This is a genomic window from Tessaracoccus caeni (assembly GCF_029211185.1).
Taxonomy (GTDB): Bacteria; Actinomycetota; Actinomycetes; order Propionibacteriales; family Propionibacteriaceae; genus Arachnia; species Arachnia caeni.
The window spans coordinates 1-188923 of record NZ_JARGDO010000006.1; the positions used below are offsets into that span (position 1 = coordinate 1).

Below are 188923 nucleotides of genomic sequence, written 5' to 3' on the forward strand. Positions count from 1 at the left end.
TTTTGCGGGTTCCCCGGGGGCCCCCCCCCCCCCCCCCCGGCCCCGGGGGGGGGGGGGGGCGGGGGGGTGGTGGGTGGGGGGGGGGGGGGGGGGGCCCCCCCCCCCCCCCCGCAACCGCATTGATGAGCAGTCCACGGTTAGGCCGACGCGAGCGGCAGGGGAGCTACTTGCGCGTCTCGTTGACCCGGATGTGGTTGCCGGCCGGATCGCGAAAGGCGCAGTCGCGCACGCCCCACGGCTGTTGCATCGGCTCCTGCAGCACCTCGGCGCCCGAGGTGCTCGCCCGCTCGAAGAGGGCGTCGAGGTCGTCGGCGAAGAACACGTACGGCCCGGGGCCGACGCCCTTGGCGACGAGCCGATGCAGTGCCTCGCCGTCCTCGGGAGAGCGGCCGGCGGCCGGGTCGGAGAGGACGAGCGCGGTCGACGTCGGCCCGGGCTGGCCGAGCGTGACCCAGCGGTGGCCGTCGGAGGCGACATCGTTGGTGACCTCGAGGCCGAGAGCATCGCGGTAGAAGGCGATCGACGCGTCGACATCGTCGACGGTGATGGGGCAGAACGAGAGTGAGATACCTGTCATGCCTGCCATGCTACGAACGGACCCGGCGGCACGCTTCTCCGATCCTGCTCGATGTCGTTCAGACGAATCGGGCCGGTCGGGCGAGCAGCTTCGACATGCACGGCGGCATCGCCTCGACGGCGTCGTGCGGGCGGGACCGATAGGCGCTGGGCGTCTCTCCGGTCAGCCGGGTGAATGTCGAACTGAACGAGCCGAGCGACGTGGCACCGACGGCCATGCAGGCGTCGGTCACGCTCCATCCAGAGCGCAGCAGCGCCATGGCGCGCTCGACCCGGCGAGTCATCAGATAGGAGTAGGGCGTCTCGCCGTAGGCGATCTTGAACTCACGCGAGAAGTGCGACGGCGACATCAGCGCCCGCGCCGCCAGCGTCGGCACGTCGAGCGGCTTGGCGTAGTCGCGGGCCATCAGATCGCGCGCCCGGCGCAGATGCGCGAGGGTGCGGGGATCCTGCTCAGCCATGCGCCAAGACTACTGCTGGGCCGGTCGTCCCCCGGCTCACCGGCGAGCGACGCACGGAATCCTGGCCCGGCTGCACGCACTCGGCCCGCCTGCTGCGGTACATGAAACGGCCCCTGACTAGCATTTCTGCTTGTCAGGGGCCGTCCGTGCGGTGGGCCTAACTGGACTTGAACCAGTGACCTCTGCCTTATCAGGGCAGCGCTCTAACCGTCTGAGCTATAGGCCCGTTCACCGAGGAGTAACTCTAGCGGACCTTTCGGGAGAGTGCCAAACCAGGCCCGAGCACACCGTCCAAACAAGAGCCGCGACGAGGCGCTCTACCGAGCTACAGGCCGGACCTAAACGGACTAGCACCTCGATATACCTCTCGACCCCCAATCAGCGTTGACGCACGAATGCCTGCTCGAGCGCCTCGACGAACTGATCGAACGTGGAAGACGGATTGTCTCCAGGAGAAGACGTGCCGTCCTTCTCATGCTTGGCACGAAGCTCTTTCGCCCGCCGCACAGCCACGCTACGCCTGCCTACGTACGACTCGCCGTCGATATGCTTGTCGTCTGCCTTGTCCAGCATCCGCCGACGTCTGTAGGCATCGGCACTCGTGAGATACCCGCGCTGGACCTCGTGGTGGAGCAGCAACCACAACTCGAAACACGGATTGCTGACCGCAACCCTCAATCCGTTGTCATATGCAGTTTGGAGAGCCTGGACAAGCCCAGGAACGGGTGGCGTTTCCACGTCGAAGACACACCAGTACTGGTCGATGTCCAGATTGCTCTTTCGCTTGTCATTGCGAGCTGTATTCACCAGCTGCACCGCTTGTCCGCCAGATCTTGCGATCTCTATCGTCACCGCGACACTGTCACGGAACTCGGGCAACCGCTTGAGCGCATTGATGTACTCAAGTTCCGTGACCGTTCCCTCGCTGTACACCCGAAAGGTCATCAACGGCAGTCGTGTACCACGCCCGCGTCGCAGGTCTTTCCCTCGACGCTGTCGGTCACGAGCGCTCATCCGATCAGCCCCAGACTTCTCAGCACCTCGGGTTGAGCGACGTCAGGGAGCGCACCGAAGCGTCCACTCAGATAGCCAGTCTCGAGATTGCGCGACTGGCGAACCCGCTCACCTGCGAAGTCTGATAGCGGCGCGAAGCGCGTAGCCCCGTTGAGCTTGTCGGTCAGCCAGACCTCGTCACGATTGAGGTGATTGAGGAGATTGGTGTCGTGCGCAGTAAAGATCAGCTGAGCACCACGAGGGTTCGAACCTGGCTCCTCGAAGAGCTTCACCAACTGGGCAGTGAGGGTTGGGTGCAGGCTCGCGTCGAACTCGTCAAAGAGCACCACTGAACCGTAGTCCAACGCGGTGAGAACTGGCCCGATCAACTCAAACCATGCCTGCGTTCCAGAGGATTCGCTCTCATAGGGCAACGCCTTACGTTGCCCCCCAACGATATGCACCAACTGCGGTCGTTGGATACCTCGCTGGAACAGCGCTGACTCGCCCTCGTCCGGTTCCTCGATCTCCACGTCCGCGACACCGAGATCCGCCATCCTGAGCAACGAGATCGCCCGATCACGCCGAGAACCGCGGTCCTCGGCAGACTGCTCATCAAGGAACGGCAGAGCGTCCTGATCATCTTCGAACACCCGAAGCGTCGAGCGCCAGCTTCCTGGCATGCCTCGACGCCGTCCCCCAAGCGGTTGGCCTAGGCTGGTCACTCGCCTTAGCGTGTTGGCAAATGACGAGGTGTACCGCTCATCGAACCGCGACGCTATGGAAAGGACGAGCGATCGATTGGTGAGGAGCGCCCGTGTCCCCGAGAGCTCGCCGAGCCCGCGCTGGAGCGACAGCTGCTTGTCTTCCCGCTCGAAGATCAACCGGCGTCGACCTTTCGGATAGTGGAAGAGCGCCTCGTAGCTCACCTTGTGCACACCGACGTCCAGCAAGTACTCGAACCTGACCCCGTGCACCTCCATCTCGAGGACGAACGACGAGTCTCTCCCACTTGCCGACTCGAAGGCGAACGGCTCAACAGGGATGGACTCGTCCCAGTTGCGCATCGACGTCATGACCGCGGTCCTCAGCCAAGCCAGCGCCGCGAGCATGTTCGTCTTCCCCGACGCATTGGGTCCGAAAACTCCAGCCACCGGGAGTAGACCCACGCCGACCCTCGGAAACTCGCGCACCTCGGGTCGCTGGTCGATAGCGACCAGCGACAGCTCCATGGGCTCAAGGATGGACCGGAAGTTCTCGACTTCAAACCGAATGAGCATTCGCAACCTCTATGCAATCTGGCCGCCGTTTTCGTCGATTCTAGACGAAAACGGCGGCCAGATTGCAGCTTAGGTGCATTCTTCTAGCGTGCCATGGCCGTTCAGAGACTCAGGTCAGTCCTCTGCGAGGGTGACCTCGAGGCCGCCAAGGACCGTCGCGGACAGGTTGTAGAGGAAGGCGAACAGGGTGGCCAGGGCGGTCAGGATCACGACGTCGATCGCCGCGACGACGACGGTGAGACCCATGATCCGGTTCATGCTCAGGTAGTCCTCGATGTTGAAGGACTGCCCGCCGTCGCCGATCAGCTGGTTGATCATGTTGTTGGCCTCTTGAAGGGCACCGGAGCTGGCCAGCACCGACCACAGGGCGAAGATCGCCACCACCAGCATCACGCCGAACGCGATCGAGAACAGGAACGAGGTCTTCATCACCGACCAGGGATCGATGCGGGACAACCGCAACCGGGCCTTGCGGGTGCGGCGCACCTTCGCACGCTCTTGCGCCGCGTCGTCCTCGGTGATGACCACCGGCTGACGCGTCGTCTCACCCTCGCCGGCGGCCGACGTGACGGTGCCCGCGACCGGCCCCAGCTTCAGATCGACCCCGGCAGGGCTCTCCTGGCGCAGCACGTCCGGCGGAACCAGCGGGTTCTCCCGCGTGACGAAGGTGGGGATGGGCTCGGGCGCAGCGAACTCGGGGCTCCCTGCCGGCTCGGCCGACTGCTCCGTGCGCTCCCGCGAATCGGCGGGCGCGAAGACCAGATCTGGCTTGCCATTGGCTCCGGGCCAGCGTGGCGCATCACTCATCGGGGGTGGCCTCCTCAATCACGACGGCGTCCGCATCGGGGGACTCGTCCGAAGCAACGTTACCGGGTTCGACCGAATCTGCCGCGGATGACGCCTCCACGGGGATCTCCTCGTCGGTGGCCTCGGCTGCCGCCTCGCCGTTCGACTCGGGGTACAGCGTGATGGCGGTGACCGTGTCGTCGCCCTTCACGCCGACGAACTTCACCCCCATGGTGTCGCGGCCCTTGACGGGCACCTCGGCGACAGCGGAGCGCGTGATCTGGCCGGAGGCCTTCATCGCGATCACCTCGTCGCCTTCCTCGACGATCAGGCCACCGACGATCGACCCGCGGTCCTCGTTGAGCTTCATGGCCTTGATGCCCAGGCCTCCACGACCCTGGCGACGGTACTCCTCGACGGCGGTGCGCTTGGCGAAGCCGCCGTCGGTGACGGTGAACACGAAGCGGTTGGACTCGTCGGCCCCTCCGGGTAGAACCGCCATCGAGAGCAGCTCGTCGCCGGGACGGAACTTCATGCCGGTGACACCGGAGGTGACGCGGCCCATGGGACGCAGCTGGTCGTCGTCGGCCGAGAACCGGATGGCCTGGCCCTTCTTCGACAGCAGCAGCACGTCGTCGTTGTTGAAGCAGGGCGTGGCGCCGATCAGCTCATCGGTGGGCTCGCGGAAGTTCACGGCGAGCACACCGGCCTGACGCGGCGAGTCGTAGGCGGCCAGCGCCGTCTTCTTCACCAGGCCGTGCTTGGTGGCCAGCAGCAGGTAGTCGGCGTCCTCGTAGGAACGCAGCGTCAGCACCTGGGCGATCTGCTCGTCGGGCAGGAAGCTCAGCAGGCCGGCGACGTGGCCGCCCTTCGCGTCGCGGCCCGCCTCCGGCAGCTGCCACACCTTGGTGCGGTAGACGCGCCCAAGGTTGGTGAAGAACAGCAGCCACTGGTGGTTGGTGGTGGTGAACAGGTGCGCCACCTCGTCGTCGGCCCGCAGCGACGCGCCGCGCACGCCCTTGCCGCCACGCTTCTGCAGCCGGTACTGATCCGCCCGGGTGCGCTTGGCGTAGCCGCCGTGGGTGATGGTGACCACCATGTCCTCGTCAGGGATGAAGTCCTCGTCGGAGAAATCGCCGTCGGCCGCGATGATCTTGGTGCGACGCTCGTCGCCGTACTTGTCGACGATCGCCTGCAGCTCGGTGGCGATGATCTCGCGCTGACGCTCGGGCTTGGCCAGGATGTCCTTCAGATCCTCGATCCGGGCCTCGAGCATGGCCAGATTGTCGATGATCTTCTGCCGCTCCAGGGCCGCCAGGCGACGCAGCTGCATGTCGAGGATCGCGGTGGCCTGCACCTCGTCGATGCTCAGCAGCTCAACCAGGCCCTGGCGCGCCTGCTCGGTGTTGGGCGAGCGGCGGATCAGCGCGATGACCTCGTCGAGCATGTCCAGCGCCTTGACCAGGCCACGGTAGATGTGGGCTTGGCGTTCGGCGTCCTCCAGCTGGAACTGGGTGCGCCGGCGGATCACGCTCAGCTGATGCTTGATCCACAGCGAGATGAACTGATCCAGACGCAACGTGCGCGGCACATCGTCGACGATGGCCAGCATGTTGCAGCCGAAGGTGTCCTGCAGCGCGGTGTGCTTGTACAGGTTGTTCATCACGACGCGCGGCTGGGCGTCGCGCTTCAGCACGACGACGATCCGCAGGCCCGTGCGGGCAGAGGTGTCGTCGCGGATGTCGGCGATGCCGGTGAGCTTGCCGGAGTTCACCAGGTCGGCGATGCGCTGGGCGAGGCTGTCGGGGTTGCACATGTAGGGCAGCTGGGTGATCACCAGCTGGGTGCGGCCCTTGGCGTCTTCGTCGATATCGATCACGGCGCGCATGATCACCGACCCGCGGCCGGTGCGGTAGGCCTCCTCGATGCCGGCGCGGCCGACGATCAGGCCGCCGCCCGGGAAGTCGGGGCCCTGGATGCGCTGCATCGCTGCCTCGAGCAGCTCCTCGCGGGTGGCATCGGGGTGCTGCAGCGCCCACTGCACCGCGTCGTTGACCTCGCGCAGGTTGTGCGTCGGGATGTTGGTGGCCATGCCCACCGCGATGCCCGTCGAGCCGTTGACCAGCAGGTTGGGGAAGCGCGCGGGGAGCACCGTGGGCTCCATCTCGCGGTTGTCGTAGTTGGGCTTGAAGTCGACGGTGTTCTGCTCGATCTCGCGCACCATCTCGACGGCCAGCGGCGCCATCTTGCACTCGGTGTACCGCATCGCCGCGGCCTTGTCGTTGCCTTGGCTGCCGAAGTTGCCCTGACCGGAGACGAGCGTGTGCCGCATCGCCCACGGCTGCGCCAGGCGCACCAGGGTGTCGTAGATCGCCGAGTCGCCGTGCGGGTGGTAGAGACCCATCACCTCGCCGACCACGCGGGAGCACTTGTTCCAGCCGCGGTCAGGACGGTAGCCGCCGTCCCACATCGCGTACAGCACGCGGCGGTGCACCGGCTTCAGGCCGTCGCGCACATCAGGCAGCGCGCGACCCACGATCACGCTCATCGCGTAGTCGAGGTAGGAGCGCTGGATCTCCACCTGGAGATCGACGGGGTTCACCGTGCCCAGGCCAGGGGCCTTGATCTCGTCGACGGTCGACTCGATGGGCTCCGTGGTCTCGTCGGGGCCCTGCGGGGTGTCAGTCATGGATTACCTTTCAGTATCCCGCTCGTTGAGGTGCGACGAAGGAGCCTCGAAGCGGCCGGCGCCGTGGGCAGGAGGCTGCCCGACGACCCGAACCTTTCGAGGCTCGTTCCTCGCACGATCCAAGGAGCGTCATGTCAGATGTCGAGGAAGCGCACGTCGCGGGCGTTGCGCTGGATGAACGTGCGGCGCTGCTCGACGTCCTCGCCCATCAGGATCGAGAACATCTGGTCGGCCATGGCGGCGTCGTCGAGGGTGACCTGCAGCAGGATCCGGTTCTCCGGGTCCATCGTGGTCTCCCACAGATCGTCGGGGTTCATCTCACCGAGACCCTTGTACCGCTGGATCGGGTTGACCTGGGGCAGCTTCTTGCCCTCGGCCAGGCCGGCGTCGCGCAAGCCGTCGCGCTCCGCGTCGTTGTAGGCCAGCTCGTGCGGGGCGTTGGTCCAGCGCAGCCGGAACAGCGGGGGCTGAGCCAGGTAGACGTGGCCGGCCTCGATGAGCGGGCGCATGAAGCGGAACAGCAGCGTCAGCAGCAGGGTGCGGATGTGGGCGCCGTCGACGTCGGCGTCGGCCATCAGCACCAGCTTGTGGTAGCGCAGCTTGGCGACGTCGAACTCTTCCTGGATGCCGGTGCCGAGCGCGTTGATGATCGCCTCGACCTCCTTGTTGGCCAGGATGCGGTCGATGCGGGCCTTCTCGACGTTCAGGATCTTGCCGCGGATGGGCAGGATGGCCTGGGTGCGGGGGTCGCGTCCGCCGCGGGCCGAGCCGCCGGCGGAGTCGCCCTCGACGATGAACATCTCGCACTCGGTGGGGTCGGTCGACTGGCAGTCGATCAGCTTGCCCGGCAGGCCGCCGCCGCCCAGCAGACCCTTGCGGCTGCGGGCCATGTCGCGCGCCTTGCGTGCTGCGATGCGGGCGGCGGCCGCAGCCTGCGACTTGCGGACGATGTCTTTGCCCTCCGACGGGTTGCGCTCGAACCAGTCGCCCAGGCGATCGTTCATCACCCGCTGCACGAAGGAACGCGCCTCGGTGTTGCCCAGCTTGGTCTTGGTCTGGCCCTCGAACTGGGGCTCGGAGACCTTGATCGAGACGATGGCGGTGAGGCCCTCGCGGATGTCGTCGCCGGAGACGCGGTCTTCCTTCTTCTTCACCAGGCCCCAGTTCTCGCCCCACTTGTTGACCGTGTTGGTCAGCGCGGCGCGGAAGCCCTCTTCGTGGGTGCCGCCCTCGTGGGTGTTGATGGTGTTGGCGAAGGTGTAGACGCTCGAGGTGTAGGTGGTGTTCCACTGCATGGCGATCTCGACGCCCATGCCGGCCTCGGGCGCGTGCGCCTCGACGGCGATCACCGACGGGTGGATCACGTCCTTGCCGGCCGACAGGTAGCGCACGAAGTCGATCAGGCCGTTCTCGTAGTGGAACTCGTCGTACGGGGTGTCGGTCTCGCCCTCGTCGCCGGTGGGCGCCTGCTTGTGCGCACGCAGATCGGTGAGCGTGATCCGCAGGCCCTTGTTCAGGAAGGCCATCTCACGGAAGCGCGTGGCGAGCGTGTCGTAGTTGTACTCGGTGGTCTCGAAGATCTCCGACGACGCATAGAAGGTGATGGTGGTGCCGGTCTCGTCCGTAGCCTCCAGCTGCTCCAGCTCTGTGGTGGGCACGCCCAGCTCGAAGCTCTGCCGGTAGTGGTAGCCGTCGCGGCACACGTCAACGGTGAAATGCGACGACAACGCGTTCACCACCGACGAGCCCACGCCATGCAGACCGCCGGACACCTTGTAGCCGCCCTCGCCGAACTTGCCACCGGCGTGCAGCACGGTGAGCACCAGCGTCACGGTGGGAATGCCCTCGACGGGGTGGATCTTCACCGGGATGCCACGGCCATCGTCCTTGACGCGGACGCCGCCGTCGTCGAGCAGTTCGACGTCGATCGTGGTGCAGTAACCGGCCAGAGCCTCGTCGACGGAGTTGTCGACGATCTCCGCGACGAGGTGGTGCAGGCCACGCTCCCCCGTCGAGCCGATGTACATGCCCGGGCGCTTGCGCACCGCCTCCAGGCCCTCGAGAACCGAGATCTGATCGGCGTCGTAAGTGCCGCTTACCGAGGTGTCGCCCTCGTCGAGCAACTCACCGAGATCCTCGATCGATTCATCGACGGTCATCGCGTCTTCAGCCACGCACTGACTCCTTGGGTCTAGCCAGAAAACCGGCGCCAGTGGGATCGGCGCCGAAGCAACTCTCCGATCTTACTAGATGTAGCGGAGAATCGGGCGTGGGCTGTGCATAAATGCCATTCAGCGGCCTTGGAGGGCTCTCGTCGTCGCCTCGCGGCCCCTTGGCCTAGGTCCCCTACAGCCCCTCAGCCGCCACAACGCCAAATCGCCGCCTCCAGCGGATGGGCGTTGATCGGCTAGCTCGTCGACGACGGAACGCCGAGGCTCGCGATCGCCTGCAAGGCGGCGAGGTGCGCCGTCCACTGCCGGCGCCCCTCCGGGGTGAGGCTGAGCCAGGTGCGCGGGCGCTTGCCGACGTAGCCCTTCTTGATGGCGACGATGCCCAGTTCTTCGAGCTGCGAGGCCTGGCGGCTCAGCACCGAGTCGCTGACTTGAAGCTGATCCCTGATCATGGCGAACTCCGCAGTATCCATGCCGTTGAGCGCGGCCACCAGCGAGAACCGCACCGGGTGGGTGAGCGCGTCGACCAGCTCGTGCCGGGGATGGGTGGAACTCATCGCCGTGCCTCGACCCATGCCCCGATCCACGCCACCAGCGTGAGCGCCACACTGGCCGCGATGAGGAACCATGCCTGACCCACGAACAGCCAGGACGTGCCGACGATCCCGGCCACCCACACGGCACCCCAGATCAGGATGGTGACGACCCACCGTCGACCGAAGCCCTCCTTGAGGGAGCAGCCGAAGACGCGGGAGAACACGAACAGGGTGGCGATCCAGGCGAAGAGGAGAAGCAGCGGAAGCAGGCGCAGTTCGCGGGGCACATAGGCGAGAGCGGGAAGCGCGAGCGAGGACGCCGCCCCCATGCCCAGCAGCCCGGCGATGTGCGGCCAGCTGGCGCCGACCCGACTCGCCGACGTCGTGAGCGCGGCCTTCTCGAGCAGCGCGCGGGCCTCGTCGGGGGTGGGCGTGGTGCTCATTACTGGGCCGCCTTCGTTGCCTTCGCAGCCTTGGCGAGCTGGGAGCGCAAGGCGGCGTAGGTGGAGGCCCAGACCGCGCCCATGCTCGCGGCGACGCTCGACGCCACCACCATCATCGGCGCGGAGCCGTTGGCCACGGCGTAGCAGAAGAGGCCGATCATGCAGGCGATCCCCATCACGGGCCCCACCCAGACCATGCTCAGCGCGCCGCGGATCCGGTCGGGGTTCTGGTTCCGGGTCTTCGCATTCATGGCTGGCTCCTATCGGTACGGATCCTTGTGGGGATCTCAACTACCTTGAGCCTAACAAATACTTTCCGGATTGACAAGTACTTTCTAGAAGCTGGCTTCTTCGGTTCCCCAGAGGTATTGCGTCGACACCGAGCAGCGGGCAGGGTGAGGCCATGACTACGAAGTTCTCGCTGACCATGGATGCCGCCGATCCCCTGACTCTCGGCGAGTTCTGGGCGTCCGCGCTCGGCTACGTCCGCGAGCCACCGCCCCCGCCGCACGAGACCTGGGAGGAGGCGCTCGTCGCCTGGGGCCTCCCGCGGGAGCGTTGGAACGACGCCAACGCGATCATCGACCCCGACGGCGTCGGCCCCCGCATCTTCATTCAGAAGGTGCCGGAGTCGAAGACCGCCAAGAACCGCCTGCACCTGGATGTCCGGGTCTCCCTGTCGCGCGACAACAAGGACATGGGCGCGCTGCAGGCGAAGGCCGACGAGCTCGTCGCCGCCGGGGCCACTCTCGTCGAGGTCTTCGACGAGCAGTTCACGGGTCGATGGATCGTGATGCTCGACCCCGAGGGCAACGAGTTCTGCGTGGTCTAGGCCTCACTTGCCTCTGCGTCAGAGGGGATGGTTCGCCACGAGTCGGCGTTCGGGGTCCACGCGGTCTCGAATCACACGGAGCCTTTCCCAGGCCACGCACCCGTAGCCCTCGGACACCTCGACGGCGTTGTCGTCGAAGTTGAGGTATCGCCCGTCGGCGGTCCACGGCACCAACGCTGCGACCCCGCGCATCGCGTCGGCCATCCCCACGGCGCCCATCTCCGGCGTCGCGGCGATGGCGAGGAACATGGCCAGGTAGTCACCGCGTAGCCGGTCCAGCGCGGCCTCGGCGGGACGCCCCATCGCTCCGCCGAGGTGGCGGATCTCCGCGGCCAGCACCGAGGTGCCGGAGCCGGGGCCTGCGACGTCCAGCAGCGCGCCGATCGCCTCGTCGGGCAGTGCGTCGAGCAAGCAGGCCGCCGACACCGCCGGCGTCGGTCCCTCCGGGTCCATGTGAATTCGGGTCAGCGCAGGCGCAGGCACCCTGGCGAACGTGTCCATCTCGGGGGCCAACGCGCGCAGCGGGGCCAGGAGTTCCTGAGCAGGTTCGTCGGCGTCGAGGATCGCGCCGTCGACGACGACCAGCGCCCGCCCGCTGAGGAACGGCGGCAGCTCGGGCAACGGCGGGAAGTTCATCAGCCGCAACGACGTGGTCGCCGACTCGGGAAGCCCGCGCGTCCACGCACCCCACGCGCGGACCACCTCCCCTGCCCGATCTTGCGGCCACAGCAGCATCCCTGCATAGGCGTCACCGATCGGCAGCAGGTCGAACTCGAGCGCCGTCACCACACCGAAGCTCCCGCCCCCACCCTTGAGCGCCCAGAAGAGTTCCGACTCGTTGGTCTCGTCGGCGCGCACCAGTCGCCCATCGGCCAGCACGATCTCGACGGCCCGCAGATGGTGGGCCGCCAGGCCGTACTGGCGCGAGTACCACGACAGCCCACCCCCCAAGGTGTAGCCGGCCACCGCGACGTCGGGCGACGACCCGTGCAGCGCCGCGAGCCCATGCGGCGCGGCGGCCTGGACGACCTCCTCCCACAGCGTCCCACCGAGCACCCGGGCGACCCGCCGTTCCGGATGGACCTCGACGCCCGTGAGCTCACCCAGCCGGATCAGCACCACGTCGGACAGATCGACGCCGATCAGCGGACCGGCGCCGTGGCCGCTGCTCTGCGGCGCGATGCACAGGCCCGCTCCGACGGCCGCGCGGACGACGTCGACCACCTCGTCGGCGGAATGCGGGACGGCGACGGCGGCCGGGCGCTGGTCGACGTGCACCGCCCAGGGCACGCGGGCGCCGTCGTAGCCTGGGTCGCCGGGAAGGTAGACCCGGCCCTGGCAGAGCCCTCGCAGGGCTTCGGCCGGGGAGGTGCGTGAGGTGGCCTCTCTGAGGTCTTGTGGCATGTCGGTTCCTTGTCTTCGTCGAGGCGTCGCCGCCTGCGGGATGATCACGAGACTCCCCAGCGTGCGGTGCCGCCGGCCGCCACAACATCCCGCGACGCCGGAGACTTCACGTCGCCACGGCGCTGAGCGGAGACACCCCCCAGGAATCTGGGGTTCCGTAATGCGTCCCGTAGGCGCAGAATTCATCCATGCCGAGTGGACTGATGGCCGAACGCGTGCGCCGTGACATCGAGGTCGTCGCGCACGCCGGACTCGACCTCGACGCGTTCCTCGGCGAGGCGCTGGCCTCCCTCCACCGCGCCGTGCCCTTCGCAGGTGCCTGCTTCAGCACCGTCGACCCGTCAACGCGCCTGCTCACCGGCACCCGGAAGTTCGGAAGCCTGGAGGGACGCGATGAGCGCGATCACCAATGGGGTCTGATCGAGTACGGGGCGAGCGAGGACACCGCCTTCATGCGAATGGCGGACGACGGCACGCGCGCCGCCGGCGTCCATGAGAGCACCGCGGGCCACCCGGAGGAGTCGCCTCGGGTGCGCGAGCTGATGCGCCCGGCCTTCGGGTATGGCGACGAGGCCCGAGCGCTCTGCGTCGATCAAGGCCACCTGTGGGGCGCGACCGCCCTGTTCCGCTCCACCGACGAACGGCCGTTCGCCTCTGAGGAGATCGCCTTCCTCGCATCGCTCTCGCTCGTCTTGGGGGCGGGCGTGCGCGGAGGACTGCTCGCCTCACTGTCGGCATCGGCGCCGATCGAATCGCCGGTGGGTCCGGGCGTGATGATCGTCGGCCAGGACGACGAGATCGTCCAGCTCAACCCCGGCGCCGACCGGTGGGTGGAGGAGCTGAGGTTCGGCAGCGCCGGCACCTCGCCGGCGGGGGTGATCTCGTCGCTGGTCGGGGCCGCGCGACGGTACTCCCGCGGCGAGTGGCCGAGCCCGCCGCGGGCCCGGATCCGCACCGCCAGCGGACTGTGGCTGGTGCTTCATGCCACGCCGCTGAGCGCACGCGACGGTGTCCATGGGGAGGTCGTGGTCACGATCGAGGAGGCCCGGCCGCCAGAGGTGGTTCCGCTCGTCGTCGCGGCGTTCGGCCTCACCAACAGGGAACGCGACGTGGTGGCGCTCATCCTGCAGGGTATGGACACCAAGGAGATGGGCCGGATCCTTCACCTGTCCACGTGGACGGTGCAGGACCACCTGAAGTCGATCTTCGAGAAGGCCTCGGTACGCAGCCGCCGTGAGCTGATCGCCCGGGTCTACTTCGACCAGTACGTCCCGCGGCTCAGCACGGGCGTCGGGCCCGGGGGTTGGTTCGTGGCCTGAAAGACACCCACGAACCAACAAGAGAGAACGAAGAAGGGGTGCGGTGCCGGTGGTTCACCGGTACCGCACCCCTCTCAGGAGCTATCGAAGGATCATTCGTAGGCCCATCCCCATGGCTCACTACCCTTGCGACGCACAGCCCCAATGCTGTTGCGCCACCGGTGAGGACTCCATCACGATCACCATCCGCGACACGCGATCTCGTCTTCCCTTTTGCATCCTTCACTCCAACACGCAGCAACCCCATCGGTTGGTGGTCCGGGACCCTGCCCCCAAGAAAAGCAGGGCCCCGAAACCGACCAAACGCCTAACCAGACCAACCCGGTCAGCGGGTGCCTCCCGGAACAGAGACCAGCTACCAAGACACCGATATGTGTGGGATCCCCCGATCCGACACCGCCAGCGCTCTGTCCGGTTAGCCCGCCGGTCATCCCCATGCCCGACGTCGCTACACATAAAGACCGGATCCCGACGCAGCTATGACGCGAAACCAGAAAAAACGCCAAAACTTTTTTTCGGACCCTCCTCACGAGGGTCCGGGGACACAAAAGGACGGTGGTCCTGATCGAGAGACCAGGACCACCGTCCTTCGCAGTGAGCCGCTAGAGGATCACTCCTCGCGCTGGAACGACATCGTCGCGGCGTAGGTGCCGGACTCGGAGGGCCAGCGAGAGGTGATCGCCTTGAGGCGGGTGTAGAACTTCACGCCCTCGGGGCCGTGGATGTGGGTGTCGCCAATGAGCGACGCCTTCCAACCACCGAAGGAGTAGTAGGCCACGGGGGTGGGGATCGGCACGTTCACGCCGACCATGCCCGCGTCCACGTCCAACGTGAAGCGACGCGCCACGCCGCCGTCGTTGGTGAAGATCGCGGTGCCGTTGCCGAACGGGGACGAGTTGACCAGCTCGATGGCCTCCTCGTAGTTCTCGGCGTGCACGATGGTGAGCACCGGACCGAAGACCTCTTCGCAGTAGGCCTTGCACTCCAGCGGAACGTCGTCGAGGATCGTCGGGCCCAGCCAGAAGCCGTCGGGGTAGCCGTCGACCTTGAGGTCACGACCGTCCAGCACGACGGTGGCGCCGGCGTCCTCGGCCTCGGTGATCCAGTCGGTGATCCGCTGCTTGTCCTTGGCGGTGATGACGGGGCCCATGTTGACGCCCTCGTCGAGGCCGTAGCCGACCTTGATCTTCTCGGCGTGCTTCTTGACCATCTCGGCCAGCTTCGGGCCGATACCACCGACGGCGACGACGACCGGCAGCGCCATGCAGCGCTCGCCCGCGGCACCGAAGGCGGCGGCGGAGATGTGACCGGCGGCGAAGTCGAGGTCGGAGTCGGGCATCACGATGGCGTGGTTGTTCGCGCCACCCAGGGCCTGCACGCGCTTGCCGGTGGCGGTGCCCTTCTCCATCACGATCTCGGCCACCGGGGTGGAGCCGACGAAGGAGATGGCGTCGATGCCCGGGTGCTCGAGCACCTCGGTCACCATGTCGCGGGTACCGGAGACGACGTTGAACACGCCGTCGGGCAGGCCGGCGTCCTTGTAGATCTGAGCCATGATCAGCGACGCGGTGGGCGTGGGGCTGGCGGGCTTCAGGATGAACGCGTTGCCGGTGGCGATGGCGACGGGGTGCATCCACATCGGCACCATCACCGGGAAGTTGAACGGGCAGATGCCGGCGACCACGCCGACGGGCTGGCGCACGGTGTGGATGTCCACGCCGGTGGCGATGTCGAAGGAGTACTCACCCTTCAGAGCGGCGTTGATGCCACAGGCGAAGTCCATGGTCTCGCGGCCGCGCTGGATCTCGCCGATCGCATCGCCGTAGTCCTTGCCGTGCTCGTTGACGATCGACTTGGCCAACTCGTCCTGACGCTCCAGCACCAGCTCACGCGCCTTGAACATGATCGCGGTGCGCTTGGCCAGGGAGTACTTCTTCCACTTCTTCTGGGCCTCACGAGCGACGGACACCGCGTAGTCGAGGTCTTCCTTGCTCGCGGCCAGCAGCTCCGAGTCGACCTGGCCGGTAGCCGGGTTCTCGACGGGGATGCGCTTGCTCGGGGTGCCCTCGTACGGCGCTCCGTTGATCCAATGCGTGATGGTCTGGGTCATTTACCCTTGCCTTCCTGTCCTGTCGTGGCCTTGTGCCCTGGGGCCCGGTCCGCAACCTTTGCGATGTCTGCCAGATGTAACAGCACTTCCCCGCTGTCATTTGTATAGACAATAGCATCCGAAGGGCCGCCATTCAACCCCTCCACCCAGGATCCGGCTCCCAAAGACAGTGCTCCCTCGGCCTTTGGCCGAGGGAGCACCGATCACAAGGAGCGCGGGGGAGATAACGTCAGGCCCCGGCTGCCACACCCTCCCCCGCGTGGGGCCTGACGGTCTGTATTTGTCAGCTGAGGCCCATGACCTTCGCGACATCGGGCTCCGTGATGTTGTCCTGGTCGGCCCACACGGACGGAACCACGACCTCCTTCTCCGCCGGCATGGTGCCGTTGGCCGCGTCGACCAGCACCTTGACGGTCTGGTAGCCCACCTGGAAGGCGTCCTGGGTCACCACACCGGTCACTTCGCCGGCCTGGATCATCGAGGCCATCTCGGGGTTGGCGTCGATGCCGATGACCTTGGTGTCCTTGCCCATGGCCTTGACCTGGTCGGCGGCGGCGATGGTGCCGTGGTCGCCGGTGCAGTAGAACCCTGCGAGATCCTGATTCGCCTGCAGGATGGCCTGGGCCTTGTCCATCGACTTGGCGCGATCGGCCTCACCGTTCTGCACGTCGACGATCTCGATGTCGGGTGCGTTCGCCGCGATGAAGTCGCGGAAGCTGTCGCGCCGGATGGCCGCGTCGCCCACCTCACCGTTGGTGATGATGGCGACCTTGCCCTTGCCGTCGAGCACCCGGATCATGTTCTCTGCGGCCATCTCGCCCATCAGCACATTGTTGGACGCGACGGTGGCGATGGGAGAGTCGGAGAAGCTCATCGGCGTGGCGAAGGCGACGATGTTGATGCCGTCCTTCGTCGCTTGCTCCAGCAGGCGGGGCGCACCCTCCTCAGCGCCATTCTGGGCGGCGAACCCGATGCCGATGGGCTTGCCGTTGATCGCAGCTTCCAGCTGATTGAGCTGCTTCTCGCCCTCGGACTCGGTGTCGGTGCCATTGAAGCTCACCTCGACACCCAGATCCTCACCGGCCTTCTCTGCACCCTCGCGGCTGGTCACCCAGAACTCGCCGGCGATCGACTTGGCGATCAACGCGACGCGGGGCTTGTCACCGCCGCCGTTGTCGGCAGTGGTCCCGTCCGAAGAGGGGGTCTCGGCGGTGCCGCCACAGGCGCTCAGGGCGGTGGCCAGTACGACGCCGCATAACGCCGTCGTGATCTTCTTGAACTTCATGATGTTGTCACTTCCTCGTGGCGGTGGGGTTGGTGGTGAGGTAGCTGGCCCAAGCGTCCTTCAGGACGGTGGATGCCACCTCGAGGCCTTCGATACGGCCCAGCTCGGTGTCTTCGTGCTCGATGTTGAGGCACATGTCGGGATCGACGTCGTACAGCGCGGCGATGAACTCTGCCCAGTAGGCGGCGTCGTGACCCTTGCCAAGAGCAACGAAGTCCCAGGAGGAGTCCTTCGGCCACTCGTTGGCCCACTCGTCACCACCGAGGTTGGTGCGCGGCTCGTCCGGCGACAGGCGTCGGAAACCGTTGTCCAGCACGCCATTGAGACGGGCATGCTCGGTGTTGATACGAATGTCCTTGGCCGCAGCATGGAAGATCAGCGGTCCGAGGTCTTTGACCACGGCTACCGGATCGGCCTGCTGCCAGAACAGGTGCGACGCATCCAGTTCGACGCCGACATGGGTGGCGCCGGTCAGTTCGACGAGCTTGCGCACGTCGCGGGCGTTGAACACGATGTTCTGGGGGTGCAGTTCGAGGGCCACCTTGACGCCGTGGTCCTTGGCCAGCTGGTCGATGTCCGACCAGAACGCGGCCGCGATCTCCCACTGGTAGTCCAGCACATCCAGCGCCGCCGAGTTCCAGGCGTTGACCACCCAGTTCGGACGCAGCGCTCCGGGCTCGCCACTAGGCAGACCGGACATGGTGACCACGCGGTTCTGGCCCAGCGCAGCAGCCGCACGGATCGATTTACGCACGTCGTCGGCGTGTTTGGCGCCGATCTCCGGGTTCGGGTGCAGCGGGTTGCCGTTGCAGTTCAGGCCGGCGATCGATACCCCGGTGCCCTCGAACCGGGCCAGGTACTTCTTCGCCACCGACGCATCGGCGATGATCTCGTCGATCTCCTGAATATGAACGGGGGGCAGGAAGCCGCCCGAGTTGATCTCGATGCCTTCCAGGCCCAGATCGGCGATCACCGTCAGCGCCTCAGCGAGGGGCCGGTCGTGCAGGATCGCGTTGTAGACGCCGAGCTTCACAGCTCAACCTTCTTTCCGTCGTTGGCGGCCGACTCAGCGACGGCAGCCAGGATCTCCATGTTGTGAACGCCCTCGTCGAAGGAGGCATTGCGGGGCAGCGAGCGCTCCTCGTCGATACCCGCCACCTCCTCGAGGAAGGCACGAGCCTGGAAGGTGAATCCTTCGTTCTGGCCGAAACCGACGCCCGAGACATCCATCGGCAAGCCGCCGGCGACGTAGGGGTGATCGGAGCCGAGGTTCACGGTGCGGTAGCCGTTCTTTCCGGGCTCGTCGTCGTGCAGGTAGAGACGGATCTGCGACGGCGTGTCCTGATGGAAGCTCGCGGCGCCGTTCTCGCAGAAGATCTCGATGTCGAGCGCGTTCGGGTAGCCGGCGGCGACGCGGGAGACCTCGAGCGTTCCGGCGCAGTCGGGGAACAGCGCGGTGTAGGACGCGTAGTCGTCGTTGGTGACTGGCTCGTAGGTATCCGATACGGCAGCCAGGCCATGCCCGACGACGGCACCCAGCGGCAGCGGGCGCTCCTTGATCGCGGTGGAGAAGGTACCGCCGCTGACGGCGCTGATGTCGCCGCAGAGGAACTCGGACAGGTAGGTGAGGTGGCTACCCACATCGGCGAGCGCTCCGGAGCCCATCGGGCCTTGGTAGCGCCAGCTCATGGGACCCTGCGGGTTGCAGCCGTAGTCGCACCAGTAGCGGCCGCTGAAGTGCAGCACGCGGCCGAGCGTGCCGTCCTCGATCCAGTTCTTGATCGCGGCGAGCCCGGGCTGGCGGCGGTAGGTGAGGCCGATGCGGGCGATGGTGCTGGCCTCGCGCGCCAGGCGCGCCATCTCGCGGGCCGATTCGAGCGTGTCACTGAGCGGCTTCTCGCACAGCACGTGCTTGCCGGCCTCCAGCAGTCCCCTGACCACCTCGAGGTGCAGGCTGTTGGCGATGACGACGCTGACCACGTCGATCGAGGGATCGGCGGCGATCTCGCGCCAGTCGGTGACCGAGCGCTCATAGCCGTAGCGCTTGGCCGTGGCCGCCCCGAGTTCCGCGTTGATGTCGCCGATCGCGACGTAACGCAGGTCAGGCAGCGTGGACTCATAGAGAGTCGGGGCTACGCGGTAGGCGGCAGCATGCGACTTGCCCGCCATCCCGGCGCCGATGACAGCTACACCGATGGTCAACTCATCCTCCTTGATGTCTACTTGGAACGCTCCAAGTAGGTTTATTAGAACATGGAGCTATTTGTCCTGTCAATGCCAATCCGGGGTATGGCAGAATCTGGGTCGATCCCTATGGCAAAGAACCCAGCACACCGCTCATCGCGCCCGACCATCTACGACGTGGCGCGAGAGGCCGGTGTGTCGAAGTCGCTGGTATCGCTCGTGCTCAACGACTCACCACTGGTGAGTGAGGCGAAGCGAGCGGCCGTCAAGGAGGCCATCGCGCGCCTCGGCTACCGGCCCAGCTGGGCGGCAGCGATGCTGGCCACCAGCCGCTCGCGAATGGTGGGCCTGGTCATCGACGACTTCGAGAATCCTTGGTTCGTCGCACTCCTCAACGGGGTGCGCGAGGTGATGGGACCGCAAGGGTTCCAGGTCGCGGTGCGCGAGCACTACCAACTCGGCGACAGGACGATGAACGCCATCGAAGGCTTCCTCGACACCCAGGTCGACGCACTGCTGATCGCCGGCGAGCCAAGACACACGTTTGCATCCCCCGGCATTCCCACCGTCCTCCAGGGCAACCGGCTCCACGGCATCGAGGGCGTCGACCGCGTGCTCGCCGACGAGGCACTCGGGGTGCGCCTCATCATGACTCACCTGCGGCAACGCGGGCACACCGCGATCGGGCACGTCACAGGCGTGGGCGGATCGGCGAAGGCCCGCCTGGACGCCTACATAGAGAGCATGACCGAGGCCGGCGAGCAGCCGCGCTACGCGGGTGAGGAGAACGAGACCAATGAGGAGGGCGGCTACCTTGGCACGCTCGAACTCCTCGACCAGCACCCCCTGGTGACCGCCGTCTTCGCCGCCAACGACACCATGGCGCTGGGCGCCAGGGCAGCCCTTCGCGAGCGCGGGAGGGAGGTGCCGGCCGACGTGGCACTCGCCGGGTACGACGACTCCCTCCTCGCCCAAGCGCGCTTCCTCGACCTCACGACCATCGACGCCCGGGGCTACGACGTGGGGCGCGCGTGCGGCCAGGTACTCCTGCGCAGGCTCGAGAACCCCGACAAGGAGCCCGAGACGATCGTCATCCCGACGAAGCTGGTGGTGCGGTCATCCACCTCGGGACAACCGCACCGCTGACTCACTGCCCCAGTTCTGCCTCGAGGCGTTCCCGCATGCGAATGTGGATGGCGTCGGCGTCTTCTTCCCAGCCGAAGACGCACACCGAGGCGGTGCCGTCATAGCCGATCGAGCGGAGGTGCTCGAAGGCGGCATCCCAGGGCACCTCGCCGTTGCCGATCTCGTTGTGCTGGTGGATGCGGGTGTCCACACCGGGCGGATTGATGATGTAGCGGTTGCCCACGTTCGCCAAATGGTTGAACACGTCTGCGACGTGCAGGTGCTTCAGCCGGTCCCCGGCGTACTCCATCAGGCCCACGACGTCAGTGCCACCCTGGGAGAGATGGAACATGTGCGGGAAGCAGAACTGGTAGTTGAGCCAGGACTTGTTGATCCCCCGCACGATCTGCACCGCACGGTCGTTGGTCTCCACGAAGTCGTAGGGATGCGCCTCGATGACGCACTCCAGGCCGCGCTTCTCGAAGTGCGGGATCAACTCCTCCATGGACTTGAAGAACTGACCCTCGCTGCGTACCGGCTGGTTCGGATCGCCCGAGTACTCGGTGGCGATCAGCGGAACCTCCAGCTCCTCAGCGATCTCCAGCAGGCGCTTCCAGTTGCGCACCTGGTGCTCGCGCTCCTGCTCATCCGGGGACGCCCAGTTGAACACGGGATTGAACGAGTGGATCTTGACGCCCGTGCTGGCCATGGCCTTCTTCACACGGGCGATCTCGGCATCGTCCACCTTGGGGTAGTGATGCCACTCATGGAAGTCGGCACGCGGTGACAGCTCGAGGTACTGGTAGCCCAGATCGGCCGCCTTCTGCAGTTCCTCCGCCACCGTGAGGTGGGGGTGATACATCGACGGGTCGAGCAAGATCTTCACCATCAAAGTCTCCTTCACTAGGTCGCCGAGCGCAGCATTGCGCGGTCGGCCGTAAGCCTCATTTGGATCGCTCCAAGTAACTTCATTCTACGATCGGCCCCATGTCCTGTCAATTGATCGGCTTGGTGGGCGGTAAGTTCTTTGACACGGCCACCAACCAAACCTAGCCTGACTATGGATTGTTTTAACAAAGGAGTTTCCATGAGCCACGCCGCTCCCCCCACCGCCGTCGCTCTGTTGGGCATCGGCCGAATCGGCATCATGCACGCGCGGATCCTGGTCGCACATCCCCGGGTGGAGCGTCTGATCCTCGCCGACGTCGATGAAGCGCGGGCCACCCAGGCCGCGGCCGAGCTCGGTTGCGAGAGCGCCACCGTCGACCAGGTGCTGGACCCGACGAACGCATTGGGGCTCAGCGGCCTGATCATCGCCACCGGCACCTCGACCCACGCCGACCTCCTGGTTCGCGCCTCCCAAACCGGCGTCGCCACCTACTGCGAGAAGCCGATCGCCCTCACCCTCGAAGACGCCGAGCGTGCGAGCCGGGCCCTGGAGGACGCCAAGCTCCCCCACCACATCGGATTCCAGCGCCGCTTCGATGACGGCTACAACCGTGCGAAGAAGCTGCTCGACTCCGGTGAGCTCGGCGAACTGCGTCGCTTCCATGCGCTGACCTGCGACCAGTTCCCGCCGGCGGACGAGTTCATCCCAGGCTCTGGGGGCATTTTCCTCGACTGCAACGTGCACGACTTCGACATCCTTCGCTGGGTGACCGGGCGGGAAGTGGTCGAGGTCTACGCAACCGGCTCTGCGCGCGGCTCCAAGGTCTACGAGGAGAGCAACGACTTCTCCGACGCGGTGGCCATCCTCACCTTCGACGACGGCACCGTCGGCAGCGTGCACTCCTCACGATTCAACGGGCAGGGGCACGAGGTGCGCCTCGATCTCATGGGCACGAAGGGGGCGGCCAACGTCGGGCTCGACAACAAGGTGCCGTTCCGCTCCGTCGAGGACGACGTCGCCTTCCCGCCCGACGAGCCCTGGTACGACTTCATCGAGCGCTTCCGCCCGTGCTACGAACGCGAGCTCGATCACTTCCTGACCAGCACCATGAACGGCGGGCCCAGCGCGTGCACCGCGAGCGACGCCGTCGAGGCACTACGCATCGCGCTGGCCTGCGTGAAGTCGCGCGACGAACACCGCCCGGTACGGCTCTCCGAGATCAGCTGACTCCGGCGCCGCTGGACAGACAAGAAGGTGGCCCCTGGGATATCCCAGGGGCCACCTTCTTTGTCAGTCAGACGAGGGTCAGTTGATGACCTTCTGGACTTCCTCGTCGTTGATGTTCTCCGGGGTCACCCACACCGACTCGGAGACGACGTTGGACTCGGCCGGGTTGTTGCCCTTCGAGGCCTCGACCAGAAGCTGGACGGTCTTGTAGCCCATGCCGTACGGGTTCTGGACGATGACGCCGTTGATCTTGCCCTGCTCGAGCAAGGTCAGCACGTCGGGAGACGAGTCGACGCCGACGACCTTGATATCGAGACCCTTGGCCGCAACCTCGTCGGAGATGGCGATCGTGGAGTCGTCGTCGGTGCCGAAGAAGCCGACCAGATCCTGGTGCGCCTGCAGGATGCCCTGCGCCTTGTCACGCGACTTGGCGGGATCGGACTCGCCGTTCTGGGTGTCGACGACCTCCATCTCAGGGGCGTTCGCCGCAATCCAGTTCTTGAAGCCGTCGCGGCGTGCAGCGGCAGTGCCGACCTCGCCGTGGGCGATGATCGCGACCTTGCCCTTGCTGCCGACCATCTCGGCGAGCTTCTCGGCAGCCTGGGCGCCCATGCCCTCGTTGTCCGAGGCCACGGTGGCCAGCGGCACGTCGGAGGTGGTGAGCGGGGTGTCGAAGACGATCACCGGGATGCCCGCGGCCTTGGCCTCGTCCATCAAGCGGGGAGCGCCGTCCTGCGCACCGTCCTGGGGAGCGAAGCCGATGCCGATGGGGCCGGCGGTGATGGCCGACTGCAGCTGGTTGAGCTGCTTGTCGCCCTCGGACTCGGTATCGGGGCCATTGAAGGTGACGGTGACGCCCAGTTCGGAACCGGCAGCCTCAGCACCCTCCTTGACCTTCATCCAGTACTCGGCCGAGTTCGCCTTGGCGACCAGCGCGACGGTGCCGCCGCCACCAGTACCGGGATCGCCGGTCGCACCAGTGGTCTCACCGGGGCTGGTGTTGCCGCCGCAGGCCGCCAGGCTGAGGGCCATGAAGGCACCGACGGTGCCAGCTAGTAGTTTCTTCACGGTTTTCTCCTTGTGATTGTTGAGAAACGTACGGAAATGGTTGGGAGTCCGGGAACCCCGTTCGGGGTTCCCGGATCAAGGAAGAGATTTACTCGCCACCACCACGGCGGGCGATGTCGACGTAGACCGCGATCAGCACGACAACGCCGAGGACGACGCGCTGCCACTGATCCTGGACACCCATGACGGTCAGACCGTTGAAGATGGTCTGGATCGTCACGGCGCCGATCACGGCGCCGAAGATCGACGCGCGTCCGCCTCGCAGCGAGGTGCCGCCGATGACGGCTGCGGCGATGGCGTACATCTCGTAGCCCTGGCCCAGCGTGGGCTGAGCGGCGGACAGACGAGAGGACATCAGGATGCCGGAGATACCGGTGAACAGACCGCAGATCACGTAGGCCAGCACCTTCCAGCGGTTGGTGTTCACGCCGGAGATACGGGTGGCCTCTTCGTTGGATCCGATCGACAGGGCGTAGCGGCCGATGACGGTCTTGTTCATCATGACGCCCGCGATGACCGCGAGCACGACCAGGATCAGGACACCGTTGGGCAGCCCCGGGATCAGCTGCCCGACCGCGATGGCGTCGTAGCCGGCGATGCTACGCAGCGAGATGGTGCGGCCATCTGCCATGACCAGTGCGGCTCCCCAGCAGACCATCATCATGGCCAGGGTGGCGATCATCGGCTGCATCTTGATGTAAGCGACGAGGAAACCGTTGATGAAGCCGAGCAGCGCACCGGCGGCCAGACCGCCGATGATGCCGACGGCCATCGGCAGATGGAAGCCTTCCTCCGCGATCAGCAGGGCGGCGAACACCGAGGTGGCGGCCATGCCGAGGCCTGGCGTCAGGTCGATGCCACCCGTGGCGATCACGAAGGAGAGTCCGAGCGCCTGGATGCCGGTGACGACGGCGGCGAGGAGCAGGGAGGAGATGTTGCTCCAGCTGGCGAAGTTCTGGTTCATGATGGTGAAGAACACCGCCAGCAGCACGACGACGAGCACGACGAGACCCTGCTGAAGGAACGCCTTGTAGCGCTCCGGGATGCCGCCGATCTTGGCGGACTTGGCGGCGATCGCCGATTCTTGAGTAGCTGACATTTGCTTACGCCTCACTCGCTTGCTTGGTCTGGAACTGGGTGGCCAGCTCCATGATCTTTTCCTGGGTGGCCTCCTCATTGGAGAGGTAGCCGGTGATGCGGCCATTGCACATGACGGCGATCCGGTCGGATAGCCGGAGAACCTCCTCCATCTCGGAGGAGATCATGATGATCGACTTGCCTTCGTCGGTAAGCCGATCGAGGAGGTCGTAGATCTCCTGCTTGGCGCCGACGTCGATGCCTCGCGTCGGTTCGTCGAAGATGAGAATCTCGCAGTCGCGCTCGAGCCACTTCGCCAGGACGACCTTCTGCTGGTTGCCACCAGAGAGGTTCTTCACGAACTGACGCGACGACGGGGTCTTGGTACGCAGAGCCTTGACCCACTTGTCCGACGCCTCGACCATCTTGCTGTCCTGCAGCAGGCCGAGCGGGGACCGGAATGTCTTCAGCGAGGCGAGCGCGGTGTTGGCCGCCAAGTCCTGGCCCAGGATCAAACCGAACTGCTTGCGATCCTCGGACAGGTAGCCGATGCCCTCCTCCACAGCCTGCTGCGGGTGATTGATCGACACCTCTTTGCCATTGATCTTGACGGTGCCGCTGCTCTTGGGATCGGCGCCGATCAAGGCCCGTGCCACCTCGGTGCGACCGGCTCCCATCAGGCCCGCGAAGCCGAGGATCTCGCCCTTCTCCAGCTTGAAGCTGACGTCGGTCAGAAGCTCCTTGGTGGAAAGGTTGTTCACCTCGAGCACCGGGGCCGTCTCAGCACGAGGTTCGGGCCGCACGTTGGATTCGATCTTGCGGCCGACCATCAGCTGGATGATCTCGGGAATCGTCACGCTCGCCGCAGGGATCGAATCGACCAACTGGCCGTCACGCAGCACGGTGATCTGCGTGGACAGGTGCCGGATCTCTTCCATGCGATGGGAGATGTAGACCACCGCGGTCTTCGGGGAGATGAAGTCATCGATGATCTTGAAGAGCATCGCCACTTCCTTGTCCGTCAGAGCGGCGGTGGGCTCGTCCATGATCAGGACCGAGGAGTTGAAGGACATCGCCTTGGCGATCTCCAGCAGCTGCTGGGCCGCGACGGTCAGGCGTCCCACCTGGATCCGCGGATCGATGTCGACGCCGAGGCGCTCGAAGAGCTCCCTGGCCTTGCGGTTCATCTCCGCATCGTTGATGAACGCTCCACCCGTCTTGGACTCGCGCCCGATGAAGATGTTCTGCGCTGCGGTCAGGTGGTTCATCAGGTGGAACTCCTGATGGATCACGCTGATGCCGGCGTGGTGCGCGGCGAGCGGGTTGGGGAGCTCGATCTTCTTCCCGCGCAGGAAGATCTCGCCCTCATCCGGGTGATAGATACCCGAGATCATCTTCATCAGGGTGGACTTTCCGGCCCCGTTTTCACCCACGAGGGCGTGCACTTCACCGCCTCGCAGCGTGAAGTCAACGCTGTCCAACGCTCGCACGCCCGGGAACACTTTGCTGATCCCCTTGGCTTCGAGGATGATCTCCCCGACCCCGGCTCTCGTAGCGCTCCCGGCAGAGGTGCCAGGTGCTGTCATCGTCAGCCTCCTTGCTGTTGATCTGTCGGTGCCCCGCCCGCGCGCTGTTGCCCGGGAAAGGCCCACTCGACCAGTGTGTTGTATTCTCGCATGTTACAGCCAATCAGACCTTTGTCAAGTCATTTGTCAGGTCCGCGGACTGTGGTCAGCAGCACGTCACCATTGACCAAGCTCATGGTGACATAACGCGAGGCCACAGCACGAGGACTTCCACCCATCGATACCGAAATGTGACCTGACACTCTGGACCACCACGCACTTCGCCCATCTCATAGCTGGCGCGATGCCCCCTCCACCCCGCCTGGCCACGTACCCACCGGGGTATCAGAAGATGCCATAGTCATAGCTTGACACGACAATCTGAAGCGCTCTAATCTAGCTATTAGAGCGCTTCAAAGCTGACGGCGCTCACAACTTCACTCGACAGTCATGTGAACAACCCGCACACAGAAAGCCCAGCTCATGGCCTTGAAGGCACGCAATACGAACCCCCGCTACTCCAAGCTCACCGTCGGCACCGCCCCCGACTCCTGGGGTGTCTGGTTCCCCGAGGACGACAAGCAGGTCAGCTGGACCACCTTCCTCGACGAGGTGGCAGAGGCCGGCTACGAGGTCATCGAGACCGGACCCTTCGGCTTCCTGCCCACCGACCCCGAGACCCTGATGGCCGAATGCGCCAAGCGCGGCATCACCGTCGTCGCCGGTACCCAGTTCGGCGTCCTGCACCGTGCTGAGGACTGGGACAAGACCGAAGCCGACATGCGCGCCAACGCGGAGGTGCTGAAGGCCGTCAGCGCGAAGTACCTCGTCTACCTTCCCCCGATGCTGCGCGACCTGCAGACCGGCGGCTGGGCCGAGGATCCCAACCTCTCCGAGGACGACCTGGCGCTGTTCGCCGCCAATGCCAACCGCCTGGGCAAGATCCTCAAGGACGAGTACGGCATCACCATGGTGGTGCATCCCCACGGCGACTCCCACATCGAGACCCGCGAGCAGATCGACCGCTTCTTCGCCGCCACGGATCCCGAGTACGTCTCCTTCTGCCTCGACACCGGACACCTCGAGTACGGCCAGGTGGACACCGTCGACCTGATCAAGAGCTACCCCGACCGCATCGGCCTGGTGCACATCAAGCAGATGGACCCGGCCGTCGTGCAGAAGGTCCGCGACGAGGATCTCTCGTTCGGCGAAGCGGTGTCCCTCGGCGTGTGCGTCACCCCTGACGGTGGCCAGCCCAAGGTGGCCGCCGTCATCGAGGCGCTGGCCGACCTCGACAAGGATCTGTACGTCATCGTGGAACAGGATCTCTACCCCTGCGCCCCCGACGTGCCGCTGCCGCTTGCCATCGAGACCCGCAAGGTTCTCGCCCAGAACAACCTGGGCCTCCTCTGAGACCCGCACCGATCACGAGCACCGAACACAAGGAGCACACCATGACCGAACAACTCTCCGTCGCCGTCATCGGCGCCGGGATGGCCGGACGCAGCCACGCCAACGGCTACCGTCAGGCCAACACCATCCACGGCGGCGGCCTGCCGAAGATCCGCCTGGCCGCCATCGCCGACGTCAACCTCGAGCTGGCGCAGGAAGTCGCCGACCGCTACGGCTTCGAGAAGGCCGTCGGCTCGTGGCAGGAGGTGGCCGAGGATCCCACCATCGACGTGGTGAGCGTCGTCGTCGGCAACTCGCTGCACCGCGAGGTGGTCGAGGCGCTGCTGGCCGCCGGCAAACACGTGCTGTGCGAGAAGCCGCTGGCCGCCTCCCTCGAGGACGCCGAAGCCATGGTCGCCGCCGCCGAGAAGGCCACCACCGTCGCCGCGACGGCCTACTCGTTCCGCCGCAACCCTGCCATCGAAGCCATCCGCGAGCGCCTCGCCGACGGCACCCTCGGCAAGCCCGCCATCATCGAGGCCCACTACATGGCCGACTACGCCTGCGACCCCGAGGGCCCCATGAGCTGGCGTTTCCGCGGTCCGCTGGGCTCCGGTGCTCTCGCCGACCTGGGCGCGCACATCGTCGACCTGGCCGAGTACGTGAACGGCCCGATCGCCTCTGTCTCCGGCGCGATCTTCTCGATCGCGATCCCCGAGCGCCACCTGCCCGTCGGAAACGTGATCGGCCACGACCATGCCGAGCTGTCGGACGAGACCGAGCCGGTCACCAACGACGACTCCGTCGTGTTCACCGCGACCTTCGCCAACGGCGCCGTCGGCACCTTCCGGGTGTCCCGCGTGGCCTACGGCCCGGCCAACGACCTGGCGATCACCCTGACCGGCACCGACACCCGCGCGGTGTTCGACTGGCGTCGCCCCGCCGAGTTCATCATCGCCGACAACACCCCGAGCGCGGCCACCCGCGGCGACCGCGTCGTCTACGTGTCCCCCGGCACCGCTTCGGTCTTCGATGACGGCGTGCCGATGCCCGGCGGCAACATCTCCTTCGGCTACGGCGACCTGTTCATCTACCAGACCCGGGCCTTCCTGGATCAAGTGCTGGGCCGCGAGTCCGAGCTGCCGCGCTGCGCCACCTTCGCCGACGGCCTGCACACCATGCAGATCATCGAGGCGATCACCAAGAGCGCCAACCAGAACGGCGCCGCCGTCGAGGTGTGATCGACGAGGTGCGATCGACGCTGTGACCGTCTGGATGTGGGCCCGGGCTGCGTGAGCGGCCCGGGCCCGCGTCGTCCTCCCGCGTTACTGATTACTGATTAACTGAACCCATGGAGAGGGATCCCGTGAAGACGATCACCCTGGAGGACGTCGCCCGCGACGCCGGCGTGTCCCGGGCTCTCGTCTCCATGGCCATCCGCGACGTGCCCGGCGTGAACTCCCAGACCCGGGATCGCATTCTCGCCACCGCCGAGCGCCTCGGCTACCGGCCCAACCGGCTGGCCAGCCGGCTCGCCAGCCGGTCCACCACCGCGATCGGGGTGTTCCTGCTCGACCTGCGCCAGGACGTCTACGCCGACATGTTCGACGGCATCCGAGACGTCACCCAGGACGAGAAGCTGCACCTCGTGCTCGCCGTAGGAGCCCACGACGGGACGCTGGACGGCAACGCGCTGGACAGCCTGATGCAGTCTCGCGTCGACATCGTGATCGCCACCGGCCTGCTGCTGCCCGACGACGACGTGCGCGCCTTCAGCCGGCACACCCCCATCGTCAGCGTGGCGCGACAGATCGACGGGGTGGACAGCGTCGCCTCCGACAACGTGCGCGGCGCCCTCCTTGCCACAGAGCACCTGATCGGGCTGGGGCATCGAAGGATCGTCTTCCTCGCCAACCCGCAGACCGACGGCTACACCGGCCGGCAGGAGGGCTACGTCGACACCATGACGCGCGCCGGGCTGGAACCGTGGCTGGTGGGTTCGCAGTATTCGCGGCGCCAGGCGGCCCGGGATATCGCCCCCGTGCTGGCCCTGCCCGTCGACGAACGACCGACGGCGGTGTTCGCCCACAACGACCAGGCGGCGCTGGGCGTCCTGGATGCCATGGCGACGTTGGGTCTACGGGCACCCGACGACATCTCGGTCGTCGGATACGACAACAGCCAGGTCAGCCAGGCGCCGGGCACCCAGCTGACCACCGTGGACATCCACGGCGAGGAGTTGGGCGAGGAGGCCGCCCGAATGGCACTGCGGAGGCTGGAGGAGCCCTCTGCTCCCCCAGCCTCGCACGTGTCCCAGCCGACGCTGGTGGTGCGCGCCACCAGCGGACCGGCCAGGTTCTAGAGGCCGTCAGCCGCCGTAGAAGGCCGGGCGTGGGCTGTTCGGGACCTCCGTGCGCACGCCCGTATGCAGGGCGGTGACGCCCGCCTCGCAGGCCAGCGCCACGCGGTAGCCGTCCCACGCGTTCGGGCCGTCCACCAGGCGGCCGTCGCGCACGGCGTCGACCCAGCACTGCACCTCGGCGTCGAAGGCATCGGCGAAGCGCGTCGCGAAGGCCGTGTGCTCGCCCACCGCCATCCGCCCGCCCTTCCACAGCTGCATCCCTCTGGGCTGGCCGATCCGGGCGATGCCCTGTTCGAAGACCGCCTCAGTGGCCACCTGGTAGCCGAACTGGGCGCTGACGTTCATCTCCACTTCGGCCAGCACGCCGTTCTCGAGTTCCATCAGCACCACGATGGGCTCGCGCAGATGCTCGGGCGAGAGCGAGTTCCGGCGACCGTAGCGAACGTCGACGGAGACGATCGGCGATCCGGCCACCCACGGCACGATGTCGAACTCGTGCACCACCGAGTCGTTGATCAGCATGTCCTGGGTGTAGCCGTTGGCGGGCGCGATGGGGTTGCGGTGCGCGCAGTGCAGGATCAGCAGCTCGCCGGCGTCGCGCGAGTCGACGAGTCCGCGGAGCTCGGCGTACTCGCGGTCGAAGCGGCGCATGAAGCCCACCTGGATGTGAGGCTTGTCGAGCTTCTGCTCGAGCTCCAGCACCTTTGCCGACGACTCGGAGCCGGGGGTCAGCGGCTTCTCGCACAGCACCGGCAGCTTGGCCTCGAGCGCCGCCAGCAGGACCGGCTCGTGGAACCGGCCCGGCGTCGCGATGATCGCCGCGTCCAAGGCGCCGGCCTCGAGAGCGTCCTCGATCCGGGCGAAGGCCTGTGCTCCCGGGGCCGTAGCGACGGCCGCCTCGGCCCGGGCTGCGTCGGGTTCGATCACGGCGGAGATCACGGCGCCGCTGATCCGGTTGGTGATGCGGGCGACGTGGTCGGCGCCCATGAGGCCGGCGCCGACGATGCCGACGCGGAGATCACTGGTCATTGTTATTCCTTAATGTTCTGTGACAAATCAGATCAGATATCGGCAGGAGTCCAGTCGGCCAGGTCGCGGAGCACGACGGAACGCAGCAGGTCGGCCGACTTTCGCACCCCCTCGAGCGATCCGACGACGATGTCCTCGTGCTCGATGTTCAGCGGACCGGTATAGCCCACCGACTTCAGCCCGTAGACGAAGTCGGCCCAGAAGGTCGCGCCGCCGGGATGCCCCAGGCCGAGCGTGACGTAGTTCCAGGAGCGCTCGGACGAACGCGCCGGCGGCAGCGTGTCGTTGATGCCGTTAACGGCCAGGTTGTGGGTCTCGATCCGGGCGTCCTTGGCGTGCACATGGAAGATCGAGGAGCCGAGCGCCCGGATCACGGTGGGGATGTCGGCTCCCATCCACATCAGGTGCGAGGGATCCAGGTTGGCGCCTACCACGTCGTCGCCGACGATGCCCTGCAGGCGGCGCAGCGTCGACGGATTGAACACCAGCTGACGCGCATGCATCTCGATCGCGAGGCGGACGTTGTGGGCACGGGCGAACTCGGCGAGCTCGGTCCAGTACGGCGCGGCGACCTCGTTCCACTGGTACTCCAGGATCTCGAGCGTCTCCGGCGGCCACGACGTGGTGATCCAGTTCGGCGACTTCTCGCCCTTGGCCCCAGGCAGGCCCGACATCATGACCACCGTCGGCACGCCGAGCTCGGAGGCCACCCGGATCGAGTCGCGAACCACCTTGTCATGAGCAGGACCGCTCACCGGGTGCAGCGAGTTGCCGTTGGCGTTGAGCGCGCTGAGCGTCAGCCCACGCGAGGTGATCTTGTTGGCCAGCTCATCGCGAGCCGCCTTGCTGGAGACCAGTTCGTCCAGGTCAGCATGCGGCGATTCCGACCAGTTCCCCGTCGCGATCTCGACGGTGTCCAGGCCGAGTTCGGCGGTGATGTCGAGCACCTCGTCGAGCGGGCGGCTGCCCAGCGAGTCGGTGATCATTCCTATCTGCATGGGTTCTTCTCCTTATATAAGGGCGTAGATGAGAGACGGGTGGGACCGGCGTGAGCCGGCCCCACCCGCTGGTGTGTGTCTCTTAGCTGAGGCTAAAGGTCAGTCGAGGCCGAGCTTGGTGCGGGTCTCCGGATCCTGCAGGGAGTCCTTGGTCACCCACAGCGACTCGGTGTAGATGACCTTCTCCGTCGGGTTCTCGCCCTTGGCGGCGGCGACCAGGGTCTCCACCGTCTGGTAGCCGATCTGGTACGGGTTCTGCGCCACGACGCCCTCGATCATGCCATCTTCGATCTGAGTGATGACATCCGGGCCGGCGTCGACGCCGACGACCTTGGTGTTGGTTCCACGAGCGGCAACCTCATCGGCGACGGCGATCGTCGCGTAGATGCCGGTTGCGGCGAAGCCGGCCAGGTCGGGGTGCGCCTGGAGGACGGCCTGCGCCTTGTCGCGGGACTTGGCGGGGTCGGCCTCGCCGTTCTGGATGTCGACCACCTCGATCTCCGGGGCGTTCGCCTTCATCCAGTCGGTGAAGCCGTCGCGGCGCTCCGCGGCGGTGCCGACGACGCCGTTGGTCACCATGGCGACCTTGCCCTTGCCCCCGAGCACCGTCGAAAGCTCCTCGGCCATGCGGGCGCCGATGCCAGGGTTGTCCGAGGCGATGGTGGTCAGCGGCTTGTCCGAGCCGGGCAGCGGGGTGTCGAAGATGACGAAGGGCACCTCGGCGGCCTCGATCAGGCCGGGCGCGCTCTCCTGGATGCCGTCGGTGGGAGCGATGCCGATGGCCTTCGCGTCGCTGTTGAGGGCGGTCTCGAGCATGTTGAGCTGACGGTCGCCCTCGCTCTCGGTGTCGGGGGCGTTGTAGTTCACGGTGACGCCGAGATCCTTGCCGGCCTGCTCGGCTCCGGCGCGCACCAGCGCGAAGTGGTCGTCGGTGCCCTTTCCGATCAGGGCGACGGTGATCGCGTCGCCGCCGCCTGGGGCCTGGGTGCCGTCACCGTTGGTGGAGCCGTTGTCGTTGCCGCACGCCGTGGCCGTGAGGGCCAAGGCAGCGACGAGAGCGCCGGCGAAGAGCTTCCGCTTCATTGTGGTTCTCCTTCGGGATGGGGTAGGAACTACCGGTTTCGTTGAGTTGTCAGGCCGCATCGACGTCGCTGAACGCGGCGATGAAGCGGTCGAGGGCAAGGTTGGAATCGGAGGAGGCGAAGGCCTCCAGACCGACGGGACCGGTGTATCCGGCCTTGGCCAGCGCACGCGCGATGGCTGGATAGTTGATCTCGCCAGTGCCGGGCTCGCAGCGTCCGGGCACGTCGGCGACCTGGATCTCGCCCACCCATGGGAGGGCGGACAGAGCCAGCTCAATCAGGTTCCCCTCGCCGATCTGGGCGTGGTAGAGGTCGAGGTTGAGACGAAGGTTGGGATGGTCGACGGCCTTGATCAGGGCCATCGTGTCCTTGGCAAGCGCGAACGGCGTGCCTGGGTGGTCGACCGGTAGGTTCAGGTTCTCCAGGGTGAACACGCGCCCGGCCTTCTCGCCCAGCTTGGCGATCCGCTCCAACGTCTTGGCCGCGGCCAGCCAGTCGGCGCCGGTCACCACCTGGGTGGGCTTGACCGGCAGACCGTTCGGATCGAGGCCGGTGCCGTGCAGGTTGAGCCTGGGACAGTCGATGATCTCGGCGGCCTCGAGGGAGAGCGCGGCGGTGCGCAGCAGCTCGTCGGCGCCATCCGGGTCGATCAGTTCGCCGTTGATGTAGCCGGTCATCGACGTGATGCGCGCGCCGGTGACAGCCAGCTCATTCATGTCCTTTGTGGTCCAGCCCCAGATCTCGGCCTCGAGACCACGCTCGGTGATCTTCTGCAGCCGCTCGACGACGGGCAGGTCGGTGAAGATGGTCTCCGCGCTGGCTGCCAGGACGAAGGGCGAGTTGGTCATGGAAGGGTTCCTGTCTCTTGGGGGGATCAGAGCTCGACGGGAAGGCCGGTGTCGTAGGAGTCGATCGCGGCCATCGCGATCGCCAGGGCGCGACGGGCATCCGTCCCGGTAGCTCCGGTCACCACACCCGTGCGGACGGCCTCGACGAACGCCGCGAACTCGGCACGGTAGGAGTCCTGCAGAAGCTCGGTGTCGGAACGCGACGTCGACACCTCCGCTCCGCTCGAGCCGTAGAGGGTCATGTCACTGACCCGTGCATGGCCCGCGGTCGCCATGCCGCCGGAGCCGAACACCTCGCCACGCACGTCGTAGCCGTACACCGCCTGGAAGGAGGCGTCGGCCATGGCCAGAGCGCCATTGGAGTAGGCGACGGTGACCAGCGCCGTGTCGAGCAGCCCCTTGTCCTTGAAGTCGGGGGCGATCAGGGCGTCGGCCTGGGCGTAGACGCGCACGGGCTCGGCGCCGGGGTTCAGCCAGTTGAGGGTGTCGAAGTCGTGGATCAGCGTCTGGGTGAAAATCGTGTAGGGCGGCGGACCGGCGGGGTCGGCCAGTTCGGGATCGCGGGTGTTCGAGCGCAGCAGTTGGACGGTGCCGAGGCGGCCGTCGTCGATCGCGGCCCTCGCGGCGGCGAAGCCGGGAGCGAAGCGGCGGTTGAAGCCCACCTGGAACACCACCCCGGCCTGCTCGACAGCAGCGAGCGCAGCGTCGAGTTGGTTCAGGTTCATGGAGGCCGGCTTCTCACAGAAGATCGCCTTGCCTGCCGCAGCCGCCTGCTGGATCAGTTCTCCGTGCAGGAAGGACGGTGCCGCGATGGTCACCGCCTGAATGTCTTGGGCGAGCAGTTCCTCCATCGACTCGCACACGATGGAAACCTCCAACGACGCGGCGAGCTCCTCTGCCGCCGGACGGTTCGGGTCGGCCACCGCGACCAACTCCGCACCGGGGGTGTGGCGCGCCAGGATCTCCGCATGGTTGCGACCGATGCGGCCGGCGCCGACCAGGCCGACCTTGATGGGAGTTGCCATGATGACACCCTTCGTCTGACGTCGTCGTCTTACTAGATGGTTCTAGTAGATGGTTCTAGGCAGACTCTAGATCCATCTACTAGAACGTGTCAATAGCCAACTGGTAGTGTCATGTTCGAACTGGGCGCGGGAGAATCCCGATGAGGAGGGCGACATGGTCGATAGCGACGGTGGCCGCATCCCAACCATGATGGACGTGGCCAAAGCCGCCGGCGTTTCCCGGGCACTGGTGTCGATCGTGATGCGCGGTGCACCGGGAGCGAGCGACCAGACCCGCGCCCACGTGCTCGCTGCTGCCGCCAACCTCGGCTACGTCCCGGACGCCCGAGCACAGGCGCTGCGACAGAGAGGCAAGCCGTCCATCGGCGTCGTCTTCCAGCCCTCCCAAGCCTTCCAAGCTGCCATCGTCGACCGGATCTATGCCGCCACCCGCGATACCGACTACTCCGTGGTGCTATCGGCGACCACCGAGACCCACGGGCAAAGCGCCGCGCTGGAATCGCTGATCGGATACCGATGCGGCTCGCTCATCGCGCTCGGCACGGACCTGACGGCCGAGCGTCTCGCACCCATCGCCAAGCGACTCCCTCTGATCGTCGTGGCCTGGCTGCTCGAGGCAGAAGGCGTGGAATGCGTCGCATCGGACGACGACGGGGGACTGACGCAGGCCGTCGGCCATCTCGTTTCGCTCGGACATCGACGCATCACTTTCCTTGAGTCGCCCTCGGCGGGCGGCAACGCCGAGCGTCTCCGCGGCTACCTCACGGCGATGGCGGCACACGGCCTGGAAGAAGAGATCGACGTGGTTCCGGCCGGCTCCCTCGAGGAAGGCGGGGCCATGGCTGCCGCGATTCTCCTGGAGAGGCCGGAGCTCCCTACGGCGATCATCGGGTTCAACGACAATTGCGCCGCCGGTGTGCAGGATCTCTTCGTCCGCAAGGGGGTGCGCATACCGGAGGACGTCTCACTGGTCGGCTTCGACGACTCCGAGATCGCCCAGGTGTCCTATCGCCAGCTGACCACCGTGCGGCAGGACATCGACGCCCTCGCTCACGTCGCCGTGAACCGGGCGATCGACCGCATGTTCGGCAGGCCGGGCGACGGACCGCCGCCGGTGATACCGACCAGCCTGACCCTGCGCCGCACCACAGCCCCACCACGCGCCACCTGAAACACAGCACTCCCCCGGCCGCTGGCCGGGGGAGCACCGATCACAAGGAGTGTGGGGCTACGAGGCGGGTGTGCTGACCTCCAGGGGTCGCCGTCCCAGGAGATGAACACGGCCCACCGCGTCGTCGAGTCCATCGGCGAACCGCCGCCCCACCGGACTCCACGTCTTTGATTGTTCCATCACACTGCCATCAAATCCCTAGTGAAAGCAGCTAGAAGGTTCTAGTAGATGGATCTAGCCGAACTCTATGTTCCGCCCGCGCCGAAGTCAACGGGAAAAACCTAACTGCAGAACCTTCAGCTGGCCGACGATACGGGTCTCTCCATGGCGACGAGACTCGCTCGCATCGAAGTGGCAGGGTGCCCCGCCAACCTAGCGCTACTCGACCCCGTGGGGCCCGATGTCCATGCTGTCGTGCAGCACCCGACCAAGGACCACGACGTCCACCTCGACCTCGACCACCCTGCCGTTCGCCACATCGGCCCATCCGATGTCGGCGGCCAACCGAAGCGCGTGGAGCTTGGCAGCCTCCTCGCGCTCACGTTGCTCGATCAGACGAAGGCCATCTCGCAGAACCTCGCTGGCGTTCTGATAGCGCCCAGAGGACACCAGCGATTCCACCAAATGATGCTGGTGATCACTCAGGACGACATTGCGCGTCGGCATGCTCATACCTCCTCTTCGTCCTCTCTAGTTTAGGCACATTGGCATTATCTGCCAACACCATTGATCGGTACTGCAGCAACCCCACACCCCTCTCTTCGCCACATCGGAAGGATGACTCAGACGACGATCAGTTTGAGGCTCGGGTCGAGCTTGACCAGGTCGTCAGGGTCGGTGGTGATCACGGCATGGCCGCGTGCCCGGGCGACCAAAGCCACTTGCGCATCAACCACATCCCAGGTGTCGGTGCGACCGCAGATCACCCCGACTGCCCGAGCCATCACATGGTCGAGTACTTCCACATCCGTGCTCTCGGCATCCAGCAAGCGAGCGATCCGTGCCTGCCTCGGACCTCCGCGCCAAGCCTGCGCCACCACACCACTGGGAACCACCACCGACGCGTTCCGACGGACCGCCTCACGCAACAGCGCCCTCATGCGAACATCGCCCCGTTCAAGCGCGATCAACGCTCCGGCATCCAGCGTCAGCCCCTGAACCGCTCGCTTACTCACCACCCCAACGCTTCCTTAGCCCACTCCTGGGTCTCGGACGACACAGGACCGAGTTCAGCATCGAGATCATCGAGAAGATCTTCGAGCGTGCTTCGCCGACTGTAGGCGGCCAACGCGGCGCTGACATATCCCGAGACCGACTTCGCCACCCCACCCTCAACGGCCACCAGGATCTGCTCGTACTGCCCGTCGGGAAGGCTGATCGCGATCTTCTTGGTCATACCAGAATCATACTTTACGGACGGTTCTGAAGCCGTGGGTACCAGCGCCTGAGTCATTGACCGAGCGTGACACGGGAAGTCACCCTCCCACCACCACCGACCCCAAACCTGTGGAAAACCATCCGCAGCCCGTGTCTCTTCACGGGAAGACGACAGCCGCCCCGCGTCCACACTGCTCGCTACACAAAGATGGACCGTTCCAGCATTTTTGTATAGCATCTGTTCTGGCAGCTCATCACCGCCGCGCTTGAAAGGACTCGCCATGGACAACACCTTCAAGGCACGCAACACCGATCCCCGCTACTCGAAACTCACCATCGGCGTCTGCCCCGACCAGTGGGGAGTCTGGTTCCCCTGGGACGAGAAGCAGATCCCTTGGGACAAGGCCCTCGAGGAGATGGCCGAGGCCGGCTTCTCCATCATGGAGACGGGCCCGTTCGGCTACTTCCCCACCAATCCCAAGCTGCTGAAGGCCGTCATGGATGCGTACGGCTTCACGGTCGTCGCCGGCACCGCCTGGGGTGTGCTGCACAAGGAAGAGGAATGGGCCACCACCGAGGCCTGGTTCCGCAAGGTCGCTGAGACCCACGCCGCCGTCGGCGCCGAGTACATCGTGCACCTGCCCCCGATGTTCCGCGACGAGCACACCGGTGAATTCACGGATGTCCGTCACCTCGACGGCGCCGCGTGGGATCTGTACGTGAACAACGCCAACAAGCTGGGCAAGATCATGAAGGACGACTACGGCCTTCAGATGGTGCTGCACCCCCATGGCGACTCACACATCGAGACCCGCGAGGACATCGACCGCATCTTCCAGGCCACCGATCCCGAGTACGTGGGCTTCTGCCTCGACACCGGCCACATCGTCTACGGCATGGCCGATAACCTCGACCTGATCAAGGATTACCCGGAGCGCATCTCCTACGTCCACATCAAGGCGATGGATCCGAAGCTGGTCAAGCAGGCCCACGACGAGGACTGGCCGTTCGTGAAGGCCGTGCATGCGGGCTGCTCCGTCGCTCCGCCGGAGGGCGAGCCCGACATGCCCACCCTGATCGAGGCGCTGGCCGACCTCGACAAGGAGCTCTACGTGATCTGCGAGCAGGACATGTACGGCTGCGACCCGGCCTACCCCGCCCCGAACGCCGCCAAGGTGCGCGAGTACCTGGCCTCCATCGGCCTCGGCCTCAAGTGAATCGGGAGGCCCCTGACATGACTCTTCGCATCGGAATGATCGGCCCCGGCGGCATGGGCCGGGCACACATCGAGCGCATCCACACCGTGATCTCCGGCGGCCGCGTCGTCGGCGTGAGCGACGTCAATGTCGACCATGCCGCCGCAGTGGCGGAGCAGATCGGCGGCGTGGCCTACACCTCGGCCGAGGAGCTCGTCGCGTCGCCAGATATCGACGCCGTGATGATCTGCAGCTTCGGCGAGGTGCACGAACCCGACGTGATCACCGCGATCGAGGCAGGAAAGTACGTCTTCTGCGAGAAGCCACTGGCACCAACGGCAGCGGAATGCGTCCGGATCATGGAGGTGGAACAACGCGCCGGCAAGAAGTTGGTCACCGTCGGCTTCATGCGTCGCTTCGATGCCTCGTACAACGAGATGAAGCAGATCCTGGATGCGGGCGAGGTCGGCGAGGCCTTGATGGTGCACTGCGCGCACCGCAATCCATCCGTGCCCGACGGCTACACCCGCGACATGGCGATCCACAGCACCGCCATCCACGAGATCGACACGATGCGCTGGTTGCTCGATGAGGAGTTCGTCTCCGTCCGCGTGGACAAGCCGAAGAAGACCTCGAACGCTCGCCCGGACCTGCAGGATCCACTGGTGCTGATCCTCACCACGGAGTCGGGGGTTCGGGTTGACGACGAGGTCTTCGTCAGCTGCGGCTACGGCTACGACATCCAGTGCGAGCTCGTGGCCGAGAACGGCGTCGTCCGCCTGGGCGACCAGGAGCTGGTGCAGAGGGCTGACGCCATCGGCCGTCGTAATCGTCTCACGATGGACCACAACCAGCGCTTCGGCGCCGCCTTCACCACCGAGGTGCAACAGTGGATCACCGCCGTCAGCGAGGACCGCCACACGGGCTCCTCCTCGTGGGACGGCTACGCTGCCGCCGTCGTCTGCGACGCGAGCGTTCAGGCCCTGAACACCGACACCGAGGTGGCCATCGCCATGATGGAGAAGCCGGCCCTCTACCGCTGACCAGGCATGAGCGAAGACCGTCCTCTCGCGGCTTCCGAGCGACGCGATAGTGTGACTCCCCGAGGAGGCGACATGACTGACGGAGAGGCGGCCGGGACCCGCGCGGGCAGGGCTCCGACGATCCGCGATGTCGCCGAGCGCGCCGGGGTCTCGAAGTCGCTCGTCTCGTCGGTGCTTCAAGGCAAGGGACGGGTCAGCGACGCCAGCCGGGCGCTCATCCTGCAGACGATCGAGGAACTGGGTTACCGTCCCAATTCGCGCGCACGAGCCCTCTCCAAGAAGCGTTCCGACACCATCGGTATCGTGCTCAATGACCTGAGCAACCCGTGGTTCATCGACCTGCTGGCGGGCCTGTCGGCAACCCTGCACAGCTCCGGGTTGTCGCCGCTGCTCACCGACCGGGCGACTGACGACCGCATCGGGGTGAGTTCCGTCGAGAAGCTCCTCGCCCAGGACGTCGACGGCCTGGTTCTGGTCGGCACGATGGCCCACGATCAGGCCGTCGTCCGGGCCGCGACCAAACTGCCCGTGGTGCTGGCCGGAACACGCGATCCGGACGTCGGCGCAGCAGATGTCGTGGTCAACGACGACGTGGCAGGGACGCGCTCCGCCACCGAGCACCTGTTGAGTCTCGGGCACACCCGCATCGGACACCTGAGCGGCGCCGGCGAGATCGGTGGACACGGCAAGATCGGCGCACTGCGCAGGGAGGGGTTCCGGAGCGCGATGATCGACGCCGGACTCGATCCCGACGTCTACATCGAGTTGGGCTGCACCAGCGAGGAGAGCGGTTTCGCCGCCGCACGCCGGCTGCTGACCCGATCCGACCGACCGACCGCCATCCTGGCCTTCAACGACATGGCGGCCATCGGGGCGATGTCCGCGGCCGACGACTTAGGGCTGCGGATACCCGAGGACGTCTCGCTGGTGGGCTACGACAACACCTATATCGCGCGGATCCGGCACCTCTCGCTGACCTCGATCGACAACGGCAGCTTTGCGGTCGGAGCCCAGGCCGGGCGCTTCCTCATCGAACGACTTGCGACGCCATCCCTGCCGGCGCGCATCCACCTGGTGACACCACGGCTGGAGGTCCGCGGCTCCACGTCGGCGCCTCGGACCTCCTGAGCCCGCTCTACTCGGCCTCTAGATCGGCGATCCTGACGGGCGCTCCAGTAGCGACGGACCGGACGCACGCCTCGGCCAGGTACAGCGCCTCGAGGGCGTCCGCTGGAGTGCACGCCGTCGACGGCGCCCCCTCGACCACGTCCAAGAAGTGCGCGAGTTCCGCGACGTAGGCGTCCTCGAAGCGCTCGTGATAGATGAGATACGGATCCTTCTGCTGCCAGGACAAGGTGTCCTCGACGGTGACCAGCGGCGCCCGGTCGTCGAGGCCGACGAAACGTCCGCCCGCGGAGCCGTGCAGCTCCAGCCGCACGTCGTGCCCGGCTCCGCTGTTGCGACTGGCGCTCACCACCGCGACCATGCCGTCGTCGTAGGTGACGATCGCGCTGCCGGAGTCGACGTCGCCGTTCTCCCCGAAGTACTGCTCGCCCATGTTGGAGCCGACGGCGTAGACGCTCACCGCCTGCCGGCCGGTGAGCCAGCGGATCGCGTCGAAGTCGTGACTGGAGCAATCCTTGAACAGCCCGCCGGAGGTGGGGACGTAGGCGGCCGGCGGCGGTTCGTGGTCGAAGGTGGTGGCGCGCAGCGTGTGCACGAAGCCCAGCTCGCCCGACGCGTAAGCCTTCTTCGCACGCTTGTAGCCGGCATCGAAGCGGCGCTGGAAGCCGATCTGCACCGGCACCTCCGGGGTGCGCGCGGCGTGGGCGACCACCTCTCGCGTGGTGGCGATGTCCAGCGCGATGGGCTTCTCGCAGAACACCGGGAGCTTCGCGTCAAGCGCTCGGTGGAGCAGCTCGGCGTGGCGGGAGGTCTTGGCGGTGATCACCACACCGTCGAGGCGGGGATCGAAGGCCTCATCGACGGTGACGGCCCGGGCCCTGGTGAGCTTGGCTGCCAGCTCGGCTGCGCGCCCGTCGACGAAGTCGGCGAGGAATAGTTCCGTGACGCGTGGCATCGCGTCGAGACGGGTGGCGTGGGCGGTGCCGATGATGCCGGAACCGATCAGGGAGATGCGCATGATGGTGGGCGTCCTTCGCTCAGTATTCGATCAATTCGCTGCGGCCGGTGTGGAAGCTCTTGGTCGCCGCCTCCGCGATGGCCTGCGCCTTCAGCCCGTCGGTGAGCGACGGCTCGATGGGGGCACCGGTTTCCAGGAGTTGCACGAAGTGGTCCAGCGCGAGCGCGTAGGTGGGCTTCATCCGGTCGAACCATCCCGCCGGCATGCCCGACTGCACGGCCTCGCCCGCACCGTAGCGGGTGACGGCGCGCACGCGGTGCGGCATCGACTGCACCAAGCCCGTCGATCCCAGCACCTCCAGCCGTTCGTCGTAGCCGTAGCCGGTTCGGCGGTTGTTGTCGATCTGCACCAGGGCTCCGTTCGGCAGCTTCAGGACGCAGATGCAGGTGTCGGTGTCGTCGTAGTCGGCCAGGCGAGGATCGGCCAGCGCGGAACCGGTGGCGAACACCTCGACGGGGTCGGCGCCGGCCACCCAGCGGGCCAGGTCGAAGAAGTGCACGGTGTGGTCGCGGAACTGACCGCCGGAGACCTTGATGTACTCGAGCGGCGGCACGACGGGGCCCCGGCTGGTCATCTGGATCACCTCGACGGCGCCCACCTCGCCGGCGTCGACGATGCGCTTGAGCTCCGCGTGATCTGGGTCGAAGCGACGGTTGAAGTTCACCATCACCTTGGCGTCCTTCGCGTAGCCGGCCACCTCCCGAGCCCGCTCCATCGAAAGATCGATCGGCTTCTCACAGAGAGCCGCCACTCCGGCGTCCACGGCGGCGCGCAGATTGTCGGCATGGGTGTCGGTGGACGACGCGATGAAGACGGCATCCGCTCCGTCGAGCGCTTCGTTGACGCTGCCCGCAGCCTTGACGCCGTACTGAGCGGCGATTCCGGCCGCGCGCTCGGTGGCCGCGTCATACACGGAGACGAACTCGACATCAGGATTCTCGGCAAGGTTGCGAGCATGAACGGAGCCGATGAACCCGGCACCGAGAAGGGCGAAACGTTGCATGGAGGGCTCCTTCTGGAGTGGGTGTGCGACGCACGCATCGCACCGATCTGCTGGACAAAGCTGTCCCGCTCCAGCTTCGCATGTCGGGCAGCCCCGCGCAAGACCACACAGAGCGTTTCTACACCTCAGGCCCAGCACGTCCCTGCGGGAAACTCTGGCTGCGGGCCTCGCACACAGGACTCAGAGATCCTCGGGATAGACGATCTGGATCTCTTGGATGGAGACAGGGAAGTCCTTGCGGTTGTTCGTGACGAACCCATCTGCGCCCGCAGCGACGGCTGTGGCCAGGTGCGCGGCATCGGCGGCACGCAGCTTGTAGGCAACCGCCAGGACGAGCGACAGTCGAGCAGTTGGCTCATTCAGGGGCAACAGATCGAGGCGGGCGAGAAGCCCGGCCAAGGCCGCCACTTCTGCCGAGGTTGGATCGTCGCGCAACGGCTTGGCCAGCGTCTCGGTGAGCAGCAGGACAGAGCCGATCCCTACCGGGTGCCCCGCCTCCGCGTCGTGAAACAGCGCCGCCACCTTCTCTCCTAACGGGTGCCCCTCGCTCGCCGCATAGATGAGGACGTCGGCATCGAAGGCAAGCATGAGTCACCGATCCTGACGGCTGGCACGTGCTTCGCTCACGAGAGTCTCCACTCGAGTAGCCGACATCGGAGCGCGGACGAGCGGGCGTTCGCGCGCGCCATCGAGAAGTGAACGGATAGCGTCGGCCTGCGCCCAGGTTTCCGAGTTGCGCCTCGCCCTCAGGGCATTCGGGCTCACCAACACGGCGACCACCCGGCCGTGTCGGGTGATCAAAACCTCCTCGCCAGCCTCCACCAGGTCCAGCTGGGCTGGAAGGGTGCGGCGCGCATCACTGGCACTGATAACCGACATGTCCGAATTGTACATCGACGTACAAACCCGTACCTATCGACGGGTTGCGAAGATGGCGCACCCGAGTTTTGCCGGAGTTTTGCGTCACCCTTCACAGTGAAGGGTATGTAAAAACTTCTGGGAAACTCCGATCGTGGCGCGGCAGCTTCACACTGGAGCAGTGCGCACTACTCACGTATGATTGCGAGATGAAGAACGTGACCCTCAGTGCCCGAGAGGAAGACATCGAGGCCGCTCGCCGACGTGCTCGTGCCGAGCACAGCACCTTGAACGAACAGTTCCGGCGCTGGCTCGCAGACTACGGCCGAGCCGCAGATCCCGTGGCCGAGTTCGACGCCCTGATGGACGAACTGAATGGCCAGATGATCGTTGATCGCTCCTTCACCCGCGAAGAGCGCAATGCCCGCTGAGCTGTTCCTCGACACCAACGTCTTCGTCTACGCGGTGGACCCGACGGATCCGCGAAAGCAGGCAATAGCTCGGGACCTCCTGCGAAAGGGTCTTGCCGATAGCTCTGACTGCACCAGTTACCAGATCATTCAGGAGTGGCTCAATGTCGCCTTGCGGCTGGCGCGCGTTCCTCTCGACGCGACGCAAGCTCGAGCCTACGTCGACCGGGTCATCATGCCCCGCACCACGGTATGGCCTTCTGCCGAGTTGTTCCACGAGGCTATCGACGCACACAGCCGCTGGAGCCTCAGCTTCCACGACTCTCTCGTGGTAGCAGCAGCACGTAACTCCGGAGCCAAACTCTTGGCCACGGAGGATCTCCAAGACGGTCAGCGTTTCGGCTCGGTCACCGTCTGGAACCCCTTCCTCTGATCCCCGGCCCCCGACGAAGACGAGGCTGACAGACTCTCCATCGATCACCTGGCACATCTCCAGCAAGAAAGTGGTGAATCTCCAAGTTGAGCCTGGCAGAACTCCAAGGCTGGTCAAGGCCAGCCTCGCCCGCCATCTCGGCGTCTCGGAGAGCACAGCCGATCGTTATCTACGGTTGTTGTGGAGCATGTTCCTCGGGCAGACGTTCCCGTCATCGGGCGCAGGCACGCTGGGACGCGAGACCCGACGCCCCAAGGTCGCGCTTCTGGACACGGGGCTGGCCAGTTACGTGGCAGCGTTCACCGCAGAGAGGGCGACGTCTATCGGCGGCCGCGAGTACTTCGGCCTCTTGCTGGAACAACTGGTCGGCGGCGAACTCACCAAACAGGCCGGATGGAGCACGCAGCGCCACCCGAACTCACACCAGTAGCGTCAACTGCCCTCCGAGTTTTTCAGGAGTTTTGCGTTACCCTTCACAGTGAAGGGTATGTAAAAACTTCTGGGAAACTAGCCACCCGATAGCAGGAGGAGGACAAGGGGATGGATCACATCGACTCGGCCATCGACGATGTTCTCCACGGCACCGTCACGGGCGACGGCGGTGAGACTGTGGACATCGAGTTCAAGACGGACGGTCGCTCACTGCCGGACGACCTCGCGCTCCTCGCCGACGCCGCTTCCTGCATGGCCAACTCGAGCGGCGGGACGATCGTCGTCGGGGTGAGCGACAAGTTGAGTGGCGCCGAGGCCTTCAAGGGCACCCGGCTGGATCCCGAAAAGGTCCGGCTGCGCATCTACGAGCTCACCAATCCTCCGTTGCTGGTAGAGGCCGAGTCGCGTCGCGTGTTGGATGTCTCTCTGGTCGTGCTCCGGGTTCCCGATAGCACGCAGGTGCACAGCGCAAACGGCCAGATCCCTTCAGAACGAGTCGACAAGCACTGCAAGCCCATGTCCACTGCCAGGATCGCGGCGGTGATCGCGCAGAAGACCGGTCTCGACTGGAGCGCGGGAGAGAGCGGCATTCCCGTCAAGCAGGTCGATCCGTTGGCCATGCGCATCGCACGGGAGTTCCTGAACCGGGCCACGGAGGTCGCACGGAGACAACTGGCCGACGCCGGCGACATCGACCTGTTGCGGGCGCTCGGCGTGGTGCAGTCCGAGCAAACGCTCACCAACGCTGGCGCACTGCTTTTCGTCCCAGGTTTCATCCCTCATACGCTGATCAGCTACACCCATCGACGTACCCCGGCGGGGCAGCTCACCGCCAATGAACACCTGGCCGGTCCTCTCATCGTCGCCATCGATCGGGTGTTCAACTTGATCGACGTTCGACTGGAACGTACGCCGGTAACCATCGGGAAGGGGCAACAGTTACACGTCGCCGATCTCCCCGAGGCTGCCGTCAGGGAGGCAGTTGTCAACGCCCTCATGCATAGGGACTATTTCAGCCACGAGCCCGTGGCCGTCGAGCACGCCGTTACACAACTGCGAGCGACCTCCCCCGGCGGTTTCCCTCCAGGGGTCAGCATCCACAACGTGCTGACCACCTCCTCGCGAACTCGAAACGCGAACCTTGCCGGCGCGATGCGGATGCTGGGCCTCGCTGAAACAGCTGGCTCCGGCGTCGACAAGATGTACGCCGAGATGACCCGCATCGGCCACGAACCGCCCAGATACGCGGCGGATACCTCCCGGGTCCAGGTCACCCTGCTCGGCGGCTCTCCCAACACCTTGCTCACGCGATTCACCGCCACTCTTCCCACCGAGGAGAGCACCGACGCCGACACCATGCTCGTCCTTCTCACCCTCCTCACCCACAGAACAGTCGACGCCGCCGAACTCACTCCCGTTCTACAGAAGCCCGAAATCGAGGAGACCCAGTCCGTCCTGGCACGACTTAGTGGCGAACGCCTCCATCTGCTCGAGCCGACGCGCGAATCAGCCCGGCGTGCCCACCCGCGCTACCGGCTCCGCGAAGAGGCCCTGACCGCGCTTGGTTCTGCCGTGACCTATCGGCGTCGCACCACGGATCAGATCGATCGCAAGATCATCGAACTGGTGCGGGAAACGGGCACCATCAACAGCCGGATGGTGCGCATACTTCTAGACCTGGACATGGCCGGGGCATCGCGCGTTCTTTCCAATCTTGTCGATCGGGGCGTCCTCACCAAGACGTCGGAGGCTTCTCGTGGACCTAGCGTTACCTATGGGAAAGGACCAACCTTCCCGCGTCGCACCGTCAAAACTGACAAGTGAACTCAGAACCGAGTTTCCCTGGAGTTTTTACATACCCTTCACTGTGAAGGGTATGTAAAAACTCCAGGGAAACTCCGATCCTGGCGCGACAGCCTCACACGGGGATAGCGAGCAACGTGACTCCAGAGCCACGCTCTTGGCGACGGAGGATCTCAAAGACGGTCAGCGTTTCGGCTCGGTCACCGTCTGGAACCCCTTCGCCTGACCCGCAACCAGGGGGTCGGGGGGGGGTGGGGGGGGGGGGGCCCCCCCCCCCCCCCCCCCCCCCCCGCCCCCCCCGCGGCCCCCGCCCCCCCCCCCCCCCCCCCCCCCCCCCCCCCCCGGGGGGGGGGGGGGGGGGGGGGGCCCCCCCCCCCACAACCACCCAACCCCTCGCGGTACAGCTCAGGCGAGCGCAGCCAGCGCCTCGAAGGAGGCCTTGGCGTTGGCGACGGGGCCACCGTCGGCCGGAGGCTCCTCGTCGAGCATGATGTCCTGCTCGAGCACCCAGTAGCCGTCGAAGCCGGCGTCGTTCAGCAGCTTCACCAGGGCGGCGAAGTCGATGTCGCCCTGGCCGATGGGGGTGAACATTCCACCCTTGATGCCCTCGCTCCAGGTGAGCTCGCCCGGCAGCAGCTTGTCGGTCATGGCCTTGTCCACGTCCTTGGCGTGCACGATGTCGACGCGGTCGGCATACTTCTCGACCAGCGCGACGACGTCGGCCCCACCGGCCGTCAGGTGGCCAGTATCCAGGCACAGGCCGACGGTGGAGTTGTCGAGAACGCGCTCCACCTCGTCGACGTTCTGCACCATGGTGCCCCAGTGGGGATGGATGCAGGCGGTCACGCCCTTGGTCGCGCACACCTCGCGGATCCGCGACAGGTTGGTGAACAGCGTCGCCCAGCCCTGCTCGTCCAGCTCGGGGCGATCATCGTAGCCGTCGCGACCGGAGTCGGCGGCCAGCACGAGGAACTCGCCGCCGGCTACCTCGAAAGCCTTCAGCTCCTGCTCAACCTGCGGGATCGGGTCGAAGCCGGGGTCGTGCATCACGGCGAGGAAGAAAGCGCCGACAGGCTTGAGCCCGAACTGGCCCACCACCTCAGCACGCGCCTCGGCCTCGATCGGCAGCCAGCCCTGCGGGCCGAACTCGGTGGCCGTCAGGCCGATCTCCTTCATCTCGGTGAGCACCCGCTCGGGGCTCATCTGGTAGCCCCATCCGGGGACCTCGCACACGCCCCAGCTGATGGGAGCTCCGGCAATCTTCATGGGTTCTTCCTTTTGTTTGTTTATCTACTGGGCGCGCAGATCGTCGCGATGGCAGGTAGCCCGACCACCACGACGATCTGTTTCACGGGATCAGTTGAGGTAGTGGCGCTGCGGCTTCCGCATGCCGACGTACCACTCGCGCGCGGTCTTCGTGGACTCGATCCGGGAGACCTCCGAGATCGGCACGTCCCACCAGCTGGAGCCGGGGGGGTTGGGGCCGTACAGGTTGGTCTCGATGTGGATCATGACGGCCACATCCGCTGCGACGGCCTCGGCGTAGGCGGCCTTGAATTCGTCGATGGTCTTCACGCGCAGCACCTTGAGACCCCACGACTCGGCGTTGGCCGCGATGTCGACGGGCAGCAGCTCGCCGTCGGCGTTGTGCGGCACGCCCTTGCGATAGCGGGTGCCGAAGCGCTGCGAGCCGTGCGACTCCGACAGCGCGCCGATCGACGCGAAGCCGTAGTTCTGCAGCAGCACGAAGATGACCTTGATGCCCTCCTGGACGATCGTGGCCAGCTCCATCGGCAGCATCTGGTAGGTGCCGTCGCCGACGATCGAGACCACCTCGGAATCCGGCAGCGCGAGCTTGACGCCGAGCGCGGCCGGGATCTCGTAGCCCATCGTCGAGAAGGCGTACTCGACGTGGTACTGCACCGGGGTCTTCGCCTGCCACAGGCACTGCAGGTCGCCGGGCATCGAGCCGGCGGCGTTGATCACCACGTCGTTGTCGTTCAGCATCTCGTTCAGCGCGCCGAACACCTCGGTCTGAGCAGGCAGCTCGTTCCGGGTGTTGTAGCACTGATCGGTGGCGGCGGCCCACTCCTCGCGGAGCTGGGCGATCTGCTCCGAGTACGTCGAAGGCACGCGGTAGTCGGCCAGCGCCGCGGTCAGCGCGACCAGCGCCTCGCGGGCGTCGGCCACCACCATCTCGGCAGCGTGCTTGGCCGCGTCGAAGGCGCCGACGTTGATGTTCACGAACCGCACCTCCGGGTTCTTGAACTGGGTGTGCGACGCGGTGGTGAAGTCGGAGTAGCGGGTGCCGATGCCGATCACGACATCGGCCGCCTCAGCCAGCACGTTGGCCGACTTGGCACCCGTCGAGCCCACGCCGCCCACGGCGCACGGGTGATCGAAGTTGATCGCGCCCTTGCCGGCCTGGGTGTCGGAGACCGGGATGCCAGTGGCCGACGCGAAGGCGCGCAGTTCCTCGGACGCCAGCGAGTAGATGGTGCCGCCGCCGGAGACGATCAGCGGGCGCTCAGCGCCACGGATGATCTCGGCCGCGCGCTCGATCGCGATGGGCTCGGGGGCGGGACGACGGATGCGCCAGGTGCGCGGCTTGAAGAACTCCACCGGGAAGTCGTAGGCCTCGGCCTGCACGTCCTGCGGCAGCGCGACGGTGACCGCACCGGTATCCACCGGGTCGGTGAGCACCCGCATGGCCGCCATCAGCGAAGGAATCAGCTGCTCGGGGCGCTCCACGCGGTCGAAGAACTTCGAGATGGGGCGGAAGCAGTCGGTGGCGGAGACGGCCAGCGACGACGGATCCTCCACCTGCTGCAGCACCGGATCGGGGTAGCGGGTGGCGAACTGATCCGACGGGAACAGCAGCACGGGCAGCCGGTTGGTGGTGGCCAGCGCGGCGCCGGTCACCATGTTCAGCGAGCCGGGGCCGATCGAGGCGGTGCACATATAGGTCTGCTGGCGGTTGGTGGCCTTCGCGAAGGCCGCCGCCGCGTTCACCATGCCCTGCTCGTTGCGGGGCATGATGTAGGGCATCTCGCCGCCGTCGGCCTCCGGGTCGAGCTCGTTCTGCAGCAGCGCCTGGCCGATGCCCGCGACGTTGCCGTGCCCGAAGATGCCGAAGGCGCCGGCGATCAGGCGCTTGGTCTCGCCGTCGGCCTCGACGAACTGGTTGACGAGGAAGCGGATGGTCGCCTGACCGACGGTGAGGCGTACGGTTTCCGTCATTTTCACTCCTGTGTGTTACGCGGGGTTAAGGGGGGTCATGGGCAGGCGGGGGTCGACCTCTTGGGTTTCCCAGGTCTCCCGCAGCCAGGTGTAATCGGGGTCATCGGTCATGAGCCAGGTGGCGTCCTCTGCCGGGCCGGCCATCACATTCAGATAGTAGAGGTCGTATCCGGGGGCGGCGATGGAGGGGCCGTGATAGCCGTAGGGCATGATCACGACGTCGCGCGAATGCACCTCGGCGCACACGTCGATGGGCTTCCCGGGGGAGGGGTAGATGCGCTGGATCGCCATGCCGGTGGTGCCGTTAGCGGCGGGGCGCACCTCGTAGTAGTAGATCTCCTCGAGCACCCGCTCGACGTCGTTGTGCTCGTCGTGCTTGTGCGGCGGATAGCTCGACCAGTTGCCACCAGGGGTGAGCACCTCGCAGGCCAGCAGGTGGGAGGTCTCGACGGTGTTGCCGAGCGCGTAGTTGTTCACCTGGCGCGAGCAGTTGCCGGCGCCGCGCAGGGTGGTCACCACCTCGGCGGCCGGGCAGTAGCGCACCGGCAGATCGGTGGTGGCCTTGGCGCCCGGGAACGCGAAGCGCCCGCCATGATGGCTGCGGATGGTGAAGGTCTTGCCCCGCGGAACGTAGAGGTAGTCGGTGATCGCCGTCCACACCTCCTTGCGGCCCGAGATGCGGTAGGTCTCGCCGTCGAGTTCGACGACGCAGCCACCGGACAGCGGCAGCACCAGGAGCTCGGCGTCGCCGGTGGAGATCTCCTGCGAACCGTCGGCGGGCAGGGCCAGCACCTTGATGGAGCTGAACTCCCAGCCGGCGAGCTCCGGGGTGACATCGGTCTCGTACTGGCCATGGGCGGTCGATCCCGCCCTGATCACATAGCTGTCGTTGTCGCTCATCTAACCTCCACGAGTCGGTCCACGGCGGCGGCAACATCGCCGTCGTGGGGATAAAGAAGGGAACGGCCGACGACCATTCCCATCACGTTGGGCAGCCGCAGTGCATCCGCCCATTGCCTCAGCTGCGCGTCCTGATCGTCCTGCACATCGCCGCCGAGGAGCAAGCACGGCAGGGTGGTCGACGCCGCGACGCGCGCCATGTCCGCCACGCACGGCACCTTCAACCAGGTGCGGGCCGAGGTGGGGCCCAGCGCCGACGCAATACCGAAGGCGAGGATGGCGTTGTCGGGGTCGAGCAGATTGACCCGCTTCCCCTCGCGCGAGGTGGACATGAACGGCTCGAGCAAAGCGACCCGTTCGGAGCGGGCGAGCTGCCCCACCGTCGTCGCCGCGCTCTCCAGCATCGTGGGGGTCGCGGGATCATCGAGATCGATGCGCAACAGCACCTTGCCGCCATCCAGGCCCGATGCGACGATGCCCGCCGCGTCGTAGGCCGTGGTGCGGTCGTCGATGGCGAACGACGCACCCTCGAGGCCCGCGCGGTTCACGGAACCGAAGACCAGCTTGCCGTCGAGCGCGCCGAGCAGGGCGAGATCCTCGACCAGGTCGGCGGTGCCGAGGAATCCATGGACGCCGGGTCGGCTCAGCGCGATCACGCAGCGGCGCAGCAGATCTTCCCGCGACGCCATCGCCTGCGGCGCCCCGCTGACCCCCACCACGCCGCGCGCGGGGTGGTCGGCGGCGATCATGATCAGCCGCTCACCGGGGGGAGGAATGGAACCGGGCGCGCGATCGGCCAGAGCTCGGGTGATGCGGCCCGGGTCGTGAAAGCGGATGCGGGCGAGTTCCCCCACGTCGATCATTGCTCCACCTCCCACGAACTCTCATGCCATCCATGAGCGGAGAGCAGCTCTTCCACCTCGCGCTCGAAGGGCATGGCCGTCGAACACTCCAGCCGGGAGGCGACGATGGCCCCAGCGGCCGAGGCGAACGCCACGATCCGCTCCAGGCTCCAGCCGCTCAGCAAGCCGTGGCACACCGCGCCGCCGAACGCATCGCCCGCGCCCAGCCCATTGATCACTTCGACCGGGAAGGACGGGACGAACGCACGCTCCGTGCGGGACTTCGCCAGCGTGCCCGTCATGCCCTGCTTCACGAAGGCGAACTCGACCCCGCGTTCGAGGAGCGCATCGGCGGCGCGCTCCGGGTCGGTCTCCCCGACGGCGATCCGGCACTCCTCACGGTTGCCGATGGCCACGTCGACCTTGCCCAGCACATCCGCCGCGGCCTGCGACGCCGTCTGCTCATCGGGCCAGAACCGGGGACGGTAGTCGAGATCGACGACGGTGAGCCCGTCTCGATGACGCTGCAACGCCGCCCAGTGGGTGGAACGCGACGGCTCCACCGAGAACCCGCTCATGGTGAGCCAGAGGATCCGGTAGTCCTCGAGGTCGGCGGGCAGGTGTTCGGGGTGCAGTTCGAGGTCGGGCGTGGACGGCTGGCGATAGAAATAGAGGGGGAAGTTGTCTGGCGGGAAGATCTCGCAGAAGGCCACCGGGGTGTTGAACTCCGGGTTGGTCACCACGTGGGCAGGATCGACGTTCAACCGCGAGAGCTCGTTGACGATGAAACGGCCGAACGGATCGTCGCCGACGCCGGTGACGACGGCGACGTTGCGACCGTATCGCGCGCACGCGACCGCCACATTCGTCGACGATCCACCCAGGAACTTGGCGAACGTGGACACTTCCTCCAACGGAAGTCCGACCTGCGTGGGATACAGATCAACCCCGCATCGGCCCACTGCCAGAACCTCTGGCATCCATGAGTCATCCACCCTGACGACCTCCTTCATCTTTCCCAAGTCTGCACGAGAAGCCAGCCAAGGTCAATGTCATGTATGAACAAATCAGTGCCGTCGTGACGCGGTATGATCGGGCAACACGAAGAAGAGGTCGCCGCGACGCGACACCAAATGCCAGAGATGTCAGGGGTTGGTATGGACGAGACATACATGCCAGAGATCGTCATGGATCGCGAGTCCTCCACGCCTCTCTATGAGCAGATCGCACGCCCCATCGAGGCCGCCATCCTCTCCGGGGATCTGCCCGCCGGGGCGCTCATCGAGGACGAGGTGTCGATGGCCCAGAGGCTCGACGTCGCCCGCCCGACGGCGCGTCGTGCGCTGCAGGAACTCGCGAACAAGGGCCTGCTCACCCGTCGCCGCGGCGTCGGCACCCGGGTCACCCCACCGCACGTGCACCGCCCCATGAAGCTGTCCTCGCTCAACGAGGATCTCACCCTGGCCGGCTTCGCTCCCAGCACCAAGGTCTTGAGCTACCAGGTGCGCGAGGCCACCGCCGAAGAGGCCAGTCAGCTGGGCGTGAACGAAGGCGACGGCATCCTGGCCGTCAGCCGCTTGCGCTACGCCGACGATCACCCCCTCGCGATCCTGACCAACCTGATCCCGCTCGACATCGCACCCACCTGGCAGGAGCTCGGCGACGGCGGCCTGTACCAGTGCCTGCACGACCGGGGCGTCGACATCGCCGCGGCCAGCCAGGAGATCGGCGCCCGAGGAGCCACGGCCGAAGAGGCCGAGACCCTGGGCGAACAGCCGGGCGCGCCGCTGCTGACCATGCACCGCGTCGGCCGCACCGCCGAGGGCCGCGCCGTCGAGGTGGGCCACCACGTCTACCGCCCCAGCCTGTACTCCTTCCGGTTCTCGCTGTTCACGTCCTGAGACCCCTCCGCGCCCGCCGATCCGCACGGTGTGGCTGCGTGGAGCCCACTCGCCTCATTTGTTCTAACATGCCTTGACACATGCGCTCACATTGGGCTCTAATGGGAGGTACGACATGCGGCGATGCTGCCGCTTGATAACCAAACAGGAGCTCATGGAAATGGCTGACATCACCTACACCCCCGGTCCACTGCTCGACGCGGCTCGCACCACTCCCACCGCGCTGTGGAACGATTCCTCGGATCTCGACGAACTGAAGCAGTCGATCTCCTTCGGTGGCGTCGGCGCCACCTGCAACCCGGTGATCGCCTACACCACCATCTCGAAGCATCTCGACATCTGGGCCCCCCGCATCAAGGCCATCGCCGACGCCAACCCCACGTGGGGCCTGGCCGACATCGGCTGGCAGGCCGTCAAGGACATGTCGGTGGAGGCCGCGGAGCTGCTGGAGCCCGCCTTCGAGGAGTACAAGGGCCGCAACGGCCGCCTTTCGGTGCAGACCGATCCCCGCTTCTTCCGCAACGCCAAGGCGCTCGCCGATCAGGCTGAGGAGTTCCACAACCTGGCCAAGAACATCGTGGTGAAGATCCCCGCCACCAAGACCGGCATCGAGGCCATCGAGGACGCCACCCGTCGCGGCGTATCCATCAACGTGACGGTCTCCTTCTCCGTACCGCAGGCCGTCGAGGCCGCCGAGGCGATCGAGCGCGGCCTGAAGGCCCGCGAGGCCGAGGGCCACGACGTCTCCGAGATGGGCCCCGTCGTCACCATCATGGGCGGCCGCCTCGACGACTGGCTGAAGGGCGTCGTCGCGCGCGACAAGATCTTCCTCGATCCCTCCGCCCTCGAGTGGGCCGGCGTCGCCTGCCTGAAGAAGGCGCACCACATCTTCAAGGAGCGCGGCCTGCGCAGCCGCGTGCTGTCGGCGGCCTTCCGCAACGTGCTGCAGTGGTCCGAGCTGGTCGGCGGCGACCTGGTGGTCTCCCCGCCCTTCGCGTGGCAGAAGATCGTCCAGAACTCCGACTACAAGGTGGTTCCCAAGATCGACGAGCCCGTCTCCGAGTACTACATCGAGCAGCTGCGTCGCATCCCCGACTTCGTCCGCGCCTACGAGGTCGACGGCATGCCGATCGAGGAGTTCGAGAACTTCGGCCCCACCCGCAAGACCCTGCGCCAGTTCCTGCAGGCCGACGCCGATCTCGATCAGCTGGTCGCCGACATCCTGGTCCCCGCTCCCTGATCACGCTCCTTGAGGTGCGAGCGCAGCGAGCCTCGAAGGGGCCAGCGTGACCTTAGAGGTTCTGCGGATAGGTGGCACCTCTTAGCGGGTACCCTGCAAAGGCGCCGGTCGCTTCGAGGCTCGTTCCTCGCACCTCAACGACCGTGATGGGGGCCGAGGTCCACTCGGTCCCTTCCTTCAGCCCATAAGAAAGAGAACAATGCTCCGAGTTGCCATCATCGGCGCCGGCCGTATCGGCAAGGTTCATGCCCAGGCCGTGAACGCCCACCCCGAGGCCGCCCTCGTCGCCATCTGCGACCCCATCGGCACCGCTGCCGAGGATCTGGCTCAGATCTACGGCGCCAAGGCGTACAAGGAGGCCGACGACCTCTTCGCCGACCCGGACGTCGACGCGGTCATCATCGGCTCGCCCACCCCGCTGCACGCTCCCCAGGTGCTGGGCGCGACGCGCGCCGGCAAGGCCGTCATGGTCGAGAAGCCCGTCGCCTCCGACGTCGACGAGGCGCGTGCGCTCGAGGCCGAGCTGGCCACCTTCGAGCACCCGCCGGTGATGGTGGGCTTCAACCGCCGCTTCGATCCTTCCTTCGCGCACGCCAAGCAGCTGCTCGACGCCGGAGACCTGGGTGAGATCGAGCAGGTCACCATCACCTCCCGCGATCCCGAGCCCCCGCCGGCGTCCTACATCGCCGTCTCGGGTGGCATCTTCAAGGACATGACGATCCACGACTTCGACGTGGCCCGCTTCTTCATCGGCGACGTCGTCGAGGTGTCCGCCTTCGGCCAGAACGTCATCCCCGAGCTGAAGGAGACCGGCGACTTCGACGCCGCCATGGTTCTCCTGAAGGGTGCCAACGGTGCGGTGGCGACGATCATCAACAACCGTCGCTGCGTCACCGGCTACGACCAGCGCCTCGAGGTGTACGGCTCCAAGGGCTCCGCCGTCGCGGACAACTGGCGCCCCACCACCGTCTCGGTGAACACCGCCGACGCCTCGGCCGCCCAGCAGCCATACCTCAACTTCTTCCTGGAGCGGTACGCCGACGCCTACCGCAACGAGCTGAGCGCGTTCATCGACGCCGCCACCAAGGGCACCCCGGTGTCCCCGACGGTCAGCGACGGCGTCGCCGCCCTGGAGCTGGCGCAGGCCGCCCAGGAGTCGGCGCAGAGCGGCCAGACGGTACGTCTGTAACAAGGGCACGATCGGGGCCGGAGGGTTGACGGACCCCTCCGGCCCCGATCCATTCACGCTCTTCTCGAGCACGCTCTTTTCGAGCACGCTCTTTTCGAGGCTCCGCTGCGCTCCGCACCTCAAAGAGCGTGGGTATAACACCAGACAAAGCAGAAGGCTAGGGTGACCTGGTGATCGAACTCTCCACCGCCGCGTGGGTTCTCCTCGTCGCATCCGCCATGCTGATCGGCATCGCGAAGACGGCCTTGCCTGGTGCCGCGACGCTCGCCGTCGCGACTTTCGCGGCCGTGCTTCCGGCCCGCGAGTCCACGGCGGCACTACTGGTGCTGTTGCTGGTCGGCGACCTGATCGCGATCTGGACGTACCGTCGCGGCGCCGACTGGGGCACCCTGAAGCGCCTGGTCCCGGCGGTGCTGGTGGGCCTCGTGCTGGGCGCGATCTTCCTGGCCTGGGCCGACGACGTGGTCATGCGCCGCACCATCGGCGTCATCCTGCTGGTGCTCACCGCGCTGACGCTGCTGCTGATGCGACGCGGCACCCTCAGCTCCGACGACGCCCTCACCAACCCGAAGGTCCGCGGCTTCTACGGCGCGCTGGGCGGGTTCACGACCATGGCGGCCAACTCCGGCGGGCCTGTGATGACGCTCTACTTCCTGGCGGCCCGGTTCAACGTGCTGCAGTTCCTCGCCACCCAGGCGTGGTTCTTCTTCCTGGTCAACGTGTCCAAGCTGCCGTTCTCGATCGGTCTCGGGCTGCTGCACGCGAACATGCTTCCGATGCTGGCCATCCTGGCCCCCATCGTGATCCTGGGGGCGTTCATCGGCCGACGCATCGTCAGCCGGATGGACAAGAAGCTGTTCGACAGGATCGTCATCGTGCTGACGATCCTGTCGTCGCTGTACCTGCTGCGCTGAGTCCGCCTCCGGTCAGGGCAGCAGGTCGTTCGTCGTCGCGGCGGCACCGTCGACCTCGGTCTCGAGCAGCCCGTTGTCGTACATCCAGGCGGCATAGGCGGCCCAGTCGTCGCTCGACTGCGTCCCGAAGCCCTCGGTCGGCAGCAGCGCCAGTGTGGCGCCGACCATCTTCTCCAGCATGACCGGGTCGTAGGAGCCCTTGGTCACCGGTTCGAGTGCGGCAACGGCCTTGGCCGGATCCGCGACGGCGGCCTCCTGTCCCTGCGCGGTGGCGGCGAGGAACCGCTTCACCCGGTCGGCGTAGCCGGCGTCCTCGGCGAGACGCGTCGGGTTGGCGATGATCACGAGCTCGGCATAGTCGGGCACGCCGAACTCGGTGACGGGGACGATGGTGAAGTCGCCCTGCTCGGCCAGCTCCACGCCCTCGATGTTGCGGAACGCCCCGAAGACCGCATCGGCCTGCTTGCTCAGGATCGCCTGGCCCAGGCTCTGCTGGAGGTTGGGCGTGGTGATCGACGCGGGATCGATGCCGGCCTCACGCGCGATGTAGTCCAGGGTGGGCAGCTGGGAGGCGAGGCCGGAGATGCCGACGGTCTTGCCCTCCATGTCCTTGCCCGACGCGATCGGCGCGTCCGACCAGGAGATGACGGAGGTGAGCGCCGTCGGGATCAAGGCGGCCACGGAGACCACATCCAGCCCCTGACTACGGGCGATGAGGGTGTCCGGCTCGTAGCTGATAGCGAGGTCGGCCCGGCCGAGCGAGACCTCCCGGGCCGCGTCCGCCGTGTTCGCCGGCGTGCGGAACTCCGTCGCGATTCGCTGCTCGTCGTAGGCTCCGATGTGCTGCGCCGTGTAGAGGGCGGCGTGGTCAGGGTTCGGCGCCCAGTCCAGGAGCAGCGTCAGCGCCTCCGTCTCCACGTCGCTCACCGACGGGGAGGGCGACGACGATGGCGACGGCGACGAGGGGTCGGCAGGGGTGCCACCCTGGCAGGCCGCGAGCGCGATGGTGCCGGCGGCGAGCAGCGACGCCAGCACGGTGCGGCGTCGAGGGGCGGGTCGACGGGACGACGAGGGGACGGTCATTGCGAGCTCTCTTTCCGGGCGCTGTGCGCCCATGGGCAGATGATGTTTCCGAGGAAGGTGACGACGCCGAGCAGCAGCCCGGCCATGGTGGTCAGGACGATCACCTGGGCGAAGACGAAGTCGGTCTGCATGCGCGGGATGGCCTGCAGCATCAGGTAGCCGATGCCGTCGGTGGCCCCGGTGTACTCGGCGAAGACCGCAGCGACCGGCGCATAGGTGACCGATACGCGCAGGCCGGCGAGGCCGCGGGGCAAGGCGGACGGGAACCGGAGCCGCCAGAACAGGGCGAGGCGTGAGGCGTCGAGGCTGCGCATCGTGGCGACGAGCCGCGGATCCACGTCGCGCACCCCGGCCAGCAGATTGAGCGCGACGGGGAAGAAGCACAGCAGCGCCACCACGATCACCTTCGGCGCGACGCCGTATCCCAGGGAGATCGTGAGCAGCGGACCGATGACCACGACGGGGATCGCCTGCGACAGCACGAGAAGCGGGGTGAGGGCCCTGCCGATCACCGGAAGGAAGCCGTCGAGGGTCACGATGACCAGCGCGGCCACGACCCCGACGGCCAGGCCTGCCACCGTCTCGAGCCCCGTCACCAGGGTGGCGGGACCCAGTCGGTCCGGCCAGGTGGACAGGATCGAGCGCAGCACCGCGTCGGGCGCCGGGATGATGTAGTCGGGGATGGCGTCGCCGGCAGTCATCACCACCCAGAGCGCCAGGAGCAGCCCCACGGTGACGGCCGCGGGCACCACTGCACGCAGAGACCTCACCGCTCGACCCCCGTCCGGTCCATCCCGCGGGATCGGAGAGCACGCAGCACCTCGGCACGCGCCGTGGCGAAAGCGGGATCGGCGACGATCTGCTCCCGACCGCGGTGATCCGAGAACCAGCCGGCGAACTCAGCGGCCTTGGTGGCCGGTTCCCCGTCTTCCACCGAGGCCAGCACGACGACGCGGTCGCCGAGCAGGAGGGCCTCGTCGACATCGTGGGTGACCAGAACGAGCGTGGCCGACGTGCGGGGCAGGGTGGCGCGCAGCCAGTCCTGCATCTCCGCCCTGGTCAGCGCGTCGAGGGCGCCCAACGGCTCGTCGGCAAGGAGAACGGGCTTGTTCACCACCAAGGCCCGGGCGAACGCGGCCCGCTGACGCATCCCGCCGCTGAGCGCGTCGGGACGGTGACCGGCCCATCGGCCCAGGTTCCATTCGTCCAGGATGCGCTCGGCGGCAGCGCGGGCCTCGCGCCTGGCCACTCCACGGTTTCGGAGGCCGACGGCCACGTTGTCCCTCAGCGTGAACCACGGCAGGAGGCTGTCGCCCTGCGGCATCAGCGCGCAGCACGACAAGCGCCCCGCACCCGATGTCTGCCCGAGAACCGAGATCCCGCCTTGGCCCGGTTCCGCAAGACCCGCGATGAGCGTGAGCAAGGTCGACTTGCCGCACCCTGAGCGCCCGACGATGGCCACGTGCTCTCCCACCGCGACGCGCAGATCGACTCCCTGCAGCACGGCATGGCCCCGATCGACGACGCCGCGCCCGCGCGTCGGACCGTAACGGAAGCCGACGCCGTCCAGCACGACGGCATCGCCCTGGGTGTGGGTAGACGGCGGCTCCGCACCGGTTCGCATGAACGACATCCCTCCGCGAGTACTAACTCGATCAGGTATTACGGGTGTCATCTCAGCCCCGAAATGGGGCACCCCGTGTCACAACTACCCGAATAGTACGCCACGGGGACGAGCCCTGCCATCTACGCCCGGATCCAGGCTAGGAGCTCGTCGGGGAGGAACGGTGAGTTAACCCAGGAGGCCGGCGTCGCGAATGCTCATGGCGGCAGACACCCGGTTGTCGGTGCCGAGCTTGACGAAGAGCCTTGTCAGATGGGCTTTGACGGTGGCGAGGCTGAGGTGCAGCCGGCTTCCGATCTGCGCATTGGTGAGCCCCTGGGCCATCAGGATCGCGATCTCGCGCTCCCGCTCGGTCAGCGAGTCGATCGCCGCCGCCGACTCCGGGCTGAGCCGGGTGGACGCGGTGGCGGCCGCGATGACGGTGCTGGTGACGTCGGGAGAGAGGACGGGGTCGCCGCGGTGCACGGCCTTGATGCCTGCGACGAGATCCGCGGGGTCGGTGTCCTTGAGCAGGAAGCCGTTCGCGTGCTGCCGGAGTGCGCGCAGGACGTAGTCGTCGGTGTTGAAAGTGGTCAGCACCAGCACGCGCGGACCCGGGATCCGACGGGCGGCGAGCCTCTCCAGCACGCCGAGGCCGTCCAGGACGGGCATCCGGATGTCCAGCAGCAGGACGTCGGGGGCGAGTTCGCCGATCGCAGCGAGCCCGGCCTCTCCATCCGCGGCTTCGCCGACGACCGTCAGTTCGGGATCGCCGGCGATGATCATCCGCAATCCCGTGCGGACCATCGCGTCGTCGTCGACCAGAAGCACCGAGATCATGATTCATCCTTCCATGGGAGGGTCGCCGCGACGACGAAGTCCCCGCCGATAGGTCCGTAGGACACCGACCCGCCGACGGAGGCGGCCCGTTCGGTGAGTCCGAGCAGGCCGAATCCGCTGCCGGTGCGATCGGGCGCGGCGAGGTCGGCCAGCGGGTTGCTGACGCGCACCTCCAGCTGTGTTCCGGGCTCCCCGGAGATGCTCACCCGCACCGGGGCACCCGGCGCGTGCTTGCGCGCGTTGGTGAGCGCCTCCTGCGCGATGCGGTAGGCGTGCCGCCCCACCCGAGCGGGAACGCGGGAGACGTCGACGTCGATCTCCAGGGCGATCCGCTGATCGTCCTCGAGGTCCGCCACCAGAACGGGCAGCTCGGCGAGCGTCGGCTGCGGCGGTTCCGGTGGCGCATCCGCGCCGCGCAGGGTGGAGAGCACCGCACGCAGCTCGTCGAGCGACTGCTTCACACCCGCCTGGATCAGTCGCGCGGTCTCGCGGGTCTCCTCCGGGCTGAGATCGGTACGGAAGGCCAGCACGCCTGCGTTCATGCTCACCAGGGAGAGCCGGTGGGCGAGCACATCGTGCATCTCTCGAGCGATCCGCTCGCGCTCGGCGAGTTTGGCCTGCTCGATGCGCGCCCATTCGGCCTCTTGCCTGGCGTGCTCGGTCTCCAGCCGGCCTCGCTGCTCGGCTGCGCGAGAGCGCGCCAGCCAACCGATGAGGGTGGCGAAGGCGAGACCGACGACGGCGATGGTGAACTCCACCGTGTGCGGTGTTTCCCACGGGCCGTAGAACGGGCCCGCCAACAGCGAGACCAGCTTCGCGAGGACGAACCAGGCAGCCGCGAGTGCAACCACCCAGGCGCGCCGGGCCCGGCGCGCCACCGATGCCTGCATCCCCAGCGCCGCACCGATGACCCCGGGACTGAAGAACAGCAGGAGGCCGATGCCGATGACGGCGGCGACGGGAACCCGTCTGCGGAACACGAGAAGCACGAGCGCCACGGCGGGGCACGCGATGCTGAGGACGACCATCAGCGGGTCGAGCCGGTGGGCCGTCGGCGCCAGAAGGGGTGTCAGGTAGTACAGCCACATGACCACCGCGGCCGCCCAAACCCCCGTCGATGTCGGGACACCGGCGGGCGGCTGCGCGGGGAAAGGATGGCTGTCGGTCACCTCATCAGCTTAGGATTCGGGCCGACCGAGCGAGTAGCGACCATAGGCTGGATCCGGCCAGCCCATCGGCTATCCGGCCCTCGAGATGAACGAGCCCATCGGCTGGCTCGCACCAGCCTTCCACCCGATGCCGTCGGCCGGGTGGCACCGGTGAACTGTGAGTCATGATCGCTTTCACCCATCTCACCAAGTCCTACAGCGGCAACACCGTTCTCGACGACGTCACCTTCCGGGTGCCGGCCGGCCAGGTGACGGGCTTCCTCGGCCCGAACGGCGCAGGGAAATCCACCGCCATGCGCATCCTCATCGGCCTCGCCGGCGCAGACTCCGGCACCGCTACGATCGACGACCGCCCTTACCGGCAGTGGCCCAACCCGGCCGTGATCGTCGGCTCTCTGCTCGACGCCGATGCCTTCCATCCCGGCCGCAGCGGGCGCGAATCGCTCGTCCTCTCGTGCCTCACCCTCGGTCTTCCCGCCCAGCGCGCCGACGAGGTGCTCGACCTGGTCGGGCTCACCGCCGCCGAGGGGCGTCGTCGCGTGCGCGGCTACTCGCTCGGGATGCGGCAGCGACTCGGCATCGCCCAGGCGCTACTCACCGACCCTCCGGTGCTGGTGCTCGACGAGCCGGCCAACGGCCTCGATCCCCAGGGCCAGCGGTGGCTCGGCGACCTGCTGCGCTCACGGGCCGAGCGAGGCGGGGCGATTCTGCTGTCCAGCCATCAGCTCTCCGAGGTCGAACGCCTAGCCGACCGGCTCGTCGTCATCGCCGATGGCCGGATCGTCGCCGACGACACCCTGGCGTCGCTGCGCGCTGAGCACGGCGACATCACCGAGTTCTACTTCTCCGCCACCGCCCCGCACGACCGCGCCGCCTGACCCACCACTGAAACCCTCAAGAAAGGAACTGATCATGACCATCGCGCCCACCACCGGCACCCGGCGCAGCACCCCGTCGGCCACCGTATCCGCCACCCATAGGGTCTCGACGGCACGACTCTGGGCCGTCGAGCTGCGCAAGCTCGTCGACACGCCCTCGGGTGTCGCCCTCGTCGCCGCCGGCGCCCTGCTGGCGGGCATCTTCGGCGGCGGCGCGGTCCTCTTCATCGACGACGTGACCTACGGTGACGTCGCACGCCTCGCCGGCATCCCGCTTCTCACGCTGCTGCCGGTGCTGGCCATCCTGCTCGCCACGTCGGCGCGCCATCACCGCACCGCCCTCGCCACCTACGCCCTCGTCCCTGCCCGCGGCCGGATTCTCACCGCGCAGGCGCTGGCGGTGATCACCCTCGGCCTGATCGCTGCGGCCCTGACGCTCGTCGCGGCCGCCATCATCACCCCGGTCGGTGGCCTGGTGACCAGCCAACCCGTCCCCTGGACCATCGACGGGGGCAGCCACGGTGCGCTCACCGTCGGCATCGTCCTCGCGGCCCTGTCCGGCTACGCCATCGGCCTCGCCACCGGTCTGGCGCCGGTCGCGATCACCATCGTGCTCGCTTGGCCCCCCATCGCCCTGCTGCTGTCGATCATCCCCACCGCCGCCGACGTGCTGGCCTGGCTCGACGTCAACGCCGTCGCCGCTCTCTCCGACGGGGCCACGGGCGTCGAGGTGGCACGCGTGGCCACCGGCGTCGTCGCGTGGATCCTGGTGCCCGGCGTCGTCGGGGTCGTGCGGGAGCTACGGACGGAGGTGCGATGATGACCGCCCACAGCCTTCCCACGCCGCCCGCCAAGACGCGGCGACGGGTGCTCACGACGCTCCTCGTCGTCCTCGCGGCGATCGCCCTTCTCGCCGGCGGCGCCATCGGGTGGAGTCTCTTCTCGACACGCGCGCAAGGCACGCCTGACGCGACCGAGTTCGCCGAGGCCATCGTGTCGGATGAGATCGCCGTCGCCACCGTCCTCGCCCTGGGCGAGGCGACGCACGGCAACGCCGAGTTCCAGTTCCAGCGCCTCACCCTGGTGCAGAAGCTGCCTCAGTTCCGGGCGATCATGCTCGAAGAGGACTACGGCAACACCGCCCTGGTGGACGCGTTCATCCAGGGCGGCCCCGGCACTGCGGAGGACGCGGCCAAGCGGTTCGGATTCCGCCTCAACCACACCGTCCAGATGGCCGAGCTGCTCCACTGGCTCCACGACCACAACGCCGGCGTGCCCGACGCCGAGCGCATCCGCATCGTCGGCGTCGACACCCAACGCGTGGACGCGTCGAAGGACATCGCCCTCTCCTGGCTCGCCCAGCACGACGAGGCCGCGGCCGAACAACTGCGCGCGCAGCTCGCCGGGTGGACCGATGACAGCGATGCCACGGACGCAGCGACTACGCGTCCCGTCGTCGACGAGCTCGTCGCCGCCGTCGAAGCCACGCCGGAGAGCGACGGACGTGCGCACGCCGTCAACGCCGCCACTGCGCTCAGCCAAGGTCTCGACCTCGCCTCCGCCAGCGACCTGGACTACATCGCGGTGCGAGCTCAGATCATGGCCGCCAACGTCGGCCGCACCGTCGAGGAAGAGGCCGAGCGCGGAAACGAACATTCCTTCCTCTTCGCCCACAACGGCCACGTCGACAAGGCCTCCGCCGCGTTCGCAGCCAAGGATCTCGGCGCTCTCCTCGTCGACGAGTACGGCGACGGCTACCGGGTGATCGGCACCGAGGTGCACCACAGCTCCTTCATCACCGGGCGTGGCGGGGAGCGTTGGGAGGTCTCGCTCACCAACCGCACCCCGCTGCGAGGGATGTTCGACGGCACCGCCGAGGGATACCTCGAGTTCGCCACCGCCGCACCGGAGAACCGGGAGCTGCTGAACAGGCCCGTGCGGATGGCCAGCGCCGGCGAAGGCATGCAGCAATGGCAGGCGTGGATACCGTGGTTCAACTCCGTCGAGATGACGCCGGAGACCAGCTACGACGCGCTGATCCTGGTCGAGAGCGCCACACCGGTGACGCCGCTGTGAGCCCTCGACCGGATGGTCAGCCCGGATCTACAGATCCATCACCACGACGCCGCGACCCTTCATCGAGCCGTCGGTCAGGCGCGCGTAGCCGTCGTTGACGTCGTCCAGGCTGAAGGTCTGGTTCACCACGCCGTCGACATCGATCTCGCCGTTGGCCGCCATGCCGATCACGGCAGGCAGGTCCACTCGGGTTCGGGCGCCGTAAGAGCCGATGATCGACTGGCCGCGTCGCACGGTGCGGTTGATCTCCACCTCGGCCTTCTGCACGCCGGAGCCCAGGCCGATCGGCACCATGCGGCCACCGTCGGCCAGGATGTCGAGGGCGGTGGTCCAGGTCTGGGGACGCCCGAGGGCCTCGAAGGCGACGTTGACGCCCACCCCGCCCGTGAGCGCGAAGACCTTCTCCCGTGGGTTGTCGCGGGTGAGGTTGATCACGTCGGTGGCGCCGAGCTCACGAGCGGCCTCGAGCTTGGCATCGTCGACGTCGATCGCGATCACTTGACGGGCGCCCATCGTCTTGGCGAACTCGATGATCATCGAGCCCACACCACCGGTGGCGACGACGGCGGCGGTCTCGCCGTAGCGCAGATCGGCGCCGCGACGCACGGCACCGTAGGCCGTCATGGCCGCGCAGCCGAGGATGGCGGCGTTGCGCACGTCGAGATTCTCGGGCACGACGGCGACGGAGGTGGCGGGCACCACGCAGTACTCGGCGAGGCCGCCCATGGAGTACATCCAGATCGGGCTGCCGTCGAGATCGGCGAGGCGGGTCTCGCCGTCGTACAGCACGCCCTTCAGACGATTGAGCTCGAAGAAGGGCGCGCACAGGTCGTCGCGGCCCTCCCGGCAGGCGCGGCACTGTCCGCAGGGCATGAGGAAGGCTCCTGCCACCTTCATTCCGACGTCCAGCCCCGGCAGCGTGGTTCCTTCGCCGATCTCGACGATGGTGCCCGCCACCTCGTGGCCGAGCACGCAGGGCGTCGGGAAGGCGATGTGTCCTCCGATGACGTGCAGGTCGGAGTGGCAGAGGCCGCAGGCGCTCACCTTCAGCAGGACTTCGTTGACGCGGGGACGGGGAGTGCGGATCGTTTCGATGCGCAGGGGCCCACCCGGGCTCCTCAGCACCGCTGCTCGCATGGTTTCCGGGATCATGTCACCTCCATAGTTTGTTATGACATTTATATTCTGCACTACTACGTGTTGTACGCCTAGACCTGGGTAGCGCTAACTCTTTGATATTACGAATGGATATAGCGACGCGGTGCGCGCCCGAACAAACTCGGCCACAGCCACGCCCACCCATGAGAAGCTGGGGCATGCTGACTGAATGGGGTGAGCGTCTCAACGTCGACGCCGTCTTGCCTGAGTACCCACGGCCTCAACTGGTGCGCGACTCCTATCTCAACCTCAACGGCATCTGGGACCACGCGTTCACCGACGCCGACGCGCCGCGGCCGTCGGAGTGGGACGGCCCCATCGTCATCCCCTTCTCCCCCGAGGCAGCGCTGTCGGGAGTGAACCGCACCCTCCAACCCGACGAGGCGCTCTGGTATCGCGCCTTCTTCCACCTGCCCGACGACTTCATCCGCAACCGCGTCCTGCTGCACTTCGGGGCGGTCGATCAAGACTGCGAGGTGTGGGTCAACGGGGAGCCGGTCGGTGGCCACTCCGGCGGCTACCTGCCCTTCGCCTTGGACATCACCGACGCGCTGTGGGCCGCCAAGCGCCACGGCCGCACGCACGAACTGACCGTCAAGGTGCGCGACGTCACCGACACCTCCTACCGCTCCCGAGGCAAGCAGACCCTCGACCCCGGCGGGATCTGGTACACCGCGCAGTCGGGCATCTGGCAGACGGTGTGGCTGGAGTCGGTGCCGGAGACCTGGATCAAGGACGTGGTGTTGACGCCGCACCTCGACGACGGCGAGCTGGAGGTCCGCGTCACCGCCGCCGGGGCACCGGCGGGAGACGCCACCGTGGCGGTGCTCGCCGGCGAGAGCATCGTCGGCCTGACCGCGCTCACCCCGGGCAGCACCGCCCGGATCCCGATCGACGACGTGCACCCCTGGTCTCCGGAGGATCCGTATCTCTACGACGTCGAGGTGCGGCTGGCGGACGACCAGGTGCGCTCGTACGTCGGCATGCGGTCGTTCGGCCTCGGGCCCAATAAAGACGGCCGTACGCAATTGCTGCTGAACAGCGAGCCCTACCTGCACGCAGGGCTGCTCGACCAGGGCTACTGGCCCGACGGGCTGTACACGCCCCCGTCGGACGAGGCCATGGTGCACGACATCCAGACCGCCAAGGATCTGGGCTTCACCGTGCTGCGCAAGCACATCAAGATCGAGCCGCTGCGCTGGTATCACCATTGCGACCGGCTCGGGATGCTGGTGTGGCAAGACCTGGTCAGCGGCGGGGAGACGCCGTCGCGCTTGGTGGTGAGCGCTCCCGCCGTGACGAGACTCCGACTCAACGACTCCCGCTACCGGCGCTTCGGTCGCGACGACCCCGCTGGCCGAGAGGAGTTCTACCGCGAGCTGGAGGGCACCGTCGCGCTGCTTCGTTCGGTGCCGAGCCTGGCTCTGTGGGTGCCGTTCAACGAGGGCTGGGGCCAGTTCGACGCCAAGGAGGCGACGCGGAGGCTCCGTGCGCTCGACCCGACCCGCCCGATCGACCACGCGTCGGGGTGGCACGACCAAGGAGCCGGCGATCTCGCCAGCCGTCACGTCTACTTCCGGACCTACCGACTCTCCGACGCCGATGCCGACGATCCCCGCGCCGCGGCGCTCACCGAGTACGGTGGCTATTCGCTCCCCGTCGAGGGCCATACCTGGTCTGACAAGGAGTTCGGCTATCGCCGCTACACCGACCGCACGGCCTTGGAACTCGGCTTCCTGAGACTGCAGCACGCCGAGATCGGGCCCGCCATCGATCGAGGCCTGGCGGCTTTCGTCTACACGCAGTTGGTGGACGTGGAGGAGGAGACGAACGGCCTGCTCACCTACGACCGACGCATACTCAAGCTCGACCCCGAGCAGGTACGCACCTCCAACCGACGGCTGCGGCAGCGCCATGCTGCGGCGTGCGGTGCGGGGCTGGCGCCCCAGGAGGTGCTCGAGCGCGAGATCAGCGCTCCCGTCTCACTCACCCTCACCGACGGCCGGCTGAACCCGGAGGCGATCGGTTGGACGCGGACACCGTTGATCCGCACCGACGGCATCGGCCACGGACGACGAGGGCGAGGTCGCAACAAACGATGGGAGTACTGGGCCGTCACCACCCCAACGCACATCGTCGCCCTGGTGCTCTCCGACCTCGAATACGCGGCGGTGCATGGGCTGTGGGTGCTGGACAGGGCCACCGGCGAGGCCGTCTCGCACGACGCCATCAGCGCCTTGGGACGCAGCATCTCCCTGCCAGGAACACTCGGCGAAGGCCCTTGTCGCGGCCGGACAAGACAGGTGAGCATCGCCATCGACGAGGTCGCCGGCGGCACCCGGATCCGAGGCCGCGGCGCCCGGATCGTGTTCGACATCGTCGCCGAGCGGCCCGAGGGCCACGAGAGCCTCGGCGTCGTGGTGCCCTGGACCGACACGCTATTCCAGTACACGGTCAAGGACGTGGCTCGGCCCGCACGCGGCACGATCTGGCTCGACGGCGTCGCCTACGACGTGCCCGCCGGCGAGTCCTTCGCGACGCTCGACCACGGTCGCGGCCGCTGGCGGTACTCGATGCACTGGAATTGGGGCGCCGGTTCCGGGGTCGTCGACGGGAGAGTGCTCGGCATCCAGCTGGGAGGCAAATGGACCGACGGCACAGGCAGCGTCGAGAACGCCCTCGTCGTCGACGGCCGGCTCAGCAAGATCTCGGAGGAGTTGGTCTGGGACTACGACCCCGAGAACTGGCTCGCCCCCTGGACGGTGCGCGGCTCTACCGTCGATCTTGTGTTCACGCCGTTCCACCTGAAGCGCTCGGCGACCGACCTGAAGGTCTTCTCGTCACACACCCACCAGTGCTTCGGCCACTGGTCGGGCGTCGTCGACGACGAGAACGGAACCCCTGTCCGCGTGGAAGGCCTCACCGGCTGGGCCGAAGACGTCCGCAACCGCTGGTAACCCCATCCACCCGCTCTAAGACAGGGGATCAAGCCACCCTCTAAGACACCGAACCACCCGACCCTCCCCAACACACGGAACCCACTCACGCTCTTCGAGGTGCGAGGCCGCCTGCGGCCGAGCCTCGAGGAGAGCGACCGCCAGCCGAAGAGGCTGAGTCGTGTGGAGAGACCACGCTCTTCGAGGTGCGGAGCGCAGCGGAGCCTCGAGGAGAGCGACCGCCAGCCGAACGCTCAGCCCGACACCGTGATCGGGTTCCTGCGGACTCTCACGCTGGGTCTTTTCGAGGCTCGCTAGCGCTCGCACCTCAAAGACCGTGAAGTCACATCTCTCTCCTCGAAGAGCGACATCCCCCCTCACGCTCTTCGAGGTGCGGAGGCGCTGGGCGAGGAACGAGCCCCAAAAAGCCGTAGCCTCGAGGAGAGCCAGCTGGCAGCCGAAGAACCAAGTCGTGTGGAAGATGAGGTTCGCGAGTGGGTGTGGTGGGCGTAAAAGCCGTGAGCCCGCGCGAAGCGCCGTGAGGCGGCCGGCGGCGGGCACTTCGAGGCTCGCTTCGCTCGCACCTCAGCAACCGCGACCCCATCCGGAACACGACGAACCCCACCACAGTTCCCGACCACAAGCCCCTCAGACGCGGTCACGCTCTCCTCGAGGCTCGGCCGCAGGCGGCCTCGCACCTCGAAGAGCGTGGGTTGGAGCACCGCCGAGAGCACAGAGGCGAGGACCACCCGGAACACAGAGGCGAAGACACCACCGAGGGCGTGGACGCGATTCGCCTCGAAGAGCGTCAGATGGCTTTACCTATTTATCGACAAAACTACTTAACTCTTAACTGCTAAATAGCTATACGTCCACCGTTGTGCCGTCGAGGATGGCCATGATGCGGTCCAGATCCTCTCCGGTGGCGAACTCGATGGTGATGCGGCCCTTGTTGCGGCCGATATCCACCTTCACCCTGGTATCGAACTGATCGCTCAACTGACGTGAGAGCGTGCGCTCCTGATCGGACGGCTGCCGAGGGCCTCGAACGATCCGGGTCTTCTGGCCGCGCTGCGCCAGCGCCACTAGTTCTTCCGTGGTGCGCACCGACAGACCCTCAGCGATGATGCGTTGCGCCAGCTCCTCCTGCTCCTTGGGGTCGCTCAAGCCGAGCAGCGCCCGTGCGTGCCCCGCGGAGATCACACCGGCGGCCAGGCGGAGCTGCACCTTCGGGGGCAGGTTCAGCAAGCGCAGGGTGTTGCTGATCTGGGGACGTGAGCGATGGATCCGCTTGGACAGTTCGTCTTGTGTGCAGGCGAAATCGTCGAGGAGCTGACGGTAGGCGTTGGCTTCCTCAATCGGGTTGAGGTCGGCCCGATGCAGGTTCTCAAGCAGTGCGTCGCGCAGGAGGGCGTCGTCGTCCGTGGTTCGGATGATCGCCGGGATAGCCTCCTTCCCGGCACGCTCGCTGGCGCGAAGCCGCCTCTCGCCCATGACGAGTTCATAGGCGCCGCGTCCCACCTCTCGCACAACGACGGGCTGCAGCACGCCGAACTCGCGGATCGACTCCGCGAGTTCCGCCAGATCGTCCTCGTCGAAGTTCGTGCGCGGTTGCTTGGGATTGGGCTGAATAGAGGAGAGCGGGATCTCCATGAAGCGGGCCCCAGCGATCTCGGGAACCTCCGGCACATCGTCGGTTCTGGCGAACAGATCACCCAGACCCTTGCCCAGACCTCCTTGTCGTGCGGCTGCCATCACTCCTCCATCCTGTCGGCGCGGAACGCGATCTCGGTGGCGACCGCGATATATGCGGAAGCGCCGTCTGACTTGGGTTGATACGTGACGACGCTCTGCGCGAAGCTCGGTGCCTCGGCGACGCGCACGCTGCGGGGAATCGACGTCTCCAACGTCTCGCGCGGGAAGTGGGCCCGTACCTCAGCGGAGACCTCCTTCGCAAGGTTGGTCCTCCGGTCGAACATCGTGAGGAGGATCGTCGAGAGCTCAAGATCGGTGTTGAGGTTGGCTTTCACGCGCCGGATCGTGTCCATGAGCGCGGTGACGCCCTCCAGGGCGTAGTACTCGCACTGGATCGGCACGATCAGCTCCGTCGCAGCAACGAGCGCGTTGAGCGTGAGTAGGCCGAGCGACGGCGGGCAGTCGATAAAGACGTAGTCGACGCCCGACTGCTCGATATACCGGTCGAGAGCATCCTTGAGTCGGTGTTCCCGGCCCGAGATATTGACCAGTTCCAGCTCCGCGGCAGCGAGATCGATGGTCGCCGGAAGAACATGCAGATTGGGGCTGTGGTTCGACCGCTGAGCGTGCGCAGCGATCTCGTCGCCGTCGATCAGCACTTCATAGGTGCCCTTTGTGCCCTGCGGGTGATCGACGCCCAACGCCGTCGACGCGTTGGCTTGGGGATCGTTGTCGATGACCAGGACGTTGAGCCCACCCAGCGCCAGCGCCATGCCAACGTTGACCGCAGTCGTCGTCTTCCCTACGCCGCCCTTCTGGTTGGCGACGACGAAGACGCGGGTCTTCTTCGGGCGAGGCAGACGCTCGGCGTTAAGCGGAACGGTGGTCTCGCTGTATTCGTCGCCATAGTCCTGTAGTGGATCCCCGTGCTCGGGCACGTCATGTAGTGCTCGTTTCGGCCCTTGTGGCGTTCGAATCAGCGTTTCACGTGAAACGTTGCGGTGATCCTTCCAGAACTCCACGTCGTCGGCCGGCACGGTCGGTGTGTCCTGTGCAGGTTTGCGTCGGCGGAAGAACAGCGCCATCAAGCCTCCTTGTTAGGTCGCAGCGAAGCCACTCTACCGAAGTTCCGCACAACACCGGCGGGGCCCGACGGCGGGTCTCCGAGTTCGCACCACGACAGTCCCGGAGTCGGGCGGATGTTTCACGTGAAACACTCCACCCCACGGGCGAGTCGCCTCTCGCTACGAAAGAACCCTGGATAACCATCCGCTCTCTTTGAGGTGCGGAGCGCAGCGGAGCCTCGAAAAGAGCCGACACGCCTCTGGGTTGAGATCTATCCGCTAGTTGCCAGCTAGGTCGAACCTCACCGACCGTCAGGGAGTGGCCACGAAAGGCCCCGCTAACGAAACCTCTTACCTTTTCTGGGACGACCATCCCGGAAAGCTCGAAAAGAGCCGGCGTGAGGTCAACCGGCTGCCGACTGAGTCGCTTCGAGGTAACTACGTCGCACCTCGCGGACCGCCGAAGGGAGAAGATGTAAGGACGGCGCCTGTTACGAAACCACTTCGCTTTCTGCCTCCACCGCCCCTTGGGAATCTCGAAAAGAGTCAGCGCAGGCTGTGGCGGGCACTTGTTCTTCGGCTGCCGGGTGGGTCGTTTCGAACCTCGGAAGCTCGCACCGGCGACTACGCTCTTTGAGGTGCGGAGCGCAGCGGAGCCTCGAAAAGAGCCAACGCGACCTTTTGGATGATTCTGTTGTTTGGCGTGCGAGTCTGTTGTGAAAACGCGATGGTGTCTAGGGGCCTCTTGTCGGGTTCTTGTGGATTCTCGGGCTTGGTCTCCTCGAGGCTCGGCCGCGGGCGGCCTCGCACCTCGAAGACCGTGAAGTGAGATCACGCTCTTTGAGGTGCGGAGCGCAGCGGAGCCTCGACAATTGGGACTAGGGCGGAGCACGAACGACGCTCTTTGAGGTGCGGAGCGCAGCGGAGCCTCGAAAAGAGCGAACCGCGGTCGGTGACCCCCGTTCAGGTATATGTCTGGCCCCCTGCGGGCACAGAGGCCACTCATGCTCAATCGACTCCGACGCTGAGGAGAATGCAAAACTCTACGATCCACAAGGCGCTCTGTGGGCCCAACCGTGACGTTTCCCCTAGTGAGCGACGTTTCGCTAATGTGCGACGGGGAGGTCTCGAGAAGGCGCCGTTCACTCACGGGCGGAAACTCGTCATCTCAGTCGGCCGGTGCGGTGGTCGAGATCGGCTCTCCGTCATCGGCTCCTAACAGCCAGGCTATCCACCTTCTCCACAGCCTTATCCACAACCTAGGAACATCGTGACAAAAGAACGCCTGCCACAACTATCACGGGTGTATGCCCTGGACTTACATGCTTGAATGCGCTGACGGCTCCTACTACGTAGGTAGCACGTGGCACCTGGAACAACGAGTAGACGACCACAACTCCGGCAAGGGAGCCAAGTACACGTCCCGCCGGCTCCCCGTACGTTTGGTATGGGCCGAGCACTTCGACAGCATGCTCGAGGCGTATGCGCTGGAACGCAAGCTGCACGGATGGGGGCGCACCAAACGTCAGGCTCTCATCGCCGGCCGACTCGACCTGCTGGGCGTTCTCGGAAGCAGAGCAAGGCAGCGGTCAGCACTCAAGCAGGAGGCCTTAGATGCGCTGGCTGACCAGTTCCAGCAGCCGCCTCCGTCTGTGCTCTAGGGGGCACAGTCTCATCCGGCTGCCTTGAGCTAGCGCCGGCCACCTAACACTTGGCGGCAAGGTGCGACACCTGTGGAAGGTTTCTGCCTTGTCTTGCGTTGGCTCTTGTCGAGGCTCCGCTGCGCTCCGCGCCTCACAGAGCGTCGTTCGCGCTCCGCCCTAGTCCCAATTGTCGAGGCTCCGCTGCGCTCCGCACCTCACAGAGCGTGATCTCACTTCACGGTCTTCGAGGTGCGAGGCCGCCCGCGGCCGAGCCTCGAGGAGACCCAGCCCGAGAATCCACAAGAACCCGACCACAAGCCGCTAGGTCGTGTTGCGTTAATCGGTGATGGTCGCGTGTCGCTGACCGGATAGGAAGGACTCCCGGGGTAGATCGGTTGGTGTCGAATCAACTCCTACTTCCCCGGGAGTCCTTGTGTCCACGATAGACGCTGGCCGTCGCCATGACCTCACAGACCCGCAATGGAAGCTGCTCACCAGCCTGCTCCCACCTCCTCGACGAGGCCACCCCCGGATATGGGACCTGCGTGCCTTGATCAACGGCATCCGATACCGAACCAGAGTCGGCTGCCCCTGGCGTGATGTTCCCGATCGCTACGGCCCCTGGTGGCGGGTCTACCACCTGTTCTCCCACTGGCAAACCACCGGCACCTGGCAACACATCGTGGACACGCTCCGAGCCCACGCACAAGCCGCTGGCAAGGTGAAATGGCAAGTCTCAGTGGACTCCACCACCTGCAGAGGCCACATCCACGCCGCTGGCGCCCGCCACGACTCGATCCACCGTGTCACCGGGGAGCCTGCTGATCACGGGTTCGGGCGCTCTCGTGGCGGCTGGACCACGAAAACCCACCTGGCCTGCGATCAACACCGCGGGATCCTGGCCTTCCACATCACCGCCGGGCAACGGGCTGACAGCCCGGAGTTCACTACCGTGCTGGACCAGATCAAGATCAACAACATCCGTGGCGCGCCGCGACGCCGCCCGGACCGGGTCCTCGCGGACAAGGCCTACTCATCAAAAGCGAACCGTGCATGGCTGAGAACCCATCACATCAAGACCACGATCCCCAGCCCCGCCGACCAAATCCGTAACCGTAAACAACGAGGCCGCTGCGGTGGCCGACCACCAGCCTTCGACCCCACCATCTACAAGGACCGACACGCCGTCGAATGTGGCATCAACAAGCTCAAACACTACCGAGCCTTCGCTACCCGCTACGACAAACTCGCGGTCCGCTACACCGCCACCATCCACATCACCATCATCGATCAATGGCTCAAACGACTTACGTAACACGACCTAGACACCATCGCGTCTTCATAACGGGTTCGCACGCCAAACAACAGAACCAGCCAAGAGGTCGCGTTGGCTCTTTTCGAGGCTCCGCTGCGCTCCGCACCTCAAAGAGCGTAGTCGCCGGCGCGAGCTTCCTAGGCTCGAAACGACCCAACCCGCAGCCGAAGAACAAGTGCCTCCCACAGCCTGCGCTGACTCTTTTCGAGGCTCGGCCGCGAGGCGGCCTCGCACCTCAGAGAGCGGGTAGTGTTTCATCGATAACTCGATATGTCGATAAAACTGTTTATAGTTTAGTTTTCTGCGCGCCGGATGCGTACTGCTCGTGTGCCTTCAACACCTGCGCAGGCCTGGACCTCGAGCACCTCGGCCTCGAGGTTCTGCTTGCGCAAGTCCTTACGTGCCTTGAGGATCTCGGCCTCGGCCGACTGGCCCTTCAAGGCCAACAGCATGCCATGGGGGAGGAACAAGCCGCTGGTCCAGCCCAGGAGACGTCCCAGGGGAGCGACGGCTCGACACACGACGGCGTCGAAGGTCTGGTGCACGTCCTCGGCCCGATCACGACGCACAGCGACGCGGTCGCCAAGACCCAGCTCATCCACCGCCAACTCCAGGAAGTTCGCTCGACGCAGCAACGGCTCGATCAGCGTCATCTGCAGATCGGGACGCGCGATGGCCAAGGGCAGCCCAGGCAGCCCCGCCCCGCTGCCGACATCGGCGACGTCGGAGCCCTCGGGGAGCAGATCGGCCAGCGCCAGCGAGTTCGAGATATGGCGGCCCCAGATCTTGTCGCCCTCCCGCGGGCCCATCAGGCCCCATTCGATGCCGCGTCCGGCAAGGATCTCCGCGTAGGCGCGCAGCGTCGGCTCCGCCTCGGGATAAAGCGCGAAGAGCGCGGCCGAAGCCGCGCTCTCCTCGATGGTGCTCATCGCAGCTGAGCTCATGCCGGCTGCACCACGACGCGGCGGTTCGGCGGTTCGCCCTCCGACTCGCTGACCAGGCCGGCTGCCGCCACCACGTCGTGCACGATCTTGCGCTCGTAGGCGTTGAGCGGAACCAGCTTCACCGGATCGCCCGACTCCTGCACGTCGGCGATCGCATCCTTGGCCATCGCGACCAGTTCGGCGCGACGCTTCTCGCGGTATCCGGCGATGTCGACCATCACGCGCGAACGGTGACCGGTCTCCGTCATCACGACGAGACGCGCCAGTTCCTGCAGCGCGTCGAGCACCTCGCCGTTCTTGCCGACGAGCAGCTCGGAGTCGGTGTCGATCGCGATGAAGGCCCGTCCGTCGACCACCGAGTTCTCGATGTCGCCGTCGAGATCCGCGATGTCGAGGAGCTCCTCGAAGTAGTCGGCGACGAGGTCGCCCTCGGCCAGAAGGGCCGCGTCGTTTTCTTGTGCCATGTCAGCTTCGCCTTCCCTTGGTCCCGACGTCGGGATCACTTCTTCTTCCGCTGCGAGCGCGACTGCTGCTTGGGCTGCTGTCGCGAGACCACCTGCTTGCCGTCCTCCGTGCGACGCGTCGTCTGCCGGGTCACCTGCTGGCGCGACACCTTGGGTGCTTCCGTCGACGCACCAGACGTGTTCTCAGCATTCGTCGTGACGGCTGCAGCGGCCGTGGTGTTACGTCCCGCGGCGACGGTGCGGGTCTGGGTCTTGTTGGTCTTCACCTTGCGACGCTTCTCGCGACGCTCCTCCATGATCTTGACCGGATCCTTGCCCTTGCTGCGCATCCGCTCTTCCCAGTCGATGTAGGCAGGGGTGTTGGGCGCAGGGTTGTTGCGGATGAGCAGGCCCTGCTGCGCCATCGTCCACGTGTTCGAGGTGAGCCAGTACAGCAGCACGCCGATCGGCAGCACGGTGGCAGAGAACGCGAAGATCACCGGGAAGGCGTACAGCATGATCTTCTGCTGCTGGGCCATCGGACCGGTGAGCGCCTCCGGCGGCATGTTCTTGCGCATCAGCTGCAGCTGGGTGATGAAGAGCACCGCCACCATCACGACCACCATGATGATGCCGACCACCTGCGTCGAGCCGAACGGCGTCAGCGGGAACACCCGGTCGGAGAGTCCGGCACCGAGGAACGAGGCACCGTTCAGCGACGCCACCAGGTCGGGATTGTCCTTGAGCCACTTGCCTCGAATGCTGCCACTGGCCACACCTTCCAGCACCCGGAACAAGGCAAGGAAGATCGGCATCTGGATCAGCAGCGGGAAGCACGACGCCATCGGGTTGACGCCCTCCGACTGATACAGCTTCATGGTCTCTTGACCGAGCCGCTCGCGGTCGTGACCGTACTTCTTCTGTAGCGCTTGCGCCTGAGGCTGCAGCAGCTGCATGTTGCGCGACGAGTTGATCTGCTTGACGAACAGCGGGATCATCGCCGTGCGCACGACCACCGTCAGCGAGACGATCGCCAGAGTCCAGGCGGCGCCGGTGGGCAGAGCGAGAATCACTCCCCACAGGTGGTAGGCGGCAACGAGAATGCCGGAGATGGCCCAATAGATGGGCTGCATCATCGTCGAGAGGGCACCCATGATGGAGTCCCAGATACCCAGGGGTACGAATAGATCGATCACTTAGCTAACCTTCGTGGTCACTCGGGACGGCGTCCCGGAAGTCTGTTTCTTCGGCATAGGCCCTGGCGGCCGGGGTGCCGGGTACGTAGTCGAAGCCGCCCTTCGACCAGGGGTTGCAGCGCACGATCCGCCTGACCGTCAGCCACGATCCCTTGAGCACACCATGGGTCTCAAGAGCTTCGAGCCCGTAGGCGGAGCAACTGGGGTAGTACTTGCAGACCTCGCCGTAGCTGGGGGAGATGTACTTCCGCCAGCCCTTCACGAACCAGATCAACGGGTACTTCAGCACGCCGCGAGCCTCTTCATGGCCCGACGCCAGGCATCTCCGAGGTCATCGGCGAGACGCGACGGCTCCGTCGCCGAGGAGGGCAGCGCCCGCACCACAACGTCGCACGGCGCGGCCAGATCGTAGTCGCGCGTGAGATGCCGCAGGCGCCTCTTGACGCGATTTCGGGTCACCGCGTTGCCGACTTTCTTGGACACGACAAAACCCACCCGGGTTGCTCCGGGTGGATCGTCGTTGTCTCGGCGGCGGACATGCACCACGACCGACGGTGTGGCCGCGCGCGTGCCTCGTCTTACTGCGACCGCGAAGTCACTCGCGGCCTTCAGTCGATGGGCGCGCGGCAGCACGGTCGGTTCAGGCGGACAGCTTGGCGCGACCCTTGCGGCGGCGATCGGCCAGGATCGCGCGGCCGGCGCGGGTACGCATGCGGGTGCGGAAACCGTGGGTGCGGCTGCGCCGGCGGTTGCTGGGCTGGAAAGTGCGCTTGCTCATGGGACGGACTCCCTCATTCTTCGTCTGACTCGGCTACCTGCCCGAGGGCAGGGGGAAGGTGCCTCGCGAAGGAGGCGACTTCCCAACGATACGTGCTCGTCGGCTGTTTGACCAAACCCAGGAGGACGTTCCCGAAGGTCAATCTAGCGGACAAGCAAATTGCATCCATGTAGTCCAGCCGACACGCCGTTCACCTTGTCGAATCAGCTTGCATCATCTTCTTTCGACTACTAGGTTCATTGCTCACTCCGGCTTTCCGCCGGAGCTCTCGACACGTAGCGTCAGGTCGCGGCGGCGCAGCCACCGACCGTCTGGCAGAGTTATACCCGGGTGTGGAAAACTATGTGGAGATCTCTGCGGGGGTTGGAATCTCCAGGAAAGGGGGGCAGGTGGTGCCTGATTTCGGTATGCCCGATCTCGAGTCCCTATGGGCCGAGACGCTCGCTCACACCGACAAGCCCTCGCGCGCCTGGTTGAACCGCTGCAAGCCTCTCGCGATGCACGCGTCGACGCTGATGCTGGCCGTCGCCGACGAGACCACCCGAGAACGCATCGAGACCCGACTGCGCGGACCCATCGAAGCCATCCTCACCAAGCACCTCGGCAAGCCGACGCACGTGGCCGTCACCATCGATCCCACCATCGTGCTGCCCAGCGTCGTGGAACCCACCACCCCGCCGCCGGTCGTGGAATCTGATGAATCACACCTAGTCAGGTCTACTTTGAACCACACGGAGGTGAAGCTCAATCCGCGCTACACCTTCGAGTCCTTCGTCGCAGGATCGTCGAACCGGTTCGCTCACGCCGCCGCTGCTGCCGTCGCCGAGACGCCCGGCAAGTCGTACAACCCGCTGATGATCTACGGTCCCTCCGGGCTGGGCAAGACGCACCTGCTGCACGCCATCGGCCACTACGTCACCTCTTACTACCAGCAGCTGCGCGTGAAGTACGTTTCCACAGAGGAACTCACCAACGACTTCATCAACGCGATCTCCTCGAACCGCACCGCAGAGTTCCGCAGTTCCTACCGCGACATCGACGTCCTGCTTGTGGACGACATCCAGTTCCTGGAGTCGAAGATCCAGACGCAGGAGGAGTTTTTCCACACCTTCAACACCCTGCACAACGCGCAGAAGCAGATCGTGATGACCTCCGATCGCCCGCCGAAGCTGCTGGAAGCGCTCGAGCCTCGCCTGCGCTCGCGCTTCGAGTGGGGCCTGATGACCGACATCCAGCCGCCCGACCTCGAGACCAGGATCGCGATCCTGCAGAAAAAGGTCTCCCAGCAGCGACTCTCCGCCAGCCCCCAGGTGCTGGAGCTGATCGCCTCGCGGATCACGACGAACATCCGCGAGCTCGAAGGCGCGCTGACCCGAGTCGCCGCACTGGCCAGCCTGAACCAGCAGGACATCACGCTGTCCTTGACCGAGGACGTGCTGCGCGACCTCAATCCCGAGGGAGAGGTGCAGGTCGACGCCGGCGCCATCATGGAGGCCACCGCTCAGTACTTCGCCATCTCACTGGCGGATCTCACCGGTACCAGCCGCGTCGCGATGATCGCCTCGGCCCGTCAGATCGCCATGTACCTCTGCCGCGAGCTCACGGATCTCTCACTGCCGAAGATCGGAGCCAAGTTCGGTGGTCGCGACCACACGACGGTGCTGCATTCCGTGCGCAAGATCAACGAGAAGATGGGCGAGGATCGCGACCTGTACAACCAGGTCACCGAACTCACCAACCGCATCAAGCAGGCCTGACCCCACCCCCACTCCACGCTCCCGGACGTGTCCCCACCTACGCTCTTCGAGGTGCGAGGCCGCCCGCGGCCGAGCCTCGAGGAGAGCGTGACCGTGCGTAGGGAGCGGTGGTCGGGTTCTGGTGGTTCCGTCCGTCGTGTTCCGGATGGGGTCGCGGTTGCTGAGGTGCGAGCGAAGCGAGCCTCGAAGTGCCCGCCGCCGGCCGTGTCCCGGCGCTTCGCGCGGGCTCACGGCTTTTACGCCCACCACACCCACTCGCAGACCCCATCCTCCACACGACTCAGTTCTTCGGCTGCCGGTCGCTCTCCTCGAGGCTACGGCTTCGGGGCTCGTCCGGGTGCAGAGGAGCGAGGTACGAGCGTCTCGAAGTGCGCCCCAGCGCCTCCGCACCTCGAAGAGCGTGGGGGGGGACAAACGCTCTTCGAGGTGCGAGCGCCAGCGAGCCTCGAAAAGACCCATCGCGAGAATCCGCAGGAACCCGACCACAGTGGCAGGCTCAGCATCCAGCCGTCCGTCGCTCTCCTCGAGGCTCGGCCGCGGACGGCCTCGCACCTCGAAGAGCGTGAGTGTTCCTCGCCCCTTGGGGAGCGGGCGGCCGTGGGGAAACGCGCCGTGGACGGGGTGTGGAAAACTTTTGGCGGTGGATCCGTCCACAAATCCTCCCCGTGTGATTTGCCAGTCACCCACAGACTGTCCACAGGCTCAAATCTCGGTGACTAGGGACGACGCCAGTTACCCACAGATTTCACAACAGTTATGACGACAACTGTTGTAACTACACGTCTCATCCCTTCAAAGCCTGGGGCGTGGATTGTGTGGATTCGCGGAGCCGTCGGCCTGGCTCAGGATCTGTAATTACAACACCCAGCAGGGTCCACCCAGTGGCTCGCATGAGGCTTCACCTCGTCGGGGAGGCCCGAATACCCGGCTGGTAGCGTTCGCAACGTGACCATTGCAGCTCGGGCGATCGGCCTTACGAAGAAGTACGGCAGCGGGACCGCGCAGGTAACCGCGCTGGATGAGGTCGACTTCGAGGTGGTCGCCGGCGAGTTCACAGCCATCATGGGGCCCTCAGGTTCCGGCAAGTCCACGTTGATGCACATGCTGGCGGCGCTGGACACCCCCACGTCGGGAAAGGTGCTGCTGGGTGACACGGACGTCACTCGCCTCGCGGACACTCCCCTCACCGAGCTGCGACGGGAGCGCGTCGGTTTCATCTTCCAGGCGTTCAATCTGGTTCCGACGCTGACCGCCCGGGAGAACATCGTGCTTCCGCTGTCGATCGCGGGAAAGAAGGTCGACGAGGTGTGGTTCGACCAAGTGGTCGACGTGCTCGCGTTGCGAGATCGCCTCACTCACAAGCCGGCTGAGCTCTCGGGCGGCCAGCAGCAGCGCGTCGCCTGCGCCCGGGCCCTGATGAACCGTCCCGACATCGTCTTCGGGGACGAGCCCACCGGAAACCTGGACTCCAGCTCCGCTGCCGAGGTGTTGAGCTTTCTCCGACGCAGCGTCGACGAGTTCGGGCAGACCGTAGTGATCGTCACGCACGACGCGAACGCCGCGAGCTACGCCGACCGCGCCGTCTTCCTGTCCGACGGCAAAGTCATCGCGGAACAGCGGGGCGCCACCCAGGACGAGCTGTTGCGGTCGATGGCCGCGCTCTACCCTCGCCCGGGTGACGTGCCAGCGGCCGGCACGCAGTCCCTCGATCCCGACGAAGCCACCCAGGAGTACGGCGTACTCGTCGCCGACGATCAACCGACCGCGGTACCCCGCCGAGCGAGGCTGGAGCCCTGACCGTGCTGCGCACCGCGTGGAGTTCGCTGTGGGCTCGCAAGTTCCGGTTGCTGATGAGCGCGCTGTCCATCGTGCTGGGCGTGGCGTTCGTCGCAGGCTCCCTGATGTTCACTCGATTGTTGTCGAGCGGGTTCGATGAGATCGTCAAGGGCGCGCTCGCCGACGTGAACGTCACCGTCGAAGGCCAGAACATCGTCTCGACGCGGCCGCCCGACAGGGCCTATCTGCTGGAGCCGTCCGTGATCGACGATGTTGCCGCCCGCGACGACGTGGCGACCGCCGTCGGGCTGGTCACCAGCAATCAGGTGTTCGTGCTCGACGCCGACGAGCAGCTGGTGGCCTTTCCAGAGATGCCGGGCATGGCGTCCAACTGGCACGACGTGCCCGCCGCGGGTGGGCTGGAGGGAACCCGGATCGTCGACGGTCAGGCGCTCTCCTCAGACGACGAGGTGCTGATCGACCCCAGCACGGCACGCCGGGCCGGCTACACCGTCGGCGATGAGGTGGCGATCTCGACGCCGTTCGACGGCGTCCAGCGCTACCGTCTCGCGGGCACCGCCGCCTATGGAGCAGGGGGCACCGCCGGTGCCGGCTACGTGTTCTTCACCACGAGGGAGGCGCAACGCCTGCTCACCGATGGCGCCGACGCGTTCCACGGGATCTGGGTTCAGGCGGCGCCGGGCGTTGAGCCCGATGCGCTCGCCGAGGCGATCTCGGCGTCGCTGCCCGAGCCCTTCGTCGCGAGAACCGGCGACGTGGTGGCGGAGGAGCTCGGGGATCTGCTCGACGTGGGGCTGGGCTTCGTCAACGCCTTCCTGCTGGTGTTCGCAGGCATCGCCGTGGTGGTGGCGATGCTGCTCATCCTCAACACGTTCTCGATCCTGGTCGCGCAGCGTGCCCGGGAGCTGGCGCTCTTGCGTGCGCTTGGCGCAAAACGCAGCCAGGTGCGCAGCGTGGTGTTGTTCGAGGCCGCGCTCGTCGGTGCGACGGGAGGCGTCGTCGGGCTTGCAGCCGGATACGGCCTGGTCTGGGCGATCCTCGCGCTGATGCGTCCGATCGGCATCGATCCAGGGCCGGTCGCTCCGCAGATCACCTGGCAGATCGTCGCGATCAGTCTTGGTCTCGGCGTCGTGATGACCGTGCTCGCCGCACTCCACCCGGCGCGTAAGGCCTCGGCCACCCGCCCGATCGAGGCGATGACCGCCGTCGCGGCCGGGAGTACGCAGAGGTTGGATGCGGCGGGAACCACCGGCCTCGTGCTGATCGAGCTGGGTGCCGCCCTATTGGTCTGCGGTGTCTTCCTCGACGTCGACGCGCCGTTGTGGTGGGTCGGCGCCGGGGGCGCGGCGCTGCTGGTCGGGCTGGTGCTGGCGGCGACGCTCGTCGGCGCACCCGTCCTGGGCCTGTTCGGCTGGCTGCTTCCCCGGCTGTTCGGCGAGCCCGGTCGGCTGGCCGGCGTGAACGCGAGGCGGCAGCCCCGTCGCACGGCGGCGACCGCAGCCACCCTGATGCTGGGCCTTTCCCTGGTCAGCGTGGTCGCGGTGCTGGCAGCCAGCACCACCACGTCGATCCGTGAGCAGCTCACCGCGGACCATCGCGGCGACTTCCTGATCTCCCCCGTCGGCTACCAACCGTTCGACTCCTCCGTGCTGGACAAGGCCAAGGCCGCCGACGGCGTGGCGGCCGTGCACGGATTCTTCGTCGGCACCGCGACCCTCGACGGGGATCCGGTCACGCTGGGCGGCCTCACTCCGGGGGCGCTGACCGAAGGAACTGTCGTCGAGGGCCTCTCCGGAACGCTCGGACCCGAGCCCGATTCGGCGTTGATCAGCACCGGGGTCGCTCGGGAGCACGGCCTGTCCCTCGGCATGATGTTCGACCTCGCCTCGCCCCGTGGCGAGCAGCGGGTGCTGGTGACCGGCATCTATGCCGACGAGGACGCCTCACTCGGCGACGTGGTGCTCAACCGCGAGACATTCGGGCAGCTTGCGGACGACGCCCTGGTGCAGCGACTCGTCGTCGACATCGCACCCGACGCCAGTCCGCAGCACGTGCGCGCACAACTCCGCGACGCCGTCGAAGGCCTTCCCACCGTGCTGGTCTCCGACGTGGAGGAGTACATCGCGGAGACCCTCGGTCAGTTCACCCAGGTCTTCGGGCTGCTGTACGCGCTGCTGGCGCTGGCGATCGTGATCTCGGTGCTCGGCATCGTCAACACGCTCGGGCTGTCGGTGATCGAGCGCACCCGCGAGATCGGGCTGTTGCGCGCCGTCGGCCTGACCCGGCCGCAGGTGCGCCGGATGGTCACGCTGGAGAGCGTCACGGTGGCGGTGCTGGGGTCGTTGTTGGGAGTGCTGCTCGGGGTGGTGTTCGGCGTCGCGGTGATCTCGCTGCTGCGCGACAGCGGCATTGACCGCCTGGTGATCCCCTGGATGCAGCTGGTCATCTTCATTGTGGTGGCGGCGTTCTTCGGCTGGCTCGCCGCGCTGTTGCCGGCCAGGCGCGCCGGCCGCCTCCCGGTGCTCGACGCGATCGCCGTCTCCTGATGACGGGGGTGGGTGCGGGCCCTGGCAGCCTCGCTATGATGAACGCACTCACCGGACGTTCAAAGGGGACCTCATGAAGATTCGCGTGGAGCGGGATGCTCTGGCCGATGCTGTCGCTTGGGTTGCTCGGAGCCTGCCGAATCGGCCGGCCGCCCCGATCCTGTCCGGCCTGCAGCTGATCGCCGAAGGCGACGAGGTGACCCTCTCCGCGTTCGACTCCACCACCTCGGCCAAGGCCACGCTGCCGGCAGAGGTCACCGACGAAGGCACCGTGCTCGTATCGGGCCGCCTGCTCTCCGACATCGCGCGGTCCCTTCCGAACAAGCCGGTGGACATGCTGGCCGACCACTCGAAGGTCGACCTCACCTGCGGTTCCGCGCGGTTCACCCTCCAGACGCTGCCCGTCGAGGAGTACCCGTCGCTGCCCGAGATTCCCGCCCAGACCGGCAACGTCGCCTCCGATGTCTTCGAGCGTGCGGTCGCGCAGGTGTTCGTCGCCGCCGGCCGCGACGAGCTGCTGAGCGTCTTCACCGGCGTGCGCGTCGAGATCGACGGCGACCGGTTGTCGCTGCTGGCCACCGACCGCTACCGGATGGCGCTCAAGGAGCTCACCTGGAACCCGTCGTCGCCCGACCTCGAGGGCGCGGTGCTGGTGCCCGGCAAGGTGCTGGCCGACACCGCCAAGTCGATGACCTTCGGCGACACCGTGACCGTCTCGCTGTCCACCACGGAGTCCGAGGGTGAAGGCCTGGTGGGCTTCGTCGGCGAGGGCGCGAAGGGTCGCCGCGAGGCCACCACCCGCCTGCTCAGCCAGTCGTTCCCGCGGGTGCGGCACCTGATGGACGTGGCCGCCACCGTGAGCGTGCGCGTCAACACCGCGGATCTGCTGGCGGCCACCCGCCGCGTCGCGCTGGTGGCCGAGCGCAACACCCCCATCCGGATGAACATCCTCGACGATCACATCACCCTGGAGGCAGGCACCGGCGACCAGGCCCAGGCCACCGAGGCGCTGTCGGCGGAGATCGGCGTGGTGGGCGACGAACCGTCGATCACCGCGGCCGGCTTCAACCCGCAGTACCTGTTGGACGCGTTGAGCGTGCTCGACGCTCCGTTCGCGCACTTCTCGTTCACCATGCCCGGCAAGCCCTGCCTGATCACGGGGCTGGCGAGCATCGACGGCGAGCAGCTGTTCGACTACCGCCACGTCATCATGCTGATGCGCCTGCCCATCTGAACCCACCTGACAGGTCTGAGTGTTCGTCACCGAGCTGCGGCTGACCGACTTCCGTAATTACGCCGAAGCCCGGCTCAGCCTGGGCTCCGGCGTGACGGTGTTCGTCGGCCCGAACGGCCAGGGCAAGACCAACCTGGTGGAGGCGGTGGAGTTTCTCTCCACCATGTCGTCGCATCGTGTGTCCGGCACCGTGCCGCTGGTGCGCGCCGGCTGCGACTCGGCCATCCTCGGAGCGACGGTGCAGGCCGGCCACGACGATGACCGCCGGATCGCCGTCGAACTCGAGCTCGCGCCGGGTCGGAGCAGTCAAGCCCGCCTCAATCGCGCGCCGGTGCCGCGGCCGCGGGACATTATCGGAGCGCTGCGCACCGTCGTGTTCTCGCCCGTCGACCTCGCGATCGTGCGCGGCGAGCCCTCCGATCGACGTGCCTGGCTGGACTCGCTGGTGGTGACCCGCTGGCCGCGGATGGCCGGGGTGCGATCCGATCTCGACAAGGTGCTCAAGCAGCGAAACGCGCTGCTCAAGGGCATGGCCGGGCGGTCCTTCGTGCCGACCGGTGGCGACGAGGAGAACACGCTGGCGATCTGGAACGAGCGGTTCGCCGTGATCGGCGCCGAGCTGCTGCACGCGCGGCTGGACACGCTGGCAGATGTGGTCCCGCACGCCCAGGACGCCTACGCGACCATCGCGCCCGTGAACAACGCGGTGCGCGCCGGATACAAGTCGACGCTGGATCTGAGCGGCGTGCAGGACGCCGGGAACGTGCGCGAGGAACTGGAGCGTCGGCTGCTCGCGGCTATGGAGGCAGCGCGCTCAGATGAGGTGCGCCGGGGCGTCACCTTGGTGGGGCCGCAGCGCGACGACGTCGAACTGTTCATCGGCGACCTGCCGGCCAAGGGGTACGCGTCGCATGGGGAGTCGTGGTCGCTGGCCCTGTCGTTACGACTAGGCGGTTTCGCGCTGGTCTGCGCGGAGGGAACCGAGCCCGTGCTGGTGCTCGACGACGTCTTCGCGGAACTGGACGCCACCCGTCGCGATCGGCTGGCGGGCCTCGTCGCGGACGCCGAGCAGGTGCTGATCACGTCGGCCGTCGGTTCCGACGTGCCCGACTTCCCGGCCGAGCGTCGGTTCCGGGTACACGCCGGCACCGTCGCCCCCCTGGACGACGGAGGTCCGTCGTGATGCTCGACGCGACCCCGGTTCCACGGATTCCTCCCGTTGTTGTCATAACGCTGCCTATATGGTGCGGCGTGTACCTCTTGCACACGGCGCGCCGGATAGCCAGCGTTATGCGCGCCATGTCACCGCGCGAGGAGGTGGGGGATGACGGAGACGCCTGAGCACGACCCGACGGGGCTGGACCTGGCGTCCGAGATCGCACGCGCCACCGCGGAGTCGTCGCCGTTCCTGCCGCCGCCGACGAACGCGCCGCCCAAGCTGCCGAAGCGCAGGCCCCGGATCTTCGACGAGCAGCGCTCGGGCGCTCATCCCGACGACCGAGACCCGCAACCCATCGGCAAGCTGTTCGAGTCAGTGGCCAAGAGGCGAGGCTGGCAGCGTCGCATCTCGCTGTCCACCGTGCTGCAGGACTGGGCGGGCCTCGTCGGCGAGGCGAATGCCGAACACTCGAAGCCCACCGACTTCGCCGACGGTGTGCTCACCATCCAGTGCGACTCCACCGCTTGGGCCACCGCCATGCGCTACAACGCGTCGCCGCTGGTGAAGCGCCTCAATGACAAGCTGGGCGAGCAGACGGTCCGTCGTGTGAGGATCCTGGCGCCCGCGCAGAAGAGCTGGAAGAAGGGTCCGCGCTCGGTGCGGGACGGCCGCGGGCCGCGCGACACCTACGGATAGCACCTCTCGCCCTGAGCGAAGACGGGCCCTACATACTCGTCAAGATATGGGTGGCGTAGGTCGCCCGATCTGGCGCGCCGCAGCGCGAACATGATCATTCAGCGACCTCCTGGACTGCTCCGATCTTTTGGACCCGCTACCTTTCCGCGCGGATCTGTGTTGAAATGGTCGGGTGCGCCGAGGCCCTGCGGGCGTAGCCCCCCTGATACGTAAACTTCTCGCCGTGGCGACGGTTGCAGCCGTCAGCACGGCGGTTGGGGTGCTCACTTGGCCCGACGACGACTCCGATCTCGTGGCCGTGCCCGCGCCTCCGTCGGAGAGCCCGTCGCCGAAGCCCGAGCCCAGCATGGATGCCGGCATCATCGCCGCCCTCACGCACGACAACTTCGAGTACAGCTCGCTCCTGCCGGTCGGCCGGGGCGCCAATCAGGTGCGAGTGGGCCTGCCGACGGCGCCTGAGGTCAACGATGAGGACACCAACAAGCTGAACAAGCCGTCCACCATCGCCACCGCGTCGGTGGCCCCTGTGGATGCGACCAAGGGAACCTTGCTGTCGATGCCGCTCAACGGCAGGCAGACGTCGCAGTTCGGCATGCGCTTCCACCCGGTGCTGAAGGTATGGAAGCTGCACACCGGCCTCGACTTCGCGGCCCCTTGCGGCACGGCCGTCGGCGCCGTCGCTCCTGGCGAGGTGATCAGGACGGGATGGGCCGGCGGCAACGGCATCCAGGTGAAGGTCGATCACGGCAAGATCGCCGATCATCACGTGATCACCACCTACAACCACCTCTCCAGCGTCGGCGTGTCCGTCGGCCAGAAGGTGGACACGCATCAAGGCCTCGGCGAGGTGGGTTCCACCGGATACTCCACCGGCTGCCATCTGCACCTCGAGCTCATCGTCGACGGCGACTTCACCGACCCGCTGCCCTGGTTGAACGGTGATCCGGTGGTGGTGGACATCAACGCCATCACTCGTCGGACGCCGTCGCCGCGCCCGTCCGCGTCCCCCAGCTCGTCGGCGTCCCCCTCGCCCAGCCCGTCGCCGTCGCGCTCTGCATCCGCGTCACCGTCGCCTTCGCTGTCTCCCTCGGCTTCGGCCTCGAAGACGCCCAAGCCGTCGAAGACCCCCTCGCCGAAGCCCGGCACTCCGGAACCCTCGGGGACGCCGTCCCAGACGGTGTCTCCGTCGCCCAGCCCCGAGCCGTCGGAGTCCCCGAGCCCGTCGTCCGAGCCGAGCGAGAGCCCATCGGTCAGCGCGTCTGAGACGCCCTCCTCGGAGCCGACGGCCACCGAGACCGAGCCGGAGACGGAGTCCCCGAGCGAGTCCGAGCCCGAGAACGATGAGCCGGCGCCGACCCTGTCGTCCGACGAGACCCTGAGCGTCCCCGAACCGACCGGCTCGTCCGAGGAAACCGACTAGTACTCTCTTCGTATCCGCCTGTCCCTGATCTCTTAGGTTGGATGCATGTCGCAGCAGTTGATCCTGAGCCGTAGACGAGGCTGGATGGCCACCTGGGGCCGGATGGGTGCGGTGGCGGTGGCCATCGTCGCCCAGCTGGGCCTATATGTGTGGATCGTCCTGGCGTTGGCCGACTCCTCGCCGTGGGTGTACGCCTTCAGCCTGCTGTTGAGCGTCGTCGCGGTGTTGTGGATCGTCGCGACGCCGATGCCGCCGGAGTACAAGCTGGCCTGGGTGATCCCGATCTTGCTGGTGCCCGTGCTCGGCGGGGCGTTCTACCTGCTGTACGGCGCGCGTCGCTTCCGCGGAAAGGACCGCCAGCGCTTGGCCATCGCTCAGGCCGAGGCCACCAAGGCGCTCACGGCCGGACCGGCCCTACAGATCGCTGGTGGTCGGCTTCCGACCGACATGGCCAGGCAGACCCGCTACCTGACGACGGCCGGGTCGTTCCCGGTGTGCGACGCCACCAAAATGGAGTACTTCGCGCTCGGAGATCACGCCTTTCCGCGCATGCTCGCCGACATGGAGAAGGCCGAGCGTTACATCCTCTTCGAGTACTTCATCGTCGCCGCCGGCGAGATGTGGGACCAGATGTTCGACGTCATGCGGCGCAAAGCCGCCCAGGGCGTCGACGTGCGGGTGCTCTACGACGACCTCGGCTCCCACTTCGTGCTGCCTCGCGATTTCCACAAGAAGCTGCACGAGGCCGGCATCAAGGTGCAGGCCGTCAACCCGCTGGGCGTTCGGCTGCGGCTGCGCTACAACAACCGCAACCACCGCAAGATCCTGGTGATCGACGGCGTCGTCTCCTATACGGGCGGCATCAACATCGCCGACGAGTACATCAATGCCATCGTGAAGTTCGGGCACTGGAAGGACACGGTGGTCCGGTTGGAGGGCCCGGCGACGTGGAGCTTCGTCGCCATGTTCCTGAGCGTGTGGAGCTTCGTCGACGAGACGGCCGACTACACCGACTTTATGCCCGTCGGCGACACCCGGCAGGACGGCGATTGGGGCGTCGTGCAGCCCTTCGACGACTCGCCGTTCGACAACATCCCGGTGGGCGAGGAGGCCTACCTGGGCATGATCAACCGGGCGCGGCAGTACGTCGACATCTTCACGCCGTACCTGATCATCGACGCGCGGATGTTGGAGGGTCTGAAGCACGCCGCGATGTCGGGGATCCGGGTGCGCATCGTCACCCCGCACATCCCGGACAAGAAGCTCGTCTTCGAGGTGACCCGGGCCTACTACCATCCGCTCGTCGAGGCGGGCGTCGAGATCTACGAGTACACGCCGGGCTTCATGCACGCCAAGCAGATCGTCGTCGACGGCCGCTCCGGCATCATCGGCACGATCAACTTCGACTACCGCAGCTTCTTCCTGCACCAGGAGTGCGCGGTGTGGCTGTACGAGTCGCCGGTGCTGAAGGACATGCAGGACGACTTCGACGCCACCATCGCCGTGTCGCAGCGCGTCACGCTGGAGGACTGCCTGGCGGTCCCGTGGTGGCGACACCTGGCGCGCGCGATCCTCAGCACCTTCGCGCCCTTGATGTAGCGCGCATCGAGACCGGCGAGACCGATCCGGTTCCGCTGGCAACCCGTCGGCGGGGTCGTGGCGTGTACCGGTCAGGAGGTGACCATGAGCGAACAGCAGGCCGAGCGGGCGCGAGGCTTCGACGCCTTCCTGAGGGCGCGTGCCGGACGGCTCTGGCGGACGGCCTGGCTGCTCACCGGCGACTCGCAGCACGCCGAGGATCTGGTGCAGACCGCGCTCATCAAGACCTACGGGCGCTATGGCGCCATGAACGACGACGATCACTACGAGGCCTACGTCCGTAAGACCATTCACCGGACCTTCGTGTCGTGGTGGCGCAAGCGGAGCTGGCGGTCGGAGGCGCCGTCCCCCGACACGATGAAGGAGACCGAGGCGACGTCGGCGAGGATCGGGAGTCCCGACCTCAGCCTCGACGTGGCCCGCGCCCTCGCCGAGCTGCCGCGAATGCAGCGCAGCGTCATGGTGCTGAGGTTCTACGAGGACCGTTCGGTGGCTGAGGTGGCCGAGCTGCTCGGCATCTCCCAGGGCACCGTCAAGTCGTACTCCCACCGCGCCTGTGAGTCGCTGCGCGGATCGCTGCATCTCGTTCCCCAGGAGGTGGAATCATGACCGAGAAGGACATCTCGACGATCCTCGAGCACGCCGTCCCCGTGGAACCAGGCCTGACTGGTCTCGGCGATCGGGTTCGCGACGGCCACCGCCGGCGTCGGATGGTGCGCGCCGGGGTGGTGGTCGTCGGCGCGCTCGCGCTGGGCGTTCCCGTGGCGCTGAACCTGGTTCCGGGACTGGGCGGCCCCACCGTGTTCGCCACGCCGTCGGCCACCGACGTTCCCTCGGGCGTGCCGTCGGCCGATGTCGATCTCTCCACCGACCGTGTCGTCAGCGAGGTGTGTGAGCAGTACTCCGGCACCGTGAGCGGGTTCCCCGACGCGAGGATCCCGGACGGCGTGACGAGAATCTACCTCTGCGGGCGTCCGGACGACTTCCTCATCGATGGTCCCCTGATCTACGGAGCGCCGGAGCCGATCGTCGGCGACCTCTCCGGGCTGGTGGACCTGGTCAACGATCAGCCGGCTCGCGAGCCGATGGATCCCCTCCCCTCCGGATGCCCGTCGGGGGGCGAGACCGTGTCCAATCTTCCGTACACGGCGGTCTTCGAGTACCCGGACGGGACGCGGCTCGCGGCCAGTTCGACCAGCGGACCGTGCAGCGAGCTGATCACCGACCGCAAAACTCTCACCAGAGGCGACGGAGGGGCCTTCTTCCTCGCCGCGCTCGAGGCACTCCACGTGCAGCGTCAGGACGGCGACTACGGCTACGTCGGCGACGATGATCTGTGCATGGAGGCGTCGTCGATCGTGTCGCGCTCGATGTACGACGTGGTGCGCGGCGCCGCCTGCACGACCGAGTCCGACGACTCCTCCCCGGCCCACCGCCGGGTGGTGCTGCCGGACGCCTTGGTGGCGCGGATCCGCGACGAGGCCGTGGCCACCGCGGACCTTCCTCCGAACGACGGGCGTGGCTTCCCGCTGGCGACGCAGACCCTGGTGCTGCAGAGCGCGCACGGGGATCCGATGACGATGTATCGCTGGCCCGACGGCAGCTTCTCCTACTGGGAGGACGATTCCCTGCTGGTCTGGACGCCGTCCGCTCAGCTGGCAGCCGAGATCGCCGACGTGTTCGAGGGCCTGGGAGGCTGACGAACGGACCGGCCTCAGAGGTGCAGTCGTTTGGCCAGCTCGTGGCGCATCTCTGCGCCGCGCGTGGCCAGGAGGAGCGCCAAGGAGAGCACGCTGAGGACGGCGCAGATCGTCGACGGGAGGGCCACAGTCACCCAGTCGAGGAGCAGGAAGACGATGGGAACCAGGCCGAGCAGCACCGCCAGGCCGGTGTAGAGGACGTGCTCGCCCACCTCGATGCGCATCGCCCACACCGCGATCTGCAAGGCGACGATGGAGGAGGCGCAGACGATCGGCACCGCAAAGGTCACCGACCAGCCGTGCCACCCCGTCAGGTAGTCCCAGTACAGGCACACCAGGCCGACGAGCACCACCAGGTACACCGTCGACTTCGCGATGTTGCGGCGTTTGCGGATCGCCATCAACGCCACCAGCCACATGGAGCTGACGCCCAGCCAGACCGATCGGGCCACCCCGATCCCGCCGAGCCCACGAGCGAACAGCAGCTGCGCCACGAAGGATCCGACGATCACCACGATCGACGCGATGAACAGCAGCCTCAGCACACGGCGTCGCGAGAACCGGAGGGGCACCGTCGGGAGCGGACTGGGCGATGGCGTGCCCGAGACCTCGACGCCGCACAGCGGACATCGCTTCCAGTCGCCTTCGATGTCGACGAGGCAATCCGTGCAGCGCCTCATGGCGTGGCCCCCGCGAGTTCCTCCTCGGTCACCCGCGTGGCGGCGACCGACACCTCGACCCCCTGGGTGGTGAGGATCCGCGCGAACTCCTTGATGTGGGCGGTGTCCGTGAACGGCGACGTGAAACTGATGGTGAGCAGGCCGGCGTGGGAGATGGCGCAGAACTGCGGGCGCACGGCCGAGACGTGGAACAGCATCCGGCCCACGTGGGACTCGGCCGGCTCGGGCAGGCGCACGACGCCGAGGTTGGAGATCGCGACGGTCAGTCCCCGGTTGGTGCCCCAGTTCACCGTCGCGAGGATGGCGTCCTTGAACGGCCGCGGCAGGATGCGCAGCGCCGGCATCCTCTCGAGTCGGATGAAACGCCGCAGCTTCTTCTCCAGCGCGTCAGGGGTGACCTTTTCGCGGAGCTGGGTCTCCAGTTCGCGGCAGATGGAGCCGAAGTCGTCGGCGCCCGTGCCGTAGGTGTGTTCCACCCGAACGGTGGCGAAGAAGTTGCGCGCCGAGGTCGACGGGAAGAACTGGCGCAGGTTCACCGGCACGGATGCCGTGAATGTGCGCCGGTCGCCGAGATCGCCCGAGGAACGGCGCACGGACTCGAAGAACACCGCGAGCAAATACATCGTCAGCGAGACGCCCTCTGCCTTGGCCAGGGCGAGCACCTCCTTCGCCGGCAGCGTGAACTCGACCATCCGCGGCCGGTTGTCCGGCGTTCGTGTACCGGTCACCCGGAACACCTTGCGCGGGCTCTGGTGGTACTCGTGGAGAGGGACGTCGTCGTCCGCTGTCGAGGTGTTTCCTGGGTCGATCCGGAGCGCCGGGGCGACGGCCGCGCCGCTGAAGACGGAATGCTCGGCGCTGGTGTCGGCATGGCGACGGCTGAGTTCTCGTCGGCGCCGCCGGAAGTAGTGGCCGAAGCTGTCGTCGGTCAGGCCGTGGGTGGGCTTGGCATCGGCGTCCGTGCGGGCGGGCGTCTGAGGGGTGGTCGACGTCGAACCGTCGAGTCGCCGGGTGACGTATTCCTCGACCAGATCGGTGAGGAACCACAGCGCTCCCGTTCCGTCTGACAAGGCATGAAACACCTCGAGCACGATCCGCCGCCGGTGGTACACGACCCGAAACAGCAGCTCCACCCGATCCGGATGGTAGATCGGGGCGCTGGTGTACTGGTCCTCGGGGCCGACGACGGGGCGTAGGTCGCTGTCCTGCAGGTAGTGCCAGAACACGCCGCGGCGCAGCACCGCGTGATAGAGCGGGTAACGCGCGTAGGTGGTGTCGAGGGCGTCTTGAAGGACGATCGGGTCGACGTCGTGATCGAGCTCGGCGGTCAGCCGGAACACCTTGGGGTCGGCGTCGGTGCGCGCGGCCAGGAAGATGTTCGACGCGTTGTCGAGTCGCACCCAGGCGCGGCGGGTCACGTCGGCTCCTCGGTGGCAGGGGCTCCGTCGAGGAAGGCGTTGATCACCTCATAAGCCTCGCGAAGGGGGCGGGCGAACCGCGGGAGGGTGATGAAACCGTGCAGCGCGCCGTCCACGCGGTGGATGCGCACGTCGTTGCCGGCGTCGGTGAGGGCCTGTCCGTAGGCCTCGCCCTCGTCGCGCAGCAGGTCCAGTTCTGCGGTGATCACCAGGGTGCTCGGCTGGTTCGAAAGATCGGTGGCCACCAGGGGCGCGACGAGACGGTCGCGGCGCTGCCCGGGGTCGGGCACGTAGAGGTCCATGTAGTCCTGGACCTCGGTGTTGGTGAGTCGGTAGTCGTCGCCGAGGCTGCGCACTGAGGCGAACGGCGAGGTTTCCGGATCGTGGTCCCAATGCGTCACCGGATACAGCAGGATCTGGCGGCTCGGCACGCGGTGACCCCGCTCGTGAAGGTGAAGGGAGACCGCAGCTGCGAGGTTTCCACCGGCGGAGTCACCCACCAAGACGATCTTGTCCGCGTCGACGACGCCCGCTCGCCGGGGATTCTCAAGCAGGAGCCGGGTGGCGCGGTAGCAGTCCTCGAAGCCGGCCGGGAACGGGTGCTCCGGCGCCAGGCGGTAGTCGACGGAGATCACAGCGCGCCCGGTGAGCTCCGCCATGGCGATGCAGGCCGGCGTGTAGCTCTCGATGTCGCCGGTCACCCAGCCGCCGCCGTGGAAGAACACGAGCACGTCGTCACTGCGGCGCTCTTTGGGGCCGAAGACGCGCACCGGGATCTCGTGGTCGCCGTCGTCGGACATGATCTTCCAGTCCAGCGCCTGGTAGCGGGGCGTGGGAAGGCTGGCCAGCTGACGCTGCAGGCGCCGGACCTTCTCGTAGTCCTCCCGCATGTTCACCCGGGGTGCGGCGAACAGGCGCAGCACTGCCCGGAACAGCCGGTTCATCGGCCGGCCGACGTGTCGAGGGACGGGTTCATTTCCCCAGCCTAAAGGCTTGCTGGCTCTGATAGTCGGATGACGTGGTTGATGACGAGAATCCGTGGCGCCCCCCACTACGGGGCTCATCTCAAACCAGGAAAATCGGCCAATGGCCGATTTTCCGGTGTCTATTGCCGAGAATCGGCCACTGTTTCGGGTAGCGGTCCTGAGCCGATGGCTGCCGATAGTGTTTCGTCATGGAACTGCGCTTCCCTCAGCCGCTCACGGAAGGCTCGCTCGTCGGCGTGACCAGCCCGTCCTCAGGGGTGTCCGGGGCTCTTCAGCCGCGACTCGACGTGGCTGTCAGCGCCGTGGAGGACCGTGGATTCGCCGTCACGGTGGGCGAGTGCATGAACGGCGACCGGCATGTCAGCGGTCCGGCTGCCCAGCGTGCCGCCGAGTTCCAGAACATGCTTCTTGATCCCGAGATCAGAGCGGTCATCCCTCCGTGGGGTGGCGAGACCTGCATCGACCTGATGCCGCTGCTCGATTGGGATGCTATCGCTGGGGCCGAGCCGACCTGGGTGATCGGCTACTCCGACATCTCCACCCTGCTCGCGCCCCTGACCTTGCGTGCGGGATGGGCAACGATCCATGGCAACAACCTCATGGACACGCCCTACCGGACCCCGTCCGGCCTCGTCGACTGGCTGGACATCGCCTCTCTGCCCGTGGGGTCTTCGTTCGCGCAGACCTCCCCGGGTGCGCATCGGCGCGGCTTCGTCGACTACGTCGAATACCCCGACGTCAACGCCTACGAACTGGAGACGCCATCCCGGTGGCATCGTCTCGACGCGCCGGGGGAGGAACTCATCGCGACGGGACGCCTGATCGGCGGCTGCATCGACACGATCGCCTACCTCGCCGGGACGCCGTTCCTTGATACGGCCGTGCTTCGCGGCGGGGGCGATGATCTGCTCGTCTACGTCGAGGCCGCCAGTGAGAACGCGGGGTGCATCGCACGCTCACTTCATGGAATGCGACTGAGCGGTTTCTTCGACGGCGCTGCCGCGGTCCTCGTCGGTCGCACCTATGCCCCCGATCTGAACGACCTCACCCAGCAGGAGGCCGTGCTCGATGCGTTGTTGCCGCTGGGGGTCCCGATCCTGGCCGGCGTGGACTGCGGGCACTGGGCGCCGTACATGCCGCTCGTCAACGGTGCGTTGGCGACCGTCGAACACAACGCGCGGTCCAGCGTCATCACCCAGACCCTCGCCTGACGCACCGTCAGGCGTTGTCGGATCCGTCACGGAGTCGCCAGAACGGTCCAGTCAGGACAATGTGTGGTCACGGTGCCAAGTCTCGCCGGCCGCTCGCCAGCGGTCCAGTGACCTCGCCGACCTCTCCATTCGTCACAGTCGACACCTCAATCCACGACAGGCGAGCGCCGGCAGACCGTTGCACGACGGGAGCACGGCGAGAGCGCAACGGCGAGTTGAAGGGACTAGGAAGCTTGTTTGACGAGGTGCGCGAGTTCTCGCAGGCCGCGCTCCGCATCTGCTGCGCTGGCGTGGCTGAAGTTCAGTCGCATGGTGCCGAGGTCGAGCCCGTCGGGCGAGAACTCCTCCCCCGGCATGAACGCCACATTCTGCTCGATGGCCTTGCTGAGCAGCGGTCGGGTATCGACCGACTCCTTCAGCCGGAGCCAGTAGAACAGCCCACCCTTCGGTGTCTCCCAGATAGCGAGGTTGTGGAAGTGCTCGCGAAGCGCCGCCTCGAAGGTGTCGCGGCGCACGCGGTAGAAGCTGGCGAGAGCGCCCAGGCGTTCCGGCCAGTCCGGCGAGGTGATCGCGCGATAGACGATGTGTTGCGAGAGCCGGGAGCTATGCAGGTCGGTCGCTTGTTTGATGATGACGAGTTTACTGAAGAGGTCTTCTGACGCCGCGATATATCCGAGGCGCAGGCCCGGTGCGAAGGTCTTGGAGAAGGATCCCTGGTAGATCCAAGATCCGCCCGTCATGCGCGCTGCGACTGGTGTGCGGTCACACGGGTCGTAGACGAGGTCTCGGTAGGGGTCGTCTTCGAACAGCACGGTTCCTGCGCTTAGGCAGCGCGAGGCAACCCGATCGCGCTCGGCCTGCGTGGCGCAGATCCCCGTGGGATTGGCGAAGGTGGGCACGATGTACGCGAGGTGGGCTTGGCTGGCGGCATCGGTCGCGAGGTTGACGAACTGTGCGCCGTAAAAGCGGAACACTTGAAGCGCCGCGAGATAGGTTGGGTACTCGAGCGCGACGGGCGTCGCGGGGTCGACGACGAGCTTGGCGACGAGATCAATGCCCTGTTGGCTGCCGCTCAGGACCATCACCCGCTCCGGTGGGGCATCGACCCCCAGGGCACCGAGCTGCTCGGACACCACGGCGCGCAGTTCGGGATCGCCCTCCGTCGGCCCATATTGCAGCACCGCGGGCGGCACCACACCCTCCCACTGGGGCAGCACCTCACTCGCGGGCAGGTCCCCGGCGAAGGAGATCATGCCCGGGCGATCAATCACGTTCAGGATCGATCGGATGGGCGACGGGCGAAGCCCCTGGATACGCTGGGAGAACACGACACATCCTTGGAATAGGTCAACAAGCTTGACCCGAGTATGGTGTGGAAAGCAGAATAGGTCAAGATGATTGACTCAAAACGGTCACTGGAACTCCGCGAAGACATTGAGGCGCTGTACTTCGGGTACCGAGCTTTCACGTCCATTCCCGACCGCATCCTCGCCGACCGAGGGCTTGGTCGAGCTCACCACCGCATCCTCTATTTCGTCCAGCGAGAGCCGGGGGTCTCGATGGGGGATCTGCTGACCGTCTTGAAGGTCACCAAGCAGGCGATCCACCGACCAGTCAAAGAACTCGAATCGCTCGGTCTCATCACCGTGACACCCGATGCGCACGACAAACGTATGCGTCGTGTGGCGGCGACCGAGGCGGGCAAGCAGCTCGAAGCACAGCTCACCGGCGAGCAGATGGGCCTGCTCGAGAGCGTGTTCCGAACTCTCGACCCCGAGGCTGAGAGGCACTGGAGAACCGCTCTGCTCCGGCTTGCGCAGGCGGGCGAAGGACAATTCGATCTGCTCGCTTCCCGAGAACGCGGAAGTAGTTCCCGCGAACGCGGAAGCAACCCGTGAGAATCGCAAACACTCCGCCGGCCGGCCCCTCAGCAGAGGAGGGGGTGTCGGATTGGTGCTCTTGTTCTTGCCGGGTTCTGAAGTAGTTGGGGTTGGGGGAGAAGGCCGACCTTGACAGGCTGAGGTCTGCTGACGATCGGTTTGCGAGTCTTGGCGTCGAAGGTGATCTGCCAGCGAGGGTTCACCAGGTCGTTTCCGGGGGGTTCGATCAGGGCGTGGTGGTGCGGGCAGGCGAGGACGAGGTTTCCCAGTGATGTGGGGCCGCCGTGTTTCCAGGGGATCACGTGGTGCGCGTCGCATTCCGCGTCCGTTGCCGTGCACCCCGGGAAGACGCACTCGCCGTCTCTCACCGATAGGGCTCTGCGGATGGCGGGGGTGACGAACCGGTGCGCGACGCCGACGTCCAGGATCTCGGAATCACCACCGAGCACGATGGGCAGAATCTCCGCGTCGCACAGCATTCGGCGGAGTTCGCCAGCCGGGATCTTGTTGCCGGAGGACAGGATGCCTGCGGTACGGGCCTTGGTGTGGAGGTCTTCTTCTTTGATGGTGACGATCACCGTCGCCGGTGTCCGACGACGGCCACTCCGGGTGGTGGGCTGTGCGGCGAGCTGGGTGAGGGCGTCGGCGTAGCGCCGCTCCCGGGTGATCTCTTTTCGTGCCGCGTCCACGGGCTTGTCGCGTTCGGCTCGTTTCTGTGCGGCGACGAGGTGGTGCAGCGTGTTGATCAAGGGCTCGGCTTCGAGGTGTGGGAGACAGCCACGAAACCAGGTAGAGCCTTCGCCGTCGTCGCCGAAGGTGAAGGAGCGTCGTCTCAGCGCTATGCGACGTTGTTCTGCGAGCACACGGTCTTCATCGTCGGGCGAGGGAACCAGCTCTGGAGCCACTCGCTGGAGCGCTTCCTTTGCCTTGGCTGATAGTTCGGTGGGCGTGGAGGTGGTCGCGTCGTTCACCAGCAGCCGGGTGATCTTCTCGGCTTGGGTACGGGTGAGATCCAGGGGTAACTCTTTCATCGCTCTGACCACACCTCGGGCGTGCTCGGTGGAGATGACCCCTTCCAGCACAGCTGTCGCGATGGCAGGGTTCCGGGTGAGGTCTCGGCCTTGGAAGATAGCCCGGTTGGCGTCTTTGCCGTCGCGGTGCTCGGTCTGCGCGATCAGCGTGTTCAGCGGTGTGCGGGTGACCAGGATCGCGGCATTCCTGCGTTCGACGGTGGCGGTGAGCACGGCCGCGACGCCGGCCATCCGGTCGGCGGTCTTGCGGGCCTGCCACATCAGGTCGAGGAGTTCCGGTTCGGGCAGGTGCTCCCACTCGGCGGGGTCGATATGCGCGACCCACCCCGAGAGGGCCTTGAGGGCCTCCCTGGTGCTGGTTCGCGCTATGTTCTTCATACCGGAAACGCTACGCCAACCGACCGACAAAACCGATCGTGTGAACGATTCGGGCAACACCATCGCGGGTACGGGCAACACCTGGCCCCATCCGGGCAACACTTCCAGGTACCCGGGCGACACCGAGGGGTCGGCCGGCGGTAGTCCCATCTGACGGGCGGACTTCCGGATTCGATCTGAATCCTCGTTGACAAGGCTCTTTACCCATAGACGACGACGCGTCGAGGCGAAGGCGCGACGTGCGTCCTCGCCTCGACGCGAGCTGCTCAGGCGAGAGGGAGGCAGATGTCGGTGACCAGTTCGTCCTCGCTGACCTGATCGGGCGTGGTCAGGTAGAGGTTGAACGCCCGGCCGCCGATCGTGTCGCCGCTCGCGAGACTCAGGTTGTCAGCCGCGAGGCGGGCGCCGAGGTGGGCGTGCGCGTCGCCGATCTGGGCGAACGAACCCAGCACCCTTGCAACGAGGCAATCGCGCTCGGGCAACTCCAAGATCTCCAGTGGCGCCTCCGCGCGGGTGCCAGGGGCGACGGGCAGGAAGATCGAGAGGTCGACGTCGTGCTCCGTGTACTGGTCGTCGTGTTCGATGACGCCACATGGTCCGATGGGCGTGATGCCTTGAGCAGCGAGGAGCGGCATCATCTGCGCCCAGAGCTGACCTTCGTCGGAGTAGGTGGGGACGGTCCCTCGCAGGGTGACGACGGTCATCGCGGGGATGGTGGTGCGGCTGATGGTGATCGACATGGTGGGTTCTCCTTCGTCGAGCAGGCGGTTGATGAGAGACAGCCGTGTCTGGGCCGCGCGCAGGTCGTCGGCCAGGCTCTCGCGCTGCAACCGCAGGGCGTGGGGCCAGGCCGGGGTGCCGCGGGCGGCGAGGAGGGCGCCGATGGCGGAGACGCCGAACCCGACGTCGCGCAGATTCCGGATGTCCGTCGCGTCGGCCAGTTGGTGTGGCGCGTAGCGGCGGTATCCGGTCCACGCGTCGACGTGTGCGGGCACCAGGACGCCGTGGGCGTCGTAGTGGCGCAGCATCCGCACCGACAGTCGGCTCCGTGAGCTGAACTGACCAATCGTCAGAAGGTTCGTGGTTTCGGCCATGAGTCCAGCATGCCGCCTGACATCGTGTGAGGGTCAACCCCGACCCTTCGACGACGACGTCGATACGCGCATCCAGGCGTCCTCGGGCGCGTCGTCCGCCCCTCCGTTTGCAGCCGTCCGAGCCCTCGATGGCAGCCGCAGAAAATTTCTCGAACTTTTTTCCGGATTCGCGTCATAACGCGTCGACTTTCGTGTCTTTACGTATAGCGACGTCGGGCATGGGGGTGCCCGATAGGCCAACGGCAGCTGGATGGGGGTCCAGTTCGGAGATGGGGATCTCTGGCCGGAAGGTCACGCTGACTAGCCCTTCGGGGCTGGTGACGTGCCGGTCGATTTCGGGAACCTGCTGGGGGGCAGGTTTCCCGAGACCGGAGCGCACTCTTGGGGCGAAGGATGAGGGAGACGAAGGACGGCCGCGGATTGTGTGCCGTACCGGAGTCCTCGCACTTCGGCGGACGTGTCGGAAGACGACGTTCAGCGAAGCGTGAGCCATGGGGATGGGCCCGCGAGGTCCTTCGAAGCTCCTGACGGGCGCGGTGTCGATGATCAATAGTCGGCACCGCGCCCCTTTCAGTTCCAGGGCGCAGCCGCTTTCATGGCACGACCTTCCTGCCGCGCCGTCGTTCCCAGGTTGGGCCATCAGGCCCAAAGGCGCAGGTGTTTGTCAGGGGACGTTGAGTTCAGGATCCTCTTCGTGCAGATGACGCCTCGCGTCGTTGACATAGGCGTAGTAGACCCCGATCAAGAGTCCGCCGCCGACGAAGTTGCCTATGAGCGCGATCGCCACGTTGCCGATGGCCAGGCCGACGTCGATGCCGTCGCGCAGCCCGACGATCAGGAACAGCACCGTGTTGGCGACGGAGTGCTCCAGTCCGAGGAAGGCGAAGATGAACACCGCGGCGAGCATCGCGCACATCTTGGCGAAGTCGGCCTTCACGTAGCCGTTGTAGACCAGCAGCATGGCCACGTTGATCATGAAGTTACAGAGGATGGCGCGCACGAACAGGTCGCCCCAGCCCATCGGACCGGCGCTGACATACGCCAGCTTCGTGTCGACGGAGTGCACCATCTGGTCGAGCACGGCGCCGGAGGCGAGCGTCGAGAACCGGAGGAACGCCGCCAGCAGCAAGCCGCCCAGCGCATTGCCCAGGTAACACAGCCCCATGATCCCGAACGCCCTCGGCCAGGTCACGCCGTGGTAGTAGCGGCCGATAGTGACCACCATCATGTTCGACGTCAGCAGCTCGGACTTCGTGTAATAGATGAAGATCAGCGCCCAACCGAACACCAGCGAGCCGATCACCTTGCCGAGGCCGGTGAGCGACGTCTCCCCTAGCTGGAGCCCCGCGAAGACGGACACCGTCGTGTAGTAGGCGGCGTAGAAGACGCCGATCAGGATGCCGGCCATGGCGGCCCGCTGGATATAAGGGATGGTCGCGGAGCGCGACATGTCGTCCTTGACGTGGAGTGCGTCCAGGGTGGCTTGGATGAACTCGCGTCCGGGGAAGATGTGCCCCATGTCTTTGGCCATGAGGTAATGCTTCCATGAACCATTCCGGCAGAGATAGGGGACCCATGGTTAAGGCCTGGCAGTACCATCTGTCTGCGGGACCGCTTACTCTGGTGGGGTGAGTAGAGAGACCATCCCCGATGTCGGCGGGTGGTTCCGTACCGCGCGCGACGGATCCGTCACCCTTCCTGCCTGGTCGCCGGGCATCACCGGGTTTGGGCGGTCGTCGTCCGACGCCGACGTGGAGAAGGCGCTGCAGACATTCCGCGACCGGCCCACCCTGGTGCTCACCGGGGCCGGCATGTCGACCGGATCCGGTCTCCCCGACTATCGCGGCCGGCATGCGGTGCCGCGCAGCCCCATGACCTACCAGGAGTTCATCGGCGAGGAACTGTCTCGTCGTCGCTATTGGGCGCGCAGTTTCGTCGGGTGGCAGGCGTTCTGCCGGGCGAAGCCCAACACCGCCCACCTCGCGCTGGCACGCCTGGGTGCGCTCACGCCGATCACCGCGGTGGTCACCCAGAACGTCGACGAGCTGCATCAGGCCGCCGGCTCGCGGCCGGTGGTCGACCTGCATGGTCGGCTCTCGTTGGTGGTGTGCCTCGGCTGCACGCGAGTGATCCGTCGCGCCGACCTGCAGGACGAGCTGGTTCAGCTGAACCCGGAGTTCGCCGCCCGTCTTGACCATCTCGCCCGCGACGCGGCGACGGCGCCCGACGGTGATGCCGAGGTCGACCGCACCGAAGACTTCCGCTATCCCGACTGCGCGTCGTGCGGCGGAATGCTCAAACCCGAGGTGGTCTTCTTCGGTGAGAATGCCCGACGCGAGGTGCTGTCCCGCGCGATGGCGGCCGCCGAGGTGGCGAAGGCCGTGGTGGTGCTCGGCTCCAGCCTGACGGTGATGAGCGGCCTGCGGTTCGCGCGGGCCGCCGCGCGCGACGGCAAGCCCGTGGTGATCGTCAATGACGGCGCCACTCGGGGAGACGATCTGGCCACCGCTCGTGTGCACGGCCGCCTCGACCGGGTGCTGAGCCGGTGGGTGCAGCTCGCGGCCACGCGCTCGTCGGCCGGTCGGGCATGACCCGCGGATACCGCAAGACGGGCAGCGCCCAGGCTGTTGCCAGTGAAGTGGCCAGCTTGGCGTGGCTGGCCCAGGCCGCGGACGAGTGCGGTGGCGCGCCGGTGGTCGAGGTGCTCGGCACCGGGCCCACCTGGATCGAGACGCGCTACGTCTCGGAAGCTGCGCCCACGCTCCAGGCGGCCGAGGAGTTCGGACGATGCCTGGCCCGCACCCACGCTGCCGGCGCCGACTGGTGGGGTCAGCCGCCGCCGGGCCTGGCACCCGAGGCGCTGCGCACCACCAACCTGGCCAAGCCCGCGTCGTCGCGCCCGGTGTGGGGAAGCTGGGGCGAGTTCTTCGCCGAGGCCAGGATCCTGCCCTACGTGGATCAGCTCAGGCTGAGCCCCGACGACGACCGCCTCCTCCGGCGGGCCGCCGACGTGATCGCGTCGGGAGCCTGGGACGCGCCGCAGCCCGGGCTGTGCGGGGAGGTGGCTCGCATCCACGGCGATCTGTGGGGCGGCAATGTGCTCTGGACCGCGGGCGGTGGTGTGCTCATCGACGCCTGCGCCTACGGCAGCCACGCCGAGGCCGATCTCGCCGATCTGGCCCTCTTCGGCTCGCCGCATCTCGACCGCACCGTCGCGGCCTACGACGAGGTCAGCCCGTTGGCCGACGGCTGGCGCGACCGCGTCGTCGTACATCAGCTGCACATGCTGCTGATCCACGTCGTGCTGTTCGGCGGCTCCTACCTGGGCTCGACGCTGCGGGCCGCCAAGAAAGCTGCCGAGCCCGGTTATCGCGGTTGATTCCGTACGGCTCCGACGATTATCGGGGCTGAATCTGTCAGGTGTCGGGCCGATCAGGCATCAGCGGGGTTCTGAAAATCAGCATGCTGATATCCGCAACCCCGATAACGGCAGTTCGCCGGGGGACTGAACGAAATCAGCCTCGATAGTCCACGCGGTCCTCACCCCGCATCCGCGTGCTCAGGACGTGCCTAGACTGGCCGCATGACGACGACTGTTGATTTCTGGTTCGATCCCACCTGCCCCTTCGCCTGGATGACGTCCCGCTGGATGCTCGAGGTGGAGAAGGTGCGCGACGTGAAGACCGTCTTCCACGTGATGAGCCTTTCCGTGCTCAACGAGGGCCGCGACCTGCCCGAGGACTACCGCGCCCACATGGACGCCGCGTGGGTTCCCGCGCGCGCCTCCCTGTTGGTTGAGCAGCGTCACGGCTCGGAGAAGCTGGCCGAGTTCTACACCGCCCTCGGTACCCGCTTCCACCCGCGCGACGAGGAACGCAGCCTGGAGACCATCGCGGCAGCGCTCGCCGAGGTGGGGGCCGACGCCGACATTCTGGAGATCGCGCAAACCGATGCCATAGACGACGACCTGCGCCGCTCGCACAACGAGGGCATGGAGCCGGTCGGCCAGGACGTCGGCACCCCCGTCGTCCGGATCAACGGCATGAGCCTGTTCGGGCCCGTCATCTCGCCTGCCCCGAAGGGTGAAGAGGCCGGTCAGCTGTTCGACGGCGTCGAGAAGGTCACGGCCTACCCCGGCTTCTTCGAGTTGAAGCGCAGCCGCACCGTCGGCCCGATCTTCGACTGATACCACCTGGTGACGCTTCGCTAACCCCACCCCGACGAAAGGCCGGAGAGCCCGCTGACTAGGGTGGAACCCATGGTCAAGGTGCTGGTGGGATACGCGAGCGACAGCGGAACGGCTCGCGACATCGCGGGTCTGATCGGGGACGCGCTGAGGGCGACCTCGTGCGTCGTCGATGTCGTCGACCTCATGGTCGAGCGGCCGTCTCCGCTGGGCTACGACCTGGTGGTCGTCGGCTCCGGCATCCACGCGGGCTCCTGGTATGCGGCCGCGACCGACTACCTGATCGCGCACAAGGACGCCTTGGGCGAGGTCTCTGTCGCGCTGTTCAACACCTGCCTGAACGCGGCGCGCGACGACATGCAGGAGGTGTCGCTCGGTTACAACGCGAGCGTTGAGGCGATCGTGGCGCCGGTGGCCTCCGCGTCGTTCGCGGGCCGATTCGTGCCCGAGGAGGTGGGCTTCTTCAAGCGCATCTTCCTTCGCACGCTGCAGCAGCGACCCAAAGATCACGTGAATCCCGACGCCATCCGGGCCTGGGCGCAGGGCCTGGTGGCCACCGTCGATACCGCCTCCTGACCGTCTGCATCGCTCTCCCGGGAGCCGGAGTGCAATGATGGATGCTGTCTGTCTATCGGAGGAGAACCGCGAGCGATGTCGACGACGAGCCGTGTGCCGGCGTGGGTGCGCTATCTGCTGATCGGCATGGGCGCCGGCCTGTTGTCGGGGCTGTTCGGTGTCGGCGGCGGCACCGTGATCGTTCCGCTGCTGGTGCTGCTCTGCCGCTTCGATCAGCGACTGGCGTCGGGCACCTCGCTCGGCGCGATCGTGCCGACGGCCATCGTCGGCGTGGCGTCGTATGCGTGGAACGGCTCGGTGTCGTGGATCGCCGCTCTGCTCCTGGCCGGCGGGGCGGTGGGCGGCGCGCAGATCGGCACCTGGCTGCTTGGCCGTCTGCCCATGCGGGCGTTGCGATGGGGCTTCGTCGTGTTCCTGGTCGCGGTGATGGTGAACCTGTTCCTCGTGGTTCCCTCCCGCGACGCCGACCTGGTGCTGACCTGGCTGTCGGGCTTGGCCTTGCTCGGGGTGGGCCTGGTCACCGGCGTGCTGTCCGGGTTGTTCGGCGTGGGTGGCGGCATCGTCGTCGTGCCCGCGTTGATCCTGCTGTTCGGCGCCAGCGACCTGGTCGCCAAGGGCACCTCGCTGCTCATGATGATCCCGACGGCGATCTCCGGCACGCTCGGCAACCACCGGCGCAAGAACATCGACATGAAGGCGGCGATCGGCGTCGGCGTTGGCGCCTGCTTGACCACCGTCGTCGGCGCCCATGTCGCCGCATGGCTGGACCCCCGGGTCGCGACGCCGCTGTTCGCGGTGTTCATCGCCGTCATCACGATCCAGCTGGCCATCAAGGCGTGGCGGGCGGATCACCCGAAGAAGTAGTCGCCACCTACCTGCGGAACCTCTTAGCTGATCGCGAACACTCGGGTATGGGCGCCCGGGATGGTCGGTAGCCTGGCGGCAACCGTCAAAGGAGAACCATGGATCCCTCCCGCATCGTGCCCGACGATCAGATCTGGGCCGCTATCAAGGCCGAGTGCGCTGCGGCTGCGGCGGAAGAGCCCTTGTTGGCAGGATTCCTGCACGCCACGGTGCTGGCCCAGCCCGACATCGAGGAGTCGCTGAGTTACATCCTGGCCAGCAAGCTCGACAACTCGACGCTGCCGGCGCTCGGCCTTCGCGACATCTTCTACGACGTGCTCAAAGACGAGGAGTGCATCCAGCGCTCCATCATCGCCGACCTGCAGGCCGTCGTCAGCCGCGACCCCGCCTGCCCCGGGTACGCCAACCCGCTGCTGTATTTCAAAGGGTTCCAGTCGATCCAGGCCTACCGCGTCGCTCACCACTACTGGACGCAGGGCCGCAAGCCGCTCGCCTGGTATCTGCAGAGCCGCATCTCGGAGGTGTTCGCCGTCGACATCCATCCGGGGGCGCGGATCGGCAAGGGCATCATGTTCGACCACGCCACCAGCGTCGTCGTCGGTGAGACGGCAGTGGTGGAGGACGACTTCTCGATGCTGCACGAGGTGACCCTCGGTGGCTCCGGCAAGGAGGGCGGCGACCGTCACCCCAAGATCGGCCGTGGCGTGATGATCGGCGCCGGCGCGAAGGTGCTGGGCAACATCAAGATCGGGGAAGGCGCCAAGATCGGAGCCGGCTCCGTCGTGCTGAAGGACGTCGCCCCGCACACCACCGTCGCCGGGGTGCCGGCCAAGGTGGTCAACGTGCCGGCCTCGTCGCTGCCCGCCTTCGACATGATCCAGACCCTCGACGAGGATCCTTTCGACCCCTGCATCTAGGCCCCGTACGCTCTTCGAGGTGCGAGGCCGCCTGCGGCCGAGCCTCGAGGAGAGCGTCGATGTCGAACTAGGCGGACGCCGTGGCGCGGAGGAACTCGCGCCAGCCGTCGGCCTTCGCCAAGGGGCGGGAGATGCCGTTGGACTTCTGCACCGAGCGCACCGCGTCTTTGGTCTGGTCGTCGTAGCTGTCGGTGAGGTCGATGTCCTTGCCGAAGACGTAACGGCAGGCGTTCTGCACCATCTGCACCTGGACGCGCGAACCGGGGTCGAAGGCAGAGCGATCCCAACCCGATACCCCGTTGTCGACGTGGATGTGGTTGCGGTGTGCCTCGTTGTAGCGGCAGGTCAGCGTGTAGGCGAAGTGCTCGTGCAGCGACGCTGCGAGCCGCCAGTAGGAGCGCATCCGACCGCCGTCCTCGCCCCACTTGTCCTGTCGGCAGGAGACCTTGCCACCCTCGTGCTCCAGTTCCGCGAAGTCGAACGCGCGCCCGGCCTGGTGCCAGGAGGAGCACTTGTCGACGTAGGCTCCGTAGCTCCACACCTTGGTCAGTGCGCCGAGTCCGCTGAGTTTCACCCAGTCCTCCGCCCACTCCTCGAGCAACTCGATGAAGCGCGGATCGGCCTTATAGGTGGCCTTGGTGCGATCGATCTCGTAGCCGAGCCTTGCGCCGCCCAGCGTCTTGAAGCTCTCGAGCGACTCCGGCGTGCGGCACTCTCCTTGGCCTTCGACGGAGAAGTCTTCGTCGTTCGGGTTGAGCAGTCCCTGGCCCTCGTCGAGAAGCGGAATGCCGTCGTCGAGGATCCCGCTCCGGAGAACCCCGTAGCCTGCCAGCGCTGTCACGCCGGCCAGTGCCAAGAATCCTCGTCGCCTCATACCCGGAAGCTATCTGCAGCAGGAGCGCCGGAGCATCCGCCCTGGGGCTAGATGTGGCCGGCGAGGGCCTCGCGGAGGACGCTGAGGGGGACGGAGCCGAGCTCGAGGGCGTGACGGTGGAAGGCGGACAGGTCGAAGGCCGGGCCTTGGCGCCGTTCCGCGTCGCGGCGCAAGCCCTCCCAGATGCGCTGGCCCACCTTGTACGACGGGGCCTCGCCCGGCCAGCCAAGGTAGCGGTCGAGTTCGAACTGGCGGAAACCGTCGGACAGCGTCGAGTTGCTGGTGAGGAAATCTCTCGCGTTGTCGGCGTTCCAGGTGCCCCCCAGTGGATGCTCTTTGCCGAGGTGCAGCCCGATGTCGAGCACTACCCGGGCGGCGCGGAGGCGCTGGCTGTCGAGCAGGCCCATCCGATCTCCCGGGTCGTCGAGGAAGCCCAGCTCCTGCATGAGGCGCTCGGCGTAGAGGGCCCAGCCCTCGCCGTGACCGCTGACCCAGCAGGCGAGTCGCCGCCACATGTTGAGCGTGCGCGACTGGTGAATGGTGGTGCTGAGCTGCAGGTGATGCCCGGGCGCGCCCTCGTGGTAGACGGTGGTGCGCACCCGCCAGGTGCCGAAGGTGTCAACGTCGGGCGGCACCGACCACCAGAGCCGTCCCGGGCGGGAGAAGTCGTCGCTGGGGCTGTGGTAGTAGACCCCGCCGGAGTGGGTGGGGAACACGACGCACTCGAGGGTGCGGGCGGGCTCGGGGATGTCGATGTAGCTGCTCAGCGCCTGGACGGCCTCGTCGGCCGTGGCCTGGATCCACTGCTGGAGAGCGTCCGTGCCCAGCAGTTGACGGGCGGGATCCTCGTCGAGCAGTTCCATGGCCTCTTCGACGCCCGTGCCGGGACCGAAGAGCTCGCCGGCCAGCGCCTGCTGTTCGTCGACGATGCGCGCGAGATCCTGGATGCCCCACTCGTAGGTCTCGTCAAGGTCGATGGTGTCGCCGAGGAAGCGCCGCGAGAGCAGTTGGTACCGCTCTCGTCCGACGGCGTCCTCGACGGGAGCCTTGCTCGCGTGACCACGCAGCGCCTTCGAGAGCCGGGCGTAAGCGGCTCGGGCGCCGCCGGCGGCCGTCTCCAGATCGGCGACGAGAGCCGGGGGCACCGGGCCGTCGTCGGTGTAGGCCGACTCGATCAGCGCCTGCCAGAAGGAGTTGTCGCTGGCCATCTCTGCGGCCTCGGCGATGCCGAGTTCCACCTGACGGCGCGCCGGCGCCGGCCCCGTCCGAAACGCCTCGCCGAGGCTGGCCACGTACCCGTCGATGGCCTCGCCGACCCCGCTCATCCGAGTGGCGATGCCCTCCCAATCTTCGACGGTGGAGGTGGGCATGAGCTCGAACACGTCGCGGATCGACTGCAGAGGCGAGGCCACCACGTTCAGGTCTGCCAGATGCTCGCCCGCCTCGACGAGCTCGATCTCCAGACCCAGGCGCTCGCGCATGGCGAGCTGGGTGATCCGGTCGACCTCGTCGACGATGGGGGCGGCCTCGACGGCGGCGAGCGTTCGGCGTGCTAACTCCGTACGTGCGGCGTGTCCGTCGGGCGAGAAATCGTCGAGCCGATGATCATGACCGGGGATGCCCATGTCCGTTGCCTGGATAGGGCTGAGCCTCGCCAGCTCCTCGGTATAGGAGTCGGCGATGGCGTCGAGCGCGGTGGCAGGACGGGCGTCGGTCATGGCTTTGACCCTATACCGACCCTCTGACGGTGAGCCCGACCAGCCTGTGGGCGGACTACCAAGTGCGAGGATGACCTTCCGCCATCACGCCCGTTCTACCGACGCCGGTTCGGCGCACTACGTCTGGGTGCAGCGAATAAAAGTGGCTGATCGGGGGTGATCTGTGCAATACGTACAGATCCCCCCCGCTCAGCCATCTTTATTCAGACGCATCGGGTATTCAGACGGGTCAGGCGTCGGTGGCCTTGGTGGTCTTCCCGTCGAGTTGCTTCAACCCGACGACGCAGGCCACGATCCCTGCCAGGAACAGGGCCTTCAGCCAAGACATCGACTCCGCGCCGATCGCGACGGAGTAGCTGACGGTGAGCACGGTGCCGACGCTGGTCCACACGGCGTAGGCGGTGCCCGTCGGGATGACGCGCATGGCCTGGCCGAGGCCGACCACCGACGCGATAGTGGCAACCAGGAACACCACGGTGGGCACCAGATGTGTGAAGCCCTCGCTGGCGGACAGGGCATTCGCCCAGACGGCCTCCAGCACCGCACTGACCAGCAGGATGGCCCAAGCGGCCCCGGGGGTGATCGAGCGCGTCATGCCAGCACCTTCAATCCGACGACGCAGGCGACGATCCCCACCAGCAGCAGGATCTTGGCCAGCGAGGCGGGCTCGACGCCGCGGATCATCGCCCAGGTGACAGTGAGCGACGCGCCGGTGGCGGTCCAGACGGCGTAGGCGGTGCCCGTCGGCAGGCTCTCGAGCGCAAGACCCAGCCCGCCGAGGCTGAGGATGGAGGCCACCACGAAGACGATCGAGGGGCGGAGGCGTGTGAGGCCGTTGGAGGCGGCGAGCGCGGAGGCCCACACGGCCTCGAGCACGCCGGAGGCGATGAGGATGATCCAGGCCACGATTGGTTCCTTTCAGTCGTTTGCACGTCTGCCAGTCTTTTCGTGACCGGGTACTGGTCTCGATTCTCGATCGAGCCCTCGTCCGGGGCGCCATGGCGCCGGAGCCGATTCTAGCAAGCTCGTAGGGGACGGAGAAGCTGGCTCGAATGGCCCCTGACAAGGCAAGATCGGGCTTAAGGCACCCCGACGTCTGGTAGTAGATAAGGCGAGACTAGCCTCAGTTCCATGACCGCGTTCATGGACAAGCTGACCACGCGTCGCTGCGCCACGGCACAGTCGCTCGAGGGTGTCGGCCTCGACTGCCGGACCCTGGATTCGCTGCCCGTCGGACACGCGTCCACCATCCTCGGCTTCGACGGCGACGACGCCGTCAGCCGACGGCTGTTCAACCTGGGCTTCGCGCCAGGCCTGGAGGTCGCGCTGCTGCGACGCGCCCCGTTGCGCGACCCGCTGATGTTCCGAGTCGACGGCTGCGAGATCGTGCTGCGCCGTCGCGAGGCCCGTCGGATCCTGGTGGCGTCATGACTCACGAACACCACCACGGCGGGGGAGGCGCCACCGTCAAAGAAGGGCTGCCGCGGATCGCCATCGTCGGTAGCCCCAACGCCGGCAAGACCACCCTGTTCAACGGCTTGACCGGCCTGCGCGCCAAGACGGGCAACTATCCGGGCGTCACGGTCTCGCGCTACGAGGGCGAACTCGAAACCCCGGCCGGACCGGTGGCCGTCGAGGACCTGCCCGGCGCCTACTCACTCGACCCCATCAGCCCCGACGAGCAGATCGTCGCCGACATGCTCGAGCAGGCCCAGGACCACTGCGACCCCATCGAGGCGCTCATCGTCGTGATCGACGCCACCAACCTGCGTCGCGGCCTCGGCCTGCTTGCCCAGGTGCAGCAAGCCGGCCTGCCGACCATGGTGGTGCTGAGCTTCGTCGACGAGCTGGTGCGGCGGGGTGGCAACGTCGACCACCAGGCCCTCGGCAGGGCCATCGGGGCCTGCGTGCTGCCCATCGTCGCCGGTGAGAAGCGAGGAGTGAAGGCACTGGCTGACGCCGTCGCCGAGCGCGCTTCCTGGCCGTCCCCGCCCGTCGCTCCGCCGCATGAGCCCGACGAGGTGACCGCCTGGGCGTCGTCGGTGCTGGTCTCCGCGAACTATCGCCCCGCCGATCCGGACTCACGCACCGGAAAGATCGACCGCATCCTGCTGCATCCCCTGTGGGGCACCGTCATCTTCTTCGCCGCGATGCTGCTGTTCTTCCAGATCATCTTCACCGTGGCGGCGCCGCTTCAGGGCTGGATCGAGGAGCTCTTCGGCTGGCTGAGCGAGGCCTCGCGCGCCGCCATCCCGATCGGCTGGCTGAGCTCGTTCGTCGCCGATGCGCTGATCGGCGGAGTGGGCGGCGTGCTGGTGTTCCTGCCGCAGATCGGGCTGCTGTTCGTGATGATCTCGCTGCTCGAGGGAACCGGGTACCTGTCGCGCGCCGCCTATCTGATGGACCGCGTGATGGCCTCCGCCGGCCTCGAGGGCCGGGCCTTCGTCGCGTTGCTGTCGTCGGTAGCCTGCGCCATCCCCGGCATCATGGCGACGCGTACCCTGCCGTCGGCCAGGGACCGCCTGGCGACGATGATGGCCGCCCCGCTGATGACCTGCTCCGCCCGACTGCCCGTCTACGTCCTGCTGATCGGCATGTTGGTGCCCAACGACGTGCGCGTGGGCCCGCTGGGTTTGCAGGGCCTGATCATGTTCGGCCTGTACCTGCTGGGAGCGGCCTCCGCGATGGCCGCCGCGTGGGTGGTGAAGACGTTCATCGGGCGCAAGGCCATGTCGCTGCCGTTCTATCTGGAGATGCCGAGCTACCGGATGCCGCAGCTGCGCACCGTCGTCATCGCCGTGTGGGACGCCTGCAAGGCCTTCCTGAAGAAGGTCACCTCGATCATCATGCTCACCACCATCATCCTGTGGGGGCTGCTCAACCTGCCGCTGCGCTCCGACGCCGAGCTGACGCAGGCCGGGGTGGATCCCACCGACGAAGTGGCTGTGCAGACCTACGTGATCGACAACTCCGCGGCCGCCGCCGTGGGCCGCGCGGTGTCGCCGATCTTCGAGCCGCTCGGCTTCGACTGGCGGGTCAACGTCGGCGTGATGTCGTCGCTGGCCGCCCGCGAGGTGTTCGTCTCGACGATGGGTCAGATCGCCTCCGCCACCGATCCCGAGGATCCGGCAGAAGCGTTGGCGACGATGACTCACGAGTCGGGTCCGCACCAGGGCGAGCCGGTGTTCACGCCGCCGACGATGATCGCTCTGCTGGTGTTCTTCGTCTATGCGATGCAGTGCATGGCGACGCTGGGGGCCATGCGGCGCGAGACCGGTGGCTGGAAGTGGCCGGCGATCGCCTTCGGCTACATGAGCGTGCTGGCGTGGGTGATGGCCTTTGCGGCGCGGTCGGTGGCTAGCATCTGGCTATGACGATCCGCCGGAGCAAGCGCATCCTTCATCCCGAGGCCGTCCCCGGCGAGCCGCAGGCGGTGCGCTGGGTGACCGACATCGACCTGCCCGTGGGGCGGGTGAGGCGGGCGCCCGGCACCGTCGGTCCGCTGCTGGAGTACGGCGTGGTGACGAAGATGCTCATCGAGCGCGGCGGGGTATGGATGTGGCTCGCCGATGGCCACGCCTGGATCGATCAGGGGCCGCGCATCCGCACGGCGCTGGCCGCTGCCCTTGACGTGGACGACTGGGAGATCGAGGAGGGCTCGGCCGAGCTCCTCGGTCTGGTGGCCCAGCACGTGTTGGACGGTGAGCTGAAGGACTACGTCGCCTCGCACGGCGGGAGGATCACCGTCGCCGACGTCACCCCGGAGACCGTGGTGCTCGACTTCGGCGGCGCCTGCGAGGACTGCCCCGCGGCCGGCTCGACGCTGCACGAACGCATCGAAGCTGCCGTTGTGCGTCGCTACCCAGCCACCGTCACCACGTCGAGCCCGGTCCACGAGCAGAAGCGCGGCCTCTTGGGACTCTCCCGGCATCGTCGCTGATAGGGGTGCCGACCTTTCGGCTGGCTATATGGCGCGGCGTGTGAAATAGGTACAGGCCGCGCCATATAGCCAGCCGAAGAGGAGCCATAGACGAAGAGACCGGTCCCTGCCCGGAGGCGAGGACCGGCCCGATCGTCGTTGTGAACAGCAGATCAGCGGACGAACTCGACGGTCTGGAGCTTGTTGGCGCCGTTGTTCGGGTTCTTCTTGATCACGGTGTACTTCTGCTGCTGGCGCACGCCATCCTTGACGACGGCGAAGGAGTATTCGCCGGGCAGCATCTGGACGCCCTCGGCGCCGATCGCACGCCAACTCCCGGCGTAGTAGGACGACGACACCTCGCTCGGGTCGACGACCTCCCCATCGGCGATCAGCGAGGTGGTCACGAGCGCGGCATGGAAGTAGACGGTTTTCGCGCTCTCGCCGACCACCACGGAGTTCAGCTGATCGCGCGTGCCGTTCCAGGTCACCGCGAAGCTGTAGGTGCCGGGCAGCATCTCGGCCTGGACGATACGTCCGTTGTTCACGTTCTTGCCGGTGATCGCACGCCATCCGTTCGCGTAGTAGGACGCCGAGCCCTCGCGCAGATCAAGCGCCCCGTTGGTGTGACCCTGCAGCATGACGTTGACCAGCGAGGTCTTGAAGTCGACCGTTTGGATCTTGTTCGCCCCGTTGTTCGCGTTCTTCGCGACAACGGTGAACGACTTCTGCTGGCGCGTGCCGTTGTAGACCGCGACGAAGCTGTAGGTGCCGGGCTGCAACTCGACGCCGGCCTCGGGGTCGAACGTGCGCCATCCGTTGGCATAGTACGAGGCGCCGGTCGCGTCGACGGACAGCGGCTTGCCCTTCGAGTCCCGTAGGTCGAGCTTCACGAGCGCGCTGCCGAAGTACACGGTCTGCGTCTCGCTCCCGACCGTCACCTGCTTCTGAGCCCGCGTGCCGTTGTACTCGACGGCGATGGAGTAGGTGCCGGGTGCCAGTTCCACTTGGGCCAGGTTCCGGTTGTTCGGGTTGGTGCCCGTCACCTGCTGCCAGCTGCCGTCCTTGTATACGGAGACGGTGCCCTCGCGCAGGTTGAGGTCGTCGTTGTCGTGGCCCTGCAACATGATGCGGACCTTGGTGGTCTCGGTGTCGGCGGAAGCCGTGGTCGGTGCGGCGACCAATCCGGTCAGTGCGAGCGCGGCCGACGCGACGGCGGCGATGATCTTGCGTTTCACGTGTCCCCCCAGGGTGTTGTGGTGATCCTCTTCGACCTTTGAAGAGGGATGGGTTCTCCTTTTGTTTCCCCCACCCCTACAAATAGTAATGGTTGGGTACTTCTTGGATTCGACCTACGTCCACTAAGCGTCCAAGGCAAGATCGAGCCCGGAAGCTGGTGCCCTCCCGATGACGTGTAACAAGGTGGGTCGAGAACCGTAACCAGGTGGAATCGGCTGGGAAACTGCGCGGTGACACAAGCCCCATAGCCTTCCGGTGCATGAAGATCATCATCATCGGTGCAGGCATCGGCGGCACGAGCGCAGGTATCGCGCTGCAGAAACTGGGACACGACGTCGTCATCTACGACCAGATGCAAGAGAACAAACCGGTCGGCGCGGCCCTGTCGCTGTGGTCCAACGGTGTCAAGGTGCTGAACTGGCTCGGGCTGTCCGACGAGGTCGCCGCCCTGGGTGGCTCCATGGACGACATGGCCTACGTCGACGGACTCACGGGCGAGACGATGTGCCAGTTCTCGCTGGCCCCCGTCACCGAGCAGACCGGCCAGAAGCCCTACCCGGTGGCGCGCGCCGACCTCCAGGCGCTGCTGATGGAGCGCTTCGGCCTGGACAAGGTGCGCCTCGGCATGCGGATGGAGGCGATCGAGGACGACGGCACGACGGTCACCGCCACCTTCGCGGACGGCTCCACCGACACCGCCGACATGCTGATCGGAGCCGACGGGGCACGCTCGATCACCCGCGAATACGTCACTCCTGACGGCGTCGCGGCGCCGGAGCGCGAGTACTCCGGCTACACCAACTTCAACGGCCTGATCCCCGTCGACGAGACCATCGGCCCCAAGAACCAGTGGACCAGCTATGTCGCCGACGGCAAGCGCGCCTGCGTGATGCCGGTGGCCGGCGACCGGTTCTACTTCTGGTTCGACGTGGTGCAGCCGTCGGGGCTGCCCTATGACCGTTCCGAGGGCAAGGCCCCGCTGGAGGCGGCCTTCGCCGGCTGGGCGCCCGGTGTGCAGGCCTTGATCGAGGCCATCGACGCGGAGAAGTCGCTGAACCGCGTCGAGATCTGGGACATCACGCCCTTCGACACCTGGGTGAAGGGCCGCGTCGCCATCCTCGGCGACGCCGCGCACAACACCTCGCCCGACATCGGCCAGGGTGCCTGTTCCGCGCTGGAGGACTCCTTCGCACTGGCCATCGCCGTCGCCACCAACACGATCAGCGTGGAAGACACCCTGCTGCGCTACCAGAAGATCCGTGCCGAACGTGCCGGCGACCTGGTGCTGCGAGCCCGCAAGCGCGGCGAGGAGACCCACGCCTACGACGAGGCCGCCACCGCCGCCTGGTACGACAGCCTGTGGGGAACCGATGGCACCGGCATCATCAAGGGCATCGTCGGCAACATCGAAGGCAGTCCCGTCAACCTCGGCGCCGGGGTGCTGTAAGAGCCGCCGTTTCCGCTCTCCGGAGCAGCGAAACGCAGTAGTTCCCTCAGCGCTGCCTGGAGATGTGGGGCGGCATCACAGAGGCCCACGACGTCGCACACCTGTCGACGTCGTGGGCCTTTGATGTCCCCACCCATACGCTCGTCGAGGTTCCCTCCATCACGCTCTTCGAGGTGCACCAACACCACGCTCTTCGAGGTGCGAGGCCGCCTGCGGCCGAGCCTCGAGGAGAGCCAGCGTGAGAATCGGCAGGAAGTCGGCGATGGTGGTCGGGCTGGGTGGTTGGCTGCGGATCGCTCTTTTCGAGGCTCGGCTTTGGGGCTCGTTCCTCGCCCAGCGCCTTCGCACCTCAAAGAGCGTCGTTAGTGCTTCGCGCTCGCCCTGATTGTCGAGGCTCGGCTTGGGGCTCGTTCCTCGCCCGAGCCTTCGCACCTCAAAGAGCGTCATCGGTGCTCCGCGCTCGTCCTGATTGTCGAGGCTCGGCTTTGGGGCTCGTTGCAGGTGCTGAGGAGCGAGGCACGAGCGTCTCGAAGTGCGCCCCTGAGCCTTCGCACCTCAAAGAGCGTGGGTGGTGGTGGCTACTCGGCGGCGAGGTGGAGGATGGCTTCGGTGAAGGCCTGGATGCCGACGGCGACATCGCCGACGGTGACCGCCTCGTCGGGGTGGTGGCTGATGCCGCCGGGGTTGCGCAGGAACAGCATGCCGACATCGGCGACCTCGGCCATGGCCATGCCGTCGTGGCCGGCCCGGCTGAAGATGGTGGCGGGATCATCCGCTCCGACCGGGAGCGTGCTGAGGATGCCCTCGCGCACCACGTCCTGCAGCAGCGGCGCGCAGAAGACGGCGGGGGCACTGTGGATCTCGCGGGCGCGCCAGCGCAGCCCGCGGCGGCCCATGATGGCGTCGAACTCGCGTGAGATGGCTCCCCACACGCGATCGCGGGTGCCGTCGAACTCGCCGCGCAGATCCAGGCTGAGCCGAGCCTCGCCGGGCACGACGTTCACCGCTCCCGGGTAGGTCTCCAGCTGGCCGACGGTACCGATGATGTGGTGCTCGGCCCGGCAGATGCGTTCCACCGCCAACGCAGCCTCGCTCGCGCCCAGCAGAGCGTCGCGACGCATGTCATAGGGGGTGCCGCCGGCGTGCCGGGCCTCGCCCTCGACGGTGATCTGGAAGCGTTTGGCGCTGGCGATCGAGGACACGACGGCCAGCGCCTCACCGCGCTCGTCGAGTTCGGGGCCTTGCTCGATGTGGGCCTCCAGATAGCCGATCAGCTGGCCGGGCCGATAGGCAGCCTCCCCGACGCGCCCAGGGTCCAGGCCGAAGTCGAGGTAGGCCTCGCGCAGCGTCACGCCGGTGGCATCGGTGAGGCCCCACCAGTCGTCGCGCCAGGCTCCGGCGGCGGCCGCCGAACCCAACAAGGCCTTGCCGAAGCGGGTGCCCTCCTCGTCGGAGAAGGCGATCACCTCCAGCGCGAACGGCAGGCTCGTGCGGGGCCGACCATCGCCCGGTGCGCGCAGCAGGCGCACCACCTCCAGCGCCATCAGCACGCCGGCGATGCCGTCGAAGCGGCCGGCGTCGAGCACGGTGTCCAAGTGGGAGCCGAGCAGCAGCGCGGGGGCTTCGGGGTCGCCGTCGGCGGGCGGAATCCGGCCCACCTGGTTGCCGGCGGCGTCCTGACGCGTGGTCATGCCGATCTCGCGCATCCACTCGGCGGCCAGCCGGTTGACGCGCGCATGCTCAGGGGACAGGTAGACGCGCTCGATGCCCTGACCGGGCGTCGCCGTGACGCGGGCCAGCTCGTCGCAGCGCGCCATCACCCGGCGGGCCGCGGCCAGGAACCTGTCGGGGCCGGGGGGTGTCGGGAGAAGCTGATGCCTACTGCGGCGCATGGCGGCTTAGCCTGGATCCATCGGTGGCCGCCGTGAGCTAAGCGGCACCAGACGGGTGGGCTGGCAAGACGTTATCGCGAAGGCATACCGGTGCGTCTGTTGAGCGGGAACGACGAAGCCAGGGTGCCCGGATGGGGTCGCGTAGTAGGTGGCAATCGGTGGATCCAGGCTTTGAGTCTCTCGCGCCCTGGTGTCCGCGTGGCTTGTCGGCAGCGCTCGCTGCCACCGGCCCGCAGAATCTCTCACGCGCACGCTCAGTCCTCCCGGAACACGTCGGCGGCCGCCTCGACGCCGCCCCCGGTCGGCACCGCGACGCCGTAGCGACGCAGCACCGCCTCGAGCGCGGCCAGCGTGGCCAGCACCGCGTCGCGGCGGGCGTTGTAACCCATGGTGCCGATCCGCCAGACGCGCCCGTGCAGCGGACCGAAGGAGGTGCCGATCTCGATGCCGAAGTCGTCCAGTAGGGCGGCACGGGCCGCGTCACCGGGGACGCCGTCGGGGATCTCGACGGCCACTACGTTGTTCATCTTGTGTGCCAGGTCGCCGAAGACACCGAGGCCGAGCGCTTGGACACCGGCCAGCATCGCGGCGCCGGCCGCGCGGTGGCGGGCGATGACGGCGTCGCGGCCCTCCAGGAGCAGCAGCCGCGCGCACTCGCGGGCCGCGTACAGCATGGAGGTGGCCTCGGTGTGGTGGTTCAGTCGGCGCGGACCCCAGTAGTCGAGGATCATGCCCAGATCGAAGTAGTTGGAGCGGATGAAGTGACTCGACGACGCGTCGCCGTCCTCCCTGATGCCCGCCTCCACGCGGCCGCGCGAGCGGATCACCTCGACGGCGCGCTCCGACAGCGTGATCGGGGATGAGCCCGATGGTCCGCCCAGGCATTTCTGCAGGCCGGCGGTGGCGGCGTCGAGTCTCCAGGCGTCGGCCTCGAACTCGTTGCCGCCCAGAGAGGCGGTGGCGTCGGTGTAGAACAGCACGCCGTGGCGCTCGCAGATCGCGCCGACCTCGTCGAGCGGCTGGTTCATGGTGGTGGACGTGTCGCCCTGCACCAGCGCCAGCACCGCCGGCTTCACCCGGACGATGGCCTCCTCGATGACGGAGACGGGGAACACCTGGCCCCAGTCGGTCTCGATGGTGTGCACCTCGGCCATGGCGCGTTCGGCGATCTCGGCCAGCAGGTGACCGAAACGGCCGAAGACGGGCACCAGGACGCGGTCGCCGGGGCGCAGAAGAGAGACCAAGGCAGCCTCGATGCCGGCGCGCGACGTGCCGTCGATCAGCAGCGTCGCCTCGTTGGTGGTGGACCAGACGCCGCGGTACAGCTCCTGGGTCTCGGCCATGGCGGTGGTCATGAACGGGTCGTACTGGCCGACGAGGGGAGCCGACATCGCGCGCAACACCCCGGGATAGGCCGAGATCGGCCCCGGCCCCATCAGCAGACGATGCGGCGGATCAATGGGTCCGGGAATGGTCATGTCCGGTTCCTTTCGTGATGTGACGCTCGTTGGGGCGCGAGCGAAGTGTTGGGTTGGCCGCAGTAGCTCCCTGCGCGGAGTTGCGACCTTTCGAGGCTCGGCCGCGGGCGGCCTCGCACCTCAAGGATCGCGGCGGGGGCGGCCTCGCACGATCCAAGGAGCGTTGTCATGTAAGGGCCTGCTCAAGGCGGCGGGCGGCCCGGACCAGGGCGATGTCGGTGCCTTCGGCCGACGTCAGGCAGACGCCGACGGGGGCGGGGCCGAGCTGTGAGTCCACCGTCAGCAGCGGTGCGGAGAGCGACGGGAGGCCACCGATCGCGGCGGGCGTCGTCATCCGGAGCGTGGCGGCGCGCACCGCGTTGACGTATTTGCCGGTGCGGGTGCGCATGGGCGCCGGGCCGGGCACGGTGGGCATCAGCAGCACGGCGTCGCGGACGTGGGTCAGCAGACCGGCCTTCAGGCGCGCCAGCTCGGCCCTGGCCGCCGACTCCTCCTCGGGTGTGATCGCTGCGGCGGCGAGGAAACGCTCGGCCACCGCAGGCCCCGTCGAACCGGGGTGCTCGCGCAGCCATTCGCCGTTGTTGCGCCAGGCCTCGGCGCCCTGCACGACGCGGAAGGGCTCGTAATAGCCCTCCAGGTCGCCGATGCTCACGGTGTCGATCTCCGGTGCGTCGGGCGAAGCCGCCAGCTGCTCCACCAGCGCCTCGAAGGCGGCTCGGGTGTCCGGCTCGGTCGACTCCACCGCCTCCCTCACCACCAGGAAGTGCCAGGGGAGATCGTCGCTGGAGGGGCCGTAGACGCTCTCCGTCGACTCGGAGCCCTCGTAGCCCAGGCACCAGTCGGCGACGCGCTGCAGGGTGGCCGAGTCGCGGGTGAGCCAGCCGATGGTGTCGAACGACTGCGCCAGCGGCAGCAGGCCCTGGCGCGGCACCAGGCCGTGCGTCGTACGCAGTCCCCACAATCCCTGATACGACGCCGGCACCCGGATCGAGCCCGCGGTGTCGGTGGCAAGGCCCACCTCGGCCTGACCCGTCGCGACGGCGGATGCCGGGCCGTTCGACGACCCACCCGGCAGCGCGCCGGGCAGGGCGCCGTTGGGCGGCGTGCCGTAGTGCGGGTTGTTGCCGGCGATGCTGTAGGCGAACTCGTCGGTGCGGGCGATGCCGCGCAGCGACGCGCCCCCGTTCAGCAGATCCGCGACGGCCGGGGCTGTTGTCTTCTCCGGCTTGGCCTCCGCCAGATAGGTGGGATTTCCGGCACCGATCCGGCGGCCCTTGATGGCGAACAGATCCTTGACCGCGACGGTGAGCCCACGCAGCGGCCCGTCGGCCTGCGCGTGCCAGAACGGGTCGCCGACGTTGCGCCAGACCGAGCGATCCAGCGACTGCGCGCGCGGCGTGACATGCGCGACGGTGATCAGCCAGCGACCGTCGATCCGCTGCCAGAGCTGGGTCTGCAACCCGGTGCCCCCCGACGCGTAGCGCGAGACGGAAACCAGCAGCGCCGCATCGTCTGACAAGGGGCGATACTCGATCCGCTCGATGCGGCGCATCGGCACCCCGCCCCGCACACCACGGAAGGCCGAGATGGCGTCGTGGCCCACCAGCAGCCCCGATCCGTCGCCGCGCATCGTGGTGGGCGCGTCGGCGAAGTAGTCGTCGAGCACGTCGAGGTCGTCATCGAGGATCGCCTGCTCGTAGTGCCAGAAGGCGCTCAGCAGATCATCGGGTACCTCCGAGGATCCCCACACGTCGCGTCGGGGCTGGGTTGAATCAGTCACGGTTCACCGCCTTGAAGTCGGACTCGCGGATGCGGGCGTGCACGCCGCAGACGACGTCGACCACCTGGGAGATGTCGAAGTCGGTGGCGGCACTCAGATAGGCGTAGGCCAGGTGCTCCTCGAGCCCCCAGCGGGCCTGAATCAGCGAGAGGGCCGCGCGCACGCAGGCGCGCATCGCCTTGTTCAGGTCGGGGTCGAGGCCGGTGGGCACCAGGTACCCGTCGGCGCGCACCAGCGGACCGGTGATCTCCCCGAACTCCGCCAGCGCCTCGTCCCGAGGAACGACGTCGAAGCGCAGCGTGGCGCGCAGCGACGCCTCCAACGCGGTGAGCGCCACCTCGCCGTCGCCCTGGGCGAAGTGCGGGTCGCCGACGTAGGCCAGCGCGCCCGGCACCTGCACCGGAAGGTAGAGCACGGTGCCTTCAACCAGCAGATTGATGTCGATGTTGCCGCCGTGCGCGCCCGGCGGCACCGAATGCGGGCGCTCGTCGGAGTCGACGGCCACCCCCATCGTGCCGAGGAACGGGGCCAGCGGGAACTCCACGACGCGCTCGCCGCCGTCGACGACCGGAAGCGTGCCGAACAGGCCGCCCTCTCGCTCGGCTACGGGGCAGAACACGCTCACGGTCGCACCCCCGCGCGGGAGTTCGCCGGGCAGTGCCCCCCGCCCGTGTCGGTTGGAGATCACCCCGTACGGCACCCGCGGCAGCAGGCTCTCGACGGTGACCTTCAGAAGATCGCCCGGCCGCGCGCCGTCGACGAAGATCGGCCCGGTCACCACATGGGGACCGTCGACGGCGGGATCGTGGGAGACGGTGGCCGCGATCTCGACGGCGTCGCCGAGCACCGCGTCGGCCGGCACCCCGTGGCCGGTGAAGTAGGCCAGCGGATCGCGTCCCTGGTCCTCCAGCAGACCCTCGTGGCTGACGGTGTCGACGGTCACCGATGTGCCCGGGGCGATCGTGAGCACCGGGGCGTCCGCGCGGCAGGGCAGTCGTCCCCACAACACGTTCTGCGGCGAGGCGGGCAGGTAGACGTCGCTCGCGAGCGGTCCCTCCGCGCGCTGAAGGATGGTGTTGCTCATGCGCGCACCGTAGCCCGCGAGCGGATGAGTTGTCCGCTCGGCGGCCTTCTCAGATGCGGTGCCTCGCCCGCACCGCCGGCAGACGCGTCGAAGACCACCTCGCCGCGCAGCCAGGTCTTGTGCACCCGGCCGGCGAAGGCGCGCCCGTCGTAGGCGCTGATCGGGTTTCGGTGGTGCAGCTCGTGAGCGTCGACCACCATCGGATCCTCGGGCACGAACAGCGTGAGGTGGGCCGGGCTGCCCACCGCGATGGTGCCCACGCCGTCGAGCCCGGCGATGTGGGCGGGTCCGGTGGTGAACAGCGGCAGGACGGCGGCCAGCGGCAGGCCGCGACGACGGGCCTCGGTCCACACCGCGGACAGCCCGAGTTGCAGCCCCGAGATGCCGCCCCAGGCCAGCCCGAAGTCGCCGTCGCCGGCTCGCTTCATGTCGACGGTGCTGGGGGAGTGGTCGCTGACGATGGCGTCGATCGTGCCGTTCAGCACGCCGTCCCACAGCAGGTCGCGGTTCCTGGCCTCGCGGATCGGCGGGCAGCACTTGAACTCGCTGGCGCCGTCGGGGATCTCCTCGGAGACGATGGTCAGGTAGTGGGGGCAGGTCTCCACCGTCAACGGCAGGCCGGCCGCCTTCGCGGCGCGGATCGCCGGCAGCGCGCGGGCGTCGCTCAGATGGAGGATGTGGGTGCGGCAGCCGGTGCGACGCACACCGTCGATGACGGCGTCGATCGCGGCTCGCTCGCTGGCGGGAGGACGGGAGCGCAGGAAGCCGTCGTAGCCCACCCCCAGCGGGCCGGCGTCGCCGAGCAGATGAGGATCCTCCGCGTGCACGATCAGGCGGGAGTCCAGGGCCGCGACCTCCTCCATCGCGCTCAGCAGCTGGCCGTGATCGAGGTGCGGGAACTCCTCGACGCCCGACGGCGACAGGAAGCACTTGAAGCCGAATACCCCGGCCTCGTGCAGGGGCGCCAGCGCGCCGAGACTGGAGGGGATCGCGCCGCCCCAGAAGCCGATGTCGACGAAGGCCGAGGGTTCGGCGGCCTCGCGCTTGATGCACAGCGCCTCGGCCGTGGTGGTCGGCGGGATGGAGTTGAGCGGCATGTCGACGATGGTGGTGACGCCACCGGCCGCTGCGGCGAGGGTGGCGGAGTGGAACCCCTCCCACTCCGTGCGGCCCGGCTCGTTGACGTGCACGTGGGAGTCGACCAGGCCTGGAAGCAGCACCGCACCGTCGGGGATCCGAATGGCCCCGCCGGTGAGTTCATCGGGCGTGCGGCAGCTGTCGTGGTCGCACGGGAGCACCGTGATGCCGGTGACCAGCGACCCCGCGACGTCGACGCGCGCGGGCTGGAACCTGCCGTCGAGCCATACCTTCGACGCGACGAGCGCGAACCCCGGTTCCGTCATCTCACACCTCCTTGAGTCCCCCGTCGAAAATGATTCCTCGACGCTAACCGGCCTCTATTTCGAGAATGTTTCGATGGCTTTTCCATCGTCTTCCTGAATTCGCGATAATTGTTTCAAGAGGGTTTCGGCTGCTGACGCGAAAGCCCGCAACGCGATTTGGGCACTACCATCGGCGTCATGTCCCTCGATGAGTTCAATCGCGCCGATCATGAGCGCGCCGTGGCCGAGGCCCTGGTCTGGGCCGCGGTGCCCGACTGGGCTGAGGCCGTCGCCTCCGGTCGCCCCTACGCCTCCGTCGACGACGCCGCGCGTCATGCCGAGCAGGCCTCTGCCGGGTGGGGTCTCGACGACCTCGACGCCGCCCTCGCGCACCACCCCAGGATCGGCCAGCGCCCCACCGGAACGGGGGCAGAGGCCGCCGCGTCGCGTCGGGAGCAGGCCGCGATGGGAGGCGCATCGACGGAGACCGCCGAGGCCATGGCGCGGGCCAACGCCGCATACGAGGAGCGCTTCGGCCGGGTCTTCCTGATCCGGGCAGCCGGGCGCTCGCCCGAGGAGATGCTGGCGGAGGCACGTCGTCGACTGGCCAACGACAAGGACTCCGAGGTGATCGAAGCGTTGGCGCAGCTGCGCCAGATCGCGATCCTGAGGCTCCGCCAGAGCCTCGACACACCCCTGCCGGAGCAGCAATGACAGCGCGAACGAGAGGAACCATCGTGCCCAGCCATCTCACCACCCACATCCTGGATGCCACCTCCGGCACCCCCGCCACCGGCGTCTCGGTGACGCTGACAGACGCCGCCGGGGCCGAGGTGGCCCGTGGACTCACCGACGACGACGGCCGGCTCGGGCTGGGCCCGGACGTGCTTGCACCCGGCGACTATGCGCTCACCTTCGCCACCGGCCCTTACTTCTCCACGAGGGGCGTCGAGGCCTTCTATCCGACGGTGACCGTCGCCTTCACCGTCGCCGACCGGCCGCACTACCACGTGCCCCTGATGCTGAGTCCGTTTGCCTATACGACATATCGTGGTAGTTGATTTTCCCGATTTTCGGCCATTTCTCGGGTTTTGAAACAAAGCCTTAACAGGCTGGCAACCCCGTGTCGATTTCCAACGAATAGCTTACCGATCAAGCGAAAGCGCAGAGTATCTCAGGATCTCTAGATGATCGATTGGAGATCGACCATGTCCCAGACCATCACCCCCGCCGAGGCGCGCCCTCTCGGCACCTCGACTCGCCCAGAAGACGAACGCATCGGGCTCGGCCGCACGTTCGGCTACGGCGTCCAGCACATCCTCGCGATGTTCGGTGGCGTCATCGCAGTGCCGCTCATCGTGGGCGGTGCCGCGGGGCTCGAGCCGTCCGTGACCGCGCTGCTCGTCGCCTGCGGCCTGTTCGTCAGCGGCGCCGCGACCCTGCTGCAGACCCTCGGCGTCCCGTTCTTCGGTGCGCAGCTGCCGCTGGTGCAGGGCACCTCCTTCGCGGCGGTTTCCACGATGCTCGCCATCATCGGCGACCGCGGCGAGGAGGGCCTCCGGCACGTGTTCGGCGCGATCATCGTCGCCGCCATCTTCGGCCTGGTCGTCACGCCCTTCTTCGCGCGGGTGGTGAAGTTCTTCCCCGCCGTGGTGACCGGCTCGATCATCACCATCATCGGGTTGTCCCTGATGCCGGTGGCCGCGCGCTGGATCACCGGCAACGCCACGATCGTGGTCGAAGGTGAGACCGTCGCCAACCCTGACTTCGCCTCGTTCGGGAGCATCGGGCTCGCCATGTTCACCTTCGCGGTGGTGATCGTGCTCAGCAAGATCGAGGTGCTCTCGCGGCTCGCGGTCCTCCTCGGTCTGGCGATCGGCACGGTGTTCGCGCTGATCATCGGCATGGCCGACGCCTCTGTCGTGACCCAGGCGCAGCTGTTCGCCTTCCCGCAGCCCTTCGCGTTCGGCATGCCGCTGTTCTCCGTCGGTGCCAGCATCTCGATGATCATCGTGATCCTCGTCATCATGGTGGAGACCACCGCCGACCTGCTCGCCGTCGGTGAGGTCATCGGCACCAAGGTCGACGCCAAGCGCGTCGGCGACGGGCTGCGCGCCGACATGATCTCGACGCTCGTCGCGCCGGCCTTCAACGCCTTCCCCGCTTCGGCCTTCGCGCAGAACGTGGGCCTGGTGGCCCTCACCGGCATCAAGAGCCGCTTCGCGGTGGCCGCCGGCGGCGCGATCCTGGTGGTGCTCGGCCTGTCTCCGATGGCGGCCGCGGTGTTCAGCCTCATCCCCACCCCCGTGCTCGGCGGCGCCGGCGTGGTGCTGTTCGGAACCGTGGCGGCCAGCGGCGTGCGCACCCTGGCCAAGGTGGACTACAAGGGCAACAACAACCTGGTGATCGTGGCCGCGTCGCTGGCCTTCGGTCTGATCCCCGTCGTCTCGCCCGACTTCTGGCACGCCTTCCCCGACTGGTTCGTCACCATCTTCCACTCGGGCATCAGCGCGGCCGCCGTCGTCGCGGTGCTGCTGAACCTGTTCTTCAACGTGCTGCTTCCGGGTAAGCCCGAGGATCCCAACACCTTCGCCGCCGGCCCGGCTGTGCGCGTTCAGGAGAACGAGGCCAAGGTGCTCAGCGCCGGTGGCACGCTGGATCCCGACTCCTACGAGCCCGACGATCGCGTCGAGGGCACTCGTGCCAAGAAGGTCGACACGGTGAAGTAGGCCGTACGCCGCAGCAACCCCATCGATCGGGAGAGGTCAGGACGCAGCCACCAGCGTCCTGGCCTTCTCCCATGACAAGAGGTCTCGCAGATAGTGGCACCTCTCACGAATCAGAAAGCGACACATGAATCAGGACATGCGACCGGCCGTCGGCTGGCTTCTTCTCGTCGGTGCGGCCGCCGGACTGCTCTCGGGCATGTTCGGCATCGGCGGCGGCACGATCATCGTGCCGGCGCTCGCCCTCTGGCTGGGCATGCCGCAGAAGCTGGCGGTGGGCACCTCCGTCGCCGCGATCCTGCCGACGGCGGTGGTCGGGGCCGCCAGCTACGCCTGGGCGGGCAACGTCGACTGGATCGCGGCTGCCTGCCTGGCGCTGGGCATCGTCGTCGGGGCGCAGTTCGGCAGCCTCCTGCTCGCCAAACTGCCCACCAGCACCATTCAGTGGTCGTTCATGGTGTTCCTCGCGATCGTGATCGTGAGCCTGTGGTTCGTCGTGCCCGCGCGCGACCAGCAGATCGACGTCACCCTGCTGAGCGGCGCGCTGCTGGTGGTGTTAGGCCTTGTCACTGGCGTTCTCGGAGGCATCCTCGGTGTCGGCGGCGGCATCATCGTGGTGCCGATGCTGATGTTCTTCTTCGGCGCCAACGACCTTCAGGCGAAGGGCACGTCACTGCTCATGATGATCCCCGGATCGATCTCGGGCACGCTCGGCAACGTGAGGCGCAAGAACGTCGACCTGAGGGCGGCGGTCGCCGTGGGTCTGTCTGCGTGCGTCCTCGCCCCGGTGGGAACCGCCATCGCCGGTTGGGTGGATCCGCTCGTCGGCAACATCGCCTTCTCCCTCTACTTGGCCTTCATCCTCGGCCAGATGCTGACCCGGAAGTTGAAGGAGAAGCGCTCCGACGCCTCTTGACCCCCCACCCACGCTCTTCGAGGTGCGAGGCCGTCTGCGGCCGAGCCTCGAGGAGAGCCGGCTGGCGGCCGAAGAACAGTCCCAGCCAAGGGTCGCGCTGGCTCTTTTCGAGGCTCAGGCTTGGGGCTTGTTCCTCGCCCTGAGCCTTCGCACCTCAAAGAGCGTGAACGAGGTGCTTCGCGCCCTCTGGATTTTCGAGGCTCGTTCCTCGCACCTCAAAGAGCGTGATGACGGGCAGGGGCGACGGTGAGGGCGGCGATTCCCGTCGTGATCGGTACCGAGAGGACCAAGCCGATGGCCGAGGCCAGGGTGCGCACCAACTCGCCTGCGAACAGTTCTCGGCCGAACAGTGAGACCACGTCGCTTTGGATGAAGTAGATCAGCAGCAGCACCGTCAGCGCGCTGCCGGCGTAGGCGAACACGATGGTGTAGATGGTGGATGCGATGTGGTCGCGCCCGATCCGCATGCCGGCGGCGAAGATCTGGCGGCGCGTGTAGTGGGGGGCGGCGGCTCGCAGCTCCCACACGGCGGACGACTGGGTGATCGTCACGTCGTTCAGCACGCCGAGGCCGCCGATGATGATGCCGACCATCAGCAGTTCCTGGAAGTCGATGCCACCGGCGAGCTGGGCGAGGTCGAACTCGTTCTCGTCGGCGAATCCCGACAGCCGGGCCAGCTTCACGGCCGCCATGCCGAGCCCCGTCGTGACCGCCAGGCCGAGCAGCGTGCCGGCCAGCGCCGTCGACGTCCTGATGGAGATGCCATGCGCCACGTAGAGCACCACGAACATGATGGCCGTCGACCCGGCCAGCGCCACCGCCATGCCCGGTCGTCCGACGATGATCGCCGGCAGGATGAACCCGACCAGCACCCAGCCCGCGACGATGAGGCCGACGATCGCGAACAGACCTTTCCATCGTGCGACTGCGAAGACCGCGACGAGGAACAACGCCCCCAGCGCGATCAGAACCGGCAGCCGGTTGGTGCCCGCGTAGGAATAGATGGTGCCGTCGTCGGTGGGGATGGCCATCACTTGGACGGAGTCGCCGGAACGCAGTCCCGCCTGCGTGGTGGCTCCGGTCAGATCGATTGTGACGCGCTCACCGGAGTCCAGCTCGATGGTGGCCTTCTCGCAGCCCAGCGCCTCGGCCTGCTCCCCGCAGGGGCCATCGAGGGAGACGATGGTGGCGTCGACGCGGGTCACGCCCGGCGCCTCTGCCATCACGAACGTGGTGGCCTCCATCTCTGCGGCGCTCGGCCACAGCCAGATCAGTCCCGCCACGGCCAGCGCCCCGACCACGGCCAAGAACGCGATCAGTGCGTTGCGAGCCTGGGTGCCCACCTCGACGGCGTCGAGGTCGTCATGGTTTCCATGCGAGTGTCCCATGCGCCCGAGACTACTGGCCGTCGCGTCATCCCGACCCGCGTGCACAGATCTGCGTATAGGCCGAGGCCTCGCGTATATGGCGGGGCCTCGGCCTATACGCAGATCTGTGCACGGAAGGGGCGTTTCAAAGAGGTGAAAGAGCCAGGCATTAGGCTCTGGGCATGGGTGATCGAGGGCGACGCGCGGCGGTAGCGGTGGTGCTCGGGGCCCTCGCCGTCCTCGTGGTGGCCGCGATGGGGGCCAGCAGTTCGTGGGGACAGGTGTTCCGCGAGCTGCCGTCCAAGCCGCAGCGGGTGTCCGTGACGCCGCAGCCGGAAGCGCCTTCCGCTTCTCCGTCGCCTTCACCCGGTCCGCTGGACGAACTCGCCGACATCGAGCCGTTCCAGATCCCGGGGTGGCTGATCGATCTGGTGGTGGCGCTCGCCGTCGTGGCGGCGGTGGCGCTCCTGGCGTGGTTCGTCGTCGTGGTGTATCGGGCCTTCCGGGAGCCGGGCCTCCGTCAGGCGGCGGTAGGCGCGGGGACCGGCGTCGAAGTCTCGGTGATCGAGGAGCAGGTCTCGCAGTCGCTGGAGGAGACGCTCGCGCGATTGCGGTCGGGGGTCGCCGTTGACGACGCCGTCGTGGCGTGCTGGCGCCGGCTGGAGTCGATCGCCGCCGACAGTGGGATCGTGCGCGAGGCCACCCAGACAAGCGAGGAGTTCACGCTGGAGATCCTGGATCGCGCAGCGGTCGACGGTGCGGACCTCGCCGATCTCGCGGCGCTCTACCGCCAAGCGATGTTCTCCGTGCACGTGCTGACCGACGCGGATCGTGAGCGCGCCATCCGGTGCCTGGAGAACCTCACCGCGCAGTTGGAGCGACGCCATGTCGGGTAGTGGGCGCAGGTCGTGGCGCGGCCTCGTCGTTCGTCTCACCGGTGGCGTTCTTGCGGCCGTCCTGGTGGTGATCATCTGCCGGTTGGTGCGAGTCGAAGTCGACCCGATCCCCGCCGTCATCATGGGGCTTCTCGTCGGTTCGTATCTCTGGCTGGCGGGATGGTTCGAGCGCCCGGACGCCGGGCCCTCGTGGCGGCAGCCTCAACCCCTCATGGAGCGCTCGCGGCTGTCGGCCGACGTGCGCACCAACCGGATCGCGACCATGCTCGTGCATTCGCGGCCCGGGGAGGACTTCGAGTCCAGCGCGTTGACCAGGAAGCTCGCCGAGCTGGCGGCGTCGCGCCTGGTTCGGCACCACCATGTGCCGGCCGATGACCCGCTGGCACACGCCGACGGCCGGCTCAGCGCGCCGCTTCTCGCGCACCTTCGCTCCGAACGCCCGCCCGCCCTGAAGCGCGCCACGCTGCGCGCCTACCTCAAGGAGATCGACGACCTGTGACGAACACCCCAGCTCTCGCCGTCCCCCTTCCGATCGCCGAGGCCAGCGACCTCGCCCGCCGCGTCCTCGACGCCGTCGACACCGCTCTCGTGGGCAAGCGCCAGCAGATGGCTCTGGTGTTGGCCGGGGTGCTCGCCGGCGGGCACGTGCTGCTCGAGGATCTGCCGGGCCTGGGCAAGACGTTGGCCGCCCGCTCCCTGGCCCAGGCGCTGGGCCTGGAGTTCACGCGCGCCCAATTCACCCCCGACCTGCTGCCCGCCGACCTCACCGGCTCGTATCTATACGACCAGAACGCCGGCGAGTTCGCCTTCCGGGAGGGGCCTGTCTTCACCGGGCTGCTGCTGGCCGACGAGATCAACCGCACCCCGCCCAAGACGCAGTCGGCGCTGCTGGAGGCGATGCAGGAGCACCAGGTCACCGTCGAGGGCCGCACCTTCCCGCTGCCTCGACCATTCCACGTGCTGGCGACCGCCAACCCGATCGAGCACGAGGGCACCTATCCGCTGCCGGAGGCCCAGCTCGACCGCTTCCTGCTGCGGCTCAGCTTCGGCTACCCCGCCGTCGACGAGGAATGGGACGTGCTGTCTCGCCGGATCGGCCGCCGGCGGGAGGAGCAGAGCGTCGCGCCGGTGCTCGACGCGGAGGGCCTGCGGCGCGTGCAGGCTGCGGTGGAGGAGGTGCACGTCGACGAGTCGGTAGGCCGCTACGCGATCGAGCTGGTGCGCGCCACTCGTGAGCACCAGGACACCCTGGTGGGCGCGTCGCCGCGCGGATCGCTGGCGCTGCTGCTGTGCGCGCGGGCCATCGCGCTGATCGAGGGCCGCGACTTCGTCGTGCCCGAGGACGTCAAGCGGCTGGCGGTTCCCGCCTTGGCGCACCGCCTGGTCATCCGCCCGGAGCTGTGGCTGAACGACGTCAAGCCCGAGTCCATCGTGAGTTCCGTGCTCAGCACCGTTCCCGTGCCGGATGCACCCGACGGAGCCCTGCCCTGATGCCCTTCCGATACACGCACGCGCTGCTCCGCTCGGTCCTGCTGGCGACCGCGCTCGGGGTCGCTGCCGTCGTGATGGGGCGTCCAGACGCGTTGGTGCTGGCCGTTCCGTTCGTCGTGCACGTCGCATGGGCGCTGCTCGGACGCCCGACCGCGGCGCCCGAGGTGGTCACTCGGCCGCAGGCGGTGTCCGTGGCCGAGGGTACCGCGGTGGATCTCGCCGTCGGCCTCGCGGGCGCTCCGGCCGGCGCCGTCGCCGCGGTCCAGTGGCGGCAGCTGCCGTCGTCCGCGTTCACCCCGGAGACCGGAACGGTCCTCGACCGCGCCGACCGGGAGGTGGTGACCGTGTTCGAGCCCTCGCGGTGGGGCCGCTACACCTTGTCCCCCGGGTTGGTCGTCTGCACCGACGCGAGCCTCGGCTGGCGCTATGCGGCGAAGACCGACCGGGTCGCGATCACGGTGCGCCCCACGTCGCTGGCGCTCGAGGGAGGCAGCGGCGTCGCTCAGCCCATCGGCCTCGCGGGAGCCCACCGCTCCCGCCACCGGGGCGACGGCAGCGACCTCGCGGACGTCCGCGAGTTCCGGCCCGGCGATCGGCTGCGCCGGATCAACTGGCGGGTGAGCTCGCGACTCGGCGCGCTCCACGTCAACTCGACGCTGACCGAGCGCGACACCGACGTCCTGATCGTCGCCGACACCCTTCACGACATCCTGGACGCCGACGATGCCGCCGCCACCAGCCTGGACGCCACGGTACGGGCCATCGCCGCGATCACCAGCCACTACACCGGGTTCGGCGACCGAGTTGCCGTGCACGATCTGGGCCTGCGCATCGGCATGATCCGACCCGGCTCCGGCCCGCGCCAGGCGCGCGTGGTGCTCGGCGTGCTGGCCCAGGCGCGACGGACGATGGAGGACTGGGACCGGATCCGTCGCGTGCGTCGTATTGCGAGCGGCACACTGGTGTTCTTCTGCTCGCCGCTGCTGGAGCCCGAGGTGCAGGACGAGCTGGTGAGGCTGCGTCGGTTGGGTGCCGAGGTGATCGCCGTCGACACCCTGCCCGAGGGCGTCGGCCGGTTCGATCACATCGGGGCCTTCCCCAAGGACTTCTACTTCGGCGAGGCCTGGATGCTTCGGCGGATGGAGCGCGACGACGTGCTGGACCGTCTGCGCGCCCACGGCATCCCGGTCGTTGCCTGGCGTGGCACGGGCAGTCTGGCCAGCGTGCTGCTCGCGATGGAGGCGGCACGGTCGGCGCCCCGAAGGAGGCTGGCGTGATAGGCCCGACCGAAGCGATCACCGATGTCGTCTACGCCCTGCGTCTGGTGAGGCCGGGGCAGTGGTTGCTGCGTCTTCTGTGCGGCGCGACCCTGGCGGCCGCGGCGGTGCTGTGCGCGACCTGGTTCCCGATCGTGTCCCAGGAACTGCTGCTAGCGATCATCGCCGTGGCTGGGGTGTGGTCGCTGGCGCGCCCGGAGTCGTGGGCGTCGCTCGTCGCGATCGCGGTGGTGGCGCTGTGGTGGCTGGGAACGGCCGGCGACGCGCAGTGGTGGCAGAGCGCCGCGCTCGCCGGGTTGCTGGCCGCGTTCCATCTCACCGTCGCGCAATGCGCCGCGGCGCCGTCGTACACGGCGATCGGCGGCGGGGCTGCGCTGTCCTGGCTGGTGCGAGGACTGGGTTACCTCGTCGTCTGCGCCGGCATGATCCTGCTCGTCGTGGGCGTCGCCTCGTTGTCCGAGGGAGTCGCGCCCCGCGGCCTCTGGTGGGTGGCGGCGGCGCTGGCGGCCGTGGTGACGTCGACGGTGCTCGCGGTGCTGCGGGTAAAAGGGAAGCCAGGGCGGCAGGAGTAGGGTACGGGCGTGCCTGAGGGAACCAACACGCTCGCAGATCGACTACGCGGGATCTTCGCCGATACCCGGCCGTTGGCGTCCCCCGATTTTCGGCGGCTGTGGACGGCCAACATCATCACCGTCATCGGTGCTCAGCTCACCGTCGTGGCGGTGCCGGCGCAGATCTACGCCATCACCGGCTCGTCCGCCATGGTGGGCCTGACGGGCGTCTTCGGCCTGGTGCCGCTGGTGGTGATGGGTCTGTGGGGCGGAGCTCTGGCCGACGCCATGGACCGCCGCAAGCTGCTGGAGATCACCACCTTCGGGCTGATCCTCACCTCGGCGCTGTTCTGGGTGCAGGCCGCCTTGAATCTGAACAACGTGTGGCTGCTGCTGGGCGTGTTCGCGCTGCAGCAGGCGTTCTTCGCGGTCAACCAACCGACGCGCACCGCGATCCTGCCCAAGCTCGTCCCCGCCGACCAGCTGCCCGCCGCCAACGCCTTGAACATGACGGTGATGTCCGCCGGCGCCATCGCCGGCCCGCTCGTCGGCGGTGCGCTGATCCCCGTGCTCGGCTACTCGTGGCTCTACCTGATCGACACCCTCACGTTGATGGCGACGCTGTACGCCGTCTGGCGACTGCATCCGATGCCGGTGGAGGGCAAGGCCGGCGCGCCCGGGCTGAGGTCGGTGATCGACGGACTGGTCTATCTGAGTGCGCACAAGATCCTGCTGCTCAGCTTCGTCGTCGACCTGATCGCGATGATCTTCGGCATGCCCCGCGCGCTGTTCCCGGAGATGGCGCACGTCTCGTTCGGCGGGCCCGTCGAGGGCGGGCTGGAGTTCGCCCTGCTGTATGCCGCCATGCCCGCCGGTGCCGTGCTGGGCGGGGTGTTCGGCGGCTGGGTCTCCCGGGTGCGACGTCAAGGCGTGGCCGTGCTGTGGGCGGTCGCCGTGTGGGGTGCGGCGATGGCGGTCATGGGGGCGGCCGTCGGGCTCTCCGGTTGGCAGACGCGAGTGGCGCTGGGCGTCGCTCTGGGCATGCTGGTGATCGGCGGTGCCGCGGACATGGCGTCGGCCGCCTTCCGGCAGTCGATCCTGCTGAGCGCCACCGACGACGCCGTCCGAGGCCGCATGCAGGGCGTGTTCATCGTGGTCGTCGCAGGCGGACCGCGATTGGCCGACGTGCTGCACGGCGCTGTCTCCGACGTTGCGGGCCCGGCCCTGACCACCGGCGGAGGAGGGCTGCTCGTCGTCCTCGGCGTAGCCATCATCGCTCTCGCCGTCCCCGCCTTCCGCACCTATCGCATCGCTGCCTGACAGGCTCGGCAGCGGACGCGCCGGTACGCTGTGGGGATGAGCAACGCCCCGCAGGTTTCCTGTTATCGACATCCGGGTACCGCGGCGGGGGTGGCCTGCCAGCGATGCGAGCGGCCTATCTGTGGGCAATGCATGATTCCCGGTCCGGTGGGGTTCCAGTGTCCGGAGTGCGTGCGAGCCGGCGTCAAGAACATGCGCCAGGCCGAACTGCCTTACGGCGGCAAGCGCTCCGGTGATCCGCGGATCACGTCGATCGTGCTGATCGCCATCAACGTGCTGGTCTGGATCGGCATCATGCTCACCGGCGGGTGGAACGGTTGGCTGGCGAAGACCATCGCGTTGATTCCTGTCGGCATGTGCGACACCGGCGACGGTCTGCACATCGCGCTCACCGACCACGTCGGCTGCATGACCTCATCGACAGCCGGCTATTCGTGGGTTCCCGGGGTGGGCTCCGGTGCCTGGTGGCAGCTGATCACCAGCGCCTTCGCGCATGTGGAGGTCTGGCACATCGGGTTCAACATGCTGGCGCTGTGGATGCTCGGGCCGCTGATCGAGAAGTTGCTGGGTCGCTCCCGGTTCCTCGCGATCTACTTCATCGCTGCACTGGCCGGGTCTGGCGTGGCGGTGCTGTTCTCTCCCACCTTCGGCATGACACTCGGTGCTTCGGGGGCGATCTTCGGCCTGATGGGGGCGGTGCTGCTGATCGCGATCAAACACCAGGGCAACGTGCGCTCCATCCTGATCTGGCTGGGTCTGAACGTCGCGATCACGGTGACCAACCTCGGTCAGATCTCTTGGGAGGGTCACCTGGGCGGCTTCCTCGGCGGCCTCGCCGCCACCGCCGCCGTGATCCACCTGCCCAAGGACAAGCGCTCGTGGCAATGGCCGTTGCTGATCCTGCTGGGCCTTGGCAGCATCGCCCTGTCCGTCATCACCGCCCTGCAGCGATAGAACCCACCGTCACGCTCTCCTCGAGGTGGTCCCTGAGGAGGGAGCGAAGCGACCGTCTCGAAGAGCGTGGATGCGTCAGTCGAAAAGGCTTTTGATCAGCGGGGCGGCGGTGGTGCCGCCGGAGTCGCCGAACTCGACGAAGCTGGCCACCGCGTAGGTGTCGTTGAAGGCGATCATCCAGGCGTGGGTGTCGAGATTCTTCGGGTCGGCGCCGAACTCTGCGGTGCCGGACTTCGCTCCGGTCATGACGCCTTGTAGCGACGTGCCACTGCCCTCGTCGACGGTGGCCTTCATCATGGTGCGCAGCGCGGATGCCTCTTCTTCGGTCAGGGGATCGGCGGTGGACTTCGCCTCGTGACCCTTCACCAGCCACGGGATCACCGTCTTGCCGCTGGCCACTGATGCGGCCACGGCCGCCATGCCCATCGGAGACATGGTGACCTGACCCTGACCGATCATGCTGGCTGCCCGGTCGATGTCGTTGTCGGGCTCTACCGTGCCGAAGTAGGAGGTGAAGCCGGCGTCGTAGTCGGTGCCGACGCCAAGGCTGCCGGCCGCCGCATGCAGTTCCTCGGCGGTGATGTCTTCGGCCGCGCCCGTGAACACCGTGTTGCATGAGTAGGCGATCGCCTCGGTGAGCGTGATCGAGCCATTCTTGCTCGACGGGTATCCGTCGTAGTTCTTGAAGGTATGGCCGGGGATCTGCAGCGTCGTCGGGCACTGCACCGTCGACGACGGCGTCTTCCCGTCGCGCAGCATGGCCAAGGCGGAGACCACCTTGAAGGTGGAGCCTGGTGCGTACTTGCCGAAGGTGGCATGCGGATAGCTGCCTGCCTCTGGCGAGGTGGCGGCCGCCGCGATACCGCCGGTGGCCAGGTCGATCACGACGAGCGCAGCGATGCCCTTCTGTTTGGCGAGCACCTTCTCTGCGTCGGTCTGGAGTTCGCGGTCGAGGCTGGTGTCGATGGGTGAGCCGACGCTGGGATCCTGCTGGAAAAGCACGCGCTCGTTGAACTCGCCCTCGGTGGTGCGATCCTTACGCTCCACCAGCGTGACCACCACGCCTGGTGCTCCGCCCAGTTGCTCCTCGTAGCGGGCCTGCAGCCCGCTCAGGCCCACCACATCGGTGGCGTTCAGCGTGCCGTCCGACTTCTCGATCATCTCTGATGTGGGGTGCCCGATGGTGCCGAGCAGTCCGGTGGCGAAGGTCTTGCTCGGGCCGGTCACCGTCGCGATCTCGTTGACGTGCACACCGGGGATCTCACTGACCTGCGGGCTGACTTGATCCTGGCTGACGGTGGCCGCGATGACGAACTGGCGCTCGCCCCCGGCCTCGACCTTCTTCTGGTAGTCCTTCACGTCGATATCCATGACGGTGGCCAGATCCTCGGCGGCATCCATCCAGTCATCGGCGTCCACCGCGCCTTTGTCCAGCCCGACCTCGAACATGGCCCGCTCCTCCACCAGCGCCAGCCCGTCCTTGTCGTTGATGGCGCCACGACGGCTGAGGGATGAGGTGCGACGTAGCCGTGAGTCGCTGGTGACATCGGGATTGAGAACGCTGGGTGCCCAGTCGAGGCGCCACTGATCGTCGACCAGCTTCAGGCTGGCGGTGGTGTCATATGTCCACGGCTCCTTGGTCACGGCGAGACTCGCATGCAACGTCGCTGTGGCCGACCGTCCGTCCTCGCCGTAGACGATGTCGCCGGGCGTTATCTCCGGGTAGATCTCGTCCATCCCTGCGAACACCGTCTCGAACTCTTCCTGGGCATCCGCCGCTGCGCGCACCATGGGAACCTTCGTGATGTCCTTCTCCGTGATCGCCGTCGCGATGGCGGCGAGCGCGGGGGCGGCATCGGGGACATCCGAGGGCACGTTATTGGTGGGGTCGGGCTCCGGCTGGTTGCTGGGCGTGCACCCAAAGAGCGCGAAGCACGCCGCAGCGGCGATGATGGCGATCGGACGACGACCCACGAGCAGACCTCCCCGGTCTCGGATTCTCTTCTCACGAGCCTACCGGCACCCTCCGACAGCCTCGCGGCCATCTCCAGGCAGCGGCTGCGTCGAAGAAATCCGGACTGTCAGAGGGCGGCGGTATGGTGGAGCAATGCGTGAAATCGACCGGACCCATGCCCTGGCTCCGGCGAAGGCAGGTAAGCCCAACGTGTTGCGGTTTCTGCCCTATGTGAAGCCGTACTGGCGCCAGTTCACATTCTCCTTCCTCACGGCGCCCGCCGGTGTGGGGCTCAGTGTGCTCGGGCCCGTGCTGCTCGGGCGTGTCGTCGACGGACCCATCCGCGACGGCGATGCCCGCGGCGTGGTCTGGTACGCGTTCCTGCTGCTCCTGGTGGGCGTGGTCGAGGCGCTGCTGGGCTTCTTGCGCCGCTGGATCATGGTGCGGGCCACGTCGCACATGGAGGCCGACATCCGGCTGGATCTCTTCGATCAGCTGCAGCGGCTGCCGCTGCAGTTCCACAAGTCGTGGGAGTCGGGCCAGCTGCTGTCGCGCATGATGAGCGACCTCGGCGTGCTGCGTCGCTTCATGTCCTTCGGCCTGGTTGTGCTGCTGATGAACAGCATCCATATCGTGGTGGTGGTGGGCATCATGGTGGCCACGCTGTGGCAGGTGGGCGTCGCGGTGATGGTGCTCGTCATCCCCGTGATCGTCGCAACTTTCGTGCTGATGGGTCGCTTCGGAAAGATCTCGCGGCGCGTGCAGGATCAGACGGGCGACGTGGCGTCTTCGGCGGAGGAATCGCTGCACGGTGTGCGGGTGGTCCGCTCCTTCGGGCGCGCCAAGTACGTCTTCGAGGGCTTCGAGTCCCGTGCTGCGGCGCTGGCCGCCAGCGGCATCGACCGGATGAACCTGGCGTCTGTGATGTGGACCCTGCTCGAAGTCTTCCCGTCGGTGCTGCTGGCCGTGGTGCTGCTGGGCGTCGGCATCGGGGTGTCCGGCGGCGTGCTCTCGGTGGGTGCGGCTGTCACCTTCGTTACTTTGCTGCTCTCGCTGGCCTGGCCGGTGGGCAGCCTCGGCTTCCTGTTGTCGTTCATGCGCGAGGCCGCCACTGCCGCCGATCGTGTTGCCGAGGTGTTCGATGCGCCGGTCACCATCGTCAGTGGTGACCAGCGCCTGGAGAACCCCCGCGGTGAGCTGCGGCTCAGCCACGTCGAGTACCAGTTCCACGACGCCGACCACCCCACGCTGCGCGACGTCGACCTCACCATCGCACCCGGTGAGACCGTCGCCCTGGTCGGCGGCACCGGCTCCGGCAAGTCCACCTTGGTGTCGCTGATCCCGCGCCTCGACGACGTCACCGGCGGGCAGATCCTGCTCGACGGCATCGATCTGCGCGACCTCGACCTCACCCAACTGCGCAGCCTAATCGGCGTCGCCTTCGAGGATCCCATCCTGTTCTCCATGTCGGCGCGCGAGAATCTGACGCTCGGCCGGCCCGACGCCACAGACGACGACATCGCCGAGGCGGTGCGCGTCGCCCGGGCGGAGTTCGTCTACGACCTGCCCTGGGGCCTGGACACCCGGCTCGGCGAGCAGGGGCTGAGCCTCTCGGGCGGCCAGCGGCAGCGGCTGGCCCTGGCCCGCGCGATCCTGGTCTCGCCCAAGGTGCTTGTGCTCGACGACACCCTGAGCGCGCTCGACATCCACACCGAGGCCGAGGTGGAGGAGGCGCTGAAGTCGACGCTGGTGGGCGTGACCGGGCTGGTCGTCGCGCACCGGGCGTCGACGGTGCTGCTGGCCGACCGCGTCGCGATGCTGGTCGAGGGCCGGATCGCGCACGTCGGCACGCACTCCGAACTGCTGGCCACCGTGCCCGAATACCGCGAGCTGCTCTCGGCCGACTACTCGATCGCGCTCGACGGCGGGGACAATGGCGGCAGAGTGATCAGCCCCACCGACCGCAAGGATGGCGACTCGCCGCTCGCTCAGCTGCTCGAGGAACTGCCCACCACGGGCCGACGTGAAGGCCCGCGCGACCGATACGAGGCGGACAAGCGATGAGTGTCGAGACGAAGAACCACCAGTGGCGCGGCGTCAAGCAGGAGATCCAGGACGAGCAGGACGCCGGGGTCGGGCTGCGCGCGCCCTCGCGTCGCCTGCTGGCCGACCTGATCCGGCCATGGCGGGCGTGGCTGCTGTTCCTCGTGGTGGTCGTCGTCGCCGAGGCGGGTGCTCGCCTCTACATCCCGGTGCTGGTGCGCCAGGTGCTCGACCACGGCCTCACCGCCGATCGCTCGGTGCTCTACACCTCGGTCGCGCTGATGCTGGGCGCCATCCTGGTGCAGATCGTCGCGCGCGCCACCTTCCTGCGCCGCTCGGGGCGGATCGGTAACTCCATTCTGTTCGAGCTGCGCCGCCGGCTGTTCACCAAGTTCCAGCGCCTCGACATCCGCTTCCACGACCACTACACCTCTGGCCGCGCCATCTCGCGCATGAGCAGCGATGTCGAGGGCGTCCAGGAACTGGTGCTGCAGGGTCTCGACGTGGTGATCATCGGGGTGCTCACCATCGTCGGGGCCAGCGTGATCATGCTGTCCCTCGACTGGCGGCTCGCCGTCGTGGCCTTTCTCACCTATCCGCTGCTGCTGTTGCTGATGCGCTGGTTCGCCCGCGCCTCGACGCGCGCCTTCCGGGCCGTGCGCACCCGTTCCGCCATCGTGATCGTGCAGTTCATCGAGACCATGACCGGCATCAAGGCCGTGCAGGCCTTCCGTCGCGAGCCTCGTTCCGCCGAGATCTTCCGCTCGGTGGCGCTCGACTACCGCGACGCCAACGTGCGCGCCATGCGCGTCTTCGCCCGCGCGATGCCTGGCATCCAGGCCATCGGCAACCTCGGCATCGTCGTGGTGGTGCTGGCTGGGGGCTATTTCGCGATCGGCGGCACGGTCAGCGTCGGCACCATGGCAGCCTTCGTGCTGTACGTGCGGATGTTCTTCGATCCCATGCAGGATCTCAGCCAGTTCATCTCGTCGCTGCAATCGGCACTGACCGCGCTCGAGAAGGTCTCCAGCGTGATGGAGGAGGAGCCGCAGGTCGACGACCCGGCTGAGCCGACGCCGCTGCCAGCCGCCCGGGGCCAGGTGACGTTTGACGATGTGGATTTCTCCTATATCGAGGGCACCACGGTGCTTCCGGGTCTCAGCCTGGACATCCCCGCCGGGCAGACGCTCGCCCTGGTGGGCACCACGGGTGCCGGCAAGACGACGATCGCCAAGCTGATCGCACGCTTCTACGATCCTGACGCGGGCGCCGTGCGGCTGGACGGCGTCGACCTGCGCGACCTCGACGACGACACCCTGCGTCGCCACGTCACGCTGCTCACCCAGGAGAACTTCATCTTCGCCGGCTCTATCGCCGACAACATCCGCTTCGGCCGCCCCGACGCCACCCGTGAGGAGGTGGAGGCCGCCGCCCGCGCGCTGGGTGCGCACACCTTCATCGAGGAGATGCCCGACGGCTATGACACCGATACCGGCAAGCGCGGCGGGCGGCTCTCCGCGGGCCAGCGTCAGCTGATCGCCTTCTCGCGCGTGATGCTGGCCGACCCCAAGGTGCTGATCCTCGACGAGGCCACCAGCTCGATGGACATCCCCACCGAGCGCCTGGTCCAGCAGGCGTTGGGCACGATCCTCGCCGATCGCACGGCGATCATCATCGCCCACCGGCTGTCCACCGTCGAGGTGGCCGACCGCGTGCTGGTGCTGCAGCACGGCCAGGTGGTGGAAGACGGTGTCCCGTCGGAGCTGGTGAAGGGCGAGGGCCGCTACGCCGACCTCCACCGCGCATGGATCGCGTCCCTCGCCTGACGCCCTTCGGCATGCGGGGCGAGCAGATGTCAGTTTTCCACAGCGGCCAGGAACTACTGGGCGCCGTCGGGGTCGCGGCGTAAACTCCAAGCATGACTATGAGCGTCGCCGAGGTTGAGCAGCTGTTGCTGTCTATGGATCGACAGGACCGTGCCGAGGTGCTGCATCGCGGTATCCGCAGCCTTGATGCGGACGACCACGTGACCGACGATCAGGCCGAGGTCGATGCCGCCTGGCGCGCAGAGCTTCGCCGTCGCATTGACGACATCGAAAGCGGGAAGGTCGAGTTGCTCGACGCGGCCGAGGTGCACGCGCAGCTTCGGGCCGAACTCGCCGCACGTCGCAAGTGACCCTCTTCACTCGCGAGCACTCCGAAGCTCGCGCTGAACTTCGCGAGAAGCCCCGAGAAGACCCAGCGCAATCTTAGGCAGCGACTGTTCTGTGACCGCCGGCTGCTCTTTTCGAGGCTCCGCTGCGCTCCGCACCTCAAAGAGCGTCATCGGCGCTCCGCGCTTGCCCTGATTGTCGAGGCTTCGGCCTGGGGCTCGTTCCGGTTGCTGAGGAGCGAGGGACGAGCGTCTCGAAGTGCGGCTGAGCCGCCGCACCTCAAAGAGCGTCATTCGGTGCCCTGCTCTCGAGGCCGACGGAGGATGGTGGCTCCCAGGACGACGACCCAGACGGTGAGGGTGTCGAAGGAAAGCCGCTCCGTGCCCCCGAAACCCAGCACGGGAATGTCGACTCCGTCGAGGGCAGCGATGAAGCCCGCGAATCCGGCCACGGACAGCATGAGTGCGGCGACGGTGAACCACCGGAACGCCCCGCGGCCGGCAGCCACGGCGAAGCACACCATCGCCACCCACTGAGCAACGGCCTGCGCGAGAGCAGCAAGGTCGTGCACATCGGGGGCGATATCCCAGGGCGCGAGCCCGGCGCCGATGACACCGAGTCCGCTGAGCGCCAGGAAGATCGCTCCAACTCGTCCCAGCGCGCTGCCCCAGTAGCCGGAGACGAGCAGTGCGCCGGCTGCCACCAAGATCCCGGTGAGCACCATGCCCGCGTTGAACAGCGGATGCAGTGGGGAGCAGACCTCTCGAAGCTGCTGGCCTTGTTCCGCGAACTCGCCGCACACCGTCACGCCCAGATCGCTGATCGCGTTACGCGTGAGCGAGTACCCATCCGGCCATGCGGACGCGACGACGACCTGTATCGGGATGAGCGCGGCGCTCGCGATCAGCAGGAATGCGCCGATCCGGTATCGCTTCATCGCACCTCAAAAAACTGGTGTTTGCCTAGAGTCCGACGATCTCGTCGGGGGTGGTGGTGGTCATGCGGACGGTGACATCCACCTCGTCGCCCACTTTCACCAGCGGACTCTTGCCGGCCACGAACAGCATCGACGAATGCATGTGCGGGGGCTCCGCGAAGGGACGCTTCTTGCCGCCGAGGGAGAAGGGCGAGAGCGCCTGGCCGGTGGCTGACAGCACCCCTTCGGCCACGGTGATCAGGCGCTGCCTGGCGTTACGCTGCGGGACAGGCGCGGCCAGGGCGACGCCGTGCGCGGTGCCGCCTGAGACCACCACGATGAAACCGTCGCTGGGCGCCTTACTCTGGTGATAGCCCAGGGAGGTGACCCGGGATACGCGGTGCACGTCGAGCACCGTTGCGGTGGTGCGGTACGCCTGCTTATCGCCTAGCCAGAGCCGTGTTCCGACTCGCATCCGGGTGGGAACGGGGGAGTCCTCGGCGAAGCTGCGGTAGTCGTCCACCGACAGATGAGACAGCCAGAACGGAGCCTCCGCGTGGGGCGCGTGGGCCAAGCGCAGGGCCTCCTCCAGAGAACCCGTGGCGGGTAGATGGATCGCCCACCCCTCGAGGTTGACGCCGTCCAGCGAGAGCCGGGACGCCTCGTCAGGGAGAATCCCATGGCGGCGCATCGAGGTGAGGATCTCGACGATCACCCGTGCACCCGGCGCGATTTCAGCGATCTGGTCGACATCGTCGGCTCGGGAGACGGTGGTGATCACGCGGTGATCGTCCAACAGGGCGGTGGCCAGAGCGTCGCCGGGGCGCCACGGGTTGAGCACCACGACATCGCCGTCCCAACCACCGGAGCGCACCGCCGCCACCTCTTGGGCGATGCCGACGGCGATGACGTCGACGCCCAGCCGGGACGACTCCTGGGCCAGGAGATCCAGTCCGAAGCCGTAACCGTTGCCCTTGGCGACGGGCACGAGGCCTCGGACGTCGTGAAGCACCTGCTCCTGATGCGCCCGCCACCGCGCGGCGTCGATGTGGAGGCTGAGCGTCATCGGGTCACCGCCGCTTCAAGTAGAGGCTGAAGGCCGCGTAGAGCGGCTTGTTGATGGCGCGATCCCATTCGCCGAGATAGGCCACGGCCTCGCCGCCGGTGCCCACCTTGAACTGGATCAGGCCGATCTCCGGATCGTCCGCGCCAACGCCTTCGGTGATGCCGCGCAGGTCGTAGACGGCGCACCCAGCCGCGTTGGCATCGCGGATCATCCGCCACTGGATGGCGTTGGAGCCGCGCACCTCGCGCTTGGCGTTGGTGGAAGCACCATAGGAGTACCAGGCGTGCTCACCGACCTGCACCATCGTCGTGGCGGCGACCAGGTCGCCCTCGTGCTCGGCGAGGTAGAGCCGCATCCGCCCGTCCTCTTCGGCGTTGAGCGCATCCCACATCTCCTCGAAGTAGCTGAGCGCGCGTCCGGTGAAGCCATCGCGCTCGGCGGTCTCCAAGTAGATGCGGTGGAAGCCGGCGAGTTCCTCGCGCGTGCCGAGGCGCACCTCGACGCCGAGCTTGTCGGCCTTCTTGATGTTGCGCCGCCACAGCTGGTTCATGCCCTTGAGGAGCTGGTCCTCGGCGAGCTGGTTGCCATCCGCGTCGCGCAATGGCAGCTGGAAGTTGAACATGGGCTGGCCGGCGGCGAAGCCGTGGCCGGAATCCTCGGTCACCCAGCCACCGTGCTGGAGCTGGCGCAGCACTCGGGTGCCGAGGCGCGTCGTCTCGTCAGGAGTAGCCTCAGAGAGCCGGGTGATGTTCTCGTCGGCGACGGCGGCCTTGATCGTGTCGGCCTTCCAGCGACGATGCACGACGGTAGGCCCGATCCGCACGGCGAAGCTCTTGCGCTTCTTCGCGAAGGCGACGAGGGCGTCGAACTGCTCGTCCAGGTCGTCGCGTTCCCAGTCGAGTACCGGGCCCTCGGGGAGATAGGCGAGGTAGCGCTTCAGCTTGGGCAGCTGGCGATAGAGAACCAGGCCCACCCCGATGAGCTGATCGCCGCTGAACCAGCCGATGGACTCGCCGCGCCACGCGGCCTTGACCTTGGCCCAGGCTGGAGTCTGCAGGAAGGACGCCGAACCACGCTCGGCGATGAACCCGAGATGCTCTTCGGTGCTGATGGGACGCACAACAATGCTCACCGCCCCCAACCTACCCGGAGCCGAGCGTGTCGGCCAAGAGTTCGGGCAGTTGGGGGCGGTGAGTGTCGCGCCCAGAGGCGGAGTTCAGGAGAGCTCGTCCTTGGTGGTGTCGGCGAGCACCGGGTCGAGTTCGATGTCGGCGACGCGCGGGCCTTCCTTGGGGTTGGCGATGAGCGCCTCGTAGGCGGCGACGATCTGATCGATGGCCTCCTCGTCGGTGACCTCACCGGTGTCGATGACCAGATCGAAGTTGGCCTCGTCGGCCCAATCCTTCGAGTACAGCAGCTTGGTGAACTTGGAGCGAGCCTTGTCGTCGGACTCGATCTTCTTGGCCGCCTCTTCCGGAGTGGTGTCGTCGCGCAGTGCGATGCGCTGGGCGCGTACCTCGTCGGGAGCCTTGACGAACACGTCGAGCACGTCGCTGTAAGGCTGGAGGACGGCGAATCCACCGCGACCGAGGATGACGGTGTCGCCCTCAGCTGCCGCGGTCAGGATGGTCTTGTTCATCCACTCGATGGTCCAGACGCTGTCCTGCTTGAACAGCTCCCAGAACTTCGGGGCCTTGTCGCCGTAGAGGTCGTCGAGGTGGATCAGCCCGTACTGCTTGATCACCTTGTTGATGGTGGCCTTGTCCGCGAGGGGCCAGCCGAGCTTCTTGGCGACCCCGCGTGCGATACGCGCGCCGTGGCTGCCCAGCTGCCGGGAAATCGTGATGGCTGCCATGATCTTCCTTCCTATGGCGGCGTGTGGGGCACGCCATGCCAACTGTTTACTCCGCCCGGACGTGGGCGCACGAGTTATGGGACAACTCTAGTGCCCGTGGCCTCAAATGTCAGCACATATGAGAACTACCTTTGTTCGGCCCTAAGAAGGTGCTTGCGCACGCGGAGGCCGGACGCGATGAGGCGCTGCACCAGCTCGCGTGCTCGCACGGGAAGGGCACCCGCGGCAACGAGCCGCTCGTAGCTCTCTGCGGGTACGTCGTAGTGGTCGTGATCGAAGGCGCGTGGATGGACGTGGTTGGCTGATGCGAAGGCGTGCAGTTCGTCGAGGGAGACATCGGAGACGAGGTGAGAGAAGGTGGTGCCATGCGCCGGCCACACCGGTGGATCGATCAGGATCGCCATAGGTGCCTCCTTTCGTTCCGACGCACGATGCCATTGTGCCTACTGCAGCACGCCACGCCGCGGCTCGGCAACCACCGTTCGTAGAGCGTGCTGAATCCGCACCACGGTCTCCTGGCGGAGATCCCGTCCTGCCGCGCGGGCGACTCGGGTGAGTGCCAGAACCTCTTCATCGGCCTTTCGCCGATTGCCGATGCTCGCCCAGTACTGGACGGCGCGAGAGGCCAGATTCTCGTCGTGCGGGGCGGCGAGCCGGCCTTGGCTCAGCGCCCACTCGGCGGTTGACATGTCTCCCTGAGGGAGCGACCGATCGAAGAGCGCGCATGCCGCGTCGATGATCGTCGCTTCCATGGTGACGCGAAGGTCTTCCGCCCAAGCCCACTGGAAGGCGACGCCTTGCAATGGCTCGCCGCGTACCAGCGCGAGGGCATCGGTCAGCGTGGACGTGCTCGAAAGGTTGACCGAACCGCTGATCAGCGCATCGAAACGCTCCCAGTCAGAGGACACCTTGGGGTGGAGTTCGATGCGGCCGGAGTAGGCGTCGGGGAGGTACTGGGTGCCATCGGGTGCTGTGCCGAGCCACGTGCGCAGTCTGCTCATGTTCGATCGGCGCGTGCTTTCGGCGACCATCAGGTCGCGCTGCATCTGAGTGGATGTGGCCCCCGGGTGGATCAACAACCACGCGCAGTACTCGATGCACTGCGTTCGTGCCTTGCTGGGTTCGGGGCCGGTGTGATGCAGCAGGTCGACCTCACCGAGGAGGAGCAGCGTCGGCGACGGGGGTTCTGGCATCGGAATGACCTCCGCTGTGTATGGCCGCGGCATCTCGGGAAGTGGTGGTTCGGGGCCTTGAGGATCCTCGGTCCACCACGGCGCCGGGGTGTTGTGCGCCGACGCGGTGTCGGCGAAGAGCTGGACGAGGGCGCGGCGCGCCGGCGCCCCGATCAGTTGGGGAGTCAGCGGCTCAGGACGTCCGGGAAGGAGGAGCCGATCGTCGTCGACATGGATCGCCGACGCGCGCCCGGGATGAGCGGATGCGGCCAGCACGGATATCCCCACCTGACCCAGGTCGAGTGCCCTCTCGACGGCCTCCTCTTGGTGCGGCCGCAAAGGTTGGGCGAAGACGAACACCAACGGCGCCCAGGCTGTGGCGAGTTCTACGTCGGCGCGCACCTCCGCGAGGGTTCGAAGGCCCAGGCCTACCCGGCGTTCCGTCGCGACGGTGGTGAGTTCCTGGAGGGCGTCGTTGGTGGACAAGGCTCGTACTGCGGGGTCGTCCAGGGAGCCGGCCCAGTCGTCGGGGGCGTCGGCCACGATCAACGACACCTCCTCCGACCAAGGCGCACATAGGAGGCTCGTGATGGCCGCGCCCAGCAGGCCTTGGACGCTGTCGTGAGGACCGGTGACGAAGCTGCGACGCTCCTCCTCCAGGTGGTGGAGAACCTCGTTGGCCGACGGGTCCCAGCCGATCAGCCACGCGGTAGGGGCGGCGTCCTTGTTGGTGTGAGTGGAGCTGCCCGCGCGTCGGACCAGGGCCGTCCAGAAGCGGAGGAGATCGGTGCCGAGTGGCGCGATGCGGTGCCCGAGGGTGCGCCCCAGCGCCTGCAGTCGGCGACGCTGGGCGATTCCGACGGCGAGGCTGGCGGCGAGCACCGCGGCCATCGATCCCAGCAACACACCCACGCCCGCGTCCTCCTCCTCGGAAGAAGAAGGAACAGGCGCGGCATCGGAGGGAGCGTGCTGCGAGGGACGAGGATCTGGGGCGACGACGCGGTCCCCCTCCGGAAGGATGTGGCGCTCCGTCATCAGTTCGAGTTGTGGTTCAGGCAGCTCGACGGGCTCCGGCTCGGTGGGATCGGACACGTTTTGCGCAGTCTCGTTCGCTGGGGCCGGCTGGTTCTCGTCTGCCTCCGCGGCCTCCATCGCCGGCAGGGTGAGCACCCATCCGATGTCGATCTGGTCGGGATCCGCGATCTGATCCTTGTTGAGACGATAGATCTCGGGCCAGCGCTCCCCGTCGCCTAGGTGCGCTTCGGCCAGGCGCCACAGACTGTCTCCCCGGGCCACGACGACGGTGCTCGGGTGCTCCTCCCCTTGCTCTTGCATCTCTTCGGAGGTGGTTGATTGCTCGGCGCGTTGTGGCAGGACGAGGCGTTGTCCAGGGATGAGTCGTGACTCCGCTGTGAGCCCGGCCGTCGCGGCGACGATCTCGCGCCACCTGTCACCGGAGCCCAACTCCCGTTCGGCCACTCCCCACAACTCGTCGCCAGGCTGGACGACGTACTCCCGGGTGTGCGGCGCGTGAGAGGCGGGTGCCTCCGTGGCGACGGGGCGAGGGCTTGCCACGGCGACCGTATCGGCCGTCATGACAGGCGGTGGCAGGGGAAGGGGTGGTGTGGCCAGCGCCGTTGTGGGCGCGAAGGTCGCCGCCGCGACCAGTGCGGTGATGGTGGGGCGCAGCCACTCGGTGCCGGGGAGACGGATGGCGACGCGCCCGCGGCTGAGGACGGCGAACACCTCGAACAACGTGGTGAGGGCGACCACGAGCCAGGCGACCCACGCCACCACGGACAAGAGGCCCAGAAGAACCTGTCCGTTGTCCGGCGTGGTGAGAACCCGGGCCCAATCGACGCCGACCAGAGCGTCCACGCGCCCCCAGGACAGCAGCAGAAACGGCACGCCGACAACCACGACCAGAAGCGTCGCGATGGCCACGAACGCGCGTATCAGCTTCATGCAGCCTCCCTTCGTGGTGTTGGCCCGGCCGGCGCGGTTGTGCTGCCGGTGGATGTTCGTCCCGTCATTCTTGTGCGGTGGGGGCGTCAATCACCGGTGAATCCGCCTACTGTGGAAAAGCCGCGGAGACTTATGCACAGCAGGCGGAAAGGGGTTGACAAGCGTCACGGCACGGTCGCAGTGGGCATACGGTCGCGGACGTAGTCGGTGATGAACAGGATGATCGCCAGCGCGACGCTGACGGCGCCGGCGAGCAGGATCGCATTCTCCGTCGACTGCGACAGTCCGCGTTCGTCGCGCGGGCGGTACTTCGCGTCGATCCAGGTGCCGACGGCCCAGTGAATTGCCTTCATGTTCTCTTCCTTTGCTGGGTGGAGGGTGATGGGTTACGGGGAGACGAGTCTCAGGAGGGCGGGAGCCAGGAAGGCGAGGCCGAGCAGCATCGCGGGGATCGTCATCCAGATGGTCAGCCCCTCGCTGGCCTCCTGGGCCGCGACCTTCTGCTTGGTGAGGTGCGCGTCGCGGAGTTCCTTCACCCGCGCCTGCAGCACGCCTGCCAAACCGACGCCTTGCTCCTCAAGCTGCATCACGTCGGCGAGGTCGGCCAGTTCGGGCACATCCCACTCCTGAGCGATCGCGCGGAGTTCTCCCCAGGGCGGGCGCTGCTCCATCCGTGCGCGCTCCAGTCCGGCGGTGATTCGGCGAAACAGTGGCACGTCCGAGACGGCGGCGGCCGAGGCGACGGCCTGCGACGCCGACGCGTTCGCGAGGCGCTCGAGAGCCACCAGGTCGAAGAACGTGTGCACGGCGTCCGTCGTGGCCCGACGGTGGGTGGTCGCGGAGCGTGCGAGCCGGAGGTCGGGCAGGAAATAGCCGGCGATCGCGCCGAGGAGGCCCCAGGCCGGCGACGCCGGATTGGGTTGCTGGTCGAGAACCAGGGCCATGATCAACCACACACCGGGTAGTAGGAGGCCGGTCAGGGAGAAGATCAGCTTCTCGGTGAAGAAGTCTCCCACCGGGCGATCCTGCATGAGCAGGAGGCGCTGCTGCTTTGCGGACAGCGGTAGCCGTAGTCCGTGGAACGACCACCTCGTGGTCTGACTGGACGGTGAGTTCTGAACCAGCGGTGCGCGGTGGGACAGCGAGCTGAGCGCGTCGTCGAGCCGCACGGTCGCGGGGCGTGCCCCGGCGACGACCATGATCACACCCAAGCCGACCACGGCGCCGCTGGCGATGGCCCAGCCGATCATGGTGCGCTCCGCAGGAACCGAGGAGCGGGCGGCGGCACCGTGCGTCGCCGCAGCATGACCAGGCACCCCACGTAAGCAAGGCACAGGGCCAAGGCGATGATCTGCCCGACCGGCGTGCGATACGGGGCGAAGAAGGATCCGCTGAATACCAGCGCCAGCCCGAGCACGGTGAGCGTGATGGCCGTCACCTGCCGCACGACGGCGCGCGGCTTCGCTCGCTCGGCGGACACCTCGCGCAGCGCCCGCAGACGATCCTGGATGGTGTCGGATAGTCCCATCAGCGTCGCGTTGGTTCCGACGCCGCCCCGAGTCGACGCGATCGCCAGCGCCGCGAGCACCGCGTCGGCGTCGGCCGAGTTCACTTCGTCGGCCATCGCCAGCAGCGCGTCGCGAGTGGGCCAGCGCTGATCGAGGCGGTCGCAGAGGCGGGTCACCGCGGGCACCAAGACGGAAGGGGCCTGACTTCGAGTGGAGAAGATCGCGTCGCGGATCGATTTTCCGGATGTGAGCGAGGTTCCGAGCAACCGGACCCATCGGTCGAGCGCGGCCAGCAGTTCCACTTCGTTGTTGGGTGGCTCCGAGAGCAGGAGGGGGATGAGGATCAGCGCGCCCGGAATGACGACGAGAGCTAGCAGCCACCCCGTGATGGCCGCGGTGAGTACGCCCGCGACGATACTCAGCCCCACCCAGCCGCGCTGTCTGGTGTTGAGAGATCCCCACAATGAGCGGCCTCTTGTCCACAGACCTGTGGATGATTCTGTGGATACGGCCCGCTCGCGGCGCCTGACCCCATCGGTGACAAGCAGTATGCCTAGCACGACGAGTGCGCCCGAGGTGGAGGCGATCACTACCCCCATGGCGTGTCCTGACGGAAGGCGGCCAACTCGTCGAGGGTGACCGCGTCCGGCTGGAAGAGCTCTGGCTGGATGGGTGTGGCGGCGCGATAGACCAGGTGGGTGGTGGGTCGCCCGGCTTCCAGCGATCCCGTGATCTGGCGCACCTCGCTGACATAGCGGCTGCGGCGGCCACCGCGCCACACGTCGTCGCGCAGCACCACGTGCACGATGAAGTCGATGTGATGGGCGATCTGCCGCATCGCCTCGTCCATCCCGAGCACTCCGCCCTGTGCGACGCGAGCGGCCAGTCGGTCGATGGTCGAGGCGGAAGAATGCGAGTGCGTCGTCGACAGCGTTCCGGCGCCGGCTTGCATCGCCTCGAACATCGCGCCGGCCTCCTCGCCGCGCACCTCGCCGACGATCAACCGGCTGAGATTCTGGCGGAGGGCCTCTGGGATGAGATCTGCGACGGTGTAGCTGCCGACCGATCGTCCATCTGCCGACTCCCCCATGCCGATCCGGGCCTGCAGCGCGAGGACGTTGCGTCGTCGCTCGCTCAGGTGGGTGAGCAGCTCGTAGTCCGTCTCCAGCGTTCCGAATCGTTCGGTGGGATGGATCGCGTCGATCAAAGCTCTCAACAGAGTGGTCTTGCCCGCGCCCTGATCGCCGCTGATCACGATGGACTTCCGCGCTCGCACCGCGGCATGCAGAAGTTCAGCGAGAGGACGTGGCAGCATTCCGTCGCGGGAGAGGTCGGCCAGAGTGATGTCCGTGAGCAGGTGCTGGCGGATCACGATGCTGGGCCGATAGCTCAACCCGAACCCGATCGCGTGCAGCCGGAACCGGCTGCCGAGAGCCAGAGTCATCGTCGGATGCGCGTCGTCGAATGGCCGTGGGGGATGGGCGGTCTCGCCGAGAAACCTGATCGCCTCGACGAGTTCCTCGTCACTATCAGCGACCGGGGGATGAGGTTCGCGACGCCCGTCGTCGTACTGCACAGCGACGTTGTCGTAGCCGTGGATCTCGATGTTCTCGGCGTCGATGATCTCGAACAGCGGCTGCAATCGGCCGTACCCGAAGATCGCCGACTCGACGGCATCCGCATACCGCAGCTCGGTCTCCAACGGCCAGAGCGCCTCGCCCTGCTCGCTCAGCAGCTGTGCGCGGTTGTGCACGACCGCGCGAATGATCGCGCGGCCGCGTACCCGCCGGTCTTCGTCAGGCATGGGGGAGCCACGGCTCGCCCGCCATTCCTCCATGGCACGACCCAGCTGCTCCGCGGTCTGGCGACGCAACGTGACGACCAACTGCCAATCGACCCCGTCGGTTGTCACCGCGGCGTGGGCTCTGCGGGGAGGTCTGGCCGACTCATCCTGTTGACGCAGAGGCTGAGGAACAATCCCGAGGAGCCCAAGGTCGCCGGTGAGGGAGGGCAGCTTGGAGGCCGGTGTCGTCATGCGTCCACCCGCCTCAGCGTGGTGAGCCGCTCGCCGCGGCGATCAGCAAGCCGCTCGCTCAGCCGCTTGGCCTCCGCCCTGAAGCGCCCCATGAGATCCTGCTCGAAGAACCGCCGCGGCTCCGTCGTCCCGTCGCTGAGCACCGCGGCGCGCTTGGGCTCCCACGGCACCTCCGTCCAGATCTCGGCCTCGAACTGCCGTGCGATCTCCGAACTCGCATACGGCCGGTTCGGGCCTATCAACGCCATTCCCCAAGGCCTCGAGACCGGCAGGCTGGACAGTTGCTCGGTGAGCGTCGTGAGATGGATCCGCGACGAGGCGAGCGAACGCAAGGACGTCTGCGTGACGAAGAGCACCGCGTCGGCGTTGGTGAGCAAGCCCAGCGGCGGACCCGAAGGGCCGATGCGTCCGCCGTCGATCAGGACATCGGCGCCCACCGCGTCGAGAGAGGCAAACCCTTCGCCCAAGGACGCCCAGACAGACTCGAAGAGCCGTGGCATGCCGGGGTGCAGAAAACCTGGGAGAAATCTGCGGCGAGGCTCCTCGCCGTCCGCGAGGGCGAGCGTGTGGCGCCAGATTTCTGGGGAGAGGCTGGTGCCCTCTCGGTGCAGGTGGAGCAGGGAGCCCAGACCGAGGCCGCGATGGTCTACTCCACGGAGATACCCGGCCAGCACGGCTTGAGAAGGATCGCGGTCGCAGTCGGCCAGCAGAACGTCGCGCGGCCAGGTGAGGGCGAGCCCCAACGCGGTGGCGGTGACGCCCGGCGAACCGGGCGCACCGCAGAGCAGGACGACGGCCATGTCACGCCTCCTTCGCCATCACGACCGTGATCTGATCGGTCGCGGCGAGGCGCGCCAAGGACTCGGCCACTTCGGAGCGAAGCCGAACGTCGAACACGTAGGTCTCGTCGTCGTTGATCGTGGTGGGCAGGGTGACCACGATGGCGTCCGCACGCGTCTCATCAGCCAGGCTCACCAGCGTCACGCGGGTGCCCGGCGGCATGGTGGTGACGGGGATCCGACCAAGCGGCAGCCTCAGGCCGAGCAGCACCTCGCCGTCGGGGAGTGAACGCGTGCCGACATGATCGAGACGAGGGAAGGAGCCCTGCGGCAGATCACTCAGCGCCTGCTGTCCGATGAGCGCTTCTACGTCGGAGGGAGGCACGGCTCCGGCGGCGAGAAGGGCGGGAACCTCCACGGTGGTGAGGCTCTCCTGTTGCAGGGTCTCGCCGCGCGACACATCCGTCGCCATGGCGAGCACCGGCACCCGATCGTTGTTCGAGGTGAAAAGCGCCGCTGCGCCCAGCGCGCCCAACGCCACGGCGAGCACCCCCAGTGCGATCAGCTTGGGGCTTCGGCGCGCTCGCAGTTGCACGCCGGCCGGGCGTCGAGATGCCCCCGCGCCGTCGTCGGATGGCGTGTCCTTCAGCATCGTGGGTCACCTCCTTCGTGGGCTTGGGGCCAAAATCTAGGGGCTGGAGCGGCTCATTTGTAGAGGCGAGCCTGGAGCTGTGGATAACTTCGCGGTTGGTGCGGGGTCGCGCGGTAACCCTCTCGCGGTATGAATGACCTAGTCAGATGACGATTGAAGGTCGCTGTTCAGTCCTCGGGGACTGGCGATGAAAAAGTCCCGCTCAAGGGTCACTTTGCGGTTTTCGCGTCTCTACAAGGGCCGAGTGTGCGTTACTCATCGAGAATGTGACGAACTGCTTTGACGACTTGGGAGAGGGTCTCGGCGGTGAAGTGCAGCACGGTCCAGCCCGCCATTCGCAAGGCCACATCGCGTTCACGATCCCGGATGAAACTGGCTCTGTCGCCGTGGAACTGCCAGCCGTCGAACTCGAGTGCGAGCCGGCGTCCAGGAAAGGCCGCGTCGAGAAAATAGGTGTTGCCGCTGACTCGCACGCGGTAGTTCGCTCGCCATCCGCTGATCCCAGCCTTGTGCAGCAGGTGATGTGCCTGCCGCTCCAACGCGGACCATGGTTCGTCGGCCGAGTCGCGGAGATAGCGCGCGACCACGGTGTTCAAGCGGCGGCCCGGCATGAGCGAGTGCGCCCATCGAAGCGACGAGATGGTGACCACCCGACGCCTCAGCGCCTCGTCGATGGCGGACGGCCCGGTGATGCGGGCCAAGTCGAGGGTGCTCGCCGAGGGATGCTGCACCCTCAGGTGCGCCCTCGTGATCACGAGCTCCGGGGGTATGCGCCTTCGCTCGAGGGATACACCCGGTACGTCTCGTCTGAGCTGGCGTGTGACGGCAGCGTGGACAACGTCGTGTGGAAGCTCGGGCCACCAGGTCAACTTCGCAGCTGCGCCGCCGACCAGCACCGCGTCGGGATCCCACTCGAAGAGCGCTTCAGTCAAGAGATCGAAGCTCGTCTCGCGCGCGTAGGTGCCGGGGAAGAGCGGTACCAGCCGCCCGGTTCGGATGGCGTGATTGATGGATCCCGCGAGATGACGGTGCTTTCGGCGACTGAGGACGGGAGCGTGTTCGAGGGCTAGGTCGATTTCGGTGGGCATGATTCCTAGCTCAGCCGGTGCGGCCTTGGGATGGAAGGAGGATGTCATACCCTGTGGATAACTCGGCGACGATGAGAAACGCACTCCCGCCGCTCTCAGGGGAGCGAAAATCGTAAACTCGCGATCGAGTGTGCGCTTCTCGTCGCGGACTCTGTTCGCAGGCCCGATAGATTGGGCGCACCCGACGTAGAGGAGAAACAGATGTTGCGGGTTGGCATCGTGGGAACCAACTTCATCAGCGACTGGTTCGTCGCCGCGGCCCGGCGCACCAATGGGCGGATCGCTCCTTTCGCGGTGTACTCGCGCACCGACGAGGGCGCCCAGGCGTTCGCCCGGCAGCACGGCCTGCAGCGCGCGTTCTCCAACTACGACGAGATGCTGGCCGAGGTGGATGTGGTCTACATCGCCAGCCCCACCGTCGCGCACTATTCCCAGGCCTTGGCGGCCATCGAGGCGGGGCGCCATGTGATGGTGGAGAAGACCATGACCGCCTCGGCCGCCGAAGCCGAGGATCTCTTCGCCGCCGCCGCGCGCCAGGGCGTCGTGCTCATGGAGGCGACGCGACATCTGCACACGCCGACGCACCGCTTCATCCGCGACGTGCTCGAGCGTTTGGGGGCGCTGCGCTACGCGCACATCGAGAAGCTCCAGTACTCGTCGCGTTACGACCGCTTCCGCGCGGGAGAGGCAATCAACGCCTTCGACCCCGGCCTCGGCAACTCGTCTCTTGCCGACATCGGCGTCTACTGCCTCCAGCCCGCCCTCGACTTCTTCGGCGTGCCGCTCGACCACACCGGACACAGCGTCCGGCTCGCCAACGGCTTCGAAGCGGCCGGCAGCATCCAGCTCAACTACGGTTCGATGATCGCCGATGTGGTCTATTCCAAGATTGTCATGGGGGTCGGCCCCAGCACCATCATCGGCGAGGACGCCACCCTCGCCATCAACGACCTGGCCGAGCCCACCCACATCGTGCTGCTGGAGCGAAAAGGCAAGTCACAGGTGCTTTTGGACATCGACGACGTCAAGCCCGTGGACACCATGCACCACGAACTGATGGCTTTTGCGGATCAGGTTGAGGCCGGCGCGATCGTGGCCAGATGGAAGAACCTCACCATCGCTTCCCGGCGCATCATGGACGAGCACCTGGCTCGGGTCTAGAGATACCGCCTACCGGCGGCATCTCTTCGTCGGGCTCAGTGACCGGGGCCCTTGGGCGGCCGCATGGCCAGCGCCATGTTGATCGCGACGATGCCCGCCCAGATCATCAGCATGCCTGGGAGGCCCGCGAAGCTGCCCGCGATGGCGGTGAGCGGGATGGCCATCACCAACGAGACGATCGCCACGGTGACGCGCTGTGCGTTGGAGGTGCCCTGCAGGTTGCGCTCATTGACGCGGCTGGCCACCTCGGCCTCGTAGCGACGACGAACCGTCGCCTCCACCTTCGCAGCCAGCGAGTCGACGAGCCCGGGCTCGATGCTCGGGCCCATCTCCTTGCGCACCTCCAAGGCTGCTTCCAGTTCAGTGCGGGACAGCTCGTCGTTCATGACGCACAGCCTACCTACCTGCGGAACCGCTTACGTGTGCGTACTTTCTGCTCATGTTGCCGTAAACCTTGACCAACGCCTTTTGTGTTAGCACAATGGTTCTCTGAAGGAGCCGGGGGATGTGTTATGAACGGTGATGTACGCAGGAGTGAGCGGCGGTGGACGCGTCGCACACCACAAGGCCAGAGGGGCCTCCAATGATTCCGCTCAAGGTCGACTCGAATGGGCGCTACCCGCCGTTTGAACAGCTGCGTCGCCAGCTGGTCGATCAGATCGTGAGCAGAAAGCTGCCGTCGGGCACGAAACTCCCGCCGGTGCGCCGGCTGGCTGCGGATCTCGGTCTCGCGCCCAACACGGTGGCTCGCACCTACCGGGAACTCGAGGCGGAGGGCTATCTGATCACTCAGGGACGCAACGGCACCACCGTCGCCCCGGTGGCGGCACCGAGCGACAGGGTGCAGTACCAGGCCGACGAACTCACCAAGGAGTACGTGGCCCGCATGGGAGAACTCGGTTTCGGCCCCGATTCGATCTTCATGGCGGTGCGCCGACAGCTGGACTGATCCCCGTCGACGGGCAGTAGTCTCGGCCCATGGCAGCAGGGTGGCAGTTCTGGATCGATCGCGGCGGCACGTTCACCGACATCGTCGCTCGACGACCCGACGGGTCTCTGCTCGCCCATAAGGTGCTCTCCGAAGACACCGCCACCCCTCCCCGGTATCGCGACGCCGCCGTCCAAGGCATCCGAGAGTTGCTGGGCCTGGCACCCACCGATCCCATTCCGGGCGAGCGGATCGACGTGGTGCGGATGGGCACCACCGTCGCCACCAATGCGCTGCTGGAGCGCAAAGGCGAGCCGACGGCGCTGGTGATCACCCGCGGTTTCGCCGACGCGTTGCGCGTCGGCTACCAGAACCGGCCGCGCTTGTTCGACCGGCGCATCGTGCTGCCAAGCATGTTGTATGAGCGCGTGATCGAGGTCGACGAGCGGGTCATGGTCGACGGCGCCGTCCTCGCCGCGCCAGACTTGCAGTCCTTGGTCGAGCCGCTGCGCGAAGCGCGCGCCGACGGCGTCGGTGCGGTCGCCGTCGTATGTCTGCATGGCTATCGCTATCCGGAACACGAGCGTCGGATCGGGGAGCTCGCACGAGAACTCGGATTCGCGCAGGTGTCGCTGTCGAGCGAGGTGAGTCCGCTGATAAAGGTGGTTTCCCGCGGCGACACGACGGTCGTCGATGCCTACCTCTCGCCGGTCCTGCGACGCTACGTCGAGCAGGTGGGCGACGAGCTTCCCGGCGTGAAGCTGCTGTTCATGCAGTCGCACGGCGGACTCACGGAGGCGCGCCACTTCAGAGGCAAGGACGCCGTCCTCTCCGGCCCGGCGGGTGGCATCGTCGGCATGGTGCGGATGTCGCAGCGGGCCGGGTTCTCCCGCGTGATCGGGTTCGACATGGGAGGCACCTCCACCGACGTCTCTCACTACGCCGGGGTCTTCGAGCGCGTCTTCGACAGTGAAGTGGCCGGGGTCCGGCTCCGGGCACCGATGCTCGACATCCATACCGTCGCGGCGGGCGGCGGATCGGTGCTGCACTTCGACGGTGCCCGCTATCGGGTGGGGCCGGACTCGGCCGGCGCCATGCCAGGCCCGGCGTGCTACCGGCACGGCGGCCCGCTCACGGTCACCGACGCCAACGTGATGCTCGGCAGGATCCAGCCCGATCACTTTCCCGCCGTGTTCGGCCCCGACGGCGACCAGGGCCTCGACGCGGGCGTGGTTCGCGCCGGTTTTGAGGAGCTGGCGCGCGAGATCGCCCAGGCCACCGGCGACGACCGCACGCCCGAGGACGTGGCCGCGGGGTTCCTGCGCATCGCCGTCACCAACATGGCCAACGCGGTGAAGCGGATCTCCGTCGCCAAGGGGCACGACATCACCGCGTATGCGCTCACCACTTTCGGCGGCGCCGGCGGTCAGCACGCGTGCGCCGTCGCGGACGCCCTCGGAATGCGTACGGTGCTGGTGCCTCCGATGGCCGGGGTGCTGTCGGCTCTTGGCATGGGGCTCGCCGACGTCACAGCCATGCGGGAGCAGTCGGTGGAGGAACGGCTGACCGACGGCCTCATGCCCGGCCTCGCGGATGCGGCGAGCCGGCTCGAAGAAGCAGCGCGTTCGGAGCTTCGTGACGAGGACGTTCCCGACGAGCGGATCGTCACGATCCGTCGCGCCCACCTCCGCTATGACGGCACTGATACGCCGGTGCCCGTCGCGTTGGCCGATCCCCAGACGATGCGCGCTGAGTTCGAGGCGGCCCATCGTCGTCTGTACTCCTTCTTGCTGGACAAGCCCCTGGTGGTGGAGGCCGTCTCCGTGGAGGTCGTCGGGCGGAGCGAGGAGCCGGCCATCGCCGGCATTGCCGAGCCTGCGCCTGACTCCGCCGCCGATGGGGCGACAATCGTGTCGATGTACGTCTCCGGGTGCTGGCGGGACGTCCCCCTGCATCGGAGGGGTGCCCTGGTGCCCGGCTCCGTCGTGGTAGGCCCCGCCCTCATCGCGGAGGCCAACGCGACCACGATCGTCGACGACGGCTGGAGCGCGACAGCCGGCGGACTCGGCGAGCTGCGCCTGGATCGCGTTGCCACCCGGGCGGACGAGATGGGGATCGACGCGGCCGGCGACGCCGATCCGGTCATGCTCGAGATCTTCAACAATCTCTTCATGGCGGTGGCCGAGCAGATGGGGACGAGGCTGGAGCAGACGTCGCAGTCGGTCAACATCAAGGAGCGCCTCGACTTCTCGTGTGCGCTGTTCGACGCGGGTGGTCAACTGATCGCCAACGCGCCGCACATTCCGGTCCACCTCGGCTCGATGGGGACGAGCGTACGCGAGGTGATCTCTCGTCGAGCAGGACGGATCCGCCCGGGCGACGCGTATGCGGTCAACGATCCGTATCACGGCGGCACCCACCTGCCTGACATCACGGTGATCAGTCCGGTGTTCGACGCGGCAGGCAGCCAGCTGCTGTTCTGGGTGGCCTCGCGCGGCCACCACGCAGAGATCGGCGGCATCACCCCGGGCTCCATGCCCGCGCGCTCCACGTCGGTGGAGCAGGAAGGCGTCTTGTTCGACGCCTGGCTGCTCGTCGAGGACGGGAGGTTCCGCGAGAGCGAGACCAGGGAACTGCTCACGTCCGGCCAGTATCCGTCGCGCAACCCCGACGGCAACCTCGCGGATCTTCGCGCCCAGGTGGCGGCGAATGCTCGGGGCGCGGAGGAGGTCGCCGCGATGATCGCGCACTTCGGGCTCGACGTGGTGCAGGCCTACATGCGTCACGTGCAGGACAACGCGGAGGAGGCGGTGCGTCGGGTCATCGACCGGCTCGACGACGGCGAGCACTCCTACGAGACCGATTCCGGGGCCGTGATCCGGGTGCAGGTGCGCGTCGATCGGGCTGCCCGCTCGGCGACGCTCGACTTCACGGGCACCTCGCCTCAGCTGGCCACCAATCTGAACGCGCCAGCAGCGGTCACCACGGCGGCCGTCCTCTACGTGTTCCGCACCCTCGTCGACGACGACATCCCGCTCAACGACGGCTGCCTGCGTCCGCTGAGGATCGTCCTTCCTGAGAGCTCGATGCTGTCGCCGCGGCACCCGGCTGCCGTGGTGGGAGGCAACGTCGAGACGTCGCAGGCGGTGACCGGCGCGCTGTATGCCGCGCTCGGGGTGCAGGCCGAGGGGGCCGGCACCATGAACAACGTGTCGTTCGGCAACGCCGACTATCAGTACTACGAGACCCTCGGCTCCGGATCAGGTGCCGGGCCTGGCTATGACGGCGCCTCCGTGGTGCAGACTCACATGACCAACTCCCGGCTCACCGACCCCGAGGTGCTGGAGTCGCGCTATCCGCTGCTGTTGGAGTCCTACGCGATCCGTCGCGACAGCGGGGGTGAGGGGCGCTGGCGCGGAGGCGACGGTGGTGTGCGCCGGCTGCGCTTCCTCGAGCCCATGACCGTGAGCATGCTGTCAGGTCATCGGCGCGTGCCGCCCTACGGCATGGCCGGAGGGTTGCCCGGTGCGCTCGGCCGCAACAGCGTCGAGCGCGCCGACGGCACCCTCACCCCGCTGGCCGGCAACGACATCGCGGAGGTGGGTGTCGGTGACGTGCTCGTCGTCGAAACCCCAGGTGGAGGCGGTTACGGACAACACGCTCTTTGAGGTGCGAAGGCTCAGGGCGAGGAACGAGCCCCAGGCCGAAGCCTCGACGGTCAGGGCGAGGGCGAAGCGCTGATGACGCTCTTTGAGGTGCGAAGGCTCAGGGCGAGGAACGAGCCCCAGGCCGAAGCCTCGAAAAGACCCCGCGCGAGAATCGCCAGGAACCCGTTGTAGTCGGGTTGTTCGGCGGTCTGCTCTTTTCGAGGCTCGCTTCGCTCGCACCTCAAAGAGCGTGATGGGAACTCAGTAGGCGGCCAGGATGTCGACGACGAAGATCAGGGTGGAGTCGCCCGGGATCGTTTCGCCGCTGCCGTCGGGGCCGTAGCCGAGGTCGGAGGGGACCACCAGCAGCAGCCGGCTGCCGACCTTCTGACCGACGACGCCCTGATCCCATCCCTCGATGACGCCGCCGGCGCCCGCCTGGAAGGAGAACACGTTGTCGGGAGCTTCGCGATCCCACGAGGAGTCGAACTGCGTTCCGTCGGTGAGCCAGCCGGTGTACTTCACCATCACGGTCTGCCCGGCTTCGACGACGTCCCCTTCGCCCTCGATGAGGGGCTGAACGATGAGCTCCTCAGGATCCTTGAAGGATGACGGGACCGAGACCGCCGGCTTGCCATCCTTGAACTCGATACCAGGCAGCGCGTCGTCCGACGGCTTCACCTCCGTGCCCTCCGCCGACTCCAGAACCTTCTGGGTGTCCGTGACGGTCAGCACGTAGAGGTAGCCGTTCAGAGCCTCCCCGGTGTAGCTCTCCTCGGCGGCGACCCCGGGCTGGCCCCAGAGCAGCCTGCTGCCGACGGTGGCGCCGTCGAGCGCTGCGGGGAGCGCCTCGCCGAAGGTGTCGGCGGACAGGGTGTAGGTCTCCGGGGCGTCGGCGTCAGGGGTGGTGCCCCACGTCGAGTACATCTTCTCTCCGGTGACCATGTCGCACACCAGGTAGTTGAAGCTGATGAGGTTGCCGTCGGCGATGGCGTCGCCGCTGCCCTTGTCGGTGATCTGGATGACCTCGGAGGTCACGGCGAGTGGCGCCTCGAAGGCGACGGTGGGAGCTGTCGAGGCGTCGTTGCTGAGGGTGGCCGTGCCGAGCGCCTCCTTCGATGCGGCCTCGTCTACCGCGGGGGCGGCATCAGATGCCTCGCCGACGGTGACGTCGCAGGTTCCACCCGTCTCAGGCGCAGCGGCGGGATCTGTTGCGGCATCGCTCGGTGAGGCGGAGACCGAAGACTCAGTGGAGGCGTTCTCCGGGGTGCCCGGGGTGCAGCCCGCGAGAAGGAGTGTGGTCGAGACGCCGAGCGTGGCGACGAGACGGGTGGGCAGAGTCATGCGAGGGGTGTCCTTGAAGGTCGGTGAATGCACCCGGGCGGTGAGCCCGGGGGTAGCGGTCGCCGACCACGATACCCAGCCTTCCTGTGATGAACGTATGAACCGGGTCGGCACTGTACCGTTGGCCCATGCTCCACGAGGTGGCCGAGCCCGGTCCTGTGCTCGACGGGGTGGTGACCCGCTTGTGGGCCATCGATATGCCTCGCCAGTGCAAGGTGGAGCGGATACTGCCGATGGCTTCCGTGGAGATCATCGTGAATCTGTCGGATCCTTATCGCCTACTGGGGCCCCGCGAGCCGGCTGAGGGGAGTCCGACGCCGCGGGTGTTCTGTACCGGCTTGCGCCGGGAACTCGTCCATTTCGAGAACCCTGAGCGGATCCGCCACATCTGCGTCCAGCTTCCCCTGTTCGGTGCTACTCGGTTCGGCCTGCCGCCGGTGCTGTCCGTGCAGGCAATCGGGGGCGGGCTCGGTGAGCGGCTGAACGCCCTCGGCGAGATGCTCGCGGGCGACGACGAGGTGGTGCTCGAGCGTGCGCTTCAGCTGGTGAGGGATGTACTCGAGGAGCACGTGCTGCCGGAGTCTGTCGCGCAAGAGACGGTGCGCCGCGCCACCGAACGACTCGCCCGCGACCCCGCGCATCCGCTGGGCGCATTGGCGGGTGATCTCGGCGTCAGCCATAAGACCTTGATCGGCCGATTCCGTCAGGTTCTCGGAGTGCTTCCGTCCGATGTGGCTCGACTGTTGCTGCTCGATCGTCTGCTCAGTCAGGTTCCTCCCACCGGAGAGTCGCCGACCTGGGCCGAACTTGCCGCGACTGGCGGTTTTGCCGACCAGTCGCACTTCATCCGGACCTTCAAGAAGTTCGTGTGCATGACTCCAGGGGAGTACCTCGCCTCGCTGCGTGCGTCGGGCTATGGCGATCAGCACTTCCTTGGCTCCGAGTCCTAGTAGTGCGGCCTGACGACAAGGTAAACCAGGTACAAGCCTGCGCCGTCGTGATGGCGACACAATGACCTCGAGGTGCCCGGACTTCTGCGGGAACACGGTGAGGGAGGCTCGATGGACGTCGACAAGGCGATAGCAACGCAGCTCAGCAATATCGTTGCCGGCACCGGCACGTCGCTGGACGAATGGGTGGCGCGCATCGACGAGCGCCGGGCCACAGGCGAGCGCCACGGAGCCTTGGTGGCCTGGCTGAAGTCCGAGCATGGCCTTACTCATGGCAACGCCAACACCTTGGTGCACGCTGCTGCCAAGGCCAGTGCTCCGGCGCCGGACCTTGTGGAGGCCCAGTACGCGGGGGTCAAAGCTGGCTTGAGACCCGTCTATGACCGGCTCGTCGAGGTGGCCGTGACGCTTGGGGCGGACGTGGAGGTTGCTCCGAAGAAGACGTGTGTCTCGCTGCGTCGGACCAAGCAGTTCGCGGTGTTGACGCCGTCGACGCGGACGAGGCTTGATCTGGGGCTTGTCTTGAAGGGTGTTCAGCCCGAAGGTCGGCTTCTCGCGATGTCGGGAATGTGCACCCACAAGATCGCGCTGGCGAGCGTCGACGAAGTGGACGACGAGGTTCTCCGCTGGCTCCGGGAGGCCTACGAACGCTCCTAGCGCAGGTTCCGGCAACGCCTATTCCCTGTCCGTAGGCGAGGCGAAGGTCGGGATCCTTCAGCTTGGTCAGGAGAACGATGTTGTGGCCCCACGGCAGTTGGGCAACAGGCTGTTGCACAAATGTCTCTGACGGCCAGGCAATGGCAAAGGCCCTCATGTATTTGAGGTTTCTTGAGGAGAAGCCACCGAGATCTGGGAAGGCACGGCGAAGGTCGTGGGACAGGCGTTCGACAACCTTCGCGCCCCACCCATGCTTCTTCTGTCGGGCCAGGATGTCCCTGCCGACCTGCCAGTACAGGCGCAGCATTTCGGTGTTGACCGCCAGCGCCGCGCGTTGCTGCGCACTGTTGATCCGAGCCTTGAGCTCGATGAGCCACTCGCCGTAGCCTTCCGGTGGATCCGCGAGCGCAGGTGCCGTCTGGTTCATGTCTGTCCTCTTCTCTTGTGTTGAGGCTAGAGGGCCCATCTGACAACCCGACTGAGTTTTCCACAGGTGTGCGGAGTAGGGTCTGGCTAGGGGTAAGAGAGGTGGCCAGACAATGCGCGTGGACGATGGGAACCCGACGGCGATCGCGGTTCGGCATGTGCCGTTCGAGGATCTGGGGATCTTCGATTCGCTGCTGGTGGGCCGTGGCTACGGTGTCTCCTATCTCGATGCCGGTATCGATCCGCTTGGGCCCGAGTCGCTGCTGAGTGCCGACCTCGTCGTGGTGCTCGGCGGTCCGATCGGCGTCTATGAGACGGAGAGCTACCCCTTCCTTGTGGACGAGAAGCGGGCCATTGCCGCTCGGCTGGCGTCGGGACGGCCGACGCTCGGCGTCTGCCTCGGTGCGCAGTTGATCGCCGACGTTCTGGGAGCTGATGTGATGCCGACGGGGCGCAAGGAGATTGGCTACGCCCCGCTCACCCTGACTGACGACGGTCGCGCGTCGGTGCTTGCTCCGCTGGACGGGCTGCCGGTGCTGCACTGGCACGGTGACCAGTTCGCGATCCCTGATGGCGCCGCCCGTCTGGCGGAGACCCCGGGGTTCCCGAATCAGGCTTTCGCGTTGGGAAATACGGTGCTCGGTCTGCAGTTTCATCTTGAGGCCGATCCCGCCCAACTCGAGCGCTGGCTCGTCGGCCATGCCCACGAACTCGCCACCGCTGGCATCGACCCTCGCCAGATCCGGGAAGACGCGGCCACCCACGGTGCTGCGCTCGTCGACGCGGCGAAGCAGGTCTTCGAGGCCTGGTTGGACGAGGCTTAGCGGCGGAACAGGCGCCAGATGCGGGCGCTGAGCAGCCACACGACCACGACGGCGATGAGCCAGATCCAGGAGAATCCGCCGAAGTTCGCGGAGACTTCCGACGCTGTGTTCGTCGCTTCGACGCGGATGCCGAGCGCGTTTCCGGTGGCGGTGCCGCCGCCGGTGCCCTGGAGCGCGTCGAGCATTCCCAAGACGTAGATCATCAGCGCGTACAGGCCGAGGCCGAAGGCAACGGTTGCGCCGATCGCGCCGGCCACCCAGTTGGGGCCCCGTCGGGGCTCCTCGTCCAGGTAGGAGCGGGCCAGTGAGCGTGCGGTGCCCAGCTCGGCGATCGCCTCGGGCATCCCGTTCACCGTCGCTGCTTCCGCGAGGTTGAGTTTCAGGTCGTTCAGGATCGTGCGACGCCGGCTTCTCGGCAGCGTCGACATCCAGAGGTCGACGTCTTGGAGGTAGGACCAGCGGCGCCACCTGTCGGTAAGGCTCAGCTGTGCATTCATGACTTCTTCTCCCTTATGTCTTCTGTGTGATGGTGGCGACGACGCCGCCCAGTTCTGCCCAGGCGAGCACGCCGTTGCGGTAGCGCTCCATTCCGGAGGCTGTGGGTTGGTAGTACTTGCGGGCGGGCCCTGACTTCGAGGCCTGCAATCGTGAGGACAGGTCGCCCTCGCGCTCCAGCCTGCTCAGCACCGGGTAGACCGTGCTCGGCGCGATGTCGTGCAGGCCCGCTTCGCGGAGCCGTGTCACCAGCTCGTAGCCGTAGCTCTCGTTCTGTGCGAGCAGTCCGATCACGAGGATGGGCAGGACTCCCTTGAGGAGCTGGGGGTCGCGTTCTTCGGTGGCCATGCATCTAGATTAGGCCAGCTACTATGCATAATCAACTACCAAGCTATGACGAATAGTTTGGGGTTGCGGAAGGGGAGGTCGGGGGCGCCCGGCTACCGCTCGCTTGCGGGTGTGCCGACTCGACATGAGTTGACGCACTCGGCGAGGCGTCGTCGCTCAGTCGGATCTCCGTGAGGGTGGTGTGCCGACCGGGCGTCAGCTGATGTTCTCGGCGAGTCCGATGAGAATGCCTTCGGGGCCGCGGACGTAGCAGAGGCGATAGACGTTCTCGTACTGCACGACCTCGCTGCTGACCAGCTGGACTCCATGTGACGCGAGCTTTGCGAGAGTGTCGTCGAGGTCGTCGACCTCGAACATCACCCGCAGGTAACCCAGCGCGTTCACTGGAGCGGTGCGGTGGTCCTCCACTACCGCGGGGGAGAGGAAGCGGGAGAGTTCGAGCTTGCCGTGGCCATCGGGTGTGCGCATCATCGCTATCTCGACGTGCTGGTCTCCCAGGCCGGTGACCCGCCCCGCCCACGGACCCTCGATCGTGGCGCGTCCTTCGAGTTCCAGACCGAGAGCGACGAAGAAGTCGATCGCCGCGTCGAGATCCTCGACGACGATGCCCATGTTGTCCATCCTGATTGCCATGCCGCGATCCTAAGCTCTCTCACGCTCTTTGAGGTGCGGAGGCGTCGGGCGAGAAACGAGCCCCAGCGCCGTAGCCTCGAAAAGAGCGTGAGTGTCGCGGTGGTCAGGGGCGGTCGAGGCGGTAGCCGATGCCGCGGACCGTGCGGATCAGCGTCGGCCTCGACGGTGTCGGCTCGACTTTGGCGCGGAGCCGCTGCACCACGGCGTCCACCAAACGGGAGTCGCCTGAGTAGCCGTATCCCCAGACGCGCTGCAGCAACTGGTGCCGGCTCAGCACCTGCCCCGTGTGTTCTGCCAGTTCCAGGAGCAGGCGCAGTTCGGTGGGCGTGAGGGCGACGGGCTCGCTGCCTCGGGTCACGATCATCGCCGTTGGATTGATCAGCAGATCACCGAAGGCGAGCAGATCCTCGTCGTCCCGTGGGGCGGCGCGACGCAGCACGGCCTTGATCCGCGCGTCCAGCACGCGGGGTTCAACTGGCTTCGCGACGTAGTCGTCGGCGCCGCATTCCAGGCCAGCGACGATGTCTATCGGATCTGAGCGGGCCGTCAGCATGATGATCGGCAGCAGCGAGACGGCACGCACGCGGCGCGCGGTCTCGAAGCCGTCGATGCCGGGCATCATCACGTCCAGCAGCATCACGTCGAAGGGCTGCTGGGCCATCGTGGCGAGCCCGGTCTCCCCGTCGCAGGCCCACTCGACCTGGTGCCTCAGCGAACTGAGCGCCAGCCTCAAGGCCTCAGCCACCCCGGGGTCGTCCTCCACCAGGAGCAGCGCGCTCATTCCTCGGCCCAGCGATAGTAGAAACCGCGACCCCGGCCGGTCGGTGTTGATGGGGTGAGCAGGCCCTCGTTAGCGAGGGCTTTCAGGGTGCTTCCGACGTTTGTGGCGCTCGCACCTACGAGGGAGCCGAGTTCGGTGCTGCTGATCCGACCACGGGCCTGCGCGTAGGACAGGGCGATCTCGGTTCTGTTCGGGAGAACGCGGGTGCGACCTGTGTTGGCATCTATGGCCAGCAAGCTGTGCAGCGCGTCGATGCCAAGTCTCCATGCGGGAGCGGCGGCTTCCGGCGTCCCCTCAATGGCGGTGAGCAGGGCGTGGCCGTTGATGGTCGCTGCGGCCAGCTTGAGAATCGCACCGCGCGTCTCTTCGATGGGGAGTTGAATGAGTGGGATCGCTTGTTGCGCGTCGACCCAACCAACGGTGATGAGGTGACGGAGGAGAAGCAGAGAAGACACGTCCGTAGACTCCGTTGCGGGCTCGATACCGCCGAGCCATGCGATCCATGGTTCGTCGAGAGTCTCGCCGACGAGTGAAGTGCGGACGAAGGGGCCGTTGATCTCACGGATCACCGGCGGCTGGTGACCGAGCCGGATCATCTCCCGCACCATGCGATCGACGCCGATGCCTTCGCGCTCAGCCACCCGCAGGTCGGCGAGCAACTGGGTGAGCGCCGGATTCCGCGACTGGGATGGATGGGTGATGATGTTGGACTCATTCACACCCCCGAAGAATCCCCCAGGGCTGGTGACTCGTAGCGTGCGACCGATGTGCTCGACAACGGTGGGTTCGAGTACTCCCCACTCGCGGTGCGCTACTCCATTGACCACTGCCTCGCGAGCGGCGAGGGCCGGGATGTCTCGCACCTGTCCCATGACAAGCCCGGCCTGCACGTGCCTGGAGGCGTTGTGGGCATCCATCGTCAGGAACACTTCGGCAAGTTCTTCCAGCAGGGAACGGTCCGGGCGACGGACGCGAGCGGTGCTGTCTCCTCCTGCGAGATCGCGGTGGATGTAGTCGAGGCAGGGCGTCGAACGGCCCACGAAAGCAAGGGCTCCCGCGTTGGTGAGCGTCCCGTCTTCGGTGACGACATTCAAGCGACGCAGCAGTTGGGCGTCTGTGGTCGTGGTCAGTTCTTCGGACGACGAGTCGTGGGCACCGAGGAGGAAGTCGCGAGCCACCGCGAGTGCCTGGGGTCGCGCCGCTGTGGCGGGCAGATGCGAGCGGTCGTTGGACCAGTCGTAGTTGAGCAGGTGCATCCGATTGGCGTGCCACGTGGCGGCATCAACCTCGACGCACTTGTCATCCACTCGCCAGCAGATCCTGCCGTTGATCCGTATGGGCTCTACGGCGCTGGGCGAGATGATGATCAATAGCCTGATCCCGCAGACAACCGCTTCGGCGATGTCGACGGTGAGCAGGCGGTTGGTCAGCTCGAAGATCCGGTGGCGCAACCATTCGGTGCGAAGCTGGGTGCCGATCAGCGTCCCATCGTCGGCGACGCCCACGATGAGCGCGCCGCCGCCCGGTGTGTTGGACATGCAGGCAGCTTCCGCAGCCAGCTGCTGCGCCGCCTGTTCGTTGATCTGGTTGCCGGGAAGAATCTCGGCGCGACGGCGGCGACCGGCCTCTTCCTTGAGGTCGACGTGCTGACGTTCATAGGTTCGGTCAATCACCGTCCCTGCCTCCATGAGGGCCAGGAGCCGCTCGACCTCGGCTCGGATGGGGTCAATCCCGAAAGTTATGCCCATGCGTCCATGGTGACACATGACCATAATTATCGAGCAAGTTAATTATGGTTCGTCGGTGTTTGGGGTAACGGCCATAGTTTTTCTGTGATCAGTTTGGCGTTGGCGGCACTGAGGGGTCGTCTGCGGGCAGGACGAGCTGGAAGGTGGTTCCGTCAGCCGCCAGGGTGAGGGCGCCGCCGAGGAGGTGGGCGTTCTCTCTGGCGATGGCCAGGCCGAGTCCCGACGAGGTGCCGTGGCGGGCCTCGTCGCCTCGGACGAAGCGGTCGAAGACGCGGTCCCGCAGATCGTCGGGCACGCCGGGGCCGTCATCGTGGACGTCGACGGAGACGGCGTACTCGCGGTGGGTGAGTGTGATGGTGATGGGCGGCTTGCCGTGTTGGATCGCGTTGGTGACGAGGTTGCGCAGGATTGCTTGGAGTCGGACGGGGTCGGTGGTGAGCCACAGCTCGGAGGGGCCGGAGTAGGTGACCTCGGCCGGGATCTCTGTCAGTAGCTCGGTGATGAGGTCGACGACGTCGATCCGGTTCGTGACGAGCGTCGCGCGCCCGGCATCCATGCGGCTGACCTCCAGCAGGTCTTCGGTCAGGCCCGCGAGTCGGCGCAGCTGAGGGGCCACCAGGGCGGCCACCGCTGCTTGGGTGCTGGGGGTTTCCAGGGCTTCGGCCGACGCGAGGAGCGCGGTGGTGGGCGTGCGTAGTTCATGGGCGACATCGGAGACGAAGCGACGCTGAGTCTCGTTCGCACGCTCCAACTCCTCGATTTTTCCCGTGAGGCGGTTGGCCATGGTGTTGATGGCGCGCGACATGGCGGCCACGTCGTCGTATCCGCGGATAGGGATGCGTACGGAAAGATCCCCGGCGGCGACGGCCCGGGCCATGGCCCCCGCCTCGGTGACGGGCGTGATCACACCGCGCGCGACCCAACGCGCAAGAAGCGCAGCGGCCGCGATGACGCCGGCCGAGATGAGCAGCAGGGTGCGACGCAGCTCGGGAGCGGGGTCGTCGTAGTCCTCATACGGGAGATAGAGCGCTCGCATCAGGAACCAGGGCTTTCCGGGCACATCGTCGACGTGCGGTTGAGTCAAGGCATAGGCCGTCAGGTAGTCGCCGCACGATCCGATCCACCATGTGGTGGTGTCGGCGCCTTGATGGCCTGGCCACCATTCGGGGTGAAGGCACTCGGGGTGTGTCTGATAGATCCGTTCTTCAAAGCTCCCCACGCCGGTGGTAATCGCGAGCGCGGGGTCTGGCGGGTCGCTTTGGCTGTCCAGTGGGATGAGGAGCCCTTCGCCGTAGTCGCTGCCGAGGGTCGAGTCCCAGCCTGTTTCCCAGAGCTCGGTGTCCGTTGTGGCGTTGGGGTTGATCTCGAGCGCCGCCCGCAGCCGATCGGCGTCGCCGCTGATCGCGTCCTTAAGCCGTTGTTCCTGGTTCTCCCGATGATTCGTCGCCGCCCAGAGGGTGGTGGTGATCGTGAGCACCGCGCAGGCGAGGGCAACGGTGACCACCATCGCCAGCGCTGTGCGTCCGCGCAGCCCCGGCTTCCTGAGCCTGCCTCGCCACCTGCTCCGCCACGCGTTCATCGACGAACACCTCCTTGGTGCTCAGCCTGGCAGAGAAATGTCCGGGTTTTGTCACAGAACGACAAGAGTCCATCTCCAAACGACTGGCCACCCGACGGAAGTAGCTCCTCCTTTAGGTCGGTAGGCCTTTCGGCCAATCGACCTTTCTCCGAATCTTGTCATCGAAGGTCGAGACTTCGATGAGAGGACGGGCTTTTGTGAACATCTGCCGCTAGCTTAGCGGGGCGACCGAAGGCGGTGCGGCTCTGCTGCGACTTGTTCCTTCGGTCGACGTCTGCGGCTTACTGGAATGGGGCATCGGGTAATGGCGGCGAGAAAGAATAGCGCGCGCTTCAGGAATGTTGACGCACCTGTTTGTTCTTTGACTTCTCCTTGGCGTGTGTGGCGTTCGTTGCGTATTGAAGGCATCCTTTTTGCCCGCGCTGCCTGTACGGTAAGCGACGACAAACAACAGAGAGATCACCGCCGCGATCAGTCATGACCAGGACTTCGCTATAGTTCCGCGCCGGCTGGCAGGCCGTCGGCATCCCACCAGTTCAGGACGCGGGTGCCGAGCAAGGTGAGCCACTTCGACGGCTGCCCCACCGGGGCGTCGACGTCGAACCATGTTCGGCCGGCGAGCTTGTGCTCCTGCAGCCAGGCGCCGTCGGGCTGGCGCTTCGAACGGACGAGGCCGACGGCGTCCGCGAGACGCGCGTCCCGCGCCCTTTCCTCACACAGTGCGGCCTCCCGGAAGTAGTCCAGCGCGGCCAGTGCGCTGTAGACGTGACGGTTGGGGTACATGAAGTGGGTGACGAAGTCGCCGATGATCTCGCCGGTCGACGCCCGGTACATCAGGCGTCGCGAGAGCAGGTACTCCTCGCCGAGATGGCGGATGTCTCGCAGTGACATGTCGCCGGTGATCTTCTCGTAGGCCAGCATTCCGATCAGGGCGTTGAGGGTGGAGTGGACGGACGAGCGCACGGAGTTGCCCTCCTCGGCCTCGCAGTTCCAGCCGCCGTCGGCCAACCGGTGTTCGGGGAACCAGGCCACGAGCCGGGAGACGTCGGCGCCGAGCCAGGCGCCGGTGGCCAGCGTGTAGGAGTTGATGCAGACGTCCACCTCGCCGCCCCAGTAGGGCAGATCGTCGTACTCCCAGCGCGAGTTCATCGCGAGCCGCGCGGCGGTATCGCCGAGGACCGACGCGTCGACGCCCCAGTCGCGCAGATCTTTCAGCGACCATGTGGTCGCGACCCAAGGCTGACCCGGCGCGTCGCGCTCGGGGCTGTCGAAGAAGCCGGCGGGGAAGTAGGCCCCACCAAGCCATTGCCCGTCGTCGCCCTGCTCCGCCAGCAGGGCCGCGCCGAACCCTTCCCTGGAGACGCGTGCCCGCGTCGCCTGCCAGGTATCAGGTTCTGCGCCGAGCAGGTCGCGCTCGACCTGCCAGCGCAGCGACGGGTCGGAGTCGAGAAGCCATTCGCGGAGGTCTGCGTCCATGAGGGAACGCTACGCGCGCCGTCCGTGCAACACGCCGCGAGGACGACGGCTTCCTGCTGGCGGTGTTGCGCCGCTCACGACACGTTTCTGTGATGGGTCATTGTCCGGCAGATATCGCTTCACCAGGAAATGGCCTCCCGGTGCGATATACGCAATGCTGGATTAGCGAAAATTAAATGTACTTAATTTGTAAACGTGCTTGTCAGGGGCTGTTCGCTCATGTCAGTGAGCAGGTGGAACCCGACTATTTCCATAACGCCCCCCGGTGGCCTTTATCGACGCAAGGCCTGGAAGAATATGGACATACCCGACGAGGAGGATCCATGCCCGAGTTCCGTTACGTTGACATGCTGCCGATCGGCAAGGACGAGACGCCGTACCGGCTGCTCACCACCGAAGGCGTCACCGTGGTCGACGGTCCGGACGGCCGGAAGTTCCTTGAGGTCGCGCCCGAGGCGCTGACGCTGCTGGCCGAGACCGCCATGCACGACATCGCCCATTACCTGCGCCCCGCGCACCTGCAGCAGCTGCGCAACATCCTGGACGATCCTGAGGCCTCCGCCAACGACAAGTTCGTCGCTCTCGACCTGATGAAGAACGCCAACATCGCCGCCGGCGGCATCCTGCCCATGTGCCAGGACACCGGCACCGCGATCGTGATGGGCAAGCGCGGCCAGCAGGTACTGACCCCCGGCGTCGACGAGCGGGAACTGTCGCTGGGCATCTACAACGCCTACACCAAGCTCAACCTGCGCTACTCGCAGAACGCCCCCATCACGATGTGGGACGAGCGCAACACCGGCAACAACCTGCCCGCCCAGATCGAGCTGTACGCCGACACCGAGGTGGGGCACGAGAACACCTACAAGTTCCTGTTCATGGCCAAGGGCGGCGGCTCGGCGAACAAGTCGTACCTGTATCAGGAGACCAAGGCGATCCTGAACCCCGACTCCATGATGACCTTCCTCGATCAGAAGATCCGCTCGCTGGGCACGGCGGCCTGCCCGCCGTACCACCTGTCGATCGTCGTCGGCGGAACGTCGGCTGAGTTCGCGCTGAAGACGGCCAAGTACGGTTCCGCCAAGTACCTGGACAGCCTGCCCACGGAGGGTTCGATGGCCGGTCACGGCTTCCGCGACCTCGAGCTGGAGCAGAAGGTGCTGGAGCTCACCCGCAACTTCGGCATCGGCGCCCAGTTCGGTGGCAAGTACTTCTGCCACGACGTGCGCGTCGTGCGCCTGCCCCGTCACGGTGCGTCGTTGCCGGTGGCCATCGCGGTGTCCTGCTCCGCCGACCGCCAGTGCCTCGGCAAGATCACCCCCGAGGGCGTGTTCATCGAGCAGCTCGAGACGGAGCCGTCGCGCTTCATGCCCGACGTCGTCGATGAGGATCTCGACGCGGAGGCGCACGGCGTCAGCGGCACCGGCAAGGGTGCGGCCGTGCGGATCAACCTCGACCAGCCCATGCAGAACGTGCTGGCCGAGCTGAGCAAGCACCCCGTCAAGACCCGCGTTCAGCTGACCGGATCGCTGATCGTCGCGCGCGACATCGCGCATGCCAAGCTCAAGGAGCGTCTGGACGCCGGCGAGGGGATGCCGCAGTACATGAAGGACCACCCGGTGTACTACGCCGGTCCTGCCAAGACGCCCGAGGGCATGCCGTCGGGTTCCTTCGGCCCGACGACGGCTGGCCGGATGGACTCCTACGTGGATCAGTTCCAGGCGGCCGGCGGGTCCATGGTGATGCTGGCCAAGGGCAACCGCTCGCAGGCGGTGACGGATGCCTGCAATGCGCACGGTGGCTTCTACCTGGGCTCGATCGGCGGCCCCGCAGCGCGTCTGGCGCAGGACTGCATCAAGCACGTCGAGGTGGTGGAATACGAGGAGCTGGGCATGGAGGCGATCTGGAAGATCGACGTGGTCGACTTCCCGGCGTTCATCGTCGTCGACGACAAGGGCAACGACTTCTTCGCCGAGGTCAGCAAGCCCACCGTCCTGACCATCCCGAAGCGCGAAGGCCTCTGAGTCAAACCGCTTAAGAGCTCGCTGTTCCACCGAAGTCGGTGGAGTAGTGAACTCTTAAGCGTTTCTGCTCCGGCTTCATCAGGGTGCCGTGACCGTCACGCCGCCCAGGTTTCCGGCGGGCTGCGTCGTAGGATGGGGCCATGTCCAGCACCGCGGAGTTGCTCGCCCGGATCACCTCCGATCCAGGGCTCGATGAGTTCTGCGCCGCGCTGGGAATCGATTTGCTGGTGCTGTTCGGATCAGCCGCTGTCGACCCGAGTACCGCCAACGACATCGATCTCGCCTACTTGGCCCCGCGAGAGGTCTCCCGATTGGCGGTGATCAATGCGTTCTCAGAGCGTTTCGGTGAAGGCGTCGACCTGATGCCGCTGCGCTCGGCCGGGCCGATCGCTCGCTGGGAGGCGTTGGGTCAGGGGAAGATCGTGGTTGAGTTGACTCCCGGGACGTTCGCGCGCGAGCAGATGGCCGCCTACGGCGAGTGGCACGACACCCGCGAGTTCCGAGAACTTGCGCTTCGGGTGATGAGCGCATGACTCCGCGCGAGTTCTCCGCCGATTCGGTTCTGGCGAAGCTCGAACATCTCTCCGAGTTGCTCGATGTGCTCGAAGGAACCCGCGACGATCTGAGCCTTGAGCGTGTCCAGCGCGACGCTGTGCTGCGCCTGGCCGTCGAGCGGATTGTCACTCAGCTGGTTGAACTGGCGGCGTCCGCCAACGCCCACATCGCGGCGACGATCGGCAAGACGCAGGCGTCTGGAAGCTACCGGCAGTCGTTCGTGATGATGGGGTCGCTGGGGATCATTCCCACGGATTTGGCCGCCAGGCTGGCGCTCAGCGCGGGGATGCGCAACATCATGGTCCACAGCTACGGAGAGATCGACTGGGAGCTGGTGCTTGCGAGCATCCCGGGGTTCGACGCGGACTACCGCGCCTATGTCGCCCACCTCTCGCGATGGCTGGCCGACACGGTGGTCTAGCGGCGCGTTAGCCCTTGCCCGCAGGGCAGGGACGAAGGGGCGACCACCCGTGCGGATGGTCGCCCCTCTCGGTCTCGGCGATCAGGAGTTGCAGTCCTCGGGGTTGGGGTGTTCCTCGTCGGTGGCGCAAGCGATCGCGACCAGGTCAGTCGGGAGCTCGTCGACGATCTCGCTGGACCTGATCGAGTAGGTCTCGACGGTCTCCCCGCCGTCGGTCAGACCCCAGTCGACGGGGTTCCAGACTCCGCGTTCGCCGAGCAGGCGACCGTCCTCAAGGAAGACCAATTCGCCGTCGTGAGGTCGGCCGACGTGGCCGATCGCGACGCCGGTGAGGTCTCCGATGCGCACCGGCTCGGGTGCTTGGCGGATGCCGGGCATGGTGGCGAGGATCTCGTACAACTGGGCGCTGAGGTCCGGTGGCACGAGGCCAGTGATGAGCAGGTCGTTGACGCGGTGGAATGCGGCAGCGTCCGCCTCGTCGGCGCTCAGATCATCGAGTCCGGCGTACAACTCGGCACGCAGCGCGTCGTTGTCGGTGGGCAGTGAGGCGAGGAAGTCCATGGTGGGGCTGTTCCAGAGATCGGCCGGATTGGGCGGGGCGGTTTCAGGACTGCTGAACATGACCCATGGCGCGCTGGCCAGAAACGCCGTCGGCGGTCCATAGACCTGGCGCACGGGGCGGTGATCGGCTTCCGGGATCAGCAGCCCGTTGCGAGTGGGATCCACGGAAACGTACTTCGTCCAGGTGTAGTCCACGAGGAACCAGGCGTCGGGGTACTCCTCCTTGTCGGGCCAGGCGTTGGGGATCGCCCGGTGTGCGTACTCGGTTACCTTGATGTACTGCCACGGCTCGGCCGTGTCGGTGGGCAGGGCGCGGGCCGCCTGCCGGAGGGTCTCGGCCGCAGCGGCCTGCTGCGGATTGCGCCCGATCGAGTTGACGGTGAGGGCCACGGCGAGCACCAGCGCTGCCGCCACCGACGCCCATCGGATCCAGGGCATGGCGCGCCGGCGGCCGCGCGCGGCGCGCATCATCGTCTCCAGTTCAGCGTCGGTGTAGGACGGGAGATCGGCGGCGGGATCGAGCCGGCGGAGTTCTTCGTCGATGGTCATTTCGCGCTCCTTTCGGATTCGGGGGAGTTGAGATCCGCGACGAGCGCTCGGGCCCGACGTCGCGCCCGGGACAGGCGGGCCCGCACGACGTCGTCGCCCACCTCGAGAACCTGTGCGATCTCCGCGCTGGTCAGCTGTTCCCACACCGCCAGCCGGAGCACCTCGGCATCAGCCTCCGGCAGATCCGAGAGCAGGCTTTCGGCGAGTGCTCGCGACGCGCTCTCGGCGGAATGGTTCCTGCCGTCGGCTACCGCGCCGGCCTCCGTCACCAGCCGGAGCCGACGAGTGTGCGACCGCTGTGCATGCAGGACGACGTTGCGCGCGGTCGCATACAGCCAGACCCGTGCCTCGTCGGGAACCTTGGACCGGTTCCGCCAGGCGAGGGTGAACACCTCGGAGACCAGATCGTCGGCCGCGTGTGAGTCTGTTCTTCGCACGCAGTAGGCGCGGATCTCGTCGGCGTGCTGGGCGAACAGCGATCGCATCCAGGCGTCGTCTCGTGTGGACCTCATACCTCCCCATTCCCGGCAACGGGGAGATTGTGACAGCCGGCGGCGCACCAGATGAGAGAGGTCTCATCTGACTCTCCCTTTCGTTTCATTCAGGGTTGCGAATCTTGTTCCAACGAAATCACTGACACCGTTGGGAGAAAGATCATGAACAAGACGACCGTGTGGAAATGGACCGGTGGGTTGGCCGCCTTCGCCGTTGCGGGTGGAATCGCCGGCACCTTCGTCGACGCTGCTGCCGCCGACGGCGCGTCGACCGCCGTGGCCGGGGTGCACTCTGCCCCGATTGCCGGCGCCAATGCACTGCCGGCTGACGGGACGGTGATCCCGTCGACGCCGGAGGACACCACGATCCCGGCCGAGGTCACCGATACCGAGAGTTCGGCTCCTTATGTGACGGCCAACACGCCCGCGTCGCCGCTCACGCCGAACACCCCGGTGACGGCCAACACGCCGGCGTCTCCGGCGACCCCGTACACCCCGGCTTCGCCCGTGACGGCGAACACCCCGGCCTCCCCGGCCACCGCTCCGAGCCCGGCGTCGCCCGTGACTCCTGAGAGCCCCGCCTCTCCCGTCTCGGCTCAGACCGCCGACTCGCCCTCGAGCCCGGCCAGCGCCGACTGAGCCTGCTCACACACGACACGACCCCGCCGACTTCTCGCAGTCGGCGGGGTCGCTGTGTCAGTTCCGGCGGCGGACTCTGGTGAGGGTCGCTGTCACTTGATCTTGGTCGACACCGAGTACCTGACCCAGGTGAGGTAGCCGGACTTCTTGCCCGTCACCTCGACCTTGATCCTTTTGCCCTTGTCGGACTTCTTCACCACGTAGGTCGACTTCGTCGCGTTCTTGATCTTCTTGTCCGCGATGTACCACTGGTAGCTGAACTTGATGCCACCCGGGGTCCACGTGCCCGGCTTCGCGGTCAGCTTCTGGCCCACCTTCGACGTGCCGCTGCTCGACCTGCCGCTGATCGTCGGCTTGCCCGACTTGAACCGCGCGTAGGCGACCTTCTCGGTCTTGGCCGACGTCTTGCTCGCCTTGTGTGCGCCCGTGGAGCCGGTCACCTTGACGCTGATCTGCTTGCCGCGGTCGGGACCCTTCAGCGTGTAGGTCATGTCCGTCGCGCCGCTGATCTCCTCACCGTCGCGCAGCCACTGGTAGCTCAGCGATAGGCCTTTCGGTGCCCACTTTCCGGGCTTCGCGGTCAAGGTCTTGGTCACCTTCGGGGTGCCCTTGATCGTCGGCGTGTCCGGGGTCACGGCGAACGGGACGACGTCATCGATGACTTTTCCGACTCCCGCCCCGAAGTCGGTGGTCCAGTAGGAACCGTAATTGGCGTTCTTGCGGTAGTAGACGCCGATGCCGATGTCCTCGAAGTTGGGATCCATGATGATCCTGCAGTGCTCGGTGCTCGCCATCCACCCGGCGACGACCGCTTCGGCATTGACTTGGCCAGCCGCGATGTTCTCGCCGGCCATCCAATGGTCGTAGCCGGCCTGCTCGATCCGTTCATCGAACTCCCGGCCGTCGGCCGAGATGTGTGAGAAGTAGTTCTTCGTCGCCATGTCCTTGGAGTGCAGGTAGGCGGCGTTGCTGAGCGCACGGTTCAGATTGAGCGGCGGAGCGTCGTAATACGACCTGGTGCCGCACTTCTGCGGAAGTCCCCGGACGCGGTTGATTTCATCGAGAAGTTCATCGCGAACCTTCTCCTGGGTTTGTCGATAGTTAACCTTTGTCGTAGTGACGTTGGTCCAATTGGTAGCTTCTGCCAAGCCAGAAGTCGACCCAAGAATTGTTCCGACGATGATGAGTGCCGCGAGTGCACGCGGCCCTTTACGTGTTTTCGAACCAATCATGATGCTGCCCCTCGCATAGATGTTTCTTGTAGCCCCCAAAGCTGTGATCAAGAATAGTGAGAGAAGCGTCTTTATGTGAAATAGCCCACGAGGGGCGTGGGGTGCGGTTGGACGTGGTCAGCCGAGGCGGTAGCCGACGCCGCGCACGGTGCGCAGCCGGTCGGCACCGATCTTCTGGCGCACGTAGCGCACGTAGACGTCGACGACGTTGGAGTTGGGATCGAAGTCGTAGCCCCACACCCGGGAGAGCAGTTGTTCGCGCGAGAGCACGTGTCCTGGATGGCGCATGAAGGTCTCCAGGAGTGCGAACTCGCGGGCGGACAGCTCCACCTCCGACCCGTCGACGGTGACCCGTCGGGTGATCGGGTCCAGCGTGATGCCGTTGTGGATGAGCTGAGGCGAGTTCTCGGCGGCCTGTGCGGCGACAGCTCGCAGTCGCAGCCGGATCCGGGCCAGCAGTTCCTCGAAACGGAAGGGTTTGGGCATGTAGTCGTCGGCTCCGCCTTCGAGCCCCAGCACGGTGTCGTCGACGGAGGTGCGGGCGGTCAGGATGATCACGGGCGTGGTGCATCCCGAGCCGCGCAGACGCTCGAGCACCTGGAAGCCGTCGATGTCGGGCAACCCGATGTCGAGCACGATGATGTCGTAGCCGCCGGTCACGGCATGGTCGATGGCGTCCCGGCCGGTGCCGACCGCCGTGGGCTGCATGCCTGCCGCCCTCAGACCCTTGGCGACGAAGGAAGCGATGCCGGGTTCGTCCTCGACGACCAGTACCTGCGTCATGTCACTGCCTTCCTCGCTGAGGATCTCTCCTCGGGATTCGGATGGTGAAGGTGGAGCCGAAGCCCGTGCTGGAGACCACAGAGACGTCGCCGCCGTGTCCCTTGGCAATAGCCTGCACGATCGTCAGCCCCAGGCCACTGCCGCCACGCTGCTCGCCCACCTGGGCGAAGCGCTCGAAGATCCGTTGGCGATCCTCGACGGGTATGCCCCTGCCCCGGTCTGCGACGGAGAGGCACACCCAACGCTCCTCTTCATGGCTGGACAGCGTGATGGGCGTCCCTGGTTCCGAGAACTTCACGGCGTTGGCCGCCAGCTGCAACCACGCTTGGGTCAGTCGGTCCGGATCCGCGCGAACGATGCATTGGGCGTCGCCCTTGAGCCGCCACTCGCGCTCGCCCAGATGCCGCGCGTGTTCGAAGACCGTCTCGGTGAGGTCGCCCAGATCGACCTCCCGGAAACGCAGCAGATCCGGGGTCTCCGAGCGTGCCAGGAGCACCAGATCCTCCGTGAGCCGGTGCATGCGGTCGAGCTCGGAGAGGGCGAGGCTTCTCGTGGCGACGACGTCGTCGGGATCGTGCGGATCCATCAGTTCGACGTGGCCGCTCACGATCGTGATCGGCGTGCGCAACTCGTGGCCCGCGTCGTCCAGCAGCTGGCGTTGCGACGCGAACACGCCGGTGACGTGGTCGACCATTTTGTTGAAGCTCTGCGAGAGCTGCGCCAGATCGTCGTTGCCCCGCACGGGGAGGCGACGTGAGAAGTCGGAGTTGGCGATCTCCGTCGACAGTCGGCGCATCTCGGCGACGGGGCGCAGCAGCTGGCCGAGCAACAGCCAGCCGATCACCGAGATCAGCGCCAGGGCGGCGGCCGAGATGGCCATGAAGGTCCAGAGCATGGCGGTGGCTGGAGCCCGCATCGCGTCGCGGTCGATGGCCACCACCAGGGCGCCGGCGGGGCCGTCGCCCACCATCACCGGGGAGATCAGCCAGCGGTACTCCGCCGAGGCGGTCTTCAGCGACGAGATGCGCACCCGGTCGGTGGGGGCGGCAGCGACGGCCGTCAGCAGTTCAGGGTCGGTCTCGGCGAGCTCGCGGCCCAGCGAGAAGCGAGTGGCGCCGTCGAGGACCGCCAGCGTCGTCTCGTGTTCGCCGGGCAGCTGGTAGCGGATCGCGGCGCGCAGCAGCTCCTCCGTGGAGTGATAGGTCTTGCCTGTCGCAGGGAGGGCCGCTGCCTCGACGAACGTGACGAATTCTGCATTGGCGTGCTCCAGCTGCTGGGAGATGGTGGCGTCGATCCGCTGCAGCTGCGAGACCCAGAGCGTCGCTCCCGCGGCGACGAGCGCGAGGGCCGTGAGCCCCACCACCAAGACCATCATCCGAGCCCGGACGCTCAGCCCTTTGATACGGCGCGGCGTGGATGGCGTGGCCGAGGTGGGCTTGCTCGAGGGCGAAGCGGGTTCGCTCGTTGCCGAGTGGATCCGCTCCGGCTCAGTCGTCATCTTCTTCGTCGTCATCCTCGTCTTCGTCGTCCTCGTCCTCGTCTTCGTCCTCATCATCGTCGTCCTCGTCGTCATCTTCATCGTCGTCGTCGAAATACTTGGGACGCACGACCGTCGACTTGGAGGGCTTCTTGGTGGGATTCGTCGTGGGGGCGGGCTCGGACGACGACGGATCGTCGGCCGGGGTGGATGGCGTCGACGACGGGGTCTCGCTGGGTCCGTCCGATGGAGAGGGACTATCCGACGGGCTGGCCGACGGCTCGGGAGAGGGGGAGGCCAGCACCATCATGGGGCCGAGATCGGCCTCGGCGGGCGGTGCGAGCAGTGACAGTGCGAAGGCGCCGAACGTTGCCACGGCGGCCAGAACCAGGGCCGTGAGCGCGGCGATCGTCATCCTTCGTGCCTTCACCCCACAAGTATGCAGCCGCTGGATGAGATGCAGATGAGAGCGGCGGAGCAGGGCGGGCAGGGGTCACGCGAACGCGGCAGTGAAACCGCTCGCGCGGTGCTCGAAGGCTGGTCGGACTTTTGTTAGATGGGTATGGTCAAACATTCGATACGGCACAGATTAGTCCGTACATTGAGTGCTATTTATGCAGAGAGTGCCACCCTGTGTCTTGTGAGATTGACTTTCACTATCTCGGCTGCCTAGGGTTTGTCCGGACAACGCAGTCCAGAGAAAGGCATAAAGGTATGTCAATTCATTCCCGTTATAAGCGCATGGGGGCTATCGCCACCGCTGCTGCCCTGACCTGCATGGGACTCGCAGCCGCACCTGCGGCCGCCGCGCCCAACGCGCCGAAGAACATCATCTTCATGATCGGCGACGGCATGGGATACAACTCCGTCGACCTGGCCAATCTTCTCCAGAAGGGCGAGACCCACTACCAGGTGGAGACCGGTCCAGATCGTAAGCCGCTGATCGCCGGCTCGAACGTCGCTCGCCCGAGCACCGGCTTCCAGAGCTGGGATCTCTATGGCATGTCCACCCACTGGCTCGAGGGCAACCCCTACGATCCGGCCAAGGCATGGAGCGATTTCGATTGGGTCAAGCACAACTACACTGACTCCGCGGCCGCCGGTACGGCGATGGCCACTGGCGTCAAGACCTACAACGCCGGCCTCGGGGTCGATGGCTCCGGCAAGGTGGTCGAGAACGTCTCAGAGCGGGCGAAGGCGCTCGGCAAGGCCGCCGGCGTCGTCTCGAGTGTTCCCGTGAACCACGCCACGCCGGCCGCTTTCTCGGTGCACAACTCGTCGCGCAACAATCTGCACGAGATCCTCACGTCGCAGATCGCCAGCGACATGGATGTCATCATCGGCACAGGTCACCCGCTCTTCGACGACAATGCTCAGGCTGCGGGCACTCCCAAGACCACCTATGTGCCGGTGGCGGACTATGAACGTCTGAGCAGCGGAGCCACACCGTGGAGCTTCGTCGAGAAGAAGGCCGACTTCGAGGCGCTCGAGTCGGGAGCCGCACCGGCCAAGCTGTTCGGCATCGCGCAGGTGTACTCCACTCTGCAGCAGGCCCGAACCGACGAAGCCCGTAACGACGTGCCCACCCTCGAGACGCTCACCAACGTCGCCCTGAACGTCCTCGAGGAGGACAAGGACGGCTTCATGCTGATGGTCGAGGGCGGCGCCATCGACTGGACCGGGCACCAGAACCAGACCAAGCGCATGGCCGAGGAGACCGTCGAGTTCTTCGACGCCGTCGAGGCTGCCATCGACTGGGTGGAGACTAACTCCAACTGGGACGAGACCCTGATGATCGTCTCCGCCGATCACGAGACCGGCTACCTGCAGGGCCCTGCAGCTCCGCCGTGGACCGCGATGACGTTGGGTGCCGAAGGCGAGTTGCCCGCGGTGTCCTGGCACTCCGACCAGCACACCAACCAGCTGGTGCCGTTCTTCGTCACCGGTGCTGGTTCCAAGGATCTGGGCGCGCTGGCCACCGGCTTCGACCAGGTGCGCGGCAGGTACCTCGACAACACCACCTTCGCTCAGTGGGTGCTGAACACCGCTTGGTCCGACGGGGAGGATCCGGATCCGGAGCCTGAGGTCAAGAAGTTCAGCAAGACGTCCGCTCCGACGATCTCCGGAACGGCGACGGTTGGCAAGACCCTCAAGGCGGCCGTGAAGTCCTGGAAGCCGGGAGCCGCGTACTCCTTCAAGTGGCTGCGCAACGGCAAGACGATCTCCGGCGCCACCGGCACCACCTACAAGCTGACCACCGCTGATGTCGGTAAGAAGATCAGCGTGAAGGTGACCGGTAGCAAGGCTGGTTACAAGTCGGTGTCGAAGACGTCGAAGTCGGTGAAGGTGTCGAAGGCAGTGGCGTCGGTGAAGGTGTCGGTGCCGTCTTCGGTTAAGAAGGGCAAGCAGGCGACGATCAAGGTGTCGGTGTCTGCGGCGACGAGCAAGCCCACCGGCAAGGTGACGGTGAAGGTGAACGGGAAGACGGTCACCAAGTCGGTGAAGGCGTCGGCCAACGGAAAGGTCTCGGTGAAGCTACCGAAGATCAACAAGAAGGGGTCGTATAAGGTGAAGGTCTCCTTCAAGCCGTCGGGTGACACGGCGAAGTCGACCTCGTCGTCGAAGTCGGTGAGCAAGACGCTGAAGGTGAAGTAGTCCCTATCTACGCTCTCCTCGAGGCTCGGCCGCGAGCGGCCTCGCACCTCGAAGAGCGTGACCATCCCCACGCTCTTTGAGGTGCGAGGAACGAGCCTCGACAATTGGAGCGAGCGCGAAGCACTGATGACGCTCTTTGAGGTGCGGAGCGCAGCGGAGCCTCGAAAAGAGCCGGCTGACAGCCGAACGGCAGTCTCTGCCCAAAGGTTGCGCTGGCTCTTTTCGAGGCTTCGGCTTTGGGGCTCGTTCCTCGCCCGACGCCTCCGCACCTCAAAGAGCGTGAGCGACCCCTCGTCGTTTCAGTTCATGATGTCGTAGCGGCGCAGCTTCGCCTTGTCGGCTTTGCGTCCGGAGCCCTGGAGCGCCAACAACTCGGCGTAGATGCCTCCGGTGGTGGCGAGTTCCGCGGGGCTGCCCACCTCGTCGATCCGTCCGTCGCGGAGGGTGACGACCCGGTCGACGGTGGAGATCGTCGACAGCCGATGCGCGATGATCAGCGTCGTGCGTCCCTCCATCAGTTCCTCCAGGCCGGCTTGCACCGCGCGCTCCGACTTGGTGTCGAGCGAACTGGTGGCCTCGTCGAGGATCAGGATGGGGGCGTCCTTGAGCAGGGCACGCGCGACGGAGAGCCGCTGCTTCTGGCCGCCCGAGAGCTTGATTCCGCGCTCGCCGATCTGGGTGTCGAAGCTGTCAGGCAGCTTCTTGATGAACGACTCCGCGTTGGCGCGACAGGCCGCCTCCCACAGCTGCTCCTCGGTGGCGGTGCCGCCGTAGGTCATGTTCTCCCGGATGGTGCCGGAGAACAGGCTGGCGTCCTGGAACACGACGCCGATCTCGCGACGCAGCGCGTCGGTGGGCACGTTGTTCACCGACTGTCCATACACCTTCACCTCGCCGGAGGACACGGGGTACAGCTTCATGATCAGGTTGACCAGGGTGGTCTTCCCGCCGCCCGACTCCCCGACGAACGCGATCCGCTCGCCGCGGTTGATGGTCAGGTCGAGGTCGCGCAGCACGGTCACGCCTTCGTCGTAGCCGAAGCTGACGTCCCGGAACTCGACCACCGGGGTGGGGGCAACAGATGTTTGGTCGGGGTCGGGCTGGCTCTTTTCGAGGCTCGTTCCTCGCACCTCAAAGAGCGTTGATGGTGCTTCGCGCTGGTCTTGATTGTCGAGGCTCGGCCGCGGGCGGCCTCGCACCTCAAAGAGCGTTGTCGAGGTGTCGGGCAGGGCCTTCTCAGAGATCTCAGACCCGGCGAGGAGTGGATTGTGCGCCTCGTCCGACTCGTCCATCGCCTTGAAGTACTCCTGCGAGCCCACCACCGCGCGCTGGGTCATGTCCACCCAGTACGACATGGACGTGACGGGCTGGCGGGCCATGTTGACCAACTGGATCAGCAGCACCATCACGCCCACCGAGTACTCTCCGCGGGCGGTCTGGACGAAGATGATCGCGTAGACGGCGAAGAACACCAGGTCGAGCACGACGCGGCGGCCGAAGTCCATCCGGTGCCAGAACCGCGACTGCTCCCTGGTGAGACCCACGGCATCGTCGTAGTGCTGGGAGAAGGCGGTGAGTTCGTGGCGCTCGGTGACGAACGACTTCACGACGCGCATCTGGCCCACCACCTCGGCGAACCGGCCGCCGGCCACGTCGTAGTGCTCGTTCTTCTGGTGCTCCCACACCTGCCACTTCTTCGACGTCAGTGCGGTCAGCCAGACGAAGGCCGGGTAGATCACGATCAGCAGAAGGGACAGCCACGGCGAGTAGAACGCGGTGATGCCGAGCACCGCCACCAGGGTGATGATCGTCGGGAAGAAGCCGTTGGAGAAGCCCTGGAGGAAGTCGGTGATCGACGTGATCGAGCGGTTCAGCCGGGAGATGACGGTGCCGGTGAGCTCGGAGTCGAAGTAGCGTTGCGGCAGCCGCAGCAGCTTGTGGAAGTAGTTCTTGGACAAGATGGCGCGCAGCCGCGTCGACATCTGATCGCCCAGGAATCCCGAGAAGTTGGTGAGACCCGAGTTGGCCAGCGAGATCACGAGGAGCAGCACGGCCAGCCACATCAGGTCGGAGACCTGCCCCGGGCCGCCCTGCACCATCGACACCACCGTGTCGGTGGCCCGGGCGATGACGAACGGGGTGAGCAGCGCGGTGGCCGAGGTCAGCACCGCCCCGACGATGATGCCGATGTACAGCGGCCACAGCTCTCTGGCCGTCCCCATGATTCTGATGATGCTTCGCATGCTTCCTCCAGCGCGCGAGGCTACACCCGTTGTCCAAGACCGCCTGCATCGGCTCGATCGGGAAGGTGGCGAGAATAAAACTGGGTATTCGGCGTGGCCTGTACCTATTTCACACGCCGCGCCGAATACCCAGCCGAAGATACGTGCCTGACGAAACGAAGGCCCCCGGCTCGGTGGAGCCGGGGGCCTTCGTTTCGGTTCAGCGGATCAGCGTGCGTCGATCGGGACGTAGTCGCGGCGCTTGTGGCCGACGTAGACCTGACGCGGACGGCCGATCTTGCGAGCCGGATCGTCCTGCTGCTCACGCCACTGCGCGATCCAGCCGGGCAGACGGCCCAAGGCGAACAGCGCGGTGAAGTGGCTGGCCGGGAAGCCCATGGCCTCGTAGATCAGGCCGGTGTAGAAGTCGACGTTGGGGTACAGCCGACGCGAGATGAAGTACTCGTCGTTCAGCGCCGTCTCTTCCAGCTCCAGCGCCATGTCGAGCAGGGCGTTGGAGCCATTCGACTTGCGCAGCATCTCGTCGGCGTGACCCTTGATGATCTTGGCTCGCGGGTCGTAGTTCTTGTAGACCCGGTGCCCGAAGCCCATCAGCTTCACGCCCGACTGCTTGTCCTTGACCTGGGAGACGAACTTCTTGATGTCGATGCCTTCTTGGCGGATCTTCGACAGCATCTCCAGCACCGCCTGGTTGGCGCCGCCGTGCAGCGGGCCGGAGAGCGCGTTGACGCCGGAGGCTACCGACGCGTAGATGTTGGCGTCGGCCGATCCCACCATGCGCACCGTCGAGGTGGAGCAGTTCTGCTCGTGGTCGGCGTGCAGGATGAACAGCGTCTCGAACGCCCGCACCACCGACTCGTCGACCTCGTACTCTTCGACGGGCGATCCGAAGCTCAACCGCAGGTAGTTCTCGACGTAGCTGAGCTTCGTCTGCGGGTACAGGAATGGGGCGCCGATCGACGACTTGTATGCGTAGGCGGCCAGGGTGGGCATCGAGCCCAGCAGACGGAGGCTTGCCTCTTCGACCTCTGCGCCATCATGCGGATCAAGCGTCTCGCGGTTGAAGGCGCCCAGCGCCATCACGCCGGCGGCCAGAACCTGCATGGGGTGAGCCCCGCGGGGGAAGCAGCGGAACAGCTCGCGCATGCGCTCGTCGAGAACCATCCGGCGGGCGATCTTGCCCTCGAACTCGCTCAGCTGGTCGGCCGTCGGCAACTCTCCGTAGATGAGCAGGTACGACACCTCGAGGAAGGTGGCCTGGTCGGCCAGCTGCTCGATGGGGTAGCCGCGGTATTCGAGAACGCCCTTGTCACCGTCGATGAAGGTGATCGCCGACTGGCACGACGCCGTGTTCACGAAACCGACGTCCAGCGTGGTGTGCCCGGTGGTGGCCAGGACTCTGCTCGCGTCGAAGGCGCTGTACCCCTCGGACGCAGGAATGATGGGGAGTTCAAGCTCAGTATCGCCATGCTTCAGGAGGGCGCTATCGGTCATGTGGTTTCCCTTTCACATTGACTACGCGACGATTACGACAACATCGTCGGCGAGGATGGCCTGCCGGGCCTCGTCAGAGACCAACATAGTGGACGACAACAAACCCGCGTAGAAATCGTCCATTCCCCACAAAAGCACTGCGCGGTTGGGAGGACTAGGTTGTGGGGGTGAGTGAGCTTCAGGAGCCGCGCGGGGGCAGCGCGGGCGCTTCCGACAGGCCCGTCCAGGGCGCTCTGGGTGCCAACCGGGTGTCGCCGTGGAAGGTGCTGGCATGGGCCATGTGGGACTGGGGCACGCAGCCGTTCGCCACCGTCGTCACCACCTTCGTCTTCTCGGTCTATCTGACCAGCTCGGTGTTCGGTGACAAGGACGAGCTGTCGATACGGCTCGCCTGGGTCACGGCGGCAGCGGGTGTCCTGATCGCGCTGCTGGCGCCGGTGCTCGGCCAAGGCTCCGACCGCACCGGCAAGCGGATGTTCAACCTGCGCTGGCAGACTCTGCTGCTCGCCGCGGTGTGCGGGGCTATGTATTTCGTCGCGCCCGAGCCGCAGTACTGGATCCTCGGCGCGCTGCTGCTCGGCGCCGGCAACATCGTCTCCGAGGTCGCCAACGTCAACTATTACGCCTCCATCGACCAGGTGTCGACGCCCCAGAACGTCGGACGGGTGTCCGGCGTCGGCTGGGGCATGGGATACCTGGGCGGGATCGTGATCCTACTGCTGATCATCGTCGTGCGCGGCTCCGACTTCGGCCCCGACGACGTGCGCGTCGCGATGCTCTTCTGCGGCGCCTGGACGGTGCTGTTCACCATCCCGACCTTCCTCGCGATCCGCGACGTGCCCCGCACCGGCCCGGTGGAGAAGGTGGGCTTCTTCGCGTCGTACCGCGAGCTGTGGGCGTCGATCAAGCGCATCTATGCCACCTCGCCCAGCACCATCCACTTCCTGATCGCCTCCGCGATCTTCCGCGACGGCTTGGCGGGAGTCTTCACCTTCGGCGGGATACTGGCGGAGGGCACCTTCGGGTTCACCTTCTTCGAGGTGGTCGTCTTCGGTGTGGTCGCCAACGTCACGGCGGGGCTGTCGACGATGGCCTTCGGTGCGCTCGACGACAAGATCGGCCCCAAGAAGGTGATCGTCATCTCCCTGGTCTCCATGGTGGTGCTCGGTCTGCTGGTGTTCTTCCTGCACTCGCTCGGCTCGATCGTGTTCTGGGTGTGCGGGCTGCTGCTGACGGTGTTCGTCGGCCCCGCGCAGTCGGCGAGCCGCTCCTACCTCGCTCGTCTGATCCCTGCGGGGAAGTCCGGAGAGGTTTTCGGCCTGTACGCCACCACCGGGCGGGCGGTGTCGTTCCTCTCGTCGACGGCGTTCGGCGCGGCGATCGCGATCGCCGCCCTCATCGGGGGCCCGGGCAAGTGGCAGTTCGCGGGCATCCTCGGCATCGTCGCCGTGCTGCTGGTCGGCCTGCTGGTGTTGTTGCCCGTCAAATCGGACAGCGACCACCGATCACACTGACCCCCGTGTACCCCAACTGCGGTATGCCGATGACCGCGACGGGTGGATGTCTGCGCGGCTGGCCTTCGCAAGGATGAGGGGTAGTGAGCGGTGCTCTGCCGTTCAGCTCAGCGAGGAGGAAGTCGGCAATGGTGCGGGTTCCCGTCGTTACCCAGGATGCGGATACGGATAGCGGTCCGGCATGTCTTACGGCCTTGGCGCTCGCCTTCGGTCAACCGGCGAGCTTGGAACAGCTGCGGCAACACTTCGATCCGGATCCCGACCCCGGCTCGGCCCTCGCTCTGTGCGCCGCCGCGCAGGCGTGGGGGATCATGCTGCATCCGGCTCTGCCCACCCCCGATGATCTCGCCGACCAAGTGCAAGACCTGCCCCTGCCCGCGATCCTCGAGCTCCGTGGCCACCGGTATGTTGTTGCCGACAGGGTGCACAGCAGCGGCGAGGTGCGGGTCATGGACCCGGCCGTGGGTCGGCGCTGGATCAGCCAAGACGAGCTGCGCGCCCAGGCCAGTGGACTGGTGATGACGGCGGGCAAGCACCACACCCTCCTCGAGCCGCCCCTGCCGGGCCCGGGGCGACGCCGGCTGCGCGATCGGGTGATGAGCATGGTGCGACGCGACATGCCGGGCATGGCGTTGCTGGCCAGCCTGTTCGTCGCCGGCTGGCTGGGACTGCCGGTCTTGACCGTCGGCGACGGGGAGTACCGGGTCGCGGACGGCGTCCCCTGCCACAAGACCTACGACGGAGGCCAGATGGCTGGCGCCGAGTGGATAGGTAAGGATGGGACCGTACCCAACGTCGGGTATTCGCATTCGATGTGCCACGGACCAGGAGGTCAGTAATGTCCAACCCCAATCAACCTAAGAGATTCCGCAGGTAGGTCATGGTCGTCGGGTTGGTCGGGTGTCCCAGCGGTGGGTTGTCCAAGCGGTGCGGACGAGGCGTCGGATCACGATGACCGCGTTGGCCAAAGCGATGAATGCCTCGATC

173 protein-coding genes, 1 tRNA gene, 2 pseudogenes and 1 riboswitch are annotated in these 188923 nt (G+C 66.8%); of the genes and pseudogenes, 74 read left to right on the plus strand and 102 right to left on the minus strand.

Annotation, left to right across the window (positions count from 1 at the left end; translation table 11 throughout):
- Positions 1–163 precede the first annotated feature (163 nt).
- The 11 genes from P0D62_RS06730 to P0D62_RS06780 all read right to left on the minus strand — a co-directional run bounded on the left by P0D62_RS06730 (position 164) and on the right by P0D62_RS06780 (position 10186).
- Entirely contained in the window at positions 164–577 is a 414-nt protein-coding gene (locus tag P0D62_RS06730; protein WP_275701862.1) for a VOC family protein, read from the minus strand.
- 58 nt (positions 578–635) lie between these two features.
- The gene (locus P0D62_RS06735) at positions 636–1037 is read right to left on the minus strand and encodes a helix-turn-helix transcriptional regulator (protein WP_275701863.1); all 402 of its coding nucleotides are present in this window, start codon (positions 1035–1037) and stop codon (positions 636–638) included.
- A 152-nt stretch (positions 1038–1189) separates the two neighbouring features.
- Positions 1190–1263 (minus strand) — tRNA-Ile (locus tag P0D62_RS06740).
- A 152-nt stretch (positions 1264–1415) separates the two neighbouring features.
- Entirely contained in the window at positions 1416–1982 is a 567-nt protein-coding gene (locus tag P0D62_RS06745; RefSeq protein ID WP_275701864.1) for an RloB family protein, read from the minus strand.
- A 65-nt stretch (positions 1983–2047) separates the two neighbouring features.
- Positions 2048–3262: an AAA family ATPase gene (locus P0D62_RS06750; protein WP_275701865.1), complete on the minus strand. Its 1215-nt coding sequence runs from the start codon at positions 3260–3262 to the stop codon at positions 2048–2050.
- Between the two features lie 162 nt (positions 3263–3424).
- A complete protein-coding gene (locus tag P0D62_RS06755) occupies positions 3425–4117 on the minus strand; it encodes a DUF3566 domain-containing protein (protein ID WP_275701866.1) in 693 nt (230 codons plus the stop codon).
- Positions 4110–6785, minus strand: coding sequence for a DNA gyrase subunit A (gene gyrA / locus P0D62_RS06760; protein WP_319946991.1), 2676 nt, complete (start codon positions 6783–6785; stop codon positions 4110–4112). The genes P0D62_RS06755 and gyrA overlap by 8 nt, the downstream gene beginning before the upstream one ends.
- Before the next feature lie 134 nt (positions 6786–6919).
- Positions 6920–8944, minus strand: coding sequence for a DNA topoisomerase (ATP-hydrolyzing) subunit B (gene gyrB / locus P0D62_RS06765; RefSeq protein ID WP_275702030.1), 2025 nt, complete (start codon positions 8942–8944; stop codon positions 6920–6922).
- A gap of 248 nt (positions 8945–9192) precedes the next feature.
- On the minus strand, positions 9193–9513 hold the full coding sequence (locus P0D62_RS06770) for a winged helix-turn-helix domain-containing protein (RefSeq protein ID WP_275701867.1): 321 nt from the start codon (positions 9511–9513) through the stop codon (positions 9193–9195).
- Complete coding sequence (locus P0D62_RS06775; protein WP_275701868.1) at positions 9510–9935, minus strand: hypothetical protein; 426 nt, start codon at positions 9933–9935, stop codon at positions 9510–9512. The genes P0D62_RS06770 and P0D62_RS06775 overlap by 4 nt, the downstream gene beginning before the upstream one ends.
- Entirely contained in the window at positions 9935–10186 is a 252-nt protein-coding gene (locus P0D62_RS06780) for a hypothetical protein (protein WP_275701869.1), read from the minus strand. The genes P0D62_RS06775 and P0D62_RS06780 overlap by 1 nt, the downstream gene beginning before the upstream one ends.
- A gap of 152 nt (positions 10187–10338) precedes the next feature.
- Between P0D62_RS06780 and P0D62_RS06785 the strand changes: the two genes are divergently transcribed.
- A complete protein-coding gene (locus P0D62_RS06785; RefSeq protein WP_275701870.1) occupies positions 10339–10767 on the plus strand; it encodes a VOC family protein in 429 nt (142 codons plus the stop codon).
- A gap of 18 nt (positions 10768–10785) precedes the next feature.
- Here the strand turns inward: P0D62_RS06785 and P0D62_RS06790 are convergent, their stop codons facing one another.
- Positions 10786–12171, minus strand: a complete 1386-nt coding sequence (locus P0D62_RS06790) for an FAD-binding oxidoreductase (RefSeq protein WP_275701871.1) — start codon at positions 12169–12171, stop codon at positions 10786–10788.
- A gap of 188 nt (positions 12172–12359) precedes the next feature.
- Here P0D62_RS06790 and P0D62_RS06795 point away from each other — a divergent pair, with 188 nt between their 5' ends.
- On the plus strand, positions 12360–13490 hold the full coding sequence (locus P0D62_RS06795) for a helix-turn-helix transcriptional regulator (protein WP_275701872.1): 1131 nt from the start codon (positions 12360–12362) through the stop codon (positions 13488–13490).
- A gap of 610 nt (positions 13491–14100) precedes the next feature.
- Here the strand turns inward: P0D62_RS06795 and P0D62_RS06800 are convergent.
- The 4 genes from P0D62_RS06800 to P0D62_RS06815 all read right to left on the minus strand — a co-directional run bounded on the left by P0D62_RS06800 (position 14101) and on the right by P0D62_RS06815 (position 19087).
- A complete protein-coding gene (locus P0D62_RS06800) occupies positions 14101–15600 on the minus strand; it encodes a CoA-acylating methylmalonate-semialdehyde dehydrogenase (RefSeq protein ID WP_275701873.1) in 1500 nt (499 codons plus the stop codon).
- A 283-nt stretch (positions 15601–15883) separates the two neighbouring features.
- Positions 15884–16885, minus strand: coding sequence for a substrate-binding domain-containing protein (locus P0D62_RS06805; protein ID WP_275701874.1), 1002 nt, complete (start codon positions 16883–16885; stop codon positions 15884–15886).
- A gap of 7 nt (positions 16886–16892) precedes the next feature.
- Complete coding sequence (locus P0D62_RS06810; protein ID WP_275701875.1) at positions 16893–17918, minus strand: sugar phosphate isomerase/epimerase family protein; 1026 nt, start codon at positions 17916–17918, stop codon at positions 16893–16895.
- Positions 17915–19087: a Gfo/Idh/MocA family protein gene (locus P0D62_RS06815; RefSeq protein ID WP_275701876.1), complete on the minus strand. Its 1173-nt coding sequence runs from the start codon at positions 19085–19087 to the stop codon at positions 17915–17917. Before P0D62_RS06815 ends, P0D62_RS06810 begins: the two co-directional genes overlap by 4 nt.
- Before the next feature lie 111 nt (positions 19088–19198).
- On the opposite strand from P0D62_RS06815, the gene P0D62_RS06820 reads away from it, so the two are divergent.
- Complete coding sequence (locus tag P0D62_RS06820; protein WP_275701877.1) at positions 19199–20215, plus strand: LacI family DNA-binding transcriptional regulator; 1017 nt, start codon at positions 19199–19201, stop codon at positions 20213–20215.
- A gap of 1 nt (position 20216) precedes the next feature.
- Here the strand turns inward: P0D62_RS06820 and P0D62_RS06825 are convergent, their stop codons facing one another.
- Positions 20217–21083, minus strand: coding sequence for a sugar phosphate isomerase/epimerase family protein (locus tag P0D62_RS06825; RefSeq protein ID WP_275701878.1), 867 nt, complete (start codon positions 21081–21083; stop codon positions 20217–20219).
- A 198-nt stretch (positions 21084–21281) separates the two neighbouring features.
- Here P0D62_RS06825 and P0D62_RS06830 point away from each other — a divergent pair, with 198 nt between their 5' ends.
- Positions 21282–22310, plus strand: coding sequence for a Gfo/Idh/MocA family protein (locus P0D62_RS06830; protein ID WP_275701879.1), 1029 nt, complete (start codon positions 21282–21284; stop codon positions 22308–22310).
- 78 nt (positions 22311–22388) lie between these two features.
- Here P0D62_RS06830 and P0D62_RS06835 read toward each other — a convergent pair whose 3' ends face one another.
- From P0D62_RS06835 to P0D62_RS06845, 3 genes are all read right to left on the minus strand, one after another.
- Positions 22389–23378 carry a substrate-binding domain-containing protein gene (locus P0D62_RS06835; protein WP_275701880.1) on the minus strand — a complete coding sequence of 330 codons (990 nt, stop codon included), beginning with the start codon at positions 23376–23378 and terminating at the stop codon, positions 22389–22391.
- Positions 23379–23466: 88 nt separating this feature from the next.
- Positions 23467–24477, minus strand: a complete 1011-nt coding sequence (locus tag P0D62_RS06840) for an ABC transporter permease (protein ID WP_275701881.1) — start codon at positions 24475–24477, stop codon at positions 23467–23469.
- Positions 24478–24481: 4 nt separating this feature from the next.
- Positions 24482–26041, minus strand: coding sequence for a sugar ABC transporter ATP-binding protein (locus tag P0D62_RS06845; protein ID WP_275701882.1), 1560 nt, complete (start codon positions 26039–26041; stop codon positions 24482–24484).
- A 462-nt stretch (positions 26042–26503) separates the two neighbouring features.
- Between P0D62_RS06845 and P0D62_RS06850 the strand changes: the two genes are divergently transcribed.
- The 3 genes from P0D62_RS06850 (at position 26504) to P0D62_RS06860 (ending at position 29774) form a co-directional block, all read left to right on the plus strand.
- Complete coding sequence (locus P0D62_RS06850) at positions 26504–27433, plus strand: sugar phosphate isomerase/epimerase family protein (RefSeq protein WP_275701883.1); 930 nt, start codon at positions 26504–26506, stop codon at positions 27431–27433.
- Between the two features lie 41 nt (positions 27434–27474).
- Positions 27475–28653 carry a Gfo/Idh/MocA family protein gene (locus tag P0D62_RS06855; protein ID WP_275701884.1) on the plus strand — a complete coding sequence of 393 codons (1179 nt, stop codon included), beginning with the start codon at positions 27475–27477 and terminating at the stop codon, positions 28651–28653.
- A gap of 110 nt (positions 28654–28763) precedes the next feature.
- Entirely contained in the window at positions 28764–29774 is a 1011-nt protein-coding gene (locus P0D62_RS06860; protein ID WP_275701885.1) for a LacI family DNA-binding transcriptional regulator, read from the plus strand.
- Positions 29775–29780: 6 nt separating this feature from the next.
- Here P0D62_RS06860 and P0D62_RS06865 read toward each other — a convergent pair whose 3' ends face one another.
- The 5 genes from P0D62_RS06865 to P0D62_RS06885 all read right to left on the minus strand — a co-directional run bounded on the left by P0D62_RS06865 (position 29781) and on the right by P0D62_RS06885 (position 34756).
- Positions 29781–30803, minus strand: coding sequence for a Gfo/Idh/MocA family protein (locus P0D62_RS06865; protein ID WP_275701886.1), 1023 nt, complete (start codon positions 30801–30803; stop codon positions 29781–29783).
- A 32-nt stretch (positions 30804–30835) separates the two neighbouring features.
- The gene (locus tag P0D62_RS06870; protein ID WP_275701887.1) at positions 30836–31801 is read right to left on the minus strand and encodes a sugar phosphate isomerase/epimerase family protein; all 966 of its coding nucleotides are present in this window, start codon (positions 31799–31801) and stop codon (positions 30836–30838) included.
- 99 nt (positions 31802–31900) lie between these two features.
- Positions 31901–32884, minus strand: a complete 984-nt coding sequence (locus P0D62_RS06875; protein WP_275701888.1) for a substrate-binding domain-containing protein — start codon at positions 32882–32884, stop codon at positions 31901–31903.
- Positions 32885–32933: 49 nt separating this feature from the next.
- Complete coding sequence (locus tag P0D62_RS06880; RefSeq protein WP_275701889.1) at positions 32934–33731, minus strand: TIM barrel protein; 798 nt, start codon at positions 33729–33731, stop codon at positions 32934–32936.
- A gap of 26 nt (positions 33732–33757) precedes the next feature.
- Positions 33758–34756 (minus strand): Gfo/Idh/MocA family oxidoreductase, encoded by a 999-nt coding sequence (locus tag P0D62_RS06885; protein WP_275701890.1) that lies wholly within the window; start codon positions 34754–34756, stop codon positions 33758–33760.
- Between the two features lie 154 nt (positions 34757–34910).
- On the opposite strand from P0D62_RS06885, the gene P0D62_RS06890 reads away from it, so the two are divergent.
- A complete protein-coding gene (locus P0D62_RS06890) occupies positions 34911–35927 on the plus strand; it encodes a LacI family DNA-binding transcriptional regulator (protein WP_275701891.1) in 1017 nt (338 codons plus the stop codon).
- 378 nt (positions 35928–36305) lie between these two features.
- Here the strand turns inward: P0D62_RS06890 and P0D62_RS06895 are convergent, their stop codons facing one another.
- The 3 genes from P0D62_RS06895 to P0D62_RS06905 all read right to left on the minus strand — a co-directional run bounded on the left by P0D62_RS06895 (position 36306) and on the right by P0D62_RS06905 (position 37323).
- On the minus strand, positions 36306–36593 hold the full coding sequence (locus P0D62_RS06895) for a type II toxin-antitoxin system ParD family antitoxin (RefSeq protein WP_275701892.1): 288 nt from the start codon (positions 36591–36593) through the stop codon (positions 36306–36308).
- A gap of 116 nt (positions 36594–36709) precedes the next feature.
- Complete coding sequence (locus P0D62_RS06900) at positions 36710–37102, minus strand: PIN domain-containing protein (RefSeq protein WP_275701893.1); 393 nt, start codon at positions 37100–37102, stop codon at positions 36710–36712.
- Positions 37099–37323, minus strand: a complete 225-nt coding sequence (locus P0D62_RS06905; RefSeq protein WP_275701894.1) for a hypothetical protein — start codon at positions 37321–37323, stop codon at positions 37099–37101. Before P0D62_RS06905 ends, P0D62_RS06900 begins: the two co-directional genes overlap by 4 nt.
- A 262-nt stretch (positions 37324–37585) precedes the next feature.
- Here P0D62_RS06905 and P0D62_RS06910 point away from each other — a divergent pair, with 262 nt between their 5' ends.
- The 3 genes from P0D62_RS06910 (at position 37586) to P0D62_RS06920 (ending at position 40671) form a co-directional block, all read left to right on the plus strand.
- Complete coding sequence (locus P0D62_RS06910) at positions 37586–38521, plus strand: TIM barrel protein (protein WP_275701895.1); 936 nt, start codon at positions 37586–37588, stop codon at positions 38519–38521.
- Between the two features lie 17 nt (positions 38522–38538).
- Entirely contained in the window at positions 38539–39543 is a 1005-nt protein-coding gene (locus tag P0D62_RS06915; protein WP_275701896.1) for a Gfo/Idh/MocA family protein, read from the plus strand.
- Between the two features lie 72 nt (positions 39544–39615).
- A complete protein-coding gene (locus P0D62_RS06920) occupies positions 39616–40671 on the plus strand; it encodes a LacI family DNA-binding transcriptional regulator (RefSeq protein WP_275701897.1) in 1056 nt (351 codons plus the stop codon).
- Positions 40672–40678: 7 nt separating this feature from the next.
- On the opposite strand, the gene P0D62_RS06925 is transcribed toward P0D62_RS06920, so the two are convergent.
- From P0D62_RS06925 to P0D62_RS06940, 4 genes are all read right to left on the minus strand, one after another.
- Positions 40679–41686, minus strand: a complete 1008-nt coding sequence (locus tag P0D62_RS06925) for a Gfo/Idh/MocA family protein (protein ID WP_275701898.1) — start codon at positions 41684–41686, stop codon at positions 40679–40681.
- 19 nt (positions 41687–41705) lie between these two features.
- Positions 41706–42689 carry a Gfo/Idh/MocA family protein gene (locus P0D62_RS06930; RefSeq protein WP_275701899.1) on the minus strand — a complete coding sequence of 328 codons (984 nt, stop codon included), beginning with the start codon at positions 42687–42689 and terminating at the stop codon, positions 41706–41708.
- A gap of 180 nt (positions 42690–42869) precedes the next feature.
- Entirely contained in the window at positions 42870–43277 is a 408-nt protein-coding gene (locus tag P0D62_RS06935; RefSeq protein WP_275701900.1) for a PIN domain-containing protein, read from the minus strand.
- Positions 43278–43280: 3 nt separating this feature from the next.
- Positions 43281–43568, minus strand: coding sequence for a type II toxin-antitoxin system Phd/YefM family antitoxin (locus P0D62_RS06940; RefSeq protein WP_275701901.1), 288 nt, complete (start codon positions 43566–43568; stop codon positions 43281–43283).
- Positions 43569–43756: 188 nt separating this feature from the next.
- Between P0D62_RS06940 and P0D62_RS06945 the strand changes: the two genes are divergently transcribed.
- From P0D62_RS06945 to P0D62_RS06960, 4 genes are all read left to right on the plus strand, one after another.
- Complete coding sequence (locus tag P0D62_RS06945; RefSeq protein WP_275701902.1) at positions 43757–43978, plus strand: hypothetical protein; 222 nt, start codon at positions 43757–43759, stop codon at positions 43976–43978.
- Positions 43968–44390 (plus strand): PIN domain-containing protein, encoded by a 423-nt coding sequence (locus tag P0D62_RS06950; protein ID WP_275701903.1) that lies wholly within the window; start codon positions 43968–43970, stop codon positions 44388–44390. The genes P0D62_RS06945 and P0D62_RS06950 overlap by 11 nt, the downstream gene beginning before the upstream one ends.
- Before the next feature lie 73 nt (positions 44391–44463).
- A complete protein-coding gene (locus P0D62_RS06955; RefSeq protein WP_275701904.1) occupies positions 44464–44820 on the plus strand; it encodes a DUF4143 domain-containing protein in 357 nt (118 codons plus the stop codon).
- Between the two features lie 110 nt (positions 44821–44930).
- Positions 44931–46646, plus strand: coding sequence for an ATP-binding protein (locus P0D62_RS06960; RefSeq protein WP_275701905.1), 1716 nt, complete (start codon positions 44931–44933; stop codon positions 46644–46646).
- Between the two features lie 384 nt (positions 46647–47030).
- On the opposite strand, the gene P0D62_RS06965 is transcribed toward P0D62_RS06960, so the two are convergent.
- From P0D62_RS06965 to iolC, 5 genes are all read right to left on the minus strand, one after another.
- Positions 47031–47891, minus strand: coding sequence for a sugar phosphate isomerase/epimerase family protein (locus P0D62_RS06965; protein WP_275701906.1), 861 nt, complete (start codon positions 47889–47891; stop codon positions 47031–47033).
- A gap of 90 nt (positions 47892–47981) precedes the next feature.
- Positions 47982–49865 carry a 3D-(3,5/4)-trihydroxycyclohexane-1,2-dione acylhydrolase (decyclizing) gene (iolD, locus tag P0D62_RS06970; protein ID WP_275701907.1) on the minus strand — a complete coding sequence of 628 codons (1884 nt, stop codon included), beginning with the start codon at positions 49863–49865 and terminating at the stop codon, positions 47982–47984.
- Positions 49866–49880: 15 nt separating this feature from the next.
- Positions 49881–50765, minus strand: coding sequence for a 5-deoxy-glucuronate isomerase (gene iolB, locus P0D62_RS06975; RefSeq protein WP_275701908.1), 885 nt, complete (start codon positions 50763–50765; stop codon positions 49881–49883).
- The gene (locus P0D62_RS06980) at positions 50762–51628 is read right to left on the minus strand and encodes a Cgl0159 family (beta/alpha)8-fold protein (protein ID WP_275701909.1); all 867 of its coding nucleotides are present in this window, start codon (positions 51626–51628) and stop codon (positions 50762–50764) included. Before P0D62_RS06980 ends, iolB begins: the two co-directional genes overlap by 4 nt.
- Entirely contained in the window at positions 51625–52587 is a 963-nt protein-coding gene (gene iolC, locus P0D62_RS06985; protein ID WP_275702031.1) for a 5-dehydro-2-deoxygluconokinase, read from the minus strand. Before iolC ends, P0D62_RS06980 begins: the two co-directional genes overlap by 4 nt.
- A 177-nt stretch (positions 52588–52764) precedes the next feature.
- On the opposite strand from iolC, the gene P0D62_RS06990 reads away from it, so the two are divergent.
- The 4 genes from P0D62_RS06990 to P0D62_RS07005 all read left to right on the plus strand — a co-directional run bounded on the left by P0D62_RS06990 (position 52765) and on the right by P0D62_RS07005 (position 56851).
- On the plus strand, positions 52765–53508 hold the full coding sequence (locus P0D62_RS06990; RefSeq protein WP_275701910.1) for a GntR family transcriptional regulator: 744 nt from the start codon (positions 52765–52767) through the stop codon (positions 53506–53508).
- 160 nt (positions 53509–53668) lie between these two features.
- Positions 53669–54748 carry a transaldolase family protein gene (locus P0D62_RS06995; RefSeq protein ID WP_275701911.1) on the plus strand — a complete coding sequence of 360 codons (1080 nt, stop codon included), beginning with the start codon at positions 53669–53671 and terminating at the stop codon, positions 54746–54748.
- Positions 54749–54947: 199 nt separating this feature from the next.
- Positions 54948–55937: an inositol 2-dehydrogenase gene (gene iolG, locus P0D62_RS07000; RefSeq protein WP_275701912.1), complete on the plus strand. Its 990-nt coding sequence runs from the start codon at positions 54948–54950 to the stop codon at positions 55935–55937.
- Between the two features lie 170 nt (positions 55938–56107).
- Positions 56108–56851, plus strand: coding sequence for a sulfite exporter TauE/SafE family protein (locus P0D62_RS07005; protein WP_275701913.1), 744 nt, complete (start codon positions 56108–56110; stop codon positions 56849–56851).
- A gap of 12 nt (positions 56852–56863) precedes the next feature.
- Here the strand turns inward: P0D62_RS07005 and P0D62_RS07010 are convergent, their stop codons facing one another.
- The 5 genes from P0D62_RS07010 to P0D62_RS07030 all read right to left on the minus strand — a co-directional run bounded on the left by P0D62_RS07010 (position 56864) and on the right by P0D62_RS07030 (position 61546).
- Positions 56864–57934 (minus strand): ABC transporter substrate-binding protein, encoded by a 1071-nt coding sequence (locus tag P0D62_RS07010; protein WP_275701914.1) that lies wholly within the window; start codon positions 57932–57934, stop codon positions 56864–56866.
- A complete protein-coding gene (locus tag P0D62_RS07015; RefSeq protein WP_275701915.1) occupies positions 57931–58704 on the minus strand; it encodes an ABC transporter permease in 774 nt (257 codons plus the stop codon). The genes P0D62_RS07010 and P0D62_RS07015 overlap by 4 nt, the downstream gene beginning before the upstream one ends.
- Positions 58701–59558 carry an ABC transporter ATP-binding protein gene (locus P0D62_RS07020; protein ID WP_275701916.1) on the minus strand — a complete coding sequence of 286 codons (858 nt, stop codon included), beginning with the start codon at positions 59556–59558 and terminating at the stop codon, positions 58701–58703. The genes P0D62_RS07015 and P0D62_RS07020 overlap by 4 nt, the downstream gene beginning before the upstream one ends.
- Positions 59550–59644: riboswitch (TPP riboswitch) on the minus strand. (Overlaps the previous gene by 9 nt.)
- Positions 59645–59726: 82 nt before the next feature.
- Entirely contained in the window at positions 59727–60377 is a 651-nt protein-coding gene (locus P0D62_RS07025; protein ID WP_275701917.1) for a response regulator, read from the minus strand.
- Entirely contained in the window at positions 60374–61546 is a 1173-nt protein-coding gene (locus tag P0D62_RS07030; RefSeq protein ID WP_275701918.1) for a sensor histidine kinase, read from the minus strand. Before P0D62_RS07030 ends, P0D62_RS07025 begins: the two co-directional genes overlap by 4 nt.
- Positions 61547–61710: 164 nt before the next feature.
- On the opposite strand from P0D62_RS07030, the gene P0D62_RS07035 reads away from it, so the two are divergent.
- Genes P0D62_RS07035 through P0D62_RS07045 form a run of 3 tightly spaced genes read left to right on the plus strand, consistent with a single transcriptional unit; the run spans position 61711 to position 64500 of the window.
- On the plus strand, positions 61711–62424 hold the full coding sequence (locus P0D62_RS07035) for an ATP-binding cassette domain-containing protein (RefSeq protein WP_275701919.1): 714 nt from the start codon (positions 61711–61713) through the stop codon (positions 62422–62424).
- Between the two features lie 34 nt (positions 62425–62458).
- Entirely contained in the window at positions 62459–63244 is a 786-nt protein-coding gene (locus P0D62_RS07040; protein ID WP_275701920.1) for a hypothetical protein, read from the plus strand.
- On the plus strand, positions 63241–64500 hold the full coding sequence (locus P0D62_RS07045; RefSeq protein WP_275701921.1) for an erythromycin esterase family protein: 1260 nt from the start codon (positions 63241–63243) through the stop codon (positions 64498–64500). Before P0D62_RS07040 ends, P0D62_RS07045 begins: the two co-directional genes overlap by 4 nt.
- A 27-nt stretch (positions 64501–64527) precedes the next feature.
- On the opposite strand, the gene P0D62_RS07050 is transcribed toward P0D62_RS07045, so the two are convergent.
- Complete coding sequence (locus P0D62_RS07050) at positions 64528–65652, minus strand: zinc-binding dehydrogenase (RefSeq protein ID WP_275701922.1); 1125 nt, start codon at positions 65650–65652, stop codon at positions 64528–64530.
- A 164-nt stretch (positions 65653–65816) separates the two neighbouring features.
- On the opposite strand from P0D62_RS07050, the gene P0D62_RS07055 reads away from it, so the two are divergent.
- Positions 65817–68615: a DUF2804 family protein gene (locus P0D62_RS07055; protein WP_275701923.1), complete on the plus strand. Its 2799-nt coding sequence runs from the start codon at positions 65817–65819 to the stop codon at positions 68613–68615.
- An 843-nt stretch (positions 68616–69458) separates the two neighbouring features.
- On the opposite strand, the gene P0D62_RS07060 is transcribed toward P0D62_RS07055, so the two are convergent.
- Both P0D62_RS07060 and P0D62_RS07065 read right to left on the minus strand, forming a co-directional pair.
- The gene (locus P0D62_RS07060) at positions 69459–70349 is read right to left on the minus strand and encodes a ParB/RepB/Spo0J family partition protein (RefSeq protein WP_275701924.1); all 891 of its coding nucleotides are present in this window, start codon (positions 70347–70349) and stop codon (positions 69459–69461) included.
- Positions 70349–71227 carry a ParA family protein gene (locus P0D62_RS07065; RefSeq protein WP_275701925.1) on the minus strand — a complete coding sequence of 293 codons (879 nt, stop codon included), beginning with the start codon at positions 71225–71227 and terminating at the stop codon, positions 70349–70351. Before P0D62_RS07065 ends, P0D62_RS07060 begins: the two co-directional genes overlap by 1 nt.
- Positions 71228–72660: 1433 nt before the next feature.
- Between P0D62_RS07065 and P0D62_RS07070 the strand changes: the two genes are divergently transcribed.
- A complete protein-coding gene (locus P0D62_RS07070) occupies positions 72661–73014 on the plus strand; it encodes a GIY-YIG nuclease family protein (RefSeq protein WP_275701926.1) in 354 nt (117 codons plus the stop codon).
- Positions 73015–73429: 415 nt separating this feature from the next.
- A complete protein-coding gene (locus P0D62_RS07075) occupies positions 73430–74311 on the plus strand; it encodes an IS5 family transposase (RefSeq protein WP_275701927.1) in 882 nt (293 codons plus the stop codon).
- Between the two features lie 293 nt (positions 74312–74604).
- Here P0D62_RS07075 and rsmG read toward each other — a convergent pair whose 3' ends face one another.
- The 6 genes from rsmG to rpmH are packed head-to-tail and all read right to left on the minus strand — an operon-like array spanning position 74605 to position 77672.
- Entirely contained in the window at positions 74605–75255 is a 651-nt protein-coding gene (gene rsmG / locus P0D62_RS07080; RefSeq protein ID WP_275701928.1) for a 16S rRNA (guanine(527)-N(7))-methyltransferase RsmG, read from the minus strand.
- Positions 75252–75719 (minus strand): Jag family protein, encoded by a 468-nt coding sequence (locus tag P0D62_RS07085; protein ID WP_275701929.1) that lies wholly within the window; start codon positions 75717–75719, stop codon positions 75252–75254. Before P0D62_RS07085 ends, rsmG begins: the two co-directional genes overlap by 4 nt.
- Before the next feature lie 35 nt (positions 75720–75754).
- Complete coding sequence (gene yidC / locus P0D62_RS07090) at positions 75755–76894, minus strand: membrane protein insertase YidC (RefSeq protein ID WP_406708235.1); 1140 nt, start codon at positions 76892–76894, stop codon at positions 75755–75757.
- Between the two features lie 4 nt (positions 76895–76898).
- Positions 76899–77183 carry a membrane protein insertion efficiency factor YidD gene (yidD, locus tag P0D62_RS07095; RefSeq protein ID WP_275701930.1) on the minus strand — a complete coding sequence of 95 codons (285 nt, stop codon included), beginning with the start codon at positions 77181–77183 and terminating at the stop codon, positions 76899–76901.
- The gene (gene rnpA, locus P0D62_RS07100) at positions 77177–77527 is read right to left on the minus strand and encodes a ribonuclease P protein component (protein WP_275701931.1); all 351 of its coding nucleotides are present in this window, start codon (positions 77525–77527) and stop codon (positions 77177–77179) included. The genes yidD and rnpA overlap by 7 nt, the downstream gene beginning before the upstream one ends.
- Before the next feature lie 7 nt (positions 77528–77534).
- Positions 77535–77672, minus strand: a complete 138-nt coding sequence (gene rpmH, locus P0D62_RS07105; RefSeq protein ID WP_275701932.1) for a 50S ribosomal protein L34 — start codon at positions 77670–77672, stop codon at positions 77535–77537.
- 407 nt (positions 77673–78079) lie between these two features.
- Here rpmH and dnaA point away from each other — a divergent pair, with 407 nt between their 5' ends.
- The 10 genes from dnaA to P0D62_RS07155 all read left to right on the plus strand — a co-directional run bounded on the left by dnaA (position 78080) and on the right by P0D62_RS07155 (position 91580).
- The gene (gene dnaA / locus P0D62_RS07110) at positions 78080–79429 is read left to right on the plus strand and encodes a chromosomal replication initiator protein DnaA (protein WP_319946992.1); all 1350 of its coding nucleotides are present in this window, start codon (positions 78080–78082) and stop codon (positions 79427–79429) included.
- A gap of 945 nt (positions 79430–80374) precedes the next feature.
- On the plus strand, positions 80375–81226 hold the full coding sequence (locus P0D62_RS07115; protein WP_275701933.1) for an ABC transporter ATP-binding protein: 852 nt from the start codon (positions 80375–80377) through the stop codon (positions 81224–81226).
- 2 nt (positions 81227–81228) lie between these two features.
- Positions 81229–83772 carry an ABC transporter permease gene (locus P0D62_RS07120; RefSeq protein WP_275701934.1) on the plus strand — a complete coding sequence of 848 codons (2544 nt, stop codon included), beginning with the start codon at positions 81229–81231 and terminating at the stop codon, positions 83770–83772.
- A 73-nt stretch (positions 83773–83845) separates the two neighbouring features.
- On the plus strand, positions 83846–85006 hold the full coding sequence (gene dnaN / locus P0D62_RS07125; protein WP_275701935.1) for a DNA polymerase III subunit beta: 1161 nt from the start codon (positions 83846–83848) through the stop codon (positions 85004–85006).
- Between the two features lie 19 nt (positions 85007–85025).
- Positions 85026–86189, plus strand: coding sequence for a DNA replication/repair protein RecF (recF, locus tag P0D62_RS07130; RefSeq protein WP_275701936.1), 1164 nt, complete (start codon positions 85026–85028; stop codon positions 86187–86189).
- A 141-nt stretch (positions 86190–86330) separates the two neighbouring features.
- Entirely contained in the window at positions 86331–86861 is a 531-nt protein-coding gene (locus P0D62_RS07135) for a DUF721 domain-containing protein (RefSeq protein ID WP_275701937.1), read from the plus strand.
- 223 nt (positions 86862–87084) lie between these two features.
- Positions 87085–88281 (plus strand): M23 family metallopeptidase, encoded by a 1197-nt coding sequence (locus tag P0D62_RS07140; RefSeq protein WP_275701938.1) that lies wholly within the window; start codon positions 87085–87087, stop codon positions 88279–88281.
- Between the two features lie 45 nt (positions 88282–88326).
- Complete coding sequence (gene cls, locus P0D62_RS07145; protein WP_275701939.1) at positions 88327–89880, plus strand: cardiolipin synthase; 1554 nt, start codon at positions 88327–88329, stop codon at positions 89878–89880.
- An 84-nt stretch (positions 89881–89964) separates the two neighbouring features.
- Complete coding sequence (locus tag P0D62_RS07150) at positions 89965–90489, plus strand: SigE family RNA polymerase sigma factor (protein ID WP_275701940.1); 525 nt, start codon at positions 89965–89967, stop codon at positions 90487–90489.
- A complete protein-coding gene (locus P0D62_RS07155; protein ID WP_275701941.1) occupies positions 90486–91580 on the plus strand; it encodes a hypothetical protein in 1095 nt (364 codons plus the stop codon). Before P0D62_RS07150 ends, P0D62_RS07155 begins: the two co-directional genes overlap by 4 nt.
- Before the next feature lie 14 nt (positions 91581–91594).
- On the opposite strand, the gene P0D62_RS07160 is transcribed toward P0D62_RS07155, so the two are convergent.
- From P0D62_RS07160 to P0D62_RS07170, 3 genes are read right to left on the minus strand one after another with little or no spacing between them, the layout of a single operon-like run.
- The gene (locus P0D62_RS07160) at positions 91595–92260 is read right to left on the minus strand and encodes a DUF6320 domain-containing protein (RefSeq protein WP_275701942.1); all 666 of its coding nucleotides are present in this window, start codon (positions 92258–92260) and stop codon (positions 91595–91597) included.
- A complete protein-coding gene (locus P0D62_RS07165; RefSeq protein ID WP_275701943.1) occupies positions 92257–93678 on the minus strand; it encodes an alcohol acetyltransferase in 1422 nt (473 codons plus the stop codon). Before P0D62_RS07165 ends, P0D62_RS07160 begins: the two co-directional genes overlap by 4 nt.
- Positions 93675–94622 carry an alpha/beta hydrolase gene (locus P0D62_RS07170; protein ID WP_275701944.1) on the minus strand — a complete coding sequence of 316 codons (948 nt, stop codon included), beginning with the start codon at positions 94620–94622 and terminating at the stop codon, positions 93675–93677. Before P0D62_RS07170 ends, P0D62_RS07165 begins: the two co-directional genes overlap by 4 nt.
- 230 nt (positions 94623–94852) lie before the next feature.
- On the opposite strand from P0D62_RS07170, the gene P0D62_RS07175 reads away from it, so the two are divergent.
- A complete protein-coding gene (locus P0D62_RS07175; protein WP_275701945.1) occupies positions 94853–95875 on the plus strand; it encodes a S66 family peptidase in 1023 nt (340 codons plus the stop codon).
- A gap of 224 nt (positions 95876–96099) precedes the next feature.
- On the opposite strand, the gene P0D62_RS07180 is transcribed toward P0D62_RS07175, so the two are convergent.
- A complete protein-coding gene (locus tag P0D62_RS07180) occupies positions 96100–97203 on the minus strand; it encodes an aminotransferase-like domain-containing protein (RefSeq protein ID WP_275701946.1) in 1104 nt (367 codons plus the stop codon).
- A gap of 66 nt (positions 97204–97269) precedes the next feature.
- Here P0D62_RS07180 and P0D62_RS07185 point away from each other — a divergent pair, with 66 nt between their 5' ends.
- On the plus strand, positions 97270–97773 hold the full coding sequence (locus P0D62_RS07185) for a MarR family winged helix-turn-helix transcriptional regulator (RefSeq protein ID WP_275701947.1): 504 nt from the start codon (positions 97270–97272) through the stop codon (positions 97771–97773).
- 29 nt (positions 97774–97802) lie between these two features.
- Here P0D62_RS07185 and P0D62_RS07190 read toward each other — a convergent pair whose 3' ends face one another.
- From P0D62_RS07190 to P0D62_RS07200, 3 genes are all read right to left on the minus strand, one after another.
- Complete coding sequence (locus P0D62_RS07190; protein WP_275701948.1) at positions 97803–99164, minus strand: HNH endonuclease signature motif containing protein; 1362 nt, start codon at positions 99162–99164, stop codon at positions 97803–97805.
- Between the two features lie 266 nt (positions 99165–99430).
- Positions 99431–100258, minus strand: a complete 828-nt coding sequence (locus tag P0D62_RS07195; protein ID WP_275701949.1) for a MerR family transcriptional regulator — start codon at positions 100256–100258, stop codon at positions 99431–99433.
- 664 nt (positions 100259–100922) lie between these two features.
- The gene (locus tag P0D62_RS07200) at positions 100923–101789 is read right to left on the minus strand and encodes a formate/nitrite transporter family protein (RefSeq protein ID WP_275701950.1); all 867 of its coding nucleotides are present in this window, start codon (positions 101787–101789) and stop codon (positions 100923–100925) included.
- Positions 101790–101886: 97 nt separating this feature from the next.
- Here P0D62_RS07200 and P0D62_RS07205 point away from each other — a divergent pair, with 97 nt between their 5' ends.
- From P0D62_RS07205 to cysE, 6 genes are all read left to right on the plus strand, one after another.
- Complete coding sequence (locus P0D62_RS07205) at positions 101887–102849, plus strand: NAD-dependent protein deacetylase (RefSeq protein WP_275701951.1); 963 nt, start codon at positions 101887–101889, stop codon at positions 102847–102849.
- On the plus strand, positions 102846–103637 hold the full coding sequence (locus tag P0D62_RS07210; RefSeq protein WP_275701952.1) for a fructosamine kinase family protein: 792 nt from the start codon (positions 102846–102848) through the stop codon (positions 103635–103637). Before P0D62_RS07205 ends, P0D62_RS07210 begins: the two co-directional genes overlap by 4 nt.
- A 204-nt stretch (positions 103638–103841) precedes the next feature.
- On the plus strand, positions 103842–104444 hold the full coding sequence (locus P0D62_RS07215; RefSeq protein WP_275701953.1) for a DsbA family protein: 603 nt from the start codon (positions 103842–103844) through the stop codon (positions 104442–104444).
- Positions 104445–104516: 72 nt separating this feature from the next.
- Positions 104517–105020: a flavodoxin domain-containing protein gene (locus P0D62_RS07220; protein ID WP_275701954.1), complete on the plus strand. Its 504-nt coding sequence runs from the start codon at positions 104517–104519 to the stop codon at positions 105018–105020.
- Positions 105021–105095: 75 nt separating this feature from the next.
- The gene (locus tag P0D62_RS07225) at positions 105096–105884 is read left to right on the plus strand and encodes a sulfite exporter TauE/SafE family protein (protein ID WP_275701955.1); all 789 of its coding nucleotides are present in this window, start codon (positions 105096–105098) and stop codon (positions 105882–105884) included.
- 98 nt (positions 105885–105982) lie between these two features.
- Complete coding sequence (cysE, locus tag P0D62_RS07230) at positions 105983–106801, plus strand: serine O-acetyltransferase (protein ID WP_275701956.1); 819 nt, start codon at positions 105983–105985, stop codon at positions 106799–106801.
- A 67-nt stretch (positions 106802–106868) separates the two neighbouring features.
- On the opposite strand, the gene P0D62_RS07235 is transcribed toward cysE, so the two are convergent.
- From P0D62_RS07235 to P0D62_RS07250, 4 genes are all read right to left on the minus strand, one after another.
- Positions 106869–107675, minus strand: coding sequence for an extensin family protein (locus P0D62_RS07235; RefSeq protein ID WP_275701957.1), 807 nt, complete (start codon positions 107673–107675; stop codon positions 106869–106871).
- 47 nt (positions 107676–107722) lie between these two features.
- Positions 107723–109393, minus strand: coding sequence for a DUF885 domain-containing protein (locus P0D62_RS07240; RefSeq protein WP_275701958.1), 1671 nt, complete (start codon positions 109391–109393; stop codon positions 107723–107725).
- A 229-nt stretch (positions 109394–109622) separates the two neighbouring features.
- A complete protein-coding gene (locus P0D62_RS07245) occupies positions 109623–109988 on the minus strand; it encodes a DMT family transporter (RefSeq protein ID WP_275701959.1) in 366 nt (121 codons plus the stop codon).
- Positions 109985–110299, minus strand: a complete 315-nt coding sequence (locus P0D62_RS07250; protein ID WP_275701960.1) for a DMT family transporter — start codon at positions 110297–110299, stop codon at positions 109985–109987. The genes P0D62_RS07245 and P0D62_RS07250 overlap by 4 nt, the downstream gene beginning before the upstream one ends.
- A 225-nt stretch (positions 110300–110524) precedes the next feature.
- Here P0D62_RS07250 and P0D62_RS07255 point away from each other — a divergent pair, with 225 nt between their 5' ends.
- From P0D62_RS07255 to P0D62_RS07265, 3 genes are read left to right on the plus strand one after another with little or no spacing between them, the layout of a single operon-like run.
- A complete protein-coding gene (locus P0D62_RS07255) occupies positions 110525–110824 on the plus strand; it encodes a FeoA family protein (protein ID WP_275701961.1) in 300 nt (99 codons plus the stop codon).
- Positions 110821–112767, plus strand: coding sequence for a ferrous iron transporter B (gene feoB / locus P0D62_RS07260; RefSeq protein WP_275701962.1), 1947 nt, complete (start codon positions 110821–110823; stop codon positions 112765–112767). Before P0D62_RS07255 ends, feoB begins: the two co-directional genes overlap by 4 nt.
- Complete coding sequence (locus P0D62_RS07265) at positions 112764–113333, plus strand: NifU family protein (RefSeq protein ID WP_275701963.1); 570 nt, start codon at positions 112764–112766, stop codon at positions 113331–113333. Before feoB ends, P0D62_RS07265 begins: the two co-directional genes overlap by 4 nt.
- A 152-nt stretch (positions 113334–113485) precedes the next feature.
- Here the strand turns inward: P0D62_RS07265 and P0D62_RS07270 are convergent, their stop codons facing one another.
- Positions 113486–114550 carry a hypothetical protein gene (locus P0D62_RS07270; protein ID WP_275701964.1) on the minus strand — a complete coding sequence of 355 codons (1065 nt, stop codon included), beginning with the start codon at positions 114548–114550 and terminating at the stop codon, positions 113486–113488.
- A gap of 260 nt (positions 114551–114810) precedes the next feature.
- Between P0D62_RS07270 and hpxO the strand changes: the two genes are divergently transcribed.
- Positions 114811–115998 (plus strand): FAD-dependent urate hydroxylase HpxO, encoded by a 1188-nt coding sequence (gene hpxO, locus P0D62_RS07275; protein ID WP_275701965.1) that lies wholly within the window; start codon positions 114811–114813, stop codon positions 115996–115998.
- A 578-nt stretch (positions 115999–116576) separates the two neighbouring features.
- Here hpxO and P0D62_RS07280 read toward each other — a convergent pair.
- The 5 genes from P0D62_RS07280 to allB form a co-directional block, all read right to left on the minus strand.
- The gene (locus P0D62_RS07280; RefSeq protein ID WP_275701966.1) at positions 116577–117890 is read right to left on the minus strand and encodes an allantoate amidohydrolase; all 1314 of its coding nucleotides are present in this window, start codon (positions 117888–117890) and stop codon (positions 116577–116579) included.
- 254 nt (positions 117891–118144) lie between these two features.
- Entirely contained in the window at positions 118145–119368 is a 1224-nt protein-coding gene (locus P0D62_RS07285; RefSeq protein WP_275701967.1) for a pyridoxal-phosphate-dependent aminotransferase family protein, read from the minus strand.
- Positions 119369–119534: 166 nt separating this feature from the next.
- Positions 119535–121148 (minus strand): AtzH-like domain-containing protein, encoded by a 1614-nt coding sequence (locus P0D62_RS07290; protein WP_275701968.1) that lies wholly within the window; start codon positions 121146–121148, stop codon positions 119535–119537.
- A complete protein-coding gene (locus tag P0D62_RS07295) occupies positions 121141–122232 on the minus strand; it encodes an acetamidase/formamidase family protein (protein ID WP_275701969.1) in 1092 nt (363 codons plus the stop codon). Before P0D62_RS07295 ends, P0D62_RS07290 begins: the two co-directional genes overlap by 8 nt.
- A complete protein-coding gene (gene allB, locus P0D62_RS07300; RefSeq protein ID WP_275701970.1) occupies positions 122229–123635 on the minus strand; it encodes an allantoinase AllB in 1407 nt (468 codons plus the stop codon). Before allB ends, P0D62_RS07295 begins: the two co-directional genes overlap by 4 nt.
- A 177-nt stretch (positions 123636–123812) precedes the next feature.
- On the opposite strand from allB, the gene uraD reads away from it, so the two are divergent.
- The 4 genes from uraD (at position 123813) to P0D62_RS07320 (ending at position 127256) form a co-directional block, all read left to right on the plus strand.
- Complete coding sequence (uraD, locus tag P0D62_RS07305) at positions 123813–124328, plus strand: 2-oxo-4-hydroxy-4-carboxy-5-ureidoimidazoline decarboxylase (protein ID WP_275701971.1); 516 nt, start codon at positions 123813–123815, stop codon at positions 124326–124328.
- 23 nt (positions 124329–124351) lie between these two features.
- Positions 124352–124675: a hydroxyisourate hydrolase gene (uraH, locus tag P0D62_RS07310; protein ID WP_275701972.1), complete on the plus strand. Its 324-nt coding sequence runs from the start codon at positions 124352–124354 to the stop codon at positions 124673–124675.
- Between the two features lie 126 nt (positions 124676–124801).
- The gene (locus P0D62_RS07315; RefSeq protein WP_275701973.1) at positions 124802–126343 is read left to right on the plus strand and encodes a nucleobase:cation symporter-2 family protein; all 1542 of its coding nucleotides are present in this window, start codon (positions 124802–124804) and stop codon (positions 126341–126343) included.
- Between the two features lie 124 nt (positions 126344–126467).
- Positions 126468–127256 (plus strand): sulfite exporter TauE/SafE family protein, encoded by a 789-nt coding sequence (locus P0D62_RS07320; RefSeq protein WP_275701974.1) that lies wholly within the window; start codon positions 126468–126470, stop codon positions 127254–127256.
- 215 nt (positions 127257–127471) lie between these two features.
- On the opposite strand, the gene P0D62_RS07325 is transcribed toward P0D62_RS07320, so the two are convergent.
- Complete coding sequence (locus tag P0D62_RS07325; protein ID WP_275701975.1) at positions 127472–128644, minus strand: YibE/F family protein; 1173 nt, start codon at positions 128642–128644, stop codon at positions 127472–127474.
- 161 nt (positions 128645–128805) lie between these two features.
- On the opposite strand from P0D62_RS07325, the gene P0D62_RS07330 reads away from it, so the two are divergent.
- The 7 genes from P0D62_RS07330 (at position 128806) to P0D62_RS07360 (ending at position 135112) form a co-directional block, all read left to right on the plus strand.
- Positions 128806–129519, plus strand: a complete 714-nt coding sequence (locus P0D62_RS07330; protein WP_275701976.1) for a DUF4129 domain-containing protein — start codon at positions 128806–128808, stop codon at positions 129517–129519.
- Positions 129509–130018, plus strand: coding sequence for a hypothetical protein (locus P0D62_RS07335; RefSeq protein ID WP_275701977.1), 510 nt, complete (start codon positions 129509–129511; stop codon positions 130016–130018). Before P0D62_RS07330 ends, P0D62_RS07335 begins: the two co-directional genes overlap by 11 nt.
- Positions 130015–131010 carry an AAA family ATPase gene (locus P0D62_RS07340; protein ID WP_275701978.1) on the plus strand — a complete coding sequence of 332 codons (996 nt, stop codon included), beginning with the start codon at positions 130015–130017 and terminating at the stop codon, positions 131008–131010. Before P0D62_RS07335 ends, P0D62_RS07340 begins: the two co-directional genes overlap by 4 nt.
- Complete coding sequence (locus tag P0D62_RS07345; protein WP_275701979.1) at positions 131010–132287, plus strand: DUF58 domain-containing protein; 1278 nt, start codon at positions 131010–131012, stop codon at positions 132285–132287. The genes P0D62_RS07340 and P0D62_RS07345 overlap by 1 nt, the downstream gene beginning before the upstream one ends.
- The gene (locus tag P0D62_RS07350) at positions 132284–132859 is read left to right on the plus strand and encodes a hypothetical protein (RefSeq protein ID WP_275701980.1); all 576 of its coding nucleotides are present in this window, start codon (positions 132284–132286) and stop codon (positions 132857–132859) included. The genes P0D62_RS07345 and P0D62_RS07350 overlap by 4 nt, the downstream gene beginning before the upstream one ends.
- Positions 132860–132868: 9 nt before the next feature.
- Complete coding sequence (locus tag P0D62_RS07355) at positions 132869–134158, plus strand: MFS transporter (RefSeq protein ID WP_275701981.1); 1290 nt, start codon at positions 132869–132871, stop codon at positions 134156–134158.
- Positions 134159–134290: 132 nt separating this feature from the next.
- Positions 134291–135112 carry a rhomboid family intramembrane serine protease gene (locus tag P0D62_RS07360; RefSeq protein ID WP_275701982.1) on the plus strand — a complete coding sequence of 274 codons (822 nt, stop codon included), beginning with the start codon at positions 134291–134293 and terminating at the stop codon, positions 135110–135112.
- A 75-nt stretch (positions 135113–135187) separates the two neighbouring features.
- On the opposite strand, the gene P0D62_RS07365 is transcribed toward P0D62_RS07360, so the two are convergent.
- Positions 135188–137086, minus strand: a complete 1899-nt coding sequence (locus tag P0D62_RS07365) for a penicillin-binding transpeptidase domain-containing protein (RefSeq protein ID WP_275701983.1) — start codon at positions 137084–137086, stop codon at positions 135188–135190.
- A 133-nt stretch (positions 137087–137219) separates the two neighbouring features.
- Between P0D62_RS07365 and P0D62_RS07370 the strand changes: the two genes are divergently transcribed.
- The 3 genes from P0D62_RS07370 (at position 137220) to P0D62_RS07380 (ending at position 141285) form a co-directional block, all read left to right on the plus strand.
- Positions 137220–139130: an ABC transporter ATP-binding protein gene (locus P0D62_RS07370; RefSeq protein ID WP_275701984.1), complete on the plus strand. Its 1911-nt coding sequence runs from the start codon at positions 137220–137222 to the stop codon at positions 139128–139130.
- Positions 139127–140935 carry an ABC transporter ATP-binding protein gene (locus P0D62_RS07375; protein WP_275701985.1) on the plus strand — a complete coding sequence of 603 codons (1809 nt, stop codon included), beginning with the start codon at positions 139127–139129 and terminating at the stop codon, positions 140933–140935. The genes P0D62_RS07370 and P0D62_RS07375 overlap by 4 nt, the downstream gene beginning before the upstream one ends.
- A gap of 92 nt (positions 140936–141027) precedes the next feature.
- Entirely contained in the window at positions 141028–141285 is a 258-nt protein-coding gene (locus P0D62_RS07380; protein WP_275701986.1) for an addiction module protein, read from the plus strand.
- Positions 141286–141551: 266 nt separating this feature from the next.
- Here P0D62_RS07380 and P0D62_RS07385 read toward each other — a convergent pair whose 3' ends face one another.
- The 13 genes from P0D62_RS07385 to P0D62_RS07445 form a co-directional block, all read right to left on the minus strand.
- Positions 141552–142199, minus strand: a complete 648-nt coding sequence (locus P0D62_RS07385; protein ID WP_275701987.1) for a DUF998 domain-containing protein — start codon at positions 142197–142199, stop codon at positions 141552–141554.
- Between the two features lie 25 nt (positions 142200–142224).
- Positions 142225–143244 (minus strand): alanine racemase, encoded by a 1020-nt coding sequence (locus tag P0D62_RS07390; protein WP_275701988.1) that lies wholly within the window; start codon positions 143242–143244, stop codon positions 142225–142227.
- 4 nt (positions 143245–143248) lie between these two features.
- Positions 143249–144376, minus strand: coding sequence for a lipid II:glycine glycyltransferase FemX (locus tag P0D62_RS07395; RefSeq protein WP_275701989.1), 1128 nt, complete (start codon positions 144374–144376; stop codon positions 143249–143251).
- An 84-nt stretch (positions 144377–144460) separates the two neighbouring features.
- Positions 144461–145099: a cytidylate kinase-like family protein gene (locus P0D62_RS07400; protein ID WP_275701990.1), complete on the minus strand. Its 639-nt coding sequence runs from the start codon at positions 145097–145099 to the stop codon at positions 144461–144463.
- Between the two features lie 125 nt (positions 145100–145224).
- Positions 145225–145503 (minus strand): DUF4031 domain-containing protein, encoded by a 279-nt coding sequence (locus P0D62_RS07405; protein ID WP_275701991.1) that lies wholly within the window; start codon positions 145501–145503, stop codon positions 145225–145227.
- 39 nt (positions 145504–145542) lie between these two features.
- Positions 145543–148236, minus strand: coding sequence for a LysM peptidoglycan-binding domain-containing protein (locus tag P0D62_RS07410; RefSeq protein ID WP_275701992.1), 2694 nt, complete (start codon positions 148234–148236; stop codon positions 145543–145545).
- Positions 148237–148400: 164 nt separating this feature from the next.
- Positions 148401–148589, minus strand: a complete 189-nt coding sequence (locus P0D62_RS07415) for a hypothetical protein (RefSeq protein WP_275702033.1) — start codon at positions 148587–148589, stop codon at positions 148401–148403.
- A gap of 33 nt (positions 148590–148622) precedes the next feature.
- Complete coding sequence (locus tag P0D62_RS07420) at positions 148623–149486, minus strand: hypothetical protein (RefSeq protein WP_275701993.1); 864 nt, start codon at positions 149484–149486, stop codon at positions 148623–148625.
- Positions 149483–150172 carry a type II secretion system F family protein gene (locus P0D62_RS07425; protein WP_275701994.1) on the minus strand — a complete coding sequence of 230 codons (690 nt, stop codon included), beginning with the start codon at positions 150170–150172 and terminating at the stop codon, positions 149483–149485. The genes P0D62_RS07420 and P0D62_RS07425 overlap by 4 nt, the downstream gene beginning before the upstream one ends.
- A 161-nt stretch (positions 150173–150333) precedes the next feature.
- Entirely contained in the window at positions 150334–151779 is a 1446-nt protein-coding gene (locus P0D62_RS07430; protein ID WP_275701995.1) for a CpaF family protein, read from the minus strand.
- Complete coding sequence (locus P0D62_RS07435; RefSeq protein WP_275701996.1) at positions 151776–152579, minus strand: hypothetical protein; 804 nt, start codon at positions 152577–152579, stop codon at positions 151776–151778. The genes P0D62_RS07430 and P0D62_RS07435 overlap by 4 nt, the downstream gene beginning before the upstream one ends.
- Position 152580: 1 nt before the next feature.
- The gene (locus P0D62_RS07440; RefSeq protein ID WP_275701997.1) at positions 152581–153210 is read right to left on the minus strand and encodes an SAF domain-containing protein; all 630 of its coding nucleotides are present in this window, start codon (positions 153208–153210) and stop codon (positions 152581–152583) included.
- Between the two features lie 251 nt (positions 153211–153461).
- The gene (locus P0D62_RS07445; protein ID WP_275701998.1) at positions 153462–154298 is read right to left on the minus strand and encodes an endonuclease domain-containing protein; all 837 of its coding nucleotides are present in this window, start codon (positions 154296–154298) and stop codon (positions 153462–153464) included.
- Positions 154299–154499: 201 nt separating this feature from the next.
- On the opposite strand from P0D62_RS07445, the gene P0D62_RS07450 reads away from it, so the two are divergent.
- Positions 154500–155459, plus strand: coding sequence for a Gfo/Idh/MocA family protein (locus P0D62_RS07450; protein WP_275701999.1), 960 nt, complete (start codon positions 154500–154502; stop codon positions 155457–155459).
- Positions 155460–155494: 35 nt separating this feature from the next.
- On the opposite strand, the gene P0D62_RS07455 is transcribed toward P0D62_RS07450, so the two are convergent.
- Complete coding sequence (locus tag P0D62_RS07455; protein WP_275702000.1) at positions 155495–155845, minus strand: hypothetical protein; 351 nt, start codon at positions 155843–155845, stop codon at positions 155495–155497.
- Between the two features lie 197 nt (positions 155846–156042).
- On the opposite strand from P0D62_RS07455, the gene P0D62_RS07460 reads away from it, so the two are divergent.
- Positions 156043–156408: a GntR family transcriptional regulator gene (locus tag P0D62_RS07460; protein ID WP_275702001.1), complete on the plus strand. Its 366-nt coding sequence runs from the start codon at positions 156043–156045 to the stop codon at positions 156406–156408.
- 29 nt (positions 156409–156437) lie between these two features.
- Complete coding sequence (locus tag P0D62_RS07465) at positions 156438–160055, plus strand: hydantoinase B/oxoprolinase family protein (RefSeq protein WP_275702002.1); 3618 nt, start codon at positions 156438–156440, stop codon at positions 160053–160055.
- 240 nt (positions 160056–160295) lie between these two features.
- Here P0D62_RS07465 and P0D62_RS07470 read toward each other — a convergent pair whose 3' ends face one another.
- Positions 160296–161378, minus strand: coding sequence for an FKBP-type peptidyl-prolyl cis-trans isomerase (locus tag P0D62_RS07470; protein WP_275702003.1), 1083 nt, complete (start codon positions 161376–161378; stop codon positions 160296–160298).
- 128 nt (positions 161379–161506) lie between these two features.
- Here P0D62_RS07470 and P0D62_RS07475 point away from each other — a divergent pair, with 128 nt between their 5' ends.
- Positions 161507–162328, plus strand: coding sequence for a helix-turn-helix domain-containing protein (locus tag P0D62_RS07475; RefSeq protein ID WP_275702004.1), 822 nt, complete (start codon positions 161507–161509; stop codon positions 162326–162328).
- Positions 162329–162439: 111 nt separating this feature from the next.
- Positions 162440–162985: a DUF4287 domain-containing protein gene (locus P0D62_RS07480; RefSeq protein WP_275702005.1), complete on the plus strand. Its 546-nt coding sequence runs from the start codon at positions 162440–162442 to the stop codon at positions 162983–162985.
- A 43-nt stretch (positions 162986–163028) separates the two neighbouring features.
- On the opposite strand, the pseudogene P0D62_RS19160 reads toward P0D62_RS07480, so the two are convergent.
- Positions 163029–163451: pseudogene (locus tag P0D62_RS19160) on the minus strand (DUF1016 N-terminal domain-containing protein); the annotation flags it as partial.
- A 73-nt stretch (positions 163452–163524) separates the two neighbouring features.
- Between P0D62_RS19160 and P0D62_RS07485 the strand changes: the two are divergent.
- Positions 163525–164235: a glutamine amidotransferase gene (locus P0D62_RS07485; protein ID WP_275702006.1), complete on the plus strand. Its 711-nt coding sequence runs from the start codon at positions 163525–163527 to the stop codon at positions 164233–164235.
- Here the strand turns inward: P0D62_RS07485 and P0D62_RS07490 are convergent.
- The 7 genes from P0D62_RS07490 to P0D62_RS07520 form a co-directional block, all read right to left on the minus strand.
- The gene (locus P0D62_RS07490; RefSeq protein WP_275702007.1) at positions 164232–164732 is read right to left on the minus strand and encodes an HAAS signaling domain-containing protein; all 501 of its coding nucleotides are present in this window, start codon (positions 164730–164732) and stop codon (positions 164232–164234) included. The genes P0D62_RS07485 and P0D62_RS07490 overlap by 4 nt on opposite strands.
- 13 nt (positions 164733–164745) lie before the next feature.
- The gene (locus tag P0D62_RS07495) at positions 164746–165078 is read right to left on the minus strand and encodes a PadR family transcriptional regulator (protein WP_275702008.1); all 333 of its coding nucleotides are present in this window, start codon (positions 165076–165078) and stop codon (positions 164746–164748) included.
- A 195-nt stretch (positions 165079–165273) separates the two neighbouring features.
- Positions 165274–165711 carry a VOC family protein gene (locus P0D62_RS07500; protein WP_275702009.1) on the minus strand — a complete coding sequence of 146 codons (438 nt, stop codon included), beginning with the start codon at positions 165709–165711 and terminating at the stop codon, positions 165274–165276.
- A gap of 103 nt (positions 165712–165814) precedes the next feature.
- Entirely contained in the window at positions 165815–166492 is a 678-nt protein-coding gene (locus P0D62_RS07505; protein ID WP_275702010.1) for a response regulator transcription factor, read from the minus strand.
- A complete protein-coding gene (locus P0D62_RS07510; protein ID WP_275702011.1) occupies positions 166489–168240 on the minus strand; it encodes an ATP-binding protein in 1752 nt (583 codons plus the stop codon). Before P0D62_RS07510 ends, P0D62_RS07505 begins: the two co-directional genes overlap by 4 nt.
- Before the next feature lie 88 nt (positions 168241–168328).
- Positions 168329–169819, minus strand: a complete 1491-nt coding sequence (locus tag P0D62_RS07515) for a sensor histidine kinase (RefSeq protein WP_275702012.1) — start codon at positions 169817–169819, stop codon at positions 168329–168331.
- Positions 169820–170311: 492 nt separating this feature from the next.
- Positions 170312–171295, minus strand: coding sequence for a squalene cyclase (locus P0D62_RS07520; protein WP_275702013.1), 984 nt, complete (start codon positions 171293–171295; stop codon positions 170312–170314).
- Between the two features lie 323 nt (positions 171296–171618).
- Between P0D62_RS07520 and P0D62_RS07525 the strand changes: the two genes are divergently transcribed.
- The 3 genes from P0D62_RS07525 (at position 171619) to hepT (ending at position 174295) form a co-directional block, all read left to right on the plus strand.
- Positions 171619–173319, plus strand: a complete 1701-nt coding sequence (locus tag P0D62_RS07525) for a fumarate hydratase (protein WP_275702014.1) — start codon at positions 171619–171621, stop codon at positions 173317–173319.
- A 140-nt stretch (positions 173320–173459) separates the two neighbouring features.
- Positions 173460–173852 (plus strand): nucleotidyltransferase family protein, encoded by a 393-nt coding sequence (locus P0D62_RS07530; protein ID WP_275702015.1) that lies wholly within the window; start codon positions 173460–173462, stop codon positions 173850–173852.
- Complete coding sequence (gene hepT / locus P0D62_RS07535) at positions 173849–174295, plus strand: type VII toxin-antitoxin system HepT family RNase toxin (protein ID WP_275702016.1); 447 nt, start codon at positions 173849–173851, stop codon at positions 174293–174295. Before P0D62_RS07530 ends, hepT begins: the two co-directional genes overlap by 4 nt.
- Before the next feature lie 81 nt (positions 174296–174376).
- Here hepT and P0D62_RS07540 read toward each other — a convergent pair whose 3' ends face one another.
- Both P0D62_RS07540 and P0D62_RS07545 read right to left on the minus strand, forming a co-directional pair.
- On the minus strand, positions 174377–175405 hold the full coding sequence (locus P0D62_RS07540; protein WP_275702017.1) for a CU044_5270 family protein: 1029 nt from the start codon (positions 175403–175405) through the stop codon (positions 174377–174379).
- Positions 175402–175917 carry an RNA polymerase sigma factor gene (locus P0D62_RS07545; RefSeq protein ID WP_275702018.1) on the minus strand — a complete coding sequence of 172 codons (516 nt, stop codon included), beginning with the start codon at positions 175915–175917 and terminating at the stop codon, positions 175402–175404. Before P0D62_RS07545 ends, P0D62_RS07540 begins: the two co-directional genes overlap by 4 nt.
- Positions 175918–176061: 144 nt before the next feature.
- Between P0D62_RS07545 and P0D62_RS07550 the strand changes: the two genes are divergently transcribed.
- On the plus strand, positions 176062–176538 hold the full coding sequence (locus tag P0D62_RS07550; protein WP_275702019.1) for a hypothetical protein: 477 nt from the start codon (positions 176062–176064) through the stop codon (positions 176536–176538).
- Positions 176539–176630: 92 nt separating this feature from the next.
- On the opposite strand, the gene P0D62_RS07555 is transcribed toward P0D62_RS07550, so the two are convergent.
- The 4 genes from P0D62_RS07555 to P0D62_RS07570 all read right to left on the minus strand — a co-directional run bounded on the left by P0D62_RS07555 (position 176631) and on the right by P0D62_RS07570 (position 180460).
- Entirely contained in the window at positions 176631–177686 is a 1056-nt protein-coding gene (locus P0D62_RS07555; RefSeq protein WP_275702020.1) for a CAP domain-containing protein, read from the minus strand.
- Between the two features lie 201 nt (positions 177687–177887).
- On the minus strand, positions 177888–178553 hold the full coding sequence (locus P0D62_RS07560; RefSeq protein ID WP_275702021.1) for a response regulator transcription factor: 666 nt from the start codon (positions 178551–178553) through the stop codon (positions 177888–177890).
- 1 nt (position 178554) lies between these two features.
- The gene (locus P0D62_RS07565) at positions 178555–180066 is read right to left on the minus strand and encodes a sensor histidine kinase (RefSeq protein WP_275702022.1); all 1512 of its coding nucleotides are present in this window, start codon (positions 180064–180066) and stop codon (positions 178555–178557) included.
- The gene (locus P0D62_RS07570; protein ID WP_275702023.1) at positions 180041–180460 is read right to left on the minus strand and encodes a hypothetical protein; all 420 of its coding nucleotides are present in this window, start codon (positions 180458–180460) and stop codon (positions 180041–180043) included. Before P0D62_RS07570 ends, P0D62_RS07565 begins: the two co-directional genes overlap by 26 nt.
- Positions 180461–180744: 284 nt before the next feature.
- Between P0D62_RS07570 and P0D62_RS07575 the strand changes: the two genes are divergently transcribed.
- Positions 180745–182685 carry an alkaline phosphatase gene (locus P0D62_RS07575; protein ID WP_275702024.1) on the plus strand — a complete coding sequence of 647 codons (1941 nt, stop codon included), beginning with the start codon at positions 180745–180747 and terminating at the stop codon, positions 182683–182685.
- A 299-nt stretch (positions 182686–182984) separates the two neighbouring features.
- On the opposite strand, the gene P0D62_RS07580 is transcribed toward P0D62_RS07575, so the two are convergent.
- Both P0D62_RS07580 and P0D62_RS07585 read right to left on the minus strand, forming a co-directional pair.
- Positions 182985–184928, minus strand: coding sequence for an ABC transporter ATP-binding protein (locus P0D62_RS07580; RefSeq protein WP_406708236.1), 1944 nt, complete (start codon positions 184926–184928; stop codon positions 182985–182987).
- Between the two features lie 207 nt (positions 184929–185135).
- On the minus strand, positions 185136–186422 hold the full coding sequence (locus P0D62_RS07585) for a citrate synthase (protein ID WP_275702026.1): 1287 nt from the start codon (positions 186420–186422) through the stop codon (positions 185136–185138).
- Positions 186423–186589: 167 nt separating this feature from the next.
- Here P0D62_RS07585 and P0D62_RS07590 point away from each other — a divergent pair, with 167 nt between their 5' ends.
- Positions 186590–187936 carry an MFS transporter gene (locus P0D62_RS07590; RefSeq protein WP_275702027.1) on the plus strand — a complete coding sequence of 449 codons (1347 nt, stop codon included), beginning with the start codon at positions 186590–186592 and terminating at the stop codon, positions 187934–187936.
- A gap of 83 nt (positions 187937–188019) precedes the next feature.
- Entirely contained in the window at positions 188020–188775 is a 756-nt protein-coding gene (locus P0D62_RS07595; RefSeq protein ID WP_275702028.1) for a cysteine peptidase family C39 domain-containing protein, read from the plus strand.
- 39 nt (positions 188776–188814) lie between these two features.
- On the opposite strand, the pseudogene P0D62_RS07600 reads toward P0D62_RS07595, so the two are convergent.
- Positions 188815–188923: pseudogene (locus P0D62_RS07600) on the minus strand (IS5/IS1182 family transposase); the annotation flags it as partial.

Excerpts from the sequence above, each read along its gene's own strand:
- P0D62_RS06730 (WP_275701862.1), bottom strand. The coding sequence starts at position 577 with ATGACAGGTATCTCACTCTCGTTCTGCCCCATCACCGTCGACGATGTC.
- P0D62_RS06735 (WP_275701863.1), bottom strand. The coding sequence starts at position 1,037 with ATGGCTGAGCAGGATCCCCGCACCCTCGCGCATCTGCGCCGGGCGCGC.
- P0D62_RS06745 (WP_275701864.1), bottom strand. The coding sequence starts at position 1,982 with ATGACCTTTCGGGTGTACAGCGAGGGAACGGTCACGGAACTTGAGTAC.
- P0D62_RS06750 (WP_275701865.1), bottom strand. The coding sequence starts at position 3,262 with ATGGAGCTGTCGCTGGTCGCTATCGACCAGCGACCCGAGGTGCGCGAG.
- P0D62_RS06755 (WP_275701866.1), bottom strand. The coding sequence starts at position 4,117 with ATGAGTGATGCGCCACGCTGGCCCGGAGCCAATGGCAAGCCAGATCTG.
- gyrA (WP_319946991.1), bottom strand. The coding sequence starts at position 6,785 with ATGACTGACACCCCGCAGGGCCCCGACGAGACCACGGAGCCCATCGAG.
- gyrB (WP_275702030.1), bottom strand. The coding sequence starts at position 8,944 with ATGACCGTCGATGAATCGATCGAGGATCTCGGTGAGTTGCTCGACGAG.
- P0D62_RS06770 (WP_275701867.1), bottom strand. The coding sequence starts at position 9,513 with ATGAGTTCCACCCATCCCCGGCACGAGCTGGTCGACGCGCTCACCCAC.
- P0D62_RS06775 (WP_275701868.1), bottom strand. The coding sequence starts at position 9,935 with ATGAGCACCACGCCCACCCCCGACGAGGCCCGCGCGCTGCTCGAGAAG.
- P0D62_RS06780 (WP_275701869.1), bottom strand. The coding sequence starts at position 10,186 with ATGAATGCGAAGACCCGGAACCAGAACCCCGACCGGATCCGCGGCGCG.
- P0D62_RS06785 (WP_275701870.1), top strand. The coding sequence starts at position 10,339 with ATGACTACGAAGTTCTCGCTGACCATGGATGCCGCCGATCCCCTGACT.
- P0D62_RS06790 (WP_275701871.1), bottom strand. The coding sequence starts at position 12,171 with ATGCCACAAGACCTCAGAGAGGCCACCTCACGCACCTCCCCGGCCGAA.
- P0D62_RS06795 (WP_275701872.1), top strand. The coding sequence starts at position 12,360 with ATGCCGAGTGGACTGATGGCCGAACGCGTGCGCCGTGACATCGAGGTC.
- P0D62_RS06800 (WP_275701873.1), bottom strand. The coding sequence starts at position 15,600 with ATGACCCAGACCATCACGCATTGGATCAACGGAGCGCCGTACGAGGGC.
- P0D62_RS06805 (WP_275701874.1), bottom strand. The coding sequence starts at position 16,885 with ATGAAGTTCAAGAAGATCACGACGGCGTTATGCGGCGTCGTACTGGCC.
- P0D62_RS06820 (WP_275701877.1), top strand. The coding sequence starts at position 19,199 with ATGGCAAAGAACCCAGCACACCGCTCATCGCGCCCGACCATCTACGAC.
- P0D62_RS06825 (WP_275701878.1), bottom strand. The coding sequence starts at position 21,083 with ATGGTGAAGATCTTGCTCGACCCGTCGATGTATCACCCCCACCTCACG.
- P0D62_RS06830 (WP_275701879.1), top strand. The coding sequence starts at position 21,282 with ATGAGCCACGCCGCTCCCCCCACCGCCGTCGCTCTGTTGGGCATCGGC.
- P0D62_RS06840 (WP_275701881.1), bottom strand. The coding sequence starts at position 24,477 with ATGTCAGCTACTCAAGAATCGGCGATCGCCGCCAAGTCCGCCAAGATC.
- P0D62_RS06845 (WP_275701882.1), bottom strand. The coding sequence starts at position 26,041 with ATGACAGCACCTGGCACCTCTGCCGGGAGCGCTACGAGAGCCGGGGTC.
- P0D62_RS06850 (WP_275701883.1), top strand. The coding sequence starts at position 26,504 with ATGGCCTTGAAGGCACGCAATACGAACCCCCGCTACTCCAAGCTCACC.
- P0D62_RS06855 (WP_275701884.1), top strand. The coding sequence starts at position 27,475 with ATGACCGAACAACTCTCCGTCGCCGTCATCGGCGCCGGGATGGCCGGA.
- P0D62_RS06860 (WP_275701885.1), top strand. The coding sequence starts at position 28,764 with ATGGAGAGGGATCCCGTGAAGACGATCACCCTGGAGGACGTCGCCCGC.
- P0D62_RS06865 (WP_275701886.1), bottom strand. The coding sequence starts at position 30,803 with ATGACCAGTGATCTCCGCGTCGGCATCGTCGGCGCCGGCCTCATGGGC.
- P0D62_RS06870 (WP_275701887.1), bottom strand. The coding sequence starts at position 31,801 with ATGCAGATAGGAATGATCACCGACTCGCTGGGCAGCCGCCCGCTCGAC.
- P0D62_RS06875 (WP_275701888.1), bottom strand. The coding sequence starts at position 32,884 with ATGAAGCGGAAGCTCTTCGCCGGCGCTCTCGTCGCTGCCTTGGCCCTC.
- P0D62_RS06880 (WP_275701889.1), bottom strand. The coding sequence starts at position 33,731 with ATGACCAACTCGCCCTTCGTCCTGGCAGCCAGCGCGGAGACCATCTTC.
- P0D62_RS06885 (WP_275701890.1), bottom strand. The coding sequence starts at position 34,756 with ATGGCAACTCCCATCAAGGTCGGCCTGGTCGGCGCCGGCCGCATCGGT.
- P0D62_RS06890 (WP_275701891.1), top strand. The coding sequence starts at position 34,911 with ATGGTCGATAGCGACGGTGGCCGCATCCCAACCATGATGGACGTGGCC.
- P0D62_RS06895 (WP_275701892.1), bottom strand. The coding sequence starts at position 36,593 with ATGCCGACGCGCAATGTCGTCCTGAGTGATCACCAGCATCATTTGGTG.
- P0D62_RS06905 (WP_275701894.1), bottom strand. The coding sequence starts at position 37,323 with ATGACCAAGAAGATCGCGATCAGCCTTCCCGACGGGCAGTACGAGCAG.
- P0D62_RS06910 (WP_275701895.1), top strand. The coding sequence starts at position 37,586 with ATGGACAACACCTTCAAGGCACGCAACACCGATCCCCGCTACTCGAAA.
- P0D62_RS06915 (WP_275701896.1), top strand. The coding sequence starts at position 38,539 with ATGACTCTTCGCATCGGAATGATCGGCCCCGGCGGCATGGGCCGGGCA.
- P0D62_RS06920 (WP_275701897.1), top strand. The coding sequence starts at position 39,616 with ATGACTGACGGAGAGGCGGCCGGGACCCGCGCGGGCAGGGCTCCGACG.
- P0D62_RS06925 (WP_275701898.1), bottom strand. The coding sequence starts at position 41,686 with ATGCGCATCTCCCTGATCGGTTCCGGCATCATCGGCACCGCCCACGCC.
- P0D62_RS06930 (WP_275701899.1), bottom strand. The coding sequence starts at position 42,689 with ATGCAACGTTTCGCCCTTCTCGGTGCCGGGTTCATCGGCTCCGTTCAT.
- P0D62_RS06935 (WP_275701900.1), bottom strand. The coding sequence starts at position 43,277 with ATGCTTGCCTTCGATGCCGACGTCCTCATCTATGCGGCGAGCGAGGGG.
- P0D62_RS06940 (WP_275701901.1), bottom strand. The coding sequence starts at position 43,568 with ATGTCGGTTATCAGTGCCAGTGATGCGCGCCGCACCCTTCCAGCCCAG.
- P0D62_RS06945 (WP_275701902.1), top strand. The coding sequence starts at position 43,757 with ATGAAGAACGTGACCCTCAGTGCCCGAGAGGAAGACATCGAGGCCGCT.
- P0D62_RS06950 (WP_275701903.1), top strand. The coding sequence starts at position 43,968 with ATGCCCGCTGAGCTGTTCCTCGACACCAACGTCTTCGTCTACGCGGTG.
- P0D62_RS06960 (WP_275701905.1), top strand. The coding sequence starts at position 44,931 with ATGGATCACATCGACTCGGCCATCGACGATGTTCTCCACGGCACCGTC.
- P0D62_RS06965 (WP_275701906.1), bottom strand. The coding sequence starts at position 47,891 with ATGAAGATTGCCGGAGCTCCCATCAGCTGGGGCGTGTGCGAGGTCCCC.
- iolD (WP_275701907.1), bottom strand. The coding sequence starts at position 49,865 with ATGACGGAAACCGTACGCCTCACCGTCGGTCAGGCGACCATCCGCTTC.
- iolB (WP_275701908.1), bottom strand. The coding sequence starts at position 50,765 with ATGAGCGACAACGACAGCTATGTGATCAGGGCGGGATCGACCGCCCAT.
- P0D62_RS06980 (WP_275701909.1), bottom strand. The coding sequence starts at position 51,628 with ATGATCGACGTGGGGGAACTCGCCCGCATCCGCTTTCACGACCCGGGC.
- iolC (WP_275702031.1), bottom strand. The coding sequence starts at position 52,587 with ATGCCAGAGGTTCTGGCAGTGGGCCGATGCGGGGTTGATCTGTATCCC.
- P0D62_RS06990 (WP_275701910.1), top strand. The coding sequence starts at position 52,765 with ATGGACGAGACATACATGCCAGAGATCGTCATGGATCGCGAGTCCTCC.
- P0D62_RS06995 (WP_275701911.1), top strand. The coding sequence starts at position 53,669 with ATGGCTGACATCACCTACACCCCCGGTCCACTGCTCGACGCGGCTCGC.
- iolG (WP_275701912.1), top strand. The coding sequence starts at position 54,948 with ATGCTCCGAGTTGCCATCATCGGCGCCGGCCGTATCGGCAAGGTTCAT.
- P0D62_RS07010 (WP_275701914.1), bottom strand. The coding sequence starts at position 57,934 with ATGACCGTCCCCTCGTCGTCCCGTCGACCCGCCCCTCGACGCCGCACC.
- P0D62_RS07020 (WP_275701916.1), bottom strand. The coding sequence starts at position 59,558 with ATGCGAACCGGTGCGGAGCCGCCGTCTACCCACACCCAGGGCGATGCC.
- P0D62_RS07025 (WP_275701917.1), bottom strand. The coding sequence starts at position 60,377 with ATGATCTCGGTGCTTCTGGTCGACGACGACGCGATGGTCCGCACGGGA.
- P0D62_RS07035 (WP_275701919.1), top strand. The coding sequence starts at position 61,711 with ATGATCGCTTTCACCCATCTCACCAAGTCCTACAGCGGCAACACCGTT.
- P0D62_RS07040 (WP_275701920.1), top strand. The coding sequence starts at position 62,459 with ATGACCATCGCGCCCACCACCGGCACCCGGCGCAGCACCCCGTCGGCC.
- P0D62_RS07045 (WP_275701921.1), top strand. The coding sequence starts at position 63,241 with ATGATGACCGCCCACAGCCTTCCCACGCCGCCCGCCAAGACGCGGCGA.
- P0D62_RS07050 (WP_275701922.1), bottom strand. The coding sequence starts at position 65,652 with ATGATCCCGGAAACCATGCGAGCAGCGGTGCTGAGGAGCCCGGGTGGG.
- P0D62_RS07055 (WP_275701923.1), top strand. The coding sequence starts at position 65,817 with ATGCTGACTGAATGGGGTGAGCGTCTCAACGTCGACGCCGTCTTGCCT.
- P0D62_RS07060 (WP_275701924.1), bottom strand. The coding sequence starts at position 70,349 with ATGGCAGCCGCACGACAAGGAGGTCTGGGCAAGGGTCTGGGTGATCTG.
- P0D62_RS07070 (WP_275701926.1), top strand. The coding sequence starts at position 72,661 with ATGCCCTGGACTTACATGCTTGAATGCGCTGACGGCTCCTACTACGTA.
- rsmG (WP_275701928.1), bottom strand. The coding sequence starts at position 75,255 with ATGAGCTCAGCTGCGATGAGCACCATCGAGGAGAGCGCGGCTTCGGCC.
- P0D62_RS07085 (WP_275701929.1), bottom strand. The coding sequence starts at position 75,719 with ATGGCACAAGAAAACGACGCGGCCCTTCTGGCCGAGGGCGACCTCGTC.
- rpmH (WP_275701932.1), bottom strand. The coding sequence starts at position 77,672 with ATGAGCAAGCGCACTTTCCAGCCCAGCAACCGCCGGCGCAGCCGCACC.
- dnaA (WP_319946992.1), top strand. The coding sequence starts at position 78,080 with ATGCCCGATCTCGAGTCCCTATGGGCCGAGACGCTCGCTCACACCGAC.
- dnaN (WP_275701935.1), top strand. The coding sequence starts at position 83,846 with ATGAAGATTCGCGTGGAGCGGGATGCTCTGGCCGATGCTGTCGCTTGG.
- P0D62_RS07135 (WP_275701937.1), top strand. The coding sequence starts at position 86,331 with ATGACGGAGACGCCTGAGCACGACCCGACGGGGCTGGACCTGGCGTCC.
- cls (WP_275701939.1), top strand. The coding sequence starts at position 88,327 with ATGTCGCAGCAGTTGATCCTGAGCCGTAGACGAGGCTGGATGGCCACC.
- P0D62_RS07150 (WP_275701940.1), top strand. The coding sequence starts at position 89,965 with ATGAGCGAACAGCAGGCCGAGCGGGCGCGAGGCTTCGACGCCTTCCTG.
- P0D62_RS07155 (WP_275701941.1), top strand. The coding sequence starts at position 90,486 with ATGACCGAGAAGGACATCTCGACGATCCTCGAGCACGCCGTCCCCGTG.
- P0D62_RS07160 (WP_275701942.1), bottom strand. The coding sequence starts at position 92,260 with ATGAGGCGCTGCACGGATTGCCTCGTCGACATCGAAGGCGACTGGAAG.
- P0D62_RS07170 (WP_275701944.1), bottom strand. The coding sequence starts at position 94,622 with ATGAACCGGCTGTTCCGGGCAGTGCTGCGCCTGTTCGCCGCACCCCGG.
- P0D62_RS07175 (WP_275701945.1), top strand. The coding sequence starts at position 94,853 with ATGGAACTGCGCTTCCCTCAGCCGCTCACGGAAGGCTCGCTCGTCGGC.
- P0D62_RS07185 (WP_275701947.1), top strand. The coding sequence starts at position 97,270 with ATGATTGACTCAAAACGGTCACTGGAACTCCGCGAAGACATTGAGGCG.
- P0D62_RS07190 (WP_275701948.1), bottom strand. The coding sequence starts at position 99,164 with ATGAAGAACATAGCGCGAACCAGCACCAGGGAGGCCCTCAAGGCCCTC.
- P0D62_RS07195 (WP_275701949.1), bottom strand. The coding sequence starts at position 100,258 with ATGGCCGAAACCACGAACCTTCTGACGATTGGTCAGTTCAGCTCACGG.
- P0D62_RS07200 (WP_275701950.1), bottom strand. The coding sequence starts at position 101,789 with ATGGCCAAAGACATGGGGCACATCTTCCCCGGACGCGAGTTCATCCAA.
- P0D62_RS07210 (WP_275701952.1), top strand. The coding sequence starts at position 102,846 with ATGACCCGCGGATACCGCAAGACGGGCAGCGCCCAGGCTGTTGCCAGT.
- P0D62_RS07215 (WP_275701953.1), top strand. The coding sequence starts at position 103,842 with ATGACGACGACTGTTGATTTCTGGTTCGATCCCACCTGCCCCTTCGCC.
- P0D62_RS07220 (WP_275701954.1), top strand. The coding sequence starts at position 104,517 with ATGGTCAAGGTGCTGGTGGGATACGCGAGCGACAGCGGAACGGCTCGC.
- P0D62_RS07225 (WP_275701955.1), top strand. The coding sequence starts at position 105,096 with ATGTCGACGACGAGCCGTGTGCCGGCGTGGGTGCGCTATCTGCTGATC.
- cysE (WP_275701956.1), top strand. The coding sequence starts at position 105,983 with ATGGATCCCTCCCGCATCGTGCCCGACGATCAGATCTGGGCCGCTATC.
- P0D62_RS07235 (WP_275701957.1), bottom strand. The coding sequence starts at position 107,675 with ATGAGGCGACGAGGATTCTTGGCACTGGCCGGCGTGACAGCGCTGGCA.
- P0D62_RS07240 (WP_275701958.1), bottom strand. The coding sequence starts at position 109,393 with ATGACCGACGCCCGTCCTGCCACCGCGCTCGACGCCATCGCCGACTCC.
- P0D62_RS07245 (WP_275701959.1), bottom strand. The coding sequence starts at position 109,988 with ATGACGCGCTCGATCACCCCCGGGGCCGCTTGGGCCATCCTGCTGGTC.
- P0D62_RS07255 (WP_275701961.1), top strand. The coding sequence starts at position 110,525 with ATGACCGCGTTCATGGACAAGCTGACCACGCGTCGCTGCGCCACGGCA.
- feoB (WP_275701962.1), top strand. The coding sequence starts at position 110,821 with ATGACTCACGAACACCACCACGGCGGGGGAGGCGCCACCGTCAAAGAA.
- P0D62_RS07265 (WP_275701963.1), top strand. The coding sequence starts at position 112,764 with ATGACGATCCGCCGGAGCAAGCGCATCCTTCATCCCGAGGCCGTCCCC.
- hpxO (WP_275701965.1), top strand. The coding sequence starts at position 114,811 with ATGAAGATCATCATCATCGGTGCAGGCATCGGCGGCACGAGCGCAGGT.
- P0D62_RS07280 (WP_275701966.1), bottom strand. The coding sequence starts at position 117,890 with ATGCGCCGCAGTAGGCATCAGCTTCTCCCGACACCCCCCGGCCCCGAC.
- P0D62_RS07285 (WP_275701967.1), bottom strand. The coding sequence starts at position 119,368 with ATGACCATTCCCGGACCCATTGATCCGCCGCATCGTCTGCTGATGGGG.
- P0D62_RS07295 (WP_275701969.1), bottom strand. The coding sequence starts at position 122,232 with ATGAGCAACACCATCCTTCAGCGCGCGGAGGGACCGCTCGCGAGCGAC.
- allB (WP_275701970.1), bottom strand. The coding sequence starts at position 123,635 with ATGACGGAACCGGGGTTCGCGCTCGTCGCGTCGAAGGTATGGCTCGAC.
- uraD (WP_275701971.1), top strand. The coding sequence starts at position 123,813 with ATGTCCCTCGATGAGTTCAATCGCGCCGATCATGAGCGCGCCGTGGCC.
- P0D62_RS07315 (WP_275701973.1), top strand. The coding sequence starts at position 124,802 with ATGATCGATTGGAGATCGACCATGTCCCAGACCATCACCCCCGCCGAG.
- P0D62_RS07320 (WP_275701974.1), top strand. The coding sequence starts at position 126,468 with ATGAATCAGGACATGCGACCGGCCGTCGGCTGGCTTCTTCTCGTCGGT.
- P0D62_RS07325 (WP_275701975.1), bottom strand. The coding sequence starts at position 128,644 with ATGGGACACTCGCATGGAAACCATGACGACCTCGACGCCGTCGAGGTG.
- P0D62_RS07330 (WP_275701976.1), top strand. The coding sequence starts at position 128,806 with ATGGGTGATCGAGGGCGACGCGCGGCGGTAGCGGTGGTGCTCGGGGCC.
- P0D62_RS07335 (WP_275701977.1), top strand. The coding sequence starts at position 129,509 with ATGTCGGGTAGTGGGCGCAGGTCGTGGCGCGGCCTCGTCGTTCGTCTC.
- P0D62_RS07345 (WP_275701979.1), top strand. The coding sequence starts at position 131,010 with ATGCCCTTCCGATACACGCACGCGCTGCTCCGCTCGGTCCTGCTGGCG.
- P0D62_RS07360 (WP_275701982.1), top strand. The coding sequence starts at position 134,291 with ATGATTCCCGGTCCGGTGGGGTTCCAGTGTCCGGAGTGCGTGCGAGCC.
- P0D62_RS07370 (WP_275701984.1), top strand. The coding sequence starts at position 137,220 with ATGCGTGAAATCGACCGGACCCATGCCCTGGCTCCGGCGAAGGCAGGT.
- P0D62_RS07375 (WP_275701985.1), top strand. The coding sequence starts at position 139,127 with ATGAGTGTCGAGACGAAGAACCACCAGTGGCGCGGCGTCAAGCAGGAG.
- P0D62_RS07380 (WP_275701986.1), top strand. The coding sequence starts at position 141,028 with ATGACTATGAGCGTCGCCGAGGTTGAGCAGCTGTTGCTGTCTATGGAT.
- P0D62_RS07385 (WP_275701987.1), bottom strand. The coding sequence starts at position 142,199 with ATGAAGCGATACCGGATCGGCGCATTCCTGCTGATCGCGAGCGCCGCG.
- P0D62_RS07390 (WP_275701988.1), bottom strand. The coding sequence starts at position 143,244 with ATGACGCTCAGCCTCCACATCGACGCCGCGCGGTGGCGGGCGCATCAG.
- P0D62_RS07400 (WP_275701990.1), bottom strand. The coding sequence starts at position 145,099 with ATGGCAGCCATCACGATTTCCCGGCAGCTGGGCAGCCACGGCGCGCGT.
- P0D62_RS07405 (WP_275701991.1), bottom strand. The coding sequence starts at position 145,503 with ATGGCGATCCTGATCGATCCACCGGTGTGGCCGGCGCATGGCACCACC.
- P0D62_RS07410 (WP_275701992.1), bottom strand. The coding sequence starts at position 148,236 with ATGAAGCTGATACGCGCGTTCGTGGCCATCGCGACGCTTCTGGTCGTG.
- P0D62_RS07415 (WP_275702033.1), bottom strand. The coding sequence starts at position 148,589 with ATGAAGGCAATTCACTGGGCCGTCGGCACCTGGATCGACGCGAAGTAC.
- P0D62_RS07420 (WP_275701993.1), bottom strand. The coding sequence starts at position 149,486 with ATGATCGGCTGGGCCATCGCCAGCGGCGCCGTGGTCGGCTTGGGTGTG.
- P0D62_RS07430 (WP_275701995.1), bottom strand. The coding sequence starts at position 151,779 with ATGACGACACCGGCCTCCAAGCTGCCCTCCCTCACCGGCGACCTTGGG.
- P0D62_RS07435 (WP_275701996.1), bottom strand. The coding sequence starts at position 152,579 with ATGGCCGTCGTCCTGCTCTGCGGTGCGCCCGGTTCGCCGGGCGTCACC.
- P0D62_RS07440 (WP_275701997.1), bottom strand. The coding sequence starts at position 153,210 with ATGCTGAAGGACACGCCATCCGACGACGGCGCGGGGGCATCTCGACGC.
- P0D62_RS07445 (WP_275701998.1), bottom strand. The coding sequence starts at position 154,298 with ATGCCCACCGAAATCGACCTAGCCCTCGAACACGCTCCCGTCCTCAGT.
- P0D62_RS07450 (WP_275701999.1), top strand. The coding sequence starts at position 154,500 with ATGTTGCGGGTTGGCATCGTGGGAACCAACTTCATCAGCGACTGGTTC.
- P0D62_RS07455 (WP_275702000.1), bottom strand. The coding sequence starts at position 155,845 with ATGAACGACGAGCTGTCCCGCACTGAACTGGAAGCAGCCTTGGAGGTG.
- P0D62_RS07460 (WP_275702001.1), top strand. The coding sequence starts at position 156,043 with ATGATTCCGCTCAAGGTCGACTCGAATGGGCGCTACCCGCCGTTTGAA.
- P0D62_RS07465 (WP_275702002.1), top strand. The coding sequence starts at position 156,438 with ATGGCAGCAGGGTGGCAGTTCTGGATCGATCGCGGCGGCACGTTCACC.
- P0D62_RS07470 (WP_275702003.1), bottom strand. The coding sequence starts at position 161,378 with ATGACTCTGCCCACCCGTCTCGTCGCCACGCTCGGCGTCTCGACCACA.
- P0D62_RS07475 (WP_275702004.1), top strand. The coding sequence starts at position 161,507 with ATGCTCCACGAGGTGGCCGAGCCCGGTCCTGTGCTCGACGGGGTGGTG.
- P0D62_RS07480 (WP_275702005.1), top strand. The coding sequence starts at position 162,440 with ATGGACGTCGACAAGGCGATAGCAACGCAGCTCAGCAATATCGTTGCC.
- P0D62_RS07485 (WP_275702006.1), top strand. The coding sequence starts at position 163,525 with ATGCGCGTGGACGATGGGAACCCGACGGCGATCGCGGTTCGGCATGTG.
- P0D62_RS07490 (WP_275702007.1), bottom strand. The coding sequence starts at position 164,732 with ATGAATGCACAGCTGAGCCTTACCGACAGGTGGCGCCGCTGGTCCTAC.
- P0D62_RS07495 (WP_275702008.1), bottom strand. The coding sequence starts at position 165,078 with ATGGCCACCGAAGAACGCGACCCCCAGCTCCTCAAGGGAGTCCTGCCC.
- P0D62_RS07500 (WP_275702009.1), bottom strand. The coding sequence starts at position 165,711 with ATGGCAATCAGGATGGACAACATGGGCATCGTCGTCGAGGATCTCGAC.
- P0D62_RS07505 (WP_275702010.1), bottom strand. The coding sequence starts at position 166,492 with ATGAGCGCGCTGCTCCTGGTGGAGGACGACCCCGGGGTGGCTGAGGCC.
- P0D62_RS07510 (WP_275702011.1), bottom strand. The coding sequence starts at position 168,240 with ATGGGCATAACTTTCGGGATTGACCCCATCCGAGCCGAGGTCGAGCGG.
- P0D62_RS07515 (WP_275702012.1), bottom strand. The coding sequence starts at position 169,819 with ATGAACGCGTGGCGGAGCAGGTGGCGAGGCAGGCTCAGGAAGCCGGGG.
- P0D62_RS07520 (WP_275702013.1), bottom strand. The coding sequence starts at position 171,295 with ATGGACGCAGACCTCCGCGAATGGCTTCTCGACTCCGACCCGTCGCTG.
- P0D62_RS07525 (WP_275702014.1), top strand. The coding sequence starts at position 171,619 with ATGCCCGAGTTCCGTTACGTTGACATGCTGCCGATCGGCAAGGACGAG.
- P0D62_RS07530 (WP_275702015.1), top strand. The coding sequence starts at position 173,460 with ATGTCCAGCACCGCGGAGTTGCTCGCCCGGATCACCTCCGATCCAGGG.
- hepT (WP_275702016.1), top strand. The coding sequence starts at position 173,849 with ATGACTCCGCGCGAGTTCTCCGCCGATTCGGTTCTGGCGAAGCTCGAA.
- P0D62_RS07540 (WP_275702017.1), bottom strand. The coding sequence starts at position 175,405 with ATGACCATCGACGAAGAACTCCGCCGGCTCGATCCCGCCGCCGATCTC.
- P0D62_RS07545 (WP_275702018.1), bottom strand. The coding sequence starts at position 175,917 with ATGAGGTCCACACGAGACGACGCCTGGATGCGATCGCTGTTCGCCCAG.
- P0D62_RS07550 (WP_275702019.1), top strand. The coding sequence starts at position 176,062 with ATGAACAAGACGACCGTGTGGAAATGGACCGGTGGGTTGGCCGCCTTC.
- P0D62_RS07560 (WP_275702021.1), bottom strand. The coding sequence starts at position 178,553 with ATGACGCAGGTACTGGTCGTCGAGGACGAACCCGGCATCGCTTCCTTC.
- P0D62_RS07565 (WP_275702022.1), bottom strand. The coding sequence starts at position 180,066 with ATGACGACGAAGAAGATGACGACTGAGCCGGAGCGGATCCACTCGGCA.
- P0D62_RS07575 (WP_275702024.1), top strand. The coding sequence starts at position 180,745 with ATGTCAATTCATTCCCGTTATAAGCGCATGGGGGCTATCGCCACCGCT.
- P0D62_RS07580 (WP_406708236.1), bottom strand. The coding sequence starts at position 184,928 with ATGCGAAGCATCATCAGAATCATGGGGACGGCCAGAGAGCTGTGGCCG.
- P0D62_RS07585 (WP_275702026.1), bottom strand. The coding sequence starts at position 186,422 with ATGACCGATAGCGCCCTCCTGAAGCATGGCGATACTGAGCTTGAACTC.